The sequence below is a fragment of the Kribbella sp. VKM Ac-2569 genome (assembly GCF_004216905.1).
Lineage (GTDB): Bacteria > Actinomycetota > Actinomycetes > Propionibacteriales > Kribbellaceae > Kribbella.
The window spans coordinates 1-230,210 of sequence record NZ_SGXJ01000008.1 but is presented as its reverse complement, the minus strand read 5'-3'; the positions used below and the strand labels follow the sequence as shown (position 1 = coordinate 230,210).

Below are 230,210 nucleotides of genomic sequence, written 5' to 3'. Positions count from 1 at the left end.
AACGCCGCCTCGCCCGCATCGTCTTCAACCACCTCACTACCGACCAACCCACCGCGAGAACCACCCTCGCAGCCGCGGCTTGACATAGGAGAAACACATGGGGTCTACGACAGCGGATCACACGGTGATCGGCCACTCCGCCACGGACAAGACGGTGCTGTTCGGCGGGCTGCCGCTGGCCGGGCTGGTGCTCGGGTTCTTCCTGCCGCGGATCGCCGACTGGGCGGCCGGGCGGGAGTGGGTGCCGTTCCAGGGTCCGCTGAGGCTGATCGCGGAGTGGGACAGCTGGTGGGTCGTAGTGATCTGCGTGGCCGTTGGGGTCCTGGCCGGCGTACTGCTGGCCGGGATGGCGCTCGACGACACCTTGAAGGTGACGATCGAGCCAGTCGGTCGAGTTCCTGAAGAACCAGAAAACCGTGACGGTGCCGCGGGTGAAGGTCGCGGTGGCGTTCCTGGACGGGAAGGAGATCGTCCTCCAGGACGCGACGTCCCGCGAGCTGGCTCGGGAGAGGCACGACCAACTGAAGTCCGAGGCGAAGCGGATCCCGGCCGCGTTCCGTGCTCACGGCTACCCGTGGTCGGACTCCGGCGACCCGCACGAGTCCGAGTTCCGCCGCTGGGTCGAGGGTGACCCGGACCTCTCGCCCGCGGCCAACGCGCTCCTCCGGGCCCGCTCCAAGGCCTTCGACCAGGGCGACAAGGGCAAGGCCGACCTACGAGAGCTCCGCACCGACCTGTCCAACCTCGGCTACAGCGTCAAGGACAAGGACAAAAAGCAGTACTGGCGCGCGACAACCTAAGCGCCGAGCAGGTGGATGACTGCTGCGGCGTACGCCTGTTCGGCGTCGTTGGAGGTGTGGGTGCTGTTGGTGAGGGTGACTTTGTAGCCGTCGGGGGTGGCTTCGAGGAACTGGAAGTGCGAGCCGAGGAGGGCGCGGAGCTGCTCCTCGCGCGGGAGCCAGATGACCTCGCGTTGCTCGATGCTGTCCAGGGCCCACTCGGTGGTGCCGTTGAAGCCGATCACCTTGCTGCCCTGGTAGTCGTGCACCTCGACGGTCATGTCGCTCACCACGAACACGTCATCGTCCATGTCCCGGTCCGGTACGACGAAACGATCCCCGGCCGCCGGTGTCCACAGCACCCCGGCCTTGCGCAGTCGTCCGGCCTGCTCCATCGTGATCACCCCTCCATCCTCCCCACGGCACGCAAACTCCGCAGGTCCGCGCGAGCCGCGACCACCGAGTGCGGCTCGAGCGGAGGATGCGGGGTCAGCGGCCGAGGGCGGTGCGGAGCTCGTCGGCGCGGTGCGCGATGCGGTCGCGGCACTCGGTGGTGAGCGGCAGGTCGATCAGCGCGGTCGCCTGCAGATGGCTGAGGCCGAACTCGTCGCGCAGACGCCGTACGGCGGTCGCACGGTCGGCGGAGGCCCGCAGTACCGATGCCACCTCGTCTCGACGCTCGAACGCGGCCAGTACGCCGTCGTAGATCTCCAGCTGCGTATGCGCGGAGCGATCAGGCTCAGTGGTCGTACGCTCGGCCCTGTCATTGGTCCGGATCACCTGGCGCCACAAGGCGGGTACGGCGAGCCGGGCGCGGGTGTAGCGCCGGGTGAGGGGCTGTGCGTAGGTCATGGTCATGTCGGTTCCCCCTTGTATCAATCTGCCTTGGCCACCGCGTGCGGTTCCCGCGGCGGGCACTTCGTGCCGGGCGTTGTGAGCGCCTCGAAGTGCCAGGGTTCGTTGTCGTACCGGCGGCACACGCCGTACCGCCAGCCGTTCTTGTTCAGCCACGTCATGGCGGCCGCCGGACCGATGTCCACGGCCTTGCCCTGCACGTGGGCGGAGTACTTCGGCGGCAGCACCCATCGGGTCGCCAGCTTGTACGACCCGTACTTCTTGATCGCATCGTTCAGCAGCCGCTGCTGCTTCGCGGCGCTGCGCCGGCCGGAAGTGATGCTGATCCTGACGCCGTCGGCCTTCGCGGCCGCGATCGCCTTCGTCAGCCGTGACTTCAGCTTCGGCGAGAGCCCGTCGATGCTCTCCTCACGCGACACCGGCGTCGGCTTCTTCGTCGGTTTCTTGGAGGGCGTCGTCGCGGTCTTCGGCGGCACAGTCGGCGTCGTACGGCGGGACGGTGTGGGGGTTACCAGCTTCGTGGTGGTGGGCGGTGCACCGATCGCGGGCGCGCCGACAGTCGACACCACCGGCTCCTTGTCCGCACCCAGGCCGAGCACGTCGCCGACCTGCGCGTGCCACAGCAGCAGCGCTCCGACGACACCACCGACCCCGACCACACCGATCACGGACAGCAACCGCGTCCGCGCCATCGTGTTCCGGCGCGGCGGCACGTCGTGACTCATGGGGTACAGCCTCTCGGATCCGGGTGTGGCGGCACATCGGTCCCAGGGACCGTTCTCACGTCCCATCTGTAGCCCCTGAGTATCAGTTCGGACGCTGAGCCTCCTCCAAAAGTTGGAGAGCCCGCCCCTCCGGGCAGATGAAGCTTTGGCAAACGAAGGCTGACTACGCTGGGCGACATGATGAGTGTCTGGCGCCGATTGTCGCAGGGGCAGCAGGACTTGCTGCTCGCCGCGGTCATCGGGCTGGTCTGGTTCGCCGTACTGAACCTCATCAACGGCACCGGCCTGCGTCCGCACAACCCGGCCGTCTCGGTCGTCACAGGCGTGTTCCTGGTCGCCACGGTCGCCCTCGTACGGCGGATCCCGCGCACGATGCTCCTGGCCGTCTCGGTGCTGTACCCGTTCCTGTACGCCGCGGCCGGCACCGGCCTCGCGGCACAGCTCGGCCTCACGATGTTCGGTCAGCCCGAGATCAGCGACGCGGCGCTGCAGTCGGAGATCCACCTGGTCCCGCTGCTCGTGGTCGGGTACCTGGCGGCGTCCGCCGGCGTACGGCGGTTCACCTGTCTGTTCTTCACGATGGGCAGCCTGGCCGGGTTGATGATCGGGCTGCCGGCCGTGGTCGCGATCGTCCTCAGCCATGTCAACCGCGACATCCTGCGCGGCGATCGGTACCAGAGCCTCCCGCGGGACGTGCCGAGCCTGTACTCGTACATCGACGTGTCACTGTTCGTGTTCGCGGAGGCACTGATCTGCGGGATGGTGCTGCTCGGCGCGGACGCGCGCCGGCGCCGGAAGTCGGTGGCCCTGCTCGAGCAGCGGAACGCCGAACTGGTCCGGCTGCGCGCGGTCGAGGCGGAGCGGGCCGCGGTCGCGGAGCGGACCCGGATCGCCCGCGACCTGCACGACGTGATCTCGCACCATGTGAGCGCGGTCGTGATCCGGGCGCAGGCGGCGGACCGGGTGGCCGACGAGCGACCCGAAGTACTGCGGGAGGCGATCCGCTGGATCATTGCCAGCGGCAAGGAAGCGCTGACCGCGATGCGGGAGACCGTCCGTGTGCTGAACACCGCCTCGCCGCAGATCGCCGGCGACACCGGATCCGGCGGCGGCACCGCGCCGGTGCCGGACCTGACCGACGTGGCGCGAATGGGTGAGCGGCTGAAGGCGGTCGGGATCGACGTGACGATGGAGCTGCCGCCACGGCAGCGACAGCTCACGTCGGCGACCGACCTGACCGCTGTGCGGATCATCCAGGAGGCGCTGACGAACGTGATGGTGCACGCCAAGGCGAGCGCGGCGCGGGTGACCTGGCAGAGTGGACCGCAGGGCGAGCTGCTGACCATCGACGACAACGGCAACGGCGGGCCGCCGCCTGTGAACGTGCTGGAAACCGCGCGCCGCAAGGAGAGCGGCCGCGGCAACGGACTGATCGGGATGCGGGAACGGGCCACAGCGGTCGGCGGCACGCTCGCCGTCGCGGCCGGCCCCCTGGGTGGATGGAGAGTGCAGGCATGGCTGCCGCCGCAGAAGTGAGCGAGCCGATCAAGATCCTGGTCGCCGACGACCAGGGCGTGATCCGGATGGGCCTGGCGATGATCCTGGACCACGAGCCGGACCTGACCACGGTCGCGCAGGCCGAGAACGGCGAGGAGGCGCTCCGGCTGATCGAGCAGCACGACCCGGACGTCGTCCTGATGGACATCCGGATGCCCGTGATGGACGGTCTGGTGGCCACCGAGCGGATCACGACCGCCAACCGGGAGGCCGGCCGGGCGCGTCCCGCCGTACTGGTGCTGACGACGTTCGACGACGAGGCATATGTACTGGCCGCCGTCCGCGCGGGCGCGTCCGGGTTCCTGTTGAAGGACACCGATCCGGATCTCCTGGTCTCCGCCGTACGGGCGGTTCACCGCGGCGACTCGCTCGTCGATCCGGCCTCGACCCGCGTCCTGCTCGAGCGCTGCATGGAGCTGGAGCGTCAGGTCGACGGCGGTACGGCGATCAGCACGCCGGCGCAACCGGATGCCCGGTGGGCCGGGCTGCTGTCCCACCTCAGCGAACGGGAGCGGGAGATCCTGGTCTGGATGGCCCGTGGGCTGTCCAACCGGGACCTGGCGACCAAGCTGTTCGTCAGCGAGACCACGGTCAAGACCCACGTGAGCTCAGTGCTGTCGAAGCTCGGCCTGTCCAGCCGAGTCCAGGCCGTCGTGGTCGCCTACGAGGCCGGAGTCGTCCGGCCGGGCGAAGCGGATGTGCGCTGGGATTCCTAGGTAAACAGCCAGACCCCGATCGCCACCACGGCAAGCAGAATCACAACGGTCACAGCTTGGCTCAGCACCGACGCCTTCTGGCGCCGGGGTAGGAAGTCCCCAGTCATGCTTCAAGAGTCGCTCGCGAAACCGCGCTACCCATCGGCCGTCAGGATGGTTCTGGTTTACTACCTGAGGATGACTGGTCGTTGCCAGGGGCATCCGAACGGCCAGCCGGCCCGGCCGCGCGGTGCAGCCGATCGGCCAGTGCGGTGAGGGCGGCCGACAGCTCTGGCGCGTCGATGACCTCGAAGTCCACGTCCAGCAGACCGAGGTAGAGCGTGAGCATGTGCGGGGTGTCGGAGCCGACCCTGATCTGGCAGCGGTCCGGGCCGAGCTCCTCGATCTCGACGGGCAGCGGGAGCTTGGCGCGAACGTCGGCGGCGGGTGCGTGCAGCAGCACCCGTGCGTAGTACCGCCAGGTCGCGGTACCGACGCCGCGCTGCAGCCTGGCAGCGACCTCGGCCTCCGGCAGCTCCCGGGGAGTGAACCGCGGGCCACCGGGGATCTGCGGCGTGATCCGATCGGCCCGGAACGTCCGCCAGTCGTCGCGCTCCGGATCCCAGGCGATCAGGTACCACCGGCGTCCCATGACGACCAGCCGGTGCGGCTCGACCTCCCGGCTGCTCGCCCGCCCGTCGTGGCTCGTGTAGTCGAACCGCAACCGGTGCTCGGAGCGGATCGCGGCCGCGATCGCGATCATCACGTCGGCGTCGACCTTCGGCCCGGTGGCCGGTACGGCGAGAGTCGCCGACTGCAGCGCACTCACCCGATGGCGCAGGCGCGGCGGCAGGACCTGCTCCAGTTTGGCGAGCGCACGGATCGAGGTCTCGCCGATGCCCTCCACCCCTCCGTTGGCGGCCGTACGCAAGCCGATCGCGACCGCCACCGCCTCGTCGTCGTCCAGCAGCAACGGCGGCAACGCGGCACCTGCCCCGAGCCGGTAGCCACCGGCGAGTCCGGGCGCGGCTTCCACCGGATAACCGAGCTGCCGCAGCCGGTCGACGTCGGTGCGGATCGTGCGGGTGGTCACCCCGAGCCGCGCGGCCAGCTCGGGCCCGGCCCACAGCGCCCGGGCCTGGAGCAGCGACAGCAACCGGAGCAGGCGAGCCGAGGTGTTCAGCATTTCTCCAGCATGGCCGACATTGCGGAAGAAAGTCTTCCGCAATGGCTTCTACGGTCGAAGCATGACGAACACACAGGAGATCCGCCCGTTTCTGATCGACATCGACGAGGCCGACCTGGCCGACCTCGCGTTCCGGCTCGAACACGCTCGCCGGCCGCATCCGGTCCCGGGAGACGCCGACGACTGGAGCCGCGGCATCCCCGGCGGCTATCTGCACGACCTGGCCGAGTACTGGCGTACGTCGTACGACTGGCGGAGGGCGGAGCAGGAGCTCAATCGCTATCCGCAGTACACGACCGAGATCGACGGGCAGGTCATCCACTTCTTCCACGTCCGTTCACCCGAGCCGGACGCGATGCCGTTGCTGATCACCCACGGCTATCCCGGATCGGCGGTCGAGTTCCTCCGCCTGCTCGGGCCGCTCTCGGATCCGGTCGCCCACGGCGGCCAGGCCGCGGACGCCTTCCACGTCGTCGTACCGTCCTTGCCGGGGTTCGGGTTCTCGACGCCGTTGTCCGGCGGCGGCTGGGAGCTGGGACGGACCACCGCCGCGTTCGCCGAGCTGATGACGCGGCTCGGCTACGAGCGGTTCGCCGCCCAGGGCGGCGACATCGGCGCCGGCATCACCGGGCACCTGGGCGCGACCGTGCCCGACCGGGTGATCGGCACGCATGTGAACAGTGACCGGGGAACGCTCGGCCTGGCGGGTGAGTTCGTGCCGCTGCCCGACGACCTCGACGAGGAGGACCTGGCGGTCGTCGCACAGGCCAAGGCGGCCTGGCAGGCGGGACGTGGCTATCTGGATCTGCAGAACCACACGCCGGACACGATCGCCGCCGCGCTGACCGACTCGCCGGTGGCGCAGCTGGCGTGGATCGCGGAGAAGTTCCAGGCGTGGACGGATCCGGCGAAGTCGCCCGAGGAGTCCGTGGACCGCGACCAGTTGCTGACTCTGATCAGCATTTACTGGTTCCGCCGCGCCGGCGCGAGCGCGGCCCGCTTCCTGTGGGAGGCGGCACACTCGGATCTCGGCTGGGGCGCCAAGTCGTCGGTGCCGGCCGGCTGGGCAGTCTTCAACAGCAGTCCGGTCGTTCGCCGGATCGTCGATCCGGGGCACGAGATCGCGCACTGGTCGGATTTCGCCGAGGGCGGTCACTTCCCCGCGATGGAGTGCGGCGAGTTGCTGGTCGAGGACGTGCGCGCCTTCTTCCGTACGCTTGGCCGATGAACGCCTCGACCCCGGTCCGCGTGCTCAGCCGTCGTGACCTGAACCGTGCTCTCCTCCAGCGGCAGCAGCTGCTGCGCAGGGAGAGCGGCACGGTCGCCGAGTTGGTCGAGCGGCTGGTGGGTCTGCAGGCGCAGGCCCCGCTGGCGCCGTACGTCGCGCTGTGGTCGAGGCTCGAGGGCTTCGACCCGGCCGACCTGTCCGCGCTGATGACGGACCGGGACGTCGTCCGCGGCACGCTGCTGCGGTCCACGATCCATCTCGTCACCGCCGAGGACTGCCTGAAGATGTGGCCGCTCATGCGACCGGTCGCGGAACGTGGACTGCGGGGCGCGTTCGGCAAACGACTGGCCGGGGCCGACCTCGACGCTGTCGTTGCGTTCGGCAGCGACCTGCTGAGCCGGGAGCCGTACAGCCGCAGCAGGCTCGGTGAAGTGCTCGGCGAGCGCTGGCCGGACTGGGACGCGACAGCGATGGCGTACGCCGTCAGCTCGCTGATCGGCACCGTTCAGGTCACGCCACGTGGAGTGTGGGGCCAGACGGGGCCGGCCGCGCTGCAGACGATCGAGAGCTGGCTCGGCCGGTCGCCGGTGCCGGATCCTTCGCTCGACGCGCTCGTCCTGCGGTATCTGGCGGTGTTCGGTCCGGCGAGTGCGGCCGACGTACAGATGTGGTCGGGGCTGACGAAACTGCGTGAGGTCCTGGAGCGGCTCAGGCCCGGGTTGCGCGTGTACGCCGACGAGGACGGGCGCGAACTGTTCGACGTACCGGACGGTCCGTTGCCCGACGCGGAGACGCCCGCGCCGGTGCGGTTCCTTCCGGAGTTCGACAATCTGCTGCTGTCGCACGCGGATCGGCGGCGGGTCAACCCGTACGGACGGCCGGTACCGCTGCCGCCCGGCAACGGCGCCGCGATGGGCACCGTGCTGATCGACGGCGACTACGCGGCCGACTGGCGTCATCATCGCGGCGCCGACCCGAGCCTGCGGGTCACCACCCACGGCCCGGTCACCGCAGCCGAAACCGAAGCCGTCGAGGCCGAGGCCGTGAAACTGCTCGGCCTGATCGGCAGCAAGGACACGCCCGTCGTCGTGACCTCCGCCTAGTCGCCGAAGTACTCCCTCCGGACCTTCTTCGGGACGCACAGCGCCCAGGCGTCGAGGATCAGCTCGCGGAGCTCGTCGTACTCGACGGCGGCCAGGTTGAGCTCGATCCACTGGAAGCGTTCGTCGGACGGGCGGGGCGGGAGAAACTTGTCCGGCTCGGCGGCGAGGGCGGCGGCGCGTTCCTCACGCGGGAAGCCGAGGCCGATGGTCTGCTCGTCGGCCGCGACCGCGAGATAGACGATCTGGCCGACGCGGAACTTGATCCGGTCCCGGACCAGTACCTCGTAGCTGCGCGGGAGGTCCGCGGTGATTTCGCGGATATCGGTGAGATCGACCACCTTCCCACGATAGAACGCCATCACTGACAAAGGATGTCAGTGTTTTCGCCGGTACCGTGGTCGGATGCCTGATGTCGTGAGCGCGGTCGAGGGAGCCGAGGTGGTGTTCCGCCTCGGTGACCCGACGCACGCGTTCACCGGCGTCCGGTTGTGGCAGGAGCTGGGCCTTCCGGCGGAGCTGCTCGAGTTCAAGCCGGTCGACTACGGCTGGGAGCTGCGGCTGCCGCGGCCGTCGGTGCACCGGATGGAGTACCTGTTCGACATCGCCAACCTCGGCACGCGGACCGATCCGACCAACCCGCGTTCGGTCGCCGGGGCGTTCGGGCATCATTCCTGGCTGCCGTTGCCGGGGTACGTCGAGCCCGCCTGGCTCACCGTGCAGCCGATCCCGTCGACGCTGACCCCGGTGACCGTCGAATCTCCGGTCGGGCAGGTCCACGTACAGGTCTGGGCGCCGGAAGGTATCGCGCCGACGTTCGAGCTGCCATTGCTGCTCGCTCACGACGGTCCGGAGTTCGCCACGTACGCCGGTCTGGCGCAGTACGCCGGCGCGATGGTCGCCGGGTCCGCGCTGCCGCCGTTCCGGCTGGCGTTGATCGAGCCGACCGCCCGCAACCTCTGGTACGCCGCCAACCCGCAGTACGCCACGTCTTTGACGCAGTACGTCGTACCGGCCGTGCAGGCGCAGTACCAGAGCCGGCGGCCGGTGATGATGGGGGCGAGCCTGGGGGCGCTCGCGGCGCTGCACGCGGAGTGGAGCTTCCCGGGGACGTTCGCCGGGCTGTTCCTGCAGTCCGGGTCGTTCTTCACGCCGGAGACCGATCCGCAGGAGTCGAAGTTCGAGTTCTACGCCGAGGTGACCGGGTTCGTCGCGCAGGTGCTGGCGGCAACCACGGCGCCGAGTACGCCGCCGGTCGCGATCACCGCGGGGACGACCGAGGAGAACGTGCACAACAACCGGGTGATGGCGGCGCGGCTCGCCGAACTCGGGCTGGACGTCGTACTCGACGAAACTCCGGACATGCACAACTTCACAGCGTGGCGGGATGTACTGGATCCTGAGCTGACGGAGCTACTGCGACGGACCTGGGGTGGGGCTGATGGAACGGGAGCAGGTCGAGTTGGAGGCGCCGGGGCTTGACCGCCGCGGAACGCTGATCCGGTACGGCCATTTCGGCCGCCCGGTGCTGGTCTTCCCGAGCGAGCAGGGACGCGCCTGGGACTACGAGAACAACGGCATGGTCGACGCGGTCGCCTCGCTGATCGAGGCCGGGCGGGTCAAGTTGTACTGCGTCGACTCCTACGACCACGTGAGCTGGTCCGACCGCAGCATTCAGCTCGAGGACCGGGCCCGCCGGCACGAGCTGTACGAGTCCTGGATCGTGAATCAGGTGGTGCCGACGATCGGGTCGGACTCGCCGGGGGTCGGCGACATCATCACGACCGGCTGCAGCCTCGGTGCGTTCCACGCGCTGAACTTCGCGTTCAAGCGGGCCGACCTGTTCCCGGTCGCGATCTGCCAGTCGGGCAACTACGACGCGGCCAGTTGGCACGCGTGGGGCGAGCGCGGCAACGCGACGTACTTCAACAACCCGGCCGACTACCTGCCTGGTTTGTCCGGTGATCACCTGGAATGGTTGCGCAAGCGTCTGTTCATCCTGCTCACCGTGGGTCAGGGTGACTGGGAGACCAACCCGACCGGCTCGCTGCCGTCGGCCCGCGCGACTGACGCTGTGTTGACCGAGAAAGGCATACCGCATGAGCTGGACATGTGGGGGTACGACGTAGCACACGACTGGCCCTGGTGGCAGCAGCAGCTGGCCCATCATCTACCCCGATTCTGCTGAGGAGAGTCCACGTGAGTGATCGTTCACGTCATCTGATCGGGTTGTTGCTGGGGGCCGAGGAGGACTGGCCGCAGGCGTTCGAGGCGTTGCTGCAGCGGGTCGGGCCGGTGACGATCGACGGCCACGAGCACGAGTTCGGGTCCCGGCGGCTGACCATCGAGCCGTTCGACCTGAACGATCCGGTGCGCGTCGGGCTGGTGATCGACCGCCTCGCGTACTGGTACTACCACCCGCGCGAGTGGCTGAAGAAGGCCGCGCTGATGAACGGCACGTACCTGCTGAACTCCCCGTTCACGTTCCAGTCCATGGAGAAGCACTCGGCGTACTGCGCGATGCTCCGCCTCGGCCTGAAGATCCCGCGGACCGTGCTGGTGCCGTACAAGAACCCCCTCGACAACGTGCGCTGGGCGTACACGTCGGCGACGTACAACCGGCCGTTCGACCTGGACGCGATCGCCGACGACCTCGGGTACCCGCTGTACATGAAGCCGTTCGACGGCGGCGGCTGGCGCGGGGTCTCGCGGATCGGGGATCGTGACGATCTGCACCGCGCGTACGACGAGTCCGGCGAGATGCTGATGCACCTCCAGGCGACCATCGAGTACGACAAGTTCGCGCGGGCGCTGTCGATCGGCGCCGAGACGATGGTGATGGACTTCCGCCCGGACCAGCCGATGCACAACCGGTACGCCGTCTCGCACGACTTCCTCAGCCCCGCCGCCGGCCACGAGACGGTCGCGATCAGCCGGATCGTGAACGCGTTCTTCGGCTGGGAGTTCAACTCCTGCGAGATGCTGGTCAAGGGCGACTCGGTGCACCCGATCGACTACGCCAACGCCTGCCCTGACGTCGCGGTCACGTCACTGCACTACTACTTCCCGTGGGCGCTGAGTGCGCTGGTGAAGTGGTCGGTCTTCTGCCTGGCGACCGGCCGGCGTTCGTCGGTGGACCTGCACACGGAGCGGTACTTCGAGATCGCGGACGACACTTCCTTGGACTACGGCGCCAAGCTGAACGCATACCTGGCCCTCGCGGACGAGCACTTCGAAACCACGAAGTACCACGAATGGTGCGCCGCCCACCTGGGCGACTTCGATCTGCGGGTCCGGGACTGGGTAGCCGGCCCCGACTTCGCCCGCATACTCCAGGAGACCGTCGCCGCGACGTACCCGCCGCACGAGCAGGAGAAGTTCATGGCCCACTTCAAGGGCCTCACCGACCTCTGGCTGGCCGATCAGGCAGGCTAGAGGCGTGCGTGACTCTGAAGTACCGGCATGGTGGCGGCGGCTTGGGCTCGACGGGCTCGTGGATGTGCATGTGCACTTCCTGCCGGACCGGATGATGAACGCGGTCTGGGCGTACTTCGACCAGGCGTCCGAGCATTACGGGGCCGACTGGCCGATCACCTACCGGACCTCGGTCGACGAGCGGCTGAAAACGCTGGATTCGTTGGGGGTGCTGGCGTTTCCGGCGCTGATCTATCCACACAAGCCCGGTATGGCCGCGTCGTTGAACGCGTGGGCGCGGGACTTCGCCGCTGTGACGCCTGGGTGTGTGGCGAGCGGGACGTTCTTCCCCGAGGCTTCAGCGGCTGGGTATGTCCGCGAGGCGTTGGAGTTGGGGACCCGGATCTTCAAGGTGCATGTTCAGGTCGGCGACTACGATCCGCGGTCCGGTGAGCTCGACGACGTGTGGGGCCAGTTGGCGGAGGCCGGCGTACCAGTTGTCGTCCATTGCGGTTCCGGCCCGATCCCCGGGCGGCACACCGGTCCCGGGCCGATGGGTGAGGTACTGCGACGGCATCCTCAGTTGACCGCGGTGATCGCTCACCTCGGAATGCCGGAGTACGCCGAGCATCTCGCGCTCACGTCGTACCCGAACGTACATCTCGACACGACGATGGCCCTGACCCCCTTCACCGAATCCTTGATGCCCTTCCCCCGCGACCTGGTGCCCCGCCTGGCCGACCTCCAGGACCGCATCGTCCTGGGCACCGACTTCCCCAACATCCCTTACGAGTACGCCGTCCAACTCACGTCCCTGGAATCGCTTGAGCTAGGCGACGACTGGCTACGCGCGGTCTGCCGGACGAACGGAGCCCGACTACTCGGTTGCCCATAGCAAGATCCACAAGATGTTTCGGCTGTGGATAACAGAATCCCTTGAAAATAAGGAGGTTCTGGCTTTGAAAACTGTCGGTGGGGGTGGCTAGGCTTTGATGCATGGAGAAGCAGCCTGAGTTGATGAGCGATGCGGAGCTGGAGCGCGCTCTCGACCAGGCCGACGCCGACCTGGCCCGGATCGAGACCCGTCGGTTGCGGATCATCGCGGCGATGGACAAGTCCGGGTACGCCGAGCGGGTCGGTGCCCGGGACATGGTCCAGTACGTGGAGTTCCGCTACCGCCTCGACCACGCCCGCGCCTACCGCGACGTCCGCCTGGCCCGTGTCCTGCCCAAGTATGCGGCGGTCGTCGCCGCGCTGCCCGACCCCGATGGGCCCGACGACGGTTCGGTGCCTGCGGTGCTGTTGCGGCCGGCCCAGGCCGAAGCGATCGTGACCGCCCTGGAAAAGGTTCCGACGACGGTGCCGGTGGCCGATCTGGAGTTCGCCGAAGAGGAACTGGTGCGCCTCGCCCGGCACCTGTCGCCGGCCGATCTGCGTGCGGCTGCCGAGCAGTCCCGCGACATCCTCGACACCGACGGCCCCGAACCCGAAGAGGACAAGGCCGCTGCCCGCGAGACCTTGACGTTGAAGACGGCCGACCGCGGCGTCAAGTTCAAGGGCTACCTCGCCAACGAGAACGCCGAGCTCCTCCGCACGCTCATCGTCACCGGCGCCCGCCCCCACAAGACCGTCGACGGGGAGCGCGACCCCCGCTCCCGCGAAAAGCGCCAGGCCGATGCCCTCAGCACCACCTTGACGCTGGCCGCCACCGCCCTCGACGCAGGCACCCCCTCACCCACCATGCCCCGCCCCACCATGCCCCGCACCACGCCGGGCGCCGGAGACTCGGATACCTCAGCGACGGAGACACGGAGCGAGCCGGACAACGGCGCGGTTGGGGTCGTGGACACGGTGCCGGGGTTCGGGGCGAAGGCGAACCTCACCGTCACCATCGACTTCCAGGACCTGAAGGCGGCCACCGCGGACGCGATCGGGCAGACCGTCTACGGCAACGGGCTGTCCGCGGCCACCATCCGCCGCCTCGCCTGCGACGCCAAGGTCATCCCGATCGTGCTCGGCTCCAACTCCGAACCCCTGGACGTCGGCCGCTGCGAACGCCTCGTCACCAAGGCGATGCGCCGTGCCCTGAACACCCGCGACCGCGGCTGCGTGGTCTGCAATGCGCCGCCAGTCATGTGCGACGCACACCACCTGATCTCCTGGATCGACGGCGGTGAGACCAAGGTCGAGAACCTCGCCCTGGTCTGTCGCCGCCACCACACCGACCTGCACCACGGCCACTGGACCATCACCATCACCAACGGCCAAGTCCACGTCACCAGACCCACCTGGGCCGACCCACCCCGGCCACACGAGCCGCCGGGTGAGTCCCCCACGCCCTCGGGTCCATCGGACGGCCAACTCACGTCCACCGGCCACCCAACGCCCCAAATCTCAACCCCACAAGACGATCCGTGGGGTGACACCGCCACGCCCGCAGCCGCCGCACCCGGCGTGAGACCCAGCCGCTGGCACGCCGACGAACTGACCCGCGCGGAAGCCGCCCGGTTCGCCGTCTGGGGCGAGCGCACCCCGAACGACGCCGACACGGGCCCACCCTCCTTCGCCACAATCTGACCCCAGCGGCGCGCGTCCGCACCACGCAGCGCCCAGGACGTGCTCTGCGCCGGCGTGTGGTGTGAGTGCAGCCCCGCACTCCTGCTGCACGCCGCGGGGTCAGCTTCGACAAGGACCGCCGATGGGTGAGCAGCAGCCGTCGCCGCGCCAAGCCTCAATACCTTCGCGGACTGCGACGGCGGCGATGATCAGGCCGGCGATCGGGTCCGCCCAGGACCAGCCGAGGGTTGCGTTCAGGACGAGCCCTACGAGGAGCACCGCGGACAGGTATGTGCACAGGAGCGTCTGCGTCGAGTCTGCGACGACGGCGTTCGATCCCAGCGCCTTTCCGGTACGGCGTTGCGCCCAGGAGAGGAACGGCATCACGATCAGCGACGCGACGGCCAGACCGATTCCGACCGGAGACGTCTCAGGATCGGCTCCGGTGATCAGCGTGCGGATCGACTCGAAGCCGACGTACGCCGCGAGTGCGAAGAATGAGAACGCCAGCAGTCGAAGGGCCTGACGTTCTCGGGACTCGGGGAGCGGGTGGCGGAACTGCCACAGGATGATCAGTCCGCTGGAGACCTCGACGACCGAGTCCAGACCGAACCCGACCAACGCGACCGAGCCGGCCACCAGGCCGGAGGTGATCGCAACAACCGCCTCAACCACGTTGTACGCAACGGATGCACCGGCCAGCAACTGCGCGCGCTTCCCCAACCGCCGGCGCTCAGCAGGATCCACCACCCAAGCGGTCCCCAGCTGCAGCGGTTCAGCCATGGCTGGGCTCCGGTGTGGTGGTCGCGTCGTGCGTCAGGCCGTAGTTCGGGCAGAGGGCGACGGCGTCGCCGGTCAGGCCGAGGAGGCGCTCGGCCGCCGACAGCAGGTCCATCGTCGCCTCGGGGTGCGACAGGCTGAACATCGACGCCCGCCCCTGAGGTCGCGACTCGACCAGCCCGCAGTCACGCAGGCATGCGAGGTGCTTGGAGACCGTCGACTGCGCGAGACCGAGATGTTCGGTCAGGTCGACGACCCGGTGCTCCCCCAGCGCCAGGTGCCGCACGATCGCCAACCGCGACGCATCGCTGAACCCGTGAAACAAACAGCCCGCCACCGCCAGCGCAGCCGTCTCGTCAACCGCAACCTGATCAATCGCCATTCGGCGATGTTATCGTGCGACCGTGGTCCTGGCTAGTCGGGTCCGGGTGAGGATGTAGGCGGTCGGGGTGGCGCCGTTGTATTTGAGGAGGCGTTGGCGAACGAGCTTCAGGCCGTTCTGCCGCTCGATTGTGCTGTGGAGGAGGCGTTTGTCCTCGGTGAGAAATACGGCGCGACCGTCGGCGGTGAGGACTCGGGCGATCTCGTTGAGGGCGGCGGGATAGAGGGTGCGGTTGGCGCGATGACTACCGACCTGCTTGCCGAACGGGAGATTCGCAACCACCCGATCCACACTGCCGGGCGCAAGCGGAAGAGCGTCCGCCGTGCCCCGAGCGAGGGGGAGCGCATTGTCGGCCGCGATCCGGAGTGCGCGGGGGTCGTGGTCGAGGCCTAGGAGATGAGCGGTTGGGTGTTGGCGGCGTACTGCGTGAAGGATGGTGCCGGTGCCGCAGAACGGATCCACGACGCGCTGCCCGGCCCGGATCTTCGCCAATCGGACCAGTACCTCGGCGACGACCAGGTTGGTTGACCAGGGCAACCGTTCCACACCACCGAACCGCCGCGTCCACGACAACGGACCGAACTCCGCGATCCACCCGTCGCCGGACGGGACGAGGTTGACGTCCCAGTCGCCCGGCCGGTTCACCCAGCCGAATCGTTGCTCGGTCGCGCCGATCACGGTACGTCGACGCTGCGGATCGTCCACGCCGACCCGGAACCGAACCGGCTGCGGAAGGGTGCCGAGTACGCCGAATTGCAGCGACTTCTCGGGATCGCGTACGGCGATCGTGGAGTAGAGCGCACAGGCGGCGAGTTCATCGAGCGAGCCGTCGAGCGTGCACTCGACGGTGTCGACGGACGCCTGACGGATCGAATGGATCGAGGCCATCGCGCGGAGCTCCTCGATGAGGAGATCGGTTGCGCCGTCGATGGTGCGCAGGACGAGGTGATCGGTGATGCAGGGCATGACAATGCCGGACAAGAAGGCTCCTGAAGGCTCGCGATCGACAGAACAGTCGAAGCGCGGCGCAGGCACGCCACATCAAGCCGACCCCGTCCAGGGCCCGCCACGACGTACCTACACCTTCAGAAACGCTGCATCGAGCAACAGCCTAGGGCGCGCCGCCGTACCAGCTCACCTGCTTTTACGATGCGGGGGTGAAGCACAGCGTGGAGGAACGGTCGGCGGAGGATCTCGAACTGGGTGAGCTGTTGGCGGCGGCGTACGGCGAGTTGGTCGCGAAGTACGGGGCCGAGGGGCGGTCGCAGGTCAAAGGCGGAGCGCGGTACTTCGTGGTGCTCGACGACGCGCGGCGTGCCGTCGGGTGTGGCGCCGTACAGGCGTTCGGGCCGGACAGCGAGCATCCTGGCGACGGCGAGGTGAAGCGGATGTACGTCGTCCCGGCCGCACGTGGGCGGGGATACGCACGTGCCTTGCTGGCCGCTCTGGAAGCGGCCGGCTACCCCACACTTCGCTTGTCCACAGGCGAGCTCCAGCCCGAGGCGATCGCCCTCTATGAGTCGAGCGGATACACGCTGACAGCACCCTGGGGAAAGTACGTCGATCAGCCTGGAACACGCTGCTACGCAAAGGGAATTCCGGTAGAATTCAGTGGTGACGGGACCTCGCATTTTCACGGTTGACCAGTTGCTCGATGTGCTCGACCAGGTGGTGAGTGCGAGTGGGCGAGGAGACCGCTCCAGCGCCTCCGCCGCGGAGTACTGGACCGGCTTGCTCACCACGCCCGGACATCCGCTCACGACCCAACTCCCGGACGAGCCGCTGGTCGATTGGCACGAGCGAGGCCTGCTCGGAGAGCTCGAGAATGCGCGCGTTCTGGACGTCGGCTGCGGTGCGGGTCGCAACACCAGGTGGTTCGCCGAGCAGGGCGCGACCGTCGACGGGATCGACCTCGCCGCGGACCTCCTCGACACGCTACGGCCGACGATGCCCGCCGCGGTCACGTTGACAGCGGTCGACGTACTGCGTGATCCGCTGCCGACCGGTGAGTACGACGTGGTGTACGACTCCGGGTGCTTTCACCACATCGCCCCGCACCGCCGGATCACGTACCTGCAGCGCGTCCTCCCGCTCGTGCGCCCCGGTGGGCGGTTCGGGATCGTCGCGTTCGCCGCCGAGCGGATGGAGACGCCCAGCGACCTCGAGGTGGTCACGACCGGAGACACGTACGGCGGTGCGACGTTCTCCCTCGAGGACCTCGGCACGATCTTCGGCGCCCTCACCCCGATCGAGCTCCGCGCCGTACAACCGGACCGCGAAGGCACCTTCGGCCCCGACTTCCTCAACGCCGCCCTCCTCACGACAAGCCAGCCCTGAGCAGACCGTTTCCAGTGGGTGGAACTGGCCATTGCTGGGGCTATTCCAACGTTGTAAAGTGCTCGTGTCCCGCCACCGATCAAGCACCACGGGAGACAACTATGTCGCAGCCTCGTGCGGAGTACCCGCGTCCGCAGTTCGTTCGGCCCGAGTGGGTGAATCTGAACGGCGAGTGGCAGTTCGAGATCGACCGGTCGGACTCCGGGCTGGAGCGCGGCCTGCGGGAACGCGAGCTGACCCAGCGGATCGTCGTACCGTTCGCGCCGGAGACCGAGTTGTCCGGGATCGAGGACGTCGACTTCATGGAGGCGGTCTGGTACCGCACCACCGTCACGATCCCCGCGGAGTGGGACGGCAAGGACGCCGTACTGCACTTCCAGGCCGTCGACCACGACACCACCGTCTGGGTGAACGGCGAGGAAGTGGTCCGGCACCGCGGCGGGTTCACCCCGTTCAGCGCCAACCTGCATCACGTCGCCAAGCCCGGCGAGGAGGCGACCATCGTCGTCCGCGCCCGCGACACGCACCGCGGTCCGCAGGCGCGCGGCAAGCAGAGCCAGCTGTACTTCAACCACAGCTGCCTCTACACGCGTACCACCGGCATCTGGCAGACCGTCTGGCTCGAGGCGGTTCCTACGGTGCACCTGAAGCGGCCCCGGATCACCCCGGACGTCGCGGGCTCTAGCTTCCACCTCGAGGTCCCGGTCTCGGCCAACAAGGCCGGCTACACGATCAAGGCCACCCTCAAGGATGCCGACGGGGAGATCGTCAGGCACGAGGTCCGCGCCGACCTCGACCTGGCGCCGCGCCTGACCCTGCAGGTCCCGGCCGACCGCGTCCGCCTCTGGGACACCACGGATCCGCACCTGTACGACGTACGCCTCGAGCTGATCGATGCCGACGGCAACGTGGTCGACGGAGCCGACTCGTACGCCGGGCTGCGGTCGGTGAGCATCAACGGCAAGGCGATCCTGATCAACGGCAAGCACGTGTTCCAGCGGCTCGTGCTGGACCAGGGGTACTGGCCGGAGAGCCTGATGACCGCCCCGTCCGAGGAGGCGCTGGTCCGCGACATCGAGCTCAGCCTGGCGGCCGGGTTCAACGGCGCGCGTCTGCACCAGAAGGTGTTCGAGGAGCGGTTCCTGTACCACGCGGACCGGCTCGGGTACCTGGTCTGGGGCGAGTTCGGCGACTGGGGCTCCGGCGTCGGTAACACCGACAAGGAAAACCAGCAGCCGACCGCGTCGTACGTCGGCCAGTGGCTCGAGGCGGTCGAACGCGACTACAGCCACCCGAGCATCGTCGGCTGGTGCCCGCTGAACGAGACGCACCAGTTGCTGCACGACCGGATCACCCAGCTCGACGACGTGACGCGGGCGATGTTCCTGGCCACCAAGGCCGCCGACACCAGCCGTCCGGTGCTCGACGCGTCCGGGTACTCGCACCGCGTGCCGGAGACGGACGTCTGGGACTCGCACAACTACGAGCAGGACCCGGCCGAGTTCGCGAAGCAGATGGCGGATCTCGTGAACAACAAGCCGTACGGCAACACCGGCGGCCCCGAGGGCAAGCCGATCTCCTTGGCGTACGACGGCCAGCCGTACTTCTGCAGCGAGTTCGGCGGCATCTGGTGGAACGAGGAGAAGGCAGCCGCTGGGAAGAGCGGGAACTCCGCGGACTCCTGGGGCTACGGCCAGCGGGTCGCGAACGAAGAGGACTTCTACACCCGCTTCGCCGGCCTCGTCGACGCGCTGCTCGACAACGAGTTGATGTTCGGCTACTGCTACACGCAGCTGACCGACGTCTTCCAGGAAGAGAACGGCATCTACAACTTCGACCGCAGCAACAAGCTCGACGTACCGCGGATCAAGGCGGTCCAGGACCGCCAGGCCGCCTACGAGAAGGACTGAAGCCCGAGGCTGCCGACCGCGACCAGGACCCAGAGAATCGCTCCGAGGAGGAGCGGCCTGGGTCCTGCGTCGCGCAGCTCGCTCGGGCGTAGTGAAAGGCCGATCGCGGCGAGCGCGGCGGTGATGAGGGTGCTGCTCGTGAGGCTCAAACCAGGCAACCAGGACTCCGGTACGGCGCCGGCCGAGCGGAGGCCCGCGGCGGCGATGAAGCCGATCAGGAACAGCGGAACGAGCTTGCGCCACGGCAACGGTTTACGAATCGATGCCGTGGCGCCTGCATAGGAACCCTCCGCGGCGGCGTCGAGTGCGCGGGCGACGCGGTTCTCGCGGCGGATCTTCAGCGCGACCAGCGTCAGCACGATCGGGATCAAGGTGAGCGACCGCGTCAGCTTCACGACGATCGCCTGGTCGCCGGCCGACTGGCTGTACGCGTACCCGGCCGCGACGACGGACGACGTGTCGTTGACCGCCGTACCGGCCCACAACCCGAAGGCCTCCGAGCTCATCCCGAGCAGGTGGCCGAGGGGCGGGAACGTCAGGACAGCGACGATGTTGAAGGTGAAGATCGTCGCGAGCGCATACGCGACGGACGAGCGCTTGGCGCCGATCGCGGCGGTCGCGGCCGCGATCGCGGAGCCGCCGCAGATCGCCGTACCGACGCCGATCAGGATCTGGGTGTCGCCCCGTACGCCGAGGATCCGGCCGAACAACCACGCGCCGCCGAGGGCGAGCGCCAGCGTGCCGAGCATGACGGGCAACGACGAGACGCCCACGCGCGCGACCTGTTGCAGCGACAGTCCAGTGCCGAGTACGACGATCGACAGCTGGAGCAACGTCTTCGAGGCGAAGTCGTACCCGGGCCGCCAAACCTCAGAACGCAGCGCCGGGATCACACTGCCCGCGATCACGCCGAGCAGGATCCCGAAGACCGGTCCGCCCACGAGCGGCACGAGTCGCCCGAGCGGGACCGCCACGGCAGTTACCAGGAGCACGATCCACAACCCGCGCATCCGCCGTACGGCAGACCCGAGGCGACGGACGGTGGGAGCGGCGGGGTGGGGGTGAGGTGGCCTAACCTCAAGCTGCACCACTAGCCGGTTCCCTTCCGCAAGAAATGTACGTACATTCACGGTAAGAGATGACCGGACATTTGGCAACTGGAGGAACTGGGTGAACGTGCGCAGGCTCGACCGGGCCGGTGGGGATCCGTTGTGGAAGCAGTTGCAGGAGGATCTCGTACGGCGGCTGCGCTCCGGGGAGTTCGATGACGCGTTCCCGGGTGAGCTCGCGCTGGTCGAGGAGTACGCGGTCAGCCGGCATACCGTCCGCCAGGCGCTCGGGCAGCTCCGCACCGACGGGCTGATCGTCGCAGAGCGCGGCCGGCAGCCGCGGGTCGCGACCGCACCGGAGATCCGGCAGCCGATGGGCGCGCTCTACAGCCTATTCTCCTCCGTCGAGGAATCCGGCCTGCCGCAGCACAGCGTCGTACGGGCACTCGATCTCCGCGCGGACGGCGTCGTCGCCGCCCGCCTCGACCTCGAAGGGTCGATCCCCCTGCTCTACCTCGAGCGCCTCCGGTACGCCGGTGACGAGCCGCTCGCCCTCGACCGCGTCTGGCTACCCGCCGCCCTCGCGGAGCCGCTGCTCAATGCGGACTTCACGCACACCAGCCTCTACAACGAGCTGGCCGAACGCACCGGCATCAACCTCGACCACGGGCGCGAGGACATCCGCGCGATGAACCCGAGCCCGGCCGAGCGCGCACTCCTGCACTGCCCCGACGACGCCGCGGTCTTCTCGATCATCCGCCAAGGAACCGCACAGAACCGTCCGGTCGAATGGCGGCACACGATCGTCCGCGGCGACCGCTTCGCCCTCTCCGCCGAGTTCTCCGCCAACGCCGGCTACCGCCTCACCCCAGCCACCACCGCACTGGCCCAGGCCTGGTGATCAGAGCCGCTCGCGGAACGGATCATCCGCGGGCAGCCAGCAGTTCTCCGGGTCGAACTCGACCGCGACATCCTTGGTCAACGCCTCGACCGTGGCGAGTACGGCGGGCCTCTCCTCGTCGCGGCGTACCACCAAAGCCCAGGTCCACAACGGGATCGGGTCGACGACCGGGCGGCGGGCGAAGTCGCGCGGGAGCGGGGTCGCATCCCGTTTCGGCGAGCTGACGACCGGGCGGCCCAAGCGACGTACATGGTCGTAAAAAGCAGGACCGGTGATGCCGTGGTCGTCGATGCGGACCACTGACGCGCCGGTGGCGCGGGCGAACTCGACCGCGTAGATGTTCCACGAGGCCCAGGCCTCGGTGTCCGCGTCGACCAGCACGACCGTGTCCCGCGCCCGCACGGGCGATTCGTCACCGATCGAGAATGCGAACAACCGGTCCGCACCCAGCAACGAGCCGGTCAGCTCCTGCTCGGCCAGGTCGGTCGCGCGCACCCAGCAGATCGCCAGGTCGATGCTGCCGTCCGCGACCCGTCCGGCCTGCGTGTGCGACGGCATCACCCAGGCATCCACGAGCAGTTGCGCGACCCCGGACACTCGCTCCGCCAGATCAGCCGGCCGCCAACTGACGTAGCCCAACCGCACCGGCTCACTCGCCGCGAACCCCCGAGCGGTACGTCGCAACGCGTCGGCCTGCTCGAGCAACGCCCGCGTCTGCGGCAGCAACGTCTCGCCGAATGCCGTCAACCGCACGGTCCGGCGATCGCGCTCGAACAGCCGTACGCCGAGATCGCGCTCGAGCGACTTGATCTGTTGCGACAACGACGGACCGGCGATGTGCAACCGGGCCGCGGCCCGCCCGAAGTTCAGTTCCTCGGCGACCGCCACGAAGTACCGCAACTGGCGCAGTTCCACGCCTGCAGCGTAGTAGGCCGCGCCTCTCAGCTGGGAGCAAACCGGTCGTGGAAAACCGCACATGGTTCGACAACGATCGAAGTACATCCACTAGAGAAAGCGATCATCATGAACAACAGCAAAGTCGCCGTGATCACCGGAGCGTCCCAGGGCATCGGCGCCGGGCTCGTCACGGCGTACCGCAAGCTCGGCTACGCCGTCGTCGCGAACTCGCGCACGATCACGCACTCGGACGACCCTGAAGTGCTGGCCGTACCCGGCGACCTCGCCGAGCCGGGCGTGGGCGCCCGGGTGATCGAGCAGGGCCTCGACACCTTCGGCCGGATCGACACGCTGGTCAACAACGCGGGCGTCTTCGTCGCGAAGCCGTTCACCGAGTACACCGACGAGGACTACGACCAGATCGCCGGCCTCAACCTGCGCGGCTTCTTCGACACCACCCGCCGGGCGATCGCCGCGATGCTGGAGAACGGCGACGGCGGGCACGTCGTCAACATCACGACCACGTTCGCCGACCACGCCTTCAGCACCGTGCCGTCGGCGCTGGCGTCGCTCACCAAGGGCGGCCTGAACTCGGTCACCAAGTCACTCGCCACCGAGTACGCCGCCCGCAACATCCGTGTCAACGCGGTCGCACCAGGTGTCATCCGTACGCCGATGCACCCCGAGGAAACGCACGAGTTCCTCGCCGCACTGCACCCGGTCGGCCGGCTCGGCGAGATCGAGGAGATCGTCGACGCGGTCACGTACCTGGAGAACGCGAAGTTCGTGACCGGCGAGGTGCTCCACGTAGACGGCGGCCAACAGGCCGGCCACTGACATGAAGGAATGGCGCCTGGCGGGTCAGGGTGCGGCGGCATTGGCCGGCGGGATGGGCATCGGCCGGTTCGCGTACACGCCGATTCTGCCGATGATGCACACGCAGGCCGGTCTGTCGCCGCGGTTCGGTGCAGCCCTCGCGACGGCCAACTACACCGGCTACCTCGCCGGTGCGTTGGCTGCGGTGGTCGCGTCGCGGCTCCTCCACTCCCGCTGGGCGCTTCGGCTGTCGCTGCTCATCCTCGCCGCGACGCTCGCCCTGATGCCCCTGAGCCGGAGCGGTCCGCTCTGGCTGGGGTTGCGCCTGATCGCGGGGATCGCGAGCGCCCTGGTGTTCGTGATCGCGGTCAGCGCCGTACTCCCCCGGCTGCACAGCCACCACGTCGGCTGGACGTTCGGCGGTGTCGGCGCCGGCATCGCGCTCTCGGGCGCGGTACTGGTCGGCGGCAACTGGCGTACGGCGTGGTGGATCGCGGCCCTGCTGACGATCGCCTGCACGCTCCCGGCGTGGCACCTGACCGGATCACCGGCACCGCCGGCAGCTGAGCGCGGGACCCGGTCACGGGACTTCGCCGCGCTTCTCACTAGCTACACCTTGGAGGGGATCGGCTACATCATCGCCGGTACGTTCCTGGTTGCGGCGATCAACGAAACAGCCTCCGGGCCGGTCGGCAACGGCGCCTGGATCGTCGTCGGTGTGGCCGCCGTACCGTCGACCGCGCTCTGGGCCCGTCTCGGCCGCCGCTGGTCAAGGTCGACCCTCCTCCTGGCTGCGTTGGTACTCCAGGCAATCGGTATCGCGTTGCCGACGGTTGCGCACGGCGTCGCTGCGGCGCTGATCTCCGCCGCCCTCTTCGGAGCCACGTTCCTCGGCGTCGCCAACCTCGCGATCGCGATCGGCACCGAACTCCGCGTGCCGCACGCGGTCGCCATCCTCACCACCGGCTACAGCCTCGGCCAGATCGTCGGGCCACTGGCGGTCGGCCCCCTACTACACAACGGATATCACCGGGCGCTCCTCGTCAGCGTCGGCGTCGTGGCTCTCGCCGCGGCCGCCGCTCTCCTGGTCCGCCATCCCCTTAGGAGCCTCACATGAACGACATCCTCGCGAACGTCCTGGACCAGTGGAAGTCGGGCATCGACGACCACGATCCCGAACGCGTCGCCGCCCTCTTCACGAAGGACGCCATCTTCCAGGGCCTGCATCCGTACGGCGTCGGTCGCGACACCGTCACGGAGTACTACGAGTCACAGCCTCCCGGCCTGTCACCGCAGTACCGGATCTTGGAGACGCGCGAACTGGGCGACGACCTGCTCCTTGCGTACCTGACGGTCGACTTCACGTTCACCGACCGGCCCACGCTGACCGTCAATCTCAGCGTGCTGCTCCGGCGGACCGACGATGGTTGGATGATTGCCCACTACCAGGTATCGCGGTTGTAGATACTGACTGGATGAGTGTCAAAGAGCTGCGGTTGGTGGTGACGGTGGACGACTACGACGCCGCGGTGGCGTTCTATCGGGACGCGCTCGGGCTGCCCGAGCGCGAGTCCTACACGACAGGGGACGCCCAGGTGATGATCCTCGAGGCCGGTCGGGCGACGCTCGAGATCGCGAATACCGCGCAGGCCGAGTACATCGACGAGGTCGAGGTCGGGCGGCGGGTCGCCGGCAAATTCCGGGTCGCGCTCGAGGTCGCCGACTCGGCTGAGACAACGACGCAGCTGGCCGACGCCGGCGCTGACGTGATCGCCGAGCCGACCCGTACGCCGTGGAACTCGCTGAACGCCCGCCTCGAAACCCCGGGCGGCATCCAGCTCACGTTGTTCACCGAGCTTGACCTCAAGTGAACTGGAAGTGTTGAGGTAGCGGGCATGTGGAACATCGACGACCTGGACCTGGACGCCTACCTCGCCCGGATCGGGCACGACTGGGTGCACCCGTCCGCCGACGCGTTGCGGAGCCTGCATCGGGCGCACGTGCTCGCGATCCCGTTCGAGAACATCGACGTGATCCTAGGCACGCATCCCGGCATCGGCCTCGACGCGATCCAGGCCAAGCTGGTCGGCCGCCAACGTGGCGGGTACTGCTACGAGCACGCACTGCTGTTCGCCGCCGCGCTCGAGCAGCTCGGGTTCGACGTCGTACGGCGGGTCGCCCGGGTGCAACCGCACAAGGCCGGACCGCGGACGCATGCGCTGCTGAAGGTGGGCGTCGACGAGCAGGAGTTCCTGGCGGACGTGGGTTTCGGGGCCGGTCAGCTGTATCCGACCCCGTTGAAGGACGGCGCTGTCGTCGACCAGGCCGGCTGGGACCATCGCCTCACCCTCGACGGCGACCTGTGGACGCTCTCGAAGCAGACCTCGGACGGGTGGATCCCCCAGCACGCCTCGAACGACGAGCCGGTCCGCCCGATCGACTACGAGGTCTACCACCACTACGTCTCAACCCACCCGAACTCCCCCTTCACCGGCCGCCCCGTAGTAATGCGAGTAGCCGAAGGCGTCGTACGCCGCCTGGTAGGCAACACCCTCACCATCGAACACGCCAACGGCCAAACCACCGAACGCTCCGTACCCCCAGCGGACCTCCCCGACGTACTGGCATCCCTAGACGTAATCCTCAGCGAAGAAGAAGTCGACCGCCTCCGCCACGTCTGACACGTCAACCGCACGCGGACGACTACCAGGTCGGCGCCCTCCACGGGAGCGGAGCGGAACTAGTCGTCAGGTGGGTCGTTCCGGGTGGCCTGTCAGGCCGAGCCGGACCGCTTCGGCGGCGGCTTGGACGCGGCTCTGTACGCCGAGCTTCTCGAGGATGTGCGTGACGTGCACGCTGGCAGTCTTGGGACTCATGTAGAGCGTTGCGCCGATCTCACGATTTGTCCGCCCAGCCGCAACCAAGGCAAGCACCTGCCGCTCACGCTCGGTCAACGGTAACAGTGGATCTGCGGTGGCACCGCTGCGCTCGTGGTGCTCGGTCGCGGAGTCGTCGAGATGGATCCGAGCGATCTTCGCCAGCGCCTGAATCCGGCTGAGCAGCGGTGCCGCACCGAGCTGGTCGGCGATCTGCCGCGCCGCTTCCAGCTCTTCGGTCGCACGACCTCGGGCACCAGTTTGCCTGCGCTGGGCCAGCAGCGCCTCGGCTGCCCTCAGTCGGGCTTGCGCCTCCCAGTACGGCCGACCGAGTGACGCCCATTCCTGTGCTGCGGTCAGCCACGCCACCGGGTCGGGCGTGCCGCGGATCCGGGATCGTTCACCGTCGACAATCGCAGCCAGCGCAGCGGCCTGGACCCCAGAAACGGCACGCCGAAGGAGCGCCACAAGTCGATCGAAGCCGTCAGCTGACTGCGCTGCGACCGCTGCCTCGAGACCGATGCACAGCACCGAGCCGGCAATCAGCTCGTCTTCGGTGTCGTGACTGAGTTCGGCGGAGTCGAGGACAAGAGCCAGGGCCTCGCGCGGGCGATGCTGGACGAGACGCACCAGGGCCATGGTCTCGGCGTAGTCGCTCTTGTCCTGGGGCTGGTCGTCGACCGCGAACACCTCTTGCCCGTGCATCAGTTCGACGGCCTTCTGGAGGTTCCCTCGTGCAAGATGGATCAGCGCGAGCTGGGAATCCTTGAACGCCGGTCCGGACGGGAGACGGCCGATGTTGTCATCCCTGTCCAGCGCTTCGTCCCACCGACCAGCGAGATAGAGGTTGTAGACGGCATTGCTCTCGAGGATGCCCTCTATCCAGTGCTCGTTGACCATCAAGTGCCGTAACTCGGTCTGGATGGTGTCCGCGACCGCCACCACCTGGTCGGTGTCGTTGCGCAATCCGTGCACAAAGGTCAGGTGCATCGCCGCCATGGCCAGGTCCTCGGGTTCGGCGAGGTCGCGAGCGATCTTGAGCGCTGCCGCCGCCTCTTCGACCGCCTCGTCGAGCCGGCCCTCGTTGGCGGCGACCCCTCCCAGCATCGACCGAGCCTGCCCGATCGTCCGGGTGTCACCGGCTTTGGTCGCATGCTCCAGCGCCGCCTGGGCCGCCTCAGCGGTCTCAGCCGTGTGCGCGTAGCCGCGCAGCATCATCGCGTGCGAGATGTAAACCTGGCCAAGAGTTCGGTCGTCACCGGCTGACACCAGACGCCGCGCTCGCTGCAGGTCCGCCATCGCGCCCGCGAGGTCGTCGGTCAGTCCGCGCAGTGTGCCACGCATCAGCAGGGCCGCGAGCGTGCCGACCTCGGTGTCGCGATCAGTTACCGCCGCGTCGAGCAAGGCGAGAGCCTCGACATGCCGGCCGGCGCCGCTCAGCAGCGAGGCCGCCCGCTCGGCGAGCACCAGGCGCTGCGGCACCCGGTCATCGGCCAGGTCCGACAGCCTCCACAAGGACGACGCAACGGAGAACCAGTGCCCGGCCTCCGCGAACGCGTACTCCTTCTCGGCGGCACGGGCCGCCATCAGAGCCCAACTGAACGCTGCGTCTCGCTCGCCAGCGCGATGAAACTGCTCAGCGACCTCGGCGAGCTTCGCTGCAGTGGCCTCGCCGCTCATGCGGCCCGCCAGATGCTTCGCGAGTCGCGTATGCAGGTCGCGACGTTCCGATGACAGCAACTGGTCGTACGCGACCTCGGCGATCACTGGGTGCCGTGCGGCGCAGCCAACCTCCGAGTCGCGGATCACCAGACCGGAGTCACAGGCCTCTCGGACGGCGTCGGCGGCAGCGTCGGCCGCCGCCAGAAGGTCATCGTCATCGAGAGCGCGGGCCAGTGAGCCAGTGGCCGCGACGACTGCGCGGGCCGTCGGCGAGAGTGCCTGCAGACGCGCGAGCAGTAGCTGGCGCAACGAAGCCGGGACAGTCAGGTCTCCGCGGATTAGTTCGACGTTCAGGTACGGGTTGCCTACGCTGCGCCCGTAAACGGCAGCGACCGTCTCCGCCGTGCAGTCGGGTTGAAGACGGCGCAACTGCTGCAACGTCTCCTGCTCGGTCAGTCGGCGAAGCGGCAGATCGACGAACCCCGGGGTTCGAAGCATTTCCCCCAGCCAGGTCAGGCGGTCGTGATCGACAGCCTCGTCGCGCCATGTCAGCAGGACCAGCACCCGGCGCTCGGGCAGATTACGTGTCAGATGGGCAAGGAAGTCGAGCGTGGACCAATCGGCCCAGTGAACGTCCTCGACCAGGAGAACTGTGCCCTGTGCCGCGTCGTCGAGCGTCCGGCAAGGGTCTGCATCGACCATGCTCGGGCGGCAGCAGCCGACGGGAACTGGCTGGATGCTGCAGATTGGCTCGGCGCAGCCGTCACCATGGCGCCTAGGCCGCTGTAGGCGGTCGCACCGGACATCGGCGCGCAGGCGCCACGAAAGACCCGCACACCGCTACCAGACTTCTCGTCCAGAACTGTCCGGACGAGCAGTGTCTTCCCTATGCCCGCCTCGCCTCGAACCATCACGGCCGCTGAGCGCTCCGGCAGATCCGCGATCAATCCTCGCAGTACCGCAGCCTCGCCCCCACGTCCGACCAACAAGTCGGCCATACCCCATGATGCGCCCCCGTTCGTACTGTGGCCAGCGAGCCCTCACCCTCCGATCTCACCTCCGGCGCCGCAGCCCGACTTGGCGCACGCGACTGCAACTAAGGCGCTGCCGCTCCAAATGACAGCGGCATAAGGCGAACGACGGCAGATTTGCGCGCGGATGCCCGATGTCGGCGGCCCTCCTCATCTCGGACAGTCATTGGCAAGTCCAACTAACTGAGGAGCAAATTCCCATGGCCGTCAAGACCATCACCAGAATCGCCGCCATTGCCGCCACGATCGGCATCGCCGGCCTCCCGCTGGCCATCACCGCGCCGGCCAGCGCAATCACGAAACCTGAATCCGGTGCGAACGCACCATCGACCCGCCCCGCAGACAGTGGCCTCAACCTGGATCTGGCGCAGATCGGCGCCGGAACAGTCGGCGGGATCGCCGTCACCGGAGCCGGATTCGCCGCAGTCACTTGGCTGCGCCGGAAAACCGCTCAGTAATCCGACCAGGAAGAAGGCTCCAACCGCTCGCCGAGAGTGGCGTACGCACCCAGCCGCCTACCTTGGGGTTTCGGTGCGGAAGGACTCTCCTAGTTCGGGGCCTAGGCCGTAGTAGTGGCGGAAGTTGTAGATGAGGGGTGACCAGGCGGCTGGGTCGACGTGCGATGTTCCTGGTACGACGATCTCTTGGGCGGCGTGTACTCGGACGACCCGGGCTTGGGCGATCAGGAAGTTGCCTTTGGCATCTAGCTCTGAGTGTACGACTGTGGCCTCGAACTGGAGTTGGCATTCGGCTACTCGGGGTGGGGTGACGAGTTCGGAGGGGACTGGAGTCAGGCCGGATGCGGTGAACTTGGCGCGTTCGTGGCGAAAGCGGTCCTGTTTGTGGGACGGGACTGGGTGGGCGGCAGTCAACGGGGCCAGGCGTTCGACGGCTTTCCACTGCTCGGGTGACGGATAGTTGATCACTACCTCCGGCCTCGCACCCAGGTTAATCGCAGTCTGTCCCGAGATACCGACCCCAAGCACCACAACGTCGCCGAGCGCCCAGGCCGACGACATCGGGGCGAGGTTGACGGTGCCGTCCTCGTTCACGGTCGCGAGCAGTGCGACCGGGGTGCCGACGTACAGGATGGAAGGTTCGATCGTCAGATGAGTCACGTGAACCGACGCTAGACACGAGACCGTTCGGCACTCGCCTAACTGTGGGGGCGGGATGATGGGGGTATGACGGCCGAAGGTGAGGAGTTGGCGGGGTGGGCTCGGATGTTGGCCGATGGGACTCGGGCGACTGTTTGTCTGGCGTTGCTCGACGGGCGGGCGTGGACTGCCAGTGAGTTGGCCAGGTTGGCGAAAGTTTCGCGGCCGACAATCAGCGAACACCTGAATCAACTGGTCAGCGGCGGGTTGCTGACCGAGGTGCGGCAGGGGCGGCACCGGTACGTGAAGCTCGCCGGACCGGATACGGCCGAGTTACTTGAAGGTCTTGCCGCGTTGACACCGCGTCGTGAAGAAGTCGCGAACAGTTTGGCCGCCGTGAGCAAGCGGGACGCGTTCGCGCGGGCGCGCACCTGCTACGACCACCTCGCCGGCAAGCTCGGCGTCGCGCTCGCCGACGCGATGACGGAGCGTGGCCTGATCGACTGGTCGGACGGGATCGCGTTGACGCCGGAAGGCCAAGCCTGGTTGGAAGATCTCGGCATCGAGGTCGACGTACGACGCGGTCGGCCGGCCATCAGATCGTGTCTGGACGTGACCGAACGCCGGCCGCATCTCGCCGGCGCGGTCGGGGCCGCGTTGTGCAGGCACGCGCTGCGGAACGACTGGGTGACGCACATCCCGGGCGGTCGCGCGTTGAAGGTGTCGGGTTCGGTTCAAGCGTTCGGTTTGCCGGTGAGAGTTGTCAGAGAATTGCAGCCCGGCCCGCGTGAAACATAGAAGTAACACGCGTCCGGGAGGCGCTCGGCTCCGAAACCACCTAGCCTTCGGCCATGACTGAGTTCGAGCCCGGCACCGATCTGGTGTCCCGACTCCCTCTGCCCAGCCATGTTGTCGTCCTCGCGGATGGCAAGTGGCGTCGCGGCTGGCTGATCGGCCGCGACCATGAGGAATCGGGATGGACCGCTCTGGTGCAGTACGAGGGCGACGACGGCAACGAGCGGACGGAACGCCTACCGGCGGACCGGATCGCTCTCCCGGAGTCGAACGGCCCGACTGAACAAGCGTCCTAGGGAGGGAACGCGCAGTACGAAGGCCCCCGGGGTGATGAGTCACCGGGGGCCTTCGTTCGTAACGCTGCTTGGGCGCCTCAGAAGCATCGAGAACCCCGTCCCAGACCCTTCGGGCGGTCGGCCTGGGACGGGATCCTCAGTGGCGTTACACACGGTGTATCGCCGGTGACGGCCCGAGTGTTACAGAATCGCCAGAATTTTCTTGCAACCTGGTCACGACGTACGGCGACCCCGGTGCACGTCCCTGAACACCGGGGCCTGGATCGGCGGCCTCTCGAGCGACCGCCGCTCGTGCTTCCCAGGTGCCCCGACGGGCTACGGTCATGCACGCTCAGAAACGAACAGCCAGCAGCACGCGTCCGGTTTCCGAGCTGCGGATGTCCAGGGCCTTGATCTCGCTGCGCTGCAGCTTGGTAGTTGCCGCCGGCTTCACCGTCGTCCCGGGCGAGGACGTCCAGCTGGCGATCAGCTCGACCTTTCCGGACGTGTCCGTTACGTACAACTCGTACCCGCGGGCGCGCTCGCTCGGCGTCGCGAGTTCGTCGTACCGGCAGCTGATCTCGATCGTCGTACCCCACGGCTCCGGCACCAACCGGGCGTCCGCGGACAGCTTGCTGGACACCGTCTGGGCGAGTACGACGTAGTCGCCCTTCGGCTCGTCGCGGGTCAGCGGGACGATGATCAGCGCACCGATGACAGCGGCCGCGACGGCGATCCCGGTCGTCAGCGCGCCGAACCGGATCCGCTGCCTGCGCCGGTCGCGCTGGACGTTCCGGACCAGACCGGGCAGCAGATTCGGCGGATCCGCCGTGATGGTGGCCAGCGCCCGGTCGGCCGGCAAGGCCGCCAGCACCCCGGGGATGCCGGCCAGCGACGCAACGCCGGCCGAGCACTCCTCACAGGTGTGCAGATGCTCCTCGTACACGCGCCGGTCCTTCGCCGACAGCGCGCCGAGCAGGTAGGCCGCGTCCCATTCCCGGTACGGGTCGCTCACTGGCTCGTCACCCCCTTCTCCTGCAGCGCGAGCTTCAACGCCCGCAGCCCGTAGTGCAGCCGCGATTTCACGGTGCCCGACGGGATGTCCAGCTCCTCGGCGATGTCGGTGACCGTACGGCGTCCGTAGTACGCACGAACGATCACCTGCCGATGTTCCTCCGACAGCTGAGCCAGCGACTCAGCTACCAGCCACGCATCCAGTACGGCGTTCGCGTGGTCGGCGCTCGGGTTCTCCGGGAGGTCGTCGCTGGCGACCTCCCGGCTGACCCGGGCGCTGCGCCGGTCGTCGATGACGAGGTTGCGCGCCACCGTGAACAACCACGCCCGCGCCCCCGCCTCGTCCTCGGCCAAGATGTTCGGCCGCCGCCAGGCCCGCAGCAGGGTCTCCTGGACCACGTCCTCCGCCAGCCGGTCGTCGCCGGTCAGCCGGACGACGAACCGCCACAGCGCAGGAGCGTGCACATCGTGCAGCTCACGCAGTAGCGTCGCCCGGTCGTCGGCCATCGGCGCTCCTGCTCTGTGGGACTGCGGGTCTGACATCGGGTTACTTGGTCGCTGCCTGCACCGGTGTTCTCGCGGCCCGCTGCACCGACCAGGCGCCGTTGCCCAGGAAAGCGATCAGCAGGAAGGCGAAGCAGAACAAGGCCGCCTTCTCGCCACCATTCTGCACGGGCAGCAAAGCACCCGCCTGGTGCACGCTGAAATACGCGTAGGCCATCGATCCGGAGCACAGCAGCGCGGCGTACCGGGTGCCGAGCCCGATCATCACCAGCGCACCGCCGACCGTCTGGATCAACGACGCCCACCAGGACGGCCAGACGAACGCGCTGACCTGTTCGGTCCCGAGGACGCCGAACAGCGCGGCCGCGCCGTGGGTGGCGAACAGGAACCCGACGACGATCCGGAAGACGGCGATCACTTCTTTTTGAAAACGCTCGAGCACCTGCACAGGGCCTCACTCCTCGCGGTGTGGATGGGTCTTGTGCCTGGTTCGAACGATTGAACGCTCTACTTGGTTCAACGCTGAGTGATTTGAAGATCACATTCCGAATCGGTTGCCTTTCGGGTGGCGAATTGGTACCCCCGGGCCGCGACGGTCAGACCGGCGCCCCAGACGACGTACGCCGGGACCGCGACCCAGAAGAAGCTTTCCGGGAGGCCGACATCGTCGTACGCGGGCTCGCCCTGGACCACGTTCACGATCATCTGGAGCAGCCCGACGGTGAAGTACGCCGTGATGCCGGCGCCGATCGTGTAGCCGGGGAGCAGCAGGAGCCAGCGCGGGAAGTACCGGCCGATGCGGTGCACGAGGAGGAACGGGAGGACCGTTCCCGCGAGGACGAAGCCGCCTTCGAACAGGACGATCGACAGGTTGCCGCCGTACGGCACCTTCTCGAAACCGACGGCTGCCTGCGCCGCCAGCCTGGTCAAGCACCCGACGGCCGCGAGGCACGCGCCCGCGGTTGAGACCCACGGCGGCCAGGGCTTGGCTTCGGGCTGATGGGAATTGGCGAGGCGGCCGAGCAGTACGGTGCCGGCGACCGCGCCGAGTCGGCTGAGCATCCCGGGTACGTCGATCGGGATGCCGAGGCCTGGCAGGACGGTGGCGACCAGGTCGAGCAGGATGAACCCGGCCGCGGCGAGCCAGCCCGCGGCGAGCGCCCAGAGCAACCGCGGCCGGATCCGGATCACGGCGAGGGCGGTGACCAGACAGCCGATCACCGAGACCCAGTTCGGGATCAGCAGATCGTCTCCGGGCAGCTTCCACTCGGGTGCGTGACCGGTCGCGAACCAGATCCGCAGACCGCCGTACGCAACCGCCCACACCACAACCGCTCGCCTCATAAGGCCAGTCTGTGGAGCCTCGGTCGCGCTCGGATCACCCGCGCGAGGGATCGGCCTCCACCGTCAGCGTGAACCGTGCAGTTCTTGCAGGATGCGGAGGAAGGTCTTGCGGTCCGCCGGTGCGAGCGTGGTGAGGACTTGTTCCTCCTGCGCCTGGATTTCCTTGCGGACGGTACGGCGTACCTTGCGGCCCTGGGGTGTGATCGAGAGCAGGCGGACGCGGCGGTCGGCGGGGTCCGGGGTGCGCTCGATCAGCCCGGCCCGCTGGAGTTCGTCGAGGGTGCCGATGATGCGGGACTTGTCCGCACCGATCGCCTCGGCGAGCGCGGCCTGGGTCCGGACCGGGGTGTCGTCGAGCGCGGTGAGCACCGAGTAGCCCCACATCGAGACCTCGTGCGCGGCGAGCACGGGCAGTTCGAGCGCGATCAGTTCCCGCACCAGCGGATACAGCATCGCGGCGAGGTCGGGGCGCTCCGTTGCCATGCCCGGAAAGGTAGCACTGGCGCAATCATATGCTGGCGCTTACGATAAGCCCATGCCTACTATTGATTACGTTCAGCTCGACGCCGAAGCCGTCCGGGCCAGCATCGAGCTCGTCTCGTCCGCGACCACTGACGACCTGTCCAAGCCGACCCCGTGTCGCGCCTGGACCCTGTACGGGCTGCTCGCCCACATGGCCACCCAGCACTACGGCTTCGCGGCTGCCTCTCGCGGCGAGTCCGACCCGGCGATCTGGAAGGTCCGCGATCTCGGCGACGACCCGGTGAAGGCGTACGTCGAATCCGCCGAGCATGTCCTGGACGCGTTCGCGCAGCCGGGTGTCGCGGAGCGGACGTTCACGCTCGCCGAGTTCGGGCCGGACGCCGCGTTCCCTGGCGCCCAGGCGATCAGCTTCCATTTCATCGACTACGTGGTCCACAGCTGGGACGTCGCCAAGTCGCTCGGTACGGCGGTGACCTTCGCCCCTGCCACGCTCGAGGCGGCGCAGGACGTGGCCCAGGTCGTGCCCACGGGCGAGGTCCGCCTCACCCCGGGTGCGCCGTTCGCGCCCGACGTACCGTGGTCCGGCGAGAACACCCTCGACCACATCGTCGCCCACCTCGGCCGCAACCCCACCTGGCCCAACTGAGCGGGAAGCTCGTTCCCCAACCGCCCCAACACCCGGAACAACACTGCCCCTGCGCTGGACTTGAGCGTATCTTCAGAGGATGGCGTCGAGACCGTTGCCGCAGCGCGTTGCTCGCGCGGTCGGTGAAAGCTCGCTCTCTGAGCGCGTGGCCCGTGCTCAGGAGCTGGCTTATGCGCCGTTGATCGACTGGGTACGCCGCAGTCCGTTGCACACCGACGTACTCGGTCATTCGATCCATCCCTCGCTCACCGACGTGACCACCGGGTGCTGGCTCGGCACCACCCTCCTCGACCTGGCCGGTGGATCCCAGTCGCGTCGCGGTGCGGGGCTCCTCGCCGGGTTCGGCGTACTGGCGTCCGTGCCGACGGCGATCGCAGGCGCCGCCGACTGGGCCGACCTGTCGGGCGCCGAACGCCGGATCGGCGCGATCCACGCGCTCGGCGCCGACACTGCGATAGTCCTCTTCGCCAGCTCGGTCGTCGCACGTCTGCGCGGCAAGCACCGGACCGGCACGAAGCTTGCCCTGGCAGGGAACCTGGTCATAGCCGGTGCCGGCTTCCTCGGCGGGCATCTGGCTCTGAACCGCGGAACCGCTCGCCGCGATTCCTTTGCTGAGAGCAACTAACCCCGGCGCTGCGGTCCGACGCAGAAGCTCACCGCCAGCTGGAAACCTGTACGTCGCTGACGTGGCCGAACCCTTCGCCGGTCGCCCGGAGCACCTGCTCGCGGGGCAGCACATCGCAGCGATCGGCCCACTCCTGCCACTGTGCCGACATCGCCTGTACCCGATCCGGATGGTCCGCACTCAGATCCGTCAGCTCGGTGCGGTCCGAGGCCAGGTCGTACAACTCCCAGTCTCCCGGGTACCTGCGGACGAGCTTCCACGCGCCGATCCGGACGGCGGCGTTCCCCTCGTGCTCGAAGTACAGCGGGTGCTCCGGCGTCGGCGTACCCCGCCACGAGTCCAGCATGCTCCGCCCTTCGAGTGGCAGCACATCGCGGGGATAACTGGCCCCGGTGATCTCGAGTACGGTCGCCAGTACGTCTGGCAGCTGATGCGGATCATGATCGGTACCGCAGTGCAGCTCGCCACCGGGCCAGTGCACGATCATCGGAGTCGCGATACCGCCCTCGTGCACCCAGTGCTTGTACTCCCGGAACGGGGTGTTGGACAGGTTCGCCCAAGGCTTGCCGTACGACGCGAACGTCTCAGGGCCACCAGGCGTGACAGTGGTGTCGTTGCCACGCCGTACCCGACGCCCGTCGCGCGTCCGGGCTGGGGTGTGGATGGGGCGACGTGACAGCTCATCCACCCAGCCAGTCGGGATCTCCTCCGCACAGCCGCCGTTGTCGGACAGGAACATGATCACTGTGTCGTCCAGCTGACCGGTCCGGGTCAGTGCCTCGACCAGGGTGCCCACTGCGGCATCCATCAGCTCGACCTGTGCGGCGTACACCTCCATCCGCCGCTCCTGCCAGTCGGTGTCAGCGGTCTCCGCCCACGGCACCACCTCGGCGTCCCGCTCGCTGAGCGGCCAACTGCCGTCGATCAGCCCGGACTCGATCTGTCGCCGGTATCGCCGCTGCCGCAGGACGTCCCAGCCCTCGCGGTACCGGCCGCGGGTGCGAGCGACCGCCTCCGGCGGCGCGTGCAACGGCCAGTGCGGCGCATTGAACGGCAGGTAGAGGAAGAAGGGATCGGTGCTGGCCTGGGAGTGTTCGGTGACGAACGCGGCAGCGCGTCGGCCGAGCTCGTCGGTGAGGTAGAAGTCCTCGGGCAACTCCCCGACCGGCTCGGTGCCGCACGTCAGCGTCGCCGGATCGTAGTAGCTGGCTGCGCCGGCGATGATCCCCCAGAACGAGTCGAAGCCGCGCTGGGTCGGCCAATGCCCGTCCGGCGAGTGCAGGCTCCCGGTGAGGTGCCACTTGCCGCGGATGGCCGTCGTGTACCCGGCCGCGCCCAGCACCTCTGCCATCGTGGCACACCGGTCGTTGATCGTGCCCGGATAGCCCAGCGGTCGGTCGTCTTCGACCAGTACGCCGATGCCGGTCTGATGCGGATGGAGCCCGGTGAGCAGTGATGCGCGTGCGGGAGAGCAGCGCGCGGTGTTGTAGAACTGCGACATCCGAACACCACCGGCCGCCAGCGCATCCAGGTTAGGTGTGTCGATCTCACCGCCGTAGCAGCCGAGGTCTGAGTAGCCCATGTCGTCGACCATGATCAACACGATGTTGGGGCGGGTGCTCGGCACGTTCCTCCGCGTCGGTTCGAGTAGTGAGGCGTCAGGCGTCGACCGTGGGCTGCAACTCGGCCAGCTCGACCCAGCGGTGCTGCTGCCGGGCGCGTTCGGCGGCGAAGACCAAGAGGTGGCCGTTGACCGAGTCAGCGAGCTGCGTGCTCGACACGCTGGCCGGCTCCCCGCGTACGACTCGGACGAAGTCCGCCACCAGACGATGATCGCCACCGCCGTGCATGTCGTTGGTCACCGACGTGGTGATGATCTCCTCGTCGAACGAAGCAGCTCCGTCCGTGCGAATGCGACGTACCCGAAGCGTCCCGTCCTCCAACGCCCCGGAGATCTCACCGGTGGTCCCGACGACGTGCAGCGTGCGGCTCGACGCCGGTGTGTTGGTCGCCAGCGCGAAGGACCCGATGACACCGTCGGCGAACTCGACGCTCACAGTCTGGCGATCGAGTACGTCGTTGTCGGCGTGCCAGACGCACCGGCCGTAGCGGTTGTCGGTGCGCAACGACTCGAGCTTCTGGTCCAGGTCGAGATCAGGGCTCAGGTGCTCGGCCTGCTCCCAGATGTATTCCGGCCACTTGTTCAGGTCGACGTACAGCCGCTGTGCCGAGTACGAGCACGTCGCCTCGATCGAGCAGTCGGACAGGCACCGGGTGCCTGCTCCCTGCGGTGCACGTTCCGGTACGAACATCCCACGGGATCCCGAGCTGGCGACGCGGGCCGGGGCCGCGGCGTTGCACAGCCAGGTCATGAGATCCAGGTCGTGGCAGCACTTGGCGAGGAGCATCGACGAACCCGACTGCTCGGAGTTGCCCCAGCGACCACGCACGAACGCCATCGACATGTGGTCGTAGCTGACGTGCTCGGCCATCTCGATGCTCAAGGGCTCACCGATCTCGCCGGCGACGATGCGGCGCTTGGCCTCGCTGTAGAACGGTGCGTAGCGCAGCACGTGACAGATCATCAAGGTCCGTCCGGACGTCCGCTGCGCCTGTGCCAAGGCCATGAGCTCCGGCGCGCTCTGTGCGATCGGCTTCTCCAACAGCACGTCGTACCCGGCGGCGAGCAGGTGGATGGCGGTCGGCACGTGATCCTGGTCCATCGTGGCGTCGATCGCCACCTCCGCGACCGCGCCCGCGTCCGGAAGGTCGGTCAGCGACGAGTACCGGGCCGCCTGGGGGATGCTGAACTCGGTACCCCACCGCTCGCGACGCGTCGGATCAGGCTCGACGATCGCGGTGATCGCCAGCGCGTCGGGCGCGACCTGCGCGTAGCGCGAGTAGAGCACCCCGCGATGCCCGGCGCCGACGAGCACAGCGCGCACCGGCGCGGACGGACGGGGATCGGTGGACAGAACTGTCTGCATCTATCGCTGTCTTTCTCTCGGCCGGCTGGTCAAGCGGTCGTGATCCGGTGGACCTCGACGTACCCCTTTCGGCCGACGACCAGCCACTTGTCGGAGACGTCGGCGAGGGCTACTCCTTGCAGGCTCGGCGAGCACGGCGCACCGGTGCGGTCCACCGCGATCGTCCCCACGAGGTAGTAGTCGTTCTTGTCGGTTTGCTGCGTGTCGCCGAGGAGGCCCCAGATGTACGGCCCAACGCCGTACGCCGCCCTGAACTCCAGGCCCTTGGGCCGATGCTTCCCCTTTGTGGGCGAGCCTTGGGGCAAGGCCTGGGTGACGAAGCCGTTCGGACCCTTGGCCCACCAGGCGACCCCGCCGTCCCAGACGAGCAACGGCGGATCGCTCGCCACCACGTTCGGCACAGTGTCGGTATCGAGAACGAGTACCGCGCCATCGGACAACCGGATCACGTCGATATCGGTGCGGTCCGCGTGTTGCAGCACGGTGTGGTCCCCGGCCGTTCCCTTGTGTTCGTACGGTCCGCGCGACTGATGCGTACCTGACCAGCGCGTCTTTCCGGTCCGCGCGTCCCGGACCTCCAGGTGCCAGGACGCCGCCGTCCGCCTCGCGACGACGACCGAGTTCCCGTCACCCGAGACTCCGACGACATCTGCGGCACGCCACAGCTCGGCGCCGGTCTTGGTGTCGAGCGCGATCGTGGTCGGTGACTGGGCCCTGTTCGGCCAGCCGGGGCCGAACGGCGTGCTGACGGTCGCGAGCACGACGGACTCGGCCACCGCCGTGACCATCGTGCGCTCAGTGGACGGGGTCGCAACGGCCCGAAAACCCCAGACCGGATCGCCCGTCCGTACGTCGACACCGACGACCCCGCTGGTCGTCGTACCCCTAGGCGCAGACGCAACCGATACCGGCAGGACGTCCCCGGCAACCCGCACCGCCGGCCGCTGAACCATCGTCGCCGTGATACCCAGAACTCCTGGGCCGACGACACAAACCCAGACGGTCCCCCACTCCGGCACCGCCAGCGGTTTGTTGCCGTCGATCACCCACTTCCGCGCACCGTCTGCTGCGTTGAAGCAGCAGACCCGGGCGTTCTCCGTTCCCGTGCCGTCGGCCACCACGATGGCATCCCCCACCACCCGCACCCGCCCAGGCATAGCCGCCCCCGGTGTCACCACCTGCTCTTGCCAAACCTTCTCAAGCCTCAACTTCGGCGCGGCCTTGTCCGCGGTCTCCCCACACGCAACAAGCAGGGGCACAGAGGCGGCACCAAGAAGGACAGCCCGACGGCGTACAAGCACCACCCGACCGTAACAAGCCAACGGCGCAGCCCAGGTGGCCCATCGAAACCGCGTCCGAATGGCCCAGCGATCGCGGGCCGCAGCTGCCTACGGTCGAGGAGTACCGTCACAACGACCACTGCGAAGGATCTTCAATGCGTGCCATCACTGTCCGGGACCGCGAGGCCGATGGCTACGGGCTGTCCCTGACCGAGCTGCCCCACCCCCGAGCCGCCGAGAACGACGTCATCGTGGAGGTCCACGCCGCCGGCTTCCTCCGAGGCGAGCCGGACTGGCCCGGGACCTGGACTGACCGCGCCGGCCGTGACCGCACGCCAAGTGTCCTCGGCCACGAGGTGTCCGGAGTGGTCATCGAGCTCGGCTACGGTACGACGGGTCTCACGGTCGGCCAGCGGGTCTTCGGGCTGACCGACTGGGCCCGCAACGGTTCGCTCGCCGAGTACACCGCTGTGGAAGCTCGCAATCTGGCTCCGCTCCCCGCCGACGTCGACCACGTCACCGCGGCCGCTCTGGTGATGCCGGGTCTGACGGCCTGGCAGGCGCTGTTCGACCACGCTCACCTGCAAGCAGGCCAAACCGTCCTTATCCACGGCGCCGGCGGTTCCGTTGGGTCGGTCGCCGTACAACTGGCCCGCGAGACCGGTGCCCACATCATCGGCACCGGCCGGGCCGCCGACCGGGACCTGGCCGGCACCCTGGGCGCCCACGAGTTCCTCGACCTGGACAGCGACCGCCTCGAGGACGCCGGCGAGGTCGACGTGGTGTTCGACGTGATCGGCGGCGAGATTCGCGACCGCTCCACCGCGCTGTTGCGCCCCGGCGGCACCCTCGTCACTGTCGCCGACCCGCCGACCGTCGACCCTCGCAACGGCAGAGCAATCTTCTTCGTCGTCGAGCCCCACCGCGAACAGACGGCTCAGTTGGCTGCTCGCGTCCGCGATGGCCGACTCAAACCGCTCGTAACGGATGTCCAAGACTTGGCTGCCGTCCCCGCCGCGTTCGCAGAGCACACGCGCGGCAGGATCATCATCACGGTGAAGCCGCCCCTGCACTGAGGCGCCGAAGGCTGCTCTCGAGGACCAGAGACAGCCAACCGGCGAGCTGGGGATGTGTGGGGTGTTGCCAGAGTCCGTAAGGCCCGCGCAGCGTCTCCAGGTAGTCGACCAGGCCACGGATCTGACGGTCCTGCGGCGAGACGCCGCAACGGGAGGCGAGGTCGAGCAGGAAGGCTAGGTCGTGCGTGGCATAGAACGTGACCTGTCCCATCGCTCGTTCGAGCCCGACCAGACGCGAAACCTCCCAACCGAGGGTCGACGCATCCCGGGTCTCCCGTGCGAGAAGGTGATCGACGCCGATCCGGGCGGCGTCGGATCGCCGTCGCTCGGAGTGCATCGCCAGGCAGGCGACAGCACCGGTCGTCGCCGATCGGCAACCAAGCCCGCGGGTCAGCCGGCGGTACTCCTTCTCGGGCGGCGTCGGCCGGCCCGCCTGCCCGAGGTCGGCCTTCGGGCCGGACGGCCAGGATCCGTCCTGGAGACGTACACCGAGCAGCCACTCGTAGGCGCGCTCGGAACGGGGATCGGTGGCGAAGCCGGCGGCGGCGATGCCGCGCAGCGGTACGACGGTGTGCATGGTGATGAAGCGAGGACCTTCGGCGGAGCCAGGGGTGGTTGGCGGAATCGACCACGAGCCATCGGGCTGTTGGGCGCCGAAGATCTTCTCGACCGCAGCCGCCGTGGCAGGCCCGCGGTACCCGAGGAAGGCCAGTTGGCAGAGCAGATAGCCCGCGACGTACGGCTGGGTTTCGGCTGTTGCCAGTCGCGCTACGAGTGCATCGATCTCCGCGCTCCGATCGATCTCAGTGCGCCACGCGGTGACCTCAGCATCGTCATCGGCGGCCCCCTCCAGTTCCCGGGCGGCTCGCCACCGCAGCGATGGGGACGGGTCTCCGAGCAGTAGAGTGCCGAGGTTCATGGCAGCACCCCGAGAACGTGCGGCGCGGTGGCGGTGTCGGCCTCGACGAGCGCGTCGGGTGGACCCTCGAAGACGATTCGGCCGCCGTCCGGGCCCGCGCCAGGGCCGAGTTCGATGAGCCAGTCGCAGGCGGCGAGGAACGCCGGATCGTGCTCGACGACCAGCACACTGTTGCCAGCAGCAACGAGCGTGTCAAGTGTGCGAACGAGCACTGCGACGTCGGTGGCATGAAGCCCGACGGTCGGTTCATCCAGCACGTACAGGGCGGGTGTCTTCGTCGTACGGGCGAATTCTTTGGCGAGCTTGAGCCGCTGTGCCTCGCCACCGGACAGACTCCAGCCCGGCTGGCGTACGACGAGATAGCCGAGCCCGAGCGCGACGGCGGCTTCACCGACTCGCCGTACCGCGTCGAGGTCGCCCCACTCGTCGACCAGTTCGTCGATGGTGAGGTCTTCGATGTCGGCGAGGCTGCGGCCACGGTGGAGCAGCGTGGCGACCTCGCGGCGGTACCCGGATCCGGCACAGGCCTCGCAGGTCTGAGGAATCGACGGCAGGAAAGACATGTCCTGCTGCCAGGCCCCTTTGCCCTTGCAAGCGTCGCAGCGATAGGCCAGATCCTTGATCGTGATGCCTTGCTCCGTTGCTGCCTCGGTGCCGGCGAACTCCTTCCGGACGGCGCCGATGAGCCCGAGAAACATCCCCGGTGACGTGATCTCGGCGCGGGACTGGTCAGCCACAACCGTTCGCCTGGGTGCACCGGAGATGGCGTCATGATCGCCCGGGCGGACGCGGATCACGCCACTGCCAGAGATGTTGGTCTTGGGCCGGGTCAGGCCCAGTGCAATGGTGTCGACGACGAGCGAGGACTTACCCGACCCGGACATCCCGCAGACTCCGGCCAGCACGCCGAGCGGAACGCGGACGTCGAGCCCGTCGAGATTGTTCTCCCGCGCTCCGGTGACCTGCATCCAGCCTGTCGGCTCCCGACGGCCGTCGCGGCGCGTGGCTGGGACATTTCCGTCCAGAACCGCTCGCGTCACGGACTGCGGGCTGTCCAGTCCGACCAAGCGACCGCCCGACCGTCCGGGACCAGGGCCGATCTCGATGACGTCGTCCGCCGCGCGGATGAGAATCGGGTCGTGCTCGACGGCGATGACGGTGTTGCCCGCGGCCCGCAACTCGGTCAGCGTCCTTGCCAGGGTGGTCACCTCCGAGGGATGCAGGCCCCTCGAGGGTTCGTCGAGCGTTACCGTCATCCCGACAAGTCCGGCCCCGAGCACCGACGCCAACTTGATGCGTTGCGCTTCACCGGCCGATAGCGTCCAGGTCGCCCGGTTCAGGTCGAGGTAGCCCAGCCCGACGGCATGGAGGAAGCCGAGCCGGCGCAGCGCGATGCTCCGGGCGTCTGCCGCTTGTCGATCCTCAGGTTCGTCCATCGAGGTCAGGACGGACTCGAGGTCGGCGAGCGAGGTCGAGAAGAGTTCATCCCGTCCGCGTCCCTCGATGCGGATTGCCAGGTACGGCGAACGGAGCCGCCGACCACCACACTCCCGGCACGGGAACACGGTCGAGTCCTTGCCCCCGACATCGTTCGCGGCCCACGAATTCAACCCGCGCCAGAACGCGTCGCCGTACAGCACGGCGTGTTGGGCCTCGTCACTCAACGCCTTCCAGGGGGTGCGGTCCAGGTCGAACCGGTAGCGCTCGGCCAGCGACCGCATCGGCGGCTCCTCGCCGCGGGTTGTGCCGAACCAGGCCAGACTGCCGCCGAAGACGCCGCCGAGGATGGGCACATCCGGATCCACGATCAGGTTGGGGAAGTCGAACTCGTGCTCGACTCCGAGGCCCAGGCACTGCGGACAGGTCGACACCGGTGACCCCACCAGATGTCGCGGCTCGATCGGTACGGCGCTGGTCCCGCAGTCGTCGCACATCCACGGCGCTTCCGGCTTCGGGGACGTCCGGCGTACCGAACCTGCGCCGCAGGCCAGGCAAGTGCGGACACCGGCCCGCGCGATGATCACAGCGAGCAGACGATCGAGGTCGCCGGACCGGCCAATGGTCACCCGGTCCCAGACGTCGACGCCCGGCCCACGCGCGTCGAGGACCCGGCCGGACGGGTCGATATTCATCGTCGGGCCCAGACCGGTCAGCGAGTCGACCGGAGCCTCCGGTCCCTCGCGGACCGACTGGCGCTCGTAGACCGACAGGCACTCGAGCAGCCGCCGGTTCGCCTCCGACTCGACGACGTCGTGGACCAACGACGACTTGCCCGAACCCGATACGCCCGTGACGACAGTGAATCGGCCCTTGGCGAAGTCGACGTCGACGCCTTGCAGGTTGTGGGCGCGAGCGCCGCGTACGCGGATAGCATTGCTGGAGCGTCGATCGGTGCGCGGCTCGGTGCGCGGATGCACCCTCGGCCGCTTCTCGGCAACAGGTGGCCCGCAGTGCTGCAGCCGTCCGCCATCGGGACCGCCTCCCGGGCCCAGATCGATGCACCAGTCAGCGGCGGCGATCACGTCGGGCTGGTGCTCGACGACGACCACAGTGCAGCCGTTGTCCGTCAGCCGGTCGAGCACCGCGAGCAACCGATCGAGGTCGCCAGGGTGCAGACCTGTCGTGGGCTCGTCGAGCAGCACCAGGTCGCCGGTCCGAGCTTTGGCCACCTCGCGGGCCAGCCGCACGCGTTGGGCCTCTCCACCGGAAAGGCTCGGCGACGGTTGTCCGAGCGTCAGATAACCGAGCCCGACCTCCTGCAAAGACTGCAGGATGCTCGTGACCGACGGGTGCTCGGCGAACGCCGCGTTGGCCTCGTCGACGCTGAGTGCCAACACATCGGCGATCGACCGACCCGCCGACGTCGCTTCGAGAACCTCGGATCGATAGCGCTGACCGTCGCAGGCCTCGCACGGAACCCAGATCGGCGCCAGAAAGCTCATGCCGATCGCGACCGAGCCCATCCCCTCGCAGTCCGGGCACGCGCCCTCTGCCCGGTTGAAGGTGAAGTCCGTGGCGGGGCGTCCGGTCTCGTTCGCGAAAACCTCGCGGATCCGATCGAACACCTTGGTGTACGTCGCCGGATTCGAGCGGGGGTTCTTGCCCAGCGGCGCCTGATCCACCGCACGAGCCCGTATCACCGGTGCGTCGAACGTCGCGCACCCGACAGGACCACGCTCGCGCAGGGACGCCAGCAGTACGTCGTGGCTCAGGGTGGTCTTGCCTGCTCCTGACGGCCCGGTGATCACCGTCAGCGATCCGAGCGGGATCTCGCAGCCGACGTTCCGGAGGTTACGCAGGCTCGCCCCTGCAACGCTGATCCGGTCGTCGGATACCGGGCGCCGCGAACGTTGCCGACGAGCCCCAGCGGAGAAGCTGATGCCCGACGCCGTGCCGGCCCGCCACAGCTCTGCAGGCGGGCCCTGAAACACCAGTCGTCCTCCAGCGTCGCCGCCGCCAGGTCCGATTTCCACGACATCGTCCGCCATCGCGACGGCAACCGGGTCGTGTTCGACCATCAGCACCGGGCCGGGAAGGCCGGCGATGGCGTCGAGCAGTCGTCTGAGATCGCTGTGATGCAACCCGATGGTCGGTTCGTCGAGGACGTGCAGCAGGTCTTCGAGACGCCCCGAAAGCACGACGGCGAGCCGGGTACGTTGCGCCTCACCACGCGACAGCGTCGGCATCGACCGGTCGAGGGCGAGGTAACCAAGGCCCAACTGATGCAACGGACGCAGGCGTCGCAGCAACTCGTCCTGGAGGCGTCGCGACCCCTCTGGGAGTCGCTGCACGAATTCGAGGACCTCGGTCACCGATCGACCGAGCAGCTCCTGGAACGTGAGGCCGGCGATGCGATGCGACGAGGTGTCGTTGTCACCACGGAAGGCCGATGGTGCGAGTGGCCGGACCCACGCGCCGCATTGCGGGCAGATCGGCGCCCGCAATACCGGCGTACCACCGAGCAGCACCTCGGGTCTGCCCAACGCGTCAGCCCGTTCCAACGCGGCCCGGACCTCGGCCGGCGACAGGCCCTGCTGAAGGGTCGCCACTCGAACGACGACGTCGTGAGGCCGCGCCGGGTCGAGGTGGGGAACACGACTCCGCGAGGTCGCTGCCCACGGGCGGCCGTCCACCCTCACCTGGGCGAACTCTCCTCGCACGCCGGCCAGCAGGCGCTCGTGACTTCCGACCAGACCTCGCACGATCGCCACATCAACGTCGAGCTCGTCGTTGCGAGCGAGCAGGTCCAGCGCAACGGCGAGGCGCTCCTCGGCAGACAGGGCCCGGACCGACACGTGACAATCGGGGCATTCGACCTCGGCAAACCGCGAGTACAGGATCCGCAAGAACGGATGCAACCCGACCGACGTCGCCAGGGTCGACAACGGATTCCGATTGAGCACGTTCTGAGCAACCGCTACCGCCGGACCCAGTCCCGCAATGTGCCGGACCTGCGCAGCAGGAACCCGCGCCCGGTTCCCGCCAAGCGCCAACGACTCGACGAACCGCCGACGAGCCTCGGTATAAACCACATCGAACGCCAACGACGACTTACCCGACCCCGACACCCCAACAACCGCAGTCAGCCCCGGCCCGAACGACACATCAACATCCCGCAAATTGTGCGCACCCGCACCCCGCACCTCGAGAACCCGCCCGCGAGCACGCCCGAGCGCACCGTCTCCCGCACCTCGGCGATCCACCCCACCATCCTCGCAGGGCCCCGCCGCCGGACCCGCGCCCCGGCGCCTCACGTCCCCCGCGTCGACCGGCGCGAACACCAGGCAGCCGATCTGATCATGGCGCTGCAGAGGTTCCACAGCACACCATGGAGCCATGGACAGGACGTCGGTGCACGAGGAACTCGAGCGGGTTCGTGCCGATTTCCGCCGCCTGGTCGAGTCGGCGGATGACGAGGTACTGCGGAGGCCGTCGAACGGCACGCGGTGGAACAACCGCCAACTGCTGTTTCACATGCTGCTGGGCTACTTGATCATCCGCGCGCTGCTTCGGCTGGTTCGTGTCTTCGGTCGGCTGCCCCGCGGAGCAAGTCGCACATACGCGCGATTGCTGAATGCAGGAACCCGACCGTTCGATGAGATCAACTTCCTCGGTTCGTACGCCGCCGGCCGCACAGTCAGCCCGGCTCGCATGGTCGTGATGTTCGACCACGTCGTCGACAAGCTTCACCGACGGCTCGACGCCGAAACCGATGCAGACCTGGCACGGGGCATGCACTACCCGACCCGATGGGATCCGTTCTTCAAGGACTACATGACGCTGGCTGACGTCTATCACTTCCCGACCCAGCACTACGACTTCCACCGCGAGCAGCTCGCGCTGGGCTGAGGTCAGCAGCAGGTTTTTCAGGTAGGCCTGGAGGTCGGACGGTGCCGTGGCCGCGCCGTCGCGATCGGCTCGGTAGAGGACGGTCTTGCCTTCGCGGCCGGAGGTGACGATGCCGCCGCGACGGACCGGAGTACGGTGATGACCTGGCCTCGCTGCTGCTCATGCCGCCCCCAGGCGCGCTCCTCGCCGGCCTGGCCCTCGCCTGGGCCGCCCGTCCGGCACAGGCACCACAGGCCTGACCGCCAGCACGGACAACTCGATCGGACTCCACGGAAGGATGCCCGCCATGCTTGCGCTCAGGGCGGCCCGGCTCTTCGACGGGCACAACGCGGCTTTGATCAGCGATGCCACCGTGCTCGTCGCGGAGGGCCGTATTCTCGCCGTACGCAGCGGAGGAGGCACGCCCGATCGGGCCGAGGTCGTCGAACTCGGCGACGTGACACTGTTGCCCGGTCTCATCGACGCCCACCTGCACCTGGGCTTCGACGCCAGCGCCGATCCGGTCGATCGCCTCACCACAGCCAGCGACGACGAGCTACTGGCCGGGATGCGCAAGGCTGCTCGCACCGCTCTCGCCGCCGGTGTCACCACCGTGCGGGACCTTGGTGACCGCGACTATCTGGCCCTGCGGCTCCGCACGGAGTACGCCGCTGACCCCGCCTCGGGCCCGCAGGTCCTGGCCGCCGGGCCGCCCATCACCATCACCGGGGGACATTGCTGGTTCCTTGGCGGGCAGGCCGACGGCGTCGCGGGCGTTCGCGCCGCGGTGCGTACCCACGCCGAGCGCGGCGTCGACGTCATCAAGATCATGGCCAGCGGCGGAGAACTGACGCCAGGCACCCACTCCCATCAGGCCCAATACAGCACCGCCGAACTGCGCGCGGCAGTCGAAGAAGCACACCGGCTCGGGCTGCCCGTCACCGCCCACGCCCACGCCGCAGACGCCATCACGAACGCCGTGGCCGCCGGAGTCGACTCCCTCGAACACTGCACCTTCATGACCCCCGACGGAATCGAGGACCGACCCGACCTCGTCGAAGCGATCGCCACCGCCGGCATCACAGTGTCTCTGACGCTCGGCATCCGGCCCGGCACCGTACCCCCACCACGCATCGCCGCGCGCCTCGCCGGACTCAGCGACCACTTCCAACGACTCAGAGTCGCTGGCATACCCCTCGTCTGCACCACCGACGCCGGAATCGGACCACCCAAACCACACGACATCCTCCCCCACGCCGTCACAATGATGGTCGAGCGCGTCGGCAACTCCACCCTCGACGCCCTCCGCGCCGTCACCTCACTACCCGCCCGGCTCTGCCGCATCGACGACCACAAGGGTCGCCTCGCCCCCGGCTACGACGCCGACATCCTCGCCGTCGCAGGCAACCCCCTCACAGACCCCGCAGCACTCCTCGATGTCCGAGCCGTCTACCGCCACGGCCAACGCGCCCACTGAGCCCGGTGTCTCGGACCCGTCGCGCCACCGGTCCGCGACGACCACCCAGATCTCCTTGCAGCAGCCGCTCCGCATTGCCTGGGACGTGCATACCAGTAGGCAACCGCCGTACGGCGAACAGCAGAACGCCCGCCAGAGCGCACGCAGCCGCGACCAGGAGGACGAGTGCCCGGTAACCCACCGCGGCGGCTAGCAGTGCGCCGCCGAGGGCTGCGGTGGCCTTCGCGATGAGGATCGGCGCGGCCTGGTACTTCTGCTCCTGCAACATGAGTCGAGTGTCAAGAAACAACCGAAGCCACCGTCAAGCATCTACCGGAGCCGCGTAAAGCAAGAGCCCGAGCCAACCCGTCAAGGATGACCCGGACTCATACAGGGGATTTGTAGGCCCCGTGGGACTCGAACCCACAACCCGCGGAAACTGGCAAGAATGCGCTCATCGTTTGTCATCAATTACCAAATCTACCCGCGACCTGCGGATTCACAATGCCAGCCTTCGCATCCCTGTATGTACATTGCCATCGTCTTCTATTGATTGTGCTGAGTAAAGGCGGGGCGGCCCTCCGGATGGACTCGCCGGCCGGTTGCGAACCGGCCACGCGAGGTCGCAGGACGCTGCCTCCTCACAGGGCTCATCCTGGCTGACCTCCAGCGTTGTCCCACGAGTGCCTGCCGACGGCTGACTATCTGCTGCGAAGCCTCGCAAGGATGTCAGACGTGGCCTTCCCGTCGTAGTACACGTGTGGGTGTCGCTCCAGAAAGCCTTCCATTGCGGGCGACCACGGTTGTTCGACCACGAATCCGGGATGTCTAGCCCGCCAGCCCTCCCAAGAGCCACTCAGCAGCCCTTGACCGCGCTCGTACGGGTGTAGCCAAACAAACTCCAGGACCCAGGCCATCTGCCAGTCGCGTTCACTCCCCGCAGGAGCTTTGAAGCGGTCCTGATGGAACAGTGCGGCCCCGACCGCCCGCAGGTTGGTGTACTCATCGGCGACCCACAACCAAGCCTCCCGCGGATCGAACCCATCACGCGCCACCGGGTACTGGTTGTAGTCGTACCTGAACTCCCGCTTGAAGTACCCCGCCAAAGTGTGCACTGCTCGTTGCAGCGAGACCTGACTGTCGTCGTTGACGAGGTAGGCATCACCGATGCGAAGGTCTCGATGGCGGTCGGCCAGTTCGACACCGTCCTGCCGACGTCCGGCGACAATCCTGCGCTTGTTGGTTTCGAGCACCCGAGAGTCGAGCCGGGGAAGATTGATGTCGTACTTGCTCGGCTGACGCCGCACTCCGTGTCCTTCCGTCATGGCAATGTCCCATCGCTCAGATGTTCCCGCACAAGCAGTCCACTTGACACGACGGTGAGCCTCGGGTCGATCCGGCGCAGTCCAGATCGATTTGACCGGTCGCCAGGACTTGGCAACGGAGTGTGATCGCGCAATACTCCCCGTTGGGCCGCGCCTACCAGCAGCAAGGACGGGGCGTGCGTCCCGCCGAAGATATGGAGCTGCAGACTGCATCTGGGGTGGATGGCAGCTGCGGGTCCGGGGGGAGTTTTGTGTATCTGCATAGCTTTGTCGTCAGGAACTTCCGGCGGCTCAAACGTGCGAGAGTTGACCTCGACGAAACGACGACGGTGTTCGTCGGCGCGAACAACAGCGGCAAGACCTCGGCGATGCACGTGTTCCAGTGCTTCACCAAGAGCACGCATTTCAGCATGTACGACTTCGCTGCCGAATGCTGGCAGCCATTCCGCGCCTACAACCAGTCCGGCGACCAACAGCTGCCGACCATCACGCTCGACCTCTGGTTCCGTGTGGACGACCAGAACCTTCATCGGGCCGTCGACCTGATCCCCGGTCTCAGCTGGGATCCGGCAGGTCTGGTCGGCATGCGGCTCTCGTACGAGCCGCGGGATCCGAAGGAGTTGTATGACGCGTATCTCGCCGAACGTGAAGTCGCCGCTGAACCGCAGACCGGACACATCTCGGACCCAGCGGTAGCGGCGGAGCAGCTCGATCTCCCTCCTGCCGACGGCCGGCCCGCTGGAGTCGAGCAACCCGCCACCAAGGCTGACGCGGGTGACGAGCCCGACAGCGTCGAGCAGTGGCCGCGCGACGTATTCGACTTTCTGACGAAGTCGCTCACCAGCCATTACCACGTCGCCTACTACAAGCTTGACGAGAATTCAGTGGACGCGGACCTTGAGCCGCTGCCGGACTATCGCCCACTCCGACTGGCCAAGGGCTCAGACGTGCTGAAGTCCCTCTTGGCAGTGGATCTGCTGGGGGCGCAGCGCTACTTCTCAGACGAAGGCGGCGCCCGAGACGAGGATCTGTCGAAGACCCTGAGCCGCTACTACAAACGCAACCTCGAACCCATGGAACCTGCTCCGGGCGCGCTCAAGGCCCTAGCCGATTCGGAGGTCCAGCTGAACGAGCACCTGGAGGCGACGTTCGCCGGGACGCTCGAGCGACTCCGCAAGCTGGGTTATCCAGGCATCGCCGACCCAGAGCTCAAGATCAGGGCGGAGCTGAGCACTGAGGTTCTGCTTAACCACGCGGCGCGCGTCCACTACGCGGTACCCGGGGTCGCCGCGGACAGCAACGGCGACGCGATCATGCTTCCAGACCGATACAACGGGCTGGGCTTGAAGAACCTCATCTACATTGTCATCGAAGTGCTTGCCGCACACCATCACTGGCAGGCCATCGATGGCGATCGGCCGCCTGTACACCTCATCATGATCGAGGAGCCCGAGTCACATCTGCACGCGCAGTTGCAGCAGGTGTTCGTCCGTCAGTTGCGTGAAATCCTTAGCGAAGGAAAGGGCGCGGAGGGAACACAGTTCCTGCTGACAACACACTCATCGCACATCGTGTACGAGGACTTCAGCGCGATCCGGTACTTCGCACGAGTGCCAGATAAGAATTCGTACCACCACAGCGACATCAAGGATTTATCTGTCTTCGCCGACAAGACCAGGAGTGAGGTCCGCGAGTTCCTTCGGAAGTACATCAAGTTGACGCACTGCGATCTGTTCTTCGCCGACGCCGTGATCCTGGTCGAGGGCAACGTGGAACGCCTGCTTCTTCCGCTGATGATCAAGAAGTTCCGACCGGAGCTCGAGGCATCGCACCTCAGCATCCTTGAGGTCGGTGGAGCGTTCGCGCACAAGTTCAAGGAACTCATCGAATTCCTCGGTCTGCGCTGCCTGATCATCAGCGACCTGGACAGCATCAAGGGCCCGAAGCTGAACGGCGAACACTGCCTGGCCAACGTCGACGATGCATTGACCGGCAACCCGGTCCTGCGCGACTGGCTGCCGAAAATTCAGCGCGTCGACGAACTGCTGGCCGCGGGGCCAGACAAGAAGGAGTCAGACGGCGGACCCGCGGGCGCGGCCGTTCGAGTGGCCTACCAGACAGCCACAACGGTGGAGTGGAACGGTGAGACGACGCAGATCGCCGGCCGGACGTTTGAGGAGGCTTTCGCCTTCGAGAACCTTGCGCTAACGCAGGCCGACGACGGGCCGGACTTCGACTTGCGCGTTGACGACCATATCCGCGCCAAGGGCCTGCAGAACATCTTCAAAGACATTCACGACACAGTGCGCACCTTCGATAAGACCCGCTTCGCCCTGACTTTGATGGAAACGGATGCCGCCTGGACCTGCCCGCAGTACATCCGCGACGGCCTCGATTGGCTGGAAACCGGACTGCGCAAGCTGGACACAGAGCCAACGGTCGCCGGGGAGGTGGCACCGGATGAGCCGACTGACCAGGAGTGACACAGAAGCCGACAACACAGTACGGCGAATTCTCGATGAGCGCAGACCGGCCGTATTCACCATGATCGCGGGTGCCGGATCCGGCAAGACCACCTCGCTGGTGAAGGCCCTGGACCACGTAATCAAGACCCGCGGCCCCGAGATGCGGGCACGGGGCCAGAAGGTTGCCTGCATCACCTATACGGAGATCGCGGCGGACGAGATCGCCGACGAACTGCGGCGGGACCGCGCGATCCATGTCTCGACCATCCATAGCTTCCTGTGGAGCGTCATCAAGCCTTTCCAGCAAGACGTCCGCGCCTGGGTGCAGCAGCGGGCAGAAGAGCGATTGGCTGAACTGGAGGACGAAGCCAGCAGAGCGAGATCCCGACACGATGAACTCGCGGCCCGAGTGGAACGCCGTCGCGCCGAGCTGCCGAGCATCTCCGCCATCCAGTCGTTCGACTACCACGTGGCCCCGCGATACGGCGAAGGAATCGTCGGCCATGACGACATCATTCGCATGGTGCCGCCGCTGATCGAGGAGCGACCGCTGCTGGCCAAGCTGCTGGCCCGCAGGTTCCCGGTTGTTCTGGTGGACGAGAGTCAGGACACCCTCGCGAGTGTCGTAACAGGCCTGCTGCACGTGGCCAGCACCCAAGAGCCATTCCAGCTCGGGTTCTTCGGCGATCCGATGCAGAAGATCTATGTCCAAGGGGCTGGCAGCATCGAACTGCAGGAAGGGCTCCAGCGCGTGCCCAAGCCGGAGAACTACCGTTCGCCTAGGCGCGTCCTCGAGGTTATCAATGCGATCCGTGCCGAGGCTCCGAACGACAATCTGCAGCAGCAGACGGGCCTGAAGCCGACGGAATGGCGTGATGGGAACGTGGCGTACTTCGTCTTCCCGGCGGACGATGAGCGGCGGCTTCCACTGCTTGACCGCGCGCTCGATCACCTCGCCGAACAATCGAAGTCAGGTGGCTGGAGGCACGTCGACGGCTCGGAGGACGCCAAAGTGCTGGTCATCACGCACCGAATGGCGGCGCGACGCCTGCACTTCGAGGAACTGTTCGACATGTTCCGGAATTCGCACCGCCTCAGCGACGCATTCGACGAGGGGCGGGCCTGGCCCCTGACCCCGTTCATCGAAACTCTTGTGCCGATCGTCGAGGCGGACAACAACTCCGGTCTAGTAATGTCACTGCTGCGGGACAGTAGTCCGCTACTGCAGCCTGAGACCTTGACGGCGGAGATGACGCGGCCCACGCTGGACCGCCTGGCGAAGGCCGTGAAGGAGCTGCGGGACATCTTTGAGAAAGGTGGCCCGGGATCGATCGGCAAGGCCATCCAACTGGCGGCCGACGACGGACTGATCACTGTCGACGATCGTCTAGCCGCCTTCCTGTCCGGAGATGCATCTGATGATGACCCCGACCTGCGCGATCGATTCCTCGATGGCGATCTCCTAGAACTCTTCGGGTACCAGCGGTACCTCGCCACGGACTCGCCGTACGCAACGCAGCAGGGTGTCAAGGGCGCCGAGTTCCCGCGCGTGCTCGTCGTGCTGGACGACGACGAAGGCAAGCACCGTCAGTTCTCCTACGACCGGCTCTTCGGCATCAGGCCTCCTTCACCAGCTGAAAAGAAGAGCACGGCCGAAGGCAAGGAATCCGTGGTCGATCGAACTCGCAGGCTCCTGTACGTTTGTGCCTCGCGCGCCACTGAGGAACTGGCCATCGCGCTGTACGCCCGCGACGTTCCCAAAGCGCTTGAGGCGCTGCGCACATCCGGGCTCCCCGGGACAGACGCAACCATCACGGCCGAAGATCTCACCTTAACGACCGGTTCCTAACCGCTCAGGAGAACATGGAGTTTGGTCTGCGGACCAACCGGGCGACGCCGCGGGGGCGCCTCTACCGACGGTCGTGCGCCCGGAGGAAACCACCTCGGCAACGATGGCGCGGACCCACTCGTCGTTCTCGTTCGCCCACTCCGCAAGCAACACGCGGGGATCGACCGCGGTGGCAGACAGCTTGTCAGTGGCCTCGGGCATATCGGCCTCTCTTTGGCCCGCAGCAAGCGCGTCCGCTCATGAGCTCTACTTCCATTCCTCGTGCCCAAGCGGCGTGTCGTTGAGCTGGTCCCGGCGGTTGCGCCAGTCCGGCATGAAACCGTCCATGAGTTTGGTGAAACGATCCCCATGCTTACGTTCGAGGTAATGGGTCATCTCGTGGACGACGATGTACTCCAGGCAGTCGGGATGCTTCTTGGCGAGCTCGACATTGAACCAGATGTGCCGGCTTTCGCGGTTACACGAGCCCCACTTGGTCTTCATGCGTCGAACACTCCACCGAGGCACCGACAAATCGAGCCTCCGCTCCCATTTCGCGATCAGGTGAGGGAGGGCTTGACGGAGTTGTTCCCGATACCACCGATCAAGCAGCTCGCGGCGACACTCGCCGCTAGTTCCGGCAGGGACGTACAGCAGGAGCCGGTCACTGTCGACCTCAAAGTGTGCGCGTCCGGGCCGTTCGATGACCTTGAGGCGATGTCGGTTACCCCAGACGTAGTGGGACTCGCCGGTGAGCATCTCGCGCTCGGACTGGCGTTGAGTGGACTGCAGCTGCTCGCGCTGACGCTTGATCCACGACAGTCGTTGGATAACCGCGAGGCGGACCTGATCGTCATCGAGGCGCTCGGGTGCGGCGACGCGGACACGACCCATGGGCGGGTAGACGCCGATGTGTAGGTTCTTGATGTTCTTGTAGACGACATCGATATCGATGCCGCGGATGGTGAGGTGAGCGCTAGCGGTACTCATAGCGTGCCTTCACCAGTTCAAACAGTTCATCGATCCGGTCGAAGTCAGTCGGCAGCTTGCCCCTGATGGCGTTCCGGACCCTGCGTTCCTTGATTGGGCTGCCAACCCAGGAATCCGGCTTGGTATGCCGCACGACGCTGTCGATCTCGCCAGCAAGATGCTCGTCAGGGTAGAGGAAGTCGAACAGAGCACGCTTTGCGCCGTCATCTGCCCAGTCCGGATACTTCGTGTCTGACTCTTTCGTGCCAAGCTTCCTGGCGGTCTCCAGCAGCTTGGCAAGGTAGGCCTGATACTCGATCGCTCCTTTGCGCCGTTCCTCGATGATGGCGTCGAGCAGCTCCGACATCTTGTCGTAGTACTTCGGGTTCATTGCCCGTTCGTCGATGATCACCTTGCGCATGTTGTTGGTGATCGTCTCGGCTACGGCTTCGGGATCTTGCTTGATGCGCTCGGGGAGCTTGTCGATCGCACCAGCACCCATCTGGACGATGAGCTCGACAAGACCAGTGTCTTCAAAGTTCGACACGGTCTCGGAAGCGTTGGCCTGGATGTAGGTGTCGAGCAAGAAACGCATACCAGCTTCGTACTGCTTGAAGTCGATATCCTCGCCGGCGCCCAGCTTCACCTCGTCGCGGACGTTCGCGTAGTGGGCAATCTCCTTCCTGATCGCCTCAGCCTCCGCGTCTGTATAGCCAGCGGCCGTCATTTCGTTCGCCAGGTTGGCATACGCACGGGCAACGGCAGCAACAGCCTTGTAGAGCTCGACCCGCTTTGGTTCGTTGGCCTTCAGTTGCTCGGCGTTGCCCTGTTCAGCAGAGCAGAAATACTGCTGGTACTGCAGCGTGTTCCTTGGCTGCGCGACCGGTTCACAGATGGCTCGGATGCGCTCAAGCGCCTCGTCGAGGTCATCCCGTGCACTCTCGATCCGATCGGTCAGCAAGCCCTCGATGTCCTTCTGCTCGTAGCCATCGAGCGCGCCGGACGTGTAGTCGGTGATGGCGTCCTCGAGGGAGTTGAACAGATCCTGGTAGTCGACGATGTAGCCGTAGTCCTTGTCGTCGCCGTCAAGCCGGTTGACCCGACAGATGGCTTGGAACAAACCGTGGTCACGCATCGTTTTGTCGATGTAGAGGTAGGTGGCGCTGGGGGCGTCGAAGCCGGTCAGGAGCTTGTCGACCACGATCAGCAGCCGCATCTGGCCAGGGTGCTTGACGAATCGCTCCTTGACCTCCTGCTCGAACTGCTCGACCTTCCTCATGGCTACATCCTCAGACTCGCCGAAGTGGTCAGCCAACATCTTGCGGTAGATGTCGTACTGACGGATCTTCTCGGTCTTACCTTCGCCTGAGTCTTCCTTGGAGATGTCACTCGGACTGGGCGCATAGCTCGTGATGATGGCGCACTTGCCTTTGAAGCCGGCGCTACAGAACAGCTCGTAGAACTTGCACGCCTGGTAGATGCTCGCGCCCACCAGCATCGCGTTGCCGCGCCCGTCCATCAGACGCGGCTTCGTCTCCATGTCGAGCAGGATGTCCTGCACGATCTGCTTGGCACGCGGCTCGGACGAAACGACCTTCTGCATCGTGCCCCAGCGCTTCTTGAGCTCCGCTTTGGACAGGTCGGTCATGCCCTTGGTCTTGAGCTCAAACCACTTGTCCACCTGCGCCGGTGAGGTCAGGTGCTGATCGATGTTGCGGGCTTCATAGCGTAGATCCACTACCACGCCGTCTTCGACGGCCTCATCGAACTTGTAGGTGTGAATGAACGATCCGAAGGTCTCGATGCTGGTGGTCTTGTCAGCCTTGAGTAGCGGGGTGCCGGTGAAGCCGATGAACATGGCCCCCGGCACGAGCTCCTTCATCGCGGCGTGCATCTTGCCGGACTGGGTTCGGTGAGCTTCGTCGACGAAGACGAACAGGTTGCCCTTGGCCTTGAAGTTCTTTGGGATCTTGGCGTTTAGCTGCTTGATGAACTCGCTCTGCGCCTCGTCACGTGCCGCTTCTTCATCCGAGCCGCGGAACTTATGTACGAGCGAGCAGATCAGCCACTCGGTCGACTTGTTCAAGGTATCCAGCAGGTCGGCGCCGCTGCTCGTACGGTAGATCTGTTCCTTGACGCCGTTGAAGACTTTCTCGATCTGATCATCCAGCTCGGCACGGTCGGTGATCAGCAGGACCCTCGCATCGCCCTGGTGCTCACGAAGCCACTTGGCCAACCAGACCATCGTCAGGGATTTGCCCGAGCCCTGGGTGTGCCAGATGATCCCGCCCTCACGCTTGGCGACCCGGGCCTGCGCTGCCTTGACGCCGAAGTACTGGTTGTGGCGAGCCGTCTTCTTCACGCCCGCGTCGAAGACCATGAAGTCGTGGATCAGCTCCAACAGGCGATCCTTGCTGCACAGCTGCAGTAGCACTCGGTCGAGCGGATCCGCGACCTCTGACGGCTCCTTCCACTCCAGCCAGTATTTTTCCGGTGTGTCGATGACGGCGTAGCGCAGTCCCTCGACATCGTTGCCCGCCATCACGAACTGGACCGTGGAGAAGAAGGGGCGAATGAACTCGGGCTTCTGGTTACCGATCGTCTGCCGGATGCCCTCGGACACTGCGACGAGCGACCGCTTGAGTTCCAGCGTGGCTACGGCGATCCCGTTGATGTAGAGCACGACGTCCGGGCGCTTGGCGTGCTGGCCCAGCACCGTGACTTCCTCGACCACGACGAAGTGGTTGGCTGCCGGCGTGCTCCAGTCGATCAGCCATACCGTCTCGTAGTGCTCGCCAGCACCCGGCTTGACCTTTACCCCGTAGCGGAGCAAGTCGTAGACGTCACGGTTGGCCTCGTACAGGTCGTGTCCACCACCGAGCGCTGCGGCCTTCTTCAGCTGGTCGATCGTCTTGTTGATCAGGTTGCCGTCGTAGCCACGCGCACGCAGGTTCTGCGTCAGCAGATCGGTCTCGATGTTCGAGTTACCTTCGCGGTACTCCCGGTTGCCCAAATACTCGTAGCCCAACTGCTCATGGAACAGCTTGACTACACGGTCCTGGACCAAGCGCTCGATCTGGCCGACATCGCTCATGACAACGCCTCAGTGGCGGTGAGCCGCGTGCGTCCTGTGAGAAGTTCCTGCATCATGCCCTGCTTCATGGCCTTCGCTTTCGCAATGCGCTGGCTGAGTAGGGCGGTCTCGTTGTCAGCGGCGTCCAATGCAGCTGCGATCGCACGCCTCTCAGTTTGATCCGTGGGCCAGGGGAGGATGAACGACCGAACCTCGTTCGAGTTCACAGCCGTGAACGTGCTGCCCTGTTCGTAGACCGACCAACTCGGCTCAGCGTAGACAAGCGCGTGATACAGAAACCTGTTGTCATCCTTCGTGCTGATTGAGCAGACGCCGCGGCCTAGGCACGAGTCCTTCGACGCGACCGCAGTGAAGCCGACCGGGGCTCGGACGGTCAGCACAACATCTCCTGCCCGGCAGTGCTTGGTTGGCTGTGTGGTCCAGATTCGATCGATGGTTCTCCGGTGACGAATATCAGCGTTGCCCTGGACGAGCGGCGTGCCTTGGCCAGCTGTATTGTAGGACGATCCAGCAGGAGACTGGCCCATCTTCACAGTGGCGACAGCGCCGAGAGCGGACTTGGCCCACCCACCGGTGAACCCTGGGAGGCGGGTCCTGCCGGTGAGAAGTTCCTGCATCATGCCCTGCTTCATCGCATGCTTCTTGGCGATCGACCGTTCCAGGGTGACAATCAGAGCGTCACAGTCCGCCAGCGCATCGGCGATCTCGCGCTGCTCGGCCGTTGACATCGGGAGCGACACCACTTCGGTATGAAGGTCGTTTCGGTTCACACCAGGGACGCCGCTCTTTCCGCTGTGAGCGGCGAAGTTCACGCGCTGAAGCAGGTAATAGACAAAGTGCTCGTCATTTCCGTGAAAGTCCGACACCCAAAGGGTCGTGTTGAGCGGCCAGAAGTCGTTGTCCTGAAAGAAGACCTCGCCGAGAGTTCCATATCGCCCTGTAACGACGCCGGGCGCTTTCACCATCGGTCGGTCGTGCCATCCGCTCACCCCAGATGAACTGACAATCGGAACGACTCCGCGACGCCTGAGTCTGGAGGGCAGGTCGAAGCCACGCTGCAATGTCGCAACTTGGCCGAGCGGCGAGCTCCGCCAGCCGCTCATCTCTCGACCCCCATCGCCGTCAGGTGGTCGATGACCTTGGTTTCAATCTCCTGCAGCTCGACGTCGAGCGCGTCAACTGTGTCGACGTAACGCTCGCCGAGCTCCCTTATGCGCGCCACGAGAGCAAGCGTGAGCGAGTTGACCTCGCTCCCGATGCGGCTCGCGATGGTGCCGTGCCACTTGTCGTCGAGCACCAGTGTCTTCACGTCGGCCTCCGTGAGGTCGCCGTACTTCTTGAGCGTAGCTAGATCCAGTGTTGCCTGAGCGTCCTTGACGGACTTCTTCGCGACCGCTTCGGCGTTGTAGAGGTTGATCAGGTGCTCCAGCGCCTTTACCTCGTCAGGATCGGTACCCTGACGCTTGGCGACCCTTAGCCGCGCGCTGGCGAGCGCCTTAGTGATCTTGTCGTCGTCCATGGCCTCCGCGAGGAGTCCGTCTTCGACGGCATGCTCCTCGACATACTCCTCGACGGCTCGGCCGATCTCCTCAGCGGCAGCACTCAACTCTTCAAGCTCGGCCTGCTCCTCAGCGAAGTAGCGCGCGACGATGAGCGCCGGCGGGATGAGGTCCATCTTGTACTTGGTGGCGCCGCGCCCCGAGCCGACGACCAAGTCGGGCGTTTCGGCGAGCTTGCGGTCTTTGTCCTCGATGGTCTTGCGCGGCTTGGCAGCGTCGACCCAGCCCTCGTTCATGATCAGGAAGACATCGTCATGCATGGTGCTATGCCAGTGGGCCATGAGCTGCTCGTAGACGTCGTACTCATCCAGCAGCGGCATTGGTTTGAACTGGGCCAGCAGGGCCTCGCTAACGACGGTAATCAGGTCGTTGGGCTGTATGCCTGCGTCGATGTTTGCCAGCCGGTCGCGGTGGGCGGCGAACCACTCGGCGGTCACGTCGCGGGCCTCGGCAGCGAACTTCTGAAACTCTGGTGAGTCAAGGATGGCTTGCTGCACATGGCTGACGTCGATAGTCAGGTCGCTGTAACCCTGACGGTTCGGCTTGAACAGTTGGCTGCGCAGCTGTGGGAAGGCGTCCCAGTAGCGAGACAGGGCGTCAATGTCGCGATCCGGAATGCCTCCGTTCAAATGGGCGTGCAGATCCTGGATGTCCTCGGGTTCGGAGGAGTCGATGTAGCGCGGAATGTTGAGGTTGTAGTCGTTCTTCGGGTCGGCGATCTCAGCCAGCGGCACCATACGCGAGTAGCGCTCGATCTCAATCTGCTTGTTGAAAACGTCGACGACCTTATGGATGTCCTGGCTGCGCAGGCGGTTCTTGGGGCCGTCCTTGATGAAACCCTTAGATGCGTCGATCATGAAGATGCCGGTGCGAGCCTGGGCATTCTCCTTGTCGAGCACGACAATGCAGGCCGGGATGCCCGTGCCATAGAAGAGGTTCGCAGGTAGGCCGATGATGCCCTTGATGAAGCCATGCTTGAGCAGGCGCTGGCGGATGGTGGCCTCGGCGTTGCCGCGGAACAGCACGCCGTGCGGGAGGATGATGGCGGCCTTGCCGTTGCTCTTCAGCGACTTGAGAATGTGGAGCAGGAAGGCGTAGTCACCGTTCTTTTCCGGCGGCCGGCCATACTCGAAGCGAGCGAACTCGTTCTCCAAGCCGTTGCTCCACGACTTGATCGAGAAGGGTGGATTGGCGACGGCGAAATCGAAGGTACGCAGCTCGCTGCCTTTGGCGAACTGCGGGCTGGTGATGGTGTCGCCCTTGCGGATCTCCCGATCCTCGTTGCCATGGAGGATCATGTTCATCTCAGCCAATGCCCAGGTGGCGTTGTCCTTCTCCTGGCCGTAGATGGTGAGACCGTTGGGTGCCTCGGCAGCGACCTTGATCAACAGCGAGCCTGAGCCACAGGTCGGGTCATAGACCGTGGTGCTGTGCTTAGCGTCCTTTGGAATCTGCAGCACTTTGGCGAGCACCCTGGAGACCTCGGCCGGCGTGTAGAACTGCCCCTTGCTCTTGCCCGACTCGGTGGCGAAGTGGCGCATCAGGTACTCATACGCGTCACCCAGCAGGTCGTCCCCCTCGGCACGTGAGCCACGGAAGTCGAGGTCGTTGAAGATCGTGACGAGCTTGGAGAGGCGGTCCTGCATCTCCTTACCCTTGCCGAGCTTCTCCTCGTCGTTGAAGTCGGCCAGGTCGATGACATTGCGCAGGCCGTTGGCTTCGGCAAGCGCGCCAATGATCTTGTTGAGGCGGTCGCCGATCTCCTTGTCGCCCTTGGCGGCGAGCATATCGTCGAAGGAGCCGCCCGCCGGAACATCGATGAGGCTGTCGGGATCGGCTTTCGCCTTGTCCGACACGTATTTCACGAACAGGAGGGTCAGGATGTAGTCCTTGTACTGTGAAGCATCCATGCCGCCACGAAGTTCATCGCAGCTTTTCCACAGAGAACTGTAGAGATCCGATTTCTTGAGGGCCACAGCTGGTCTTCCTGTCGTATTTTGTTTATTCATATAACTACGGCGATTTTACCACCGCTTGCATTCAGCACATAGCGTCAAGCTGACCAGGTCAATGCGCATTGCACTCACCGTCATAGGAGCCGAAGATCGTTCGTTCCACCCCCTCGCGTCGATCATCACTGCTGGTGCGCTCGCACCCCGAGCGTAGTTCCCGTGCCTCAGATCATCGAGCATTGACATTCGACGATCTGCGCGTAGGACAGGCCCGTATGCGCTCCACGATGGTCCCACCGCCTCTACCTCGCTACATCGTGATCCTCAGGTCTCCCGTTACGGCCAGTAGTGAGACCCCGAGCCACACGCTCGTTCGCAACCCATCTAATCCGGGCGGCTTGTCCTTGTTGTCGATGCGAAGGTCCACCATCCCAGGAGCACTGTTGTCACCTTGGAGTACGACCCGCTCACCCGTCAGCCGCGCGACGACACGGGCAGCGGCCAACTCGAAATCACCCAAGTGTCCTGCATCGATTCGACTCCCCATCGCCGCCGGCCTGTCGTCGACGGGGTAGCCGAGCCGCTCATCAGTCATGAAAGAAAATATGCCAGCACGCCGCGAGAGCCTGCCGGAGCACTCGGCGATTACCCATCGGTCCATGAGCGCCGTTCGTTGGGACCTCGTGTGGGCAGCCACCGCAGCTCACCGAGATCGCCATCGCGTGCCTGGCATCGAAGCGGTGCTCACGGAGGATGTCGTGCGGTTCGCGACCATCCAGGAGCTCGTAGGCCGACACCATGACCGAGTGGAGCAGAGGAGGCATCCCTGACGCCGTTGACCTAATGGTCACGCAATCAACGCTCGCGGCTATCGAGTTCAAGTTCCCGAGAGAGCCCTGCGAGACCAATGCGGCGTGGACGCAACATCTGGGCGAGGTCCTGAAGGACTTCTGCCGGCTGGCAGCACTGTCTGCCGAGGTGGGCGACCTGTGGCGCGTACGGTTGCTCTCACGTCGCATACGGCGATACCTCGATGGCGTGAATGACCGCTACAACCTCCGCATAGGTTCAGTGGCCGGCGAGCTCACACGGATCGACCCGACCCAAGTAGCCGGACTCCCCACCACCGCGTTACGCATGCTCCGTCGCTGGATGGACATGCTGCCTGTCCTCGAGGCTCGATGTGCTGCAGTACGTCGAGTCGGGGTAGACCTCTGCCTGGTAGTCCACACGGTCCAGCAGTTCACGTCGACAACCGATGTCGCCGCCATGACTAGCGGCATCCGCAGCCTGCCAACGAACGCACTGACAGGCGCAGACTTGGACGCAGCCAGGTTGAGACACTTGCGCGACGGGCCGTTCTCGCCCGAATCTGAAGCCAGCCCACCGGGAGGGCGACACGCAAGGTGGTGATGTCGTGGCGTGGCGGCCGACGATGATGCGGAATCCACATTGTGGAAGATCCATGGCGAGCGGTGATTGATGACACACCCGACGCTTGCAGTTGAGCATCGCATTGGTCGAGCTGCCTGAAGGGGCGCGGTTCGAACAGTACGTGCTGCGGACGCCCAAGGCCGCCATGATAGTTGTGCTTGATGACAAGCAAGATACGTGTTGATGATGTGGCGGCACCGCTTCATCGTCGACCGCTGGGGGTAGGAGCTTCCAGGCGGGTACGTCGACTCCGATGAGGATCCGGCTGTGACGGCGGCTCGCGAGGTCGAGGAGGAGACAGGCTGGCGGCCGCGAAACGTGAAGCCTCTGGTGTCCTTGCGGACTTCGGTGGGTACGGCGGACGCCGAGAGTATGCTGTTCGTGTCGTACGGCGCCGACTACATCGGTGAGCCGGAAGACATCAACGAGGCGGAGGGCGTCAACTGGCTTGGTCTCGATTCGATTCGCGAGCGGATCGATACCGGAGAGATCATCGGCGCGGCGTCTCTTGTCGGCTTGCTTCACGTACTCGCGCGTTCCGGGCCGGCTGACCTGATCCAGGGACCTGACGATCCTGATGTTCTGGTGCAACAGACGGCTGCCGAAGTCCTGCAGATGGCTGGTGCTGCGCATGGACCGCGCGGGCGCCAGGTCCGTTGCTTCCATACCGAGGACAGCAGGCGGGCGCTGTCTGGCAGGATGGTTGCTAGCAACCCACATTACTGGCCGATGACCTTCAGGCAGCAGGCCATCTCGGCTCTTGTAGGTCCTCAGCTCGCGTCTTCAATCCGTTCGAAGATGTCCGCGTCCGTTTCTCGCTGCCAGGCTGGCAGGTTGTCCCAGTCGGCACATAGCTTGGCTTGGGATCAGGGATGTGTCGGTGGATCTGGGCGATCCAACACAACGCCACGAAGCGGCCCTTTTGCTCTCGACTGAGCTTGCTTGTCTTTCCTCCCGACACCTCGACGAACGCCCGCACCTGGTCGTAGACCGCTGCGGCGCTCTCCCGTTCCCAATCGGGTGTGTCTTCCCACGGGGCTACGTACCCAGGCTTTGGTTCACCGGGGTAGTGCTTCGTCACGCCTGCAATCCATGCCTCGCGGAAGATGCGTCCGTGTTCGTTCGACAACAGCTGAGCTCCTTTGGATGGAGAAGTTGAGAGCGGCGAGCACTCGGCACCAGCCAGGCCGACATCAACCTGGTCCGCTCGGTGTCGTGAGCACGTTCGCGATTGCGCCGGCGACTTCATCCGTTACTCCAGGAAGCCATGCCCACTGGCCGTTTGCGTTGATCTCCAGGAAGTACCAACGGCCGTCGGGTGCGACGACGAAGTCGAGAACGCCGAAGATCAAGTCGAGGCGAGCCATCAGGTGGGTAACACCAACGCGTATCTCGTCCGGCACCTCAGCAGGCTTGTACGTCAAGGCGTCGTAGTCGGTACGCCAGTCGAGTGCTGCTTGTGAGTTGTGCGCGTGGATCTCGACTGCGAAGATCTCCGATCCGACCACGATCAGGCGAATATCGTGGTGCTTGGGCACGAACTCCTGGAAGAGGTGTGCCGTCAGTCGTACGGAGTCGTCGATCTCGTCCGGCTTCACGAAGCGGATCGTCGGTGTGCTGATGGGACCGTTGGCGAAGTCGCGTCCGATGCCCTTGTAAATCACCTGCCGGGTCTGGTCGGAGGCGAACTTCCTCGCCGCCATCGGGTCGTTCGTGATGATGGAACGAGGCGTTACAAGGCCGGAGGCGTGGGCGAGTCTCAGCTGATATGGCTTGTACGACGCGATGCGTTCGGCCGCAGGATGGTTGATCCAACGGCAAGGCAACGCCATCAGCACCCCGGTGAAGCCCGCCTGCGCCTCCGTGGAGGCGAACTCCCGCTCGTCGTCCGTCATGTCTGCAGGCAACCGAAACGCCGTCGGCCTCCGACAGTAGATGCCGCGAAGATCAGCTAAATCGACGACGCGATCAGCATGCTTGATGGCACCGACCCAGCGATCCTCATGATGCGCCTCCAGCGTGATAGCCATCGGGAAGTCCGCGAGGTCACAGCGAAGGACCTGAGTGCCAGATCGTTGGAGCTTCTGAACAATGAGGTCGGCTGTCACGTCGTTCGGGTTAGTGAGTACCAGGACAGCCGACCCGTCGCTCATCAACGCGGCAGATCAGGCGAGCAGGCTGTTGGCGTCGTCGTTGCCGTCGCCAGGCCGGCACTGCTCGGCAGCCAGCGCGCCGGGCTGTGCGACCCAGGGCTGGCCGTCGGAGGTCGTGCTGATCTGCGTTTCAGGGTCGTACTGTGCCTCGTCCGAGACCGTCTGCTCGACGGTGGAACGCACGAGGTGGGACATACCGAACGGACGGTTACTCATGATCGATGCCTTTCTTCGAGAGGTCAGGCGGACTTGCTGTCGTGCAACGGGAGAACGTCAATATCTTCAACGGGCCAGTGCGGGTAGGTCTGCGTAGTGCCGACTTTCTTCCACCCCCAGCGTTGATACATCGCGTGAGCCTGCGCACCCGGGCGGGAGATGAGGCTCGCGAACGACTCTGGCCGGTCGGTGAGGAGAGCGTCGACGAGCTGGCGAGAGAAGCCGCGGCCACGGAACTCCGTGTGTACGCCGAGCTCGATCACCGCGAAGAGAGGGCCTGACGCGATATCGGCCGGAGGCGGGTCAGTCTTGACACCGGTCCACCATCGTCCAGGCGGGAAGGTGAATCCGTACGAGAACCCGACCAGTCGCCCGTCGATCTCTCCGGCGACCAGGACGAAGCCGTCGAGGCCGGCATGCTTCGTGATCCGGATCTCGAACTGCTCTATGTCTTCGTCCGACATCTCGTACGGAGGTTCGGAGTAGGCGTTCGCATAGAGCGGCTTGAGCCTCGGGACAAGTCCGAGGGTCTCGGTCCCCGTATGGCGGGTCAGGGTCAGGGTCATGCTCTCTCCGAGTCGAGTCCGGCGTGACATGTCTGGTCTGCAAAACTCACACCTCGTGAGGTCCGCGATGCGCGTGCTGCTCGGGCTACGGCCCGGACGTGATGACGAGCCCGTCGGGAACCAGAGGCGGCGACCGACTCGAGGTGTGGCGTAAGAATCTCGGTGGCCCCAACAACGTCGCCAGAACTAACCATCGATCTAGCGAGCAGCGTCGTGTAGAGGAGTCGGTTTCGCTGCAGGTGGGGCGGGATGCGGTTGAGCATGTCCCGATAGAGCGACTCAGAGCGAGATGCCTCACCGAGCAGCCCGTACGACAGCGCTCGAAGGCCGTCGTACTCCGCTCGGTCATAGAACTCCAGCCACTTCGGATCGTCGTCGGCCGGACCATCCGGAAGCAGATTGGCTGCTTGGCGCTGCATCCGGTCGAACTGAGATGGCTCATGACGAGCTGCCCAGGCCGCAGCCTCACGGATCAACAGCAGGGACTTCAGCCTTGGCGATGCCCATCCACTCGCAACCGTGAGCGCTCGTTGCGCAAGAAGAAGACCCTCAGGTGCGCGGCTCAGGCTGAACGTTGCCTGGTTCGACAGGCTGCTGAGCGCGAAGACCTCCGTTTCGAGGTCGTTGGCCAACTGTGCCTGGAACAGCGCGTGCTGCCAGTGGAGGCGGGCAACTGTCTGGTCACCGCCGTCCAGATGGAGCCATCCAGCCATCATCGAGAACTGCGCCGCCAGGGACTGCGCCTGCTGCGTCAGTTCGTAAGAGGCAAGTCGCGATTGGACGACTTCGTCGGCTCGCCTCGCCAGCTTGATCGCAAGCGTGCACAGTGCATCGGTCCCGCCGTACTCATCACTCAGCTGCTGCAGCCGCGGCACGGTCGCTCGAAGTGTCTCGAGTTCTCGTTCGGCATCGGCGGATCGCATTCTGTCCGGACGCTCGCCAAACGCGCTCCACACCGAGGCAGCAGCAGACGCTCCGACGCCACTGAGGAATTGTCGTCTGTCCGTGGCGTCCTCCTTGCATGGTGTCCGAGCCGGACCTGGCTTGGCTGCGAGACCGGCAAGGTCGCGTGGAATGCCTAGACCGTCGCAGAGCGATCGGATGGTCTGAATGGTCGGAGTGGGGATCTTGCCGTTCATCAATCGGGAGATCGTCGACTGGGTGAGCCCCGTGGCCTCGCTCATCTTCATCTGGGTGACGCCCGTGGCAGCGCTGATGGCGCGTAGTGCCCCGGACCAGTTCCAGTCATTCAGGGCAGCCACGACGTCTTCGTGAACCAGTACGTCGGCTGGCACCTTGAACGTGGCGCCCGAGGGCAGACCACGACGTGCGACGTCACACGCTCCGCAGACCGAGCCGGGATTGTGCCGGCTCAGTGGCGCCTCACAGTGTTCGCATCGTCGCACAGAAGTTATTGTCGCTAGCCCCGGCCGTTGGCGCTATGCGAGCGTGCATAGCGAGGATTCACGCTCATGCGGATACGCATCGTGATCGCGGTAGCTGCATCCGCACTCTCTGTAGTGTGACTGATCATCCCAGGCATTGCCATCGCCCCGTTGCTGTCGGTGCCCGGCCCTTGCCGCGCAGAAGGATCCTCGACGCAGCGACCTGCGACGAGCCGAGCGAATGTGTCCGCGCCTGGCTCGACACTCATGTGATCGCCGAATGGATCGGACCGATCTGCATGGTCGACGAGTACGCGGCGGTCCTGGCGAGCCAGTTCCCGAACCTCCGCCTGACTCGTGATGCTGCATTCGACCAGGCGGTGAACCGGTGATGCGTCGGTTCGAGTTGTTCAGCAAGCGCGATCCGTCCGGAGGGATGGGAACAGGAGTCGTTGCCATCGGCGTCGAGTTTCCGTTCGACGAGCGACGGAACACCTGGGTCGCGCTCAAGTGGCTCGGCGCGAACCCTGGCCTCACATTCTGGACGACCGTTGACGATCTTCTCGAGGCTCACGGTCATCTCGGCGCGGCCGAGGTTCATTGGCTCGACCCGGACATCGCCGACCAATCCGAAGAGTCCAGCGCCGAAACCGCCCAATGCCACTGAACGGCACATGCGCGGAAGTCGACAGGCGCCACCCCTAAACGGCGCGGCCGGCGTGCTGGCAGATCCACCGAGCCCGCGCCGGTCGCGCCCACCAGCGACCGATGATCGGCGCCCAACATCAAGGAGGAATTCGTGAGGCAGGTGTCACCGTGTGTGACTCAGTGGGCCATGATGGTGCCCACAGGAGGTGTCATTGATGGCTCGCAAAGAGAACAAGCTGCTCAGGGCGACCCGTGCATACATCGAGCGTGGGATCGCGGTCACGCCGGCATCGCCGATGGTGCCCGACCCCGCCGGAACCAGCTGGCGCACGACATGGATGTGCAGTTGTGGCGACCGGTACTGCGCGACTCCCGGCGCACACCCGCTCGCGACAGAACCATTGACCCACGTGACCCAGGCGTCGACCCTCTACGACGTACCCACTCCCCCGAACCTCCTGATCGCTTCGGGGCCCGAGGTTGCGATCTGGCGGGTCCCGCTGGCTCCTGGCTCGTACGCAATGCGTCGACTCGAGCAGCAACGCCTTACGATCTGGCCGCCGGTCATGCGGCTGCCGGACCACGGCTGGATCTTCTGCACGGCACCGACCAAACAGCGCGTCGGGCTCGCCGACGTCGAGCTGGTCAGCGACGATGCGCCGGTCCTGGCACCACCGTCACGAGGACCGAATGGCCGAAGGCTGCGATGGCTCTGGAGCCCGCGCTTTCCCGCGGTCCCACTGCCGGAGGCAGAGCAAGTGCTCGCTGCCCTCGCCATCGGCTCGATGGACGAGCTCCGGGTAGCTGGGGCGGCCGATGAGCACCCCGACGTGGCTTCCGGGCCGACTGAGCCAGCCCGCACCCGCCGCTGACGCTCGGCACGATCGATTCCCTCCGCCGACCGTTGGCGGCTGGTGCGAAGACGCGCGCGACGACCCGATCACAGGTCTGGTCGCCTGGCCCGGCTTCTTCACCCGTCTGCCCGGCCTGATCGCCGACGCCATCGGTCACGGCCACACCGTGGGCCTTGCAATCGGCGATGTCGACAATCTCAAGGACTACGTCGAAGGCGCTAACGCCGTCGATGCCCAGTCCTTCGGTCACCTGGCCGGCAACGCCTTCATGGGCCGCCTCGGCACCCTGGCCCGCAACTGGCTCTGGCGCTCAAGCGTCGAACACAGCTCCCTGGCCACCTTCGGGGGCGACGAGATCGTTCTCCTTGCGACGACGTCGGATGAGCACGCATTCCTCACCCACGTCGTAGGCCTGCGCGACCAGCTGTGCGCAGGCCTACCGCGGACCGTTTCTTTCGGCACAGGCGTGATATCGCCAACCGATCTGCCCAGGACCGTCGCCGGAGACCACTGGTGGCGCGAGTTCACGGTCCACACAATCGGGGCGATCGAGCACACCCTCTTCGACCACAAACACGCACGCAACACAGGAGCACCAATCGCCCAAGGCTTCATCGCGCAGGCACCCCTCGGACCGAGCCGCTGACATCCCATGGACCAGCCAGTACCCCGTCGCGACTGTACAGGCGGATCGGCTGCCGGGCGGAGAGCGCGCGGCCGGCGGGTCCACTTCGCCGGCAACTGCTATTCGCTGATCTGCAACTGTGAACCCGCTGACCGAAGGCAAGCAGTCAAAGGACCACGTGCCTACGCCTACGTGTGCGGGCCTCTCCTCATCTGCCAACCCCAGATCAGTCGCACCAGAGAGCGCCTCACGGCCTACGCAGCCGACGCAGGCCTCGAACTCGCCGCGGTCTTCGTCGAGGAAGACTGGCTGTGCCTGTCGGCGTTCGAACGCCTCTTCCAAGCAACCGTCCGCGATCAGGTCGAGGTCATCCTCCTACCGAGCATGCTGCACTTCACGGTCCTCGGCTCACCACGCTGGATCAAGCCGTCCTTCGAAGCAGTCACCGGCGCCCGCATCGTCACGATCCCCTGATCCCCGATGACCGGCGCGCGAGAAACGCCCACGCGAGCCGGTAGTTGTCTTGCTTTACAAGCCATTGCCGCGCTCTGCAATCAGCTGATCTGCAGGCCCTCCCGGACTCGTGGTGCTACCAGCTTCAGTCGGAGACTGACCCCGCCGGGCCACCGCGGAGAAAGTCGCGCAGGATACGCACGTGCTGTAGCAGTTCATCGAAAGTTACCACCTGGATGCCGTTCATCGAGCCGCGAAACATTTCGAAGGACCGAATGCGTTCCGGGTCTTCTGGCATCCGCCCGATGATGACGCATAGCTTTACAGCGTAGGACTCCATGATCTTGTCCGGCGACTTCAGCCGCATTACAGGGAACTCCATTTGCAGCTGATATCGCTGATCCATAACCTGGACGAGCGCACCGCTGAGCTCCTTAGCAGGCGCAAAGACGCCGCGATACTCCTTCAGAAGCTCAGTACTCGGCCGTTTAATCTCAAAGATGGCAATGTTGTTGGTGACTGAATTCTTTGCCAGGAAGTCGGTGATCTTTCCGCCGGCGCCGGTGATGCTCGTTCCGCCGACTGAGGCCTGACCTTGAATGACAACCATCGGGCTCCCGAAGACCAGGCTCAGCACGAATGGATTTTCACCGAAGAAGCGCTGCCAGGTCGACTCTGGCAGTCCGTCCGATGACAATAATTCTTCGAAACGCTCAACGATAAGATCCAGCTCTGCCAACTCGACGTTCTGCCGAAGCCTGGCCAGATCGCGCACCCGAGCGGCTGGCATCTGCTTCGCCTGCATCGCCAGCATCTCACTGAGACGCTCAACCGTGTCGCCATTGATCGGAAGATGCCCGGATGCAGCGTCAGCGATACTGCCGACCATCGGATGCCTGCCGCGCTTGTATGGACGCATTTCGCGTCCCGTCACCCGCGATATCCAATTGTGTGCGAAGGCTTCCTTCACGTTGGCTGCCGCCGCGTTGGCTCGTCCGATGATCCGATCCGTCTCCGCGCGTGCAGCCTCGAAGTCATCAAGCGACATGGTCAGGATGTCGGCGTCGACGGATGAGCTTCCATCACCGAGCCGCAGGGTGCTGCATCCGGTCTGCTCCTCCATTGCCTCGACAAGAGGGGCATAGACCTTTGGCAGACCGAGACCGAACTGAACATTCTGGGTGAGCCCGCGAGGCAGACCTTCAAGCAGATCCCGGATCAGGTCAGCATCTGCCCGGAGGATCAACTCTCGGTCGATCCTCATCGGGACGACAATCCGGCGCAGGATCTTGTACTTGGGTTGGCCGAAGAGCTTCATGGTCGGTTGGGTCTGAATCGGACGAATAGTCAGGGTCTGCGCCGCCGAATCCAACTCGAGGACAGGGACGGGCTGGAAAACCTCGTCCGGGGGAAAACGCATGGCCCGCAGGGTCTCCTGCGTTGGACTAAAGAGTCCAACCGCGCGGTCAGCTCCGGCTTGCTCGACTTTCAGGAACCCACGGACAAGATCGGCGTAGCCGAACGTCGCCATCCGGACCTCCGCCGCTCGATGTACGCCCACCGTCTGAGGGAGCATCCTATGGCACGAGCGCGAGCCCCTGTCGCGGTCCAAGCTCCGCCGGCTAGAACCATCCAGCCTGGGGCGGCTCGACGGCGTCACCGACGACACGAGAGTCCAGGGCAGCATGGATCCACACTCAAGGAGACTGATCCTGGAGCCCATGAAAGTTGTCTTGCACTCGATGGACTAGTCGGTGCCGCTCTCTAGGAACCTACCGAGCAGTTGGCTGGTGAGCGACTGGTTGGCAGCGATGAAACGACCTGCTCGAGCACCTGATAGATCAGGTGAATGCTCCGCTGAACGTCCACAGCCTCTGGCAATTGGTGTTCGCACGGCCGGAGCTGTTGTAGTACGACAGAGAGCTACGGCAACGGACCGGCGAGCGGGTCGGAGCAGCGCTGGACGACAATCCCGCTGTCGGCAGCACCGTAGAGTTGAACAACCTGCGGTGCGCTGTGCAGTTGGCCAACCGATGATCGAAACGGAGTAATCGTGACCGATGACGCTACCGACCGGGACGCAGTAGGAGTCGTCGCCTTCGCCTATGAGATGGGCGTACTCAAACGACTCCGTCGGGCTGGATGGTGGCACGTCGGCGTTCGCGACCCCGAGTCTGTCGCAGAGCACAGCCTGCGCGTTGCCCAACTCGCAGCGCTGATCGCCAGCGAGGAGGGCGGCGACCCGGCGAGAGCGGCGTACCTCGGGATGTGGCATGACTCGCAAGAGACACGCATCGGCGACATCCCGCACAGCGCCAAGCCGTACATGGATGTCGCGAGCAACGAATGCATCACCGAGGACCAGATCGCCGTCCTTCCGGAGGCGGCCGCCAAGAGCATCAGGGAAGCCGTCACCGAGTACGAGGCCGCCGAGACGATCGAGGCTCGCTGCGCGAAAGACGCCGATCGCCTCGAATGCCTCATGCAGGCCGTCGAGTACGGCGAAGCCGGCTACAAGCGCGTCACCGGCTGGATCGAGTCGTCCCGCGCCCGAATCCAGACCAACTTTGGTCGACGCCTTGCCGAAGCAGCTCTTCAAACCTCACCACTCGCCTGGCGCGACCGCTAACACTCCCCATTCATGGGCGGGTGACCGCGCAACGCCCTGCCAGCCGTCGACCGTCGCACGTCCTGCCCGAGGGCTGCGGTGATTCTTCAGGTCTCGATGAACAAGTGAAGGCGCTGACTCCAAGGGCAGTAACACCGCAGCGGGTCGACGCTCGCTGGCCATGAAACGACAGCCTCGATCCGAGCACACCTCTTGCATGCTCGGGGCGATCCCGCGGGAGCCGTCGCGATCAGACCTGTGAGCGCTCAGCCGTTGAGCTTGCATGAGCGATCTGGCGAGTGTGCGCAACTGCCACGTTCCGGGTGGGCGACCGTGCTGAGTATCCACCGGATGAATGCCGGCGAGGGCTACCTGTATCTGCTTCGGCATGTCGCCGCTGGGGATGTCGATCGGCGGATGGCGACGCCGCTGACGGCGTACTACACCGCGGCGGGATACCCACATGGCCGTTGGATGGGCCATGGCCTTAGCGGCCTCGGCGATGGCGAGTTGGTCCCGGGAAGCGAGGTGACCGAGGCGCAGATGACCGCGCTGTTCGGGCGCGCGGAAGATCCGCTCACCGGCCGGACACTCGGCGAGCCGTACCGCGTTTTCAAGGGTCCGGAGGAGCGCATCCGGGACCGGATCCGCGACCTCGCCCCAGCCCTACCCAACGCCGAACGCGAGCCTGCGGTCGCACGGATCCGCCGGGAGGAGATGCGCAAGAAGTCGCGGCAGGCGGTCGCTGGGTTCGACCTGACGTTCTCTCCGGTCAAGTCGGTCTCGGCGCTGTGGGCAACAGCCGACGTTGGAACGCAGGAACAGATCGTTGCTGCCCATCACGAAGCCGTCGCCGATGTGTTGTCACTGATCGAGCAGCACGCGGCGTTCACCAGGAGCGGCGATGGCGGCATCGCGCAGCTGGATACCCGCGGGTTGATCGCTGCGGCGTTCGATCACTGGGACAGCCGCAGCGGCGATCCCCAATTGCACACCCACGTGGTTGTCGCGAACCGCGTACAGGGCCCGGACGGTGTATGGCGAACCCTGGATGGGCGTGTGCTGTACCGGGCTGCGGTGGCGATGTCGGAGATCCACAACGTGCTCCTGGCCGACCACCTAACCAGGCGTCTGGGCGTGAATTGGGAGCTGCGCGAACGCGGTTCCCGGCGGAATCCGGCGTTCGAAATCGACGCAGTTCCCGACGAACTGATCCGCGAGTTCTCGGCCAGAACCGCACAGATCGAGGCCAACCTCGGCGCCCTTCTCGACGATCGCATCGACCAGATCCGCCCACCCGGCCGCCGCGAAATGTACGCCCTCCAGCAGCAAGCGACCCTGATGAACCGCCCATCCAAGCACCTCGCCCAACCCCTTGCAGTGCTGATGGCGCAGTGGCGCAAACGCGCCGACCAAGCGATCGGGCATGACGCCGTCGCCGCCATCCAACGGTCTCTCAACGCAGCCGGCGAGCGTCCGTTGGCGGCGGCAGACCTGAGCCCGGAAACGATCGACGCGTACGGCGCCGCGGCCGTCCTGACACTGCAAACCAAGCGCTCGACCTGGACGCGCTGGAACCTCCTCGCCGAGGCCGCACGCCAAACCCGGCTGCTCCGTTTCGTCTCCACGAACGACCGGTTCACCGCGCTGCAGGCGATCGTCGAAGGCGCCGAGCAGCATTCGATCAGCCTCACCGCACCCGACCTGGTGACCATTCCCGTCACCCGCGCCAGCGGCGAGAGTGTATTCACCATCCACAACGGCCAGATCTACACCTCGCCCGTCATCCTCGGTGCCGAAGCGATCCTGCTCGACCGGGCTCGCGACACCAACGGACCCACTGTCGCCCTAGCCACAATCCACACGGCCGGTCTCAGCCCCGACAAGGCCGCCGCACTCCGCAGGATCGCCACCAGCGGCCAGAAGCTCGAAGCCCTGATCGGCCCAGCCGGCACCGGCAAAACCAGCCTCTTGTCCGCCCTCGCCGCCAGTTGGGAAGCCGAGTACGGCGACGGATCTGTCATCGCTCTCGCACCATCGTCAGCCGCCTCGACAGTCCTGGCCGACGCCATCGGCACCCCTGCTGAGAACATCGCGAAATGGATCTATGAATCCGCCGGGCTCGGAGCCGAACAACGCCGTGACCAGATCCTGCAGACCGAACACGCCGCCAGCCTCGCCCACCGAACTCATCGCCGTCTTCGCCATCAGCGATTGATCGGGCAGCTCGCAGCCCTGAGAGCCGACCACGATCGATGGAGCTTCCACAAGAACCAGCTCATCATCATCGACGAAGCCTCCATGGCCAGCACCATGGAACTGGCCAATATCGCCCGTGCAGCGAACACCGCCGGCGCCAAACTCTTGCTCGTCGGCGACGACGCCCAACTCTCCGCAGCCGACACCGGCGGCGCCTTCCGACTCATCGCCCAAGACACCCAAGCCGCCGAACTCACCGACGTCTGGCGCTTCACCAACCCCTGGGAACGCGACGCCAGCCTCGCGCTCCGCCGCGGAGAACTCACCGCCATCGACGTGTACGACGACCGCAACCGACTCGCCGCCGGCTCCACCGACGATATGGAAGACGCCGCCTACAAGGCCTGGCTCGCCGACACCCGAACGGGCCGAACCAGCTTGCTCATCGCCGCCGACAACACCACCCTCGCCCGCCTCAACGCCCGCGCCCGCCTCGACCGCATCACCACCGGTGAAGTCGAACCCGACGGAATCGAACTCCACAACGGCAACCATGTCGGCCTCGGCGACCACATCGTCACCCGCCTCAACAATCGCCGCCTCCGCTACGGAACCAACAACCACGTCAAGAACGGCGACCACTGGACCGTCATCCACCGCTGGCCCGACGGCTCCCTCACCGTCCAAAACCAGACTGCCGACACCGTCACCCTGCCCAGCGTCTACGTCCAGGAATCCGTCGAACTGGCCTACGCGACCACCGCCCACCGAGCCCAGGGCGCCACCGTCGACACCGCCCACCTCATCGTCACCGACCAGCTGACTCGAGCCCTCATGTACGTCGGCATGACCCGCGGCCGAGACGCCAACAACGCCTACATTGCGACCCACCAGACCACGTCAGACCTCCACGAACCCCACCCCGAACAAACCATGCAAGACGTCCTCGAAGCCGTCCTCAATGACCCCGGCGTCGAACAATCCGCCCACGAAGTCATGCGCCAAGAACTCGACAACGCAACCCGCCTCGACCGGCTCATCCCCATCCACGAACACCTCTGCCAACTCGACGCTAAGAAGCGCTACCAACCGGCCATCGCCAGCTCCGGTCTCGATCCAGCCGACCAAGCAGCCCTCCAAGCCTCCCCCGCCTACGGCCCACTCATCGCCGAACTCCGCCGCGCCGAAAACGCCCGCCTCAACCCCACCGACCTCCTCCACCGTGCCGTCAACCAATCACCGCTCACAACCGCCAACGACCCTGCCGCCGTAATCCACCACAGAGTCCACCGCCTGACCACCCGATCACTACAAAAGAACGGCCACCACCCCGCACAAATCGTCGGCCTCGTCACCCCAGCCACCCACGTCACCGACCCCACACTCATCGCTCCGCTCCGCCAACTCGAATCCCAAATCATCGAACGCGCCAACTGGCTCACCGACCAACTGCTCGCCCGTCCACCCGCCTGGTACGGCGAATTGTGTCGTACCAGAAGCACAACACCGGACCAGGAACTCCGCGAACTCGCCCGCGACTTAGCTGCATACAGGGAGTGCTACCAGATCCAGGGCGGTTCGATCCTCGGAGACGCGCCACCAGCCAGCGCCAGGGAGCGGTACCGTCAGCGCTCCCGACTCATCAAGGTGTTGGCCGGCTTCTCATCGCAGACTCCCGAACAATTGACCCACGCGGCGGGCGTCGAGGATGTGCCAACGCAGCCCGTCTCGCCGCTGCCAGACTGACATCGCCATGGCCGGCTCAAAGCGTAGGTAGCGACCGCACGAGCGGACCCGCCCTTGAACGCGGCGCCTTCGACACAGCTCCGATCGCCATGTGGGGACGTGAATGTACAGCCCGAGCAACATGCCGAGCGCTCGCATTTGGTACTGGTCGCGCTCGTAGCCGCGTACGGTGTCGAGCTTGGCGACTGACCCGGGCATGGCCGCGGCGATACTGCTGACCCATCGGACGCTCGTGACAAAGCCCGCCGGGAAGCTCGCCAGGTCGCCGCACAGGCGGTGGACGAGGTTGGGTGGGTGTGCGGCCGTACGCCGGTCCAGGAGATCTGCATCAGATGAGCCGAGGTCGGCTCGGCTGGGCGCGATGGTATCCCGGGGTGGCAGACAGTGTGGATACACCGTGGGGTGATACCCCGTCTTATGGCGGCCGGGCTGGCGCGAACGTGCGCCATACCTCGGCGGCGATGAGATCCTCGCCGTCAACTACGTCGTCTGCGGCCTGATCTGGCCGCTGCGCTCTACCGGGCTACTCCCGGATGGACGGCCTGATACCAGTCCGGGCCGCTCAACAAGCTCGTATCCCGCGGGTCCACCTCCACCGGCAACGACGTACCGATTCGCCGCCAGCGCCGCCCCTGCAGGTCGGTGTAGCTGAAGATCGGCACCGGAAGCCATCGCCTAGCCTGCTCCGGATCGAGCGGAGGCTTGTACGACACGTCAACCGGCAGCCGCTCCTCTCCCCCCGAAGGAGCGAGATGATCCGGCACCCGGTAGTCCTCGAACATGCCGGCCGGGTCATCGAACGTCCAGTCGGTAGTCCCGCCCGCCGGATGGAGGAAGGTTTCCAATCGAGGCTGCACCGCTGGGTGGGAGGCGTAGTTCTTCATCACCATCCACCATTCGGGGCTGATGTTCTGCGGGTCGAACGGCGGTGCCTCGACCTCCCCGAGGACCAGACTGGCGTCGCGAATCCCCTGCTGCCTCGCGGCCTCGGCCTCGCGCTGCTCGCGCTCGAGGGCGTCGGCGCGGGCGCGCTCCTCCAGTTCGCGGGCTTCCTCGCGAGCCCGTTCCTCGCGCTCGCGCGCCTCGACGATCCCGCGCCTCTGGAGCGCCAGACGCTCGGCGAGCGCCCGCTCGTTGCGTTCTCTCGCTTCCGCGATCGCACGATTCCGGCTGGCATCGGCCTCACGGTTGGCGATGTACAGGGCGGCCACGACCGCCGCGGCCGTCCCCGTGGCGCCTAGCCACTCGCCGAGCGCACTCCATGAATCGGAATCGATCCTCTGGCCGGCGAACAGGCCGACGCCGAGACAGACCATCCCGACCAGAACTGGAATCGCCCACCGGATCCACCTACCTTGCTGCTTCCCCACGCGCCGAGGATCTCACGCCGATGGGCGCCACTTCGCGAGCAACGTGCAGGTGGCGCCCCACAGGGTCCCGATGACCGCGGCCGCGATCGCCTGCCCGATGGCCGCCAGCACGATCACCGCGCCGAACGCGACCACGGTGACGACCAGCACCAGCAGTTGCAACTGCCCGAAGGGCGGCCCACCCGACGGCTGCCTATCCACGCTCATCCCCTGACTCCGTTTCTCGAGGCACCCCGGCTGGGTGATTCGGCCCCAGAGTGACGGATTCACGCCGCCCCTTCCAGCCCGCTCACACAACCACTGAAGCGGTGTACTTCGACCACCGAAGCGGTCCATACTTGCTACTAAGCGAATCGATTTCGTGGATAAACGTATGGACCGCTTCGGTGGTCGCCGCTTCAGGGGGGATTTGGATGGCAGGTTCGCAGGATGCTGCGCGACGTCGAGCGTGGGCCGATCGCGTTGTCTCCGGACACCGAGAAGACCGAGAGCGCCGGTTGCAGGCACTGACGGCTTCAACCGGGCGGCTCGACACGGCGCTGAAGCTTTACCGGACGAAGTTCAGGCACCATCACGGCGTCGCCATCCGGACAGGGTTCCTCCGACTCGACGACGGCCGTGACTTCCCCCGCGATCCTGACCCTGCCCGCTCGCCGTTCCGCGCGAGTGAACACCAACACGTACTCCGTGACGCGGTGCGGGAGGACGTCGGCTCACGGCCTCCTCTCACCGTCCTGTCTCGGCGTGGCGAGCTCGCACTGCGCCTCCACCTCACCGCGCTGTACGTAGCCTCGAAGGACACAAAACCCGGCCGCCGATTCAACTCCCAGATCAAGAACGCGGACGGCACCGACAGTTGGGCCAACCTCGCAGCCGTCGACGGCCAGTACGACCAGCGCCGGCGCCTGATCGTCCGGGCGGTGCAACGGCTCAGCGCGGTGCAATTGGCGGAGCCACGGAGCGCCGATCCTGGACGATGGGATCGCTGGCGGCTGATCGACGAGACTCAGCGGGGCACGCCGTACCTCGTGCCCCATCCGAGCGAGCCAGTCTTGGTCGTGCCCTCGTTGTTCTTCTTGAACGGATGGCATCTCGTGCTGCGGCCGCGGGAGATCGTTACGCTGCTGATGCTCGCTGACCTCGCTCGACGCCACCCGTCCGACCACGCGGAGACCGGCGTCGGAGCACCCAACACCACTAGGCGTCGGTACTACGGGGTTACGCCGGAGGTCTACGAGGCCCACAACGAGTTGGAGGAGTTCGGGTTTCTCGAGCTTCAGGGCGGGAGCGTGCACGCTGCTCGGCGGGCGGGGCGGGTTGAGGCCGGTGTCGCGGACGATCACCGGGAAGGGCGGGCGCAGATGGAGGCGCTTCGGTTCAACGTGGTGTGGGACGCAGCGCGGGAGGATGCGTCCCGGACGGTGCGCAAGGCGCTCCTCAGCCATCCGGTCCCGCCGCGGTTCGACGAGTGGTCGACGAAGCGGGAACCGAGGGCTAAGGAGCCGGTCGGACGTCACGCAGAGACTGACGGGGAGTCGGTGTAGCCCGTGTGGTCGCCGCCGCGGAAGGTGTCTGGGTAAGGGTCGTTCAGCTTCTCGTCCTGCTGCACGCGATCGACGAGTCCGAATTGGTCAGCGCGAGTGAGCAGACGGAGAGCAAGTCGGCCAGGCCGTCCTCGACGTCCCTGGCGCGATCGGCCAGGTCGGCACGGGCGCAGTTCACGATCATTGTCTCGGGCCAGGTCTCGCCGACCTCGCACAACAGATTGTCGCCCAGGGCTGGAGACGTAGTGGAGATAGGCGATGTCCAGGTCCACCAACTGTCGAACGAGTTCGATGTAGGTTTCGCGCGAGTCGGTTCCTCCATGCCGTTGTACGAGTTGCCCCGGCGAGACCCGGAGGCCCACACGGGACGGGTCTACCTCGGCCGCGACCGCCCGCCGCCACCGCGAACCGGACGCGGTTCGCCGCCGAGCCGCCATAGATCCGCGCGCACGTGCTGCGGTCGACGGTCGGCGAGAGGTTGACCCAATCTCCGGCGACCATGCACGGTGCTGTTCTCACCAGAGTTCGAGGTCTGCGAACTCCTGGTCCAGGGCGGTTGCGGCGGAGGGGTTGTGGATTCGGCGGCCCATGTAGACGTCTTGGGTTATGGAGACTTGGGCTTGGCCTAGGTGGTCGGCTATTTGGCGGGCGGATTGGCCTCGTCGGTCTAGGGCTGTGGCTGTGGTTTTGCGGAAGGTGTGGGAGCGGATCCAGGTGAGGGCGTCTGAGGGTGAGGGCTGGGCTGCTTGGTCGACTTGGGCGCTGAGGGTGGGGGATGCGTCGAGGTTTATGCGGTAGGTCTTGACGAGGATGGCTACGAGTTCGCGGTCGAGCTTGATGCGGCCGTTCTCGATGAGTTCGAGTCTGGTCTTTGGCCAGCCGAGCTTCGTGACGACCTGTTTGCGGGTGAGGCCGGCTTGGAGGCGGGCGGATCGGAGGGTATTGCCTAGGTCGCGGCGGGCGGTGCTGGCTACGGGGGACAAAGCGCGGCGGAGGGCTCGGCGGACGTTGGACGGGTCTCGGAAACCTCCGAGGGAGTCGGCGAAGATGGGTTCGTCGGGGAGGACGCCGGCTGCGTGGCGTCGGCGGAGCATGGTGACGGCCCAGTCTGGGAGGGGTAGGGCGCGTACGCCGGCCTTGGACTTCGGGGCCTTGCGGATCAAGCCTTGGCCTGGGACGCGAACCATGGTGTGAGTGATCTCGACTGCGCCGGACTCGAGGTTGACCTGTGACCAGAGGACGGCGAGCGACTCGCCGATTCGGACGCCTGTGCCGAGCATGAAGAGGACCAGGTCCGGCAGGTCGGCTCGTACGGCGGTTTTGTCGGTGGTCAGGAGTTGCCGTAGGCCGGCGATCTCTTCGTTGGTGAGTGCTCGGGGCGGGTCCTTGGGGCGGGCCTCGATCGCTTCGACTTCGCGGACCGGATTGACGGTCAGGGCGCCGTACCGGACGGCTAGTTGCATCATGCCGGAGACGACTGCGCGGCAGGTCTTCGCTGTGGATCGACCGGCGGTGCGCTTGATGGTTCCGATCACTCTGTCGATGCGTGGTGTGGTTGCCTCACCGATCAGGAGTTCGCCGAGGGCGGGCCGTACGTGGTTCTTGATGGCTGTGCGGTACGTCGTCAGCGTCGTCGGTGATCGACGGCCGTCTTCGATGCGTTCCTCGAGCTTCTCGATCCACAGATCGATGAGGTCGTTGATCTTGTCCGTCGGGCTCAGCTGTACTGCGTGATCTTTGCCCGGTCTCGCAGCTTCGTGAGTAGGCGGTGCTCGGCTGCGCCCTTGGTCTTGGCGGACGCGGTGACCTCACGGGTATGTCCGTCGTGGTCACGGAAGTACGCGGACGCGCGCCAGGAGACCACCTTGCCCTCGGCGTCCTTCCTCTCAGCACGGGATCGGACGTTGCCCCATGTTCCGATCGGAAGGTGCGGTCTGCTCATCTCGGCCCTCCACAGTCCAGCTGCACGTGACAGCTCAACGGCTGGGCGGGCCGGGGATCGGACGAAACGAGAGCAGCGCGACAGGATGCGAAACGTCGCTCAACAATGAGTGGACTGTCTGCGCCGAGGCTGCAAAGTGGAGATGGTGGCTCGCAGTGCATCAGAGGAATCGCGCTGGCTCACCAGGTTCGCTACAGGTGTGACTGGTCACTGAGATTCAACCGTCGCGGCCCCATAGCAGTTGATCGAGGACGAGCAGGCTGACGCCAAGCTCGGCCGCCGCTGCCCGCGCCACAACCAGGATGGAATGTTCATCGCCCGGCACGTCGAACCCCAGCTTGCGGAGTGCACCGGCGACCCGTAGATCCGGCTTCAAGGCGTCGGATCCACATCGCATGCGCATGTATGCGAACAGTGCCGGGCCGATCCCCGACACCCCACCAACGATCGGGTCCAACTTCGGAGCGTGCTCGAGACCCTGAACCCCGTCGGCCCATGCTCGACAGCCTTCGTCCTCCGAAACCGCTTGGTCACGGCAAAAGGCGAGGAGGTTAGCCGCCACCGTCTGAAGCGTTACCGGCTCGCTCCGCTGCAGCCCGAACTGCTCGGCCGGCACCTCGCTCTGCGCCAGCCTCGCCAAGGAGGGGTCACCTGCCGCGGCCCACTTCTCGACGCGAGGCAAGACGACACTGTGATACTTCCGCTGCCGGGAGACCACCACATCGAAAACCATCGCCCCGCGGCGTCCGCGATACACCTCGCCGTACTCTTCATCGGCCCTATGGGGCCCGTCCCCGCGCGAACCGGCAAGGTCGCGAAGGCGCTCGACGGCTTGGGACCAGTGTTGCCGCTTCCGCATGACCGCCAAGACGCCTGCAGTGGTAGGCGCGGTGCGACCTGTCGACTCTTGGTTCAAGATGAGGCCCCTTTGCCACTAACTGGCACGCGCCGAATGTCTACAGGACGCGACTGACTGTAGCCCGGATCTTCAGCCACTCCGGGTTTAATACACACCGCCTTCGTTGGGAAGGTGGCATTCGTGATCGTCACGCGGTTCTCGACGACCCAGCCCAGAGTGGCTGAGGTTCCAGCCCGTCGGTGTGATGGTCGTGAACTGGAGCGATTCAGCAAGTCATGCGACAGTGAAGTCGTGAGCCGTCTCGTCGAAGACATCCGCCTTGCGCGCAGGCGTGGCGACTTACCCGAGCGCTTTCGGCCGGCTGATGTGCGTCGCGCTTGCCCAGGGTGGGCCGATCGCACATATGGTGTCTTTCTGCCCAAGCACCGCCGGGGCAATCCAGTGGGCTACACGGAGTACTTCGTTCGTCATCCCGATGGCTCCTACAGCCTCATCGAGTAACCGCCAAGTTGGGGGCGGGTAACTCCAATCCTCGCCACCGCTTTACAAGTTGCCTGTTCAGTACCGCCAAGTCAGTCACTTAGCCGGTGCGGATGTCGGAAGTCCCCACCAAACTTCCTGTGCACGAAGAGGAGAGATGAATGGCGAAGTACTCGGTAACGCAGTCAGCGGTCACGCAGTTGCTGACTGACGTGAAGGGCGACCGCATCGCCATCCCCGAGCTCCAGCGCCCGTTCGTCTGGGACAGCATCAAAGTCCGCGACCTCATGGACTCGCTCTACAAGGGCTACCCCGTCGGCTACCTCATCACGTGGCAGTCGGTCGGAGCCAAGCTCAAGGGCGGCCAGGTCGCAGCCCACCAGCAGATCCTCATCGATGGGCAACAGCGGATCACCTCCCTCCGCGCCGCCGTCGCCGGACTCAAGGTGATCAACAAGAAGTACAAGGCCGTTCGGATCACCATCGCGTTCAACCCAATCACCGAGGAGTTCGCGACCCTGACCCCGGTCATCGGCAAGAACCCGCAGTGGATCTCCGATATCAGCGAGTACTTTAACGCCGACTCGCCGTTGTCCTTCGCGCGTGAGTACCTCGAGCGCAACCCCGACGTCGACGCCAAGACGTTCGAGACGAACCTGGCCCGGCTCGAGGGCATCAAGAACGCCCAGATCGGCATTATCGGCCTCGCCGACGACCTGGACGTCGAGACCGTCTCCGAGATCTTTATCCGGATCAACTCCAAGGGCGTCCCCCTCAGCAGCGCCGACTTCGCCATGAGCAAGATCGCGACCTACGGCGATCGCGGCCGAAACCTGCGCAAGCTCATCGACTACTTCTGCCACCTCGCTGTCGCACCCCACGCCTACGCCGACATCAACGAAAACGACCACGAATTCGCGGGCACTTCATACCTCAAGGCCATCAGTTGGCTGAAGGACGAGGCCGAGGACCTCTACGACCCCGAGTACAGCGACATCATTCGAGTCACCGGCCTCGTCGGCTTCAGCCGCGGCAAGGCGTCAAGCATCGTCAGCGAGCTGTCAGGGCGCGATCCGGAAACCCGGAGGGTCGACGAGGAGCGGATCCCGGTCGCGTACGACAAGCTCGAGCGTGCGCTGCTACAGATCGTAAACAACTACCACTTCGACAACTTCTTGATGCTCATCAAGTCCGCGGGCTTCATCACGCCGGGGATGGTGAACTCGAAGAACGCCCTCAACTTCGCCTACGCCCTCTACCTCCGCCTGCGCGGGGACAAGGCCATGAGTGAAGGCGAACGGAAGCGGATCGTGAAGCGCTGGTTCGTGATGTCGATGCTCACCGGCCGCCACTCCGGCAGCTTCGAGTCAACCTGGGAGCAAGACATCCGCCGGATCGGCGAACAAGGACCCGCGAACTACCTCAAGCAGGTTGAGGAATCCGAACTGTCGGATGCCTTCTGGGCAGTCGCTCTCCCTGCTGCCCTCGAGACGACGAGCACGGTCAGCCCGTTCTTCCAGACGTTCCTGGCCGCACAGGTGGCGAACAACTCTCGCGGATTTCTGTCAAAGGGCATCACCGTCGCGGCCATGCAACAACAGTCGGGCGACATTCACCACATCGTGCCCAAGGACTACCTGCAGAAGAACGGCTACCCGGACCGCGGCGACTACAACCAGGTCGCGAACTTCGCGCTCACTGAGACGGCGATCAACATCAGCATCAGCAACAAGCCGCCGATGCAGTACATGGCCGAGATCGCCACCCAGACCGAGTCCGCGCAGCTAGTCCTCGGAGAGATCACAGACCCTGATGACTTGGCTGCGAACCTCGCCGAGAACGCCGTCCCGGCCAGGTTGGCCCAGGTCACAGCCGGGAGTTACAAAGAGTTCTTGGTCGAGCGCCGGAAGCTGATGGCGGCGACCATCCACAACTACTACCAGGCCCTGTGACGACGGCGGGCGACCCTCTGTTCTCGCGATGGGGCGGCCGGTCCGGCTCTGCGTTGACGGTGGCTTCTAGGCGCATTTGATCGACCAGACCTCGGGGATGCTGCGAGGAAGCACGGGGCACCACGGGCATCGAGGAAAGTCGATCCTCACCTGGAGGTTTGGCGGATCGTCCTCTCGGAATCGGACTGACGACCTTCTCCTCTCACCACGGGATCGTGGTTGCCCCACGTTCCGATCGGAAGGTGCGGTCTGCTCATCTCGGCCCTCCACAGTCCAGCTGCACGTGACAGCTCAACGGCTGGGCGGGCCGGGGATCGGACGAAACGAGAGCAGCGCGACAGGATGCGAAACGTCGCTCAACAACGCGCAGTCGGCTGCCCGTCGTGACTCTGCGTATTGGCAGAGTAAAATGCAGACCCGACGGTCCCGGCCGAGGCGCCGATAGGCGCCTGACCTGCGGAAACTTGTAGGCCCCGTGGGACTCGAACCCACAACCCGCGGATTAAAAGTCCGCTGCTCTGCCAATTGAGCTAGAGGCCCTCATCTGGTGAGGGGAACAGTGTGTCAGGTTTGGTGGGGGTTTGCTTGGTGGGGGGTTGGGGTGAGGGCTTGCGTGGCTACCCGGAGTGGTGGTACAGATCGGAATTCGCTCGGGTGGTCCGGGTGCTGACAAATCCTGCCGCGGGGGGAACCGACGGCGGGTTTGGGGGGATGGATCGTGTTGTTGCTTCGTGCTGCGTTGGGGTCGGTCGCGGTGGTGGCGCTCGTTGGCGGGTGTGGGGCGGATTCGGGTACGTCGGGGGCGGGTGAGCCGGCTGCTATCGCGAGTGTGCAGGTCAGCGTGACGCCTACGCCGGTGCCAGGTACCACATCTGCTCCGGTCGTGCCGCCGAGGACGTCCGCGGCGCCCAAGGTCAAGCCGTCGGTCACCACGACGAAGGAGGTCGTGGAGTTGAAGGTGATTCCGTTCAAGAAGAAGACGGTGACGGACGACTCGTTGGCGAAGGGTGAGCGGACGATCCTTACGGCGGGGGTCAACGGTACGCGGCGGCTGGTTTACCGGATCACGTACTTGAACGGCGCACAGACGGATAAGCGGTTGGTTCGGCAGGAGGTCGCGAAGGAGCCGCGGTCGCAGGTGACGGCGGTGGGTACGAAGGTCGAGGAGCCGGAGGAGTCCGGCGGGTGCGACCCGAACTACTCCGGTTGTGTTCCGATCGCCAGTGACGTCGACTGCTCGGGCGGGAGCGGTAACGGCCCTGAGTACGTCGATGGTCCGATCGATGTCATCGGCTCCGATAAATATCGCCTCGACGCCGACCGCGACGGGATCGCCTGCGAGTAGATCGGGGAGGATTACCTACCCGAATCGGGCAGTAGCCCTCCCCAACGGTCGGCAACCGGTCACGTCGAAGCGCTGGGGGCCGGTCGGTACGTCGGCGGTCGCGATGAAGGTCATTGCCGGGTGCGTCGACGTCCGCTCCCATCAAGTGCGTAATAGTCGCTCATACGCGTACGACGACGCAGCACGGTGAAGTGTCAGTCGATGACCGCTGTGGTGATGCGCCGTGGCGTGATGTCGAACATCGAGTCCTCGGGTGGATTGGCCAGGTACGCCGCCCGGTGCTCCTCAGGCAGGTACTTCTCCACCATCGCGTTCAGCAGGTCCGGTTCAAGCGGAAGGAATCGCGCCACGCCCTGCATGTTGACGTACTTCGCCGTCGCCCCGTCGACCGTCTGGATCGAGAGTGACAGCTCGCCTGTGCCGGTCCGGTGCAGTCTGGTCTTCTTCGACTTGGCCGGCGTCATCACCTGGAATCTGTTGTCGTCGGGCAGGTGGCGGAACCACACCGGCGTCACATGCGGCGACCAGCCCGGGTCGTCGACTGCCAGCACGGCCACCAGCGGCTGCGCCAGGAACTCTGCTATTTCGTCGTCGTCCATCGCTCGGAACCCCATGCAAACCACGCTCCCACCAGGCACCGACAATTCGGCCATACTTCATGTCGTGACTGAAAGCGAGGTGCGGTGCTCACCTACGTCCTGAACTCGCAGGATCTGGCCGACGTCCGGTTCGCGGTGTCGCCGGTGGCGGAGATGGTGCTGTCGTTGCGCGCACTAAGGGACCCCGGCCGTTTCCCGCTGCAGCTCGGCTGGGTTCGCGCCGTACAGCCGCAGGTCGCCGCCCTGGATTGGTCCGTACTGCGGTGGCTCGTCAACGACACCATGGGCAGCCCGGACTTCCTGACGCCACGACCGACCTCGCCGCTCACCCAGCTCTCCGACGAGCTCGACGTGATCGCAAACGTCCAACCGGACACCTTCGAGCGACAACTAGTAGCGGTCAACGGCGAGCTACCGGAAGACCTGACCATCGACAAGGTGGTCGAGGCGCTAAGCCAGTACTGGGACGCCGTGATGGCGCCGTACTGGAGCCGCATGCGCACCCTCCTCTCCGCCGACATCAGCTACCGCGGCCACGTCGTCACCCAGCAAGGGACCGGCGCCATGCTCAACGGCCTGGGCCCAGCGATCACCTACGCCGAAGGACTACTCAAGGTCGACCGCGTCGCCGAGCAGAGCCGCACCGAACACGTCGACGGCCGCGGGCTCGTACTGCAGCCGACCCTGTTCGGACCGCACGCCGTCATCCCGTTCGACCCCGGCGCCGAACCGCTGCTCGGCTACCCGCCGCGCGGTCAGGCCAACCTGTGGTCCGTCGTCGAGCCACCGTCCCGCCACGACCTCGCCCAGTTGATCGGTACGCCGAGAGCGCACATCCTCGAGCTCCTCACCCATCCCCGTACGACGACCGACCTGGCCGGCGAACTGAAGGTGACGCCGTCCGCGGTGAGCCAGCACCTGCAGCTACTGCGCCGTACCGGGCTCGTCGAACCGCAACGCACCGGCAAACAGGTCCTGTACCGGCCGACGGAGCTCGCGGCCCTCCTGACCGGGACAGCCGTCGATTGAGCTGTCAGCTATAGTCGGAACGTCCGCGGGAGCTCGCAGGAAGTGGGCTGAGAGGGTGACTCCCCCGTCACCGACCGCTGAACCTGAATCGGGTAATTCCGGCGTAGGGAGGAAGCGATGGAATCCGTCTGGGTGAACGGTACGGCGGTCGACGTACCGCCCGGCAAGTCGGTGGCCGAGCTGATCGCGGAGTACTCCGATCGCGCCACCGGGATCGCGGTCGCGGTGAACCAGAACGTGCTGACCAAGGCCGAATGGGCGCAGACAACCCTGCGGCCGGGCGACCGGGTCGAGATCGTCAGCGCGACGCAGGGAGGCTGACATGGATGATCCACTGGAGCTCGGCGGGCGCACGTACACGTCGCGGCTGATCATGGGGACCGGCGGTTCGGCCAACCTGGAAGTGATGGAGGAGGCATTGATTGCCTCTGGCACCCAACTCACCACGGTCGCGATGCGCCGGCTCGGCACGGGTCATGAGGGCTCGGTGCTCGACGTACTGAAGAAGCACAACATCGACGTACTGCCGAACACGGCCGGCTGCCACACCGCGGCCGAGGCCGTGCTGACCGCGAAGCTGGCCCGCGAGGCGCTCGGGACCGACCTGATCAAGGTCGAGGTCGTTGCCGACGACCACCTGTTGCTACCGGACCCGTTCGAGCTGCTCGATGCCGTGGAGGCCTTGGTGGCCGACGGTTTCACCGTGCTGCCGTACACGAACGACGACCCGATCCTCGCCCGTCGCCTCGAGCAGTCCGGTTGCGCGGCCGTCATGCCGTTGGCCGCACCCATCGGTTCGGCGCTCGGTATCCGCAACCCGCACAACATCGCGCTGATCGCCGAGGCGGCGAACGTCCCGGTGATCGTGGATGCCGGCATCGGTACGGCGAGCGACGCCGCGCTGGCGATGGAACTCGGCTGCGACGCGGTCATGCTCGCGACTCCGGTGACCCGTGCGGAGAAGCCCGCTTTGATGGCCGCCGCGATGCGCGACGCCGTCTCCGCCGGCCGGAGCGCACGCCTCGCCGGCCGCGTGCCGAAGAGATGGCAGTCGGCGCTGGCGTCGTCGCCTACAACTGGCCTGCCAACCTTTTAGCCTCCGCCGCGTCCACCGCCCGGTCCAGCAGGAGCGCGGTGAGGGACAACGTCAGGTCCTGGTTGGGTTGCAGCACCAACGGCTGCTCCCACGCGAGCGCCGGGCAAGCGCCGACGTACTCACCGGATCGCACGAACCACGGCCACACCTGATCCGGCTGCAGCAACAGCAGGCTGACATCGCCTTGGACGAACGCGAGCCACGGACTACACGAGCCGAACGCGGCATCCAGCCCGTCTCCGTCGGCACTCAGGACAGTCGTCTCCGCAGCAGGCAGTCGCCAGAAGAGACCGCCGTACCCTGCCCCGGCCCGGCCCGATGTGGCCGGGCTATCGATCCGGATTGATCCGTAGCGGGCAGTGAGGACGCTGCGCCAGTCGAGTCGCCAGCCACCGAAGGCGAGGTCGCCGGTGAGGCGGCGGCGTTCGACGAGTTGCGGGCGGCCTTGCTCGTCGTACCAGGTGATGTCGTCGACCAGCTCGCGGTCGTTGACGGTGACGCCGCGGCTGCGTTGCTGGCCGTGGTTCGTGAGGAGGGTCGGGCCTTGGCCGCGGACGTAGGTCCGGCCGCCCCAGTGCGACGTGCCGTTGACCTGCGCGACGGCGAGCGAGACGCCGTAGTGATGCCGATGGTCGACCGGACTGACCTCGGTCAGCGGGTGCCCGCCGAGCGTCCGGACCGGGTGCAGGTAGGGCCGCGGTGCGTGGACCTGCGGCATCCGCCGTCCGAACTCGTACCGCGCCAGCAGCCCCGCCGAACTCCCGAGCGCGAAGATGTCCCCCTGCTGCTGCCACCCGACCTGATCAGCTGACGCGTTGGAGCGCGGCTCCTGCGGCACCGGACCCGTGCTCGCCCGCACCGCCAGCCGCAGCTCCGGTACGCCGCCCACCTCGTCTGAAGGCCCCGTGATCGACGCGTGCAACCGCTGCCACGCAAGCTCACCGAGGTCCTTCTGCGGCACCCGAACGGTCGTCAGTGACGGTACGGCGAACCGCGCGAGCCCGATGTCGTCCATCCCGGTCACCGACAGATCAGCCGGTACGGCGACCCCGACCTCGTTGAGCCGCGCCAGCAACCCGAACGCCACCAGATCGTTGAACGCGACGACCGCGGTGACCTGCGCTTCGAGCACCCGCTCCACCGCGGCGTACCCGTCCTCGATCGACCAGCCGCACTCGAGCCGGACGAGCTCCAGCCCCGGGATCTCCCGCTCGGCAACCGCGAGCGCCTGCAGCCGCATCACGTTGGACGCGCTCGCCGCCGGGCCGGACAGGAACGCGAGCCGCCGGTGTCCGAGGCCGACCAGGTGATCGACGACGATCCGTACGGCGCGGCCGTAGTCGACCACCACCGACGCTACTTCCGCCGGCCCCTGACGGTTGACGAGGATCACCGGCTGCACCTGCGGCAGAAGTTCGAGCAGGCGCTCCTCGTCGATCCGCGGCGAGACCATGATCAGCGCGTCGCAGCGGCGCCGGGCCTCGATCGCGATCGCCGCCTCGGCCTTCGGGTCCTCGTCGGTCTCGGCGACCAGCACCTTGTACCCGGCCGCCGCGGACGCGTTCGTGATGCCGCGCAGGATCTGCTGGAACAGCGGGTTGCCGAGGTCCGGGACGACCAGCGCGACCATGTTCGTCCGGCCCAGCGACAGGCTGCGGGCCAGGTCGCTCGGCCGGTAGTTGAGCCGCTCCGCCGCGGCGCGCACCCGGGCGACGATCTCCGGTGCGACACTGAGACGCCCGTTCATCACCCGGGACACGGTCGCCCGCGACACCTCCGCCGCGCGCGCGACGTCGGCAATCGTGATCGAGTCCTTCGGTGTCCGGCCCACCCCCGTATCCTCTCTCGATGGAAACCGGTTTCTCAACCCTCGGTGTGGTCGGATGAGACAACACGTCGACAGAGGAGCTGGTGAGCGAGTTGGAGTATCCACGCGTGATTGGCGTTGCGCCGGGCAACGGGTACAGCCACGTGGTGACCGGATCTGGCCAATGGGTGGCCATCTCCGGGCAGGTGGCGCTGGACGTGAACGGGGAGTTCGTCGGCCGAGATGATCCGACGGTGCAGACAGAGCAGGTGTTCGCGAACCTGGAGCGCTGCCTGGCATCGGTCGGCGCGACGTTCTCGAACATCGTGAAACTGACGTACTTCGTCACCGACATCACCCACCTGCCGGAGATCCGCGTAGTCCGCGACAAGTACATCACCGGCCTCAAGCCCGCGAGTTCGGCGGTGCAGGTGGCGTCACTGTTCAGCCCGCTGGCCCTGATCGAGATCGAGGCCTTCGCGATCATCTAACGCAGTACGTCGACCGCCACCCGAGCGGCCTCGCCGATGGCGGCGTCGACGCGGGGCTGGCGGAGGTCGCCGCGGGCGGCGAGCGTGAGGACCGCGATCGCGAACGCCGCCCCGCCGGGCAGGGTGACCACGCCGGCCTCGTGCCGCAACGCGCCGAACGTTCCGGTCTTCCCCGCGACGCGTACGCCGTCGTGCGGGAAGCCGGACGCCAGTCGGTGCAGGAAGATCTGCCGGTGCATCGTCGTCTTGACGAACTCGGTCTGCTCGGCCGAGAGCAACTCCCCCGCCCACAACCGCCGCAGCAACAGGGTCAGGTCGCGAGCACTGGCCGCTGACCCGTTCGCCGCCTCGTACACGCCGACCGGATCGGTCCGGTCGTTGTCCGCGAGTACGGCGAGGGCCGCGTCCGCATCGTCGGCACCCGTACGGCGCTGCAGGTCACGCAGGTTGGCCGCCGTACCGCGACGAACCCAGGTGCGGCGCAGTCCGAATGACTCCAGGATTTGCGCGAGCCGGCGCAGCCCGACGATGTCCAGCAGCGCATCGGCTGACGCGTTGTCCGACACCGTCGCCATCGACAGGGCCAGATCACGCAGCGACACCGTCACCGGATCCGCGAACGCGGACAGCCCGGTCGGTCCGGCGGTCCGCGCCGACGGCTCGAGCGTCACCCGCTCGCGCGGATCGAGCTCGCCCAAATCCACCAGCCGGCAGAACCCGGCGAGCAGCGGCAACTTGTAGACCGACGCCAGCGGGACCACGGCGTCCGCGTCCAGCTCGACGGACGCCTCGGGCTCGTCGAGCGAGACCGCGTGCAACCAGCCGCGGACACCGGCGTCCTCGAAGATCCCACGGATCCGGGCGTTCACGATGCCAGCGCTTCCGTGAGCTGAGCCATCACGTCGTTCGGGCGGAGGAACGGCGTACGCGTCCTCGACCAGACGAGCCGGAGGCGCAACGGCAGCGGATCGTCGGCCAGTCGATGCCGACCGACGCCCGGTGCGATCAGTGCCGGGTCGGCGGTCACCACGATCGCCTGGCCGGCGGCCGCCATCGCGAGTCCGGCGCGCTCGTCCGTCACCACGACCGTCCCACCGTCAGGCCGGTGCAGCGCCAGCGTGTCCAGGAACAGATCTCGCGCCGCCGGTGCCTCGGCCCGCGGCCGCACCGCGATCGGCAGCCCCTTCAGCTGCCGCAACGCCACGACCTCGGTGTCGACAGTCGCTGCCGGCACGAGTGCCCAGGTCGGCAGGAGCGATACCGGCCCAGCCTCCAGACCATCCAGTACGGCGGGATGCAGTACGGCGGCCAACGTCAAACGGCCCGTGCCGACCTGATTGACCAGCGAACTCGTCGGCGCGGTCACCACCGTGACTCGACTGCCCGGAATCATCGAGCCGCAGGCCGCGGCCACCGCCGCGCCTGCCGACGGCGGGACCTCGGGCGCCAGACCGAGCCGGATCTCGGGACCCTCCGGATCGCGCGCGACGGCCGCCTGGTGCAGCTCCTCGATCGAGGTCAGCGCGCGCCGTGCGTACGGCAGCAGCGCGACGCCGGCGGGCGTGAGTTCGACGCGACCTGCGCCGCGTTCGAAGAGCTTCGAGCCGACCAGCGCCTCCAGGCGCCGCAGGCCCTGGGACAGCGGCGGCTGGGTGATGCCGACAGCCCGCGCCGCATCACCGAAGTGCTGCTCCTCGGCGAGCGCGATGAAGATCTGCAAGTGCCTTTCAGTGATCATGACGTGACTGACCTGCGGTGATAGCTCCAGCCAATCGCTCCATGCGCAAGAGCATATTCGACATGCTCGCCCCAGCCCGCCTTGACTGAGGTCTCAGCGACGACGAGAAGGAGACAGCGTGAAGGTGAGTCGGAGAGGGATGCTGGCGGGCGCGGCGGCGGCCGGTGCCGCGGGTGTGGTCGGGGCGGTCGGGCTCGAGAACCAGAGCGAGGCGGCAACCACGTCCACGAGCCAGTCGACGCGAGAGCCGGTGGAGCTGACCTGGTTCGGGACGCACGCGTGGCAGATCCGGTGCGGCAAGAGCGTCGTACTGACCGATCCTTGGCTGACCCGCTTCCACACCGGGACGTTCACCCCGGAGGGCGCCGACCCGAAGACGAAGCTGGTGATCAAGCCCGACGTGATCGACCGGCACCTGAGCACCGCCGACGCGATCCTGGTCCACCACGGCCACTACGACCACATGGCCGACGTACCGTACGTCGCGAAGAAGACGCAGGCCACAGTGCTCTGCACCGAGACGCACGCGAACATGCTGCGCGCGATGAAGACGCCGAACGACCTGCTGTCACCGGTCCGCGGCGGCGAGTACCTGCCGTTCGAGGGCTTCGCGATCGAGGTGTTCCCGTCGCTGCACTCCTGCGGCGGCAAGCGGCACACCTACGCGTACCCGGGCTACCGGTACGACGTCCCGCCGCGCCCGCGAGTGATCGAGGACCTGGTCGAGGGCGGCACGCTCGCGTTCGTGGTCACGATCGGCGGTCTGCGCATCCTCAGCCTCAGTACGGCGAACTTCGACCCGAATGCGCTGCGCGGCCTCCAGGTCGACGTCGTACTGGCCGCTCCGGGCGGCGAGCCCGGCATCACCGACCGCCTGCTGCAGACGATCAAGCCGGTCCGGAAGGTGATCGCCACGCACTGGGACGACTTCGACAAGCCCCTCGACGACCCGGGCATCCCGTGGACCGACCTGACGCCGCTCCGCACGTCCGTCGAGAAGACCGGCGCCGAGTTCGTCGTACTCGATCACCTGCAGCAGGTCACGCTGTAGGCAGGAACTCGTCAAGAACAGCGGCCACTTCCTCGGGATGTTCCAGAGTCTGCATATGCGGTACGCCAGGCAGCTCGCGGAAGCTCGCACCGGCGATCCCGTCCGCGAGCTGTCGCAGTACGGCGGTAGGCCCGGACACGTCCGCTCCGCCGGCAACCACCAGCACCGGCGCTGGGAAGTGGGCAAGCTTGCCCTGGGCATCCAGTTCCTTCATCGACCGCCACGCCGCCGCCCAGTCGGCCGGATCCAGCGCGAGCACGGACTCCCGCGCGTACTGCACGCCAAGCGTGTTGTCCGCGAGGGCCGCAGGTGTGAACCACCGAGTCAACGTCTCGTCCACCTGGGTACGCATACCGTCCGCCTCCGCCGACACGGCCCGCCGCTCGAAGACGTCGGGGAACGCCCGGTCGGTCGTCGCCAGAAGTGACATCGAGGCGAACCGGCCGGGTGACTCGATCGCTGCTGTCTGGGCGATCGCACCGCCGTACGAAAGCCCGACGACATGCGCCGTGACCAGCTCGAGCTCGTCGAGTACGGCGATCAGGTCCCGCGCAGTGTCGTGCAGCGTGAACGGGCGCGGCGACCCGGCAGCCTCGCCGTGACCGCGGAGGTCGTACGCGAACACCCGGCGGCCGACGGCGAGCTGGTCGAGGATTGGATCCCACATGAGTTTGTCGAGGCCGAGCGAGTGCAGCAGCACCACCGCCGGCCCGCTCGTACCGCGTTGCAGCAGGCCGGTCCGGTGATCCGGGAGAGTCAGCACGAGTGCGATCCTAGATCTCCATCTGTCAGGGCAGGACGCGGTAGTGGTAGCGCGAGGCGGTCTGGAAGCCGAGGCGGTCGTACAGAGCGCGGGCCGGGGTGTTGGACTCGACCACCTGGAGCCAGACACGGGTGACACCGAGGGTTGTTGCCCGCTGCAACAAGCCGTGGATGACGGCCTGGGCGAGGCCTCGGCGGCGATGGCCGGGATCGACCGCGAGGCAGTAGAGACCGGCCCAGCCGTCGACCAGGGCGAGCCGGCCGATGGCCTGGATCGGCGAGCCGGACGGGATCACGGCGTACAGCGCACGACTGCGGTTGAGGATCTGCCGGGCAGCGGCCTGTGCGGCGGACCCGCCGCGGCCGTCGACGGCCCACCAGAAGTCCATCCAGTCATCATCGGGCGCGGTGGAAATATTCACCGCGGTGGGCGGCTCGGACAGCTTCGCGAGAACGTCGGCAACCTCCGCACACATCACCAACGTCGGATTGCGGAGTTCGTAGCCGCGGGCTGCCAGGTACTCGTCGAGGTCGCCGGGCTGCGCCGCCGGACCCACCTGGAACGACGGCCTGATGTCGTGGGCGACGTACAGGTTCTCCACGTAATCCAAGGCCCTGTCGAGGTCGAACGGCGCACTCGCGGGCAGCACCGAGTTGGCTCGCAGGGTGACTCCGGCGTTGTGTCGGACCAGCCAGCCGTCCAGCTGGGTGCTGTGTGCGGCGGGCCAGCCTTGGTTCATCAGGGCGTCCATGCGAGCTTCGGCGATCACTCCACCAAGCCTAGAACCGTCCGGATCGAATTGCAATGAACTGGATAGTTATTCATCGTCCGCGGACGGTCGCGACTACGTCCGCGAGCAACTCGATGCCCTCGACAACTTCCTTCTGGGACAGCGACCCGTACCCGAACACCAGCCCGGCAGGCCCTTCTCCAGACACCCAGTACGGCGCCAGCCCGTACACGCCGAGCCCCCGCTGCAACGCCGCGTCGCGCAACGCATCCTCGCGGAGGTCAGGCGGCAGCCACGTCATCACGTGCAGTCCGGCCGAGATGCCGACCGGCTCGAGCTCTGGCAGCCGCGCCGCCAACCGTTCGACCAGCGTGTCCCGTAGCGTCCGGTACCGCGGCCGCATCCGCCGCAGGTGCCGGTCGAACTCGCCCCGCGCCACGAAGTCCGCGAACGCCAGCTGGTCGAACACCGGCGACCCTCGATCGTCCATCAGCTTCGCCTGTGCCATCGGTTCGACCAGCCACGACGGCAGGATCAGCCAGCCCAGCCGCAACCCGGGGGCCAGTGTCTTGCTCGCGGTCCCGGCGTACGCGACACGATCGGGCGCAAGCCCCTGCATCGCGCCGATCGGCTCCCGGTCGTAGCGGTACTCCGCGTCGTAGTCATCCTCGATCACCAGCCCGCCCCACGCGACCAGCGCCGCCCGCGTTTCCGCCGACGCCACCGCTCCAGTGGGGAACTGATGTGCAGCCGTCACGAGTACGACGTCCGCGCCCGACCGCTCCAACGCGTTGACGTCGATGCCCGTCTCCAGCATCGGTACGCCGACCACCTCGAGCCCGGCCGCTCGAGCGACGTCCCGCAGGTCGTTGTCGGACGGGTCCTCGACCGCGAGCCGCCGGCGTCCGTGTGCGGCCAGCACCTGCAGCAGTAGCCGCGAGCCCTGCGCGAACCCGTTGCAGATGAGCATGTTCTCCGGGCGCGCCGCCGTACCGCGGACCCTGTTCAGATAGTCGGACAGGGCCGTGCGGAGCTCGATCGTGCCGCGTCCGTCGATGTAGGCGAGGCTGCGGTACGGCGTCTCGTTGAGCACCCGCCGTACCGATCGGAGCCACGCGGCGCGGGGGAACTCGGAGACGTCCGGACGGCTGTAGCGGAAGTCGATCCGTGGCGGACCTGCATCGGGCCTCAGAGCGGTCGTCGCCTCGATCACGGCAATGTCGGCGACCTGCGTGTATCCGCCGGCGCGGCTGATCAGGTACCCCTCCGCGACGAGCTGCTGGTACGCCTCGACGACCACGCCGCGGGACAGGCCGAGGTCGTGCGCGAGGGCGCGCGTCGACGGCATGACGGTCTCGGCGCGCAGCAGTCCGGCGCGGATCCTGGTCCGGATCCCGCTCTCGAGCTGCTGGTGCAGCGGGACGCCGCTGTCGCGCTGCAGCTCGACCAGGAGCTCGCCGGCTCCGGAACTGGTCCTCATTCGGCTCACAGAACTGGACCTTATCGACGGACCGCTCCGCTGTCAGGGTTGTGGACACGACCAAAACATCAGGGAGCTGAGAGCGATGACTTTGTTTCTGCGCACCGGAGACGCCGGGTACGACGACGCGCGCACCGTCTGGAACGCGATGATCGACCGCCGGCCCGCCGTGATCGCCCGCTGCGCTTCGACCGAGGACGTCGCCGAGGCGGTTCGGTACGGGCGCGCGGCCGGGCTGGAGATCGCTGTCCGCTGCGGCGGCCACAACATCGCCGGTCTCGCCGTCCCCGAAGGCGGGCTGATGATCGACCTCACGCCGATGAGCGAGGTCCGCGTGGATCCTGCGGCCAAGCTGGCCTGGGTGCAGGGCGGCGCGCTGCTGGGCGAGCTGGACAAGGCGGCGCAGGAGTACGGGCTGGCGACGACGGCCGGGAACGTCTCGCACACCGGGGTCGGTGGGCTGACGCTCGGCGGCGGGATGGGTTGGCTGGCGCGGCGGTTCGGGCTGGCCTGCGACAACGTCATCTCGTACGAGGTCGTGACGGCGGACGGTGACGTCGTACGGGCGAGCGCGGACGAGAATCCCGAGCTGTTCTGGGGGCTGCGTGGGGGCGGCGGAAACTTCGGAATCGTCACGTCGTTCGAGTTCCGGCTGCACCAGGTGGGGACGCGGGCGCTGATCGTCGAGTTCACCTATCCGGTGTCGGCGGGGTTCGACGTACTGCGCGGGTGGCGGGAGCTGAACGCCGACGCGCCGCGGGAGGCGACGTTCACCGCCAGCATCACGGCGGACTCGGTGACGGTCGGGTACGTGTGGGTCGGCGAGGGTGGGCACGACCTGCTGCCGGCGTTCCGCGCACTCGGGCCGGTGAGCGACGAGATGGTCGAGGAAACGACGTACCTGAAGCTGCAGACGCGGGACGACAACGTCCAAGGACACCGTTTTCGGCGGTATTGGAAGGGCCACTACTTCAAGTCGCTGCCCGATGAGGTGATCCGCGCGTTGGTGGACAACCCGGGGGTCTCCGCGAGTCTGCAGGCGTACGGCGGGGCGATTGCCGACGTACCCACGGAAAACGCTGCATTCAGTCACCGGGACACGTTGTTCGAGTTCGTCACCGCGACACGGTGGGAGGACCCGGCCGAGGACGAGGAGCGGATCGGTCGGCTGCGCGGGTACGCCGCGACGCTGGCGCAGTACGCGAGCGGGACGTACGTGAACACGCTGAACGACGACCCGATCAACCGCGCGTTCCCGCCCGCGACGCTGGAGCGGCTGGTCGCGCTGAAGACGGCGTACGACCCGGCCAACGTGTTCCACCTGAACCAGAACATCCGACCCGGCGAGCCGACGAGCGAGTCCGCTGCCTGACTGGTACCTGTGAGGAATGGACTTCGAGCAGGTCTTCGCGGACGTCGCCCGGACGATCGAGGGCTCCGGCGTGGTCATCATGGCGATCGGGCTCGCCGTTGTCCTGATTCGGTACTGCTACGACGTCGTCCGCAAAGGCACCGGGAGCTACCAGCAGCTGCGGGTGAATCTCGGGCGGGTGATCCTGCTCGGGCTGGAGATCCTGATCGTCGGGGACATCATCCGGACGATCATCGTCGAGACGTCTGTGCAGAGCGTGCTGGTGCTGGGCCTGATCGTGGTGATCCGGACTGTGCTCAGTTTCGCGCTCGAAGTGGAGATCTCCGGATCGTGGCCGTGGCAGACCCGCCGGACCGACGCGGCATGATGGAACTGTGACGACTGAGCTGACGCCGGAACTGGCGGCGACGATCGATGCGGCATTCGCGCGGCGCGACCGGGCGAACATGGGGCCGACGATCGCCTTCTTCGAGAAGCTGCTGACCGAGCACCCGGACAATCCATATGTGCTGTACGAGGTCGGCGGGTCGTACGACACCGCCGGCGATGAGGAGACGGCCGTCGGGTACTACGAGCGCGCGCTACCCGGGCTGACCGGGGAGACCCGCCGGAAGTGCCTGCTGCAGTACGGCAGCACGCTGCGCAACCTCGACCGCTTCGACGAGTCGCTGGCCGTGTTCAAGGGCGCGTGTGCGGAGTTCCCCGAGTCGGACTCGCTGCGGGTCTTCAAGGCGCTGACACTGCACGCCGCCGGGGCGAAGGACAAGGCGCTCGCGACGCTCCTGCTGGTGATCGCCGACAAGGTCGACTCCGCCGAGATCAAGCGCTACGAAGCCGCCATCCGCGGCAACGCCGACTATCTGGCGGGCTTGAGCTAAGGCTTGTGCGCGACGCCGCCGTAGATGGCGTCGCGGATACCGACCTGCGGGTCCTCGTCGACGCGGCCGCCAGGGACATGCCAATCGGCCAGCCGGACGACCCCCGGCTCGAGGATCTCCAGCCCGTGGAACAGGGACGAGATCTGCTCGACCGAACGGAACGCCAAGGTCGGGAAAGCGTCCTTGACCTTCTCGAGAAGCTCGGTCACGAGTACGTCGACCTCACCGCCGTCGCCCGGGTTGCACGCGTGCGTGATCGCCAGATAGGAGCCCGGCGGCAGTGCGTCGACGTACTTGCCGGCGATCTCCAGCGTCTCGTCGTAGTCGGCGATGTGGTGCAGCATCAGCGCCATCACCAGCGCAACCGGCTCACCGTCGGCCAGCATCCCCGCGACCGGCGGTTCCGCCAGCACTTCTTCAGGCTTGGTGAGGTCCGCCGCGGTGAACTGTGTCCGGTCGTTGTCCAGCAGGAGCGCCCGCCCATGGGCGACCACGGCCGGGTCGTTGTCGATGTACACCACCGAGGCGTCCGTGCTCACCTTCTGGGCGATCTGGTGCGTGTTCTCGACGGTCGGCAGGCCGGAGCCCGCGTCGATGAACCGCCGTACGCCGGCCTCCTCGGCCAGCCAGGTGACCACCTGGTGGAGCCAGCGCCGGTTCGCCCGCGCCCACACGGGGGTCTCCGGCGCAATCTTCATGATCTGCCGGTACAGCTCACGGTCGGACTCGTAGTTGTCCTTGCCGCCGAGTGCGTAGTCGTAGACGCGAGCGACGCTCGGCCGGGTGGTGTCGATCCCGTGCGCGATCAGCCCACCGTCGTACATCGGCTGATCGGTCACACTGTCTCCTCGCGACGCGGGGGCACACGTTCACCACGAGGGTAACGCACAGAGAGTCAGCGCATCGCCACGGCGAGTTCAATCTCTGTAAAACTCAACCCGCACAGGGGTTTCAGCACGCGCAGGCGACACCGCGCGGGGCTGTCAGCGGGTCGGACTCCCGGCGCTCGATCCCGTCCGCGGTCTCGATCGGCCCGCCTTCGCGCACCCAGTACTCGAACCCGCCGATCATCTCCTTCACCGGATACCCGAGCTGGGCGAACGCGAGCGCCGCCTGCGTCGCACCGTTGCAACCGGGGCCCCAGCAGTACGTCACGACCGTCACTCCAGCCGGTACGACATCCGCGGCGCGCGCCGCGATCTCTCGGTGCGGCAGGTGGACCGAACCCGGCACATGCCCCTGGTCCCAGCTCTCCTGGCTCCGGCTGTCGATCAGCACCCAACCCGTGACGCCGGCGCCGATGTCCGCAGCGACATCAGCCGCATCCACCTCGAACGAGAGCCGGCCGGCGAAATGCGCGACGGCGGCGTCCCGCCCGGCAGCCGGGGTCCGCAGTACGGCCGAGGTCGTCATGTGATGCCTCCTTGATCGGGGAGCCACCAGCGTCGACTTTTTGGCAGTACGGCGGAAGTGGCGGAAATGACGTAGTACATCAAGATTCCGCCACGCCCGGTTCAGCGCTGTCGCGTGGTGATCTTCGCGCGTGCCCGCGCCACCTTGATCGCCTGCTTCAGCGTCTCCACGTCGTACGCCCCGTAGTGCCGCTGCCCGTTCACGAAGAACGTCGGCGTACCCGAAACCCCACTCGTGTCCGCCGACTCCACATCCAGCGCGACCCGCGCCGCCGCCACGTGCCGCTTCACGTCGTCGTGCAACCGGTCGGTGTCCAGACCGAGCTGTTCCGCGTACCCGATCAGGTCCTTCGGCTGGAGGTTCTCCTGGTTCGCGAGCAGCAGGTCGTGCATCTCCCAGAACGCCCCCTGCGCGGACGCCGCCTCCGCCACCTCGGCCGCGATCTGGGCGCGAGGATGTACGTCGGACAACGGCAGGTGCCGCCACACGTACCGCAGGTCGTCGTCGTGCAGCAGATCCCGTACCACGGGCTCGGCGATCCCGCAGTACGGGCACTCGAAGTCGCCGTACTCGACCAGCGTCACCGACGCCGTCTCCGGTCCGCGGATGTGGTCCCGCTCCGGATCCACTGGATCGGTCAGGTCGACCAACTGCTCCGCGTTGCCTAGCAGTGCTAGCGCCTTCTTCGGAGGGGACAGCAGCTTGGCCGCGCGGAACACCGCCCAGGTCAGCGCCGACGCGACGACCACCGCGGACAGCAGCCCGACCTTCGCCTCGGCCAGCTGCGGCCCGTCGAACGCGATCGTTGCGATCAGCAACGACACCGTGAACCCGATGCCGGCGATCGTCCCGCTGCCGACGACCGCGGCCCAGCCGACCCCCGGCCGGATCCGCCCGCCGCTCAAACGTTCGAGCAGCCAGGACACCGTCGTCACCGCGAGCGGCTTGCCGACGACGTACCCGAGCAGGATGCCGAGCGTGATCGGCGAGGTGAACGCCTGCCCGAGGAACGCCGCGTCGATCGTGACACCGGCGTTCGCGAGCCCGAACAGTGGGACGATCAGATAGCTGGTCCATGGGTGGTACAGGTACTGCAGGCGCTCGTTCGGCGAGATCGTCGTGGTCAGGCCGACCGTCGCGGACCGCGCCAGCTCCGGCGTCGGTTGCTCGCGGAACAGCCGGAACCGACCGGTCGCCTCCTCGAGCTCCTCACGACCGGGCGAGTACGCCGGCGCCGTCAGCCCGATCGCGAGCCCGGCGACCACGGGGTCCACGCCGCTCTTCAGGAGGGCGGCCCACATCAGTACGCCGAGGATCACGTACACCCAGGCCTTGCGGACGTGGAACAGCGACAACACCAGCACGATCGCGAACGAGGCGATCGCCAGCACGAGCGGCATCACCCGGATGTCCTCGCTGTAGACGACCGCGATCACCACCAGCGCGAGCAGGTCGTCGACCACGAACACGGTCAGCAGGAACACCCGCACGCGATCCGGCACACCACGGCCGACCAACGCGAGCAGACCGAGCGCGAGCGCGGTGTCGGTGGACATCGCGACGCCCCAGCCGTGCGACCCCGGACCGCCGGCGTTGAACGCGAGGTAGATCAGCACCGGCGCGACCATTCCCGCGATCCCGGCCAGCATCGGCAGCACGAACCGGCTGCGCTCGCGCAGATCACCGAGATCGAACTCGCGACGCGCCTCCAGCCCCACAACCAGGAAGAACAGCGTCATCAGCCCGCTGTTGATCCACTCCTGCAGATCCAGACTCAGTACGTCGTGCCCGAGCCCGATCGACAGATCGGTCCGCCACACCTCGTCGTACCTCCCCGGCGACACGTTCGCCCACACCAACGCCAGCCCAATCGCAGCCGCGAGCACCCCCGAACTACCCGCCTCGGTCCGCAAAAACGCCCGCATCGGCGCCGCAAACCCCCGCCGCCAGTCAGTCCGCCCACTCAAAAGACCGACCAACTCCGCCATGGCGCACACTGTAATCCGGCCCGCTCCAACGCGCGGTCAACTACGGGCCCATGAGACAGCTTCTGGTGGGCCACCGAAGCTGAAGCTCGACCCCGAAGCTCGGACTCAGCCCCCGCTCAGGCTCGGAACGACCCCACGAAAGTAGTTCACCGGTAACTCTAAGTGTTAGAGGTTCACCTGCGGAGTGGCCGAAAGGGGGCCGTGCGGTGGGCGCGTCGGCGAGGGCAACGAGGTGGGCCGGCGGGGCGGGGCGATGGGTTTTGGTGGCGGCTAACGCTGCGGGTCGGTTGGGCTGCATTATTACCTTGCCCTACTGCGTGACCATGCCCTGGAGTTTCCAGTGACTGAGCCTGAGCTTGCCCATTCGGCGGATACGTTTGCCCGGCTGGCGATCGAGTTACACGATGCGCCTGGTGTCGAGGAGACGATCGATGCCGTAGTGCAGTTCGCCTTGCATGCCGTGAATTGCACGTACGCCGGCGTTGCCCTCTACACGCGCGGTTCGCAGGCCGAGATCGCCGCAGTCACGGACCAGATCGTCTCCGACATCCACGATCTGCAGATCACTGCGGAGAGTGGCCCACTCATCACAGCACTCCGCGAACGCACCACGATCCTGATCCGCGACACGACGTCCGACGACCGTTGGCCCGAGTGGAGTACCAAGGTCGCCGCGCTCGGGATCCGCAGCATTCTCGACGTACCGCTGGCGACCGGTGACGCGCCCCGACGTACCGTCGGCGTACTCGGCCTGTACAGCTCGGAGCCCGAGGCCTTCACTGAGGACGACGAGGCGATCGCGCATATCCTCGCGCGGCACGCGTCCGTGGCGGTGGCGTCCGCGCGGCACGAGGAGACGATGGCGGCGGCCGTCGACGCGCGGAAGCTGGTGGGTCAGGCGATGGGCATCCTGATGGAACGCTTCGATGTGGACGGTGACCGGGCGTTCGCGATCCTCAAGCGGTACTCGCAGGACACCAACACCAAACTGCGCGACGTTGCTCAGCAACTCATCGATACGCGCAAGCTTCCACACTGAAGAGAATCTGACACCGTTGTCCCGGCGCCACCCACCACGATCCGTTGCATACTTCGGAATGAGCCTGACGCCGGGATTTGTGCGGCCAGTACCGCGGACCGGGTCACGTCCCGGCGTCTCAAGCCCAGGCTAGTCTGACCGAATGGGTGAGTGGCGGCCGTTGGCGGGGCCCTCGCGGCAGGTGGCGTTGGAGATCCTGCTGGACGGGCCGTTGTCGCGCGCCGAATTGTCGCGCCGGGTCGGCCTGTCGCCCGGCAGCCTGACCCGGTTGACGAAACCGATGGTCGAGTCCGGCCTGCTGGTCGAGGTCGAGGGCGGCCCCACGGACGCCCGCGTCGGCCGGCCCTCGCAGCCGCTCGACCTGGACGCGAACGCCCACCACTTCGTCGGCATCAAACTCACCGGCGACTCCGCGATCGGCGTACTCACGACGCTGCGCGCGGACGTGCTCGCGATCGTCGAGCGCCCGATCACCGATCCCACGCCGTCCGCGGTCGCCGACCTCGTCGTCCAGCTCATCGACGAACTGACCGTCCAGGTTCCGGGAGGTACGGCGATCACCGGCGTCGGCGTCTCGCTCGGCGGGCGCGTCGCGGACCGTACCGAGGTCCGCTGGGCGCCGTACCTGAACTGGGTCGACGTACCGTTCGGAGAACTGCTCGCCGCACACACGAGCGTGCCGATCGTGATCGCGAACGACCTGACCTCCCTGGTCGAAGCCACCCACTGGTTCGGCGCCGGGCGGAACGCGCACCGCTTCGTGCTGCTCACGATCGGCGCCGGTGTCGGGTACGGGCTCGTCGTCCACAACCGGGTGGTCGACAGCCCGGACGTCACGCTCGGCCTGGTCGCGCACCACCCGTTGCTCCATGACGGCCCGCGCTGCGACCGGGGCCACCGTGGCTGCGCGATCAGCCTGCTGACAGTCAGCGCCATCACGAACCACGTCGGTACGGCGCTCGGCCGGCCGGTGGAGTACGACGAGGCGCTCGACCTCGCGGCGAAAGGCGATCCGGCGGCGCGAGAGATGATCGGCCGCGCCGGTCGCGCCCTCGGCAAACTGATCGCGGCGGCCGCCAACTTTGCCATGCCCGAGCTCGTCGTCCTCGGTGGCGAAGGCGTCCGGCTGGCGGAGGTCGCGCACGACGAACTGCTGGCAGGTCTGCACGCCGACCGGCATCCGTCGACCGCCGAAGTGCCGATGGTCCTGCAGCCGGCCGACTTCAGCGAGTGGGCCCGCGGCGCCGCGGTGGTCGCGATCCAGACCTTCGTTCTCGGCACCGAGTAACTGACTATTTCAATCTAGACAGTTACACTACCGCCATGATGAGGCGATGGCTGGAAGGCTGGCGGCTGTGCCGCGGCCTGGCGCCGGTGATCGAGTACGACGACGCGTACGCCGCCGCACTGGGACTCCCCGGGCGCGACCGCGAACTGTTCACCCGCACCGACGACCCGACGACCGTGGATCGGCTGGCCCGGGACCTGCCCGCGGACGCCTGGCTGACCGTCACCACGCAGCACGGCTTGGAGATCGCCCGCCGACTGGCCGCTGCCGGGACCCAGCCGTTCGAAGAACAGAAGACGCTGATGTCGATCGACCTGCTCACGCATCCGCGTGCGACGGCCGCGATCGAGACGGACGGCCCGCTGGAGTACGTGAAAGTCCTTGTGGACGGCACCGTCGCGGCGCATGGAATGGTGGCGATCGTCGGCGACGACGCCGTCATGCACGACATCCAGACCGATCCGGCGTACCGGAGACGGGGACTCGGCAGCGTGGTGATGGGCGCGCTCACCGGACGAGCCCTCGAGCGTGGGGCCCGGACCGGGCTGTTGATGGCCACGACCGACGGCTTCCACCTCTACCGCAAGCTCGGTTGGTCGCCGGAGGCGACCATGGTCACGGCGTCAGGAGCTGCGGACCCGCGCCCGATGAGCGGCGACCTTGGCGCGGTTCTGACAGGCGGTTGAGCAGAACCGCTGGTTCCCGTTCCGCGTCGAGTCCAGGAACAGGTCGTCGCATCGGTCGGCCTCGCACCGGCGGAGCCGCTCCGCCTCGTCGCTGCCGAGCAGCATCGCCACGGCGGTGGCGAGTTCGGCCAGCCAGCCGTTCGCGTCGTCGGGACTGCCGAAGTGCAGATGCCACGGCGCTCCGACGTCGCGGGTCAACTGCGGCGCGGCCTTGGTTTCCCTGAGCAATGCGTTCACCAGTTCGACGGCCCGATCGACGGCAGGGAGGCTGCCGAGGGCGTCGTACAACGTTTTCCCGCCGGCGGCGTAGTCGGCGGGATCGACGGCGGGCGGTTGGTTGGTGGTCAGCCGCAGTACGGCGTCGACCGCCGCGGCGTCCGGGGGAACCGCCGGGCGACCCTGCCGCTCGGCGGATCCGAAGGTGTTGGCCAGCGCGATCGCGGCCTGCAAGGACGCCTGCAGATGATCGGTGGCTTGCACCCCTCCAGTATCGCTCATTCTTGTGGAGGAGGTGCGTCATACCAGGGTCGTAGGCAGACATCCGCCCGCACTCCGATGATCCGGATCGTTGCCAGAAACAACAATGACGGGTAGGAACCTGGGTTCAGTCCCGGCGCTACGAGGAGGGGAACTGGTGAAGGTCGCGGTCGTGATGGGTGGGGCGAGTCCGGAGCACGACGTGTCGTTGGCCAGTGGCAAGGGGATCATGAAGGCGGTCGAACTGCTCGGCCACATGGCGATCCCGCTGATGATCGATGCTGAGGGCAACTGGTTGGACGGGCAGCACGAAGCGATCGAGATCCTGCAGGCGTGCGATATCACGATCCCGGCGTTGCACGGCGAGGGCGGCGAGGACGGCCGCCTGCAGGGTTTCCTCGAACAGCTGCACATCCCGTACGTCGGCAGCGGGATCGCGGCCAGCGCGGTCGGACTGGACAAGCACCTGACCAAGGCGGTCCTGAAGGCACACGGGATCCCGGTGACGCCAGGTGTCACGCTGCGCGGCGCCGAACTGACCGACGCCGAAGCGACGCTGCAGAAGCTGAAGGTGGCCGGCCTGGACTTCCCGCTCTTCGTGAAACCGGCGAACGGCGGCTCGAGCTTCGGCGTGACCCGCGCGACGAACCTGCCGACGCTGCTGGCCGCGATCGCGGAAGCCACCGCGTTCGGTCCGCAGGTCCTGGTGGAGCGGGAGATGGTAGGTCGCGAGATCGACCTCGCGGTGCTGCAGTTCCCGGACGGGCGGGTGGAGACGGCGCCGGCGCTGGAGATCCATGCGGATCCGGAGCAGCCGTTCTTCAACGCGACCGCGAAGTACGACAGCAGCGGCACGCGGTTCGTCGTACCGGCTCGCATCGATCCCGAACTGGCGGTGCGACTACGGCGTACGGCGATCGATGTGTTCGAGGTGCTCGGCTGCGAGGGGCTGGCGCGGGTGGACTTCTTCGTACTGCGCGACGGCGAGCCGGTCGTCAACGAGATCAACACGTTCCCCGGGTTCACGCCGGCGTCGCAGTTCCCGCGGATGTGGGCAGCGGCCGGGATGTCGTACGCCGAGGTCGTCGACACCCTGATCCGTACGGCGGTGGCGCGCGGATGACCGTATTACTGAGCGACGACCGAATCCCGGCCGCCCTCTATGGTCCGGCATACAGCCTGACTTGATAGCTGCTGGCTATCAGCTGATAGGCAGCATTGCTTTGACCGCGGTGCATTGGCGACGGAATGTTGTATACATGACGAGTGAGGTCGTGGCCGCCGCCCCCGTCCCGGTCCCCGGGCGTGCCAGGAGAGTGCGCGAGATCGCGGAGGAACTGCGCGGTCTTCGTGGTGCGCTGATACCGATCCTGCACGCGGTGCAGGAGGAGTTCGGGTACGTCGACCAGCCGGATGTCGCGGTGATCGCCGACGTACTGAACCTCGCGGTCGCCGAGGTGCACGGCGTCGTCACGTTCTACAAGGACTTCCGGCGTACGGCGGCCGGGCGCACCACCGTCGCGATCTGCCAGGCGGAGGCGTGCCGCTCGGTCGGCGCGGTCGAACTCGCCGAGCACGCCAAACGCACGATCGGCTGTGGGTTCGGCGAGACGACGTACGACGGTCGCGTCACCCTCGAAGAGATCTACTGCTTCGGCAACTGCGCCCTAGGCCCAGCAGTCCAGGTCGCCGGCAAACTCCACGGCCGAGTAACTCCCACCCGCCTCAACGCGCTGTTGGGGGAGACCCGATGACGGTGCGGGTGTTCGTACCGCGTGACTCTGCTGCCCGTTCCGTCGGAGCGGACGAGGTTGCCGAGCGGATCGCCGCAGATGGTGGCGCTGAGGTTGTCCGCACCGGGTCTCGAGGGATGTTGTGGTTGGAGCCGTTGGTGGAGGTGGAGACGGCTGCGGGGCGGGTGGGGTACGGACCTGTTGCCCCGGAGGACGTGGATGGGCTGATTGCTGCCGGGATGCTGTCCGGTGCCGGCGCCTCGCTCGGGTTGGTGGAGGAGTTGCCGTGGATGAAGCGGCAGCAGCGGTTGACGTTCCAGCGGGTGGGTGTGGTTGATCCGTTGTCGACCGCGGACTACGTGGCGCACGGCGGAACGCGCGGATTGCTAGCAGCGCTAGCGATGCCGCCGGCCGACGTGGTCGAGACCGCCGTGGACTCGGGCTTGCGGGGACGAGGTGGAGCCGGGTTCCCGACCGGGATCAAATGGCGGACGGTGCTTGGCGCCGACGCAGATCTCAAGTTCGTCTGCTGCAACGCGGACGAGGGCGACTCCGGCACGTACGCAGACCGGATGCTGATCGAGGGTGACCCGTTCACCTTGATCGAGGGAATGACGATCGCGGCGTACGCCGTCGGCGCCGCGGAGGGCTACGTCTACCTGCGCTCGGAATACCCGGACGCGGTCGCGACTCTCAAGGACGCGATCGAGCGAGCGCGTGACGAAGGCTGGTTGGGGCCGGACATTCTCGGCTCAGGGTTCGGCTTCGACCTGCACGTCCGGGTCGGCGCGGGTGCGTACATCTGCGGCGAAGAGACCTCGATGCTCGAGAGCCTGGAGGGCAAACGCGGCATGGTCCGCGCGAAGCCCCCGATCCCTGCCCTGGAAGGGCTTTTCGGTTGTCCGACCGTCGTCAACAACGTGTTGTCGTTGGCAACGGTCCCGACGATTCTCGCGCACGGGGCCGCGGAGTATGCGGCGTACGGCACCGGCCGTTCGCTCGGCACCAGCGTCTTCCAGCTCGGCGGGAACATCGCCCACGGCGGGATCGTCGAGACCGCGTTCGGGATCACGCTCGGCGAACTGGTGAACGACTTCGGCGGCGGAACGTCGTCAGGTCGGCCGGTGCGGGCTGTCCAGGTCGGCGGTCCGCTCGGCGCCTATCTTCCGGTCGAGCAGTTCGACCTGCCGATGGACTACGAGGCGTTCGCGGCGGCCGGCGCGATGGTCGGGCACGGCGGGATCGTGGTGTTCGACGAGACCGTGGACATGGCGGCGATGGCGCGGTTCGCGTTCGAGTTCTGCGCGGCCGAGTCGTGCGGCAAGTGCACGCCCTGCCGGGTCGGCGCGGTCCGCGGCGTCGAGACCATCGACCGGATCGTGTCCGGCACCGACCGCGCAAAGAATCTGGTCGTTCTCGAGGACCTGTGCGAACTCATGACCGACGGCTCGCTCTGCGCGATGGGCGGCCTCACCCCGATGCCAGTACGCAGTGCCGTCCGCCATTTCGGAGAGGACTTCCAGGTATGAGTCTGCTCAAGGAACCTGACTTCGGTACGCCGGCCCGCGCCGGTGCGGCAACGATCGAGCTGACCGTCGACGGCGTTCCGGTCAAGGTGCCACCCGGTACGTCGGTGATGCGGGCGGCGAAGGAGGCGGGCGTCGACGTACCGAAGCTGTGCGCGACCGACAACCTGGAGGCGTTCGGGTCGTGCCGCCTGTGCGTGGTCGAGATCGATGGCGTGAAAGGTACGCCGGCCTCGTGTACGACGCCGTGCCGGGACGGCATGGTCGTCCGGACGCAGAACGAGCGGCTCGGGAAGCTGCGCCGCGGCGTGATGGAGCTGTACATCTCCGACCACCCGCTCGACTGTCTGACCTGCTCGGCGAACGGCGACTGCGAACTGCAGGACATGGCCGGCGTCACCGGGCTGCGCGAGGTCCGCTACGGCTCCGGTGTGGAGGCCGGCGCCAACCACATGGACCTGCCGACCGATTCCTCCAACCCGTACTTCGACTTCGAGGCATCCAAGTGCATCGCGTGCTCGCGGTGCGTGCGCGCGTGTGACGAAGTACAGGGCACGCTGGCGCTGACGATCGAGGGGCGTGGATTCGATTCCAAGGTCGCGGCCGGTGCCGGGGTGTCGTTCTTCGAGTCGGACTGTGTGTCCTGCGGCGCGTGCGTGCAGGCCTGTCCGACCGCGACATTGCAGGAGAAGTCGGTGGTCGAGCTCGGGATGCCGACCCGGACCGTGCTGACGACCTGCGCGTACTGCGGTGTCGGATGTTCGTTCAAGGCCGAGCTCCGTGGTGACGAACTGGTCCGGATGGTGCCGTACAAGAACGGCGGCGCGAACGAGGGCCACTCGTGCGTGAAGGGCCGGTTCGCGTTCGGGTACGCGTCTCATCCCGACCGGGTGCTGGAGCCAATGGTGCGGAACACGATTTCGGAACCGTGGCGGAAAGTTTCCTGGGAAGAGGCGATCTCGTTCACCGCGGGCCGGCTCCGGGAGATCCAGGCGGCGCACGGTCAGGGTTCGATCGGCGCGATCACCTCGTCGCGGACCACCAACGAGGAGGTGTACGCGGTCCAGAAAATGGTCCGCGCAGTTTTCGGAAACAACAACGTCGACACCTGCGCGCGGGTCTGTCACTCGCCGACCGGGTACGGGCTGAAGCAGACCTTCGGGGAATCCGCCGGAACGCAGGATTTCCGTTCCGTCGACGAGTCCGACGTGATCCTGGTGATCGGGTCGAACCCGACCGACGCGCACCCGGTGTTCGCCTCCCGGATGAAGCAGCGGATCCGGCAGGGCGCGCAGCTGATCGTGATCGACCCGCGGCGGATCGACCTGGTCCGGTCGCCGCACATCGAGGCGGCGTACCACCTCGAGCTCAGCCCGGGCACGAACGTCGCGATCATCAACGCGCTCGCGCACGTGGTGGTGACCGAGGGCCTGGTCGACCGCGAGTTCGTCGCGAGCCGGTGCGAGGACTTCGAGGCCTGGGAGACGTTCATCGCGCAGCCCGAGCACAGCCCCGAGGCGGTCGCCGAGATCGCCGGCGTACCGGCCGAGAAGATCCGCGAAGCGGCCCGGCTGTACGCGACCGGCGGAAACGCGGCGATCTACTACGGTCTCGGCGTCACCGAGCACAGCCAGGGCTCGACCATGGTGATGGGGATGGCGAACCTCGCGATGGCGACCGGCAACATCGGCCGGCCGGGCGTCGGGGTGAACCCGATGCGCGGGCAGAACAACGTGCAGGGCTCGTGCGACATGGGTTCGTTCCCGCACGAGCTGCCCGGGTACCGGCACGTGTCGAACGAGGACGTCCGCGACATCTACGAGAAGTTGTGGGGTACGCCGATCCTCGACGAGCCCGGGCTGCGGATCCCGAACATGTTCGACGCGGCCATCGAGGGCTCGTTCAAGGCGCTGTTCGTCCAGGGCGAGGACATCGCGCAGTCCGACCCGAACACGCAGCACGTGTTCGCCGCACTCGGTGCGCTCGAGTTGCTCGTCGTACAGGACCTGTTCGTCAACGAGACGGCGAAGTTCGCGCACGTTTTGTTGCCAGGGACATCGTTCCTGGAGAAGGACGGCACGTTCACGAACGCGGAACGCCGGATCAACCGGGTGCGGCCGATCATGGCGCCGCGGACCGGGAAGCAGGAGTGGGAGATCATCTGCGAGATCGCGCAGGCGATGGGGTACCCGATGCACTACGACTCGGCCGCGCAGATCATGGACGAGATCGCGATGACGACGCCGACGTTCATGGGGGTGTCGTTCGGCAAGCTCGACGAGCTCGGATCGATCCAGTGGCCGTGCAACCTCGAGCACCCATCGGGTACGCCGATCATGCACGAGGACGAGTTCACCCGCGGCAAGGGGCGGTTCATGGAGACCGTGTACGTGCCGACGTCGGAGCGGTCGACGCGGAAGTTCCCGTTGATCCTGACGACCGGGCGGATCCTGTCGCAGTACAACGTGGGGGCGCAGACCCGGCGTACGGCGAACGTCGCGTGGCATGCCGAGGACGTGCTGGAGATCCATCCGCACGACGCCGAGGTGCGCGGTATCACGCACGGGGACATGGTGGCGTTGTCGAGCCGGGTCGGGCGGACCGAATTGCGCGCGACGATCTCGGACCGGATGCCGGTGGGCGTCTGCTACACCACGTTCCACCATCCGGTGAGCGGGGCGAACGTCGTCACCACGGAGAACTCCGACTGGGCGACCAACTGCCCCGAGTACAAGGTCACCGCGGTCCAGGTCGACCTGATCCCGGAGCCGGTCGCCGACGAGTCCACGCGTGAGCCTGTCGTTGCTGGCGGCAATCGATGAGCGGCGGCGTACCTCCGCACGTGCGGTTGGCGAACGAGATCGCGGCGCAGTTCGCGCACCGTCCGCCCGCGGACGCCGCCACTGCCATCGCGAACCACATGAAGGCTGTCTGGGACCCTCGGATGAAGCAGGCGCTGATCGCGCACGTCGCGTCCGGCGCCACCGACCTCGACCCCGCCGCAGCGCTGGCCGCCCAGCAACTCCAGGCTCCCGCATGACCCAGCCCGACAGGCGGGATCGGTTCGAGGAGCGGGATCGGTTCGACAAGTCGGGGCGGGTCGGAGAGGGTGGGCCTGTGGAGGACGGGCCTAGGCGTACAACTGCTGACCGTCGGCCACGGCGGGATGTGGTCCCGTGGGACGTGGCTCGGGGCTTGGCACATGCTGTGGCGCGACCGGGAGCGGTCGTACGGCGCGGGCTCGACGAGGCGGACGGGTGCGTGCTGGCCACGCCGTTAGTGTCGCCGGTTGCGGTGCCGCCGGTGGATCGTGCGGCGATGGACGGGTACGCCGTACGTGGAGTTGGACCGTGGCGCGTGGTCGGGCACGTGAAGGCCGGGACGGCGGATCCTGGTGAGTTGGCGGACGGGCAGGCGACCGGGATCGTCACCGGTGCGGCGGTGCCGGCCGGGGCGACGTCCGTAGTGCGGTCAGAAGACGCTGTCGTGACGGGCGACCGACTGGTCGGACCGTCCGAGGACGGCCGGCACATCCGGCGCGCAGGCGAGGAATGCCGCCCCGGCGACCAACTGCTGCCGGCCGGAGTAGTCATCGACCCAGCCGTTCTCGGCCTCGCGGCAACCGTCGGCCTGAACCGCCTAACCGTCATCTCCCCACCAACGGCCGCCGCCCTGATCACCGGCGACGAACTGGTCCGCCAAGGCCCGTCAACCCCTGGCCGAGTCCGCGACGCCATCGGCCCGATGCTTCCCGGCCTCATCACCCGCTCCGGCGCCACATCCGCCGCCTCGGTGCGGCATCTGCCGGACTCGCTGGACGAGTTGGTCAGCGCGCTGCGGGAGACCCAGGCCGATCTAGTGCTCGTCTCCGGCTCCTCCGCCTCGGGTCCGGCCGATCACCTCCGTCCCGCCCTCAAGACGCTGGGTGCCGAGCTGATCGTCGACGGAGTCGCCTGCCGCCCCGGGCATCCACAAGCGCTCGCACAACTACCGGACGGACGCCTCGTAATCGGCCTCCCCGGCAACCCGTTCGCCGCGCTCGTCGCGTTCCTGACACTCGGGGTCGCAGCCATCACCCGCATGCGCGGCCTCCCGCTTCCCGAACTCACCAACATCGCGGTCCCCGGCGGCATCCCCTGCCACCCCACCAGCACCCGACTCGTCCCGGTCCGCCTCACCGCACAAGGCGCCGTACCAGTCGGTCACGGCGGCGCCGCCATGCTCCGCGGCCCCGCCACCGCCGACGCCCTCGCCGTAGTAGCCTCCGGCCCCGCCGAAGCCATCGCCGCCCGCCTCCTCCCCCTCGACCCCGGGTCCCGGCCATGGGGCGGTTGATTGCGCGGCGGCCGGTTGTGCGCGTCACCCCGGCCGGCAGCCGCTCCCGGCCCGACTCGATCGCGGTCGAGGAGCCGCTCGAGTTGCGGGTCGACGGCAAGCCGCTGGCCGTGACGATGCGGACGCCGGGCCACGACGTCGAGCTGGCGCACGGATTCCTGCACACCGAGGGCGTGATCGGCAGCGTCGACGACATCCGCGACGCGCGGTACTGCGACTCCCGCGACGACGACGGCCGCAACACCTACAACGTCCTCGACGTCGGCCTCGCGCCCGGCGTACCCGCGCCCGTCACCGGCGTCGAGCGCAACTTCTACACCACCTCGTCCTGCGGCGTCTGCGGCAAGGCATCCCTCGACGCGGTCCGCACCAAGACCCGCCACTCCCCGGCCACCGACGACGTCACCATCAGGTACGACGTACTCGCGACCCTCCCCGACGCACTCCGCGCCCGGCAGCAGGTCTTCGACCGCACCGGCGGCCTGCACGCGGCCGGCCTGTTCACGCCGACCGGCGAACTGCTCGTCGTCCGCGAGGACGTCGGCCGCCACAACGCCGTCGACAAGGTCGTCGGCTGGGCCCTGCTCAACGGCCGGATCCCCGCCCGCGGCCTGATCCTCATCGTCTCCGGCCGGACCTCGTTCGAGCTCGCCCAGAAGGCGGTGATGGCCGGCATCCCGATCCTCGGCGCGGTCTCCGCCCCCAGTTCGCTCGCCATCGACCTCGCCGCCGAGTCCGGCCTGACCCTCGCCGGCTTCATCCGCAACGGCAACCTGAACCTGTACAGCCGGCCCGAACGGGTAAATGTCGAGGCCGCTGAGGTGCGTACGACGTACCGGGCATGAACGACTACGGAGTGACCGGCGCGACCACCGGCGTCGAGGTACTGATCAAGCTGCCGATCCACGAGGTCTGGTCCGGCATCACCGCGATCGAGCGGTACGGCGAGTGGAGCCCGGAATGCATCCACGGCGCCTGGCTCGAGGAGGGCGCCCGCTTCGAGGCGCGGAACCGCTTCCCGGACGGCCTGGAGACGTACGTGACCTGCACGGTTACCGCCCTCGAGGAGGCGAAGCGCTTCGGCTGGGACGTGTACGGCGACGAGGAGGTCCCTCTCGCGCACTGGGAGTACGAGCTGGAGGATCGCGGCACCGAGACGCTCGTCCGTCAGTCGTTCACCCATGGCCCGGGCGAGAGCGGAATGCGGATTGGCGTCGTACGGGATCCGGACCGGGCAGCGGAGTCGATCCAGAGCCGGCTCGATCAACTGGCGGCGAACATGCGATCCACGCTCAGCGCCATGGAGTCGGCGCTCAAGTGATCAGGATGCCTCGCTGGCGGTCTGTGTGGACGGGGTCGCCCACAGGCAGTCGGCGGTGCCGGCGTCCACGTGCTCCTGGTAGAAGTCGACCTTCCAGGTGATCACGTTGAGGCACTCGTTGAGTTCCTCGATCTGCGCGCGCACGTAGTCCTGGTGGCTCTTGAGCAGGGCCAGCCGGTCTGCCTCGTTGCCGGCCCCCTGCCGGACCAGCTCCGTGTACTTACGGATGGTGTCCAGCGGCATCCCGGACGAGCGGAACTTGATGCACATGTTCAGCCAGTCGACGTCGTCCTCGGTGTAGACGCGCCGCCCGTTCGACTCCCGCCGTACGGCGTCCGCGAGCAGTCCCTCACGCTCGTAAAACCGCAGCGCGTGCACGCTCAACCCGGTCCGCTCCGCGACCTGCCCGATGCTCAGTCCACCCATGCCCGCACCCTAACCCCGGATCAAAGGCTTCAGCGCAGACAGAGCCTGCTGTACGTCGTCGCGCGTCGAGTAGATGTGGAACGACGCGCGCAGCTTCCCGTCCCGTACGGCGGCGCGGATCCCGGCCGACGCGAACGCCTCCTGCGCCCCGGGCAGGCTCGTACTGACGATCGCACTGTTCGACGGCGCGAGCCCGAGCCCGGCGCGGAACTCGTTCGCGAGCGCGAGGTTGTGCCGGTTGATCGTCTCGACGCCGATCTCCTCGATCAGCTCGAGCGCCGGCGCCGCGCCGACGAAGCTGAACCACGCCGGCGACTGGTCGAACCTCCGCGCGGCCGGATCGAGCTCCATCACCGGCCCGTAGTACGACCCGTGGACGTCGCGTGCGGCGTACCAGCCCGCGGCCGACGGCCGGCAGCGCTCCTGCAACCGCGGCGACAGGTACCCGAGCGTCGCGCCGCGCGGTGACATCAACCACTTGTAGCTGTGGGCGATCAGCGCGTCGACACCGTCGACCGTGATCGGATGCCAGCCGACCGCCTGGGTCGCGTCGATCACCACGAGCGCATCGATCTGCTTGCTGGCGGCAACTACCGCAGGCAGGTCCAGGACGACACCGGTCGACGACTGCACCGCACTCACCGCGACAAGGTCGATCCCCGGCGTGATCGCGGCGACCACCTCGTCACCCGGTACGGCGATCACCTCGACGCCACGGTCCGCGTGCACCTGCCACGGGAACACGTTCGACGTGAACTCGACGTCGTCGGTCAGGACCTTCGCACCGTCCGGCAACGCGGCCGCGATCGGCGCCAGCGCCGCAGACACCGTGCTGCCGACGAACACGTCCGCCGCCTCCGCCCCGACCAGCCGCGCGAACGACTCCCGGGTCCGCGTCGTCGACGCGTCCCACGGCTCCCAACTGGTCGCGCCGACCCGCCAATCAGCAAGCGCACCCTGCAACGCCTCCCACGCCGGCCGCGGCGGCAGCCCGTACGACGCAGTGTTCAACCACCCCGGCTCCGCATCCCAAAGCTCCGCAATCTCCACTCCCCCACCCTACGGACCCAACTTTGAGAAGCCACCAACCAGATTCCCGCCCCGGAAACGGTCGGTGGCTTCTCAAAGTTGACCTAGAGAGCGCTCTAGGACCTAGCGTGCGGGGGTTGGCGATCGATGGCGGGAGTTGAGTGGGATGCGGTATCGGATGTTGGGTGGGACCGGGATCGAGGTCAGTACGCACTGTCTCGGGGCGATGATGTTCGGGGCGGTCGGGAATCCGGATCACGACGAGTGCGTCCGGATCATCCACGCCGCCCTGGACCAGGGGATCAACTTCGTCGACACCGCGGACATGTACTCCGCGGGCGAGTCGGAGACGATCGTCGGCAAAGCGCTGAAGGATCGCCGCGACGACGTCGTACTGGCGACCAAGGTGCATTTCCCGTTCACCGAGGGCCGGAACCGGAGCGGGAACTCGCGGCGCTGGATCACCCGCGCGGTCGAGGACAGCCTGCGCCGGCTCGGCACGGACTGGATCGACCTCTATCAGATCCATCGGCCGGACCACACCACCGACATCGAGGAGACGCTGTGGGTGCTGAGTGACCTGGTCAGTGCGGGCAAGATCCGCGCGTTCGGATGCTCGGCGTTCCCGGCGGAGGACATCGTCGAGGCGTACCACGTCGCGGACCGGCGCGGGTACGGGCGCTTCCGGACGAACCAGCCGCCGTACTCGATGATGGCCCGCGGCATCGAACGCTCCGTGCTCCCGACCTGCCGGCGGCTGGGGATGGGCGTGCTGACGTACAGCCCGCTCGCCTTCGGGTTCCTGTCCGGCAAGGTCCGCAAGAACCAGCCGCTCGACCTGTCCGCCAGGGCCGCGCTCGCGCCTGACCGCTTCGACCCGGCGTTGCCTGCGAACGCGGCGAAGTACGACGCCGTCGAGCAACTGGTCGAAGTTGCCGACGGCATCGGTACGACGCTGCCCGAGCTGGCGATGGCCTTCGTCACCACGCATCCCGCGGTCACGTCCGTGATCTCCGGGCCGCGCACGATGGAGCAACTCGAGGGCCTGATCACCGCAGCGGACCTGACGCTCGACGACAAGACCCTCGACCGGATCGACGAGATCGTCCCACCCGGCACCGACGTGTACCGCGCCGACGCCGCCTGGCAACCCCAGTCCCTCGTCGACGTCACCCAGCGCCGCCGCGCCCTCTCCGACCGCTAGCTACTTGCCTCCTTGGAGGGACGTCCAGGTGACGGGCGAACCATCGCAACCTCCGAGGGGCGGAACGGAAGGTGAAGGTTTTCGCCCAGCGCGTTACAGTTGACGGTTATTATTTGACAGCCCTTACGCTGAGGCCATGGCTGTGACGATGCGCGACGTCGCGCGCAGGGCCGGCGTGTCCCCGAAGACGGTCTCGAACGTGATGAACGGGTATCCGTACATCCGCGAGGAGACCCGGACCAAGGTGCTCGCCGCGATCGATGCCCTCGGCTACCGGATGAACCTCTCCGCCCGGCACCTCAAGTCGGGCCGGACCGGCGTCATCGGGCTGGCCGTCCCGGAGCTCAGCCTGCCGTACTTCGGTGAGCTCGCCGACCAGGTCATCATGGCCGCCGACGAGCACGGTCTGACCGTGATGATCGAGCAGACCGGCGCAGACCGCGACCGCGAACTGACCGTCCTCGCCCGGCCCCGCGGTCACCTCGTGGACGGCCTGCTCTACAGCCCGCTCGGCCTCGGCCAGGAGGACATCGACCACCTGAAGGTGAACACGCCGATGGTCCTGCTCGGCGAGCGCATCTTCCACAGCCCGGTCGACCACGTGATGATCGACAACGTGCCCGGCACCAAGGCCGCGGTCGAGCACTTGCTGGCCCTCGGGCGGCGGCGGATCGCGGTCCTCGGCGTCCACCCCGGCGAAAAGGTCGGCACCGCAGCCATTCGGTACGGCGCGTACGCCGACACTCTCACCGCGCACGGCCTACCGGTACCGGAGGAGCTGGCGTTTCCGGCCGGCCGCTGGCACCGCTCGACCGGAGCCGAGGCGACCGAGCGACTGCTCGCGTCAGGCCTCGAGTTCGACGCACTCCTGGGGCTGAACGACACCCTCGCGCTGGGCGCGCTGCGGGTCCTCGCCCAGCACGGCATCCGGGTGCCGGACGATGTCGCGGTGGCGGGTTTCGACAACATCGACGAGGCCAGCTACAGCACGCCGAGCCTGACCACTGTCGACCCGGGCCGCGCGGAGATCGCGAAGCGGGCCGTCGATCTACTGGTCCGCCGGATGGCCGGCGACGACTCCGACCACGAGGAGATCGCCGCCCGCTACGAACTGCACGCGCGCGAGTCGACACTTGGCGTGAACTGACGCAGCCCTGAGGTCTTGACGTCCCCGGACAGCCCGTGCGATCTTCTACACCGATGTAGTACACCGATGTAAATCCGTACTCCACTCCGCCTGGAGGACAGATGCCCCCTGACCACGCCCCCTTTCGCCCGGGGCGTCGAGCAGTACTTGGTGGCCTGCTCGGCTCCCTCGCCCTCACCGGCTGCAGCACCCTCCGATCCAAGCCCAAGGTCCGCGAGTGGAACCTGTTCGGCGGCGGCGACGGCGCCCGCCTCCTGCAGATCCACCAGCAGTACGTCGCCGAGCACCCGGACGTCGCGTTCGAGGCGCACACCCTGGCCTGGGGCCCGCCGTTCTACACCAAGCTCGCGATGTCCGCGGCCGGTGGCCGGGCGCCCGAGGTGGCGACCCTGCACCTGTCCCGGCTGAAGGGTTTCAGCCCGACGACGATGCTCGACCCGATCCCGGTGGAGCTGCTGAACGCGGCCGGGGTGCAGCAGTCCGACTTCCTGCCGGCCATCTGGGACCGCTGCGTCATCGACGGCAAGCTGTACGCCGTTCCGCTCGACCAGCACCCGTTCGTTCTCTACTACAACACCGAGATCTGCAAGAAGGCCGGACTGCTCGACCCGGACGGAAAGATCAAGCCGGTCAAAGGCGTGAACGCGTTCCTCGACATGCTCCGAGCGGTCAAGGACGTCACCGGCAAGTACGCCGTCTCGGTCGACACCACCAGCCCGTGGCGGCTGTGGTACACGCTCTACGGCCAGCTCGAGGGTGAGTTCTTCAACGAGGACAGCACCCAGCTGGTGCTCGACGACGCCAAGGCGCTCGAAGCCCTGGACCTGATCGCGAAGCTCGCCAGTGAAGGACTCACGCCCCGGTCGGCGAACTACCCGGCCCTGGTCGCCATGTTCAGCAACGGTGACGCGGGGATGAGCTTCAACGGCGAGTGGGAGGTCACGACGTACCAGACCGCGAAGATGCCGTTCAGCATGGCGCCGTTCCCGGTCGTGTACGACGTGCCGAAGTTCCAGGGGGACTCGCACACCTTCGTGCTGCCGCACCAGGCCCATCGGAACGCCGACGACACGAAGGCGACGGTCGAGTACATCGCCTGGATGCTGAAACACAGCGTCGAGTGGGCGGCCGGCGGCCACATCCCGGCGTACCAGCCGGTCGCGCAGAGCCCGGAGTACCTGAAACTCAAGCCGCAGGCGGAGTACCGCAGCACCGCTCCGAACGTGCTGTACGACCCGGATGCCTGGTTCAGCGGTTCGGGAGCGCAACTGGAGAACGAGTCCGCGGCGGCCTTCAGCGGGATCGCGGCCGGACAGATCACTCCGAAGGCTGCGCTCGAGCAGTTCAAGACAGCCACCCAGAAGCTCCTCGACACCCCGTCCCCGGTCTAAGGAGGTCGGTCATGGCCGTAGAGACACCACCGCGCGTCACCCCCGGTACGCCGTCGACCGCGGCGAAGGCGGGGACCGGACAGCCCTGGAAGGAACGCTGGGGCGGGCTGTTCTTCGTGGCGCCGTTCCTGCTGCTGTTCGTCCTGTTCATGCTCTGGCCGATCGTCTCCGGCCTGTGGAACAGCTTCTTCAACACCAGCCTCGCCGGCGTCAAGCAGGAGTTCCTCGGCCTGCAGAACTGGCGGGACCTGTTCGGCGACCCGGCCGTGCGGTCGTCGCTCAAGAACACCCTCGTCTTCACCGCGATGAGTACGCCGCCGCTGGTGATCATCGCCCTCGTGATGGCGCTGCTCGCCAACCGCAAAGGCTTGCTCGGCTGGCTCCTGCGGTTCTCGTACTTCGCTCCGTTCGTCCTGCCGGCCACCGTCGTGACGCTGATCTGGGTGTGGATCTACCAGCCCGGATTCGGCCTGGTGAACGGCCTGCTGACGGCCGGCGGGTACGCCGAGATCGACTGGCTGAACACCGAGAACCGGGCGATGCTCGCCGTGGTGATCACGACCGTCTGGTGGACGGTCGGGTTCAACTTCCTGCTCTATCTGGCCGCCCTGCAAGGGATTCCGGCCCAGGTGTACGAGGCCGCCGCGATCGACGGGGCCAACGGGCGCCAGCAACTGTTCCGGATCACGCTGCCGTTGCTGAGCCGCACGACCGGTCTGATCGTCGTACTGCAGCTGGTGGCGTCGCTGAAGATCTTCGACCAGATCTACCTGATGACCGACGGCGGCCCGAACTACGCGACCCGGCCGATCATCCAGTACATCTACGAGTCCGGCTTCACCAGCTACCGGATCGGCTACGCGTCCGCGATCTCGTACCTGTTCTTCGCGATCATCGTGATCGTCGCGCTCGCCCAGTTCAAACTCTTCTCCGGCCGAGGGGAGGCCGAATGACAACCGCCACCTTGCCTGCAGCCCACAAGTCCAGCCGTCCGGTGAGATGGACCTTCCCGAAGGCGGCGAGCGCCGTCGGCGCCGTCATCCTCGCCGTCATCTGGCTCGTTCCGTTGTTGTGGGCCCTCGACACCTCGCTGAAGCCGGAACCGGAGACCACCCGCGCTCCGATCACCTGGTTGCCGGAGGCTCCGACCGCCGACGCCTACCGGAGCGTGATCGACCAAGGCGACCTGATCCGCTGGTTCTTCAACAGCACGATCGTGTCGGTCCTCGTGACATCGTTGACGCTGGTCGTGTCGGTGCTGGCGGCGTACGGCTTCTCCCGGACCAAGTTCCCGGGCCGGCGAGTGCTGTTCGGCATGATCATCGCCGGCATCCTGGTGCCGCCGCAGGTGCTGATCGTGCCGTTGTTCCAGGAGATGACCGGGCTCGGCCTGGTCGACACGTACTGGGGCATGGTGCTGCCGCAGGTGGTCGCGCCGGTGATGGTGTTCGTCCTGAAGAAGTTCTTCGACGGCATCTCCCGCGACTACGAGGACGCCGCCCGGGTCGACGGCGCGTCCCGCTGGCGGATCGTCTGGAGCGTGATGGTGCCGATGTCGCGTCCGATCCTGGTGGCCGTCGGCATCTTCACCTTCATCGGGGCCTGGAACAACTTCCTCTGGCCCTTCATCGTGACCACCGACCCGTCAATGATGACGATCCCGGTCGGCCTCGCCAACGTGCAGGGCTCGTACGGCCTGCGCTACGCCCAGATCATGGCCTCGGCCGTGCTGGGCGGCCTTCCCTTGCTGATCGTCTACGCCTTGTTCCAGCGCCATGTCGTCCGCGGTGTGGGCGACGCCGGAATCAAGGGCTAGACACACGACAGGAGCAACCTGGTGCCCTCTGCCAACCTGACCATCGACCCCGCGTTCACGATCGCGCCCGTGAACCGCCGAACCTTCGGAACCTTCGTCGAGCACATGGGCCGGTGTGTCTACACCGGTATCTACGAACCCGGCCATGCGACCGCCGACGAGGACGGTTTCCGCAAGGACGTCCTCGAACTGACCCGTGAGCTGGGCGTTTCCGTGGTCCGCTATCCCGGCGGAAACTTCGTTTCCGGCTACCGCTGGGAGGACGGCGTCGGCCCGGAACGGCCCCGGCGCCTCGACCTCGCCTGGCACAGCATCGAGACGAACGAGTTCGGCCTGGACGAGTTCAGCCGCTGGTGCGTCAAGGCCGGCGTCGAGCCGATGATGGCGATCAACCTCGGGACCCGCGGAGTCCAGGAGGCGCTCGACCTGCTCGAGTACACGAACCATCCGGGCGGTACGACGTTGTCCGATCTGCGCGAGCAGCACGGCGCGTCGCCGTACGGGATCAAGCTGTGGTGCCTCGGCAATGAGATGGACGGTCCGTGGCAGGTCGGGCACAAGACGCCGACGGAGTACGGACGGCTCGCGGCGGAGACCGCGCGGGCGATGCGGATGATCGATCGGGAGCTGCAACTGGTCGCGTGCGGCTCGTCGTCGTCGAAGATGCCGCTGTTCGGGACCTGGGAGCGGGACGTACTGCGGGAGACGTACGAGTTCGTCGAGTACATCTCCTGCCACGCGTACTACGGCAACGATGACGGCGACACTGCCTCGTTCCTGGCGTCCGCGGTGGACATGGACCACTTCATCGAGTCCGTGGTGGCCACCGCCGACCACGTCGGCGCGGAACTCAAGAGCAGCAAGAAGATCGGCATCTCCTTCGACGAGTGGAACGTCTGGTACGGCGAGCGCTCCCGCCGCACCGACGGACCGGGTGACCAGTGGGAGGTGGCGCCACGACGGATCGAGGACGAGTACAACGTCACCGATGCGGTTGTGGTCGGCAACCTTCTGATCTCGTTGCTGCGGCACAGCGACCGGGTCGGCGTCGCCTGCCTCGCGCAGCTCGCGAACGTGATCGCGCCGATCATGACGGAGCCCGGCGGCGCGGCCTGGCGGCAGCCGACGTTCCACCCGTTCGCGATCACCTCCCGGCTCGCGGCCGGCCAGGTCCTGCGGGTCGAGACCGACTCGCCCGTCGTGACCACGGCCAAGTACGGCGAGGTGTCCGCCGTGGACGCGGTGGCGACGTACGACGACGGCAAGCTCGCGGTGTTCGCGGTCAACCGATCGAGCGAGGGGCCGATCGAGGTCACGATCGACGTCAGCCGGAGCGGAGTGACGACGATCGACGAGGCGGTCATCGTGCACGACGAGGACGGGCTGACGACGAACACCGCCGCCCACCCGGACCGCGTTACCCCACAGCCGGCCGACGCACGGCTCGTTGACGGCCAGTTGACGATTACGCTACCGGCGATCAGCTGGACAGCCCTCGCCCTATCAGCACAGCCTCTGTCGACGAGCTGATCATTCTGGCTCAGACTGTGCCCCGTGAGCACACAGTCTGATCTTGCCGAGACGAATCGTCTCGAAGCTTTCAGTGACGGCGTCTTCGCGATCGCGATCACCCTCCTCGTCCTCGAACTCCGCAGCCCCGAGCTCGAGGAGGGTGAGCGGTTGTGGCCGGCGTTGCTGCACGAATGGCCGCAGTTCGCGGCGTATCTGACCAGCTTCGCGATCCTCGGCATCATGTGGGTCAACCACCACTCGATGTTCCGCCAGATCCAGCGCGCCGACCGCGGGCTGATGTTCCTCAACCTGTTGCTGCTGCTCTGGGTCACGTTGTTGCCGTTCCCGACGAGCATGTTCGCGGAGCACCTGGAAGACGACTCGATCAACGCCAACGTCGCCGCGGCCGTCTACAGCGCCAACCTGACCCTGGCCGCGATCGCGTTCAGCGCGATCTGGTGGCATGTCCTGCGAAAGCACCTGGTCGACCACAACATGGATCGCGCCCAGATGCGGACGTCACTGATCAGGTACTCGTTCGGCACCGTGATCTACGGAGCCTGCATCGGGGTGTCGTTCATCTCCGCTCAGGTGACTCTGCTGCTCGTCTTCCTGCTCGCGGTCTACTACGCTTTCGAGCAGGTCAGGACGCGCGGCGGAACTGCGTAATGTAGATGCCAGGAGCAACTTCTACCTCGCCGACCGTGGCGTAGCCGCGGGACTTGTAGAGGTTGACGGCCGGGAGGTTGGCCGAGCCCGTGGAGACCAGGCTGACCGGTCGCGGTTCGATCCGGTCGAGGTGGTCGAGAAGGGCTCGGCCGTGCCCGCGGCGGGCGTGCGCGGGGTCGACGATCAGGCGAGAGATCTCGACAGTGCGCGCGTCGGGGAGCTCATAGGCGACCGCGCCGACGAGGTGAGTTCCGTCGTACCGGCCGAGCCAGAGTTCGGTCGAGGACATGAGTCCGTCGAGGTCTTCCTGGAGCGGCGGGATGCCGTCGAAGCCGATCAGCTCGGCCTCCACGGCGTACGCGGCGTGCTGGATCGTCAGCAGTCGCTCGGCGAGAGCGCGGTCGGTCAGGTCGAGCGGCGTGATCACGCGTGTCAGGCTACGCGGCCTTCCAGTAGCCGAGGGATTTCACCCGGTCCTTGGGGACGGCGAGGTCCTTGAGGACGTACGACGTGAGCTCGCGCGTGGTTGTGGTGTCGCACGCGATCCACACGAAGGTGTCCGCGGTGACGAGCTCTTGGAGATCCGCCTTCACCTGCTCGACCATTTTCGGCCGCGGAACCGTCCGGAGGTCGTGGTGGTCCTCGATCCGGAACGGGAGCTCGTCGTCGGAGTCGTGCGTGGTCTCGAACCAGATCGTCGCCGGTAGCTTCGGGGCGACCGCGAGCAGCGAGTTGATCGCGGGCAGCGACGCCGGGTCGCCGACCACCAGCATCCGCGGCGGCAGCGGATCCGGTACGTCGAACCCGGTCCCCTGCACCGTCGCTTCGATGGTGTCGCCGGGCTCGGCCTTGCGGGACCAGTCGCTCGCACAGCCGTCGTGCAGCGCGAACTCCAGGCTGAACGTGCCGGCCTCGACGTCCGGATCGACCAGTGTGTACGCGCGCTGGTGCGGCTTGCCGGCGTTGTCGAACCAGAGCCGCACCCACATCGTCGGGTGGACGCCCAGCGTCTGCAGCAGACCGCCGTCGGTGAAGTGCACACGGCGGTAGCGCTCGGTGACCTGTTCGGCGCCAGTCACGGTGAAGGTGAAGTCCTTCCCCCGGAAGAGCTTGAGCACAGCGCCTTCCCAGCCATGCCTCACGATGGACCTCCAGCGAGAATTGCAGTTGTCTCGGCAGATCATTGCCGAGTAAGTTAGCGCAGCCTAACCTAACTGAAGTGGGGACTGTTTGTGAACGCGAGGGTGTTCCGGGACACGTACGGCGTACCGCACCTGCAGGCCGGGGATCCGCTCGCGTTGGTGTACCTGCAAGGCGTGAACGCCGCGCGGGACCGCGCCTGGCAGCTCGAGCTGGAGCGCCGGCGGTTCCTCGGGACGAGCGCGGCGTTCCTCGGGGCGGAGGCGGTCGGGTGGGACGTGTTCGCGCGGCAGGCGCGGTTGGCGGACACGGCGCAGCGGTGTTTCGAGGCGCTCGACGACGAGACGCGCGAGTGGGTCACGGCGTACGTCGAGGGGGTGAACCATGCGCTGCCGGGTGGTGCGTTGCGCGCGCCGGAGTTCGCCGAGACCGGGCTGACGTTGCAGAAGTGGGAGCCGTGGGCGCCGCTGGGGATCTGGTTGGCGGTGCACATTCTGTTCGCGGGGTTCCCTTCGAAGCTGTGGCGGACTCATGTCGCGCAGCAGCTCGGGGATGCTTCGCTGGAGTTGTTCTCGTCGGAGGGTCCGCATGGGGCGGGGAGCAACGGGTGGTTGATCCCGGGGTCACACACCGCCAGTGGTCAGGCGATCGTTGCGGGCGATCCGCATCGGTACATCGAGAGCCCTGGCGTGTATCAGCAGATCCGGTTGACGTGTCCTGAGTACGACGTACTGGGGCTTGCGGTTCCTGGAATTCCCGGGCTCGCGCACTTCGGGCATACCGGCAGCGTCGCCTGGTCCATCACCAACGCGATGGCCGACTACCAGGATCTGTACGCCGAACAACTCCGCCGAACTGAGTCGGGCGTGGAAGCGCTCGGCCCGACCGGTTGGGAGCCGGCATCGCTCCACACCGAGGTGGTAGAGGTCGCCGACGGCGCCCCAGTCGAGATCGAGGTGATCGAGACCGAGCGCGGCCCGATCATTCAGGACGGAATCAGTCTTCGGTATCCGCCGCGGGTCACCGGTCGGCTTGGGTTCGAGGTGATGGGGCGGTTGCTGCGGGCAACCAGCGTGGCTGACGTCGACGCGGCTTTCGACGAGTGGGTTGAGCCGGTCAACGTCGTACTGGCGGCTGATACCGCGGGTGGGTTGCTCCATCGGACAGCGGGTGTCGTACCTCGGCGGGCGCGGGAGAACAGGTTGCGCGTCGTACCGGCCTGGGAGGCTGGGTACGCGTGGGACGGCTGGCACGAGCTGCCCCGGGCGGACGTGGACGGCCCGGCAGTGATGGCTAATGCTCGGGGACTGGCGACGCCGTTGGGCATCGAGTTCGCCGCACCGCACCGCGCGGACCGCATCCGCGAACTGGTGGAAGCACGCGACGACTGGACGCTCGACGACATGCCGACCATCCACCGCGACACGTTCCTCGGCTCGGCAGGATCCGTCCTCGACCTGCTGACCGACCTCGAAGACCTCTCCACGCAAGCAGTTGCCCTCCGCACCGAACTGTTCGGCTGGGACCGCCACATGGACGCCGCGAGTACGACGGCCTCGTCGTACGCCGCGATCCGCAAGGCGCTCGTCTCCCGCCTTACCGACCACTTCACGATGCTCGAGAACGCCGACGTCGCCGAGATCTTCGTCCCGTGGATGGACCCGCTGACGCACGTCTCGTACGCGCTCGAGAACCTCCTCGCCACCGACCTGCTCCCCAACGTCAACGTCCAATGGCTTGCCCGCGAGGCCTTGGAAGAGGTCGCCGCCAACAGCCCGCGCCCGCCCTGGGGCGAGACCCACCAGCTGACACCGCTGCACGCGTTGCGCGGTCCGGTGTTCGCGCCGGGTGAGGAGCCGTACGACCTCAGCCTCTCCGGCGACCACCACTGCGTGATGTCGACGTCGAGCCTGCCCGGGCTCACCGACGTCTGCATCCGCGCGTCCGCGGCCCGGTACGCCTGGGATCTCGCCGACCGCTCGGCCAGCCGGTGGGTGGTGCCGCTCGGCGCGTCCGGCGTACACGGGGAACCGCACCACCATGACCAGTTGCCGTCGTGGTTGCGCGGCTCGCTCGTGCCTGCGGACGGCGCGGTGGTCCGGGAGGATCGCACGTACTCAGGCGCCGTCGACGGGTTCGGGACCGTGCGGATCGAGGAGGCGGATCCGTCGCGCGACCTCGACCTGATCTACGAGTGGGTGACGGCGGAGCGGGCGGCGTTCTGGGGCATGGGCGCGTTGTCGCGGGACGAGATCGCGGCGACGTACCAGTTCCTGGATTCGGTTCCGACGCATCACGTGTACGTCGTACGGCTGGACGACGTACCGGTCGCGCTACTGCAGACCTACGATCCGCAGGCGGATCCGGCGGGTGCGGCGTACGACGTCGCGGCCGGGGATCTCGGGGTGCATCTCCTGATCGCGCCCGGCGAGGCACGCGACGGGTTTACGGGTCATCTCGTCGGCGCACTCGCCCGCTTCGTCTTCGGCCACCTTGGGCATCCGCGGATCGTGGTGGAGCCCGACGTACGCAACACCCGCGCAATCGACCGTTTCCGCCGCAGTGGATTCGTCCTCGGTCCTGAAGCAAAGATCACCCAGCCGGACGGCAGTACCAAGACGGCTCAGTTCGCGTTCCTCACCCGTCGGCACTGACCCGCCGGCCACGATCCACGACTCGGCGGGTGGATCAGGTCATACGGTAGGTCTGTTGGGTGATCTTGAGGCGGGTGCGGTGGAAGCGGGCTGGGCCGGCGTTGTAGGTGGCTTGGCCTTCGGGGGTCCAGAAGGCGTCGGCTGGTACGGCGGTTGCGCCTGGGGGGATGAACTTCATGACCTCGGCGACTGCGGCGGCGGCGAACTGTAGGGCTTGGGCGACTGTCTCGGAGTCGTCGGCGGGTAGGTTGCCGGCCAGGTGATCGGCCAGGTCCATCCAGCGGCCTGGGTCGATGAGCTGCGACGGCTCGGCGCCGCCGAAGTTGGGGTAGTCGGCTGCGATTTCGTGCTCGGGGAGACCGAAGGTGTACTCGCGCTCGGCGTCGCAGTTCGGGCAGGTTGCGTCGTACACGCTCACGAGCTCGCCGTCGAGCAGGCCAGTCGCGTGCTGCCAGTCCGCGTCCACCTCCCCGCAGGTGCACGGGGTCAGGTCGAGGTAGAGCCGAGCCTCGTCACGAGTCCTTGCTACGGGCAACATCATTCTGCTCTCCGTTGTTCCTCGGCCGAAACCCCAGTATGAATAGGCCTCCACCGCGACGACACCGCCCCGATGGGCCGCGGGGTCGGCGGCATCGGCACAGTGGGCGGCATCGGCACAGTGGGCGGCATCGGGGCGGTGGGCGGGGTCGGCGCGGTCGGTGGAGTGGGTGGGCTTGGCGGCGTGGGTGGGGTGGGTGGGATGAGGTTTTGGTGGTCGGATTCGTGGAGGGTTAGGTAGGCGCGGCCGGTGGTGGCGGCGGGGACGTGGTTGATGGAGCGTTGGCGGGTGGCGCCGGTTGGGGTGTGGTGGGTGCGGGTGATGGTGAGGTCGTAGGCGACGCGGACGCGGACTGTGACGAGGTTGCCCTTCTCGAAGTGGCTGCGTTCGGCGCGGGCGCCGCGGAGGTCCGTCGTGGCGTCCGACACCTGGTCGCCGATGCTGGCCGATCCGATCGCGTATGTCCCGGACGCCGTGACCGGGAGCAACCGACCCGTGGTCGTGGTGGTGGAAGCCGTCTCCTGATGACGATTGACCTCCCCCAACTCCCCGGCAAACGGCTCGGAGACAGCCTCGACAGTCGACACCCGCGCGCGAATCGTCACCTCAACCGTGTCCTGCTTCGCCCCCGGAACCTCCAACGGAGCAAGCGTGAACCCCTCCTCCGACGCCATCCGACTGAACTGCCCGTTCCGCGCCGAAGCCGACAGCTTGTTCTCGAGCTCCGCAAGATGAGCCCGTACGCCGTCAACCCCGAGCAGTTCCTTGTCCGCCAACTCGTCGACCACCACGTCGAACAAATCGGCCCGCCCATCAACAGCCCCGACACCCTCGACGTGGTACATCGACGGCAACTCCACCTCCCCCGGCACAACGGGCACCGACGGCACCTTCCGCCCCACCGCGGCGGTCGGAATCAGCTGCACAACCTTCCCGGTCAGCACCCGCACCTTCGGCGCCACCGGTATCCGCGGCAACAACCGCTGCCCAAGCGGAGTACGCGTCGGCGCGGACGCATCGTGCTCCACCTCGATCCGCAACCGCATCCGCCGCCCGACCCGCGTCATCCCGTCGAACCCGGCGATACGTTCCAACCGCGTCACCTGATCGCCGGCGCTCGCCGACGTACCCTCGCTCCGATCCGTGCTCGCCGACCCGGACCGGGTGGGATCGACCGACCCGTCCGCTCCGAGCCCGGAAGACCGTCCGCTGCTCCGCGACCGGCTCCGATCGCCGTACAGGTACCGCTGCACGATCCCGACAACATCCTTCGCCTCGCCCAACTTCTCAGCCTCGTCCGCGAACTCGGCCCGGATCCGCACCGTCACCTGCTGCGCCGACAGCTCCCCCGGACGACCCACCGGATAGGCCCGCGCGAACCCGCTGCGACCGAGCATGTCCTCCAGCCGCCCCCACCAACGCTTCCCGGCGAGGTCCACGAACAGCGCCTGCTCCAACGCCGGATCCTCCGCCGGATCGACACCGAATTCGTTGCGCAGTACGTCGTACACCTCGGCCAGCAGTTCGTGGTTCGCGTCGAGTTCCGTGCTCTCGATCAGGCTGAACCCGAGGTGTTCCCGGTAGTGCTCCGGCAGATCGATCCGGGGCGGAGGCTGATCGCGCAGGATCTCGTCCAACCGCTGCTCGGGGGTCCCCGGTAGCGGTCGCGGGCTCGGACGGAGCTTCGCGGCGAGGGCCTGCGCGGTGTGCTCCGCAGACAGGGCTGGTACGGGCGTTCCACTCCGACGAGCCGCAGCCAGCTCCGCGCGATAACGACGTACCAACCCGGTCGCCGCCCGGCGATCGAGCTCCAGGTGCCCGTGCAGGTAGCGTTCGACGGCGTCGGCGACCTGCTGCAGCGGCAGGGCGAGTTCGTTCTGCGAGTAGAACCGGAGCGCGTCCCGCTCGGCGAGCTGGAACACGGTGCCGACGGTCGACTCCGTCGGCCGATGCTTGCCTACCGCAAGGGACACCTCGGCGTCGGCCGTGAAGACGTAGTGCCGCCCGGTCTCGATCGTCAGCCGTTCGACGCCCCAGATGTCCTGATCGGTCCGGGAGGTGGAGCCACTGGTGCCGAGTGATGCGGTGACCCCGCCGCCGACCGAGTTCTCGGAGGCCCCGAACGACGCCTGGGTGCTTCCGCCGTACGAACGTCCGGTCACCGATCCGTGGCTGCCGAGCGCGAGGTTGATGTCGCCGCTGACGGCTTCGGTCACGGCGACCAGCTGCGGGTTCTGCAGGCGGGCGGTGAGTGAGACCGCGATCCGTCTCGAGATCCCGCCGATGCCGGGCACCAGGAGCATGGTGCGGTAGCCGGAGGAGCTGATCCACTCCGGATGGGCGAGCAGGTTCCGCGGATTGAGGAACACACCGAGCTGCTGGAGCGCGGTCGCCTCGTCCCTGATCGCCTTGGGCAACTTCGCGGTGAACTCGGTGGCACCGAGCGCGAGCAAGGTCATCCGCTGGAGAACGGACGGTCGCACCGGTCCCGTCCGCGGGGTCGGCGGCAGAGCGTCGTCGTACGGCAGGAGGTCGCTGTCGATCAGGATGCGCGCGGTCTCGCCCGCCCTGGTGTAGAACGTCTCCGTACCCTCGGCGACGAAGGACGTGTGCTGCACTTCGATGACCACGACCGGTGACGTGCTCTCGACCAGCGTGACCTGGTTGATGGTGCCGCCGGCGAGCCAGCCGAGGACGCGGCCCAGCACCTGCCGTCCGTAGGAAAGCGCTGCCTTTCCGTCGAGGCCGGTCGTCGAACTCGTCGACAGCGGATCGGCCCGCCACGGCCAGGCCTTCGACCGCGACGACGACCGGCCGGCGGTTTCGGAGCCGACGTTGAGCACTCCGACGTCATCGCTGTAGCTGACGCCAAGCGGTTTCGACGCCAGCGGATCGATCCAATACCGCAGTACGGCGTTTTCCGTCGCCTGGCCCGTCCGTGCATGGGTGAGGGTGATCAGGATCCCGTCCCGGGCGGCGATGTCGTACCCGGCCTCCAGGCGCTCCGTCGACAGTTGTTCGCGCAGCTCTTCGAGGTTGAGCAGCTGGGCGTGCCGCTCGATCGGATCGGTCGAGAGCTTGGTGAGGTCGGGGTTTCCGTTGCTGTCCAGCGGCGGCACGAATCCGCGAGGCGCCATCCGCGCCATGATCGCCTCGAACGCCTCCTTCGCGCCGGTGACGGCCTGCACGTTCCACGGCCCGGCCGTGATGAGCCGGCCGGCGGCGTCCGTCGCCCACGCAGGAAACTCCAGTTTCCGGCCCGGTACGACGCCCTTCGGGTCGACCTCACCGTCGACGATCTGCCCGCCGTTGTGCACCGCGCTGCGATCCACCGGCAGCCCGTACCGGTACGCATCCTTGACCCGCACCCGCGCCACAACTGCGCTGTCCTCGCGCGTGGTCACCACCTCGCCGTCCAGCACCACCTTGACGACGTGTTCCAGCTCCATGCTGTAGGCCTGGGTCGGTCCCGTGAAACGGTGTACGCCGACGTGGATCGACGTACCGCCGCCGGACAGGGCTGCCGACCGCGTCGCCGTACGACCGCCGCTCACCGTCGGTCCGACATCGGTGCCGTCCGTGGCGACGTCATGCACCGCCTCACCGTCGTACCCGGCCTTCAGGGTCACCGAGGCCGAAGCGCCGAAGGACTGCTGGGTGCTGGTCGTGCTGAAACCGATCCGGACCGACTCCTGCCAGTGGGTGGTGCTTTGCGCGCCGACCAGCCCGACCTTCTCGTACCGGATCCGGGTGGTGACCTCGACGTGCCCGACCGGCTTTCCGTCGACGGTCAGCGGCCGCAGTACGGCGTGGTCGGTGGACTCGGCCAACCGGCTCGGGAGGTCGTTGTTCAGGATGGCGTGCAGCTGTTCCTCGAGCTGCGTGCGGTCGGAGCCGAGTTTGGCGAAGCGGCCCTCGTTGTCCGCGATCACCTTGTCGGTCAGCTTTTCCAGGCCGGTGACCGACGTCAGGAGATGGGCGGGCAGACGGCCGTTCGCGAGATCGAAACGCCGCTCGGTGCCCTTGGCGGCGTCGACGGTGTACGCATGCGACACCCAGGCGCGGAGCTCGGTCGCGTCCTTCGCGTTGCCCTCAGCAACTGTTTCGGCCGCGGACCACGTTCGGTCGGTGCGGACGTCCAGTTGCCAGGACGCCTTGCCTGTATAGAGAACGGACTCGCCACGATTGTCCTCGACCGCGCCGGTCTGCGCGTACTCGGCGGCGTTCCCGGTGACAGCGCGGGCGTGCCCGGTGCCGACCTCGAGCTTGAGCGTGAGGTCGCCGAGCCACGGTTGGCGGATGGCCGTGCCGAGGAGCTTCAGGAGCGCCTTCAGCGGCACCGTGAAGGTCTTGTCGAACCGCGAAGTCGCAGACGTGGCGATGCGCCGGCCGCTCTGCGGGAACACGCCGTTGATGATCTCCGAGGCCTTGACCTTCGGATCGCGGACCTCGACCAGTTCGGCGACGCTGAGTTTGATGCGGAGGTCGGCGGGGTGCTTGGTGCCGACGCGCAGTACGACGCCGTCGTCGGTCAGGATGCGACCGAACTCGGCGCTGAGCAGTTGCTGCAGCGCATCGGCGGTGAACGTGTGGTCGATGCCCTTTGCGATCAAGGTGGCGTTGATACGTTCGGTGAGCGCGGTGAGGTGCGGGAGGCGGCCGGTCGGCTGCATGCTCGGCAGCGCGGCGGCCGGCGGAGCGAGACCCTCCAGAGCCGTCTGGTACGCCGCGACTTCGGCCGCGAACTTGTGCGCTTCGGCGACGAGGCGACGTGGTGTGGCGGTTGCGATGCTCTGCAGGAGTTGGGCGTAGCCGGCTCGCGCTGCGATCAGGTTGGCGCGTGCCCGCTGGTAGTTGGAGGCGATCTGGTGGTGCCAGTTGGCGAGGTCGGTCTGCTTCTGTACCTCGGCCGCGGCCGCGCGGCGGCGCGCGGCCGCACCGTTGTCCTTGGCAACTTGATCGCGCTTTCCGGCCTCTTTGCGGGCCTCCTCGATCGCCTTCTTGGCAGCCGTGTGTTTGCTGTCGATCAGGGCGTCGAGAGACGCGATCGTCTCGTCGAGACCGGTGAGCTGGCGGGTGATCGCGGCCTTGAGCTCCGCCCGCAGGTCGAGTGGGATCGGGGTGTTCCACGGGAGGGTCGGCGGGATGTGGCCGCCTTGGCGGATCGCATTGACGAGCTCTTCGATGTCCTGACGAAGCTCCGGCCGATCGCCGAGTGCCCACTGCCGTTGGAGGTAGCGGAACTCGTTGAACTGGGCATCGACACGGGCATTCCGGCCGGTGCCGGTAAGGCGGCTCAACAGCCGACGCAGCGGTCCACCTTCGGGCGCGCGCAGTTCCTGCAGGGTGTGGCTGAGCTCGCGCACCCAGACCCGCGCCAACTGGCTGTCCGAAACCCACGGCGCAAACGTCACCACATGCGGGTCCTGCGCGGTCCCCGCCCGCATCTCGGTCGACGCAACCTTCCCCCGCCGAACGCGCCCCACCTGCACCCGGAAGTGCTGCGTCGCAACCACAACCAGTTGCCCGGCCACGACCGGATCCCCAACGCTCAACCCGCCAAGATCAGCCCCAAGCACACCACCCACAGCCGCCAGAACCCGAGGCGCAGACCCCACCCGCCCCCGCCCATCCCGCGCAGCGTCCGGCCGCTCGCCTGCTAGTTCCCGGGCGCGGCGGGTGATTTCGGCGGCGGCTACGCGGTGGGCTGCGGCGCGGAGGATGTTTGCGGGAGATTGCACGGCGGGCCGAGTCGCTGGCACGCCGAGGTGCTCCGCCAGGCGGCGTACTGCTTCCGCGTCGAGGGCTTCCTGCCTGGCTCCCGGCTGACCGAGCTCGGCGGTGATGCGAGAGAGCGTCTTCGCGGGAATCACCACCTGCCGCCCGTCGGACGTGGTCACCCGCACGCCACCGTCCTCCAGGTGGATCGCGCCCAGATCCACCACCGCGGCGCGTACGGCGACGTCAGCCACCCCAACCGACGCCACCAGCACCTGGTTGTCCAGGGCAACGATCAGCTCCGGGAGCGATAGATCCTCGTGCAGGGCGCTGCGCCCGGTCGCCGCCTCCCGCACGTATGCGTCGTCGACCAACCGATCGTTCAGAACCCGCAGCCGAACGCTCACAACGTGCCCATCCGCGATCAGCTGCTGAACGCGTTGCTCCAACGCCGCGAATTCCTGCTGCGAAATCGCCACCCCCGGCGGAATCAGACCGCGGGCCCGATCGCGCGCGAACGCCCAGTCGAGCGGGATCCGGGACAGGGCCTCGGACCTCCCATCGGGGTTCAGGAGGCGCTCCGGCGGGAGCACTTCGTGCAGGTCCAGTACGACCTCGTCGGCGCGACCCGGCGTACCGAAACTCCACCTCGCCCGGTTCGCCGAGTCGTTGGGCCGGACCTCACCCGCCACCGGACCGCCGGCCGGATCGAACGCGGCAGGCGTGAGATACCGCTGCGGTGCGGCGTCGGCTTGGCGGTGACGGCCTGCTGGCGACTGCTGGTCGGTGATCATCTGCTCGACAAGCGCACGTACGTCGGCCGGCCCGTACACATCCCGCGCCTCCGCCGCCACAGTGCTGTGCGGATCCGTCACCTCCACCGTGAACTCCAACGCATCAACCACGGCATGCCGACCGGCAACCTTCGTCACGGTGACGTCGACCTGATACCCGGCCCGCACAAGCTCGACCCACCGCGCCTCCAGCCGGGCCAACGCCTGCACATCACCCACAAGCTCAGCCGGCAACACTCCCGCCAGCCCATGCTCAGTAACACCAAGACGAACGCTGTCCCCCACAACCCCGAGAGAGACAGGTTGCGTGTGTTGAGTTGGGTCGGCGGCGCGCGCGACGGTTGAGTGCAGGCGGTTGGCGATCTCAGCGACGGGTGCTCGGCGGTAGGTGACGCTCTCGTTGGTGACCGGGTCGGTGACGTGGGCGGTTGCCTCCAGCCACTTCGTCTCTGGGTTCATCGCGAGGGTCAGGTCGACCTCGAGCCCGCGCCGTACGGCGGACTCGACCGCCTCCTGCAGTTGCACGAGGTCCTGCCACGGCACCCGCGCATCCGCCGGTAACACACCCTCCGCCGCGCCCCGGAAGCCACCCCACCCCGCCAGCATCGCGTCGACAACCAGCCGACGCACACCACCCACAGACGGCTGGGCACCGTCCGCGGACGGCCTGGGTGGGTGGAGGTGGCGGATTCGGAGGGTCAGCTCGCCGTTTTCGCCGACGAGGACCTCGTTGCGCTTCGGTGCACCGGGGTGGTCGGGCTGACGAGAACCGTTCCCGGGTGGAGGAGTGGGGCGTCCTTGCGATCCATCATCAGCCGGATCCGGGTCACCTCCGATCCGGCGGTGCAGCGGAGTTCCACGCCCAGTACCGTCACGTCCTGGTTCGTGCCCTGGACCCGGAGGATCGTGCCGGCCCGGACCGCCCCGCTCTGGAGCTCGCCGGGCGTCATCAGGCCGGGTCGGCTCGGCAGGTCGACCGTCGACTCGATCGTGAACCTGATTGCCGTCATGTGCTCGTACCCTTTCGACTGCGGCCGCTTCGCTCGCGTAGGCCTCGCGTTCGAGTTCGGCTCTGCTGATTTCGTCGACCGGCCGGCCCGCCCGGAACTGGTCGGCGTGGGTCTTCTCGTGGGCGAGGGTCGCAGCCAGGGTCTCGCGGTCGGCGAAGCTGGCCGGCCCCAGACGGATCTGGACCGTACCGTCCGCCAACTGCATCGCGCTCGCACCCACGTTGTCGCGATCGAGGTCCGCGAACTCGGCGGGATCGGTCACGATCACCACGTCGATCCCGGACACGTCCACACCCGCTACGGCGGCAACCTCCTCGACCGTCTCCGCCGTACGCTCCAGCTCACTACCGTTCTCGGCCACGTCCTGATTGGTCCGCGCCGGATGCGCATGATCGTGCGCCGCGCCCGGCGGAGTCAGGTCGAACTCGGTGATGGTGATTCCGACCGCGGTCCGCCCGTTCTCGAGCAGCGGCTTCACCATGAGGAACTCGACTTCACCGGCGTCGAGCGCGGCCAGCATCGCCTCGGCCAACTGGATCTCGTTGTCCAGCGGTACGTCGGTGTGCGGCCTGGCCGGCGCGGCGATCGGGCCCTGCCCCAGCTCCCGAGGCTTCGCCGGAGTGACGCGGCGTTCGTTGTCGAGCACCGCGGTCGGGCCGCCGCGGCGGATCATCTCCATGAGAATGCTGCGGATGTACTCGCGGTGCCCCTGCTCGTACGACAGGTCGTTCGCACCCCGCCGGGACCCGAGCGCGCCGTTGACGCTCTTCGCCTCACCGATCGCGAAGCCGAGGATCCGGCCGGTGCCGCGTTCGAGCCGGACGAAGATCTTGTCGAACCGGCCCGAACCGGCGTACTCGTCCGCGAACACCCGGTGCACCTCTTCCACGCCGGGGTTCCGCGCACCGAGCCAGCTGAGCAGCAGATCGGCGAAGCTCTCGCCCATCCTCCAGCCGGCGTCCTGCGGTGTCGGGAGCTCGTCCTGCAGCGACTCGTCGATGATGACGGGCGCGTTCTTTGGCCGCTTCGGCCGCTTGCGCCGCGGAGGTGCCTCCTTGCTCGCGTTCCACATGTCGGCTTCGTCCTGGTACGCGCGGCGGTGTTCGGGCGTGCGGCCCAGCTTCGGATCGTCCAGGGGTACGTCGATCGGCGGACCGGACTTCTTGACCGCGGGAACCACCTCGACCGCTCCGAAGTCACCGGTCTCGACCAGGTACTTGAGACCGGGAACCTGTATCTCCACAACGGTCCCGTCAGGTGTCATGGCCGTGAACGTGTCGCGCTCGGACCGGCGATTGACCTTGCCAGTGGGTTCGCCGGTCGCCTGCGATGTGTCCGGTGTCTGGTAGTAGCGCTTCCGCGTCGCGATCGCTGCCGGCGTGAGTTCACCGTCGGGGCCGCGCTCGTTCAGCCTCTGCACGAACGCGACCATGGCCGCGTCCTCCACCGACTGCCCCTCCGCCGGCGTCACAGGAATCGCCTCTTCCGGCCCCCGAGGTCCAGGCGGCGGGCTGACCGATCGGTTCAGCACGGGTCGCGGATGTTCCGCGGGGACGACCGGCGCAAGTTTGTTGCTCTCAGCCTCTTCGGCGTTGGCGATTTCGTCGTTCGGAGTCGGGCTGACCGTCTGCACCAGGTCCTCGAGCGTGCTGGGGCCGAAGGTGTGTTTTCCCTTGGGATGGGTCACTTCGACGGTCAGGCGTACGCCGTCCGCATCGGCGGTCGGTCGCGGTACCCGGGTCACCTCGACCCGAACGTCGAGACCGGCCTTCTCCAGCAGGGTCAGTCGTTCGTGCAGCGTGTCCAGGGTTTCCGGGTTCGCTACCAGGTGGTCCGGTATCGCCGTGCGGACGTCGATCACCCGCGGGCGGAAGGTCGCCGACTGCCCGACGTTCAGGTCACCCGGCGCGGTCCGCGGGGCCGGCGGATGTCCGGAGTCGAAGGCGCCACGCTGTACGGCCGTGGCTGCCTCGGCCAGGTTCGTCTGGGCAACGTGGACGACCTCGCCACCGGCACGGAAGAGCGTGATTTCGGCGTGGAGCTCCACGATCCCGGTCTCCGCGTTCTGTACGGCGCGGAACGCCAGATCGAAGCTGTGGCCGGCGCGGGCCAGCGCGGCGAGCTGTTGCTGCATGAGGTGAAAGGCCCACATCTGGAATTGCGTGCCCGAAGGGACGATGTCCCGGTGCCGCACCTTGCCGGCGACCCAGGAGTACGGATTGGTCCGCTTCGCGCTCGGCGTACCGTGCTGGTTGGCCCCGCGGAACTCGATGCGTACCTCAGCAGGCTTGCCCTCGCGACCGACCGTTCGCCGCACGACGTTGTCGCCGTCCTGAGCGAGCACCTCACCGGGATCCTCAACAGTCTCGCTGCCGTTCCCAGGGCCGTTGGAAGGCCCGGACCGCTCTGACGTGGTGTGCGCCGGAAGCGGCTTCGGGGCGTCGTTCGACTCTTCGGTCGCGGGCGACGGCAGTGCCGCCGTCTGGGCCTGCGCCTCACCGACCAGTGCGGCGCCGCCAGGCGTCACCACGTTCGCATCCACATCCACGTCCGCCGCAGGCGCCGTCGCCTCGGGCGTAGCAGTTGCCTCGGTCTCGGTGCTGGTACCGGACTTCCGGGGTACGTCGTTCTGCGGCGCCGCCTGCACGGCGGCAGTGGTGTTGCCCTGAGCAACTGGTGCGGTGGTCTCGGCTGGATCCGCCTTCTGGACCGCCGGGATGGTGCTGGGCGGGTTACTGGTCTGCTGACCGACGCCGGTAGGTGCCGACCCCTGGCCGGCGAGATGCGATCCCGTACCAGTCACCTGAGTCGCCGTGGGCGCGGCCGTTCCAGCCGCCACCGGGGCGGCCGACCCACTCACGTCCTGACCGCTGCTCACATCGGCAGGTGCTCCAGCCTGCTGCTGCACATGCTCGCCCTGCCCGGGCTGCTGGACCGAGTCCGCCCCACCGGGCGGGACGTCGTTCGCAACGTTGTGCGATTCGCCGGTGGCAGGAGGCGCCGGCGGAGACGTGTCAACGGCAGGCTGTGCGGTCGCCTCGGCCAGCTCCGGAGATCCTGAGTCGTCCGAGTCTTGCTGATCGGCAACCTGATTGTCCTGGTGCTGTTCGTCGTGCTGTTGGTCCGACGGTGGTGTCCTGTTGGGCTGCGCATGCCGATCGACGTGCGCATCCTGCGACGATCCGCCGGAGTGGCCGGTCGGCGCCCCACCCTGTCCGCCACCACTCGCCGAACCACCCGATGCAGACCCGTTTCCACCGCCGACCGACGAGCCCGCGCCAGAACTCGCAGCACCACCCGGAGAGGTATTCGACGCGGATCCCGGCGACTGCGCGGTGTGACCCGGACCCTGCCCTGCCTCGGCTGTCGGAGTATTGGGCGGCCCGCCGTGCGGGTCGACGTACGGCGCCATACCGCGGGCTTCGCGTACTCCGTTGAAGAAGTTCTGGCCCATGGCGTCGCCGGCATGGACCGAGTGCACGCGACTCGCCCCGAGTACGCCGGCCTGGAACCAACCCTCCGACAACGCTCTGCCGAATTCCGGCACCTTCCCGGTGACGAGGTAGTTCGCCAACTCGCTGGAAATCGGCGACGTGATCGCGTTGGTAGCAAAGGCATTGCCACTGCCTTGCAAGATGTACGGAACCCGGCTCCCGACACGATTCGCGTCGGGAAGACCGGCGATCCTTCGCCCGACCTTGCCGGCCGCGTTCAGGCCGCTGCTCATCGGCGAACCCAGGACGCCGGCCAGCGCGGAGATCCCGACCTGCTGCCAGTCGATGTTCTTCCGCGCGCCGTCCCAGATGTCGAGCTGCTGTGCGACGAGTTCGGTCAGGGCCTCCTCGACGCCTTCCCAGGCGGTATGGCCGACCAGCGACAGCGCCCGCGCGCCGAGCCCGCCGGCCGCCGCGTGGGTGAGTTCCGCCGCTGCCCGGATCAGCCCGGAGAAACGCTCGACCAGCACCGCAGCGAGCCGCCAGCGGAACAGGTCGCCGATCCCCGGCGGCAGCAGGAACGTCAGGGCGAAGAAGAACGCGTTCATGATCAGCTCGGACCAGATCTGATTCTTGGTCTGTCGCACGTCCGTGGCGAACTTCGTGCACATCGCCGACATCTGTTCGAAGGCGCGGACCGCCTCCTGGTAGCCCTCGTTGCCGAGCGCCTGCTTGAGGTTCTCGTGATAGAGCTGCCCGTTCTGGTCTCCCCAGACGGCCGGGATCCGGTCGTTGCCCGCCTGCGCCGCCTCGATGGTGTCGGCCATGGCCTTCTCGACCGTTTTCCAGTTGGCGCCCATCCGGTCCGCGGCGTCCTCGTCGACGTTGGGAAAGATCTGGGTCGAGTCGACGAGTTTCTGCAGCCAGTCCCACAGCGGACCGGAGGGCTCGGGAATCACTACACCCTGCGCAACCGGTCGGCCTGCTGGTTGGCGAGCTCGACGTACTTGGCCACGATCTCGTTCGCGTTCGTGCCCATCTTGGTGAAGTTCTCCTCGGCACCCGCCGCGAGCTTCTCCAACTGTGGTTTGCTGGCGTTGTAGTTCTGCCGGAACGCGGCGCTGAGATCGTCCAGTCCGGTTCCGACCGCGGCCTCGTCGGCCGCGAGGGCCGGGCCGATCGCCTTCCAGGTGTCGCCGAGGATGCGGCCGGCGTCGCCGATGGCGTGCGCCGCCGCATTCGTCTCGGACGGGAACATGTCGAGGTCTCCACCGCTCCCGTGCAGGCTGATCTGCTCGCCGGCCATCAGCGGGCTCCGCCCTCGGTCGATCGGCCGGCCATCCGCAGGAACGGCTCGAACGCGAATTCCTCCGGGCCGTCGAGGTCCATCGGGAAGAGGTCCGTCAGCTTCGTGCGGACGGCGTCCTGGGCCTTGGAGTGCGCGTCGTTGATCACCGTCCGGATCTGCTCGGCCAGCACCTCCGCGTCCGGCATCCGGTAGATCCGGGCGTCGAGGACGAGGTCGACCAACTCGCCGTACACACCGACGGTGGCCTCGACCAGGCCGTCGGAAGACTCGGCCGTGCCGGTCGCGCCTTCCATCGTGGTACGAATCCGGCGGGTCTCGCGGTTCAGGTCCTCGAGCCGGCTGGCCTGCGCGCTGCCGGTCTCAGCGCCGAAGGAACTCATGTTGCCTCCTCGATCTGGGGACGAACGAGAGTCTGCAGCCGGGACGTGCCGCGCTCAGGCGGTTGACCTCTTCCGGCCACCCGGGACTACGCCCGACGGGGATCTCCGACGCTCAGGAGGTGAGATCCCACGCGAAGAATCGATTCGGGGCCGCCGCGGTGGCCGGTGCACTGGCCATCGGGCCCGCCGTGGCCGCCGTACCGGCGGACGCCGCGCCTCCGAAGGGCGCATGCCGCAACGCCGAACCGGCCCATCCGGTGCAGAAGGCACTGCCGTGGGCGCAACAGCTCCTGATGCCGCAGCGCGCTTGGCCGTTCAGCACCGGCAGCGGGGTCACGGTCGCCGTGATCGACTCGGGTGTCGACGCGGACCATCCGCAACTGCACCGCCCCGGCAAGATCCTTCCCGGCCGCGACTTCTATCTGAAGGGCAAGCTGCCGGGCAACTACGACTGCATCTCGCACGGGACCGGGGTTGCCGGCATCATCGCCGCCGACGGCCGGCCGGGGGTCGGCTTCGCGGGCGTTGCCCCTGGGGCCAGGATCCTGCCGGTGCGGGTCAGCGAGCGGGAGACGGACAACTCCGGCAACACCGAAGAGATCAATCCGAATATCCTTGCCAAGGGCATCAAGTACGCCGTCGACGCCCGGGCCCGGGTGATCAACCTCTCGCTGGCCGGTTTCCGCGACGAACGACCGGTCCGCCAGGCGATCGCCTACGCGGTCGCCCACGACGTCGTCGTAGTCGCGGCGGTCGGCAACGGGCAAGGCTCCGACAGCGGGAAACTCCCGTCCTACCCCGCGTCCTATCCGGGGGTGATCGGCGTCGGCGCGATCGACAACGCCGGGGCACGGGTGAGCGCGTCCCAGGTCGGTCCGTACGTCGACCTAGTCGCACCGGGCGGTTCGGTACTGGCGCCGACCCGCGTCGCCGGGCAAGCCTACGAGGACGGCACGAGCTTCGCCGCGCCGTTCGTCGCCGGTACGGCGGCTCTGGTGAGGGCCGCGTGGCCCAAGCTGACCGCCGCACAGGTCGCCCAACGATTGATGGCCACTGCTGACCCGGCCCGCGGCGGGAGTGGCAGCCAGGAGTACGGCGCCGGCATCGTCGATCCGTATCGAGCCGTCACGGAAGGGCTCGCCGTCGGCGCGGCGAAGAAGTTGCCTGCGGCCCACGTTCCGCCACCCGACGAGCATGCGCTCGCGCTCGCGGCCTGGTGGCAGTCGCGCGGATCACGGGCGCGGATCACCGCCGTACTGGCCGCCGGTGGAATGGCGGTCGTCGTGCTGCTGTCGTGGTTGATGACAGCGGGGCACCGCCGCCGTTGGGCCGTGGGTCGATCGGCGATTGCCCACAACGCCAGCGGCGAACAGGCGGATCTGCCACCGGAGTTCCTCTTCACCCGTTCGGACCGCGACGCCTGAGCCCGCAACAGATGAGTCCCGGCCGATTCTCCGGCCGGGACCCATCTGCTGGCTACGCGGTCAGACCCGCAGGCTGCCCGCGATACCGCGGCAGGTCGCCAGAGTGGACTGGCCGTCGGCCACGACCTGGTCCATCACCGTGCCTCGCTGCACGGCGTCCGTGCCGTGTGCGTGGGTCTCGTTGGTCTGCAGCTGGACGTTGGCGAAATAGTCGGTGTAGTCCTCGCTGCACCACGCGCCGGACGCGAGTGCGTTGGCAGCGCTCGCCTGGTCCTGAGCGGCGGTCATCCGCTCCTGACCGAGGTTCCGGTATCCCTGGGCAGCGTCCATCATGCCGCCGAACTGCTGGAAGATCTCAGCCATCGGTGTCTCCTCTCTGTCCGATCAGGCCGTGGGCATGTTGACCGTGCCGAACGAGTGCACGTTGCCCGCGCTCATCTGGTCGTAGATGTTCGTGATCTGCATCATTCCGTCGGACTGCACGCCGGCCTGGTTCTGGCCCTTCAGGCTTGCGGACTGGCTCCAGTTCTCGTGCCCCGCCACGTTGGTCTGGTACGCCTCGCCGCGCATCGACCCGCCCAGATCCATGGTGTTCGCCTGCGACCGGCGGACGTTGTCCCCCAGTGTTTCGGCGTACGCCGCAGTCTGGTTGGCGTGGTGGGCCATCTCGGGCGTGAGTCCCTGAATGAAGGCTCCGGCCATGACTGTCTCCTTTCTTGTCAGGTGCTTCCGCTCAAAAGCTAAGGAGCGCACGACACCGGGAGGTCTTGGCGGCACGTTCCTGCCATCCACGTCCACGCACCGGTCCGTACGCGTGAGGATCCTCGTGGACAGACCTCACGGAAGGGGTTCGACGATGGCGACCATGTTGGTCCGGCGTCCGATGCGGCGGCTCGCCCCGGAGCTCCCGAGCGGTGAACTGTTGCTCGAGGCACCGCCCGAGGTGCCGGAACCGGGCGGCCGGCAATGGATGCAGATGTTGATGGTGCTGCCAATGGTCGCGATGATGGGCGCGATGATGCTGATGTTCTCCGGGAGCATCGGCAGCAGCCTGCGCTACGTGATCTTCGGGCTCTTCGGCCTGGCGATGCTGGGCATGATCGTGATGGCGTTCTTCTCCCGCACCGGTGGCGGCAAGGCCGAGATGAGCCAGGCCCGGCGGACGTACCTGCGGCACCTGGCCCAGCAGCGGATGCGCCTCAGCAGGTCGATCGAACAGCAGCGGGAAGCCCTCGGCTACCTGCATCCGGAACCGGAGTCGCTCTGGGCGCTGGCCGGCAGTTACCGGCTGTGGGAACGCCGTCAGGACGACGTGGACTTCGGCGCCACCCGGATCGGCGTCGGTTCGCAGAATCCCGCCACCACAGTGATCCCGCCGGACACCCAGCCGCTCGAGCGCCTCGAACCCCTGTCCGCGCTGGCCCTGAGACGGTTCGTGGCGACGTACTCGACGGTGCCGGGGCTGCCGCTCGCCATCGCGATCACGGGTTTCAGCCGGATCTATCTGCCAGGTGATCGGGAACGGTCCCGGGCGATGGTCCGCGCGATGATCGCGCAACTGGTGACGCTGCAGGCGCCGGACAACCTGCGGATCGCGATCTGTGCCGCTGCGGAGGATCTCGAGGACTGGGAGTGGGCCAAGTGGCTGCCGCACACCCTGCATCCGGAACGCAGCGATGCGCTCGGATCGCTCCGGCTGATCGCAGGATCGATCACCGCGCTCGAGGCGATGCTGGACGACGTCGTGAGCAATCGTCCGCGGTTCGATCCGGACGTCGCCGGACGGGTCACCGGCCCACACCTGGTGGTGGTCGTGGCCGGTGGCGACATCGACGGATCCGACCACCTGCTCGTCGGCCCTGGGCTGGAAGGCGTGACGGTGCTCGACCTGACGGTGCCGCCACCGCGAGCGATCGACTCGACAGCGATCAGCCTCGACATCGCCACCGACGGCGCCATTGCGGCCGAGACCATGGAGGGCGAGGAGCATCTCGGCCAGGCCGACAGCCTCGACATCGCCGCTGTGGAAGGGCTTGCCCGGCAGTTGGCCCCACTGCGGCTGACCGCGGGCTCGCAGGGCGACCAGCCACTGAGCGCCGACCTCGGCCTGGCCGAACTGCTCGATCTGGGTGATCCGTTCGACTTCGATCCCGACGACACTTGGCTGCCACGGCCGATGCGGGAGCGGCTCCGGGTCCGATTCGGTCTGCGTGCCGACGGGCAGCCGATCGAACTCGACCTGAAGGAGTCGGCCCAGGAGGGCATGGGGCCACACGGGTTGTTGATCGGTGCGACCGGTTCGGGCAAGAGCGAGCTCCTTCGGACCCTGGTACTGGCGCTCGCCATCACGCACCCGCCGCGATCCCTGAACTTCGCACTCGTCGACTTCAAGGGCGGTGCGACCTTCACCAGGCTCGACGCACTGCCGCACACCAGCGCGGTGATCACCAACCTGGCCGAGGAACTTCATCTGGTCGACCGGATGAGCGATGCGATCAACGGTGAGCTGCTCCGCCGTCAGGAGCTGCTCCGGGCCGCAGGCAACTTCGCGTCGTTGCGCGACTACGAGAAGGCGCGCACGGCCGGAGCACCGCTCGAGGAGGTTCCGACCCTGCTGGTGATCTGCGACGAGTTCTCCGAGTTGCTGACCGCCCGTCCCGACTTCATCGACATGTTCGTCCAGATCGGACGCGTCGGCAGATCGCTCGGCGTACATCTGCTGCTGGCGAGCCAGCGGCTGGAGGAAGGCAGACTGCGCGGGCTGGAGACACACCTGTCGTTCCGGATCGGTCTGCGGACCTTCTCCGAGATCGACAGCCGGACCGTGCTGAACGTCAGCGACGCATTCAAGCTGCCGCGTGCCCCGGGCCACGGCTTCCTGAAGGTCGGCACCGAACAGATGGACCGGTTCCGCTCGGCGTACGTGTCCGGAATCCACCGGCGGCCTACCGCGGACAGCGTGCCGCTGCAGGACAACACGGTCGAACTGCTCGACTACTCCAGCCGGTACGTCGCCCCGGCGATCACCGAAGAAGTCGAGGAGGACGACGATCCGGACGGTGTCTTCGACGAGTCCGGTGGCGACACGCTGCTGGAGATCCTCGTCGATCGTCTGGAAGGCCGGGGTACGCCGGCCCGCCAGATCTGGCTGCCTCCGCTGGACAGGCCGCCGGCGCTGGGCGAGGTGATCTCGCAGCTCGCCCAGGATCCCGGAAACTCGTTCGTCACGGGCCGGCTGCAGACGGTCGCCGGCGTCGTCGACCGGCCGCTCGACCAGCGCCGCGACCCGTTGCTGCTGGACCTGTCGGGCGGAGCCGGTCACGTCGCGGTCGCGGGTGCCCCGCACACCGGCAAGAGCACCGCGCTGGCCGGCATCATCACGGGCCTCGCCCTGACCCACACGCCCGAGGAAGTGCAGTTCTACTGCCTCGACTTCGGCGGTGGCGTGCTGTCCAGCCTGCGCGACCTGCCGCACATCGGAACGACCGCGGGTCGGCAGGACACCAACGCCGTACGCCGAACCGTCATCGAGTTGCTCGGGATCATCGCCGAGCGGGAGAAACGCTTCGCGCAGGACGGTATCGACAGCATGGCGACGTACCGCGAACGGCGTCGGCGGGGCGAGGCGGGCGATTCGCCGTACGGCGACGTCTTCCTGGTGATCGACGGATGGCAGACGATCCGCAACGACTTCGAGGACCTCGAGCAGGCGCTCGGCGACCTGGCCACCCGCGGTCTCGCGTACGGCGTGCACCTGATCATCAGCGTCGCGCGCTGGTTCGATCTGCGGACCAACATCCGCGACCTGTGCGGTACGAAACTCGAACTGCGGCTGGGCGACCCGATCGACTCTCTGATCGACCGCCGAACGGCGGCGCTCGTCCCGGAACATGCACCCGGGCGCGGTGTCACGACGAACAAGCACCACTTCCTGATCGCAGCACCGCGACTCACCGACAGCGAGGACCGGGTCTCCGTCGGCCTGAATGAACTCGTTGCCGCCGTCAAGGAAGCCTGGCCGGGCAAGCCGGCGCCGGAGGTCAAGCTGCTGCCCGGTGACGTGCCGTACGTGACCAACGACGGCGCCAGCTCCCGCGAGCACGGGTTGGCTGTCGGCGTCGCGGAGCGCAGCCTGGAGGCGGTGCTGCTCAACCCGAACGCCGACCCGACGTTCATTCTCCTGGGCGATACCGGTGCCGGGAAGTCGGGCTTCCTGCGGACGATGGCGCATCGGATCCGGGAGACCTACACGCCGGAGCAGGCACGACTGCTGGTCGTCGATCACCGGCGCAGCCTGTTGGGTGATGTCGAGAGTGAGCACCTGCTGGGCTACGGCGCCAACCACGCGGTCACGGCCGAGCTCATCAACGGCCTGGCCAACGTCCTGCAGGAACGGCTGCCTGGTCCCGAGATCACTGCCGAACAGCTGCGTGAACGGAGCTGGTGGGAAGGGCCCGAGCTGTTCGTCCTGATCGACGACTACGACCTTGTGGCCTCCGCGGAGAACCATCCGCTGATGCCGCTGTTGCCGTTCATCCCGCAAGCCGCCGACCTCGGTCTGCGGATCTACGTGGCCCGCCGGACCGGCGGCGCCATGCGCGGGCTGTTCGAGCCCGTTCTGGCCCGGATGCGAGACGTGGGCTCGCCAGGCCTGCTGATGTCCGGCAGCCGCGAGGAGGGTCCCCTCCTCGGCGGTCTCCGAGCCCAGCCGATGCCACCCGGCCGCGGCTGGCTGATCACCCGTCAAGGCACCAACCAACTGATCCAACTGACCAACTCACCGACCAAGGAGGACTGATGGCGGACCTAGACGCCAGAACAGAAGCATTCCAGATAGCCGGCAGCGGCCTGGCCAGCGTGACGGACGACTTCTCGGCGAAGATGCGGGAGGCCGGAAACAACTCGGCATCGCCGGCCGCCGGAGGCGGAACGGCCGAGAGCGTCGCCTTCATGAAGACCGAACGAGATGCCCGCAACACGCTCGTTCAGTACATGTCGAACACCGCTGACGGCCTGCAGGGCTACCAGTCCGCGATCACCGAGATCGGCGGCGCGCTGGACCGGAACGTCGAGGTGACCAAGGCCCGTCTGACCAAGCTCCTGAAACCGCTGGAAGGCAACGTCCGGCCGAACCAGGTGTTCGACCCCGGTCACGCGGTCATCTACCAACTCGACCACCCACGTCCCAATCCCGCCCCGGAAGGAGGCCACTGATGGCTGACGCAGAAGGCGGAGGCGCTTCGTCCATCAGCACCGTGACCAGCCAGATCGGTGGTGCGCAGACGGTCCAGGCGTGCGTCGATCTGATGACGACGCTCTCCACGATGATGCAGACGGACGCGCAACTCAGCACTCCGCTGGAGACAGCGGGAATCATGTGGAACTCGTCCGCGGATGCCGTCAACTCCGCACATCTGCAGCTCCACTCGGTCACCGAGACCCTGCTGCAGGACTGGCGCAGCGAGGACTCCAAGGACTTCGTGGCTGCACGGACAATCACCGAAGCATCACTCTCGACGTCGTACGACGCCATGGCTCCGGTGCAGGGTGTGCTCAACGCCCTCGCGGGGCAGATCAGGACGACGGCCACAACCGTCGAGACGAAAAGAGAAGAACTCAACAAGGTGGTGGAGCAGTACAACGCGGCGAAGGCCGCGGGGGCGAACCCTTCGTTGCAAGGGACAGCATCGGTGTACGGTGCCGCTCCCCATTCCGTTGACGAAGCCTACTGGGCGGGCAAGGCCCGGGAACCGTTGCAGGCGGCAGGTGACGCGATGATCGGGCTCGCGGGGAAGTACAGCCTCGCGGGGTCGTTCGTGACTTCCGACGCGCAGAAGCTGAAGTGGGACGGTCCCGGCAGCAGGAACGGAGCGCCCACGACGAAGGCCCCGACCAGCACACCCTCTGTGCCCAGCTCGCCAGGCGGGCCTACGGGTGCCGACCCGGCGGCCGCTGACCCCGGTGGCCAACAGGCGGGGCCGGCCGACCAAGGTGGCGGGGCGCAGGATGCCGGTGCCGGTGGAGGCGCGGGCGGGATGGAAGGGGCCGGTGGGTCGGGGGGTTCCGGTGCGGGATCGATTCCGGGGGTGCCCGGTGGCGGCGCCGGGTTGGCCGGGATGCCTGCGGCCTCGACGGCGGTCCCCCGGTTCGAGGGGTCGCTGCCGAACGTGGCGACCGTGCCGCCTACCCACACGCCGGTTGTGCCGCCGATGAGCACGCTGCCGGTGGGTGCGGTACCGGGCGGATCCACCGGCGGACGCGGTGTCGGCAAGGTTCCTGGCGGTGGGGTCGGCGGCGGTCTGCCGGGTGTTCCCGGTGGCGGAGGCAGTCAGAAGGGTGTCGACTCCCAACTGCCGCGCGCAGTCGCCGAGCCCGCGTCGTCGCAGGGTCCGCTGTCGGGCGGGCGTGCGCCGGCTGCCCCGAGCGGGCTCGCCGGTGGCACTGGCGCCGGGGCTGCGTCTGGCGCGGGCGGGATGCCGCCGATGATGCCGCCGATGGGTGGTGCGGCAGGTGCCGGTAGCAACAAAGCCGGGCGGCCCGGCAACGGCGTGATCGCGCCGGGGAACCGTCGGCGTGATCGGCAGCAGGGCGACACACCGGGTGTCCCGGTTGGGCTGCGTGGCAGGGCGGGCAAGGACCTGCCCGGCGCGTTCCCCGCCGTACCGGTGAACACCCGAAGGCGCAAGGAGAAGACCGAGGCTGCCAACACTCTCCAGCTCCTCGACGAGGATCTCTGGAAGGTGGAGGCCACCGACGCGAAGTCGGCCCCGCCCGCCACACGCCAGGAACGCCGCCCCGCCAACTGATCACGGTCATCCTTGAGCACCCATCAACCATCTCGGCGACTCGAAAATGGTTGATGGGAGCTCAAAGACGACAGAGCTGGACTGCGGCTGCAGTACTAGGGCACGGGCTGCACGGCGGCGGTGGGGTTGAGGCCGGGGCCTTGGGGGATCCGGGCTATCAGAGCGGCCGGGATCGGGACCGGCTGAACTCCGCCGTAGCCCAGGGTCTGGATCAGCTTGGGGTCGGACAGCGGGTAGGAGCGTCCCATGTCGGTGACCACCGAGATCGTGCCGGCCGGGGCATGATCCGACGGGCGCGCCTCGACGACCGCCGCCGTACCAGGGGCGATCAGGATCCGGTCGGCGAGGACGGTGTCGCGCGGGGTGCGCTTCGTGGTCGCGGTCATCGCATCCGGCAGCGGCATCGCCGGGTCGATCAAGATCGCAGGGAGCGACTGGCCCGGGGTGAACGCGGCGCAGACGGTGCCGATGCCGTCCCGCGGGCCGACGAAGCGCGGCCAGACGCGCGGCACCGCACCTTCCACGGTGCTGACCGCCGGCAGTTGGGCCTCACTGACCGACATCAGGTTGAGCTCGATCGCCGTCGGCGACTTGCCGCCGTACGCCGCCTTGAGCGGAGCGTACGCACGCTGGATGTCGTACTGCACGTCACTGATCGGCAGCAACGCCTTCTGCGTCGCCAGGTAGTACTGCCTGCCCGCAGACGTCTGTACGACGAAGAGCTGGCCCACCAGCGTCTTCGGCCGGCCGGGTACGACGGTTGTCGGCGTACCGATTCCTGCCGGTCGCAGCGGGGCGATCGGCTGACCGTCGGGGAGCGCCGCCACGAACGCAGCGCCCACCTGGGTGACCGGCTGCGAATGCAACGCGACCGCGACTGTGGCGATGTCACTCTTGGCGATCCGATGCCGGTAGCCGTCGCTGAGGAGGTACTCGGCACCGGTCTCAATCACCCGGACGAGCATCGCGTCCTCGGTCATCGCCGTACCGGCGCCCGGCCGCTGTCCGATCATGAGCACCGACTCACTGGTCCGGGTTCCGGCCTGGTCGCGGGACGGTTGGGAGCACAGCGTCCACCCGCCACCGAGTAGCTTGGACGCCGGCGGCAGGGCGTCCGGCGCGTCCTGGATCCCGATCCGTGGACCGCGCGGGACACCGGCGAGCGACCGCTGCGAAACCCGCAGCGTCTGCCCACGTTTGCCGATGGCAAGCAACGCGGACACGTAGTTAGCGACCGGGTGCAGGTGGCCGTTGAGATAGACGAAGCGGGTGCCGGTCTCCTTCTCGACGATCACGCTGTCGCCTTTGATCCAGGCCTTGTTGCCGCCCGGCACCACCATCCCGTACACCCACACGACGGCCAGCGCGAGGATCATGATCGCGACCCCGCCGAACGCCGCGGAGGTGGCCCGCTTGAACGGCGGCTGCTCGGGGTCGGTCTCCCGGGTGACGAGCGCGGACACCATCCGCTGCACCGAGAACTGGTGCGACTGCAGCTGGTCCTTCCTGGTCGCCATGTCAGCCTCCCCAGCCCCGGACCACGGCGTACAGGCCGAGCACCGAGCAGGCGAGTGGGATCAGCGCCAGCGTGACCAGTACTTCGAGGATCTCGGCGTACCTGCTCAGGTACGGGCTCGGGAGCTTGGTGCTGTACCGGAGGCCGCAGAAGATCGTGATCGCGGCCAGCATGACCATCAGCGGCACGATCAGCGAGACCGGGTCGGCGGCCGATGCGCTCAGCGGACCGAGTACCAGACAGGCGATTCCGGTCAATGCGGTGATGAGCAACATCAGGCGGTGCTTCACCACCGGGTAGATCCTTGCCCGCAGCAAGCAGCCGAGGGTGAGCAGTCCGGTGAGCACGGTGGCCGGCGTACTGCGGTCCGTGGTCAGCAGCACCAGGCACACCGAGACCGCGATCGCGACGCCGGTGAGCATGCCGGTGAGCAACCCGTCGGCGCGGACCACCGCGCCGTACACGTGCCGCCGCGGTGGCTGTGGATCGTCGCGGACCAGATCGGCGGTCGTGCGCGGCAGGATCGGCATCGGGAGTCGACCGAGCCGGAGCGCGAGCGGACCGAGGAGCGGCGAGAACGCGAACGTCGCAGCGCCGAGGATCGCGGCGACGTCGGGGCCGTCGAGCGACTCCGCCGTACCGATCCAGCCGGCGATGAGGCCGAGCAGGCCGGTGCTCGTGGCCGCCGCGAACAACGAGCCGCTGTCCACGATCCCCAGATAGCAGGCGACTCCGGCGAGCATCAACGCCGTACCGGCGGACAGAATCTGGGGTGCACCGATCGCCGGCCAGGTCGACGTACCGGCGAACAGCAGGCCGCCTCCGATCGCCGCGAACGGCAGCCCGAGACCGCCGAGCAGTGCGCCCGCGCCGGAGTCTCCGACCACGCGGGCCAGCGCGACCCCTGCGGCGACCAGTAACGCCGAGGTGAGCAGCAGCCAGCTCGCGGCGTCGGCCCAAGGCGCACCGCGGCGGAGGACGACGGCCATCACCACCAGCAGGGCGAGCGCGGCACCGGTCAGGCCGGCGATCCGGGTGTGACGGGCAGTCCACGGTACGCCGAGTTTGCCCGCGCCGGAGGCGACCGCGTCGACCAAGTCGTCGTACTCCAGTTCCGGCCAGTCGAGACCGCGCGACACCAGGTGCAGGATCTCGCCGTCGCGGATCCGGTGCGAGCCGAGAGTCCGGCCGAGGTTCAGCTCCATGCCGTCACTGCGCCGCAGGACCCAACCGCCGCCCGGTGCGCCCTGGTCGGCGAGGTGCTCACCGGACTTGGTCAGGAGACCGGGAAGGACTTCGGCTATTGCTGCTTGTTCGGGTAAGGCCAGGTCGAGGCGCCGTTGCGGAGCCACGACTGTCACCCGGACCAAACCTGTGATGTTCATGTCCCAACTGTCTTGGCGATCGGGCGATCGGGAGCGGGCGCGACAGCTTCCTGCCGTCCAGGACCGGCATACGTCGGGTCGCCTTAGCGTGCTGTTCGTGACGACTGATCGAGAGCTGCTGATCCCGGTAGGGCACGACCTGGGAGTGGTGTATTCGGGGGCGGACGAGCGACGGCAGCAGGTCCGGGTGGGCGTCGAGGTCGCCGAGTTGCAGGACCACGAGTTCGCGGTCTGGCTGCTGGCGCACGGGATCGACGACCAGGACCGGCCGACGCGGTCGTCGCTGACGGAGCGCGCCGTCAACGTCGGGCTGGAGGCAGGCCAGGTGGCCGAGGTCGCCGAACGGTTCCTCCGCGACGGCTTGCTGGCGGCGGTCGATCCGGCTGCGGACGGCGCGGTCGAGTTCGCCTGTCAGCATCAGCTCTTCCCGCTGCTGCAGGGACTCGGGCCGGATCCGGTCCAGCCGTGGATGCAGACCGTCGGGCTCCTGAATCAGCCGGTCGCGCAGGTCTCGGTCGCCGTGTACGACGTACTGATGTGGGCGCAGCTCGCGCCGGAGCTGTGGAGCGGTTGCCATGATGCGACCAAGGTTGCTGAGCAGGCAGGGGCGCCGGAGACGGATCCGCGGACGGTGCTGTCCGGTGTGCTCGGGCAGATCCACGGTCTGCTGTGCGTGCGCGCGGCGTACTTCGATCGCCGGAGGCTCCGATGACTGCGCTGGTTTTCCCGATCGGGCATTACAACGGCGTTCGCGAGCAGGAGCAGGTCGTCCGGGTCGGGTGGAGTCAGCATCGGCTCGATGCGGACGCGTTCGCGGTCTGGGTGCTTGCCCACGCGGTGCCGGAGATTGGCAAGGGCGCTTGGACTGTCGACGATGTCGTCGTACACGCTCAGCGGGCCGGAGTCGCCGAGCCGGCGGCGTACGTCGAGCGGCTCGCCGACGCGGGACTGATTGCCGTTGTCGAGGAAGGACGGCAGTTCGCGCAGCGGCACCGGCTGGACATCATGTTCGTTGGCCTCGGCAACGCTCCGGACCGGCTGGAAGGGCATGCGGTGGGGATTCCCGGGCTCGGGACCGCCGCGATCCTCGACCCGGACTGCTACGAGTTGTGGCAATGGGGTTCGGTGGCCCCGACGTTGTGGCACAGCTGCGAGGTCCGCGCGACGGTGACCTCGGAGCCGTCCGGCCGGCCCGATCCGGACGCTGCCCTGGCCGAAATCCTCGGCGACCTGCGGTTCCTGGTGGCACGCGGATGCGCGTACCTGGACGTTGCGGGATGACAAGATGACCCTGATGGCTGAGATCTCCCCCGATGCGCTGGTGCCGCGGGCCACCGGGCCGGTGGCCACGGTGTACCTGCTGGCGCCTCCCGGCGGGCGGACGGTCGCGTTGAAGGTCTATCCGCAGCCGCTCGATCGGCGGACCTACAACGGCATCGAGGTCGAGCAGGCGAAGCTGGCTGGGTTGCGGTCGGCACCGTCGATCGTCCGGGTGGAGTCGCTGGACGACCTGCCCGACGGGCGGACCGCGCTGCGGATGGAGTTCTGCCCGCAGTCGTTGCCGGATCTGGTCGCGAGCGGACCGCTGCCGATCGGGGATGTCATCGTCCTCGGGCAGATCCTCAGCTCGGTCCTGGCCGAGGCGCACGACGCCGGGCTCGTGCACGGCGGGGTAACGCCGGCCAACGTGCTCGAGCGGTCCAGCGGGCAGCCCGCATTGTCGGACTTCGGGCTCGCGCTGCGGCTGCGGTTCCCGCGCGACCTGATGGGCGACGCGGCGTACACGGCTCCCGAGGTACTGCGGGAAGGCGAGCTGTCCGAGGCGGCCGACGTCTACGGGCTGGGCGCCGTACTGTATCTGGCCCTGACCGGGCGGCCGCCGTTCCCGGCGCGGACGGGTGAGCCGCCGGACGGCGTCGTACTGCGGGTCTTGCGGGAACCGCCCGCGGAGGTGACCGGCCGGGATGTGCCGCCGGCGTTGTCGGCGCTGCTGCAGCGAATGATGGCGAAGGAGCCGGACGCCCGCCCGGAGGCTGCGGCCGTGGTCGCCGAGTTCGAGGCGTTGCTGGCCGGTGCGGGGGCGGTTCCGGAGGACGAGCTGGACTTCGACGACTTCCGCGACGAACTGGCCGCGGGCCGGAGCGTTCCGCTGGCCGTCGTCGAGGCGCCGAAGAAGAAGAAGGCACCCGCGAAGCAGAAGCCGGCCAAACCTGTACCCGGAAAATCTCGGAAACCGCTGTTGCTAGGTGCGGGCGCGGCAGTCGCGCTGGTGGCCGTCGTACCGGTGGTGTTCCGGCCGGGCGGCGACGACCCGGCGGGTCAGGTGGCCGCGCCACCGCCGGCTGTCAGTACGCCGACTCCGACTACGACTCCTCCGAAACAGGCCACGATCAAGCTGAATCCGCCTGTGGACAAGGGCACCTCGGTTGTCCTGACCTGGTCGTACCCGCGGAAGCTGACGTACGCCGTGATCGTCGCGGAGCAGGGCGCCAAGCAGCCCCAGACGACGCTCCGGGGCACGATGACCTCGCTGACCGTGCAGGTCAGCAGCGGTCTGAAGTACTGCTTCCTGGTGCAGGGCACCGACGGCGTGGACAAGTTCGAGAGCGCGCCGAGGTCCATCCGCGGTGCTACCTGCAGTGGCTGACGCTGGACGGACTGTGGACCGGTTCTGGACCTTGATCGCCTAGTCTGACCGAGTGAGGCCGATCCCGTTCCGCCCCAGGCGGTTGACCGAACTGCTCCGCACACGTGGCCGCTCCGAGGCCACGCTCGCCGCGGTGGTGGCCGGCTGCGTCGCGCTGATGAGCGTGGTCGTGCTGACCGGCGCCGGCTCCCCGGACAGCGGCGTGAAGTTCACGCAGTCCGGTCACTGGGTCTACAACAGCGTGGTCGGACGGATCTTCCACCTGGACGGCGCGACCGGCAAGGTGGACGCGGACACCGAGGTGAAGACCGCTTCGCCTGGTGCACAGGTCGTGCAGACCGACAAGCAGGGGTACGTGCTGTCCCGGTCGCGGATCGACCAGTTCGGCAAGTCCGACCTGACGGTTCTGGACCCGGTGCAGCCGCCGGCGACGAACGAGCAGCCGGTCGGGCTTGAAGCGGCCGGTGCGGCGTTCGCCGTGTACCAGCAGTCCGGGCGGGTCGTGCGGTTCGGCGACAAGGAGACGATCGCCTTCCCGGGCGGGCCGCTCAGCGATCCGGTCGTGACGTCGGACGGGACGCTGTGGGTGCACCAGGTCGGCGAGGGCGACCTGTGCCGGTTGCCGATGACGGCGGACCGGATGTCCTGTCCCGCAACGGCTCCCAAGGGACACAAGGGCGCGCTGACCGCGGTCGGCTCGAACGCCGTGTTCGTCGACCTGACCGCGCGGCAGGTGTACACGCTGAACGCCGGCGGGATGGACGCCGGACCCGATCTGGGCGACATCGACGTACCCGACGACGCGCTGGTCGCGGGCAACGACGTCGACGGCCGACTGGCGATCGTCGACCGGACCCACAACCGGCTGCACCTGGTCGACATCTCGCACCCGGACAAGCCCGAGGCGCCGATCAGCACGTCGATCCCGAAGGGGAACTACGACAAGGTCGCGTCCTCCGGCGACGGGCTCGCGCTGCTGGACCGGAAGAACTCCAACCTGATCACGCTCGGCCGCGACGGCCGGAAGGTCGCGGAGGCGAAGATCCCGAGCCGGCCGGTCGGCGGGCGTGAGAAGCCCGTGGCGAGCCTGTACCGCGGCGACGACTCCCGGGTGTACGTCGAGAACGGGATCGGCGACCGCGTCGTCGTGGTCGACCGCGACGGCGAGACCGAGTCCGTGGATATCGGCACCGGGAAAGACGGCGGCGGCAAGCCGACGACCACGCCCAACCCCAAGAACACCGCGAAGCCGACGATCACGCCGCCGGCCAAGCCCAAGACCACGGTGCCGCCTCCTCGCACCACACCCCCGAGGACCACGCCTACTCGCAAGCCGGAGGCGCCGCGGAAGACCACTCCGCCGAATCGGCCGGGCAACGAACGCACGCCGGACAAGCCGGATCCCGGCAAGACGAAGACGCCACCGCCGACCCGCAAGACCACTCCGCCGACACCGCCGAAACCACCGGCCGCGAAGCCGGGGCGGCCCGGTGCCCCACTGAACGTGGCGGCCCGGATCATCGACGGCGGCGCGGTCGTCACCTGGGGCGCGGCTTCGGCGCATGGCGCCACAATCACGGCGTACAAGCTGAGCTGGACCGGCGGATCGACGACGGTCAGCGGGTCGACGCGGTCGGCACTGATCCCGAGCTTGAAGACGAAAACGGCGTACTACTTCACGATCTACGCGGTGAACAGCGCCGGCAACGGGCCCGCGGTGAAGTCGAACCGGGTCGAGCTGAAGTGGAACCCGGCCGAGTCACCGCGCGAACTCCTGGTCGGTGACGACGGCATCAGCGGGAGGCTGACACTCAGCTGGATGCAGCCGACGATGGGCGACGGGACATTCCTGCGGTACGAGGTGTCGATCGGGTCGAGCACGGCGCCGGTCCGGGTGAAGTCGACCACCACGTCCGCGACGATCAGCGGCCTGACCGACGGGAAGTACTCCAACTTCTTCGTACGCGCGATCACCAAGGCATCGGACGGGCAGGAGGTGGTGGGCAAGTACAGCAGCCTGCGCGCGACAACCGTCGCCAAGGAGCAACCCACCAAGCGGGTGGTGGCGTCGCGGGGCGACGGTACGACGTACGGCGACAACTGCCAGCACCCGGAGTGCGCGTACGTCCAGGTCCGGATCGAGAACCTGACGCCGAACACGACGTACAGCATCAAGCCGTACACGTCCGAGTGGGGCAACTTCAACCCCGGCTACAGCACCAAGACCGACGCCCAGGGCCAACTCCTCGTCCCCGACCAGTTCCCCTGCAGCGCCGTAGGCCAACTCACCTGGGTAACCGTCCAAGGCCCCGAAGGCACCTACACCTCCAACAAGTTCTTCTGGAAATCCGACACCTGACCCACCGCTCGCCCACCACCACTCCGCCACGGCCGGCGAAGGGCTATCCCGCTCTCCTGTCCGATGGGTGGGTGGTGATCACCCGATCCGGGGTCGTGCAACAGGCAGTGGTGGGTCGGCACCTGGTGCCACCACCGCCTATCCCCACACCCCCGACAGTGGCGCACGTCTCCACCACCGCGTCCTGGGGGCAGGGCTCCCCAGTCCGGGTTTGTGATCCTCCCCAAACCAGTTTGAGGAGGATCACCTGCCGTTTCCGGGGTGCACGGCTCCCCACTCCCGGACGAAACGGCCCCCAAACCGGTTTGGGGACCGACGGCAGCGAGGGGTTTGCGGGTGGTGGTCAGCTTGACGGGTAGAGCACCGGCGAGACGCCATGCGCGCGACCACAGTCACGCTCAGGTGCACTACCCAGCCACCCGAACCTCCTGTCCGAAAGCACGTGCGCCTCACCGCACCACCGCAACCACCCACACATCAGTCACAACAGCCGGGGTTATCCCCGCGCGTTGTGGGTTCTCTACTGATACATGAGGGGAGAACCCTGCACGCGAGGGGATAACCCCGGCTCTCCTGACCCACTCTGCTGCGGAAGGTGTGCCTCGGTCGGGCGGAGGGTCAGTTCTTGACGGCGAGGACTGCAGCGATGAGGCGTTGGTAGTCGGTGAGGTCGTCGGGGGCCTCTTCGTTGCGCCATTCGGAGGCGGGGACGATGCCGGGCTCGAGGACGGTGAAGCCTTCGCCGAAGAGGGCGAGGATCTGCTCGTCGGTGCGCCAGCGGCCGCGGCCCAGGGAGCCCTGCAGGACCTGCTCGAGTTCCTGGCTGCGGGGGTCGTTCTCGCTGCGGAAGTGGCTGATGAAGACGTGGCTTCCGGCGGCGATCCGGTCCTTCCAGAAGGCGACGATGCCGGCTGGGTCCTCGTCGTCGTTCACGTGGTGCAGGGTGGCGCTGAAGATCACACCGACCGGCTGGCCGAAGTCGATCAGCCGCACGGTGTCCGGGTGCTCGATGATCGCCTTCGGCTCCCGCAGGTCGGCCTGGATGACCGCGGTGTTGTCGTTCTCGGCGAGCAGCGCGCGGCCGTGCGCGAGCACGATCGGGTCGTTGTCGACGTACACGACCTTCGCGTCCGGCGCGTACCGCTGGGCGACCTGGTGCACGTTGTCCGCGGTCGGCAGGCCGCTGCCGAGGTCGATGAACTGCCGGACCGGCGTGTTCGTGACGATCTCGCGGACCGCGCGGATCAGCGCGCCGCGGTTGTCGTACGCGATCACGCGGGAACCGGGCAGTTCGTTGATGAACCGGTCCCCGAACGCACGGTCGACCGCGAAGTTGTCCTTGCCCCCGAGCAAGTAGTCGTACGTCCGCGCGATACTCGGCTTGGTCGTGTCGAAGCCCGGGAACGGCGTGTTCTCCGTCGCCGGCTCGTCTGCATCGGCCATCGCGCGGAATCCTTCCTTGTCGAGACGGAAGTCACTCTATGCGACACCGAAACTACCCCGCTCCCGACCCCGGCCAGTCCCTGTCTACCGACCGGTTCCCGGACGGCGGAGCCTAGCGGGTGAACAGTGTTCGCAGTTCGAGCGACGCCTGGAACCGGTCGACCCACGGCCGTCCGCGCAACGCCTTCTGCAGCTCGCGGACTCCGGTCCACGCGTCGTTCTGCACGTCCGGCGTCGTCGCTCCCCCGGACCACAGCGCGTGGTCGACCGCCTGCGCGACCCGCGTCAGCCCACCCGCGGTCTCCGGCAACTCCTTCGCCGCATCGGCGAGGTCCCGCACAGTCATACCCGCAGTCACGGGTACGCCGTGCGCACGCAACCGATCCCGCGCCTCGGCCCACGCCCCGACCACCGCCGCGCTCCCGCCCCGCCGCCGGCGTCGCGCCGACCGGACGAGCTTCAACAGCGGTACGCCGACCAGCCACAGCAGCAACAACCCCGCCGACACCGCGAACACGGCGGTCAGCGAAATCGGCGGCAGAACGGGCCTGCCCGTGTCGTCGCCCCGGTCGGTCTGCGGCGGGACCTCCGGGTCCTTGATCTTCTCCACCGACGGTACGGCGGCCCGCGCCTGGCTGGTGATCTCGTCGATCGACCCAGCGACCGTAGTCTTCCCGGTGGCCGCGTCCTCGGCCGGATCCAGCGGCCACCAACCGAGGCCGTCGACCGCCACCTCCGGCCAGGCGAACGCGTCCGAGTTCCGCACGGTGTAGTACCCGTCCGCCTCCGGCTTCGCGGGCGCACGGAACCCGACCACCAACCGCGCCGGAATCCCGTTCAACCGCGCGAGTACGACGTACGCCGCAGCGAACTGCGCGCTCGTCCCCGGCTGCTTGGTCTCGGCCTGCGCCCCACCCGGCTTCTCGTCGAGGAGGAAACTCTTCAGCTGCGGCCACCCGTACCCGGTCGGCAGGTTGTCGCCGACCGCGACCGTGTAGTGCTGCCGCATGTACTTCTCCAGCGCGATCGCCGTCGCGAACGTCGCCCGCTTCCCCTGCAACGGATCGATCGACGCGATCTCCGGCGGCACCGGCCCGAGGTCGTTGAGCCCACCCTGAGCGTCCCCGTCGATCCCGGCGTTCAGCAGGTACTGCGCATCGATATCCGGCTTCCGCCACGTCAGCGTGTAGTCGTCCGGCCGGCCCGACGACATCAACGTCCCGCCGATCGGCTCCACCTGCGGATCCGTCACACCGCTGACCGTTGCCGGCAGCAACTGGCTCGGCAGCCACGGCCCGTCCAGGTCCTCGAGCTGCACACTCGCCGACTCGAGCGACGTCGGCACGCGTACGTCGGAACCCACCTCGGACCCCATCCGCAGGAACGGGTGGTCGGTCGTCCAGTTCGACCCGTCGAAGTCGTCGAGCGCGACCTGCCGCCAGCGATCGACCGGCTTCGAGGCCGTGTACTTGAACACCACCTCGTCGCGCTGCCGCGCACTCAACCGGCTCGCCAGCTCGTCCAGCGGACTCGTCTGCCGTACGCCGGGAGCCGTCGCGGACTGCACTTTCTGCAGCGAGTACGGCGTACGCCCGACCGGATCGATCGTGCTCACGACGAGCCCGCACACGATCGCGGCGACGGTCACCACCGCGGTCGCGACCCATGGCGCGACCCGCCGGTACTCGAGGTTGTCGGGGATCAGCAGCGCCACCACGATCAGCCCGAGCGCCGCCGCGATCAGTACGGCGCCCCACCCGTCAGCCGCGATATACAGCTGACTCGCACCGATGACCCCGAGCCCGGGGGTCAACGCGACCAGCGGTGGCACACGGTCGAGCAGCTCGACCGCGAGCAGACAGGCGATCAACGTCAGCAGCGGCACGAACACCACGAGCTCGGGATCCGGTCGCGCCGGCCAGGTCGACTCCAGGGTCAACCGCCAGCCCGTCAGCCCGTCCCCGAGTGCCCGGATCGACGCCGCTGTTGGCAATCCGGCGACAGTAGTTGCCCGCAGCACCGTTTCGACTACGGCGAGCAGACCGCCGAGCACGATCAGGATCGGCCGCCACGCCGCGAGCCAGTGCCGGCAGATCTCCGTGACGACGAAGGTGATCAGACACACCGATCCCACCGGCAGCCACAGGTTGCGCAGCCCGAACACCGGCCCGAAGCACAACCCGCCAACAAGCACAGCGGCGAGAACCGCAATCGTCTGCCGGCGGCTCATTGCAATACTCCCGTCCACTGCTGCAACGCTTCCTGGGCCGAGCCGCCGAGGACGACCTGGGCGCTGAGGATCGGCGCGACACCTTGCGCCTCGCCGAGGCCGATCACAGTCACCGACGAGTACCGGCTGAGCAGCGGTGCGAAGTCCGCAGCCGATCCGCGCGCGCCAGTGACCACGACGATCGCGCCGCCCGCGGACGATCCGGTGGTCAGCACGAGGGGCACCAGACCGGACTTGTCGTCCCGCTGCTCCACCACGCACAGCTCGTCGAGGAACATCCGGGACGCGACGGCGCCGCCGGGAGCAGCGAGGTCGGCACCGGTGGTCGTCACCAATCGGCAGCGGTGGCCGGCCGTGGACGCTGCGAACAGGATCGACGCCGCGACCTCGGTCGCCTCTTCAAAAGTTGCCTCGGACAACGGTTCGCGCCGGGTGTCAAGCAGTACGGTGAGCCGCGGCTGATCCGGATCGGCGTAGTCGCGGACCATCAACTGCCCGGTGCGCGCGGTCGCCTTCCAATGCAGGTGGCGAACCTCGTCGCCGACGACGTACGGGCGGACGTCGCGCAGGTCGGCCGATCCGCGCAGCGAGTCGTCCGCGGTCCGTCCGACGTGGTGGTGCCGCGGCCGGCCGGCGACCACGGTCTTGGTCGGATGCCGCTTCGGATGCACCCACAACGTCGCGACTTCGCCGGTTGCCTTGCGGTTGCGGGCCAGGCCGAGCGGGTCCCGCCGTTCGAGCGTCAGCGGCCCGACCGCGATCTTCCCGCGCCGCAAGGTCGGCAGCTCATACCGGTACGTCGCCTCGCTGCCCGGACCGAGCCGCCGGATCTTGACCTCCTGCCGATCGTCACCCGCCGAGTCGTGCGCGGCGAACGCGGCCTGCCAGCGGGTGCCCTCGTTCCGCACCCGCAACGTCGCCAGCGCCGGACGGCCGCGCTCGACCCGGTCCGGTGACAGCACGCGCTGCACGGTCACCTGTGGCTGCCGCACCGTCAGTACGGTCGCGGCGATCAACGCACCGAGCCCGATCCCGGCCAGTGCGCGAAAGACGGAGTACCCAGCCAATTCGCCCAGCACATAGGCGGCGATCGACCCGAGCAGCACCGCCACCCCGCGTCCCGTGAGCCTCATCCGACCGGCCGCATGTCAGGTCGCGGTCGCGCCGGCCGTCGGCGCCGGTACGGCGGACAGCACCTCGTCGACCACGGACGACGGGGGCCGTTGGCTCAGCTCCGCGTCCGGCGTCAGCACCAACCGATGTGCGAGCACCGGATGCGCGACCTGCTTGACGTCGTCAGGCGTCGTGAACGCCCGGCCGTCGGTGGCGGCGAACGCCCGGGCCGCGCGGACCAGGGCGATGCTGCCGCGCGGGCTCGCGCCGTACCGGACCGCGGTGTGCTCGCGGGTCGCGGCGGCCAGTTTCACGGCGTACGAACTGATCGCGGGGTCCACGTGGACGGACCGCACGGCGGCGATCGCGTTCCGCAATGCCGGTACGTCGATGACCGGGCTGAGCGAGTCGGGTCCGACCCGGCCGGTGTCGCCGAGCACGATCCGGACCTCCGCGTCATGGTCCGGGTAACCGATCTCGATCCGCATCAGGAACCGGTCGAGCTGGGCCTCGGGCAACCGGTAGGTGCCCTCCATCTCGATCGGGTTCTGGGTGCCGATGACCAGGAACGGGTCCGGTACGGCGCGGGTGTTCGAGTCGACCGTGACGCGGCGCTCGGCCATCACCTCGAGTAGCGCGGACTGCGTCTTCGGCGTACCGCGGTTGATCTCGTCGGCGACCACCACGTTGGCGAAGATGCCGCCCGGGTGGAACTCGAACGTCTCGTTGCCCTGGTGGTAGACCATCACGCCGGTGATGTCGCCGGGCAGCAGGTCCGGCGTGAACTGGATCCGGTTCCAGCTGGCGTCGATGCTGCGGGCGATGCACCGGGCCAGCGTGGTCTTGCCGAGCCCCGGCACGTCCTCGATCAGCAGGTGCCCCTCGGCGAACAGCGCGGTCAACGCCAGCCGGATCACCTCGGGCTTCCCGTGGATCACCTTCGCCAGGTTGTCCGCCACCAACCGATACGCCTCGCCGGGCGGAATCGTCGCGCTCATAAGGATCTCCCGTGGTGTACGCCGAACTGCACTGAGTGACCCTACTCAGCCGTGGTCCATCCGCCGTACAGAACCGGTCTACTACTGGACGGTAGGCAGCTGGATCTCGAAGATCGCGCCGCCTTCGTCCGCGTTGTAGACCTTCAGATCGCCGCCGTGGGCGAGCACCACCCAGCGCACGATCGACAGGCCGAGCCCGGTCGAGGCACCGCCGGTCGTGTACGGCTCGAACAGGTCCTCGCCGACCGTTGGATCGATCCCCGGGCCCTGGTCGGCGACCGTGACCCGGCCGTCGGCGACCGTCACCGTGATGATCGCCTGGTCCGCTCCCGGCGCCCGGCCGTGCCGCATCGCGTTGCCCAGCACGTTGCCGATCGCCCGCTGCAGCAGCGTCGGGTCGGCACGCACCATGGTCGGCGCGGTCACCAGCGAGAACCGGGCATCTCCGGTCGGCATGTCCTCGACCACGCCGGCGACCAGCTGATCGAGCCAGACCGGCTGCATCGCGAGGTGCTCCACACCCGCCGCGAGCCGGGCGCGGACGAGCAGTCCGTCGATGATGTCGCCCATCCGCCCGGCCAGCCGGACGGTCCGCGGCAGCAGTTCCGCGCGCTGTTCGGGATCCCGCTCCGCTGTCTCGGCGAGCGCGCGTAGTGCGGCAACCGGCGTACGCAAGTCGTGGGCGGTCTCGGCGAGCAGCGTCTCCTGCTGCTCGAGAGCGGCCATCGCGGGGCGGATCGCGCGACCGGACAACCAGTAGCCGACGAGCGCGGCGGCGCCGATCAGGATCGCGCATACGACCAGCACCGCGATCGTCAGCTGCTGGTGTTGATCGCTCTGGTCATGCGTGTCCTTCCAGGCGAGTACGGCGCCGAAATACTGCCCGTTGGAGTCCTTGAACGGCTCGACCGCGATGTGCACCTCGTGCCCGTTCACCGCCTTCTTGTCGGCGGTCAGGGGACCACCGCTGTCCACCGCCTGGGTGGCGAGGTCCGCGAGCACCTGCTGGTCGATCTTCACGCACTCCTTCGTGCTGAAGTACGAGTCGAAATCTCTCGCCTTCCCCGGCATGACGGCGAACTGGGGGCAGTCCGACGACAGCGGGTCCGGCGGGATCCGGGCGGTGACCAGCGAACCGTGGTTCTCGTCGATCAACCGCAGCACGGGCTGCGTCACCACACTCAGGTCGTGGTCGAGCTGATCGGCACCGCGTTGTGCGTCCAGGACGATGATGACCGGCGCCAGCACGATCAGAGCGACCGTGTTCGTGGCGGTGAACAGCACGGTCAGCCACCAGCGCAACCGGCGTAGCCGGTCGGCCGACGGACCGCGCATCCCGCGCTGACTCATCCCGCACCACCGGGGCTGTGCAGCCGGTACCCCTGGCCGCGAACGGCTTGGACCAGGTCCGGACCGCCGCGCAGCCGGTTCCGCAGCCGGGTGATCGTGACGTCGACGACGTTCGACATCGGGCCGTCGCCGTCCCAGCAGTGGTCGATCAGCTCGGCCCGGGTGACCAGCTGCTCGGGCCGCGACATCAGGTATTCCAGCACGCAGAACTCCTTGCCTCGCAGGGTCACCAGCACGCCGGCCCGGTGCACGGTACGCCGGGCGGTATCGAGCTCCACGTCGGCGTACCTGATGATCGGCGGACGGATGGTCGGGCCCCTCCGGACCAGGCTGAGCACCCGGACGATGAGCTCCTCGACCGCGAACGGCTTGACCAGGTAGTCGTCGCCACCGTGCTCGAACCCGTCCACCCGGTCGGCCAGCGTGTCCCGTCCGGTCAGGAAGAGTACCGGGAGGGTCCAGCCCTCCTTCCGGCGACGGCTGACGTAGGCGAGCGAGTCGACCTTCCGGCCGTCGATCTCGAACATCCGGTCGAACACGGCGCAGTCGTACGAGTTCACGAACAGTTTCTCGTCCGCGTCGTCCAGGTCGACCGCCAGATCGACGGCGAGATTGGCGGAGCGGAGCGCCGCCGGGACGGCCACCTGCAGCTCCTTGTCGTCCTCTACCACCAGTACGCGCACGGCCCTCCTCGCGTGTCATCGAAATGTCATCGTCTCCCCGGATCGTATGTGTCATGAACGGTCACGCAGCGCACACACCAGACCGGTTGAGCTTCCGGGTGCTGGGCCCGCTCGAGGTCGACGGGCCGGACGGACACCCGCTGGACCTCTGCGGCGGCAAGCCGGCGACCGTGCTGACCCTGCTCCTGCTGCACCGCAACGCCTGGGTCAGCACCGAGCAGCTCGTGGACGCGGTCTGGGCCGGCCGGGACGTGCCGGCCTCGGCGCAGAACAACCTGAAGACGTACGTCTGGCAGCTCCGCCGCTCGCTTCCGGAGGAGCGGATCGAGAGCCGCCCGGGTGCGTACCGGGTGCACGTACTGCCCGGCGAGCTCGACGCCGACGTCGCAGCCGCACTGTGCGACGAGGCCCGCGAGCTGCTCAGCCGGAAGGACGCGGCGCAGGCGGTCACCGTCGTCCAGCGCGCACTGAGCCTGTGGCGTGGTGTGCCGTACGACGGGTTGACGGCCGATGCCACGTCGGCGGTGGACCGGCTGACCGAGCTGCACCGGGCGCTTCGCGAGGACCTGGCGGACGCACAGCTGCTGCTGGAGCGGCCTGCCGAGGCGATCGCCGTACTGCGGGCGCTAACCGAGGAGGAGCCGCTCCGGGAGCTGGCATGGGCCCGGTTGATGGCGGCGTACCGGCAGGTCGGGCGACGGCACGACGCGTTGGCGGCGTACCAGCGAGCCCGGACCGCGCTGGTCCGCGACCTGGGGATCGAGCCGTGCGCCGAGCTGACCGCGCTGCACCAGCAGATCCTCAGCGAGGAGTCGCCCGCGGTCCTACCGACGCCGGTGCCGCCGGTGAGCTCGAACCTGCCGCCGCGGGTCCGTACCTTCGTTGGCCGCGGTCCTGAGCTGCGCGCGCTGCGCGGCGCGACCGGCGTCGTCACGATCGACGGGATGCCCGGCATCGGCAAGACCGCGTTCGCGCTCGAGGTCGCCGCCGCCTCCGGTTTCGAGACCCAGCAGTACGTCGACCTGAACCGCCCGATGTCGTTGCCGTCGGCAACCGGCCTGTTGATCCTGGACAACGTCGAGCACGCCGACCAGGTCCGGCACCTGCTGCCGAACGACCCGGGCGCGCTGGTGCTGGTGATCAGCCGCCGCCGGCTCTCCGATCTCGACCGTACGGCGGCCATGACGCTCGACGTACTGGCACCGGACGAGGCCGCGAAACTCACCGACCTCGAGCAGATCCTGAGCTGCTGCGGCGGTCACCCGGGCGCGATCCGGCACCTGCTCGAGCGACTGCGCAACCGGCAGCCGTGGACGGTCGCGCGGATGGCGGCCCGCCTCGAGGATCAGAGGGCGCGGTGCCAGGCGCTGGGCGAGGTACTCGCCCGCTTCGACGCCGCGTACGAGGCACTCCCCGGTCCGGTCCAGCGGCTGTACCGGCTGATCGGGATGACGCCGCGCTTCGACCTGCGCCAGGCGGCCCGGCTCACCGGCACCAGCCAGTCCGACGCCGAGCTGATGGTCGATCAGCTGATGGACCTCAACCTGGTCACCGAGCCGGCACCGGGACGCTTCGAGCTGCACCCGCTCGTCCGCGATCACGCCGGCCAGTTGCTGGTCGTCGCCGGACCCAAAGCGGAGCTGGTGGCATGAGATCCGCTGCCTACGGTGCGGCGCCTCAGCACGAGGGCGAGTCGGAGTACGCCGCGACCACCACGACCCTCCCGCAGGCGACCGCAGTCGGGATGCCGCTGGCGCAGCCTCGGGTGCAGCAGCCGCCGACGCGCACCCTGATCGCGTCGGTTGGCTCGGTCAAGCCGTCTGAACAAAAGCTGCATCTGGCTGCCGAGCCGCCTGCACCGGCACCGGTCGCCGACACCGTCGAGCTACCGGACCGGGTCGTCCATGTCGGGCAGATCATCTGCTGGCAACTGGCCGTGGTGGCCGTCGGCGCGGCGACCACCGCGTCCCGGACCGTACTGATCCTCACCTCGGTCGCCGCTGTGTCGCTGGTCCTGCTCACCGCCGTTCGCATCCGCGGCCTGTGGCTCTACCGGTGGGCGGGCGTCCTGCTCGTGTTCCTGGTACGGCGACGCAAGCACGACCTCGGCGAGGACATCGCGGTCCGGTTGGTCAGTACGTTCCACGGCCGGACCTCGACCGACCAGGTGGTCGTCCGCGAGCAGCCGTACGGCGTTCTCAGCCGACCGTTCGGCGCAAGCGTCGCGCTTCGGCTCGGTCCAGACACACAGCACCGGCTGCTGCCGCAGTTGGGTCAGCTCGCGGAGGCGTCGGACGAGCAGCCGGTCGGTATCGGCGTACAGCTGATCCTGCACACCGGGGTCAAGCACAACCAGCCACCGCGGGCGTGGATCGCGGTCGCGGCCGAGCGGACGCCGGACATCGCCACCGACGAGCAGTTGCGGCAGGTACTCGCGAACACGGTCCGTCGATTGGTTCGGCGGCTCGACCGCGAGCAGGTCGAGAACATGCCGCTCGACGAGTCCGACGTACTCGCGTCCCTCGGCGCGCTGGCCCACGCGAACGCCGGCCGCGGACAACTCCACGAGCGCTGGACCTCTTGGTCCTGCGGTCCGGTCCGGCAGCTGTCCGTACGACTGGCCGGATCCGCATCCTTGCCTGCAGCAACTACTCACGCGTTGATCGGCGCGCTGCTCGGTACCGGGACCGGCGCCGCACAGACGATCGCCGTCACTGCAACCTCCGCCCATTCGTCTTCCGCCCGCCACGACGTCGTACTCCGCCTGGCCGCATCCCATCCGGCCACGCTCGACACGGCGTTCTCCGTCCTGACCACGCTGGCCCGCTCCTTCGGGGTCGAGCCCGAACGCCTCGACGGGCGGCACGCCGCCGGCGTCGCCGCCACGCTACCTCTGGGGGTACCTCTCTCATGACCGTAACAATGCTCAACCCGCCCACTGGATATCAGCAGATCCCTGCCCACGGAGGGCTTGCCGAGTTGCTCGCGTCCGCGGAGGACGAGGTGATCACCATGAGCACCCTCGCCGGTCCGACGTTCGGGCCGCGTGAGGTCAAGCACGGTGTGCGCTACCGGGCGATCTTCCCCGACCACGCGCGGACCACGCCGACCGTCGGCCGGCACCTCGGTGCGCTGTCGCTCGCCGGTGTCGCCGTACGGACGATCCCGCATGTGCCGATGAACGCGATCGTGATCGACGGTTCGGTCGCCGTACTCCCGGCCGACACCACCAACGGCAGCATCGCAGTACTGCGGCTGACCAGCGTCGTGGTGACCGCTCTGGAGTTGTTCGACCGGATCTGGCCGGACGCCGTACCGCTGGCCGACCGCGACCTGCCGGCCGAGGCCGACCTGTCGCTGCGCGAGCAGGAGATGCTGCGGCTGCTGGCACTCGGCGCGACCGACGAGGTGGCCGCAGCGCACCTCGACATCTCGGTCCGGACGGTACGCCGGATGGTCGCGCAGATCATGAACCGCCTCGGCGCCCGCAGCCGCTTCCAGGCCGGCGTCAAGGCCGCCGACCGCGGCTGGCTCCTCGAGCGCGCCTCATGAGAATCCTGTCCGTCGCGGCGGATCGTCCCGGTGCCTATCAGACCGTCGGCTCCGCGCTTCTCGAGGCGCCGGACGGGGCGACGGTCGCGATCGCCGCCGGGACGTACGCCGAGACGCTCGAGCTCACCGGGCGCTCGGTGACGCTGCAGGCCGAGGACGGTGCGGACGTCGTACTGGACGGGTCAGGTGCCGACTGGCCGACGATCCGTGCCGTCGACGGCACGCTGACCCTGCGCGGGCTGGAGATCCGCGCAACGGACGGGATCGCGGTCTCGGTCGACCGGACGGCGCTGACGGTCGAGAACTGCACCATCTCCGGACGCACCCGGCCCGCGCTCAGTGTCCACGCAAGTACGTCGTTCACTGTCGAACGCTGCACGGTGAGCGGCGCCGAGACCGGGATCGTGGTCGAGGGCGCCGGCGGGCAGATCCTGGACACGACCGTCCGGGAGATCTCCGGCGACGGGATCGTCGTGGCCCTGGGTGCCGACCCGTTGATCCGCGGCTGCACGATCACCGGCTGCGGCGGACGCGGCGTGTACATCTACCAGTACAGCCGTCCGGAACTCGTCGACGTCGAGATCGGCCAGACCGGCACCGAAGGCATCGGCGTCGCGCACGGCAGTACGCCGACGGTCCGCCGGCCGACCGTGCACGACACCCGCGGATCGGCGATCACGTTCGCGCCCGGCTGCGGCGGAGCGGTCGAGGGCCTGCGGGCGACGAACACCGCGGAGCCCGCGCTGTCGATCGCGGCGGGCAGCACGGTCGAGGTGATCGAGCAGAGTACGGCGTCGGCCGAGAACGGTCCGGTGGACGACCTGCTCGGCGACCTGGACACGATGGTCGGGCTGCCCGGCGTGAAGGCCGAGGTACGGGCGCTGGTCGACGAGATCCAGGTCAACGAGTGGCGAACCTCCGCCGGGTTGTCGATCGGCGCGGTCAGCCACCACCTGATCTTCGCCGGTGCGCCGGGGACCGGGAAGACCACCGTGGCCCGCCTGTACGGGAAGCTGCTGAAGGCGCTCGGCGTACTGCCGGACGGCGGGTTCATCGAGGTGTCGCGGCGGGATCTCGTCGGACAGTACATCGGGCACACCGCGGAGAAGACCGCGCTGGTCTTCGAGAAGGCGCTCGGCGGCGTGCTGTTCATCGACGAGGCGTACACGCTGTCCCGCGCGGCCGGGAACGGCGACTTCGGGCAGGAGGCGATCGACGCGCTGGTGAAGCTGATGGAGGACCACCGCGACGAGATCGCGATCATCGTCGCCGGGTACACCGCCGAGATGAACGACTTCCTGGCCGCCAACCCCGGTCTGGCGTCCCGGTTCTCGAAGACGATCGAGTTCGAGAACTACAGCGCCGAGGAGCTGCTGCTGATCACCGACCGAATGGTTGCCGGGGGCGACTATCTGCTCGACCCGGCAGCCGGCGCGCCGCTGACGTCGTACTTCGACCGGATCGCGGACGGCCCCAACTTCGGCAACGCCCGGGAGGCCCGCCGCCTGGTCGAAGGCATGCGCAAAGCCCAGTCCCAACGCCTCCGCGCCCTCGGCCGCCGCCCCTCCATGGACGAACTCCGCTCCCTCCTCGCCGCCGACGTCATCACCGCCGCAGGCTGAACAGGGCATGCCACAGCGACCGTCGTACGGCGGCCGCTGTGGTGCGATCGGTGACCTGGTCTGGCGGGCCCTGCCACCGGGGTTTCGTCAGTTCAGCGTGTGTTTCGGCACGTCGTGGTCGCGACGGCGCTCGGGAAGTTTTTCGTGCACCGCGTGGTCTGGGGTGCGTGGGGCCGGGCACACGGGGCCACGGCGGATCGGGCCGCCCCCCAGCTTCCGGCTCTTCCACTGCTTCTCTTCGTAATCGTAGTAGGTGTCGACGCCTCCGACTGTCATCGTGTCCTCCCTCAAACCCCCCGTCCCCTGCTGGCTCATCTACAGTCCGTCACGAGAGCCCCCGCAGCAAGTGATTCCGGAAATCACCACGGATCAACACGCTTGAACGCCGTCTTGTGTTGGAATGACCCACAAACGTGCACTTTGTTGGCAAGTCTCAGACGGCGAGGATCGCTACGCCGTGAGCGGGTAACAGGACCCCGTCGCCGATCAGCTCGGCCCCGGCGAACGACATCACCAGGTACTCCGGCACCGCGTCGACCGGCACCACCGCGTCGGACGCGGTCAGGTTCGCCACCACCCGCAGGCTGCCGCGGGTCACCACCAGCCAGGCGCCGGCCGGGTCGACCGCGATCCCGACGGACTCGAGCCGGTCGTCGCGCAGCTCCGGCATCCGGGCCCGGAATGTCAGCAGGTGCCGGTACCAGGTGAGTACGTCGTGATGCGGCGCCTCGTCCGGCTCGGACCAGTCGAGCACCGAGCTCCGCCAGGTCTGCGGATCCTGCGGGTCCGGGATCTCGTCCGCGTCCCAGCCGAACTCCGCGAACTCGCGCCGCCGCCCGGTCCGCACCGCGTCGGCGAGCGCGGGCTCGGTGAAATCGGTGAAGAACCGCCAGGGCGTCGAGGCGCCCCATTCCTCACCCATGAACAGCATCGGCGTGTACGGCGAGGTCAGCACCAGCGCGGCGCCGATCGCGAGCTGCCCCGGCGTCAGCGCCGGACGGTCGCCGAGCGCCCGGTTGCCGACCTGGTCGTGGTTCGACGTGTAGACCAGGAACTCGCCACCGCGGTGTTTGCGCGGATCGATCGGCCGACCCCAGTCCTTGCCGCGGAACGTCGAGTACTCCCCGTCGTGCAGGAACACCCGCGTCAGCGTCTTCGCGAACACTGCCGGATCTCCGAAGTCCACGTAGTACCCGAACCGCTCGCCGGTCAGCAGGGCGTGCAGCGCGTGGTGGAAGTCGTCGCTCCACTGCGCGGTCATCCCCATCCCGCCTTGCGACACAGGCTCGACCGTGCTCGGGTCGTTGAGGTCGGACTCGGCCACCAGCCCAAGCGGCCGTCCCAGGTCCTTGGACAACACTGCGGTCTCTGTCGACAGCTGCTGGAGGACGTGGGTCGGGCTGTCATCGACCAGCGCGTGTACGGCGTCCAGACGCAGTACGTCGATGTGGAAGTCGCGGAACCAGCGCAGTGCGTTGTCGCAGATCCACCGTCGTACCTCGGCACTGCCCGTGTCGTCGAGGTTGACTGCAGGGCCCCACGGGGTGGTGTGGCGAGTGGTGAAGTACGGACCGAAGCTGGCCAGGTAGTTCCCGCTCGGGCCGAGGTGGTTGTAGACGACGTCGAGACACACGGCCAATCCAGCGTCGTGACACCGGTCGACGAACCGCTGCAGTGCTTCCGGGCCGCCGTACGGCTCGTGGACTGCGTAGAGGTCCACACCGTCGTACCCCCAGCCGTGTACGCCGGGGAACGCGGCTATCGGCAGCAGCGAGACCACCTCTACGCCGAGCACAGCCAGGTAGTCCAGGTGCTCGGCGGCCGCGTCCAACGTGCCTTCCAACGTGAACGTGCCCAAGTGGAGCTCGTAGAAGACAGCACCGCGTACGTCGCGACCTGTCCAGCTGTCGTCGTTCCACTCGAAGCGGTCCGCGTCGAAGACCCGGCTGAACCCGTGGACACCGTCCGGCTGCCAGGGACTGCGTGGATCGGGTAGCGGGTCACTGCCGTCGACGGAGTACGCGTAGTCGGTGCCGTGGTGCGCCTCGACCACCTGGCGTTCCCACCAGCCGTCGTCGACGGAGCGCATCGGCAGCACACCATCCCGCAGTACGAGGTCGACGTTGGTCGCCTCGGGTACCCAAACGCGGAAGGTGTGCATGGCTGTCAGCTCCTGACCAGCAGGGCAACCGGCAGGTCGGTCAGCAGGTCGACGATCCGGGTAGCGCCACTGCCGACGTCGCGGCCGGTCAGCACGTTCTTCCACTGGCCACTCGGCAGCACGACCGTGCTCTCACCCCAGCCGCCCAGGCGCTGCAACGCGGCCGGCAGCCTGGTCGCAACGGTGATGACCGCGTCTCCACGGGCGAACGCAACCGCATGTCCGTTTGACGTCGGGAGCGGCGTGTAGCTGCCAGCAAAGGCTTCCGGGTACTGCCGACGGAGGCGGAGCGCCCGCGACGTCACAAGCAGCTTCTCGTCGGATAGGTCCTCCGGCTTACCGCCGTCGTCCAGACGCTGCAGCCGCTCGATGCGCTGCTCGTAGTCCACGGGACGTCGGTTGTCGGGGTCCACGAGGGAGAGATCGACCAGCTCGGTGCCTTGATACACGTCCGGTACGCCGGGCATCGTCAGCTGCACCAGCTTCTGTCCGAGCGTGGCTGCGCGCACGTAGTCGGTCTGCTCGTCAGCAAAGCGGCGTACCGAGTCGAGCACGGTGTCGTCGTGCAGGACTGCTGTTGCGAAGGCTGCGACGGTTTGCTCGTACTCGTCGTCCGGAGAGATCCAGCTCGTGTGCCTCTTGGCTTCGCGGATCGCCTTCAGGAGGTAGGCCCGTAGACGATCCTCAGCGAGCGGACCGTCGTACCAGGTGCCGAAGAGCGTCTGCCAGAACAGGTACTCCGTGCTGCCGTCCAGCAGCGGGCTCCGGTGGTCTTCCGAGAGCCTGCGCCACTCACGCACCGCCTCCGACCAGGCGGCCGGCTGCTCGGACAGTACGCCGAGACGCGCGCGGACATCCTCAGAGCGTTTGGTGTCGTGAGTGGACAGCGTGGTCATCGTCTTGGGCCAGTGCCGGTTCAGCTGGGAGGCGTACGCGTGGAACTCCTCCGGCGTGACACCGAAGTGCTCCGGGTCCCCACCGACCTCGTTGAGGGACGTGAGCCGCAGCCATCGGTAGAACGCGGTGTCCTCGACGCCCTTGGCCATCACCGGACCACAGGTCTGCTGGAAGCGCACGATCAGCTCGGCCCGCGCCTGCTCGTCGATCGCGTTCGTCTCGCGTCCCAGCAGGAGGTGCAGTACTACGTCCAGCGTCGCCTGCCGGTCCTCGTCGAGATTGGCCCGTGCCTTCTCGGCCGCACGCTCCATCGCAGCAACCGCCGCAGCAGGCGCCTCTTCACCTGGTACGACGTACGCGCGATAGACGTCGAACTGGACCAGCAGCTCGGCCACGACCTCGTGGAACGCCCGCCTGGTGTGGTCACGCAGTCGTACGTCGTCCTGGCAGATGCGGGCCAGCAACTCGACCAGTCGATGCACCTCGGCGTACTGCCCGTGCTGGACGATCTCGCGCTTCGCCTCCTCCACAACGGGCCCGAAGTCGGCTGGTGCGCCGGTGAGCTCCGAGTGGAGTGCTGCAAGCGGTGCCGCACCAGCAGGGTCCACGAACAGGCCGCCGACGCGCAGTAGGGCGTCGTACCCGGTGGTGCCGGCGCAGGGCCAGTCGCGCGGGAGCTGCTCGTCGCCTTCCAGGATCTTCTCCACCACGACCCAAGCGCCGCCGGTGCGCTCCGCCAGCCGGCGCAGGTAGCCGCGTGGGTCCGCCAGACCATCGGGGTGGTCGATCCGGAAGCCGTTGAGCTTGCCCTCGTGCAGCAGCGCGAGGAGGAGCTGATGCGTCGCGTCGAAGACCTCCTGCGTCTCCTGACGTACTGCGGCGAGCGTGTCGACGTCGAAGAACCGCCTGTAGTTCAGCTCCTCGTCAGCGACCCGCCAGTGCGCGAGGCGGTACCACTGCTCGGTGACGAGCTCCTGGATCGGCAGCTCCTCGGTCCCCGGCCGCAGCGGGTACTCGTGCTCGTAGTACCGCAGTACGTCGCCGTCGACCGACAACTCGCCGTCCGCCAGCACCTTGCCGATCCGCTGCCCCAGCACCGCCATCAGCAGCGGCTGGTTCCCGGCACCCCAGTCGACGTCGAACCAGTCCGCGTACTGCGAACCAGGCCCGAGCCGCAGCACCGACCACAACGCCTTGTTCAGGCTCTCCGGCGTCGGTACGGCGACATGGTTCGGTACGACGTCCGCGACGGCGCCCATGCGGTGCTCGGTGAGCTGCGCGGACAACCGGTCGAACGCGGGACGGCCGCCCATCGGCTCGGACAACCGGCTGTGGTCCACCACGTCGTACCCGTGGGTGGAACCGGGTGCGGCCTGGAGGATCGGGGAGAGGTACGCGTGGGAGATCCCGAGACCCGCCAGGTACGGCACTACCGCGGCGGCGGCGTCGAAGCCGAACTCGCCGCGGAGCTGAAACCGGTAGGTGGCCTGCGGGACAGCATTCATCCGGCCGCCTGCCTCGGGCGGGTCAGGACCAGCGTGCTGCGGGCCTCCAGCTGGACCGTGGTCCCGGCGGCGTGTGGCTCTTCGGACCCGGCACCGGTGGCACTCGTCGTGTCGACGACGACCGTCCAGTTCTCGCCGTACTCCTCGGGTGGGAGGAGGAAGTCGACCGGCTCGTAGTTGCTGTTCAGCAGGATCAGGAACGAGTCGTCGACGACGGGCTCGCCGCGGAGGTCCGGCTCGGAGATCGCGTCGCCGTTGAGGAAGACCGCGATCGCCCGGGCGTCGTTCTGCTGCCAGTCGCCGTTCTGCATCTCGGCGCCCTTCGGCGCGAACCAGACCAGATCGCCGAGTCCGTCGATCCCCGTGTCGCCGTGGAAGAAGCGGCGGCGGCGCAGCACCGGGTGGTTGTTGCGCAGGCGGACCACGGACCGGGTGAACTCGAGCAGGTGCTTCTGTGGCTCACCGAGCCCCCAGTCCACCCAGGCGATCTCGTTGTCCTGGCAGTAGACGTTGTTGTTGCCGCTCTGCGTCCGGCCCAGCTCGTCGCCGTGCGCGATCATCGGCACGCCCTGCGAGATCAGCAGCGTGGTGAGGATGTTGCGCTGCTGCTTCGCGCGCAGTCGCAGTACCTCTGGGTCGTCCGTCGCACCCTCCACACCGCAGTTCCACGAGCGGTTGTGGCTCTCGCCGTCCTTACCGCCCTCACCGTTCGCCGCGTTGTGCTTGTCGTTGTAGGAGACGAGGTCGCGCAGCGTGAAGCCGTCGTGGGCGGTGACGAAGTTGATGCTCGCCAGCGGCCGGCGGCTGTCGTCCTGGTACAGGTCCGACGAACCGGTCAGACGGGAGGCGAACTCGGCCAAGGTGTACTGCTCGCCCCGCCAGAAGTCCCGCACGGTGTCGCGGTACTTGCCGTTCCACTCCGTCCACAGCGGCGGGAAGTTGCCCACCTGGTAACCACCGTCGCCCACGTCCCACGGCTCGGCGATGAGCTTGACCTGGCTCACCACCGGGTCCTGCTGGACCAGGTCGAAGAACGCCGACAGCCGGTCGACCTCGTGGAACTGGCGGGCCAGCGTGGCCGCGAGGTCGAAGCGGAAGCCGTCGACATGCATCTCGGTGACCCAGTAGCGCAGCGAGTCCATGATCAGCTGCAGCACGTGCGGGTGCCGCATCAGCAGGCTGTTGCCGGTGCCGGTGGTGTCGTAGTAGTGCGTCTTGTCCTGGTCGACCAGGCGGTAGTACGCCGCGTTGTCGATGCCCTTGAACGACAGCGTCGGGCCGAACTCGTTCCCCTCGGCGGTGTGGTTGTAGACGACGTCGAGGATCACCTCGATGTCCGCCTCGTGCAGCGCCTTCACCATCGCCTTGAACTCGGTCACCTGCTGACCGCGGGTGCCGGTCGACGAGTAGGCGTTGTGCGGCGCGAAGAAGCCGATCGTGTTGTAGCCCCAGTAGTTCGACAGGCCGAGCTCCTGCAGGTGGCCGTCCTGGGCGAACTGGTGCACCGGCATCAGCTCGATCGCGGACACCCCGAGCTCCTTGAGGTGCTCGATGACGGCCGGGTGGCCGATACCGGCGTACGTGCCGCGGATGTTCTCCGGGAGTCCCGGATGCGTCTTGGTGAGGCCCTTGACGTGCGCCTCGTAGATCACGGTCTCGTGGTACGCGTGGCCCGGCGGGCGGTCGTTGCCCCAGTCGAAGAACGGGTTGGTCACCACCGAGAGCATCGTGTGCTCGCGGTTGTCCATGGTGTTCAGCTCGTCCGGTTTCGCGAACCGGTAGCTGAACAGCGACTCGTCACCGTCGATCTGCCCGTCGACAGCCTTCGCGTACGGGTCCAGCAGCAGCTTGGACGGGTTGCACCGGTCGCCTCCGGCCGGGTTGTACGGCCCGTGCACCCGGAAGCCGTAGCGCTGTCCCGGCTGCACTCCGGGGAGGTAGGCGTGGTGCACGAACCCGTCCACCTCGGTCAGCTGCACCAGCTGCTCGGTTCCGTCGTCGCCGATCAGCGACAGGTCCACTCGATCGGCAACCTCCGAGAACACCGCGAAGTTCGTCCCGGCGCCGTCGTACGTGGCGCCGAGAGGGTAAGGACGACCAGGCCATTTCTGCACCTGACGACAGTAGCCACCCCGGCCCCCGGCCACCGCACCGCCGGGTGTTTCGGTTGCGAGAATTCACCGGGGAAGGGCTTGCAGGTTGCTGCAAGACTCGCAACATCCCAATCTCAGCTCGATTCGACTAAGCTCTCGCCCTTGTGAAGCCGCATTCCGCTCGGCGGCCGGTCTTCCTGGACTCGACCGGGCGTCGCCGTCGCACCATCCGCAGGACTGGCGCCATCCTCGCCGTACCTACCGTCGGTTACCTCGTGCTCATGGCCAGTAGCCTTCTCGGCGGGCCGCGGATGGACACGCCGCTCATCCCGCTCCCCGAGGCGGCCAAGCCCAAGCACCGGCCGACCGTTCCGCCGGCCGAGATCGCGATCGAAACACCCCGGCCGACGAACAGTTCCGGTACGTCGGGTGACGGGCCGACCTCCACTCCGGAGACTCCGTCGACGACTCCCACCGGCGTACCGACCTCAGATCCGACGACCGTCCCGACCGCCATCCCGCCGGTGACTCCGGTGCCGCCGCCGACCGTCGTACCGACGACGACCACACCGCCGGGCCGGACGAACTCGCCGACGACCGCCACACCCACGCCGACGGCGACCACGCCACACGGCAACAGGCCGACCACTCCGCCCGGTAAGACCAAGGCGCCGACCACCCCGTGAGCAGACCGGTCGCGCGGCGGGCCAAGCAGGTCCCGCTCCGCACGCATTGGGTCGTCCTGACCATGCTGCTGGTCTGCCTGGCCAGCATGCTGTTGCTGAACGGCTACACGCACCACATGTTCGGTACGGAGCCCGACGGCGCGGTCAAGCCGACCGGCGGATCCGGAACGGTACCGCGACAGATCGTCACCGGCGGACCGGTCATCGACGCCGGCGACGGCACTCCCCGGTCCGTGTCACCGAAGGCCCGCACCATCGCGCTCACCTTCGACGACGGCCCGGACCCGGTCTGGACACCCAAGATCCTGGACCTGCTGCGGCAACAGAAGGTGCACGCGACGTTCTTCGTCGTCGGCACCGAGGTCGCCGCGCACCCGGAGCTGGCCCGCCGGATCCTTGCCGAAGGGCACCAGATCGCCCTGCACACCTTCACGCACGCGAACCTGTCGACCGCCTCTTCGTGGCGCCGTTCGCTCGAGTTCCGGCAGAGCCAACTCATCCTCGCCGGAGCAACAGGTGCCAGTACGACGCTCTTCCGGCCTCCCTACTCCTCCGAGCCGGACGCATTGACCGACCGCGACTGGGCAAGCCTCCAGCAGATCCGGAAGGCGGGCTACCTCAGCGTGCTGAGCACGCAGGACAGTGAGGACTGGCGTAAGCCCGGGACCGAGCAGGTCATTGCCAACTCGATGCCTCGCAGCACGGCCGGACAGGTGCTGCTGATGCACGACGCCGGCGGCGACCGTAGCGAGACTGTCGAGGCACTGAGCAAGCTGCTCCCCCGGCTGAAGGCCCGTGGCTTCCGGTTCGCCACGGTCAGCGACTCGGTCGGCATGCCGGACCCGACCCACAAGGCGAGCGTGCTGGACCGCGGTCGCGGTCTCGCGGTCATCTGGGCGATGCGGATCAGCGACGCCGTGCTGGCCCTGATCGGCTGGCTGCTGTACGCCGCCGGCGCCCTGAGCGTGCTGCGCGCGATCGCCACGGTCATCGCGGCCCGACGGCACGTGAAGATGCGTGGCTGGAGCTACGGACCCCCGGTGACGGAACCGGTCAGCGTCATCGTTCCGGCGTACAACGAGAGTGCTGGTATCGAGGCCGCGATCCGCTCGCTCGTCGCGTCGGACCACCCGCTGGAGGTGATCGTCGTCGACGACGGGTCGACGGACGGTACGGCGGACCTTGTCGAAGCAATGCACATCCCCGGGGTCCGCGTGATCCGGCAGGCCAACTCGGGCAAGCCGATCGCGCTGAACACCGGGCTGCGCGCGGCACGGTTCGAGCTGATCGTGATGGTCGACGGCGACACCGTGTTCGAGCCGGACGCCGTCCGCAAGCTCATCCAGCCGTTCGGGCACCCGTCCGTCGGGGCGGTGTCGGGCAACGCCAAGGTGGGCAACCGGCGCGGTCTGCTCGGGCGCTGGCAGCACATCGAGTACGTGATCGGGTTCAACCTGGACCGCCGGTTGTTCGACCTCGCCGAGTGCATGCCCACCGTTCCGGGTGCCGTCGGCGCGTTCCGTCGTACGGCGCTGGAGCGGATCGGCGGACTGAGTGACGTGACGCTGGCCGAGGACACCGACCTGACGATGGCGCTGTGCCGGGACGGGTGGCGGGTGGTCTACGAAGAGAGTGCGGTCGCGTGGACCGAGGCGCCGGCGTCGCTGGGCGCACTGTGGCGGCAGCGGTACCGCTGGTGCTACGGGACGCTCCAGGCGATGTGGAAGCACCGCGGGGCGATGGTGCAGGGCGGTCGGGCCGGGAAGTTCGGCCGTCGCGGTCTGACGTACCTCATGCTCTTCCAGGTGCTGCTCCCACTGCTGGCACCTGTCGTGGACGTGTTCGCGATCTATGGCCTGGTGTTCCTCGACCCGGTCCGCGTGCTGGCGGTCTGGGGCGCCTTCCTCGTACTGCAGTTGATCATGGGCTTCTACGCGTTCCGGCTGGACGGGGAGCGAGCTGGACCGCTCTGGACGCTGCCGTTGCAGCAATTCGTCTACCGGCAGCTGATGTACCTGGTGGTCATCCAGTCGGTCTTCACTGCACTGGCCGGCACCAGGCTCCGCTGGCAGCGCATGGAGCGCTACGGGAGCCTCCAAGCACCGGTAGGTCCAGAGGTTCGCTAACCTACTGTGACTGTCGCCGCACGTAGGGTTAAAGAATGTTGAAGCGGGCTGCACTTCTTGTCGGGGTTCTGCTGGTTGCCACGGCCGGCGCGAAGCCGGTGGTCGTCGGGGGGACGGTGGCGAGCACGGCCGAGGCGCCGTGGGCGATCGCGTTGAACAACACGCAGTCCATGTCATCGAGCGGCCGGTACTGCGGAGCCGCCCTGGTGGCACCGAACAAGATCGTGACGGCCGCACACTGCATGGACGAGCCGGTGTCGACGTACTACGCGGTGCAGGGGCGGGCGGACCTCGCAGACCCGTCGGTCGGACGGGTGTCGGCGATCAGCAAGGCGTGGGTCCACCCCGGCTACAACACGAAGGACCACCGGTACGACGTTGCGGTGCTGACGTTGGCGAAGCCGTTCGTCGGCGTACCGGTACTGCCGCTGGAGACCCGTGCCCGAGCGGACCGGACAGGCGCCGTGCCGACTGTCTACGGCTGGGGTGACACACAGGACACCGGGCCGGACGAGACCCTGCAGAAGGCCGCCGTACCGGACCTCGGCGACAAGGCCTGCCTGGCAGTCAAGAGCTACGTCTCCAACGGGTACGCCGCCGCAACCAACGTCTGTGCGGGCTACCTCGCAGGCGGCAAAGACGCCTGTCAGGGCGACTCCGGTGGCCCGCTCGTCCTGAACGGTCGACTGCTCGGCGTCGTCTCGTGGGGCCAGGGCTGCGCCCAACCCGGCAAGCCCGGCGTTTACACGGAGATCGCGGGGGCGGCGAAGGCCGTGCTCCAACAGGTTCGTTAACCCGAAACATACCTGTCAGTACGAGCGTCTATACGTTACGGTCCTGTCACGCTCCGAAAACACCATGTCCTTACCTTTCTGGTCAGCTACCCAGTTGCTCAGTGAGGAGAAGGCATGGCGCAGACCAGACGTCAATTCCTGCAGCAGGTCGGAATCACCGGTGGAGCGGGGGTGCTCTACTCCACCATGTCGGCGCTCGGCCTCACGGGCGTCGCCGAGACTCCCGCGTACGCCGCCCCGTCGCGGGCCGATCTCAACGGCCGCGGCGGCAAGCACGTCGTCATCCTCGGCGCCGGGATCGCCGGACTCACGTCGGCGTACGAACTCCTGAAGGCCGGCTACAAGGTCACTCTGCTCGAGGCCCGTCAGCGCCCGGGCGGCCGCAACTGGACCGTTCGCGGCGGCACCGTCGAGACCGACCTGGCCGGAAACACCCAGCGCGCGACGTTCTCACCCGGTCAGTACATGAACGCCGGGCCCGCGCGGTTGCCGCAGCACCACGTGACCCTCGACTACTGCCGCGAGCTCGGCGTCGCGATCGAGCCGTTCGTCAACCAGAACGCGGACGCGTACCTCTACCGCGAAGGCACCACCAGCCTGTCGAACAAGCCGATCCGGCACCGCACCGCCAAGGCCGACGTGTACGGCTACGTCGCCGAACTGCTGGCCACGGCCGCCGATCAGGGCGCGCTCGACACCATGCTGACCGCGGCCGACAAGGAGGCGTTGATCGGGTTCCTCAGCAGCTTCGGCTCGATCGGGAACAAGGCTTCCGGATTCGCGTACACCGGGACCGACGGCCGACGCGGTTACACGGTCGAGCCGGGCGCCGGGATGGAGGCCGGTACGACGGCCGCGCCGTACGCACTGAGCGACGTCTTCGCCAGCGGTGTCGGCAACTACTTCTCGTTCGAGTTCGGCTGGGACCAGGCAGTGATGATGTTCCAGCCGGTCGGCGGGATGGACCGGATCCCGTACGCGTTCGAGCGGGCCGTCGGCAAGGACAAGATCCTGTACGGCGCCGAGGTGACAGGGATGAGCAACACCGGCAACGGTGTCCAGGTCACCTACAAAACCGGGTCGCGGACCAAGATGATCACCGCGGACTACGCCATCTGCACGCTGCCACCGCACCTGGCCGCGAAGGTCCCGTCCAACCTGCCGGCGCCGATCGTCGAGGCACTCAAGTACGCCCGGCCGACGAACGCGGGCAAGATCGGCATCGAGTACGGCCGGCGCTGGTGGGAGGAAGACCACCGGATCTACGGCGGCATCACCAACAGCAGCCTCGACACCGTGAACACCTGGTACCCGTCGTACGGGTTCCACGGCGACCGCGGCACCGTCATCGGCTACTACAACACCGGTGCCAACGCCAACGCGTACGGCGCTCTGACGCCGGCGGCCCGACTGGAACGCGCACTGATGCAAGGCGCCAAGGTGCACGGTGACGCCTACGCGAAGGACGTGAAGGCGTCGTTCTCGGTGAACTGGTTGGGCACCAAGTACTCCGAGGCATCCTGGGTCAGCTGGCCGTCGCAGACCGACGGGATCTACGCCCGGCTGCTCGAGGCCACCGGCAACATCTACTTCGCCGGCGACCACCTGTCGCACGCCATCGCCTGGCAGCACGGTGCGATGGTGTCCGCCCGCGCGGCCGTGACCGCCCTGCACAGTCGGGTGGCGAGCCGATGAAGCGCACCTCTCTGATCGCGGGCTCCGTCGCGTTGGTCGTGTCGTTCACAGCCGGTGCCGGTACGGCGGTCGGCTGGTGGGACCGGCCGAAGCCGCCCAAACCCGGCACCGTCGTACCCGCCCTGCCCGCCGGACAGTCCAACCCGATGATCGCGACCGGTGTCGGGATCGGCGCCAACACCCCGGTCTACAAGACGAGCGGGATCGGGCCGTCGGCACTCAACACCGGTGCACCGGCCGGGTCCGAGGCGTCGTACATCGACACCGCGATCTTCCCGGGCGGGACGTTGCCCGCTGGCGTGACCATCACCGAGGCCCAAGGGATCAACGTACTCCGGCGGATCGGCGAGAACCTCGCAGCTGCCGGGCTGTCCTACGCCGACGTCTACACGATGCGGGTCTTCCTGCAGAACCCGGCCGGCGCGACGGTCGCCGACTTCGCCGGGTGGAACCGCGCGTACCGCCAGTACTTCGCGAACACCGACCTCACCACCGGCGCCTACGTCCCGGTCCCCCTCGGTACGGCGCCACCCGCGAAACCGTTCGTGGTCAACAAGTCCCGCCCGTCCCGTTTCGCCCTGGAGATCGAGAACCTCCCGGTCGGCGGCTGGCTCGTCGAAGTAGAAGTCGACGCGGCCTACCCGGCACGCTGAACCGACACCGGATGCCCTGGCCGACCCCGGCCAGGGCATCCGGCCGTGCTTACAGCACCGCGCCTCGTGGCGCGATCTCGACGGCGGCGACTCCGCGGGAGAACAGCACCATGTCCCGATCGCCATGTCTGCACCGAAGCAGTCCGGAATCACTCGCGAGTGCTGTGACGGCATGCTGGACAGTCACGTCGTCCGCCGCCCCGGGCTCCTCGTAGGTGAGATCCAGGTGGTCACCGCTGATCATCCGGATCCGCAACACAATCCTCGCCATAGCCGAACCCTACGCGCCGCCCCGCTGGCCGGGGCAGCTCACGCAGAGGCAGACTGTTGCCATGAGTGAGCCGGTCCGTGTGATCAAAGCTGGTGATCTGGTCGCCGCCGACCCGACGGCCGGCATGCTCCGGATGCGAGCCTTCGAGCTCCCGATCCTGTGGGCCGGCCAGGTCATCACGCAGCCTGGTGCGATCTCCGGCTGGCACCACCACGACCGGAACGAGAGCAGTCTCTACATCGTGTCAGGGGTACTGCGGCTCGAGTTCGAGGGCACCGACGAGTACCTCGACGCGGTCGCCGGTGACTTCGTGCACGTGCCGGCCTTCACCGTCCATCGCGAGAGCAACCCCACGGACGACCCGTCCCTGGCGATCATCGCCCGGGCGGGCGGCGGGATCCCCACCGTCAACGTCGACCCACCCCGTTAACCTGACGGAGTGGCGACCCACGAACAAGTGACGGTCGGCGTTGTCGGCGCCGAGCAGATCGTGCACCGGATCATCAACCTGGCCCGCGAGCTGGACAACCCCGGCCTGCGGCTGGTCACCGCTCAGTACGCCGACGAGCACGACGCGCACGAGCAGGCAGCCCGGATCGCCTCCCGCGTCGACTCCTTCCTGTTCGCGGGACCGCTGCCGTACGACGTGGCGGTCGCGGGCGGGCTGCCCGTGCCGGCGACGTACGTGCCAAGCGGCGGACCGGCGTTGTTCTCGACTCTGCTTCGTGGCGTGCTCGAGAAGGTCTTCGATCCGGCCCGGATCAGCGTCGACACGATGTCGCGGCGCGATCTCACGCACGTCTACGAAGAGATCGGCCTGAGCGCTTCCGGCGTACGGCTGAAGGAATACACCAGCCCGGAGTCGGCCGAGACGTTCCTCGACTTCCACCGCACCCTGCACGAGCGCGGGCGGACCACCGGGGCGGTGACGACGGTGCCGACCGTCGACGTGGCGCTGCGCAAGGCCGGCGTACCGACCCTGCGGATGACGCCGTCGTCGATGACGATCCGGCAGGCGCTGACCACGGCGATCCTGATGGGCAGTGGCGCCAAGCTCGAGGAGTCGCGGATCGTCACGATGATCGTCCGGGTGCCCGCCGCCTCGTTGCCCGCGCACGCGAGCGCCAGCGCGTACTGGTACCAGGAGCTGCGGCTGTCACTGCACCGCGAGTTGCTGCGCGACGCCCGGCCGATGGACGCGGCGGTGGTCCCGCGGGACGAGCACAGCTTCCTGATCGTCACGACGATGGGCTCGTTGCGGCTGGCAACCGACAACCTGTCGATGGCGCCCTTCCTGGACCGGATCTCCGAGGAGCTGGGGATCCGGCTCGAGGTCGGCATCGGCCTCGGTACGTCGACCCGCGAGGCGGAGGTGAACGCGCAGTCTGCCGTCGACAAGGCGGAGGGTGGCGGCACCGCGTTCGTGGTCGGGCCGCACGGCTTCGTGCTGCAGGTTCCTGGTGAGCGCACGCGTGCCGTCGAGCGCTCGGTGCCGGGCGACTCGCGCGCGCTCCAGATTCTGGCCACGCTGGCCGAGCAACTGGAGAACGCGAACGACACCGAGCGGATCGTCGACGCGGAGAAGGTCGCCGAACTCCTCGGCGTCACACTACGAACCGCCCGCCGAACACTGAGCATGCTGGTCGATGAGGGTCTGGCCTGGCCGATGCCGCCACCCCGCTCGAGCAAGCTCGGCCGACCACCACGCCCGTACCAACTCCTGGTGGAGAAGATTCCCCGCTAGTTATTACGGTCGTCCATAACAGCTATTTAGGCCTTGCCGAAGGAGGACGCCTGGGGCAGGGTTGGTCGCGTGCCAGAACCCCTTCATGCAGTCGCAGTGGTGGACGACCGGGCGGCAATCGAGCGGGCCCACCAGGCGGGCCAGGACGCCTGGTGGGTCTACCTGGCCGAGGTGCTCGGACACCTGCGGCTGCCGTACCGGTCGATCTCCCCTCGCTCGGCGGCCGCGCCGCCGGACGATGTGTCAGTGCTGGTCTTCGCGACCACTCCTGATGCGGGCGCGACCAACGGTCTCGAGCAGTGGGTGCGCAGCGGCGGTGTGCTGATCCTCGTCGGCGATCCCGGTCCGCTGTCCGCGCTCGCGGGTGTATCGGCCGGCGACAGCGTCCCGGACGGCCACGTCGTACTGTCCGAAACCCCGGTTTGGTCGTCCCGTCCACCGGTCGCGCTGCACGCTGTCGGCGGTCGTCGACTCACTGGCGACGACGTCGAGGTGCTCGCCCGCTGGCAGGACGACGACGCGGCCGCCGTCACCCTCCGGCGGCTCGACGCGGGCATCGTGCTGACGTACGGCGTCGACCTATGGCAGACCATCGTCCGGATCCAGCAGGGGTACGCCATCACCGCCGACGGTGAACCGGCCGCCGACGGCACCGCGCCGATCGACGACGGCATCCTCAAGTGCGAGGACGGGATGGTGCTCAGCTTCGAGCGGGACCGGGCGATGCCACCGGGCGAGCCGGGGTTGCTCCCGACGTACGAGCACACCTATCCGCCGCCGAGCGCCGTACCGATGTTCGACCAGCCGCACGCCGACTGGTGGTGCTCGTTGTTCGCGCAGAGTCTGTGGTGGGGCACCGCACAGGCCGGGGTCGCAGTGCCGTGGCTCTGGTACTGGCCGGCCGGTGTCGACGCCGTCGCGCACATGTCGCACGATTCCGACCAGAACGTCGAGGAACACGGTCAGGCGGCAATCGATGCGTTCGCCGAGGCCGAGGTTCAGGTCACGTGGTGCCATGTGTTCCCGGGCGGGTACTCCCCCGAGTTGTACGAGGCGATCACCGCGGCAGGGCACGAGAATGCCCTGCATTACAACGCGATGGGCGACGCGGACCTCGCGGTCTGGGGCTGGCCTCAGATGCGCGCGCAGTACGCCTGGGCGCAAGCCGTGACCGGGACCGAGCAGATCGTCTCGAACAAGAACCACTACACGCGCTGGGAGGGCTGGACCGAGTTCTATACCTGGTGCGAACGGCTCGGTATCCAGATCGACGAGTCGCGCGGGCCCAGTAAACAAGGTGATGTGGGCTTCACGTTCGGCGCCTCGCACGTGTCGTTCCCGATGGCACCGATTGCTGAGGGCAACCGGACGTACGACGTACTCAACCTGCCGCTGCACACCCAGGATCTCGCCTGGGCCGGGCACGTCTCCGTACGGGACGTGATCCTGGATGGCGCTCAGTCGGTGCATGGTGTTGCGCACTTCCTGTTCCATGGGCCGCACCTGCACTTACGCCCGCCGACGCGGGCGGCGTGTATCGAGCTCGCTGCGGAGGCCCGACGGCGCGGGATGCCGTGGTGGACGGCCACCCGGATCAACAGCTGGGAGCGCAGCCGGCGTGGAGTCGTGCTGTCGGTCGAGCCGCATCCGGACGGTCTCGCCGTACGAGCCGAGGCTTCGGAGTCGGTGCCGGGCGCTGCGGTGCTGCTCGCCGTACAGAGCACTGGCCCCATTGTGAAGGAGGGCAAGGGTTCGGCCCAGACGGTGGAACGGCTCGGCCGGACCTTCGTCGAACTGACCGCGGATATCGTTGCTGGAGACAACAGATGGGTGATCACACCATGATGTCCGAGTGGCCGCAGTACGACGACGAAGAAGCGAAGGCCCTGCTGGAGGTGCTGAACTCGGGGAAGTGGGGTAGCACCAGCGGGGATGTTGTCGCTACCTTCCAGCAGGAGTTCGCGGAGTACCAGCAGGCGGGGCACGCGATCTGCCTCGCCAACGGGACGCTCGCCATCGCGGTGGCTTTGCGGGCGGCTGGTGTGGGCATCGGTGACGAGGTGATCGTGCCGCCGTACACCTTCATCGCGACCGCTTCGGCGGCGCTGTTCGTTGGTGCGGTGCCGGTTTTTGCGGACGTGAATGCGGACACTCATCTCCTCGATCCGGTCGCGGCCGAGGCTGCGATCACCGAGCGGACGAAGGCGATCGTTGTCGTCCATCTCGCGGGTCGGCCGGCGGACATGGACGCCTTCAATGCGCTCGGTGCCAGGCACGGGCTGACGATCATCGAGGATGCGGCCCAGGCACACGGGGCGGCGTACAAGGGCCGGCCGGTCGGCGCGATCGGTGACCTCGGCACGTTCAGCTTTCAGAGCAGCAAGAACATCACCGCCGGCGAAGGGGGCGCCGTACTCACCGACTCCGCGGAGTTGGCGAGCGCGGTGTACTCGCTGGTGAACGTCGGCCGGGTGCCGGGCGGTGGCTGGTACCAGCACGAGGCGGTCGGGTACAACCTGCGTCTGACCGAGTTCCAGGCGGCGATTCTGCGGGTCCAGCTGCGGCGTCACCCGCGCCTGCAGGAGCTGCGCGAACGCAACGCGCGACTCCTCACGGACCTGCTGTCCGACGTTGACGGCATCCAGCTCGCCCCGGACGACCCGGCGATCACCGCACACGGCCGGCACCTGTTCATGCTCCGAGTCCCCGGCCGCCGCGATGCCGTCCTACAATCTCTCGCCGCCGCGGGCATCACCCGAGCATCCAGCGGCTACGTCCCCCTGCACCGCAACACCGCCGTACTCCGAGAATCCAAAGCAATCACCACCCGCCTGGGCCAGCCCTACCCAGAGGCGGATTGCCCGAACGCCGACAAAGTCTCCACCGACACCATCTGGCTCCCCCAGCCCTACCTACTAGGCACCGAACAACAAACCCAATCCCTAGCAACCACCCTCACCAACGCGCTACAGGGCTGAGTCCTGGCGGATGGGGAGTACGGCGGAGAGTAGTTGCTTGGTGTAGTCGTCTTGGGGGGCGCGGAACAGGTCCTCGGTGGAGCTCTCCTCGACCAGTTGGCCTTTGTTCATGACTGCTACGCGGTCGGCCAGTCGTTCTACTACTGCGAGGTTGTGGGAGATGAACAGGAAGGACAGGCCGAGGCGGTCGCGGAGGTCGGTGAAGAGTTCGAGGATCTGGGCCTGGATCGAGACGTCCAGGGACGACGTCGGCTCGTCGCATACGAGCAGGTCGGGTTCGAGGCCGAGCGCACGGGCAATCGCGATGCGCTGCTGCTGACCGCCGGAGAACTGCCGTGGGTACAGCTCCGCGTGGCCGGTGTTGATACCGACCAGGTCGAGCAGTTCAAGGGCCTTGGTACGCCGGGACTCCTTGTCGCCCCGTTCGTGCAGGCGCAGCGGCTCCATCACGTTGCCGATGGCGCTGAAATGCGGCAGCAGCGAACCGTACGGGTTCTGGAAGACCATCTGCATCCGCGGCCGCAACATCCGCAACTCACGAGCCGGCAACTTGTTCAGGTCCTGCCCGTCGAACTCGACCCGCCCCGATGTCGGGGTCTGCAGACCCATCATCAACCGCGCCATCGTCGACTTGCCACTGCCGCTTTCCCCAACCAGGCCGAGCGTCTCGCCGCGGTGCACAGTCAGCGAGACGTCGTCGACAGCGCGAACCTCTCCGGCACGGGTCCGGAAGACCTTGGTCACAGACTCGGCGCGAACCATTTCGTCAGGCATCGACGGCCACCTTCCAGCACGCGGCGTCCCGGCCGGGACCGATCGTCAGGATCTCTTGCTCCGTCGCACACCTGGGCAGTTCGGCCTGCGCACACCGCGGATGGAACGGACAGCCCTCGGGACGGTGGGACAGGTCAGGCGGGCTGCCCGGGATCGGCCGCAACGGAAGGTCCCGGCCGCCGACCTCGACCCCGGAACCGAGCAGACCAACGCTGTACGGATGGCGTGGATCGTCGAGCAGTCGGTCCATCGGCGCCCGCTCGACCACGCGACCGGCGTACATCACGACCGCGTCGTCGCAGAAGTAACGGGCGACACCGAGGTCGTGGGTGATCATGATGACGCCGGTACCGCGGTTCTTCAGCTCCGCCAGGAGGTCGAGGATCTGCCGTTGCACGGTGACGTCGACGGCGGTGGTCGGCTCGTCGGCGATCAGCAGCGCCGGCTCGGTCACCATCGCCATCGCGATCATCGCGCGCTGCCGCATCCCGCCGGACAGCTGGAACGGGTACGTGCGGATCCGCTTCTCCGGGTCGGGGATCCCGACGTCGCCGAGCGCCCGTACGGCGCGCTTGCGAGCTTCGGCCTTGTTGCAGATCCCGTGCCAGAGCAGGTGTTCGGTGAGCTGGCGCTCCAACGTCAGCGTCGGGTTCATCGCCTCCATCGCGCTCTGGAAAACCATCGCGATCTCGCGACCGCGGACCTTGCGCAGTTCCCTGTCGCCGATCGCCAGCAGGTCCCGGCCGCCGAATAGCGCCTGGCCACCGGTGATCCGCGCGGTCCGCGGGAGGATGCCCATCACGCTGCGCATGGTGACGCTCTTGCCGCTACCGCTCTCGCCGACGATCGCCAGCGCCTGCCCACGCCGTACGTCGAACGACACCCCGTCGACAGCGGTCAGCGGTTCGGCGCCCTCGCGCCGGAACGTCGTCCGCAGCTCGCGGACGGACAGCAACGCGTCTTCGCTCATCGCTGCTCTCCACTCGGATCGAATGCATCCCGTACGCCGTCGCCGATCCACGTGAACGCCAGCAGGGTAAGGGCGAACAGCACCGCCGGCGCGACCAGCATGTGCGGCGCCGCCAGCAGGTACCGGCTGCCCTCACTGATCATCGCGCCCCAGGACGGGGTCGGCGGCTGTACGCCGAGCCCTAGCAGCGCTAGCCCTGCCTCGGCGGCAATCGCGGCCGGGATCGCGAAGCTGGTGGTGACCAGGATCGGCCCGATCGCGTTCGGCAGGATGTACCGGATCGCGATCGTGCTGCCCTTGGCGCCCATCGACCGGGCCGCCTCGACGTACTCGCGTTCCTTCAGCGTCATCACCTGGGCCCGGACCAGCCGCGCCTGAGTGACCCACGACGCGATCCCGATCGCGACGACCAGCGCGAAGATGCTGCGACCGAGCACGGTGACCATCACCACCGCGAACAGGTAGCTGGGGAACGCGTACATCACGTCGGTGAATGCCATCAGCAACGACTCGACCCGGCCACCGAGGTAGCCCGCCAGCAGTCCGATCGCCAATGCCAGCACGAGCGCCGTCAACTCAGCACCGAACGCCACGGTCAACGCCGTCTGCAAACCGTAGATCAGCCGGCTGAGGATATCCCGGCCGAGCAGGTCCGTGCCGAGCAAATGCCCGGGAGCACCCGGGCCCGCCAGCTTGTGCTGGATGTCGGTTTCTTCATAGCCGTACGGCGCGATCAGCGGCGCCGCGAGCGCGGTGAGGATCAGCAACGCGCAGAAGATCAGGCTGCCGAAAGCCAGCCGGTGCTTGCGAAACCGGGACCACGCCCGCGACCAGGGACCGCGCGCGGTGGTCCCGCGCTCGATCGGCTCCGGTTCGCCGGTACTCATGGTGCCGACCACGGCCTCGACGCCCTCAGTGGCCGTCATGGGACCCACCTCCCACGGTACGGATTCGGGGGTCGAGGAGTCCGTAGATCAGGTCCACGACCAGGTTGGTCACCATCAGGATCAGCGCGAAGAACATCGCCGTACCCATCAGCAACGGCATGTCCCGGCTGGCCGCCGCGTTCGCGAAGTACAACCCGAGACCGGGGATCCGCAGCAGTGCCTCGACGAACACCGTGCCGGTCATCAGTGCCGCCAGCAGCGGGCCGGCCACGGTGACGAGCGGGATCAACGAGTTGCGCAGCGCGTGCCGGATGATGACGGTCCGCCGCGGGCCGCCCTTGGCCAGCGCCGCGGTGACGTACTCCTCGCGCAGGGTCTCAAGCATGCTCGACCGCACGTACCGCGCGAGCACCGCGGCCGGGCCGAGGCTGAGCGCGAGCACCGGCAGGATCAGGTCCTCCGGGCCGTTCCAGCCGCCGGACGGCAGCAGCTTCAGGGTCGCTGAGAACAGCAGGATCATGAACGCCGCGGTCAGGTAACTGGGCAAGGCGTGCCCGAGGGTGACCGCGAACATCGTCGCGTGGTCGGTCTTGGTGTTCTGCCGCAACGCCGCGAACACCCCGATCGGTACGGCGATCAGCAGCGCGAGCAGGACGGCTAGCAGCGCTAGCGTCGCCGACACCGGGAACGCCTCCGAGATGATGTCCTGGACGTTGCGGCTGGCGTACTTGTACGACGGCCCGAAGTCCCAGACGACCGCGCCCTTCATGAAGATCAGGTACTGCTTCCAGACGGGTACGTCGGCGCCGTACCGGGACTCGAGCTCGCCGACCATCGACTCGGTGCCGACGCCGCCGAAGTTCGTGGCGCCGCTGTTCACCCGCTGCAGATCGGCGAAGTTGCCGGGCGCGAGCTGCAGCAGGGTGAACGTCAGGATCGAGACCGCGATCAACGACAGGACCAGGCGCACCGCGCGCTTGCCGAGGTAGACGGCGAGCCCCACGTCAGCTCCCTACGCTCAGCGACTTGAGGTAGAAGTAGTCCGGGTAGGCCCGCAGTTGCAGCCCTTGCACCTTCGGCTTGACCGCGTGGAAGAGACTCAGCCAGAGCACAGGCAGGTACAGGTACTGCTCCTCGCGCAGCTTCGCCGCCTGCTTGTACAACTCCATCCGCTTCGCGTCGTCCGCCTCGGTGTTGGCCTTGTCGACCAGCGCACTGATCTCCCGCGCGGGCTTCGACGCGTGCCCGGCGAGGATGGCGTCGAGCTGTGCGGTCTTGTCGGCCGGCTTGAGGTTCTTGTCCTCCTGCACAGATTGGTACTTCTGCCACTGGTCGCTCGGCAGGCTGATCTCCTGCACGTTCTTCGGCGACCAGAGCGAACCGACCATCGTCGGCCAGGTCGGCAGTCCGGCGAACGTGCCGTAGTAGAAGCCGATGTAGTTGCCCTTCTGAACCTGCCAGCGCCGCTCGGTGTACACGCCGGACTCGACGTGGTCGACACTCGCCTTGATGCCGAGCTGCTTGGTCCAGCTGTCCACCATCGCGTCCGCAAGGGTGGTGTCCGGTACGCCGACGAGGATCCGCACCGGCGGCAGGCCCTGGCCGTTCGGATAGCCGGCCTCGGCGAGCAGGCGCTTGGCTTCGGCGACGTCCTCCTTGATCCCGAGGCTCGCGTCCCAGCCTCCGGTCCGGCTGGTCACCAGCGAGACCCCCGGCTCCTGACCGGGCTGAACGCCGGCCAGGGTCTTGCGGTCGAGCGCCAGCGACAGCGCCTTGCGGACCCGGACGTCCTCCATCGCTGGGTGCTGGCTGCGCAGCTTCGCGAGGTAGAGGATGCTGTAGTTCTCGGTCTGCTTGAGCTCCTTCGACAGGTTCGCGTCCTTCTGGAACCGCAGTACGTCGGGCCCGGCCAGCTGCACCAGATCGGTCTCGCCGTTCTCGTACGCCACCGTCGCGGTCGCGGCCGCACTAGGCTCGACCAGGTTGACCTGGATCCGGCCGAGCTTGACGTTGCCGCGGTCCCAGTACTTCTCGTTCGGCACCAGGATCAGCTTCGAGTTCGGGACCCACTCGGTCACCGTGTACGGCCCGTTGGACACGTAGTTCGGCGGGTTCTGCCAGTCCTTCGGCTTGCTCTCGACCAGGTCCATCGGCAGCGGCAGCATCGCCGGGTGGGTCAGCGCCAGCAGGAAGTCCGGGTTGGGGTTCGACAGGGTGAGCACGAGCTCGTGGTCCCCGTTCGCCTTCACGCCGACCTTCGACCAGTCGGTCAGTACGCCGGCCAGGAAGTCCTTGCCACCCTTGATCCCGGTCGAGACCTGGTAGCTGTTCGCGCCGAGCGTCGTACCGCCGGCCGACGTCGCCGCCGGCGTGAACAGCCGCTTGTAGGTCCGCTCGAAGTCCTGTGCGACAACGGGCTTGCCGTCGGACCACTGCGCGTTGTCGCGCAACGTGAACGTGTAGGTCAGGTGGTCGTCGGACACCTTCCATTCGGAAGCGACGGCCGGCAGCACGCCGTCGCCCTTCTCGTTCTGGGCGACCAGGCCCTCGGAGATCCCACGGCTGAGGATCCACATGCCGTTGGTGATCACTTGCGGGTCCAGCACCTCGACCGGTACGTAGTCGATCTTCAGCGTCGACTGGCCGTCGGCCGCCTTGCTGTCGTCACCGAACAGACCGCAACCGGTCAGCGACCAACTGCCGCCGATCGCAGCCATGGTCAGACCGGACAATCGCAGGAAGTCGCGCCGGGTCTGGCCGACAGGGGGAACCGAGCTCGCGCGTTTGGCCATGGAGTGTCGCCTTTCTGGCGTCCTGAACTCGACTTATGGCGCGACCGTAGGGCCGTACGAGCGTCGATGTCAACGCTTTACGGCCATTACCGAAATTGATCTAGATCGGTGTCAGCTGAAGCGCTCGTACGCCGGGAGCGTCAGGAAGTCGACGTACTCGTCGGCGAGCGCGACCTCCAGGAACAGGGCGCGAGCGGCGTCGTACCGCTCCGGCGTACCGAGTTTGGCGATCTCCTCGTCGGCGATCCGCTCGACCAATTCGGTGGTGACCGTATCCCCAGAGTCGAGGGTGACCTCGTTCCGGCGCCACTGCCAGATCTGCGACCGGGAGATCTCGGCGGTCGCCGCGTCCTCCATCAGGTTGAAGATGCCGACGGCGCCGGTGCCGTCGAGCCAGGCGGCCAGGTACTGGACGGCGACACTGACGTTGCTGCGGAGGCCGGCTTCGGTGACCTCACCCGGCGTGGCAGCGACGTCGAGCAGCTGATCCGCGGTGACGGCGACGTCCTCGCGCAGTTTGTCGAGCTGGTTGGGCTTCGAGCCGAGAACCTTGTCGAAGACGGCCTTGCAGGTCTCGACCATCCCCGGGTGCGCGACCCACGAACCGTCGAAGCCGTCGCCGGCCTCGCGGGTCTTGTCGGCCTCGACCTTCGCGAACGCCTGCTCGTTCACCGCTGGGTCCTTGCTCGGGATGAACGCCGCCATCCCGCCGATCGCGTGCGCGCCGCGCTTGTGGCAGGTCCGCACCAGCAGCTCGGTGTACGCGCGCATGAACGGCACCGTCATCGTCACGCTGTTCCGGTCCGGCAGCTGGAAGTCCTTGCCGCGGGTCCGGTGCGTCTTGATCACGCTGAACATGTAGTCCCAGCGCCCCGCGTTCAGCCCGGCCGAGTGCTCGCGCAGCTCGTACAGGATCTCCTCCATCTCGAACGCGGCCGGGTAGGTCTCGATCAGCACGGTCGCGCGGATCGTCCCGCGCGGGATGCCGAGCGCTTCTTGCGCGGTGACGAACGCGTCGTTCCACAGCCGCGCTTCGAGGTGCGACTCCATCTTCGGCAGGTAGAAGTACGGTCCCTGGCCGCGGTCGAGCTGCAGCTGCGCAGACGCGGCGAAGTACAGCGCGAAGTCCACCAGCGAGCCGGACGTCTCGTCGCCGTCGACGAGGATGTGCTTCTCCGGCAGGTGCCAGCCGCGCGGCCGTACGACGATCGTCGCCAGCTCCTCGTCCGGGTTCAGCGCGTAGCTCTTCGTGTCGGTGCTGAAGTCGATGCGCCGGGTGATCGCGTCCAGCAGGTTCAGCTGGCCGCCGACCACGTTCTCCCAGGTCGGAGTGTTCGCGTCCTCCTGGTCGGCCAGCCACACCTTGGCGCCCGAGTTCAGCGCGTTGATCGTCATCTTCCGGTCGGTCGGTCCGGTGATCTCCACTCGCCGGTCGACGAGCCCCGGAGCGGCGGGCGCGACCCGCCACTCCGGGTCGTCACGAACGTCCTTCGTGTCCGCCAGGAACCCCAGCGAGGCCCCGGCCGCGATCTCCGCGACGCGCTGCCGGCGTCGCTCGAGCAGCTCCCGCCGCCGTCCGTCGTACGCACGGTGCAGCGTCTCGATCAGTCCGAGCGCCCGCTCGGTGAGGATCTCGTCGTACCGCTCGCCCATCGGGCCGGTGACCTCGACTGCCACAGGGAACTCCTTAACTCAGAACTACGACTTCGTGATCGGTGATCCGGTCTACCCCGACCGTAATCCAGCCGTCCTGCTCCTGCACGTCCACCTCACCGCCCGAGACGAGGAGCCGCGCCCGCGATCCGCTCGCCCTGACCTTGACCTTGAACGGACCGGCGGGGGTGAGCTCCTGCAGGCGGCCGCGCCAGGCGCCGCCTTGATCGAGGTTGACCAGGTGCAGCACGTGCCGGTCGCCCTGCCGGTACAGCTGGCAGTCCAGTACGCCGGCGCCCTCGATGTGCAGCGGAATGCCGTCGTGACGGACCAGGTTCGCCAGGAGCTGCCCGTGGTCCGGGTGGTGGTACTTGGTGTACAACCGGTCCAGGTCGGCCGCGAGGTACGCCGTACGTTCACCGAGGACCAGGGCCGGTACGTCGCTGGTCGGCTCCTCCATCCACGACTTCTCCGGCGGGTAGATCGGGAACGGCGGAATCCACGACAACGCTTTCCGTGCCTGGGACTCGACCACTTCCAACTGCCCGCCGAACGGCAGCACGTCCGTGTCGCCGTCGAAAACCGATCGGTCGTCGATCCGCAGGTAGCTGTGGCTGTCGTAGTTCTCCCAGTCCGTCACTGTCCCGTCCCCGAGCCGCTTGCCCTGGTGCCGGACGCCCAGCAGATCGCCCAGCACCCAGTCGTCCCGGCGATCGCCCCACTCGTCGTAGAGCCCCGATTCCCCGGTCACGACGAGCTTCCCGCTGAAGGCGCGCAGTTGGTCGCATTGCTCATCCGTCAGCACGCCCACGTTCGGCACGACGAGGACCTCGAATCGTTCATCCACCTCGGTCGTGGGCAGGTACGGGATGCGCGCGCGAATCAGCGCATCCACCCAGCCCCGGTACGGCAGCTGGCTGACCTCCTCAGGCTCGTCCTTGCCGTGGAAGTCCACGCTCCGCTGGCTCCAGAACAGGCCGACCGTGGCGACCGGCTCCCGATCGACCAGGAACTCCTCATGCGCCTCGTGCCAGGCGAACAAGGGCTCCGCGGTCGCGTACTGCCGCCGGTCGTCGTGCACCGAGCCGATGTGGTGCCACCACGGCTGGATCCCGCCGGCCCAGCCCTCGATCGCCCACATCCGTGCCTCCGGTTCGGGTTTGCTCCCGAGCCGGAACGTCGGAACGCCGGCGTCGTACATCGCAGTACTTTCCGGAATCAGTGTTTCGGGGCCGAGCAACCCGTGCAGGCGTTTTCCGGCGTCGGCGTTCGCCTGGAACCCGGATTCCTCGTGCCGCCACTGCGAGTCCAGCAGGAAGATCGACGCCCGCTTGCAGATCTCGACGTCGTCGCGCAACCTCTTGCTCTGCGCAACGACCTCGCCCCCGTTCATCCCGATCCACAAACAGTCCGGACCGCCCGCCCGGCGCGTCACCTCGTTGTTCAGGTCCCAGACCGCCAGCCGCCGGTCGTAACTCCAGCGGATCCATTGCTTGTAGACCGGATCCGTCCAGTCCGGGGCGGTGGGCAGCTCCTGGCCGAAGCTGTCGCGGCAGTTCGGGCAGTAGCAGATCGAGTCCCGTCCGAGACCGCTCCAGCTGTTGTCGGTCAGGCCGTCCGGCGCGCTGCGCTCGATGATCTCTTCGAGGATCCCGGTCAGGAAATCCCTGTAGTACGGGCCGGTGACGCAGGCGACGTACAGGCGACCGGCCCGATAAGGATTGCCGTTGGCATCGACCGCGAACCAATCTGGGTGTGCGTCGTACAAGGGCTGGTGGGCCCGGTTGGAGTCCATCCGGGCGAGTACGGTCAGGCCGTCCTGCCGGGCCAGGTCGACGATCTCGCCGTACAGGTCCCGGTCGCCGAGGTACTCCGCCCGGTGGTGCAGCTCGAACTTGCTCGGGTAGTACGCGACGATGCCGCCGGCGTTGACGATCACCCCTTGGACCTTCGTACGCCGCCAGTGCTCCCGCCACCAGTCGGCGTCGTACCGCGCTGGATCCTTCTCGGTGAGGTTGGTCTGCGCCCACCGCATTGTCCTTTGGTACCAGGGCTTCACGGGAGACTCCGGACCGCGTCTCCGGCACCGGAAAGATTGTCCAGCAGCATTTCCGAGTATTTCCGGCTCAGTACGACGCCCTCCGCGCCGCCCTCAAACGCGGCCAGCGTCGCATCCCGCACGGACTCCCGGGTACACCGGGTCAGCTCGCCCTCGTTGTCGTCCCAGTTGATCTTGGTGCCGAGGTCCCGCGGCGACTCGAGCCCACGTTGTTTCGCGACCCCGACCGGGATGTCGATGTCGATCCCCGGGTAGATCTTGCTCTGCCCGCCGACGCCCGCGACCGCGCGCTCGGTCTCCCGCCGTACGTAGTCCGCGGTGAATCCGGTCTGCGGCAGCTTCTCGTAGTCACCTTCGTCGAGCTGCAGCAGCTTCATCATCAGCGGGTAGACGTCCTCCGGCTCGGCGTCGGCGAACAGCGCACCGCAGATGCTCTTGACCCAGGTGAAGAACCGCGGGCCCGCGCAGTTGTTGTAGATGACGACCTTGACGAAGTCCGAGAACTTCGCCATCTCGGCGTAGTCCTGGTCCGCCCGGTAGAACGGGCTGAACGAGATGTTGTGGTACACGTGCCAGCCCACCTGCACCTCGGGCGAGATCGCCTTCGCCACCCCGTAGATGTCGCGGTACAACTGCCGCTGGCTCTCAGTCCACAACGTCTGCCAGGCCAGGACCTCGGGGAAGTTCAGCAGAATCCGCCAGAACGTCACGAATGCGCCGTCCACCGGGCGCTCACCGGCGCCGACCCGCTGGTTCCAGTCGACCAGCTCGCGGTAGCCGCGCAGCGCGCGATCGACATCGATGCCACGTTCGCGGGCAATCCGCCGGCAGTGCGTGCAGAAGCAACCGACCTCGGGTACGTCGACCGTGCCCTGCATCAGCATGTTCAGCGGCCCGGGCCGCTCCGAGCACCAGGCCAGCCCGTCGAGCTGGTAGCTCTGCACGTAGTCCTCGACGAACCCGAGGTGCCAGTTGCGGTAGTCCGGATTGTTGAAGCACGGCCGCCGGCCCGGCCGGCCCCACACGTCGACCTCGAGCACCTTGGCGAAGTTCGGGTACGTCCGCAGCTCGCGCGCGCCCCCGCTCTCCTCCATCCAGGCGAACGACTTCATCCCGCGCTCCCGGGCCTTCGGAATCACCTCACCGAGCAGGTCGAATTCCGGATTTTCCGGCGCCTTTCCGACCGCGCCGAGCACGGTATTTCCGTAGTACTGCGGGTGCGGGGTCGCGTAGTTGCCGCCGACCCAGCCGAGGTCGTACTCACCCACGCCGTGGTCCGGGAGCGGGTGCCCCGGGATCTGCCGCCCGCCGGTTCCGCGGGTCCAGGTCGGCGTGGCCAGGAACAGCGCGTTCACCGCGCCGCGGTCGGCCAGGATGTCGAGTGTCTGGTCGACGCCTTCGTCGACGAACGAAACCGCTCCGATCTGCATGGCAACGAGCCGGTCCGGCACGGTGCTCACCCCTTCATTCCTGTCATCGTGATGCCTTGGATGAAATAGCGCTGGGCAAAGAGGAAGACGGCGATCACCGGTACGACGGAAACCGTCGCACCGCACATCAGCAGACTGATCTGGGTGAAGTACTCGCCCTGGAACTGGGCCAGCGCCACCGGCAGCGTCTGCAGGTTCTCGGAATTGATGTAGATCAGCGGGCCGAACAGGTCGTTCCACGACTCCAGGAACGTGAACACCCCGATCGCGGCCAGCGCCGGTTTGGTCTGCGGCAGCATGATCCGCCAGTAGATGCCGAACGTGGACGCCCCGTCGATCTTGCCCGCGTCCTCGAGTTCCTGCGGAACGGTCAGGAACGACTGCCGCATCAGGAACGTCGCGAACACCGGCGTGAGCACCTTCGGCACCCACAGCGGGTACTGCGTGTCCACCCACCCGATCTGCCGGAAAACGATGTACTGCGGGATCAGGTAGGCGATCCCCGGGATGATGGAGGTGGCGAGCAGCACCATGAACGCCGCGTCCCGGCCGGCGAACTTCAGCCGCGCGAACGCGTAGCCGGCCATCGACGCGACGATCAGGATCCCTACTACGTTCAACCCGGCGAGTTTCACGCTGTTCCAGAGGAACACCGGGATCAGCTCGAACACCTGCCGGTAGTTGTCCCAGTGCGCGTCCGTCGGCAGGAACTTCGGCGGCACGCTCAGCACCTTCGCCTCCGGCCGCAGCGAGGCGCTGATCATCCACACCAGCGGTGCCAGGAAAACGATGGCGAACAAGGACATCACGACGTACTGCGAGGTCTTGGAGACGAGTCTCATGTGTAGAACACCCACCTCTTCTGCAGCTTCCACTGCAGGTAGGTGACGGCCGCGATCACCGCGAAGAGGATCCACGCCATCGCGGAGGCGTAGCCGACCTTCCCGTAGCTGAACGCGTTCTGGTAGATGTTGAAGATGTAGACGCTGGTGGCGTGGCCCGGCCCGCCCTTGGTCATCACGTAGATCAGGCCGAACACCTGGAACGACGTGATGAACTGCGTGATCAGCAGGAACAGGAAATGCGGTGTCAGCAACGGCAGCGTGATGAACCGCAGCCGCTGCCACGCGCCGGCCCCGTCGATCCGCGCGGACTCGAAGTACTCGGCCGGCAGCCCCTGCAGGCCCGCGAGCAGGATGATCATCGGGTACCCGATGCCCTGCCAGACGCTGACCATGATCACCGCCGGCATCGCCCAGCTCGAGCTCGACAGCCATTGCGGGCCGTGGATCCCGAGCTGGTCGAGCAGCCCGTTGATCACCCCGTTGTCCGGCTGGAAGAACCAGAACCAGACGAACCCGATCGCCACCACGTTCGTCACGTACGGCGCGAAGTACGCCGTCCGGAAGAACGCGACGCCCCGGATCGGGCGGGCACACAGCAATGCCAGCACCAGGCCGATGCCGATCGTCAGCGGGATGCTCGCCAGTGTGAAGTAGACGGTGTTCTTGAACGTCTGCAGGAACAACGGATCGTCACTGAACATCTCGGTGAAGTTCTTCAGCCCGACGAACTTCGGCGCCGCGATCCCGTTCCAGTCGGTCAGCGAGGCGGCCATCGAGACCAGGATCGGGAAGAACTGAAACGCCACCACCCCGACCACGATCGGGCTGATGAACAACCAGCCGGTGAGATTCTGCCGGCGCCGCGCCCGGCGTACGTCGGCCACCTGAACAGCGCCGCGGTCGCGCGCCATCGTGATGGTTGCCATCGACATCAACCCTTCAAGGCGTTCTCCACCTGGGACTTGACGCCCTGGAGCACGTCGCCGACGGGTTTCTCGCAGTTGTAGGCGGTGTCCAGCGCCGGCCGGTACAGCTCACGGGCGCCGATCGTGTTCTTCGTCTGGTTGGTCGCGGTGAGGTGCTTCGCCGCCTCGGCGAACAGCCCGATGTGCGCGGGCGCCTTGCCGTTCGGCGCGAGCCCGGCCGCGGCCTTCAGGTTGATCGGCGTGAAGGCGCCGCCCTGGAGCAGGGTCTTGCCGCCCTCCTCGCTCGCCAGGTACTTGAGCAGTTCCCACGCCTGGTCGGGGTTCTTCGCCTTCTTCGGGACGCAGAACACGATCACGCTCGACTCGGTCTTCTGCTCCACGTCAGCAGGCGGCGGAGCGACGTCCCAGGTGAAGTCCTTGATCGTGGACCGCAGGTACGGCACCGTCCCGAAGGTCGCGAACATCATCGCGAGCTTGCCCTGGGCGAACATCTGGGTTTCCGCATTGTCCTGCTGCAGCACGGACCACGGCGGCTGCACCTTGTCCTTGCAGGTCAGGTCGGTCGCCCATTGCAGGGCCTCGACCTCCTTCGAACCCGGCAGCGTGAACTGCGTGCCGTCCTTGGAGAAGATGCCGGTCTCGCTGCCGTGGTTGACGGTGAACGTCTGCTCGTAGCCGGTGTCCAGGTACACGAGAGCGCCGTACTGCTTCTTCGCCGGGTCGGTGAGCTTCTTCGCGGCCGCCTCGAAGTCGGACCAGGTCCAGCCCTGCGACGTCCAGGTCGTCGGCGGCAGCGGTACGCCGGCCTGCTTGAACAGATCGGCGTTGTAGAAGATCAGCCGCGGCTCGTACCCGAGCACCCAGGCGGTGTGCGAGCCGTCGGGCTGCTTCGGGAACTCGAACGTCTCCTTGGCGAACTGCGACGTGTCGAGCTTGTCCTTCTCGATGTAGGGCCGCAGATCCAGCAGCGCCCCCTGCTGGGAGAAGCCGCGAACGAAGTCGTCGTTGATCCGCATCACGTCCGGCGGGCTGCCGCCGGCGATCAGGGTGCGCATCTTGGTGTCGTACTCCTGGGTGACCGCGGGCTGGATGGTGACCTGCGTCCCGGACTGCTTCTCGAACGCCTGGATCGCCTGCTCCAGCGGGTTGCCTTTCACCTGCTCCCAATTCAAGAACATGAGGCCCTTACCGCTGCTTGCGTTGCCCTTGCCACCGCAGCCGGCCAGCAGGCCGGCGGCCGTCAGTCCCGTCAGACCGGCGAGAAACCTGCGGCGGTTCAGGTTGGAGAGGTTGGTCTGCACCGGAATCTCCCATCCGCGAGGGATGAATACGTATACACTTCAGCTACTGAATACGTATACACAGCTCCGTTGGCGTGGTCAACGCCTGGTGCGGACACTCTTGAGTAGGGTTCGGGGACCACGAGGGGAGGCGGACGATGGCACGACCACCAACGAGTCGCGACCTGGCGCGTCTGGCCGGGGTGTCGCAGGCGACGGTGTCGCGGGTGCTGACCAACAATCCGAAGGTCAACCCGGAGACACGGGCCCGCGTCCTGCAGGTGCTGAAGGACGCGAACTACACGCCGAACGCGCTGGCCCGGGCGATGAAGACCGGCCGGACCGACACCATCGGCGTGTTCATGACGCGGGTGACCAGCCCGTTCCACGCCGAGCTGCTCGACGAGATCGGCCGGGTGCTGAACTCGATGGGCCTGCACATGATCCTGTGGAACATCGAGCACGATCCCGAGGAGGCGGTCGCGGAGGTGCTCCAGCAGCGACTCGTCGACGGGTTCCTGCTGACGTCGGCGACGTTCGACTCGAGGCTGCACACGATGGCGCTGGCATCCGGTACGCCGACGGTCCTGCTGCACCGCGGGATCGACGGGCTGGACTGCGATCAGGTCGTCGGCGACAACCGGCAGGGCGCGTACGACGCCGGCCGGTACCTCGTCGACGCGGGGCACACCGACATCGGCCTGGTGACGCTGGCCCCCACCAGCAACACGTCCCGCGACCGCGACCAGGGGTTCCGCGCCGCACTCGCCGACGCCGGGGTCGAGATCAAGCCCAGCAACGTGATCACCGTCGGCGTCCCGCACGCCGACGGCCACGCGGCCGCGCAGAAGCTGCTGTCCCGCAAGAAACCGCCGACCGCGATCTACACGGTCACCGACCTGCTGGCCTTCGGCATCCTCGACGGCGCCCGCGCCGTCGGCGCCCGGGTTCCCGACGACGTCTGGGTGATCGGCTTCGACAACACCGAAATGGCCGCCTGGGAGGCCTTCGACCTTACGAGCGTCGAGCAGCCGATCCATGCGATCGTCGAAACCGGCATCGACCTGCTCCGGCAGCGCATCGCCGACCCGGACCGCCCGGCCGAGACGATCACGCTGCCTTGCCCACTTGTGATCCGCGGATCGACCGCCAACCGGGGCCTCTAGACCGGTATCGAGTCGTAGCGGGCCGAGACCTTCTTGCGGGCCACGGGGTCGGTGACCGCGTTCGCAGGGAGTTCGCCGAGTTCGACGAACATCTTCTCCAGGCCGCCCGGCACCATCAGCGTGAGGAAGCGACCACCTCCGCGGGCGGCGCTGATCGTGTGCGCGGTGTCCTTCGGGACCAGGACGTAGGTGCCGGCGCCGGCCACCACCGCCTCACCACCGACGGTGAAGGTGAACTCACCCTCCAGTACGAAGAACGACTCCTCGAACCCGTGGTGCAGGTGCGGAACTGTCCACGGACCTTCGGCCTCCCCGGCGAACTCCGTCAACGAGAACGTCCGCGTGACGGCATCATCGGCCAGCACCCGCATCCGGGCCACCCCGAGATCCACGGTCCGTCCGGCACCCTTCGTCACCACGTGCGCCTGACCTGTCATCGTCCCCACCGCCTCCTGCTCGACTGCTCCCACAGTCGTCCGGCCGGGGATGCGAGGCAATATCAAATTCTGAAGTTGCCATCCGGCCGCGAGCGAACGACAGTGAAGTTGTGCGCGGATACGGCCAGTTCTGTCCGATCGCCAGGAGCTCCGAGCTGCTGGCGGAACGGTGGACGCCGATCATCGTCCGCAACCTGCTGAACGGTTGCCGCACGTTCAACGAGATCCGCCAAGGAGCGCCTGGTATCTCCACGGCGCTCCTCGCCCAGCGTCTCGACGTACTCGAGCGTCACGGCGTACTCCGTCGTACCGTCGACGGCCGCGCGGTCACGTACCGGCTGACCGAGATGGGCCAGGCGCTGCGGCCAGTGCTCGACGCGATGGGGCAATGGGGTGCGCGCTGGCTGGAGATCGAGCCGGGGCATCTGGAGCCGGCGTACGTGCTCTGGGCAACGATGAAGCTGGTGGACCTGGACAGGATCCCGGACGGGACGACGGTGATCAGGTTCGAGCTGCGCGACCGTCCGGCGGAGCAGCACTGGATGCTGCTGCGGCGACCGCAGCCGGAGCTGTGCAGCAGGTCCAGCGGGTACGCCGAGGATCTGGTCTGCCGGACCGATGCTTTGACGCTCGTCGACCTGCACCTGAAGCAGCTGACCTACTCGCGCGCGATCCGCACCGGACGCGTCGAGCTGGTCGGACCGCCGCAGCTGTGCAAGGCGTTCCCGGCGTGGTTCCGTAGCAGCCCGTTCGCCCCGTTCGTGCCGTCAGTCGCGCAGGCGCGGTAGTACGTCGCGGAGGAGCTCGGCGTGCTCTTCCGGCTGGGACAGACCCATATTCATGGTGTTGACGCAGAGGTGGGTCGCGCCGAGGTCTCGCCACCCGTCGGCGAAGGAGCGCCAGTCCTGTTCGGGTACGGCGCCGAGCGTCAGTCTCGCTTCGATTCCGATGGACTGCGGGTCGCGGCCGGCCGCCTCCGCTGCTTCGCGGATCGTCGCGATTTGCCTGCGGGCCTTCTCGTCCGGCGCTGATTGCGGCATCCAGCCGTCACCGATCCGCCCGGTACGTCGCAGTACGGCATCCGCGCTGCCGCCGAACCAGATCGGGATTTCCCTGCCAGGCAAGGGATTCAGCCCGGCTTCCTCGATCTCGTGGTACTTGCCCTTGACCGAGATGACGGGCTCTGCCCAGAGCTTCCGCAGTACGTCGACCTGCTCCTCCAGCAGAGCGCCGCGCTGCTTGAACGGTACGCCGAGTGCCTGGTACTCGACGTGGTTCCAGCCGATGCCGACGCCGAGGCGGAGCCGGCCGCCGCTCAGTACGTCGACCTCGGCCGCCTGCTTCGCCGCCAACGCGGTCTGGCGCTGCGGCACGACGAGTACGCCGGTGACGAGCTCGAGCTCCGTGGTGATCGCGGCCAGGTAGCCGAACAGCACGAAAACCTCGTGAAACAAGGACTTGTCGGTGTACCCGGTCCAGCCCGGGCGGTTCGACGGATCCGCGCCGAGCACGTGGTCATAGGCGAGCACGTGACTGTACCCGGCCTCCTCCACGGTGGTCGCCCAGTTGCGCACGACCTTCGGGTCCGCGCCGATCTCGAGCTGCGGAAACACCGCACCGATCTTCATTTCGCTCCCAACAAATCGACGAGGCCCTGGACCGCGAGCTCGAACGGTTCGGTCGACCCGGCCGCCCGGGCGAGCACATACCCACCCTGCAGTACGGCGGCGATCGTCGCGGCGGTCCGCGCCGGGTCCAGCGACGCCGGGAACTCGCCCGTACGCTTGCCCTCAGCAACCACCTCGGCCAGCCTGGCCCGCAACCACTCGAACGTCTCCGCGACCGGTGCCCGCAACTCCGGATCCGCAACCACGTCCGGATCCGCCGCCAGCCGCCCCACCTGACACCCGCGGAGCACATCCCGCTCCCGCCCGAGATATCCGCTGATCCGCTCGGCCGCCGTACCCTCACCGGTCAGCTGCACGTCGGCAGCCGCCCGCAACTCGGCGCCCGACCGCTCGATCGCCGCCTTCGCGAGCTCCGCCTTGCCTGTGAAGTGGTGATACATACTCCCCTGCCCGGCGTCCGCAGCCCGCTGAATCGCCTTGGGCGAGGTCCCCACATACCCCCGCTCCCACAACAACTCCTGCGTACTCCGAATCAACCGCTCCACCGTCTCCACCCACCCAACTGTACCCACAGGTACAGCCGGGTGGATGAAGGTGGCCGTCAGCTGACGGTGACGATCTTGTTGACGGTGTACGCCGGGGCGTGGTCGGCGTCGCCGGGGAAGTAGACGCGGTAGGCGATCTGGCCGCGTACTGCGGGCCGGATGCCGAAGGCGTACTTGCCTGAGCTGCTCAGCTTCACCGAGGCGATCGACTTCCACACCTTGTTGCCGTACTGCTGCAGGTAGACCGACTGCCCGTAGTGCGCCGGAAGGACGTACCCACTGAAGGCGGTCGTCCCACCGAGCCGGATCGACGCCGGGGACAGGGTGGCCGAGATCGTCGGCTTGACCTGGACGGTGACGTCAACGGTGCGGGTGCCCATCAGAGACGCGTTGCCCGGGAACGTCAGCATGTAGACCGACGACACGAGCGGCTTGTGCGTCACGGAGAGTGTCCCGGTCGACGACGTCTTGAGCGCCGCGAGCAGCGTGAACTTCGAGGACGTCTTCGGCCGTACGTAGACGTTCACCGGCAACCCGGCGTACGCGACATTGTCGATCCGCAGCGTGCTGCCCTTGATCGTGATCGAGCCGCCGTAGTTGAGCAGCGTCGAGGTCACCGCGATCCCCGACTTCATCCCGAGCAGTTGCTCGACCGCGATCGGACTGTAGTGGCCCGTGCGATCAACCACCCAGGCGGCGTAGGTGTACGTCGTACTCTGCGCCAGGCCGGTGTTCTTCACACCGGTCCCGGTCCCCGCGTACACGAGCGTCCCGGTCGTCGGCGTCGGCGCCTTGCTCCCGACATTGCGCCGTACGATCACCTGATCGAGGTCGTTCGTCGGCGGAATCGTCCAGGCCAGGTTCGCGGCCAGATAGGCACCGCTGCCGGTGAACGTGGTCAGCGCCTTCGGGGCCAGATCGGCGGTGGTGAAGACCGTCGAGAACGGCTGCACCTGCTGGTGGTCCGCGCCGACAAGGTACAACGTGGCCTCGATGTTGTACGGCCGGTTGTCGAGGAGCGGCTGCTGCGGCGTGAGCGTGGCCGTCCGCGTCGCGGGGTCGTAGGTGGTGGACTCGCTGACGTACTCGCCGGTCTTCCCGTCGCGCAACTGCAAAGAGCCGGGCACGGACGCCGCGTCCATGTCCCGCGCGAACGTCACCTTGGGAGTCACCGACGCCGGCGCGCCGGATGCCAGGTTCGCCGGGTACACGTCCCGGATCCCGTATGCCCACCCCGTGGCCGCCACGCCCGACGTGCTGCTCGCCAGCGTCAGCGTGTACGGCCGGGTGACCTTCGAACCGTTGTAGTTGCGGACGGCCAGGTACGTCGTGCCTGCGCCCGCCTTGACGTCGACCGCCGCGGTCAGCGGACCCCACAGCGGACCCTTGACCGGGTCCACGACCGGGAACTCGTTGTCCGCATGGCCGAGGAAGTTCAGGTCCGTGTCGTAGACATCGACAACGGGACCGACGTTCGAGTAGGTGGTGCGCTCGTCGTAGCTGGGACCGGTGACCGCGACGTGCACATCCTGGGCGGCCGCGAGATCGATCGAGTACCAGTCGACGTCACCCTCGGAGTCGATCGCACCCGTGGTCGAGCCGAAGCCGGTCAGCTTCTTCGCGCGGATCGGCTGGTCGTTGCCGTCCGCGACCGCCGTCGGGAAGTCCGGGGCGAAGCGGCCGCCGAGGGCGGCGTACGCGTCCAGGTTGCCGTGACCGTAGTACTGGTCGATGCCGCGCGGGCCCGCGTCACGGGAGTACATCTCGAGGCGCTGCGCGACCTGGGCCGGCGTCAGCGACGGCCACTTGTTCCGTACCAGCGCCGCGACGCCTGCGACGATCGGAGTCGAGCAGGAGGTGCCGGTGCAGTACCAGTACGGCTCATAATCCGGCGGAGTCAGGTTCCGCGGACCGGTGCTGAGGATGTCCACGCCAGGCGCCGCGATGTCCATCCAGTAGCCGAACGAGCTGAAGTCGGTCAGTGAGCCGGTCGCATCGGTCGCCGCGACGGAGATCGCTTCGGGGTACACAGCCGGGTATTGGCGATCGCCGCTGCCGTCATTGCCAGCAGCAACCACGACCACGACACCGTTGGCGTACGCACGCTTGATCGCGTCGTACAGGACCGGGTCGTTGTCGGGCCCGCCGAGGGACATGTTGATCACCTTGGCGCCGTGGGCGACCGCCCAGTCGATGCCCTCCGCGATGTCGGAGTCGTAGCCGCTGCCGTTGGCGTCGAGGACCTTGACCGGCATCGCCTTCACGTTCCAGCCGACGCCGGCGACGCCGATGCCGTTGTTCGCGGCGCCGGCGATGATACCCAGTGTCATCGTCCCGTGACCGTTGTCGTCGACCGGGTTCGGGCGGGTGCTGGACACCGCGTTGTACCCGGGCACGAGGTGACCGACGAGATCCGGGTGGCCGGCGTCGACACCGGTGTCGAGGACCGCGACGATCTGGCTGCCGGTCGATTTCGACAGGTCCCAGGCCTGCGGCATCCGCACCGTGTTCAGGTACGCCGCCTGGTCGGTGCCGTAGTACTCGTCGTTCGGCACGGCGGTGGCGTGGCGCTTGTAGTTCAGCGAGGCGAGCTCGACGCTCGGGTCGGCCTTCAGCTTCTTCAGCAGGTCAGGCGCCGCTGCCTCGCCCTTGACCTTTACGACGTTCGAGGACACCTGGTCGTCCGGCGTCGCACCGGCCCGGGCGACCGCGGCCTTCCGGGCCGAGGCGGTTGCCTTCGGCTTGAACTTCACCAGGACGGCGTTCGGCTCGAACTCGGTCTTGGCGGCAGCGTGCTGGCCGGCGAACGGCGGACGGTACGGACGGCGCGGCTCGGCGGCGGATCCGGACGATCCGGAGAGGGCGACCAAGCCGGCTGCGACGAGGGCCGCGGGCAGGGCCAGGCGCAGCAATTGGGTGGGACGGGACAACGGGGGACCCCCAAGATGAGTGGACCGACCATATTCGGTCCAGGCCTTAAATCGTTGGATCGACCCTCGGCGTTACAAGTCCCGGGATCTATGATCCGTAGGTGCCGACCACCGTGCTCGCCACGAAGCTGTTCCCGCCGGCTCGGCGGTCCGGGCTGGTGGCGCGGCCATGGCTGGTGGAGCGGCTGGACAGCACTCTGGAGCCCGGTCATCGGCTCGCTCTGGTCTCCGCACCGGCCGGTTTCGGGAAGACGACCCTCGTCGCCGAGTGGGCCGCCGGTCACGATCGGGTGGGCTGGCTGTCGCTCGACGACGGCGACAACGCGCTCCCCCGGTTCCTGGCGCACCTCTGGGCGGCCCTGCCTGGTATCCGGGTGCCGCCGCCTGCGGCCGACGTACCGACGACGGCCGCGCTGACTGCTCTCGTCAACGACTACGCCTCTCAGCCGGACACTGTGCTCGTGCTCGATGACTATCACGTGATCGAAGCGCTCGACGTCCACGAGGCTATGGCGTTTCTGCTCGATCATCTGCCGGATCAGCTGCACCTGGTCGTGGCGACGCGGGCGGACCCGCCGTTCCCGCTGGCTCGGCTGCGTGGTCGCGGGCAGTTGACCGAGGTACGTGTCGACGACCTGCGGTTCGCTGCTGCGGAGGCGGGTGCGTTTCTCAACGACGTCATGGGGCTGCGGTTGGCTGCGGACGACGTACTGGCGCTGGAGGGGCGGACTGAGGGGTGGGTCGCCGGGCTCCAGCTGGCTGCGCTCTCGTTGCGTGGCGTGTCCGACGTTGCTGGGTTCATCGATGCTTTTACCGGCAGTCATCGGTTCGTCATCGACTATTTGGCGGACGAGGTGCTTGCGCGGCAGCCTGCCGCGGTGCGGGACTTTCTGCTCCGTACGGCGGTTCTCGATCGGCTCACCGGCTCCTTGTGCGATGCGGTCACCGGTCAGCTCGGGGGCGATCGGGTGCTGGACGAGCTGGATCGCGGCAACGTGTTCGTGGTCGCGCTGGACGCCGGTCGGACCTGGTACCGGTACCACCACCTGTTCCGCGACGTACTGCGTGCGCGTCTGCTCGCTGAGCGCCCGGAGGAGCTGCCACGGCTGCATCGGGCGGCGAGCGAGTGGTACGCCGCGCAGCAGTTGGCTCCCGACGCCGTACGGCATGCGTTGGCCGCAGGTGATGATGAACGGTCCGCGTTCTTGATCGAGGAGGCGCTGCCTGAGGTACGGCGTGCGCGCCAGGACTCGTTGCTGCTGAGCTGGGTCCGGGCGCTGCCCGAGTCCGTCGTACGGCGGCGTCCGGTGCTCTGTATCGCGGCGGCGTGGTCGTCGATGATCGCCGGCGAACTGGACCGCATGGGGCGCTGGCTCGATGACGCGGAGGCCGCGCTGGCCGCGGGCGATCCGGGGGCGGTCTGGGCGGATACCGAGGATCTGCGCACCGCGCCGGCCTTGATCCTGGTCTATCGGGCGGCACTGGCTCAGGCGCGTGGTGATGTCGCCGCCACGGTTCTGTGTGCCGAGCGGGCGCTGGAACTGGCTGGGCCTGCCGATCATTTCATCCGGGGCGCTGCGGGTGGGTTCGTCGCGCTGGCCGCGTGGGCGGCTGGCGATGTCGAGGAGGCGTTGACGACGTTCGCGACGGCGGTTCGCAGTCTGCGGGCGGCAGGCAACCTGACCGACGCGCAGGACAGCACGGTGGTGACGGGCGATCTGTGGATGGCGGCCGGGCGGCCGTCGCAGGCGAGGAAAACGTTTGAGCAGGCGCTGGCGGCAGCAACCCGCAACGGCGAGCCGTATCCGCGGGTCACCGCAGACCTGCACGTCGGCTTGGCCGAGCTCGACCGGGAGCTGGACGACCTCGCCGGCGCGGAGGAACATCTGGAGACCTCACGGATCCTCGCCGAGCACGGCTCGATCACCGAGAACCGGCACCGCTGGCACGTCGCGATGGCGCAGGTGCAGGTCGCACGCGGCGACTTCGCTGCCGCCGTACGGCTGCTCGACGAAGCGGAGGAGCTGTACTGGCGCGGGTCGTATCCCGAGCTGCGGCCGATCGCGGCGATGCGCGCGCGGGTACACCTCGCGGCCGGGGATCTCGTCGCGGCCGGAGCGTGGGCAAGTGGGATCTCCGACACGGTGTCGTATTTGCACGAGTACGAGCAGCTCACCCTTGCGCGACTGCTGATTCGCCGCGGTGACGACGTACTCGGACTGCTGGATCGGCTGCGCGTGGACGCCGACGGCCGGCGGGCGGGCAGTCTGCTGGAGATCGACGTACTGCGGGCGCTTGCACTTCACCTGCGCGGCGAACGGCCGGCTGCCCTCGCCGCCCTGCGCCAAGCCCTCGCCGCTGCGCCGGAGCCCGAGCGATACGTACGTTTGTTTCTGGATGAGGGCGCTCCGATGCTCGCCCTTCTGCAGGACGCGGCCCCCGACGAACCCCTCGTACGCCGGCTTCTGAAGGCACCGACGGCATCGCCGGATCCGCTGACCGAGCGCGAACTCGACGTACTGCGTCTCCTCGACACCGAGCTCACCGGCCCGGAGATCGCGCGCCGGCTCTACGTCTCGTTGAACACCCTGCGCACGCACACGAAACGCATCTTCACCAAGCTCGGTGCCACCAACCGCTCCGGCGCCGTACGTCGTGCCCGCGAACGCGGCCTGCTCTAGCTGTCACCACCTCAATCACCACATGTGGTGACGCCCACTCCCCACGTCGCGACCTACGTTCCGATTACCACGAACGAGGGAGCTGGACATGACCATCAACGCAACCACACTGACCCGAGCTGCCGGCGCCGCCGCAGTCGCGGCCGGAGCGATCTTCATCGGCGTACAGATCGGGCACCCGCACGTCGACGTCAACTCGATCGTCACGACCGAGCTCGCCGTACGGAGCACTCTGAAGCTGCTGATGGCGGCGCTGGCGCTGGTCGGGATCACCGGCCTCTACCTGAGTCAGATCCGTCGCAACGGCGTCCTCGGGCTCATCGGGTACGTCGTCCTCGCGTTCGGCTATCTGTTGATCATCGGCACGACGTACGTCTCGGGGTACGTCCTGCCGTCGATCGCGGACACGAGCCCCGGGTATGTGCGGGACGTGCTCGAGGCGGCGACCGGCGGCCACGCGATCGGCGACATCGGAACGCTCGGGACGGTCCTCAAGGTGCAGGGATTCGCCTACCTGGCCGGTGGCCTGCTGCTCGGAATCGCGCTCTTCCGCGCCCGGGTGCTGACTCGCTGGGCGACGATCCTGCTGGCCGTCGGCGGTCTCGTCTCCGCAGCGCTGACCGTGGCACCGGACTCGCTCTACCGCCTGCTGGCCTACCCGAACGGCATCGCGATGATTGCCCTCGGCTACTCGCTCTGGCGCACGACCACATCGGTCCGGCAGCCGGTTGCGGTCGCGAGTTGACCGTCTACGAGGTCAGGGTCGCCGGACGACTCGACCCGAGCTGGTCCGGCTGGTTCGCCGACTTCACGCTCATCCCCGAACCCGACGACACCACCACCCTCCGCGGCACGATCGCAGACCAGTCAGAGCTCCACGGCGTACTCGCCCGAATCCGCGACCTCGGCCTCCCCCTCATCTCCGTCGTACCTGTAGCGGGGTCCGGCGTGGCGGGGTGAGGTGGGCGGTCGGGGCTTGGAGAATGCGGTAGATGGTTGGTCGATCATCGGGTGTGGTGGTGTCGCGGTGGTGGCACGGGTTGATCGCGGCGGTGATTCTGGCGTCGCTGGTGATTCAGCTCGTGCTGATCTTCACCGGCGGCGCAGACGCGAATTCGGGTGAGAGCGGTACGGCGGTCGGCGTAGGGGCCCGGCTGTGGCGGTTGTTCAGCTTCTTCACCATCCAGAGCAACCTGATCGTGCTCGCGGTCGCTGTCGGGCTCGTACTTCGGCCCGCGCGGGACGGCTCAGTATGGCGCGTCGTACGCCTCGACTCGCTGCTCGGGATCGTCATCACCGGCCTGGTCTTCGCGATCGTGCTCGCCCCGCAGGTCCACCTCACCGGCGCGGCCCTCGCGGCAACGATCGGTTTCCACTACATCTCCCCGTGGACCACCCTCGCCGCCTGGCTCGTCCTCGGCCCGCGCCCACGCCTCACCTGGCAGGCAGTCGGGTACGCGTTCGTGTGGCCGGTGGCGTGGCTCGTCTACATCTTCACCCAGGGCGCCTTCACCAACTGGTACCCGTACCCCTTCCTGGACGCCACCGACCTAGGCCTCCCCACCGCTCTCCGCAACGCCACCTTCGTCCTGATCCTCGGCCTCGCACTAGCAGCCGCCTTCAAAGCGCTCGACAGCAAACTCCCCACCCGCGACCAGCAGAACTCAGGCTGAGCTATGAGTCCGCGCGTGATCCGCATCGAGGCGTACGACGCGGCCTGGGCCGACCGCTTCACCCAGCTCGGCCGGAACCTCCGCGCTGCCCTGGGCGACATCGCGCTCCGGATCGATCACATAGGCTCCACCGCCGTACCCGGACTCGCCGCCAAGCCGGTCATCGACATCCAGATCTCCGTCACCGCGCTGGACCCCGTCCACCCGTTCCGCATCCCGCTGGAGGGCCTCGGGTACGTCTACCGCGCCGACAACCCCGAACGCACCAAGCGCTACTTCCGCGAACGCCCCGGCGACCCCCGCACCCACATCCACGTCCGCAAGCTCGGCAGCTTCTCCCAGCAGTTCCCGCTGCTCCTCCGCGACTACCTGCGCGCCCACCCCGCCGAACTCGCGCCGTACGAACACCTCAAGCGCCAGCTCGCCGCCCAACACACCCACGACGGCGCCGCCTACACCGAAGGCAAACTCCCCTGGTTCTGGCAAACCATCCGCCGCGCCGACACGTGGTCGCAGGCGATCGGCTGGGAGCCCGCGGCGTCCGATGGCTGACCTGATTGGACTGGGAATACCTCGCGGGGACTGGGAACACGCAATTGCCTGTTCCCAGTCCCCGGCGCTTGTTCCGACGCCGCCGGCCGCCCGGAGCGGCGGGCGGTCTGGGAATGTCACACGCGTTGGATGGGCGGTTGTGGGTGGGGACCGATAGTCTCGGGCGGCATGAGCATGAGTGTCGCCATCGCGGTGATTACCTTCAGGCGACCTGCTCTGTTGCGGGGGTTGTTGACGAGTTTGCAGGCTCAGGAGCTGCCCTCGGACGGCGAGTACGCGATCCGGATCGTCGTGGTGGACAACGACGCGGAAGGGTCGGCGGCGCGGGTGCTGGAGGAGTTCGGGGACGGTACGCCGTACCCGATCGAGTCGGTCGTGGAACCGGAGCCAGGGATCCCCTTCGCGCGGGAACGCTCCGTCGAGCTCTGCTGGAACGACGACGCGCTGATCTTCGTCGACGACGACGAGGTCGCCCCGCCCGGCTGGCTGACGACACTGCTCAAGGCGTGGGAGTCCACCGGAGCCGACGTCGTGACGGGCCCGGTGAAGGGCAATCTCCCGCCCGGCGCGCCGCCGTGGAACGCGTACAGCGACGTACACGACTCCACCGGCCGGCACACCACCGGCGAGGAGCTCCGCAAGGCGTACACGAACAACACGCTGGTCAGCCGTCGCGTCTACCACGCGGTCACGCCGGGCTTCCATCCCGCGTTCCGGTACACCGGCTCCAGCGATCTGCACTTCTTCCTCCGCGTGCACCGCGCAGGCTTCCGGATCGTCTGGTGCGAAGAGGCCTGGATCGCCGAGGAGGTCCCGGTTGGCCGCACCACGCTGCGCTGGCTGGTACGGCGGGCGTTCCGGTCCGGCAGCGGCGACACGATCAGCCGTCTGCTGATCCGCCCGGGCGCGGTCAGCTACGTCCTGGTGCTGGCCTATGCTTCGGCCCGGGTGATCTCGGCGATCGGGTTCGCCCTCGCCGGGCTGCTGCTCGGCCGGAAGACGCACCTGCTGAAGGCAGTCCGCCGGTTCTTCTCGGGCGTCGGTAGTCTCGCCGGGATAGTAGGGATCAACCATGACGAGTACCGGGAACGGCACGGTTCGGCCGACGGTGGCGGAGCTGTGCCGGGCGATCTGGACGGTGGAACGGGACCTGGAGCTGCTCGAGTGGCAGATCCGGGGAGCGCACCCCTGGCCGATCATCCGGATGCGCGTCTTTCATGAGCTGACCCGCCGCACCGGCATCCACGGCGCGCCGCATCCGGTACGACGTACGCCGTACGACAAGGCCGCCCTGGTCGGGAAACACGTCGCCGGGATCGTCACGCGCACCCCGTTCCCCGGCCGGTACGACGCGCTCGTCGTACCGCATCCGCGGAAACCGAACGGTGTCGAGATCTACACCGACGAGCTCCGCGCCGCGCTCGGCGACCGCGCCCTGATCCTGGACTCCGGGATCAACGGCACTCCGCTTCCGGGCAGCAAGAACCTGGACTTCTTCACGTCGGCCGCCGGCGCGATCCACCGCCGTACGGCCGACGACCGCGGTATCGCGACCGCGCTGGAGAAACTCGCCGGTGTCCGGATCCCGATCGGCGCGCTGCTGGCCCGTGAGGTCCCGAAGCACCTCCGGCTCCGCGCCCTCTACCGCGCGCTCCTCAAGAAGCACCGGATCAAGACGGTCTATTTGGTCGTCGCGTACTTCCACCAGCACATCGTTGGCGCCGCCCGCGATCTGGGGATCCGCGTCGTCGAGCTGCAGCACGGCGCGATCAGCCCGTTCCACCTCGGATACAGCTACCCGGGGCGGCCCGCGGTCGCGGATCAGCCGGACGAGCTGTGGTGCTTCGGGTCGTACTGGACCGATGTCGCTGACCTGCCTGCCGGGATGCGGACCGAGGTGATGGGCGCACCGTTCCTGCCGCCGTCCGGCCCGAAGGAGCCGCGCCGGGTCGTCTTCTTGTCGCAAGGCACGGTTGGAGCGGAGCTCGTCGAGGTCGGGGACGCAGTTGCCAAGGAGCACCCGGACCTGGAGGTTCTCTACCGTCTGCACCCGAGCGAGCGCGCGGAGGACTACACGATTCCGGCCGGCGTCCAGCTATCGACCGGCGGCAGTACGCTCGATCTGCTCGCGACCGCGACGTACCAGGTCGGCGTCTCGACCACCGCGCTGTTCGAGGGCATGGCGCTCGGCTGCCGTACGGCGGTCGCCGACCTCCCGGGCCACGAGTACCTGGATCCGGCGATCGGCAAGGGTCATGCGCTCCTGATGTCTCGTCCCGGACAACTCACCGATGCGCCGCTCTGCGACGACCCCAGCAGCTACTACGCGCCGAGCAGCCTGTCACGGCTCGCGGCCGAGCAACCCGAGTAGGCGGTCCTGCAGCGGCGCATCCGGCTCGACCAGTACTTCGGCGCCGTACACCTCGATGCCCTCGCCGAAGGCGCCGGGCGTCCGGTACTTCGTCATCAACTCCGGCGGGATCGCGACCGCGATTGCCCAGAGCCGCTCGACGTCGGCCGGGTCCATCGTCTCGTCCTGATCGGTGGCGCGCGCCAGGTCCCAGCCGTGCAGGACGAGGTCGTCGGACACCACCTGGTCGATGTGCTGCTCGGTCGTCAGCCGCCCGGCCGGGGTGTCGGTCTCGGTCAGCGCGGAGACCGGGTCGTCGAGTACGTCCTCGATCGCAGCTCGTGCCTCCTGGAACGCGGTCAGCGGGTCGTCCGCCGGCTCCAACTTCCGCGCGACCGGGGTCAGCATCACCGCGTGCATCGTGACGACGTGCTCGACCACGTCCCGGGCGGTCCACTTCGCGCACGGTGACTGGTTCCCCCACTGCTCGGGGTGCACCGCCGCGACCTTCCGCTCGAACGCCTCGGCCCGCCGCCGGTACCGCTCCGCGATCTCACCCATCCCCGAATAGTCCCGCGTCGCCGTACCTCGCGAAACCCCTGGCGTCTTTGTGCACGGCTCAACCAAAAATCGGCGCTGGAAATGGTCGACCGGTGCACAAAGTCGGGTATTGGCGGAGGCGGGGAGTGTCGGTGTGGGCTTTTAGCGTGGGCGTATGCGGATGGTGGAGCTGGGGCGGACGGGGTTGCGGGTCAGTGAGTTGGGGCTGGGGCTTGCTTCGGTCGGGGGGATGTTCGCGGCGGTGCCGGAGCGGCAGGCGGTGGCGACGATCGATCGGGCCTGGGAGTTGGGCGTGCGGTTGTTCGACACGGCGCCGGTGTACGGGTACGGGTTGTCGGAGCAGCGGGCCGGGATGGCGTTGCGGGGCCGGCCGCGGGACGAGTTCGTGCTGTGCACGAAGGTGGGGCGGTTGATCGAGCCGGGCGGGCCGGACCTGCAACCGATCTGGGCGGAGCCGCCGGCCGGGGTGGGGCCGCGGCTGGACTATTCGTACGACGCCACGATCCGGTCGTTCGAGGCGAGTCTGGAGCGGATGGGAATCGACCGGATCGACGTCCTGCACATTCACGACCCGGAACTGGACTTCCCGATCGCGTCGACCGAGACGTTCCGCGCCCTCGTCGAGCTGCGCGGCCGGGGCACGATCCGAGCCATCTCGCTCGGCGTCAACCACGCCGACGTAGCCGCCCGCTTCCTCCGCGAAACCACAGCCCACGGGCCGGACGTCATCTTGTTGGCGGGGCGGTACAGCTTGCTGGATCAGTCGGGGGCGGATGAGTTGTTGCCGTTGTGCGAGAAGCTCGGGGTGGCTGTGCTCGCCGCCGGCGTGTTCCACGGTGGGGTGCTCGCCGACACCGCGGACGGCGCGCCGCACGGGTACGAGCGGGTCCCGCAGGACGTGTTGCGGCGGATCGACGTACTGAGGGAGGTCTGCAGCGCGTACGACGTACCTCTGCTGGCTGCAGCGGTGCAGTTCCCTCTGACGCATCCCGCCGTACCAGCCGTGATCGTGGGGGCGCGGAGCCCGCGGGAGATCGCCGAGGTGGCGGCGTGGCGCGAATATGAGGTGCCGGAAGCGTTCTGGACCGCATTAAGGTCAGCGCTATGAGGTACATGCTGCTGCACAAGACCAACGACAGCCTGGAGGCCGGGAACCCGCCGGATCCGGAGATCCTCGAGCGGGCGGACGCCGTACTCGAGGAGATGCGTCAGGCCGGGGTGCTGGTGCTCGGCGAGGGCCTGATGCCGAGCTCGCGCGGCGCGCGGGTGACGTTCCCGGCGCCGGGCCAGCCGCGCGTGATCGACGGGCCGTTCGCCGAGACCAAGGAACTCGTCGCGGGCGTGTCGATCATCCGCGTCGAGACCAAGGAGGAAGCCGTCCAGTGGGCCCTCCGCTTCGCCGAGGCCGACCCGTACACCGAGATCGACATCCTGGAGGTCGCCGGCTAAAGCTTCAGGTGCAGGATCGGGTAGGGCTTGCCGGTGGTGTCGTGCGGGGTGCGGGAGACGCGCCGGAACCCGTGGTGCTCGTAGAAGCCCACGGCCTGCGGGTTCTGCTCGTTGACGTCGACCGAGGTGGCGGCGAAGTGCGCGAACGCGTGCTTCAGCAGCAGGCTGCCGCCGCCGCGCCCGCGGTACGCCGGATCGAGGAACAGCATCTCGACGTTCCCGTCCGCCACCCCGATGAACCCGATCAGCAGCCCGTCGTCACCACGCAACCCGGCCAACTGCGCGATCTCCGGGAACGACGCCCGTACCAGCGGCCGGAACACGTCGAGATCCGCCTCGGTGACGAACGAATGCGTCGCCCGGACCGACGCCTCCCACAACTCTGCCGCCCGCTCATACTCGTCCGGCCGGATGTCGCTGATCTCCATCCCGCCACCGTCGCACCGGAGCCCGCGGCTGTCAGGCGAATTACGCCGCGCTGACGCCTTCCTCCGCGACGACGAGGGAGTCGATCGCCGCGAAGAAGCGCGCGATTCCGGGCAGGTTGGCGCCCTTCTCACGAGACGCGGCGAAATCCGCCGGGGTCGCCCAGTCGACGATGTCCAGCCACTCGTTGTCCGGGAGCTGCACCAGCCGTGCGCCGAGGAAGCCGGCCCGGTCCGCCTCGAAGTCCTTCAGCATGTCGACGCGCGCCGCGAGCAGCTCCTCCGAGCGCGACGGCAGCACACGGAAACGGGTCAGTTCGACAGTCGACATCGAGGTACCTCTCAGGTGATGTTGGTTGCTGCCCAGCCGCCGATGTCCTCGTGGCGGATGGCAGCGGCCATCAGGTCAGGAAACTTGTCCGGTGTGCAGGCGAACGTCGGTACGCCGAGTTCCGCCAGCGCGGCCGCGTTCTCGGCGTCGTACGACGGCGTACCCGAGTCCGCGAGCGCCAGCAGAGCAATCACTTGTACGCCGGACTCCACCAAAGAACGCGCCCGACGCAACATCTCTTCCCGGACCCCGCCTTCGTAGAGATCCGAGATCAGCACGAGCACGGTCTCGGCCGGTTTCGTGACCAGTTCCTCGCAGTACGCGAGCGCTCTGTTGATGTCCGTCCCACCGCCGAGCTGCGTCCCGAACAACACATCGACCGGATCCTCGAGTTGATCGGTCAGGTCCACCACTGCGGTGTCGAACACGACCAGCGAGGTCCGCAACGTCCGGATCGACCCGAGCACCGCACCGAACAGCGACGCGTAGACGACGGACTCCGCCATCGACCCGGACTGGTCGATCGCCAGCACGATGTCCCGCTGCACGCTGTGGTTCCGCCGCGCGTACCCGACCAGCCGGTCCGGCACGATCGTCCCGAGCGTCGGCGAGAAGTGCTTGAGGTTCGCGCGGATCGTCCGGTCCCAGTCGATGTCCGAATGCCGCGGCCGCGCCGTCCGCCCGGCCCGGTCGAGCGCACCGGTGACCGCCGCCCGCGTCCGCTCGGCGAGCCGCGCCTCGAGCTCGGCCACGACCCGGCCGACCACGTCCCGCGCGGTCTGTTTGGTCTCCTCCGGCATCACCTCGTTGAGCGCGAGCAACGTGGACACCAGATGTACGTCGGGCTCGACCGCGCCCAGCAACTCCGGCTCCATCAGCATCCGCGTGATCCCGAGCCGCTCGACCGCGTCCCGCTGCATCACCTGTACGACGGTGCTCGGGAAGTACTGCCGGATGTCGCCCAACCACCGAGCCACCCGAGGCGCCGACGCACCCAACCCGGCCGACCGTTGCGTACCCGACTCCCCCTCCGCGGCGTCGTACAACGCGGCCAACGCCGCATCGACGGACCGATCCTCGGCCGACAACGTCGTACCCGTCTCCTCCTCGGCCTCACGGCCCAGCACCAGCCGCCAGCGGCGAAGTCGCTCGTCACTCATGAGACCCCCAGCAACTGTGCGACCACCGGCAACGCGGTCGCCGCCAACTCTGCGTCCAGCTCGTTGTCATCAGCAACGACCAACGATGCCGGGTCGCTCAGCACACGCGCCCGTGCGCCGATCGAGCGACGCTCAGGCGCCGCGAACGTGCCGAACGTACGCCGCAGCAACGGAAGCACCTCCACGAACGCGTCATCCGGGATCGCCGCCAGCCACCCGTCGACCATCGCGAGCAGCCGCTCGTCGTGCACCAGCAACAACCCGCCACCAGCGAGGAACCCCTCGACGTACCCGGCCGCGTCCGCCGTCGCCGTACCAGGTGACAGCGAACGCCCCAGCCGCAACGCGACCTCGTGATCCGGCAACCGCGACGTGTCCAGCATCAACCGCGTCAATCGACCCTGGATCAACGGCGGCACCGAGGCCCGATCGCTCAACCCCTGCAGCGTGTTCAGCCACTCCGACCGCACGTCCTCGGCCAGCAGTACCGTCGCGTCCTGCACCCCATCGATCAGATCCTGTACGGCGGCGGCCGCATCCGGATCCAACCCGTGAACCGTCCGCGCGAGACCGGCGCACACGCGCGACACCATCCGCCCCGCGACCGCGGCCAGCCCGGCCGTGTCAGTCCCGCGTACGTCGCCGTACCGCGAGGCTCGTGCCAACGCGGGCAGTGCCGCCATCAGATGCCCCACGTCGGCATCGGCTGCCGCCCGGGTGTCGATACCTTGAATCAGGGGCGGCAGCGCCTCCGCGAGGTCGGCGAGGAGCGATTTCTCCAACGCAGCCGTGACATCGGCCAGGGTCGGCGAGTCCGCGGCCTTCAGCATCACGGACGTCGCAGCACCGAGCACCGTCGTACCGTGGGCGCCCGCGGCGACCAGTTCGACCTCCAGCCCGGGATCCCAGGCCAGCCGCCACATCTCCCGGAACGTGCCTTGCGCCCGCCGCTCGTCGGCGGCCGGCACGCCCCAGTGAATCCCGAGAATCCGCAACCGGTGCAGAAGTCTGGACTTCTCCAGGTCGTTCGCCTTCCGCAGGTCGAGCTCGATCACCCGCTCGGCCGCGTCCCGCTTCATTCGCAACCGCCGCGCCTGCGCGGCCAGATCCGCCGCCACCGGCGCCTGCGGCGTCTCCCCCGGCACCGACCCAAGCAGCTCACCGACAACCGCTTCGCGCGTCACGAGGTCCAGCAGTACGTCGTTCCCGCCGCAGAGCACCGCCCGCGTCGCCTCGGTCACCTCGCCCAACCCCGCGAGCGGACGTTCACGCAGCGCCGCCAGCGTGTCCGCGAGCCGCACCGCCTCGATCACGTGCGCGCTGGACACCGGCAGGTCCTCGTTGCGCAGTACTTGCGCCACCTTGGAGAGCCAACGGGTCGTGATCTGATTGGGCGCGGTGAACAGGTGGTGGTACCAACCTGGTGACGTGATGCCGGCGCCGTACCCGCTCGCCGCCGCCAGCCGGCCGTGCGTCCACGGCACCCAGGTGCAGGCGACCTTCCGCTTCGGCAGACCCTTCAGAATCCGTGCATCATGTGTTGCTGGCGGCAACGGTAGTTCCAAGGCAGGCACGTGCCAGGCGCCGCAGACCACCGCGATCCGCTCGAATCCTTCACGAATCGCCTTCCGCAGAACGGTTCTCATGTAGGCCTCGCGTTGCGCCTCGCGGCCGATCGCCTCCTCACCGCGCCGCAGCTCCCGCATCGCGTCGGCGATCACGGTGAACGGCTCGGCACCATCGCGCCGCGACTCGATCACGTCGTCCCACCAGCGCTCGGGATCGTCGTACCCACCCGCCTCGGCCAGCGTCTTGAGCGGATCCATCGACACCGACCGCCCGCCCGAGGAGCCGAACTGCTGTGCCGCCGGAAGATCGCAGAACCGCACCGGCACCTCGGCCGCCAGCCCGTATCTGATCGCCTGCCACTCCGGACTGAACACCGCGAACGGCCAGAACGCCGCCCGCGTCGAGTCGTCCACCGCATACGCCAACAACGCGACCGGCGGATCCATCTCCTCGGACGCAGCCAACTCGACGATCTTGTCGGCCTCCGGCGGCCCCTCGATCAGGACGACATCAGGACGGAGCTCGGCCAGCGCGGTCGCCACCGCACGCGCCGACCCCGGCCCGTGATGCCGGATCCCGAGCAGGTGAACGGTCATCCGGAAATCTCTCGGCAGGCCCGGTAGAACGGCGCCCAGTCGTCGCGTTCGCGGACGACGGTTTCGAGGTACTCCGACCACACGACGCGATCCGCGGACGGGTCCTTGACTACTGCGCCGAGGATGCCGCCGGCCACGTCCGTCGGACGCAGTACGCCGTCACCGAAATGCGCCGCAAGCGCGAGACCGCCAGTGACGACGCTGATCGCCTCCGCGGTGGAGAGCGTGCCGGACGGCGACTTGACCGCCGTACGGCCGTCCTCGGTCCGGCCGGAGCGGAGCTCGCGGAAGATCGTCACCACGCGGCGGATCTCGTCCAGCGCATCGTCCGGCTGCGGCAGCTCGAGCGCCGAGCCGAGCTGGGAGACGCGACGGGACACGATCTGCACCTCGTCCTCGGCGGAGTCGGGCAGCGGCAGCACGACGGTGTTGAAGCGCCGGCGGAGCGCGCTGGACAGTTCGTTGACGCCCTTGTCGCGATCGTTGGCGGTGGCAATGACGTTGAATCCCTTACGGGCCTGGATTTCCATGGCCAGCTCGGCGATCGGCAGCGCCTTCTCGGACAGGATCGTGATCAGCGCGTCCTGGACGTCGGACGGCATCCGGGTCAGCTCCTCGATCCGAGCGATCTTCGCCTCGGCCATCGCGCGCTGCACCGGACTCGGCACGAGTGCTGCCTCGCTGGGGCCCTGGGCAATCAACTGGGCGTAGTTCCAGCCGTACCGGATCGCTTCCTCCGCGGTGCCCGCCGTACCTTGCACGAGCAGCGTCGAGTCGCCGCTGATCGCGGCCGCGAGGTGCTCGCTGACCCACGTCTTCGCCGTGCCCGGTACGCCGAGCAGCAACAGCGCCCGATCCGTCGCGAGGGTGGCAACGGCGACCTCCACCAGCCGGCGCGGACCGACGTACTTCGGTGAGATCTCGGTGTCGCCCGCCTGCCCACCAAGCAGGTACGTGACCACAGCGCTCGGCGACATCAGCCAGGCCGGCGGTCGCGGTTTGTCATCGGTTGCTCGCAGCGCTCGGAGTTCGTCGGCGTACTCGACCTCCGCGTGCGGGCGCAGTACTTCGGTGGTCATGGGGCCTCCTGGCCTGGACTGAGGAGCGTAGGGAGCGAAGCGACCGGAGCGACGAGGGAAGGCCAGGAGTCACAGCCCCATGACCCGCCGCGCCGGAGGCGTGGCATCAGCACTGTCATGTGAGCTCCTCGTACATTTCGCGGCGGAAGGTCAGGGTTTCGACGAGGCGGCGGCGCCAGGTGTCTTCCTCGCCGGTGGGTTCGCGGGTGATCGGGTGGTCGAGTACGTCGGGCGGCGCGGCGCGGGCCGCGATACTGGCGAGGCGGGCCCAGGCGCGGGCCGTGCCGACCTTGGCGAGTTGGTCGAGGATCATGCTGGCGAGCGGAGCGGGCCACGGCACCGGCAACCCACCGACCAACTCGGCAACGTCCACGTTCTTCCGCAGTACGTCGACCGCGCTCGCCCACTCCTCCGCGGGCAACAACCGCAGCAACTCGGCCGGACCACGACTGCCGGTGTTCGATCCGGCCTGCAGGATCGCGCGGGACCACTCGACCGAGCTCTCACGAATGGCGGCCTCGGTCCAGGCGGACTGCAGCACCTCGACGGCGCAGCCCTCGACGGGCGTCTGGAGCCAGGTCAGGTCCATCGCCTGCAAGGGCGTGTTGGCAACGATCTGGTGGAACCACCACGCGCGTTTGCCGACACCTTCCGGGTTCTGCGAGTCGAGCCCGTCACGCTCCATCGACTGGGTGAGACTGCGCGGAAGGTCGACGGCGAGCACGCCCTGGCTGGGCAGGAGGTGCGCGTGCAGGCGTTCCGTCATCCGTACGCCGTACTGCGATCCCGGCAACCGGGCGAGCAGTCGCGCGGCCACCCGCCGTACCTCACGGGAACGGTCGTCGAGCGCGGACTCCAGGAACTCCTCGTCCGGTCGCGTGAGGTTGTCCGCGAGCAGTCCGAGGAAATCGGCTCGAGTGGCGGCGGATTCGGTTGGCCAGACCTCTTTGAGCGCCTCCCGTGCGGCGGCGGGATCTTGGGTGCGGGTGGCGCGCAACCAGGTACGGCGCTGGATCGCGTTGCCGTGCGTCCACAACTCCGGGTCGTTGCTCTCAGCAACTCCTGCATGCAGGAATCGCCACTCGGGGTTGAGATCCGCGAGCCAGCGCGCACGGCGACCAGAGGCGGCGATGACGAGCGGACGGTACTCCGCACGATTGCGCGCGTAGTCCGCCAACGCCGGCAAGTGCTCGGGCGGAACGCCCCAGCCGTGCGCGTCCGCCGTACGCAACCACTCGCCCAGCGCGGACGTCTGGAACCCGCCCAGCATCGCGGCCAACCGCCGAACCGCGTTCGCCCGCGGCAACGGCCGATCCTCGCCGGGCGCAGCTGGAAGTGGCTCGAGATCGTGCAGCGGCTTGCGTCCGGCCCGCTTGTAGACGGTTGCCAGCGCAGCAGCGTCGAGCAGGTTGCCGTCGCCGAGGCGCTCCTGGATGTGCTCGGGCAGTTCGTCGAAGTGCGGCGGCCGCCGATCGGTCCCGAGCAGCGCCGAACTAACCAGCCCGTCCCAGCCCTTCACAAGATCACCGGCCGATCGCCGTGCCAGCAGGTCATCGGGCGGAGGCCGGCGCGGTTCCACTCACCGGCGACGGTGAGCGGGTCGCCCGCCGAGACCGCGAGCAGCTTCAACGCATCCCAGCCCGGCAGGATCTCCAGCCCGTCTCCGGCCTCGTCCACCAGTGCCCAGCCGTCGCCGTGGCGCGCGGGTCGTACGTCCTGCAGCACCAGCGGCCAGCGTTCGTTCCACGGGTCGGCCGCGAGCGATTCGACGTACGACGCCAACGCCTGGCGGACCGTGAGTCCGGCGGGACGTGGTGCGGGCAGGCGTGGATCGGTCTGAGTCAGGAGGGCGCGCATCGGCAGAGCACCCGGATAGAACGAGAGCGCGCCGGGGACGTACTCACCGGGGCGAGCCGGGAGCGGGTCCAACGGGCGCCCAGCGGCCGCGAACGTGAGGATCAGCCCGATCCGGCCAGTCGTTGCCCCGCGCAACCACACGCGGCGGACCGTGAGGCGGTCGTCCGGTTCGATCACGCGGCCGAGTACGAGCCAGTCGTCCTCGACCTTCTCGCCTTCGTCTCGTACGCGGGCCGTCTCGGTCGTCCAGCCGATCCGGCTCTGCACCGTGTCGGCAAGCGACGGCGGGAGCTCCGCGAGACGCCCGTGCGCCGCGACGACCAGGTGGACGAGGGACAACTCTTCGAGCAGTTCACCTGGCCAGCCGTGACCACGTCCGACCACACCCGCTGCCCGACGTACCGCTCCTGCGACTCCCGGTGCCTGGGCGTCGACCATCCGCGCTGCGAGGCGGCTCAGCTCGGTATATGCCCGCTGATCGAATCCGCCGAGGCCCTGCCGCACCTGATCGTCCAGCCAACCGGCCAATTCGGCGAGCCCCGCCGACACCCGATCTGCGCGCCGGGCAGCCCGCTCCTGCGCCGCGATCGGATCGGCAACCTCCCCGGGCTTCCGCTCCGGCCGCTCAGCCCGCTCGGCGCGCTGGTCGACCCAGCTCTTCACCCAGTCCGGCTCATCCGCCGGCGAGACCTCGCGCTTCGCCAACAACAACAGCAGGCCGAGCGCGTGCTTGCACGGGAACTTCCGCGACGGGCAAGAGCATTTGTACGCCGGGCCGCCGAGATCCACGACCGTCTGGTAGGGCTGCTTCCCGCTGCCCTGGCACAAGCCCCAGACCGCACGATCCGTCGCCCCGGCGCCCGACCACTTCTCTCCTCGGGCCAACCCCTGCCCAGCCTTCGCGGACGCAGGATCAGGCGCCAGCCCCACCACCTGCTCCACGTCCCACAACCCCACACCACTCCTTCACCACGCCCTACCCCGAAGCATGCCACCCCACACCGACACCCCAAGCCCCACCGCCCCACGCCGCCCCCACCCGCGCCGCCGCCCGGGCCGGGTGCCCGCTCGTCAACTCGTGGATTCGGGCTGCGGCCGGTCCCGTCCCAACCACCGCATTTGGCTGGTCAACCCACAAGATGAGGGGTTCTGGACCCTCAATGCGGGTGTGGAACCCCGCATTTGGTGGGTCAGCCAGGCAAATTGGTGGGTCAGCCAGCCAAATGGGGGTCAGCCGAAGGGTTGGCGGTTGGGGTGTTCGTCGGGGTAGCCGTTGCCGGAGGCGGCCGCCTCGTGGGTGGCTGGTGCGTGGGTCGGTGGGTGGATCTGATGCCCCGAGGCGCGGGTGGGTGGGGGTGGGGTGTTGGAGAGGTTGTTGCGGACTGTGGTCAGGAGGCGGTGTTCGACGGCTTCCAGTTCGGCTATTCGGGTGCGGATTTCCTGTTCTTCGGCGCGGGCCTCGGACAGCAGCTCGTCCGCCTCGGCCTGGGCGGTTTCGCGGAGGTGGTCGGCGGTGCGTTGGCTGGCGCTGAGGACGCTCAGCTCGTACCGGCGGAGTTCGTCGACCAGCTCGCCCGCGGGGCGCTGGGCATCGAGGATTGCCGCGGCCGGCTGCGGGATCTCGGCGTCGGGGAGAGTGCTCTCCAGGTCGGCGATCTGCTGGTCCACGCGGGTGAACAGGTCCGCGACGTCGGTCCGCATCTGGCGGATCGTGTTCGCGGCGGCCTGGACCCGTTCGCCGGCCTCCCGCTCGCGTTCACGCGCCGTACGCTCCGCCGACGTGATCACGTCGAGCGCAACCACCGCAGCCCGCTCAGCGGGATCGTCAGGAACGGTTTCACGCTCAGTTGGTTCAGTCTCCGACGGGCGTATTGCGACGGTTTGGCGGAGGGGGACTTCGCGGATGAACAGGACCGCCAGGAAGCTCACCACAGCGGCGCCGGCGGCGATCACGAAGATGCGGCCGGTTGCGTCGCCGTACGCGTGCCGCACGATCTCCTGGATCGGCCCCGGCAGCGCGTTCACGTCCAGCAAACTCCCCGAACCACCCTGCGCCGCAGCCGCCGCCCCCGGACCGAGCTCGCGCAGGTGCTCCGTAATCAGAGTGGTCACCCGCGTCGCCAGGATCGCCCCCAGCACCGACACGCCAACCGCACCACCAAGGCTGCGGAAGAACGTGACCGACGCACCAGCGGCCCCGACCTCGCTGACGTCCACGGTGTTCTGCACCGCGAGCACCAGGTTCTGCATCGTCATGCCCATGCCGATGCCCATGGCAAGCATCCCGAGCCCGACATACCAGTACGGCGACGTGTAGTCGATCGTGCCGAGCAACCCGAGCCCCGCGGTCAGGAACAACGCGCCGATCACCAGGTACCGCTTCCACTTCCCGAACCGGGTGATCAACTGCCCCGACCCCACCGATCCGAGGAACGACCCGAACATCATCGGGATGGTCAGCAACCCGGCCTCGGTCGCGCTGTACCCGCGGGCCACCTGGAAGTACTGCCCCAGGAACACCGCGCTCCCGAACATCCCCATCCCGACCGCCACGCTCGCGAGGATCGCCAGCGCCGTCGTCCGTTCCCGTACGACGCGCATCGGTACGAGCGGCTCGGCCGCGTGCGTCTCGACCACCACGGCCAGGATCGCGAGTACCGCCGTACCGCCCAGATAGGCGCCGGTCTGCCACGACCACCACGGGAAGTGCTCGCCCGCGAACGAGACCCAGATCAGCGGCAGGCTGGCCGCGCCCGCAATCAGGATCGCGCCGAGGTAGTCCATCTTGACCTTGCGCTTCACGACCGGCAGGTGCAGGAACCGCTGCAGGACGATCAGCGACAGTACGGCGAGCGGCACGCACACGTAGAAACACCACCGCCAGCCGAGCCACGAGGTGTCGACGATGACGCCGCCGACCAGCGGACCGCTGACGGTCGCGAGCGCCATCACGGCGCCCATGTACCCGGAGTACCTCCCCCGCGACCGTGGCGGGATCGCGGCGCCGATGATCGCCTGCGCGAGCGCCATCAGCCCGCCCATCGCGATCCCCTGCAGGACCCGCGAGCCGATCAGGAACGGCACGTTGTGCGAGGCGCCGGCCAGCACGGAGCCGGTGACGAACATGATGATCGCGAGCTGCACGAGCAGCTTCTTGCTCATCAGGTCGGACAGCTTGCCCCAGACCGGCGTGGACACGGTCATCGCGAGCAGGCTGGCGGTGACCACCCAGGTGTACTGCGTCTGGGTGCCTTCGAGGTCCGCGATGATCGTCGGCAGCGCGTTGCTGACGATCGTCGAACTGAGGACCGCGGTGAAGAGCGCGGCGAGCAGCCCGGCGAGGATCTCCAGGATCTCGCGGTGGGTGAGTTCGACGTCTCCGGCCGGTGGGGTGGCCGGCGGTGGTACGGACGGCGCGGGGTCGGGGTCGCCGGCGGCGTACCGCGAGCGGTACCGGGACGGCGTGGAGCCGGCAGGTGTGGCCGGCGAGGCCTGGGTGGCAGACATCAGCTTCCGTTTCGTACGGCGGGAACGCGACGACCGGAGCAGCAGGGTGTGCTGCTCCGAGGCGGAAACGGCCGGCGATGCCCTCACCCGACCTGACTATTTGGTTGCAACTACCAACTTTAATCCCGCACCGTCAGCACCCGTTCACCGGGAGCCATCAAACGCCGGTTCGGCGCATTATGAGACGGAGCCTCCTCGGAACGCGATTTCCAACGTACGATCCCGTGCTTGTTGAGTAATCAACACCCGGCCTCCGGCGGAGCTGTCAGGGCCCGCCGGAGGTCCTCACGAGAATGCAGCCACCAGTACGTCGACGCACTCGGCGGTTGGCCCCGGTCCGACGACCAGTTGCCCCGGGGCGCTCAGCGGCGGCGCGAACGGCCCCATCCAGAGCGCACCCTCGGCGGCCTCGCACGCCGTGCCGTAGACGACCGTCCAGGCAGGCGAACCGGTCGACATCTCGACGATCGCGGCCTCGAGATCGTCCGCCGGCCGGCCCATCCTCGGCTTGAAACCGGCTGCCCGGCAGGCGGCGGTCAACTCATCCCGCAACCACTGGTCGGACGGGAGCCGCAGCGGCAGGTCCGCCAGGTCGACCAGCTTGACGCCGTCGTCGGCTCGGTAGGACGAAGGGAGCAGGACGGACAGCGGATCGCGCCAGAGCTCGATCACCCGCAGATCGGCGGCGGCCACGTCACCGCGGACAAACGCGAAGTCCAACTCGCCGGCCCGCAACGCCGTGAGGTACTCAGCGGTGGAGCCCGAGGTGAGTCGGAGGTCGAGATCGGGCGTCTGGGCTCGCAGTGCCGCGAGCCCACGCTCCAGCCGGTCCCGGAGCCCCGGCGCTGTACCGATCCGCAGTACGCCGGAACGTCCGGAGGCAAGCTCCGCGGCCACCTCACCGGCCCGATCCGCAGCGGACAGGACGGCGCGTGCCTCGCGCAGCATCCGCTCCCCGTCGCCTGTCAGTCGGACGTGCCGTGAGGACCGGTCGAGGAGCTGCAGACCGAGTTCGCGTTCGAGCCGGGCGATCTGCTGGCTGACGGCCGGCTGCACGATGTTGAGCCGCTCGGCCGCGCGGCCGAAGTGCAGTTCCTCGGCGACGGTCACGAAGTACCGCAGCTGCCGCAGCTCCATCGGACACCTCCGGCGATCACGATTCCTTATCGCTGCACAGCGTAACTGCGTCTGGGTCGGCGGCCTCCGGAACCGTTGACTGGTGGACATGAGGATCGGATTGTGGATCGACGAAGAGGGCCAGACCATCGACGAGATCGGTGCCGCCGCGAAGGCCGCCGAGGACGCCGGCATCGACCGGATCTGGTTCAGCCAGCGGCTCGGGTGGGACGCGCTGACGCTGATCGCGGGCGTCGCGCCGTACACCTCGACCATCGGGTACGCCGTCGGCGTCGTGCCGGTGTACCCGCGGCATCCGCTGGCGCTCGCGGCGCAGGCGCTCAGCGTCCAGGTGCTGACCGGCAACCGGTTGACGCTCGGGGTCGGTTCGAGCCACCCGCACATGGTCGAAGGCATGCTCGGCCTGCCGATGGACCGCCCGGCGGCCTACGTCCGCGAGTACGTCGAGGCGCTCGGCCCGCTGCTGGCCGGTGAGCCGACCGACTACGTGGGCGAGCGGCTGACCGCCCGCGGACAGGTCGACATCGCCGGCGCGGATACGCCCGAGCTCATCCTGGCCGCTCTCGGTCCGCGGATGCTGAAGACCGCCGGCGAACTGGCCGCCGGTACGACGACCAGCTGGGCGGGTCCTGAGGTGATCGAGAACTACATCCGCCCCACGATCGATCAAGCCGCGACCGCAGCGGGACGGCCCGAGCCACAGGTGATCGCGGGCGTCTGCGTCGCGGTCACGGACGACCCGGACGCGACCCGGCAGTGGATCCACGACCAGTTCGGGGCAGCCGGCGACATGCCGTCGTACCGGGCCGTGCTGGATCGCGGCGGCAAGGCAGGCCCGGAGGACACTGCAGTCCTTGGTGACGAGAAGACGGTGGCCAAGGAACTGCAGCGGTTCGCGGACGCCGGTACGACGGAGTTCCTGGTCTGCCCGGTCGGGACGGACGCGGAACGAGCGCGCACGATCCAGTTCGCGCACGACTACGTTTGAGTCAGTGTCAGGGTGATGCTGCCGCTCACGCGGTGGTTGGATCCTGAGCACCCGCTGTCTGGCTCTTACGTTCGGTGTCGCCTTCGGGCTGACGG

199 protein-coding genes, 1 tRNA gene and 1 riboswitch are annotated in these 230,210 nt (G+C 67.6%); of the genes, 100 read left to right on the top strand and 100 right to left on the bottom strand.

The window, feature by feature from the left end; genetic code table 11:
• Positions 1 to 117 precede the first annotated feature (117 nt).
• Positions 118 to 363 (bottom strand): hypothetical protein, encoded by a 246-nt coding sequence (locus EV649_RS41905; RefSeq protein ID WP_241999236.1) that lies wholly within the window; start codon positions 361 to 363, stop codon positions 118 to 120.
• A gap of 53 nt (positions 364 to 416) precedes the next feature.
• Between EV649_RS41905 and EV649_RS41900 the strand changes: the two genes are divergently transcribed.
• Complete coding sequence (locus EV649_RS41900) at positions 417 to 800, top strand: hypothetical protein (protein WP_241999234.1); 384 nt, start codon at positions 417 to 419, stop codon at positions 798 to 800.
• On the opposite strand, the gene EV649_RS39160 is transcribed toward EV649_RS41900, so the two are convergent.
• From EV649_RS39160 to EV649_RS39150, 3 genes are all read right to left on the bottom strand, one after another.
• Positions 797 to 1,174, bottom strand: coding sequence for a pilus assembly protein CpaE (locus EV649_RS39160; RefSeq protein WP_241999237.1), 378 nt, complete (start codon positions 1,172 to 1,174; stop codon positions 797 to 799). The two genes, EV649_RS41900 and EV649_RS39160, sit on opposite strands and share 4 nt — an antisense overlap.
• Before the next feature lie 94 nt (positions 1,175 to 1,268).
• On the bottom strand, positions 1,269 to 1,637 hold the full coding sequence (locus EV649_RS39155; protein WP_130388789.1) for a hypothetical protein: 369 nt from the start codon (positions 1,635 to 1,637) through the stop codon (positions 1,269 to 1,271).
• Between the two features lie 17 nt (positions 1,638 to 1,654).
• Positions 1,655 to 2,359, bottom strand: coding sequence for a M15 family metallopeptidase (locus EV649_RS39150; RefSeq protein ID WP_130388788.1), 705 nt, complete (start codon positions 2,357 to 2,359; stop codon positions 1,655 to 1,657).
• 177 nt (positions 2,360 to 2,536) lie between these two features.
• Between EV649_RS39150 and EV649_RS39145 the strand changes: the two genes are divergently transcribed.
• Positions 2,537 to 3,895 (top strand): histidine kinase, encoded by a 1,359-nt coding sequence (locus EV649_RS39145; protein WP_241999233.1) that lies wholly within the window; start codon positions 2,537 to 2,539, stop codon positions 3,893 to 3,895.
• Complete coding sequence (locus EV649_RS39140) at positions 3,892 to 4,632, top strand: response regulator transcription factor (protein WP_198682943.1); 741 nt, start codon at positions 3,892 to 3,894, stop codon at positions 4,630 to 4,632. Before EV649_RS39145 ends, EV649_RS39140 begins: the two co-directional genes overlap by 4 nt.
• 148 nt (positions 4,633 to 4,780) lie before the next feature.
• Here EV649_RS39140 and EV649_RS39135 read toward each other — a convergent pair whose 3' ends face one another.
• A complete protein-coding gene (locus EV649_RS39135; protein ID WP_130388786.1) occupies positions 4,781 to 5,797 on the bottom strand; it encodes a transcriptional regulator in 1,017 nt (338 codons plus the stop codon).
• 61 nt (positions 5,798 to 5,858) lie between these two features.
• Between EV649_RS39135 and EV649_RS39130 the strand changes: the two genes are divergently transcribed.
• A complete protein-coding gene (locus tag EV649_RS39130) occupies positions 5,859 to 7,025 on the top strand; it encodes an epoxide hydrolase family protein (RefSeq protein WP_130388785.1) in 1,167 nt (388 codons plus the stop codon).
• Positions 7,022 to 8,128 carry a winged helix DNA-binding domain-containing protein gene (locus tag EV649_RS39125; RefSeq protein WP_130388784.1) on the top strand — a complete coding sequence of 369 codons (1,107 nt, stop codon included), beginning with the start codon at positions 7,022 to 7,024 and terminating at the stop codon, positions 8,126 to 8,128. Before EV649_RS39130 ends, EV649_RS39125 begins: the two co-directional genes overlap by 4 nt.
• Here EV649_RS39125 and EV649_RS39120 read toward each other — a convergent pair.
• The gene (locus tag EV649_RS39120; protein ID WP_130388783.1) at positions 8,125 to 8,487 is read right to left on the bottom strand and encodes an MmcQ/YjbR family DNA-binding protein; all 363 of its coding nucleotides are present in this window, start codon (positions 8,485 to 8,487) and stop codon (positions 8,125 to 8,127) included. The two genes, EV649_RS39125 and EV649_RS39120, sit on opposite strands and share 4 nt — an antisense overlap.
• Before the next feature lie 43 nt (positions 8,488 to 8,530).
• On the opposite strand from EV649_RS39120, the gene EV649_RS39115 reads away from it, so the two are divergent.
• The 5 genes from EV649_RS39115 to EV649_RS39095 all read left to right on the top strand — a co-directional run bounded on the left by EV649_RS39115 (position 8,531) and on the right by EV649_RS39095 (position 14,116).
• Positions 8,531 to 9,607, top strand: coding sequence for an alpha/beta hydrolase-fold protein (locus EV649_RS39115; RefSeq protein ID WP_130388782.1), 1,077 nt, complete (start codon positions 8,531 to 8,533; stop codon positions 9,605 to 9,607).
• Positions 9,567 to 10,313: an alpha/beta hydrolase-fold protein gene (locus EV649_RS39110; protein WP_130388781.1), complete on the top strand. Its 747-nt coding sequence runs from the start codon at positions 9,567 to 9,569 to the stop codon at positions 10,311 to 10,313. The genes EV649_RS39115 and EV649_RS39110 overlap by 41 nt, the downstream gene beginning before the upstream one ends.
• Positions 10,314 to 10,324: 11 nt before the next feature.
• On the top strand, positions 10,325 to 11,560 hold the full coding sequence (locus EV649_RS39105) for a hypothetical protein (protein WP_130388780.1): 1,236 nt from the start codon (positions 10,325 to 10,327) through the stop codon (positions 11,558 to 11,560).
• A gap of 4 nt (positions 11,561 to 11,564) precedes the next feature.
• On the top strand, positions 11,565 to 12,434 hold the full coding sequence (locus EV649_RS39100) for an amidohydrolase family protein (RefSeq protein WP_130388779.1): 870 nt from the start codon (positions 11,565 to 11,567) through the stop codon (positions 12,432 to 12,434).
• Positions 12,435 to 12,535: 101 nt separating this feature from the next.
• Positions 12,536 to 14,116: an HNH endonuclease signature motif containing protein gene (locus tag EV649_RS39095; protein ID WP_130388778.1), complete on the top strand. Its 1,581-nt coding sequence runs from the start codon at positions 12,536 to 12,538 to the stop codon at positions 14,114 to 14,116.
• A 99-nt stretch (positions 14,117 to 14,215) separates the two neighbouring features.
• Here EV649_RS39095 and EV649_RS39090 read toward each other — a convergent pair whose 3' ends face one another.
• The 3 genes from EV649_RS39090 to EV649_RS39080 are packed head-to-tail and all read right to left on the bottom strand — an operon-like array spanning position 14,216 to position 16,238.
• Positions 14,216 to 14,878, bottom strand: a complete 663-nt coding sequence (locus tag EV649_RS39090; RefSeq protein ID WP_130388777.1) for a cation transporter — start codon at positions 14,876 to 14,878, stop codon at positions 14,216 to 14,218.
• Positions 14,871 to 15,257, bottom strand: a complete 387-nt coding sequence (locus EV649_RS39085) for a metalloregulator ArsR/SmtB family transcription factor (RefSeq protein WP_130388776.1) — start codon at positions 15,255 to 15,257, stop codon at positions 14,871 to 14,873. The genes EV649_RS39090 and EV649_RS39085 overlap by 8 nt, the downstream gene beginning before the upstream one ends.
• A 9-nt stretch (positions 15,258 to 15,266) precedes the next feature.
• Entirely contained in the window at positions 15,267 to 16,238 is a 972-nt protein-coding gene (locus EV649_RS39080) for a methyltransferase domain-containing protein (protein ID WP_130388775.1), read from the bottom strand.
• 176 nt (positions 16,239 to 16,414) lie between these two features.
• Between EV649_RS39080 and EV649_RS39075 the strand changes: the two genes are divergently transcribed.
• The 3 genes from EV649_RS39075 (at position 16,415) to EV649_RS39065 (ending at position 19,504) form a co-directional block, all read left to right on the top strand.
• Positions 16,415 to 16,900 carry a GNAT family N-acetyltransferase gene (locus tag EV649_RS39075; RefSeq protein ID WP_241999231.1) on the top strand — a complete coding sequence of 162 codons (486 nt, stop codon included), beginning with the start codon at positions 16,415 to 16,417 and terminating at the stop codon, positions 16,898 to 16,900.
• A complete protein-coding gene (locus tag EV649_RS39070) occupies positions 16,872 to 17,594 on the top strand; it encodes a class I SAM-dependent methyltransferase (RefSeq protein ID WP_157996404.1) in 723 nt (240 codons plus the stop codon). Before EV649_RS39075 ends, EV649_RS39070 begins: the two co-directional genes overlap by 29 nt.
• A 101-nt stretch (positions 17,595 to 17,695) precedes the next feature.
• Positions 17,696 to 19,504, top strand: coding sequence for a sugar-binding domain-containing protein (locus EV649_RS39065; protein WP_130388773.1), 1,809 nt, complete (start codon positions 17,696 to 17,698; stop codon positions 19,502 to 19,504).
• Here EV649_RS39065 and EV649_RS39060 read toward each other — a convergent pair.
• Positions 19,489 to 20,514, bottom strand: a complete 1,026-nt coding sequence (locus EV649_RS39060; protein ID WP_130388772.1) for a putative sulfate exporter family transporter — start codon at positions 20,512 to 20,514, stop codon at positions 19,489 to 19,491. The two genes, EV649_RS39065 and EV649_RS39060, sit on opposite strands and share 16 nt — an antisense overlap.
• Positions 20,515 to 20,674: 160 nt before the next feature.
• Here EV649_RS39060 and EV649_RS39055 point away from each other — a divergent pair, with 160 nt between their 5' ends.
• Complete coding sequence (locus tag EV649_RS39055; RefSeq protein WP_130388771.1) at positions 20,675 to 21,454, top strand: GntR family transcriptional regulator; 780 nt, start codon at positions 20,675 to 20,677, stop codon at positions 21,452 to 21,454.
• Here EV649_RS39055 and EV649_RS42105 read toward each other — a convergent pair whose 3' ends face one another.
• The gene (locus EV649_RS42105; RefSeq protein ID WP_130388770.1) at positions 21,455 to 22,369 is read right to left on the bottom strand and encodes a LysR family transcriptional regulator; all 915 of its coding nucleotides are present in this window, start codon (positions 22,367 to 22,369) and stop codon (positions 21,455 to 21,457) included.
• Between the two features lie 108 nt (positions 22,370 to 22,477).
• Here EV649_RS42105 and EV649_RS39045 point away from each other — a divergent pair, with 108 nt between their 5' ends.
• The 5 genes from EV649_RS39045 to EV649_RS39025 are packed head-to-tail and all read left to right on the top strand — an operon-like array spanning position 22,478 to position 25,848.
• Positions 22,478 to 23,188, top strand: a complete 711-nt coding sequence (locus EV649_RS39045) for an SDR family oxidoreductase (RefSeq protein ID WP_130388769.1) — start codon at positions 22,478 to 22,480, stop codon at positions 23,186 to 23,188.
• Between the two features lies 1 nt (position 23,189).
• Positions 23,190 to 24,284: a YbfB/YjiJ family MFS transporter gene (locus EV649_RS39040; RefSeq protein ID WP_130388768.1), complete on the top strand. Its 1,095-nt coding sequence runs from the start codon at positions 23,190 to 23,192 to the stop codon at positions 24,282 to 24,284.
• Positions 24,281 to 24,631, top strand: coding sequence for an SgcJ/EcaC family oxidoreductase (locus EV649_RS39035; RefSeq protein WP_130388767.1), 351 nt, complete (start codon positions 24,281 to 24,283; stop codon positions 24,629 to 24,631). Before EV649_RS39040 ends, EV649_RS39035 begins: the two co-directional genes overlap by 4 nt.
• Positions 24,632 to 24,642: 11 nt before the next feature.
• Positions 24,643 to 25,038, top strand: coding sequence for a VOC family protein (locus EV649_RS39030; RefSeq protein WP_130388766.1), 396 nt, complete (start codon positions 24,643 to 24,645; stop codon positions 25,036 to 25,038).
• Between the two features lie 24 nt (positions 25,039 to 25,062).
• Positions 25,063 to 25,848, top strand: coding sequence for an arylamine N-acetyltransferase (locus tag EV649_RS39025; protein WP_130388765.1), 786 nt, complete (start codon positions 25,063 to 25,065; stop codon positions 25,846 to 25,848).
• A gap of 66 nt (positions 25,849 to 25,914) precedes the next feature.
• Here EV649_RS39025 and EV649_RS39020 read toward each other — a convergent pair whose 3' ends face one another.
• Positions 25,915 to 28,407, bottom strand: coding sequence for a helix-turn-helix transcriptional regulator (locus EV649_RS39020; RefSeq protein WP_130388764.1), 2,493 nt, complete (start codon positions 28,405 to 28,407; stop codon positions 25,915 to 25,917).
• 529 nt (positions 28,408 to 28,936) lie between these two features.
• Here EV649_RS39020 and EV649_RS39010 point away from each other — a divergent pair.
• A complete protein-coding gene (locus EV649_RS39010; protein WP_130388762.1) occupies positions 28,937 to 29,194 on the top strand; it encodes a hypothetical protein in 258 nt (85 codons plus the stop codon).
• Positions 29,195 to 29,251: 57 nt separating this feature from the next.
• Here EV649_RS39010 and EV649_RS39005 read toward each other — a convergent pair whose 3' ends face one another.
• Positions 29,252 to 29,854, bottom strand: coding sequence for a flavin reductase family protein (locus EV649_RS39005; protein ID WP_130388761.1), 603 nt, complete (start codon positions 29,852 to 29,854; stop codon positions 29,252 to 29,254).
• A gap of 66 nt (positions 29,855 to 29,920) precedes the next feature.
• Between EV649_RS39005 and EV649_RS39000 the strand changes: the two genes are divergently transcribed.
• Positions 29,921 to 30,631, top strand: coding sequence for a helix-turn-helix domain-containing protein (locus EV649_RS39000; protein ID WP_130388760.1), 711 nt, complete (start codon positions 29,921 to 29,923; stop codon positions 30,629 to 30,631).
• 53 nt (positions 30,632 to 30,684) lie between these two features.
• Positions 30,685 to 30,924, top strand: a complete 240-nt coding sequence (locus EV649_RS38995) for a hypothetical protein (protein WP_130388759.1) — start codon at positions 30,685 to 30,687, stop codon at positions 30,922 to 30,924.
• Positions 30,925 to 31,255: 331 nt separating this feature from the next.
• Here EV649_RS38995 and EV649_RS38990 read toward each other — a convergent pair whose 3' ends face one another.
• From EV649_RS38990 to EV649_RS38970, 5 genes are all read right to left on the bottom strand, one after another.
• Positions 31,256 to 31,918, bottom strand: a complete 663-nt coding sequence (locus EV649_RS38990) for a zf-HC2 domain-containing protein (protein ID WP_130388758.1) — start codon at positions 31,916 to 31,918, stop codon at positions 31,256 to 31,258.
• On the bottom strand, positions 31,915 to 32,424 hold the full coding sequence (locus EV649_RS38985) for a sigma-70 family RNA polymerase sigma factor (protein ID WP_130388757.1): 510 nt from the start codon (positions 32,422 to 32,424) through the stop codon (positions 31,915 to 31,917). Before EV649_RS38985 ends, EV649_RS38990 begins: the two co-directional genes overlap by 4 nt.
• 40 nt (positions 32,425 to 32,464) lie before the next feature.
• Positions 32,465 to 32,869, bottom strand: coding sequence for a DoxX family protein (locus EV649_RS38980; RefSeq protein WP_130388756.1), 405 nt, complete (start codon positions 32,867 to 32,869; stop codon positions 32,465 to 32,467).
• A gap of 68 nt (positions 32,870 to 32,937) precedes the next feature.
• A complete protein-coding gene (locus EV649_RS38975; protein ID WP_130388755.1) occupies positions 32,938 to 33,765 on the bottom strand; it encodes a hypothetical protein in 828 nt (275 codons plus the stop codon).
• Between the two features lie 63 nt (positions 33,766 to 33,828).
• Positions 33,829 to 34,248 (bottom strand): MarR family transcriptional regulator, encoded by a 420-nt coding sequence (locus EV649_RS38970; protein ID WP_130388754.1) that lies wholly within the window; start codon positions 34,246 to 34,248, stop codon positions 33,829 to 33,831.
• Positions 34,249 to 34,300: 52 nt separating this feature from the next.
• On the opposite strand from EV649_RS38970, the gene EV649_RS38965 reads away from it, so the two are divergent.
• Positions 34,301 to 34,894: a TIGR03086 family metal-binding protein gene (locus EV649_RS38965; RefSeq protein WP_130388753.1), complete on the top strand. Its 594-nt coding sequence runs from the start codon at positions 34,301 to 34,303 to the stop codon at positions 34,892 to 34,894.
• Between the two features lie 79 nt (positions 34,895 to 34,973).
• On the top strand, positions 34,974 to 35,519 hold the full coding sequence (locus tag EV649_RS38960; RefSeq protein WP_130388752.1) for a DUF2231 domain-containing protein: 546 nt from the start codon (positions 34,974 to 34,976) through the stop codon (positions 35,517 to 35,519).
• Positions 35,520 to 35,547: 28 nt separating this feature from the next.
• On the opposite strand, the gene EV649_RS38955 is transcribed toward EV649_RS38960, so the two are convergent.
• The 3 genes from EV649_RS38955 to EV649_RS38945 are packed head-to-tail and all read right to left on the bottom strand — an operon-like array spanning position 35,548 to position 39,663.
• Positions 35,548 to 37,146 (bottom strand): arylsulfatase, encoded by a 1,599-nt coding sequence (locus tag EV649_RS38955; RefSeq protein ID WP_130388751.1) that lies wholly within the window; start codon positions 37,144 to 37,146, stop codon positions 35,548 to 35,550.
• Between the two features lie 31 nt (positions 37,147 to 37,177).
• A complete protein-coding gene (locus EV649_RS38950; protein ID WP_130388750.1) occupies positions 37,178 to 38,506 on the bottom strand; it encodes a Gfo/Idh/MocA family oxidoreductase in 1,329 nt (442 codons plus the stop codon).
• A 29-nt stretch (positions 38,507 to 38,535) separates the two neighbouring features.
• On the bottom strand, positions 38,536 to 39,663 hold the full coding sequence (locus EV649_RS38945; protein ID WP_130388749.1) for a PQQ-binding-like beta-propeller repeat protein: 1,128 nt from the start codon (positions 39,661 to 39,663) through the stop codon (positions 38,536 to 38,538).
• 278 nt (positions 39,664 to 39,941) lie between these two features.
• Here EV649_RS38945 and EV649_RS38940 point away from each other — a divergent pair, with 278 nt between their 5' ends.
• On the top strand, positions 39,942 to 40,862 hold the full coding sequence (locus EV649_RS38940; RefSeq protein WP_130388748.1) for an NADP-dependent oxidoreductase: 921 nt from the start codon (positions 39,942 to 39,944) through the stop codon (positions 40,860 to 40,862).
• On the opposite strand, the gene EV649_RS38935 is transcribed toward EV649_RS38940, so the two are convergent.
• Positions 40,837 to 41,781 carry a hypothetical protein gene (locus tag EV649_RS38935; protein ID WP_130388747.1) on the bottom strand — a complete coding sequence of 315 codons (945 nt, stop codon included), beginning with the start codon at positions 41,779 to 41,781 and terminating at the stop codon, positions 40,837 to 40,839. The two genes, EV649_RS38940 and EV649_RS38935, sit on opposite strands and share 26 nt — an antisense overlap.
• Entirely contained in the window at positions 41,778 to 46,484 is a 4,707-nt protein-coding gene (locus tag EV649_RS38930; protein ID WP_130388746.1) for an ATP-binding cassette domain-containing protein, read from the bottom strand. The genes EV649_RS38935 and EV649_RS38930 overlap by 4 nt, the downstream gene beginning before the upstream one ends.
• A gap of 133 nt (positions 46,485 to 46,617) precedes the next feature.
• Between EV649_RS38930 and EV649_RS38925 the strand changes: the two genes are divergently transcribed.
• The gene (locus EV649_RS38925) at positions 46,618 to 47,130 is read left to right on the top strand and encodes a DinB family protein (protein WP_130388745.1); all 513 of its coding nucleotides are present in this window, start codon (positions 46,618 to 46,620) and stop codon (positions 47,128 to 47,130) included.
• A gap of 286 nt (positions 47,131 to 47,416) precedes the next feature.
• Positions 47,417 to 48,586, top strand: a complete 1,170-nt coding sequence (locus EV649_RS38915; RefSeq protein ID WP_130388744.1) for an amidohydrolase family protein — start codon at positions 47,417 to 47,419, stop codon at positions 48,584 to 48,586.
• Here EV649_RS38915 and EV649_RS38910 read toward each other — a convergent pair.
• Positions 48,522 to 48,854 carry a hypothetical protein gene (locus EV649_RS38910; protein ID WP_130388743.1) on the bottom strand — a complete coding sequence of 111 codons (333 nt, stop codon included), beginning with the start codon at positions 48,852 to 48,854 and terminating at the stop codon, positions 48,522 to 48,524. The genes EV649_RS38915 and EV649_RS38910 overlap by 65 nt on opposite strands.
• A gap of 412 nt (positions 48,855 to 49,266) precedes the next feature.
• On the bottom strand, positions 49,267 to 49,890 hold the full coding sequence (locus EV649_RS38905) for a hypothetical protein (protein WP_130388742.1): 624 nt from the start codon (positions 49,888 to 49,890) through the stop codon (positions 49,267 to 49,269).
• Positions 49,891 to 50,066: 176 nt separating this feature from the next.
• On the opposite strand from EV649_RS38905, the gene EV649_RS38900 reads away from it, so the two are divergent.
• Together EV649_RS38900 and EV649_RS38895 are read left to right on the top strand one after the other, a co-directional pair.
• Positions 50,067 to 52,373, top strand: a complete 2,307-nt coding sequence (locus EV649_RS38900) for an ATP-dependent endonuclease (protein WP_130388741.1) — start codon at positions 50,067 to 50,069, stop codon at positions 52,371 to 52,373.
• A complete protein-coding gene (locus EV649_RS38895) occupies positions 52,351 to 54,204 on the top strand; it encodes a UvrD-helicase domain-containing protein (protein WP_157996402.1) in 1,854 nt (617 codons plus the stop codon). Before EV649_RS38900 ends, EV649_RS38895 begins: the two co-directional genes overlap by 23 nt.
• A 246-nt stretch (positions 54,205 to 54,450) precedes the next feature.
• Here the strand turns inward: EV649_RS38895 and EV649_RS38890 are convergent, their stop codons facing one another.
• From EV649_RS38890 to EV649_RS38870, 5 genes are all read right to left on the bottom strand, one after another.
• Positions 54,451 to 55,173, bottom strand: a complete 723-nt coding sequence (locus tag EV649_RS38890) for a SprT family zinc-dependent metalloprotease (protein ID WP_130388739.1) — start codon at positions 55,171 to 55,173, stop codon at positions 54,451 to 54,453.
• The gene (locus EV649_RS38885) at positions 55,160 to 58,246 is read right to left on the bottom strand and encodes an HsdR family type I site-specific deoxyribonuclease (RefSeq protein ID WP_130388738.1); all 3,087 of its coding nucleotides are present in this window, start codon (positions 58,244 to 58,246) and stop codon (positions 55,160 to 55,162) included. Before EV649_RS38885 ends, EV649_RS38890 begins: the two co-directional genes overlap by 14 nt.
• Complete coding sequence (locus tag EV649_RS38880) at positions 58,243 to 59,349, bottom strand: restriction endonuclease subunit S (RefSeq protein WP_130388737.1); 1,107 nt, start codon at positions 59,347 to 59,349, stop codon at positions 58,243 to 58,245. The genes EV649_RS38885 and EV649_RS38880 overlap by 4 nt, the downstream gene beginning before the upstream one ends.
• Positions 59,346 to 61,781 (bottom strand): type I restriction-modification system subunit M, encoded by a 2,436-nt coding sequence (locus EV649_RS38875; RefSeq protein ID WP_198682936.1) that lies wholly within the window; start codon positions 61,779 to 61,781, stop codon positions 59,346 to 59,348. The genes EV649_RS38880 and EV649_RS38875 overlap by 4 nt, the downstream gene beginning before the upstream one ends.
• 286 nt (positions 61,782 to 62,067) lie before the next feature.
• Positions 62,068 to 62,352: a hypothetical protein gene (locus EV649_RS38870; RefSeq protein ID WP_130388735.1), complete on the bottom strand. Its 285-nt coding sequence runs from the start codon at positions 62,350 to 62,352 to the stop codon at positions 62,068 to 62,070.
• A 1,106-nt stretch (positions 62,353 to 63,458) separates the two neighbouring features.
• On the opposite strand from EV649_RS38870, the gene EV649_RS41890 reads away from it, so the two are divergent.
• The gene (locus EV649_RS41890; RefSeq protein WP_241999229.1) at positions 63,459 to 64,127 is read left to right on the top strand and encodes an NUDIX domain-containing protein; all 669 of its coding nucleotides are present in this window, start codon (positions 63,459 to 63,461) and stop codon (positions 64,125 to 64,127) included.
• 257 nt (positions 64,128 to 64,384) lie between these two features.
• Here the strand turns inward: EV649_RS41890 and tgmB are convergent, their stop codons facing one another.
• From tgmB to EV649_RS38840, 4 genes are read right to left on the bottom strand one after another with little or no spacing between them, the layout of a single operon-like run.
• Positions 64,385 to 65,344: an ATP-grasp ribosomal peptide maturase gene (tgmB, locus tag EV649_RS38855; RefSeq protein ID WP_130388734.1), complete on the bottom strand. Its 960-nt coding sequence runs from the start codon at positions 65,342 to 65,344 to the stop codon at positions 64,385 to 64,387.
• A 12-nt stretch (positions 65,345 to 65,356) separates the two neighbouring features.
• Positions 65,357 to 65,560, bottom strand: coding sequence for a putative ATP-grasp-modified RiPP (tgmA, locus tag EV649_RS38850; protein WP_130388733.1), 204 nt, complete (start codon positions 65,558 to 65,560; stop codon positions 65,357 to 65,359).
• A 23-nt stretch (positions 65,561 to 65,583) separates the two neighbouring features.
• Positions 65,584 to 66,126: a GNAT family N-acetyltransferase gene (locus tag EV649_RS38845; protein WP_157996400.1), complete on the bottom strand. Its 543-nt coding sequence runs from the start codon at positions 66,124 to 66,126 to the stop codon at positions 65,584 to 65,586.
• The gene (locus EV649_RS38840; RefSeq protein WP_130388731.1) at positions 66,123 to 67,388 is read right to left on the bottom strand and encodes a helix-turn-helix transcriptional regulator; all 1,266 of its coding nucleotides are present in this window, start codon (positions 67,386 to 67,388) and stop codon (positions 66,123 to 66,125) included. Before EV649_RS38840 ends, EV649_RS38845 begins: the two co-directional genes overlap by 4 nt.
• A gap of 314 nt (positions 67,389 to 67,702) precedes the next feature.
• On the opposite strand from EV649_RS38840, the gene EV649_RS38835 reads away from it, so the two are divergent.
• The 5 genes from EV649_RS38835 (at position 67,703) to EV649_RS38815 (ending at position 70,112) form a co-directional block, all read left to right on the top strand.
• Positions 67,703 to 67,903, top strand: coding sequence for a hypothetical protein (locus EV649_RS38835; RefSeq protein WP_130388730.1), 201 nt, complete (start codon positions 67,703 to 67,705; stop codon positions 67,901 to 67,903).
• Complete coding sequence (locus EV649_RS38830; RefSeq protein ID WP_130388729.1) at positions 67,903 to 68,178, top strand: hypothetical protein; 276 nt, start codon at positions 67,903 to 67,905, stop codon at positions 68,176 to 68,178. The genes EV649_RS38835 and EV649_RS38830 overlap by 1 nt, the downstream gene beginning before the upstream one ends.
• Before the next feature lie 196 nt (positions 68,179 to 68,374).
• The gene (locus tag EV649_RS38825) at positions 68,375 to 69,031 is read left to right on the top strand and encodes a hypothetical protein (RefSeq protein ID WP_130388728.1); all 657 of its coding nucleotides are present in this window, start codon (positions 68,375 to 68,377) and stop codon (positions 69,029 to 69,031) included.
• Entirely contained in the window at positions 68,976 to 69,659 is a 684-nt protein-coding gene (locus EV649_RS38820; protein WP_130388727.1) for a GGDEF domain-containing protein, read from the top strand. The genes EV649_RS38825 and EV649_RS38820 overlap by 56 nt, the downstream gene beginning before the upstream one ends.
• Positions 69,660 to 69,830: 171 nt before the next feature.
• Positions 69,831 to 70,112, top strand: a complete 282-nt coding sequence (locus EV649_RS38815; RefSeq protein WP_130388726.1) for a hypothetical protein — start codon at positions 69,831 to 69,833, stop codon at positions 70,110 to 70,112.
• Between the two features lie 124 nt (positions 70,113 to 70,236).
• On the opposite strand, the gene EV649_RS38810 is transcribed toward EV649_RS38815, so the two are convergent.
• The gene (locus EV649_RS38810; RefSeq protein ID WP_157996399.1) at positions 70,237 to 71,622 is read right to left on the bottom strand and encodes a Shedu immune nuclease family protein; all 1,386 of its coding nucleotides are present in this window, start codon (positions 71,620 to 71,622) and stop codon (positions 70,237 to 70,239) included.
• Positions 71,623 to 72,144: 522 nt separating this feature from the next.
• Here EV649_RS38810 and EV649_RS38805 point away from each other — a divergent pair.
• On the top strand, positions 72,145 to 72,720 hold the full coding sequence (locus EV649_RS38805; RefSeq protein WP_241999227.1) for an HD domain-containing protein: 576 nt from the start codon (positions 72,145 to 72,147) through the stop codon (positions 72,718 to 72,720).
• A 237-nt stretch (positions 72,721 to 72,957) separates the two neighbouring features.
• Positions 72,958 to 76,644 (top strand): MobF family relaxase, encoded by a 3,687-nt coding sequence (gene mobF, locus EV649_RS38800; protein ID WP_347233173.1) that lies wholly within the window; start codon positions 72,958 to 72,960, stop codon positions 76,642 to 76,644.
• Between the two features lie 515 nt (positions 76,645 to 77,159).
• Here the strand turns inward: mobF and EV649_RS38795 are convergent.
• Positions 77,160 to 78,014 (bottom strand): hypothetical protein, encoded by an 855-nt coding sequence (locus EV649_RS38795; protein ID WP_130388723.1) that lies wholly within the window; start codon positions 78,012 to 78,014, stop codon positions 77,160 to 77,162.
• Positions 78,015 to 78,026: 12 nt separating this feature from the next.
• Positions 78,027 to 78,221 (bottom strand): hypothetical protein, encoded by a 195-nt coding sequence (locus EV649_RS38790; protein ID WP_130388722.1) that lies wholly within the window; start codon positions 78,219 to 78,221, stop codon positions 78,027 to 78,029.
• A 101-nt stretch (positions 78,222 to 78,322) separates the two neighbouring features.
• Here EV649_RS38790 and EV649_RS38785 point away from each other — a divergent pair, with 101 nt between their 5' ends.
• Complete coding sequence (locus EV649_RS38785; RefSeq protein WP_157996398.1) at positions 78,323 to 79,558, top strand: hypothetical protein; 1,236 nt, start codon at positions 78,323 to 78,325, stop codon at positions 79,556 to 79,558.
• Between the two features lie 515 nt (positions 79,559 to 80,073).
• On the opposite strand, the gene EV649_RS38780 is transcribed toward EV649_RS38785, so the two are convergent.
• From EV649_RS38780 to EV649_RS38770, 3 genes are all read right to left on the bottom strand, one after another.
• Positions 80,074 to 81,093 (bottom strand): helix-turn-helix domain-containing protein, encoded by a 1,020-nt coding sequence (locus EV649_RS38780; RefSeq protein ID WP_130388720.1) that lies wholly within the window; start codon positions 81,091 to 81,093, stop codon positions 80,074 to 80,076.
• A gap of 182 nt (positions 81,094 to 81,275) precedes the next feature.
• On the bottom strand, positions 81,276 to 81,500 hold the full coding sequence (locus EV649_RS38775) for a hypothetical protein (protein ID WP_130388719.1): 225 nt from the start codon (positions 81,498 to 81,500) through the stop codon (positions 81,276 to 81,278).
• Between the two features lie 217 nt (positions 81,501 to 81,717).
• Positions 81,718 to 82,233 (bottom strand): hypothetical protein, encoded by a 516-nt coding sequence (locus EV649_RS38770; protein ID WP_130388718.1) that lies wholly within the window; start codon positions 82,231 to 82,233, stop codon positions 81,718 to 81,720.
• Positions 82,234 to 83,000: 767 nt separating this feature from the next.
• On the opposite strand from EV649_RS38770, the gene EV649_RS38765 reads away from it, so the two are divergent.
• A complete protein-coding gene (locus EV649_RS38765) occupies positions 83,001 to 84,791 on the top strand; it encodes a DUF262 domain-containing protein (protein WP_130388717.1) in 1,791 nt (596 codons plus the stop codon).
• 467 nt (positions 84,792 to 85,258) lie between these two features.
• Here EV649_RS38765 and EV649_RS38760 read toward each other — a convergent pair.
• Positions 85,259 to 85,331: transfer RNA gene (locus tag EV649_RS38760), tRNA-Lys, on the bottom strand.
• 178 nt (positions 85,332 to 85,509) lie between these two features.
• Between EV649_RS38760 and EV649_RS38755 the strand changes: the two genes are divergently transcribed.
• Positions 85,510 to 86,136: a G5 domain-containing protein gene (locus tag EV649_RS38755; protein WP_198682935.1), complete on the top strand. Its 627-nt coding sequence runs from the start codon at positions 85,510 to 85,512 to the stop codon at positions 86,134 to 86,136.
• Positions 86,137 to 86,330: 194 nt separating this feature from the next.
• Here the strand turns inward: EV649_RS38755 and EV649_RS38750 are convergent, their stop codons facing one another.
• On the bottom strand, positions 86,331 to 86,750 hold the full coding sequence (locus EV649_RS38750) for a pyridoxamine 5'-phosphate oxidase family protein (protein WP_157996397.1): 420 nt from the start codon (positions 86,748 to 86,750) through the stop codon (positions 86,331 to 86,333).
• A gap of 69 nt (positions 86,751 to 86,819) precedes the next feature.
• Between EV649_RS38750 and EV649_RS38745 the strand changes: the two genes are divergently transcribed.
• From EV649_RS38745 to EV649_RS38735, 3 genes are all read left to right on the top strand, one after another.
• Entirely contained in the window at positions 86,820 to 87,764 is a 945-nt protein-coding gene (locus EV649_RS38745) for a DUF5937 family protein (RefSeq protein ID WP_130388714.1), read from the top strand.
• 15 nt (positions 87,765 to 87,779) lie between these two features.
• Positions 87,780 to 87,891: riboswitch (TPP riboswitch) on the top strand.
• Entirely contained in the window at positions 87,882 to 88,085 is a 204-nt protein-coding gene (thiS, locus tag EV649_RS38740) for a sulfur carrier protein ThiS (protein WP_130388713.1), read from the top strand. (Overlaps the previous riboswitch by 10 nt.)
• A gap of 1 nt (position 88,086) precedes the next feature.
• Positions 88,087 to 88,860: a thiazole synthase gene (locus EV649_RS38735; RefSeq protein WP_130388712.1), complete on the top strand. Its 774-nt coding sequence runs from the start codon at positions 88,087 to 88,089 to the stop codon at positions 88,858 to 88,860.
• Here EV649_RS38735 and EV649_RS38730 read toward each other — a convergent pair.
• Positions 88,835 to 90,691: a DUF6807 family protein gene (locus tag EV649_RS38730; protein WP_157996396.1), complete on the bottom strand. Its 1,857-nt coding sequence runs from the start codon at positions 90,689 to 90,691 to the stop codon at positions 88,835 to 88,837. The two genes, EV649_RS38735 and EV649_RS38730, sit on opposite strands and share 26 nt — an antisense overlap.
• An 80-nt stretch (positions 90,692 to 90,771) precedes the next feature.
• Here EV649_RS38730 and EV649_RS38725 point away from each other — a divergent pair, with 80 nt between their 5' ends.
• On the top strand, positions 90,772 to 91,158 hold the full coding sequence (locus EV649_RS38725; protein ID WP_130388711.1) for a RidA family protein: 387 nt from the start codon (positions 90,772 to 90,774) through the stop codon (positions 91,156 to 91,158).
• Here the strand turns inward: EV649_RS38725 and EV649_RS38720 are convergent.
• Together EV649_RS38720 and EV649_RS38715 are read right to left on the bottom strand one after the other, a co-directional pair.
• Positions 91,155 to 92,027: a serine hydrolase gene (locus tag EV649_RS38720; protein WP_130388710.1), complete on the bottom strand. Its 873-nt coding sequence runs from the start codon at positions 92,025 to 92,027 to the stop codon at positions 91,155 to 91,157. The two genes, EV649_RS38725 and EV649_RS38720, sit on opposite strands and share 4 nt — an antisense overlap.
• Positions 92,024 to 92,896, bottom strand: a complete 873-nt coding sequence (locus EV649_RS38715) for a LysR family transcriptional regulator (RefSeq protein WP_130388709.1) — start codon at positions 92,894 to 92,896, stop codon at positions 92,024 to 92,026. Before EV649_RS38715 ends, EV649_RS38720 begins: the two co-directional genes overlap by 4 nt.
• A gap of 118 nt (positions 92,897 to 93,014) precedes the next feature.
• Here EV649_RS38715 and EV649_RS38710 point away from each other — a divergent pair, with 118 nt between their 5' ends.
• Positions 93,015 to 93,947, top strand: a complete 933-nt coding sequence (locus EV649_RS38710; protein WP_241999225.1) for an MBL fold metallo-hydrolase — start codon at positions 93,015 to 93,017, stop codon at positions 93,945 to 93,947.
• Here EV649_RS38710 and EV649_RS38705 read toward each other — a convergent pair.
• From EV649_RS38705 to EV649_RS38695, 3 genes are read right to left on the bottom strand one after another with little or no spacing between them, the layout of a single operon-like run.
• On the bottom strand, positions 93,937 to 94,710 hold the full coding sequence (locus EV649_RS38705) for an alpha/beta fold hydrolase (RefSeq protein ID WP_130388708.1): 774 nt from the start codon (positions 94,708 to 94,710) through the stop codon (positions 93,937 to 93,939). The two genes, EV649_RS38710 and EV649_RS38705, sit on opposite strands and share 11 nt — an antisense overlap.
• Before the next feature lie 25 nt (positions 94,711 to 94,735).
• On the bottom strand, positions 94,736 to 95,479 hold the full coding sequence (locus EV649_RS38700; RefSeq protein WP_198682934.1) for a GNAT family N-acetyltransferase: 744 nt from the start codon (positions 95,477 to 95,479) through the stop codon (positions 94,736 to 94,738).
• Positions 95,480 to 95,531: 52 nt separating this feature from the next.
• On the bottom strand, positions 95,532 to 96,920 hold the full coding sequence (locus tag EV649_RS38695) for a PLP-dependent aminotransferase family protein (RefSeq protein WP_241999223.1): 1,389 nt from the start codon (positions 96,918 to 96,920) through the stop codon (positions 95,532 to 95,534).
• An 85-nt stretch (positions 96,921 to 97,005) separates the two neighbouring features.
• Here EV649_RS38695 and EV649_RS38690 point away from each other — a divergent pair, with 85 nt between their 5' ends.
• The 3 genes from EV649_RS38690 to EV649_RS38680 are packed head-to-tail and all read left to right on the top strand — an operon-like array spanning position 97,006 to position 99,170.
• Positions 97,006 to 98,292 carry an FAD-binding oxidoreductase gene (locus tag EV649_RS38690; protein ID WP_130388706.1) on the top strand — a complete coding sequence of 429 codons (1,287 nt, stop codon included), beginning with the start codon at positions 97,006 to 97,008 and terminating at the stop codon, positions 98,290 to 98,292.
• Positions 98,293 to 98,308: 16 nt separating this feature from the next.
• Positions 98,309 to 98,659, top strand: coding sequence for a DUF1622 domain-containing protein (locus EV649_RS38685; RefSeq protein WP_130388705.1), 351 nt, complete (start codon positions 98,309 to 98,311; stop codon positions 98,657 to 98,659).
• A gap of 7 nt (positions 98,660 to 98,666) precedes the next feature.
• On the top strand, positions 98,667 to 99,170 hold the full coding sequence (locus tag EV649_RS38680) for a tetratricopeptide repeat protein (protein WP_241999222.1): 504 nt from the start codon (positions 98,667 to 98,669) through the stop codon (positions 99,168 to 99,170).
• Here EV649_RS38680 and EV649_RS38675 read toward each other — a convergent pair.
• The 3 genes from EV649_RS38675 to nhaA form a co-directional block, all read right to left on the bottom strand.
• Positions 99,167 to 100,009 carry an SAM-dependent methyltransferase gene (locus EV649_RS38675; RefSeq protein ID WP_130388704.1) on the bottom strand — a complete coding sequence of 281 codons (843 nt, stop codon included), beginning with the start codon at positions 100,007 to 100,009 and terminating at the stop codon, positions 99,167 to 99,169. The two genes, EV649_RS38680 and EV649_RS38675, sit on opposite strands and share 4 nt — an antisense overlap.
• Before the next feature lie 112 nt (positions 100,010 to 100,121).
• Complete coding sequence (locus EV649_RS38670) at positions 100,122 to 100,583, bottom strand: rhodanese-like domain-containing protein (protein WP_130388703.1); 462 nt, start codon at positions 100,581 to 100,583, stop codon at positions 100,122 to 100,124.
• Between the two features lie 101 nt (positions 100,584 to 100,684).
• Complete coding sequence (nhaA, locus tag EV649_RS38665; RefSeq protein ID WP_130388702.1) at positions 100,685 to 102,571, bottom strand: Na+/H+ antiporter NhaA; 1,887 nt, start codon at positions 102,569 to 102,571, stop codon at positions 100,685 to 100,687.
• A gap of 340 nt (positions 102,572 to 102,911) precedes the next feature.
• On the opposite strand from nhaA, the gene EV649_RS38660 reads away from it, so the two are divergent.
• The 3 genes from EV649_RS38660 to EV649_RS38650 all read left to right on the top strand — a co-directional run bounded on the left by EV649_RS38660 (position 102,912) and on the right by EV649_RS38650 (position 105,584).
• A complete protein-coding gene (locus EV649_RS38660) occupies positions 102,912 to 103,610 on the top strand; it encodes a GAF and ANTAR domain-containing protein (RefSeq protein WP_130388701.1) in 699 nt (232 codons plus the stop codon).
• Between the two features lie 142 nt (positions 103,611 to 103,752).
• Complete coding sequence (locus EV649_RS38655) at positions 103,753 to 104,898, top strand: ROK family transcriptional regulator (RefSeq protein ID WP_130388700.1); 1,146 nt, start codon at positions 103,753 to 103,755, stop codon at positions 104,896 to 104,898.
• Positions 104,899 to 104,933: 35 nt separating this feature from the next.
• Entirely contained in the window at positions 104,934 to 105,584 is a 651-nt protein-coding gene (locus tag EV649_RS38650; RefSeq protein WP_130388699.1) for a GNAT family N-acetyltransferase, read from the top strand.
• On the opposite strand, the gene EV649_RS38645 is transcribed toward EV649_RS38650, so the two are convergent.
• Positions 105,522 to 106,064: a CGNR zinc finger domain-containing protein gene (locus EV649_RS38645; protein ID WP_157996395.1), complete on the bottom strand. Its 543-nt coding sequence runs from the start codon at positions 106,062 to 106,064 to the stop codon at positions 105,522 to 105,524. The two genes, EV649_RS38650 and EV649_RS38645, sit on opposite strands and share 63 nt — an antisense overlap.
• A gap of 154 nt (positions 106,065 to 106,218) precedes the next feature.
• Here EV649_RS38645 and EV649_RS38640 point away from each other — a divergent pair, with 154 nt between their 5' ends.
• The 8 genes from EV649_RS38640 to EV649_RS38605 all read left to right on the top strand — a co-directional run bounded on the left by EV649_RS38640 (position 106,219) and on the right by EV649_RS38605 (position 114,976).
• Entirely contained in the window at positions 106,219 to 107,184 is a 966-nt protein-coding gene (locus tag EV649_RS38640) for a D-alanine--D-alanine ligase family protein (RefSeq protein WP_157996394.1), read from the top strand.
• Between the two features lie 136 nt (positions 107,185 to 107,320).
• Positions 107,321 to 107,815: an NAD(P)H-dependent oxidoreductase subunit E gene (locus EV649_RS38635; RefSeq protein ID WP_241999220.1), complete on the top strand. Its 495-nt coding sequence runs from the start codon at positions 107,321 to 107,323 to the stop codon at positions 107,813 to 107,815.
• The gene (locus EV649_RS38630; protein ID WP_130388696.1) at positions 107,812 to 109,323 is read left to right on the top strand and encodes a formate dehydrogenase beta subunit; all 1,512 of its coding nucleotides are present in this window, start codon (positions 107,812 to 107,814) and stop codon (positions 109,321 to 109,323) included. Before EV649_RS38635 ends, EV649_RS38630 begins: the two co-directional genes overlap by 4 nt.
• On the top strand, positions 109,320 to 112,142 hold the full coding sequence (fdhF, locus tag EV649_RS38625) for a formate dehydrogenase subunit alpha (protein WP_130388695.1): 2,823 nt from the start codon (positions 109,320 to 109,322) through the stop codon (positions 112,140 to 112,142). Before EV649_RS38630 ends, fdhF begins: the two co-directional genes overlap by 4 nt.
• The gene (locus tag EV649_RS38620; RefSeq protein WP_130388694.1) at positions 112,139 to 112,360 is read left to right on the top strand and encodes a formate dehydrogenase subunit delta; all 222 of its coding nucleotides are present in this window, start codon (positions 112,139 to 112,141) and stop codon (positions 112,358 to 112,360) included. The genes fdhF and EV649_RS38620 overlap by 4 nt, the downstream gene beginning before the upstream one ends.
• A gap of 167 nt (positions 112,361 to 112,527) precedes the next feature.
• Positions 112,528 to 113,655 (top strand): molybdopterin molybdotransferase MoeA, encoded by a 1,128-nt coding sequence (locus EV649_RS38615; RefSeq protein WP_198682933.1) that lies wholly within the window; start codon positions 112,528 to 112,530, stop codon positions 113,653 to 113,655.
• A complete protein-coding gene (gene fdhD / locus EV649_RS38610; protein WP_130388692.1) occupies positions 113,643 to 114,500 on the top strand; it encodes a formate dehydrogenase accessory sulfurtransferase FdhD in 858 nt (285 codons plus the stop codon). The genes EV649_RS38615 and fdhD overlap by 13 nt, the downstream gene beginning before the upstream one ends.
• Complete coding sequence (locus EV649_RS38605; protein WP_130388691.1) at positions 114,497 to 114,976, top strand: SRPBCC family protein; 480 nt, start codon at positions 114,497 to 114,499, stop codon at positions 114,974 to 114,976. The genes fdhD and EV649_RS38605 overlap by 4 nt, the downstream gene beginning before the upstream one ends.
• Here the strand turns inward: EV649_RS38605 and EV649_RS38600 are convergent, their stop codons facing one another.
• Entirely contained in the window at positions 114,977 to 115,402 is a 426-nt protein-coding gene (locus EV649_RS38600; RefSeq protein ID WP_130388690.1) for a MerR family transcriptional regulator, read from the bottom strand. It lies immediately after the preceding gene.
• Positions 115,403 to 115,411: 9 nt separating this feature from the next.
• Complete coding sequence (locus EV649_RS38595; protein WP_130388689.1) at positions 115,412 to 116,452, bottom strand: aminotransferase class V-fold PLP-dependent enzyme; 1,041 nt, start codon at positions 116,450 to 116,452, stop codon at positions 115,412 to 115,414.
• Between the two features lie 145 nt (positions 116,453 to 116,597).
• Between EV649_RS38595 and EV649_RS38590 the strand changes: the two genes are divergently transcribed.
• The 7 genes from EV649_RS38590 to EV649_RS38560 all read left to right on the top strand — a co-directional run bounded on the left by EV649_RS38590 (position 116,598) and on the right by EV649_RS38560 (position 124,170).
• On the top strand, positions 116,598 to 117,635 hold the full coding sequence (locus EV649_RS38590) for an aldo/keto reductase (protein WP_130388688.1): 1,038 nt from the start codon (positions 116,598 to 116,600) through the stop codon (positions 117,633 to 117,635).
• A 136-nt stretch (positions 117,636 to 117,771) separates the two neighbouring features.
• Entirely contained in the window at positions 117,772 to 118,782 is a 1,011-nt protein-coding gene (locus tag EV649_RS38585) for a LacI family DNA-binding transcriptional regulator (RefSeq protein WP_130388687.1), read from the top strand.
• Positions 118,783 to 118,883: 101 nt separating this feature from the next.
• Positions 118,884 to 120,173, top strand: a complete 1,290-nt coding sequence (locus EV649_RS38580) for an extracellular solute-binding protein (protein WP_130388686.1) — start codon at positions 118,884 to 118,886, stop codon at positions 120,171 to 120,173.
• Positions 120,174 to 120,184: 11 nt separating this feature from the next.
• Positions 120,185 to 121,126: a sugar ABC transporter permease gene (locus tag EV649_RS38575; protein ID WP_130388685.1), complete on the top strand. Its 942-nt coding sequence runs from the start codon at positions 120,185 to 120,187 to the stop codon at positions 121,124 to 121,126.
• The gene (locus EV649_RS38570) at positions 121,123 to 121,989 is read left to right on the top strand and encodes a carbohydrate ABC transporter permease (protein ID WP_130388684.1); all 867 of its coding nucleotides are present in this window, start codon (positions 121,123 to 121,125) and stop codon (positions 121,987 to 121,989) included. The genes EV649_RS38575 and EV649_RS38570 overlap by 4 nt, the downstream gene beginning before the upstream one ends.
• Positions 121,990 to 122,010: 21 nt before the next feature.
• A complete protein-coding gene (locus EV649_RS38565; protein ID WP_130388683.1) occupies positions 122,011 to 123,519 on the top strand; it encodes an alpha-N-arabinofuranosidase in 1,509 nt (502 codons plus the stop codon).
• Between the two features lie 24 nt (positions 123,520 to 123,543).
• On the top strand, positions 123,544 to 124,170 hold the full coding sequence (locus EV649_RS38560; RefSeq protein WP_130388682.1) for a TMEM175 family protein: 627 nt from the start codon (positions 123,544 to 123,546) through the stop codon (positions 124,168 to 124,170).
• Here the strand turns inward: EV649_RS38560 and EV649_RS38555 are convergent.
• Positions 124,145 to 124,597: a GNAT family N-acetyltransferase gene (locus tag EV649_RS38555; RefSeq protein WP_130388681.1), complete on the bottom strand. Its 453-nt coding sequence runs from the start codon at positions 124,595 to 124,597 to the stop codon at positions 124,145 to 124,147. The two genes, EV649_RS38560 and EV649_RS38555, sit on opposite strands and share 26 nt — an antisense overlap.
• Before the next feature lie 10 nt (positions 124,598 to 124,607).
• On the bottom strand, positions 124,608 to 125,312 hold the full coding sequence (locus EV649_RS38550) for a siderophore-interacting protein (RefSeq protein WP_130388680.1): 705 nt from the start codon (positions 125,310 to 125,312) through the stop codon (positions 124,608 to 124,610).
• 90 nt (positions 125,313 to 125,402) lie between these two features.
• Between EV649_RS38550 and EV649_RS38545 the strand changes: the two genes are divergently transcribed.
• On the top strand, positions 125,403 to 127,964 hold the full coding sequence (locus EV649_RS38545) for a GNAT family N-acetyltransferase (protein ID WP_130388679.1): 2,562 nt from the start codon (positions 125,403 to 125,405) through the stop codon (positions 127,962 to 127,964).
• 34 nt (positions 127,965 to 127,998) lie between these two features.
• Here EV649_RS38545 and EV649_RS38540 read toward each other — a convergent pair whose 3' ends face one another.
• Genes EV649_RS38540 through EV649_RS38525 form a run of 4 tightly spaced genes read right to left on the bottom strand, consistent with a single transcriptional unit; the run spans position 127,999 to position 141,147 of the window.
• Positions 127,999 to 128,505 carry a hypothetical protein gene (locus tag EV649_RS38540; protein ID WP_130388678.1) on the bottom strand — a complete coding sequence of 169 codons (507 nt, stop codon included), beginning with the start codon at positions 128,503 to 128,505 and terminating at the stop codon, positions 127,999 to 128,001.
• Complete coding sequence (locus EV649_RS38535; protein ID WP_130388677.1) at positions 128,502 to 140,417, bottom strand: hypothetical protein; 11,916 nt, start codon at positions 140,415 to 140,417, stop codon at positions 128,502 to 128,504. Before EV649_RS38535 ends, EV649_RS38540 begins: the two co-directional genes overlap by 4 nt.
• A complete protein-coding gene (locus tag EV649_RS38530) occupies positions 140,417 to 140,764 on the bottom strand; it encodes a hypothetical protein (RefSeq protein ID WP_130388676.1) in 348 nt (115 codons plus the stop codon). The genes EV649_RS38535 and EV649_RS38530 overlap by 1 nt, the downstream gene beginning before the upstream one ends.
• The gene (locus tag EV649_RS38525) at positions 140,764 to 141,147 is read right to left on the bottom strand and encodes a YbaB/EbfC family nucleoid-associated protein (RefSeq protein ID WP_130388675.1); all 384 of its coding nucleotides are present in this window, start codon (positions 141,145 to 141,147) and stop codon (positions 140,764 to 140,766) included. Before EV649_RS38525 ends, EV649_RS38530 begins: the two co-directional genes overlap by 1 nt.
• 119 nt (positions 141,148 to 141,266) lie before the next feature.
• Between EV649_RS38525 and mycP the strand changes: the two genes are divergently transcribed.
• Positions 141,267 to 142,571, top strand: a complete 1,305-nt coding sequence (mycP, locus tag EV649_RS38520) for a type VII secretion-associated serine protease mycosin (protein WP_241999219.1) — start codon at positions 141,267 to 141,269, stop codon at positions 142,569 to 142,571.
• Between the two features lie 60 nt (positions 142,572 to 142,631).
• On the opposite strand, the gene EV649_RS38515 is transcribed toward mycP, so the two are convergent.
• On the bottom strand, positions 142,632 to 142,934 hold the full coding sequence (locus EV649_RS38515; RefSeq protein ID WP_130388674.1) for a hypothetical protein: 303 nt from the start codon (positions 142,932 to 142,934) through the stop codon (positions 142,632 to 142,634).
• Positions 142,935 to 142,955: 21 nt separating this feature from the next.
• Positions 142,956 to 143,273, bottom strand: a complete 318-nt coding sequence (locus EV649_RS38510) for a hypothetical protein (RefSeq protein WP_130388673.1) — start codon at positions 143,271 to 143,273, stop codon at positions 142,956 to 142,958.
• 154 nt (positions 143,274 to 143,427) lie between these two features.
• On the opposite strand from EV649_RS38510, the gene eccCa reads away from it, so the two are divergent.
• Genes eccCa through EV649_RS38495 form a run of 3 tightly spaced genes read left to right on the top strand, consistent with a single transcriptional unit; the run spans position 143,428 to position 149,377 of the window.
• The gene (gene eccCa, locus EV649_RS38505; RefSeq protein ID WP_130388672.1) at positions 143,428 to 147,369 is read left to right on the top strand and encodes a type VII secretion protein EccCa; all 3,942 of its coding nucleotides are present in this window, start codon (positions 143,428 to 143,430) and stop codon (positions 147,367 to 147,369) included.
• Positions 147,369 to 147,785, top strand: a complete 417-nt coding sequence (locus EV649_RS38500; protein WP_130388671.1) for a hypothetical protein — start codon at positions 147,369 to 147,371, stop codon at positions 147,783 to 147,785. The genes eccCa and EV649_RS38500 overlap by 1 nt, the downstream gene beginning before the upstream one ends.
• Positions 147,785 to 149,377: a hypothetical protein gene (locus EV649_RS38495; protein ID WP_130388670.1), complete on the top strand. Its 1,593-nt coding sequence runs from the start codon at positions 147,785 to 147,787 to the stop codon at positions 149,375 to 149,377. The genes EV649_RS38500 and EV649_RS38495 overlap by 1 nt, the downstream gene beginning before the upstream one ends.
• 95 nt (positions 149,378 to 149,472) lie before the next feature.
• Here the strand turns inward: EV649_RS38495 and eccB are convergent, their stop codons facing one another.
• Together eccB and eccD are read right to left on the bottom strand one after the other, a co-directional pair.
• Positions 149,473 to 150,894, bottom strand: a complete 1,422-nt coding sequence (gene eccB / locus EV649_RS38490) for a type VII secretion protein EccB (RefSeq protein WP_130388669.1) — start codon at positions 150,892 to 150,894, stop codon at positions 149,473 to 149,475.
• 1 nt (position 150,895) lies between these two features.
• On the bottom strand, positions 150,896 to 152,278 hold the full coding sequence (eccD, locus tag EV649_RS38485; protein ID WP_130388668.1) for a type VII secretion integral membrane protein EccD: 1,383 nt from the start codon (positions 152,276 to 152,278) through the stop codon (positions 150,896 to 150,898).
• Positions 152,279 to 152,375: 97 nt separating this feature from the next.
• On the opposite strand from eccD, the gene EV649_RS38480 reads away from it, so the two are divergent.
• Genes EV649_RS38480 through EV649_RS38465 form a run of 4 tightly spaced genes read left to right on the top strand, consistent with a single transcriptional unit; the run spans position 152,376 to position 157,284 of the window.
• Positions 152,376 to 152,990, top strand: a complete 615-nt coding sequence (locus tag EV649_RS38480) for a hypothetical protein (protein WP_130388667.1) — start codon at positions 152,376 to 152,378, stop codon at positions 152,988 to 152,990.
• Positions 152,987 to 153,559, top strand: a complete 573-nt coding sequence (locus EV649_RS38475) for a hypothetical protein (RefSeq protein ID WP_130388666.1) — start codon at positions 152,987 to 152,989, stop codon at positions 153,557 to 153,559. Before EV649_RS38480 ends, EV649_RS38475 begins: the two co-directional genes overlap by 4 nt.
• A gap of 13 nt (positions 153,560 to 153,572) precedes the next feature.
• A complete protein-coding gene (locus EV649_RS38470; protein WP_157996393.1) occupies positions 153,573 to 154,925 on the top strand; it encodes a serine/threonine-protein kinase in 1,353 nt (450 codons plus the stop codon).
• Between the two features lie 52 nt (positions 154,926 to 154,977).
• Complete coding sequence (locus tag EV649_RS38465) at positions 154,978 to 157,284, top strand: fibronectin type III domain-containing protein (RefSeq protein ID WP_130388664.1); 2,307 nt, start codon at positions 154,978 to 154,980, stop codon at positions 157,282 to 157,284.
• 618 nt (positions 157,285 to 157,902) lie between these two features.
• On the opposite strand, the gene EV649_RS38460 is transcribed toward EV649_RS38465, so the two are convergent.
• From EV649_RS38460 to EV649_RS38435, 6 genes are all read right to left on the bottom strand, one after another.
• A complete protein-coding gene (locus EV649_RS38460; protein WP_130388663.1) occupies positions 157,903 to 158,727 on the bottom strand; it encodes an SAM-dependent methyltransferase in 825 nt (274 codons plus the stop codon).
• A 112-nt stretch (positions 158,728 to 158,839) separates the two neighbouring features.
• Positions 158,840 to 160,957 (bottom strand): DUF3488 and transglutaminase-like domain-containing protein, encoded by a 2,118-nt coding sequence (locus EV649_RS38455; protein ID WP_130388662.1) that lies wholly within the window; start codon positions 160,955 to 160,957, stop codon positions 158,840 to 158,842.
• A complete protein-coding gene (locus EV649_RS38450; RefSeq protein ID WP_130388661.1) occupies positions 160,954 to 162,090 on the bottom strand; it encodes a DUF58 domain-containing protein in 1,137 nt (378 codons plus the stop codon). The genes EV649_RS38455 and EV649_RS38450 overlap by 4 nt, the downstream gene beginning before the upstream one ends.
• A 15-nt stretch (positions 162,091 to 162,105) precedes the next feature.
• A complete protein-coding gene (locus EV649_RS38445; protein WP_130388660.1) occupies positions 162,106 to 163,068 on the bottom strand; it encodes a MoxR family ATPase in 963 nt (320 codons plus the stop codon).
• Positions 163,069 to 163,149: 81 nt separating this feature from the next.
• Positions 163,150 to 164,418 (bottom strand): HAMP domain-containing sensor histidine kinase, encoded by a 1,269-nt coding sequence (locus EV649_RS38440; protein WP_241999218.1) that lies wholly within the window; start codon positions 164,416 to 164,418, stop codon positions 163,150 to 163,152.
• On the bottom strand, positions 164,415 to 165,101 hold the full coding sequence (locus EV649_RS38435) for a response regulator transcription factor (RefSeq protein ID WP_130388659.1): 687 nt from the start codon (positions 165,099 to 165,101) through the stop codon (positions 164,415 to 164,417). The genes EV649_RS38440 and EV649_RS38435 overlap by 4 nt, the downstream gene beginning before the upstream one ends.
• Before the next feature lie 53 nt (positions 165,102 to 165,154).
• On the opposite strand from EV649_RS38435, the gene EV649_RS38430 reads away from it, so the two are divergent.
• Genes EV649_RS38430 through EV649_RS38415 form a run of 4 tightly spaced genes read left to right on the top strand, consistent with a single transcriptional unit; the run spans position 165,155 to position 170,275 of the window.
• Positions 165,155 to 166,753 (top strand): AfsR/SARP family transcriptional regulator, encoded by a 1,599-nt coding sequence (locus tag EV649_RS38430; RefSeq protein WP_198682932.1) that lies wholly within the window; start codon positions 165,155 to 165,157, stop codon positions 166,751 to 166,753.
• Positions 166,750 to 168,015, top strand: a complete 1,266-nt coding sequence (locus EV649_RS38425; RefSeq protein ID WP_130388657.1) for a type VII secretion protein EccE — start codon at positions 166,750 to 166,752, stop codon at positions 168,013 to 168,015. Before EV649_RS38430 ends, EV649_RS38425 begins: the two co-directional genes overlap by 4 nt.
• Positions 168,012 to 168,653 carry a helix-turn-helix transcriptional regulator gene (locus tag EV649_RS38420; RefSeq protein WP_130388656.1) on the top strand — a complete coding sequence of 214 codons (642 nt, stop codon included), beginning with the start codon at positions 168,012 to 168,014 and terminating at the stop codon, positions 168,651 to 168,653. Before EV649_RS38425 ends, EV649_RS38420 begins: the two co-directional genes overlap by 4 nt.
• Entirely contained in the window at positions 168,650 to 170,275 is a 1,626-nt protein-coding gene (locus EV649_RS38415) for a right-handed parallel beta-helix repeat-containing protein (RefSeq protein ID WP_130388655.1), read from the top strand. Before EV649_RS38420 ends, EV649_RS38415 begins: the two co-directional genes overlap by 4 nt.
• A gap of 87 nt (positions 170,276 to 170,362) precedes the next feature.
• Here EV649_RS38415 and EV649_RS38410 read toward each other — a convergent pair whose 3' ends face one another.
• The 4 genes from EV649_RS38410 to glgX all read right to left on the bottom strand — a co-directional run bounded on the left by EV649_RS38410 (position 170,363) and on the right by glgX (position 176,952).
• Positions 170,363 to 170,551 carry a hypothetical protein gene (locus EV649_RS38410; protein WP_130388654.1) on the bottom strand — a complete coding sequence of 63 codons (189 nt, stop codon included), beginning with the start codon at positions 170,549 to 170,551 and terminating at the stop codon, positions 170,363 to 170,365.
• A gap of 157 nt (positions 170,552 to 170,708) precedes the next feature.
• Complete coding sequence (gene treZ, locus EV649_RS38405; protein WP_130388653.1) at positions 170,709 to 172,436, bottom strand: malto-oligosyltrehalose trehalohydrolase; 1,728 nt, start codon at positions 172,434 to 172,436, stop codon at positions 170,709 to 170,711.
• A 5-nt stretch (positions 172,437 to 172,441) separates the two neighbouring features.
• On the bottom strand, positions 172,442 to 174,838 hold the full coding sequence (gene treY, locus EV649_RS38400; RefSeq protein WP_130388652.1) for a malto-oligosyltrehalose synthase: 2,397 nt from the start codon (positions 174,836 to 174,838) through the stop codon (positions 172,442 to 172,444).
• Positions 174,835 to 176,952 (bottom strand): glycogen debranching protein GlgX, encoded by a 2,118-nt coding sequence (gene glgX, locus EV649_RS38395; protein WP_130388651.1) that lies wholly within the window; start codon positions 176,950 to 176,952, stop codon positions 174,835 to 174,837. The genes treY and glgX overlap by 4 nt, the downstream gene beginning before the upstream one ends.
• A 260-nt stretch (positions 176,953 to 177,212) precedes the next feature.
• Here glgX and EV649_RS38390 point away from each other — a divergent pair, with 260 nt between their 5' ends.
• The 5 genes from EV649_RS38390 (at position 177,213) to EV649_RS38370 (ending at position 182,885) form a co-directional block, all read left to right on the top strand.
• Positions 177,213 to 177,617, top strand: a complete 405-nt coding sequence (locus EV649_RS38390) for a hypothetical protein (protein WP_130388650.1) — start codon at positions 177,213 to 177,215, stop codon at positions 177,615 to 177,617.
• On the top strand, positions 177,614 to 179,743 hold the full coding sequence (locus EV649_RS38385; protein ID WP_241999216.1) for a bifunctional polysaccharide deacetylase/glycosyltransferase family 2 protein: 2,130 nt from the start codon (positions 177,614 to 177,616) through the stop codon (positions 179,741 to 179,743). The genes EV649_RS38390 and EV649_RS38385 overlap by 4 nt, the downstream gene beginning before the upstream one ends.
• Positions 179,744 to 179,778: 35 nt before the next feature.
• A complete protein-coding gene (locus tag EV649_RS38380; protein WP_130388649.1) occupies positions 179,779 to 180,537 on the top strand; it encodes a serine protease in 759 nt (252 codons plus the stop codon).
• Positions 180,538 to 180,651: 114 nt separating this feature from the next.
• Positions 180,652 to 182,232 carry an FAD-dependent oxidoreductase gene (locus tag EV649_RS38375; protein ID WP_130388648.1) on the top strand — a complete coding sequence of 527 codons (1,581 nt, stop codon included), beginning with the start codon at positions 180,652 to 180,654 and terminating at the stop codon, positions 182,230 to 182,232.
• Positions 182,229 to 182,885 (top strand): Rid family hydrolase, encoded by a 657-nt coding sequence (locus EV649_RS38370; protein WP_130388647.1) that lies wholly within the window; start codon positions 182,229 to 182,231, stop codon positions 182,883 to 182,885. Before EV649_RS38375 ends, EV649_RS38370 begins: the two co-directional genes overlap by 4 nt.
• Before the next feature lie 49 nt (positions 182,886 to 182,934).
• Here EV649_RS38370 and EV649_RS38365 read toward each other — a convergent pair whose 3' ends face one another.
• Entirely contained in the window at positions 182,935 to 183,156 is a 222-nt protein-coding gene (locus EV649_RS38365; RefSeq protein WP_130388646.1) for a hypothetical protein, read from the bottom strand.
• 61 nt (positions 183,157 to 183,217) lie between these two features.
• Here EV649_RS38365 and EV649_RS38360 point away from each other — a divergent pair, with 61 nt between their 5' ends.
• The 4 genes from EV649_RS38360 to EV649_RS38345 all read left to right on the top strand — a co-directional run bounded on the left by EV649_RS38360 (position 183,218) and on the right by EV649_RS38345 (position 187,878).
• Positions 183,218 to 183,586 carry a cupin domain-containing protein gene (locus EV649_RS38360; protein WP_130388645.1) on the top strand — a complete coding sequence of 123 codons (369 nt, stop codon included), beginning with the start codon at positions 183,218 to 183,220 and terminating at the stop codon, positions 183,584 to 183,586.
• Between the two features lie 9 nt (positions 183,587 to 183,595).
• Complete coding sequence (locus EV649_RS38355) at positions 183,596 to 184,900, top strand: transcriptional regulator (protein WP_130388644.1); 1,305 nt, start codon at positions 183,596 to 183,598, stop codon at positions 184,898 to 184,900.
• A gap of 69 nt (positions 184,901 to 184,969) precedes the next feature.
• On the top strand, positions 184,970 to 186,745 hold the full coding sequence (locus EV649_RS38350) for a hypothetical protein (protein WP_130388643.1): 1,776 nt from the start codon (positions 184,970 to 184,972) through the stop codon (positions 186,743 to 186,745).
• Positions 186,727 to 187,878 (top strand): DegT/DnrJ/EryC1/StrS family aminotransferase, encoded by a 1,152-nt coding sequence (locus tag EV649_RS38345; RefSeq protein ID WP_130388642.1) that lies wholly within the window; start codon positions 186,727 to 186,729, stop codon positions 187,876 to 187,878. Before EV649_RS38350 ends, EV649_RS38345 begins: the two co-directional genes overlap by 19 nt.
• Here EV649_RS38345 and EV649_RS38340 read toward each other — a convergent pair.
• The 11 genes from EV649_RS38340 to EV649_RS38290 all read right to left on the bottom strand — a co-directional run bounded on the left by EV649_RS38340 (position 187,867) and on the right by EV649_RS38290 (position 201,515).
• The gene (locus EV649_RS38340) at positions 187,867 to 188,652 is read right to left on the bottom strand and encodes an ABC transporter ATP-binding protein (protein WP_130388641.1); all 786 of its coding nucleotides are present in this window, start codon (positions 188,650 to 188,652) and stop codon (positions 187,867 to 187,869) included. The genes EV649_RS38345 and EV649_RS38340 overlap by 12 nt on opposite strands.
• Positions 188,645 to 189,622, bottom strand: coding sequence for an ABC transporter ATP-binding protein (locus tag EV649_RS38335; protein WP_130388640.1), 978 nt, complete (start codon positions 189,620 to 189,622; stop codon positions 188,645 to 188,647). Before EV649_RS38335 ends, EV649_RS38340 begins: the two co-directional genes overlap by 8 nt.
• The gene (locus EV649_RS38330; RefSeq protein WP_241999215.1) at positions 189,619 to 190,548 is read right to left on the bottom strand and encodes an ABC transporter permease; all 930 of its coding nucleotides are present in this window, start codon (positions 190,546 to 190,548) and stop codon (positions 189,619 to 189,621) included. Before EV649_RS38330 ends, EV649_RS38335 begins: the two co-directional genes overlap by 4 nt.
• Positions 190,535 to 191,512, bottom strand: coding sequence for an ABC transporter permease (locus EV649_RS38325; protein WP_130388639.1), 978 nt, complete (start codon positions 191,510 to 191,512; stop codon positions 190,535 to 190,537). The genes EV649_RS38330 and EV649_RS38325 overlap by 14 nt, the downstream gene beginning before the upstream one ends.
• 1 nt (position 191,513) lies before the next feature.
• Positions 191,514 to 193,301 (bottom strand): peptide ABC transporter substrate-binding protein, encoded by a 1,788-nt coding sequence (locus EV649_RS38320; RefSeq protein WP_130388638.1) that lies wholly within the window; start codon positions 193,299 to 193,301, stop codon positions 191,514 to 191,516.
• A 111-nt stretch (positions 193,302 to 193,412) separates the two neighbouring features.
• The gene (aceB, locus tag EV649_RS38315; RefSeq protein WP_130388637.1) at positions 193,413 to 194,978 is read right to left on the bottom strand and encodes a malate synthase A; all 1,566 of its coding nucleotides are present in this window, start codon (positions 194,976 to 194,978) and stop codon (positions 193,413 to 193,415) included.
• 10 nt (positions 194,979 to 194,988) lie between these two features.
• Positions 194,989 to 196,989 carry an alpha-amylase family protein gene (locus EV649_RS38310; protein ID WP_130388636.1) on the bottom strand — a complete coding sequence of 667 codons (2,001 nt, stop codon included), beginning with the start codon at positions 196,987 to 196,989 and terminating at the stop codon, positions 194,989 to 194,991.
• Between the two features lie 20 nt (positions 196,990 to 197,009).
• Positions 197,010 to 198,473, bottom strand: coding sequence for a hypothetical protein (locus EV649_RS38305; protein ID WP_130388635.1), 1,464 nt, complete (start codon positions 198,471 to 198,473; stop codon positions 197,010 to 197,012).
• Positions 198,470 to 199,285 (bottom strand): carbohydrate ABC transporter permease, encoded by an 816-nt coding sequence (locus tag EV649_RS38300; protein ID WP_130388634.1) that lies wholly within the window; start codon positions 199,283 to 199,285, stop codon positions 198,470 to 198,472. The genes EV649_RS38305 and EV649_RS38300 overlap by 4 nt, the downstream gene beginning before the upstream one ends.
• On the bottom strand, positions 199,282 to 200,214 hold the full coding sequence (locus EV649_RS38295; protein ID WP_241999206.1) for a sugar ABC transporter permease: 933 nt from the start codon (positions 200,212 to 200,214) through the stop codon (positions 199,282 to 199,284). Before EV649_RS38295 ends, EV649_RS38300 begins: the two co-directional genes overlap by 4 nt.
• Before the next feature lie 5 nt (positions 200,215 to 200,219).
• Complete coding sequence (locus tag EV649_RS38290) at positions 200,220 to 201,515, bottom strand: extracellular solute-binding protein (protein ID WP_130388633.1); 1,296 nt, start codon at positions 201,513 to 201,515, stop codon at positions 200,220 to 200,222.
• Between the two features lie 137 nt (positions 201,516 to 201,652).
• On the opposite strand from EV649_RS38290, the gene EV649_RS38285 reads away from it, so the two are divergent.
• Entirely contained in the window at positions 201,653 to 202,660 is a 1,008-nt protein-coding gene (locus tag EV649_RS38285) for a LacI family DNA-binding transcriptional regulator (protein WP_130388632.1), read from the top strand.
• On the opposite strand, the gene EV649_RS38280 is transcribed toward EV649_RS38285, so the two are convergent.
• The gene (locus EV649_RS38280; protein ID WP_206751602.1) at positions 202,657 to 203,157 is read right to left on the bottom strand and encodes a cupin domain-containing protein; all 501 of its coding nucleotides are present in this window, start codon (positions 203,155 to 203,157) and stop codon (positions 202,657 to 202,659) included. The two genes, EV649_RS38285 and EV649_RS38280, sit on opposite strands and share 4 nt — an antisense overlap.
• Before the next feature lie 50 nt (positions 203,158 to 203,207).
• Here EV649_RS38280 and EV649_RS38275 point away from each other — a divergent pair, with 50 nt between their 5' ends.
• Complete coding sequence (locus tag EV649_RS38275; RefSeq protein ID WP_157996392.1) at positions 203,208 to 203,885, top strand: helix-turn-helix domain-containing protein; 678 nt, start codon at positions 203,208 to 203,210, stop codon at positions 203,883 to 203,885.
• Here the strand turns inward: EV649_RS38275 and EV649_RS38270 are convergent.
• Genes EV649_RS38270 through EV649_RS38260 form a run of 3 tightly spaced genes read right to left on the bottom strand, consistent with a single transcriptional unit; the run spans position 203,865 to position 208,200 of the window.
• The gene (locus EV649_RS38270; protein ID WP_130388629.1) at positions 203,865 to 204,725 is read right to left on the bottom strand and encodes an LLM class F420-dependent oxidoreductase; all 861 of its coding nucleotides are present in this window, start codon (positions 204,723 to 204,725) and stop codon (positions 203,865 to 203,867) included. The genes EV649_RS38275 and EV649_RS38270 overlap by 21 nt on opposite strands.
• On the bottom strand, positions 204,722 to 205,279 hold the full coding sequence (locus tag EV649_RS38265) for a TetR/AcrR family transcriptional regulator (RefSeq protein WP_130388628.1): 558 nt from the start codon (positions 205,277 to 205,279) through the stop codon (positions 204,722 to 204,724). Before EV649_RS38265 ends, EV649_RS38270 begins: the two co-directional genes overlap by 4 nt.
• Positions 205,280 to 205,326: 47 nt before the next feature.
• Positions 205,327 to 208,200, bottom strand: coding sequence for a S8 family serine peptidase (locus EV649_RS38260; RefSeq protein WP_130388627.1), 2,874 nt, complete (start codon positions 208,198 to 208,200; stop codon positions 205,327 to 205,329).
• Between the two features lie 101 nt (positions 208,201 to 208,301).
• On the opposite strand from EV649_RS38260, the gene EV649_RS38255 reads away from it, so the two are divergent.
• The 7 genes from EV649_RS38255 to EV649_RS38225 all read left to right on the top strand — a co-directional run bounded on the left by EV649_RS38255 (position 208,302) and on the right by EV649_RS38225 (position 215,477).
• Positions 208,302 to 210,881 carry a LuxR C-terminal-related transcriptional regulator gene (locus EV649_RS38255; protein ID WP_130388626.1) on the top strand — a complete coding sequence of 860 codons (2,580 nt, stop codon included), beginning with the start codon at positions 208,302 to 208,304 and terminating at the stop codon, positions 210,879 to 210,881.
• Positions 210,882 to 210,969: 88 nt separating this feature from the next.
• Entirely contained in the window at positions 210,970 to 211,626 is a 657-nt protein-coding gene (locus EV649_RS38250; protein WP_130388625.1) for a hypothetical protein, read from the top strand.
• Entirely contained in the window at positions 211,623 to 211,841 is a 219-nt protein-coding gene (locus EV649_RS38245; protein ID WP_130388624.1) for a hypothetical protein, read from the top strand. Before EV649_RS38250 ends, EV649_RS38245 begins: the two co-directional genes overlap by 4 nt.
• Before the next feature lie 32 nt (positions 211,842 to 211,873).
• Positions 211,874 to 212,554, top strand: a complete 681-nt coding sequence (locus EV649_RS38240) for a Pr6Pr family membrane protein (RefSeq protein WP_130388623.1) — start codon at positions 211,874 to 211,876, stop codon at positions 212,552 to 212,554.
• A 3-nt stretch (positions 212,555 to 212,557) separates the two neighbouring features.
• A complete protein-coding gene (locus tag EV649_RS38235; RefSeq protein ID WP_130388622.1) occupies positions 212,558 to 213,106 on the top strand; it encodes a GrpB family protein in 549 nt (182 codons plus the stop codon).
• A 168-nt stretch (positions 213,107 to 213,274) separates the two neighbouring features.
• The gene (locus tag EV649_RS38230) at positions 213,275 to 214,327 is read left to right on the top strand and encodes a glycosyltransferase family 2 protein (protein ID WP_130388621.1); all 1,053 of its coding nucleotides are present in this window, start codon (positions 213,275 to 213,277) and stop codon (positions 214,325 to 214,327) included.
• A complete protein-coding gene (locus tag EV649_RS38225; protein WP_130388620.1) occupies positions 214,311 to 215,477 on the top strand; it encodes a hypothetical protein in 1,167 nt (388 codons plus the stop codon). The genes EV649_RS38230 and EV649_RS38225 overlap by 17 nt, the downstream gene beginning before the upstream one ends.
• Here the strand turns inward: EV649_RS38225 and EV649_RS38220 are convergent.
• Positions 215,448 to 216,017, bottom strand: a complete 570-nt coding sequence (locus tag EV649_RS38220; RefSeq protein WP_130388619.1) for a TIGR03086 family metal-binding protein — start codon at positions 216,015 to 216,017, stop codon at positions 215,448 to 215,450. The two genes, EV649_RS38225 and EV649_RS38220, sit on opposite strands and share 30 nt — an antisense overlap.
• A gap of 154 nt (positions 216,018 to 216,171) precedes the next feature.
• On the opposite strand from EV649_RS38220, the gene EV649_RS38215 reads away from it, so the two are divergent.
• Together EV649_RS38215 and EV649_RS38210 are read left to right on the top strand one after the other, a co-directional pair.
• Complete coding sequence (locus EV649_RS38215) at positions 216,172 to 217,125, top strand: aldo/keto reductase (protein WP_130388618.1); 954 nt, start codon at positions 216,172 to 216,174, stop codon at positions 217,123 to 217,125.
• Positions 217,122 to 217,466: a YciI family protein gene (locus EV649_RS38210; protein WP_130388617.1), complete on the top strand. Its 345-nt coding sequence runs from the start codon at positions 217,122 to 217,124 to the stop codon at positions 217,464 to 217,466. The genes EV649_RS38215 and EV649_RS38210 overlap by 4 nt, the downstream gene beginning before the upstream one ends.
• On the opposite strand, the gene EV649_RS38205 is transcribed toward EV649_RS38210, so the two are convergent.
• The 9 genes from EV649_RS38205 to EV649_RS38165 all read right to left on the bottom strand — a co-directional run bounded on the left by EV649_RS38205 (position 217,463) and on the right by EV649_RS38165 (position 229,127).
• Positions 217,463 to 217,894 (bottom strand): GNAT family N-acetyltransferase, encoded by a 432-nt coding sequence (locus EV649_RS38205; RefSeq protein WP_130388616.1) that lies wholly within the window; start codon positions 217,892 to 217,894, stop codon positions 217,463 to 217,465. The genes EV649_RS38210 and EV649_RS38205 overlap by 4 nt on opposite strands.
• A 40-nt stretch (positions 217,895 to 217,934) precedes the next feature.
• Positions 217,935 to 218,222 (bottom strand): hypothetical protein, encoded by a 288-nt coding sequence (locus tag EV649_RS38200; protein WP_130388615.1) that lies wholly within the window; start codon positions 218,220 to 218,222, stop codon positions 217,935 to 217,937.
• A gap of 11 nt (positions 218,223 to 218,233) precedes the next feature.
• Positions 218,234 to 219,382: a VWA domain-containing protein gene (locus EV649_RS38195; RefSeq protein ID WP_130388614.1), complete on the bottom strand. Its 1,149-nt coding sequence runs from the start codon at positions 219,380 to 219,382 to the stop codon at positions 218,234 to 218,236.
• Positions 219,379 to 221,547 carry a DUF5682 family protein gene (locus tag EV649_RS38190; protein ID WP_130388613.1) on the bottom strand — a complete coding sequence of 723 codons (2,169 nt, stop codon included), beginning with the start codon at positions 221,545 to 221,547 and terminating at the stop codon, positions 219,379 to 219,381. Before EV649_RS38190 ends, EV649_RS38195 begins: the two co-directional genes overlap by 4 nt.
• Positions 221,544 to 222,626 (bottom strand): AAA family ATPase, encoded by a 1,083-nt coding sequence (locus EV649_RS38185; protein WP_130388612.1) that lies wholly within the window; start codon positions 222,624 to 222,626, stop codon positions 221,544 to 221,546. The genes EV649_RS38190 and EV649_RS38185 overlap by 4 nt, the downstream gene beginning before the upstream one ends.
• Positions 222,627 to 222,741: 115 nt before the next feature.
• Positions 222,742 to 224,145 carry a DUF5691 domain-containing protein gene (locus tag EV649_RS38180; RefSeq protein WP_130388611.1) on the bottom strand — a complete coding sequence of 468 codons (1,404 nt, stop codon included), beginning with the start codon at positions 224,143 to 224,145 and terminating at the stop codon, positions 222,742 to 222,744.
• Positions 224,142 to 225,440, bottom strand: coding sequence for an SWIM zinc finger family protein (locus tag EV649_RS38175; RefSeq protein WP_130388610.1), 1,299 nt, complete (start codon positions 225,438 to 225,440; stop codon positions 224,142 to 224,144). The genes EV649_RS38180 and EV649_RS38175 overlap by 4 nt, the downstream gene beginning before the upstream one ends.
• Positions 225,441 to 225,713: 273 nt before the next feature.
• The gene (locus tag EV649_RS38170; RefSeq protein ID WP_130388609.1) at positions 225,714 to 227,990 is read right to left on the bottom strand and encodes an MDR family MFS transporter; all 2,277 of its coding nucleotides are present in this window, start codon (positions 227,988 to 227,990) and stop codon (positions 225,714 to 225,716) included.
• Positions 227,991 to 228,275: 285 nt separating this feature from the next.
• Positions 228,276 to 229,127, bottom strand: a complete 852-nt coding sequence (locus tag EV649_RS38165; protein ID WP_198682931.1) for a LysR substrate-binding domain-containing protein — start codon at positions 229,125 to 229,127, stop codon at positions 228,276 to 228,278.
• An 88-nt stretch (positions 229,128 to 229,215) separates the two neighbouring features.
• Here EV649_RS38165 and EV649_RS38160 point away from each other — a divergent pair, with 88 nt between their 5' ends.
• Positions 229,216 to 230,115 (top strand): TIGR03564 family F420-dependent LLM class oxidoreductase, encoded by a 900-nt coding sequence (locus tag EV649_RS38160; protein ID WP_130388607.1) that lies wholly within the window; start codon positions 229,216 to 229,218, stop codon positions 230,113 to 230,115.
• The last annotated feature ends 95 nt before the right edge of the window (positions 230,116 to 230,210 follow it).

What these genes read in the sequence shown, in the direction of transcription:
- EV649_RS39160 (WP_241999237.1), bottom strand. Translation starts at nt 1,174, where the DNA reads ATGGAGCAGGCCGGACGACTGCGCAAGGCCGGGGTGCTGTGGACACCG.
- EV649_RS39155 (WP_130388789.1), bottom strand. Translation starts at nt 1,637, where the DNA reads ATGACCATGACCTACGCACAGCCCCTCACCCGGCGCTACACCCGCGCC.
- EV649_RS39150 (WP_130388788.1), bottom strand. Translation starts at nt 2,359, where the DNA reads ATGAGTCACGACGTGCCGCCGCGCCGGAACACGATGGCGCGGACGCGG.
- EV649_RS39145 (WP_241999233.1), top strand. Translation starts at nt 2,537, where the DNA reads ATGATGAGTGTCTGGCGCCGATTGTCGCAGGGGCAGCAGGACTTGCTG.
- EV649_RS39135 (WP_130388786.1), bottom strand. Translation starts at nt 5,797, where the DNA reads ATGCTGAACACCTCGGCTCGCCTGCTCCGGTTGCTGTCGCTGCTCCAG.
- EV649_RS39130 (WP_130388785.1), top strand. Translation starts at nt 5,859, where the DNA reads ATGACGAACACACAGGAGATCCGCCCGTTTCTGATCGACATCGACGAG.
- EV649_RS39125 (WP_130388784.1), top strand. Translation starts at nt 7,022, where the DNA reads ATGAACGCCTCGACCCCGGTCCGCGTGCTCAGCCGTCGTGACCTGAAC.
- EV649_RS39120 (WP_130388783.1), bottom strand. Translation starts at nt 8,487, where the DNA reads ATGGCGTTCTATCGTGGGAAGGTGGTCGATCTCACCGATATCCGCGAA.
- EV649_RS39115 (WP_130388782.1), top strand. Translation starts at nt 8,531, where the DNA reads ATGCCTGATGTCGTGAGCGCGGTCGAGGGAGCCGAGGTGGTGTTCCGC.
- EV649_RS39110 (WP_130388781.1), top strand. Translation starts at nt 9,567, where the DNA reads ATGGAACGGGAGCAGGTCGAGTTGGAGGCGCCGGGGCTTGACCGCCGC.
- EV649_RS39095 (WP_130388778.1), top strand. Translation starts at nt 12,536, where the DNA reads ATGGAGAAGCAGCCTGAGTTGATGAGCGATGCGGAGCTGGAGCGCGCT.
- EV649_RS39090 (WP_130388777.1), bottom strand. Translation starts at nt 14,878, where the DNA reads ATGGCTGAACCGCTGCAGCTGGGGACCGCTTGGGTGGTGGATCCTGCT.
- EV649_RS39085 (WP_130388776.1), bottom strand. Translation starts at nt 15,257, where the DNA reads ATGGCGATTGATCAGGTTGCGGTTGACGAGACGGCTGCGCTGGCGGTG.
- EV649_RS39065 (WP_130388773.1), top strand. Translation starts at nt 17,696, where the DNA reads ATGTCGCAGCCTCGTGCGGAGTACCCGCGTCCGCAGTTCGTTCGGCCC.
- EV649_RS39060 (WP_130388772.1), bottom strand. Translation starts at nt 20,514, where the DNA reads ATGCGCGGGTTGTGGATCGTGCTCCTGGTAACTGCCGTGGCGGTCCCG.
- EV649_RS39045 (WP_130388769.1), top strand. Translation starts at nt 22,478, where the DNA reads ATGAACAACAGCAAAGTCGCCGTGATCACCGGAGCGTCCCAGGGCATC.
- EV649_RS39040 (WP_130388768.1), top strand. Translation starts at nt 23,190, where the DNA reads ATGAAGGAATGGCGCCTGGCGGGTCAGGGTGCGGCGGCATTGGCCGGC.
- EV649_RS39035 (WP_130388767.1), top strand. Translation starts at nt 24,281, where the DNA reads ATGAACGACATCCTCGCGAACGTCCTGGACCAGTGGAAGTCGGGCATC.
- EV649_RS39030 (WP_130388766.1), top strand. Translation starts at nt 24,643, where the DNA reads ATGAGTGTCAAAGAGCTGCGGTTGGTGGTGACGGTGGACGACTACGAC.
- EV649_RS39025 (WP_130388765.1), top strand. Translation starts at nt 25,063, where the DNA reads ATGTGGAACATCGACGACCTGGACCTGGACGCCTACCTCGCCCGGATC.
- EV649_RS39020 (WP_130388764.1), bottom strand. Translation starts at nt 28,407, where the DNA reads ATGGTCGATGCAGACCCTTGCCGGACGCTCGACGACGCGGCACAGGGC.
- EV649_RS39010 (WP_130388762.1), top strand. Translation starts at nt 28,937, where the DNA reads ATGGCCGTCAAGACCATCACCAGAATCGCCGCCATTGCCGCCACGATC.
- EV649_RS39000 (WP_130388760.1), top strand. Translation starts at nt 29,921, where the DNA reads ATGACGGCCGAAGGTGAGGAGTTGGCGGGGTGGGCTCGGATGTTGGCC.
- EV649_RS38995 (WP_130388759.1), top strand. Translation starts at nt 30,685, where the DNA reads ATGACTGAGTTCGAGCCCGGCACCGATCTGGTGTCCCGACTCCCTCTG.
- EV649_RS38985 (WP_130388757.1), bottom strand. Translation starts at nt 32,424, where the DNA reads ATGGCCGACGACCGGGCGACGCTACTGCGTGAGCTGCACGATGTGCAC.
- EV649_RS38975 (WP_130388755.1), bottom strand. Translation starts at nt 33,765, where the DNA reads ATGAGGCGAGCGGTTGTGGTGTGGGCGGTTGCGTACGGCGGTCTGCGG.
- EV649_RS38970 (WP_130388754.1), bottom strand. Translation starts at nt 34,248, where the DNA reads ATGGCAACGGAGCGCCCCGACCTCGCCGCGATGCTGTATCCGCTGGTG.
- EV649_RS38965 (WP_130388753.1), top strand. Translation starts at nt 34,301, where the DNA reads ATGCCTACTATTGATTACGTTCAGCTCGACGCCGAAGCCGTCCGGGCC.
- EV649_RS38960 (WP_130388752.1), top strand. Translation starts at nt 34,974, where the DNA reads ATGGCGTCGAGACCGTTGCCGCAGCGCGTTGCTCGCGCGGTCGGTGAA.
- EV649_RS38950 (WP_130388750.1), bottom strand. Translation starts at nt 38,506, where the DNA reads ATGCAGACAGTTCTGTCCACCGATCCCCGTCCGTCCGCGCCGGTGCGC.
- EV649_RS38945 (WP_130388749.1), bottom strand. Translation starts at nt 39,663, where the DNA reads ATGCCTGGGCGGGTGCGGGTGGTGGGGGATGCCATCGTGGTGGCCGAC.
- EV649_RS38940 (WP_130388748.1), top strand. Translation starts at nt 39,942, where the DNA reads ATGCGTGCCATCACTGTCCGGGACCGCGAGGCCGATGGCTACGGGCTG.
- EV649_RS38935 (WP_130388747.1), bottom strand. Translation starts at nt 41,781, where the DNA reads ATGAACCTCGGCACTCTACTGCTCGGAGACCCGTCCCCATCGCTGCGG.
- EV649_RS38925 (WP_130388745.1), top strand. Translation starts at nt 46,618, where the DNA reads ATGGACAGGACGTCGGTGCACGAGGAACTCGAGCGGGTTCGTGCCGAT.
- EV649_RS38915 (WP_130388744.1), top strand. Translation starts at nt 47,417, where the DNA reads ATGCTTGCGCTCAGGGCGGCCCGGCTCTTCGACGGGCACAACGCGGCT.
- EV649_RS38910 (WP_130388743.1), bottom strand. Translation starts at nt 48,854, where the DNA reads ATGTTGCAGGAGCAGAAGTACCAGGCCGCGCCGATCCTCATCGCGAAG.
- EV649_RS38905 (WP_130388742.1), bottom strand. Translation starts at nt 49,890, where the DNA reads ATGACGGAAGGACACGGAGTGCGGCGTCAGCCGAGCAAGTACGACATC.
- EV649_RS38895 (WP_157996402.1), top strand. Translation starts at nt 52,351, where the DNA reads ATGAGCCGACTGACCAGGAGTGACACAGAAGCCGACAACACAGTACGG.
- EV649_RS38890 (WP_130388739.1), bottom strand. Translation starts at nt 55,173, where the DNA reads ATGAGTACCGCTAGCGCTCACCTCACCATCCGCGGCATCGATATCGAT.
- EV649_RS38885 (WP_130388738.1), bottom strand. Translation starts at nt 58,246, where the DNA reads ATGAGCGATGTCGGCCAGATCGAGCGCTTGGTCCAGGACCGTGTAGTC.
- EV649_RS38880 (WP_130388737.1), bottom strand. Translation starts at nt 59,349, where the DNA reads ATGAGCGGCTGGCGGAGCTCGCCGCTCGGCCAAGTTGCGACATTGCAG.
- EV649_RS38870 (WP_130388735.1), bottom strand. Translation starts at nt 62,352, where the DNA reads ATGACTGATGAGCGGCTCGGCTACCCCGTCGACGACAGGCCGGCGGCG.
- tgmB (WP_130388734.1), bottom strand. Translation starts at nt 65,344, where the DNA reads ATGAGCGACGGGTCGGCTGTCCTGGTACTCACTAACCCGAACGACGTG.
- tgmA (WP_130388733.1), bottom strand. Translation starts at nt 65,560, where the DNA reads ATGAGTAACCGTCCGTTCGGTATGTCCCACCTCGTGCGTTCCACCGTC.
- EV649_RS38845 (WP_157996400.1), bottom strand. Translation starts at nt 66,126, where the DNA reads ATGACCCTGACCCTGACCCGCCATACGGGGACCGAGACCCTCGGACTT.
- EV649_RS38830 (WP_130388729.1), top strand. Translation starts at nt 67,903, where the DNA reads ATGCGTCGGTTCGAGTTGTTCAGCAAGCGCGATCCGTCCGGAGGGATG.
- EV649_RS38825 (WP_130388728.1), top strand. Translation starts at nt 68,375, where the DNA reads ATGGCTCGCAAAGAGAACAAGCTGCTCAGGGCGACCCGTGCATACATC.
- EV649_RS38820 (WP_130388727.1), top strand. Translation starts at nt 68,976, where the DNA reads ATGAGCACCCCGACGTGGCTTCCGGGCCGACTGAGCCAGCCCGCACCC.
- EV649_RS38810 (WP_157996399.1), bottom strand. Translation starts at nt 71,622, where the DNA reads ATGGCGACGTTCGGCTACGCCGATCTTGTCCGTGGGTTCCTGAAAGTC.
- EV649_RS38790 (WP_130388722.1), bottom strand. Translation starts at nt 78,221, where the DNA reads ATGAGCGTGGATAGGCAGCCGTCGGGTGGGCCGCCCTTCGGGCAGTTG.
- EV649_RS38775 (WP_130388719.1), bottom strand. Translation starts at nt 81,500, where the DNA reads ATGAGCAGACCGCACCTTCCGATCGGAACATGGGGCAACGTCCGATCC.
- EV649_RS38770 (WP_130388718.1), bottom strand. Translation starts at nt 82,233, where the DNA reads ATGGTTTTCGATGTGGTGGTCTCCCGGCAGCGGAAGTATCACAGTGTC.
- EV649_RS38765 (WP_130388717.1), top strand. Translation starts at nt 83,001, where the DNA reads ATGGCGAAGTACTCGGTAACGCAGTCAGCGGTCACGCAGTTGCTGACT.
- EV649_RS38750 (WP_157996397.1), bottom strand. Translation starts at nt 86,750, where the DNA reads ATGGGGTTCCGAGCGATGGACGACGACGAAATAGCAGAGTTCCTGGCG.
- thiS (WP_130388713.1), top strand. Translation starts at nt 87,882, where the DNA reads ATGGAATCCGTCTGGGTGAACGGTACGGCGGTCGACGTACCGCCCGGC.
- EV649_RS38735 (WP_130388712.1), top strand. Translation starts at nt 88,087, where the DNA reads ATGGATGATCCACTGGAGCTCGGCGGGCGCACGTACACGTCGCGGCTG.
- EV649_RS38715 (WP_130388709.1), bottom strand. Translation starts at nt 92,896, where the DNA reads ATGATCACTGAAAGGCACTTGCAGATCTTCATCGCGCTCGCCGAGGAG.
- EV649_RS38695 (WP_241999223.1), bottom strand. Translation starts at nt 96,920, where the DNA reads ATGAGGACCAGTTCCGGAGCCGGCGAGCTCCTGGTCGAGCTGCAGCGC.
- EV649_RS38690 (WP_130388706.1), top strand. Translation starts at nt 97,006, where the DNA reads ATGACTTTGTTTCTGCGCACCGGAGACGCCGGGTACGACGACGCGCGC.
- EV649_RS38685 (WP_130388705.1), top strand. Translation starts at nt 98,309, where the DNA reads ATGGACTTCGAGCAGGTCTTCGCGGACGTCGCCCGGACGATCGAGGGC.
- EV649_RS38670 (WP_130388703.1), bottom strand. Translation starts at nt 100,583, where the DNA reads ATGACGACCTCGGCCGTACTGCGGACCCCGGCTGCCGGGCGGGACGCC.
- nhaA (WP_130388702.1), bottom strand. Translation starts at nt 102,571, where the DNA reads ATGGCGGAGTTGGTCGGTCTTTTGAGTGGGCGGACTGACTGGCGGCGG.
- EV649_RS38655 (WP_130388700.1), top strand. Translation starts at nt 103,753, where the DNA reads ATGGGTGAGTGGCGGCCGTTGGCGGGGCCCTCGCGGCAGGTGGCGTTG.
- EV649_RS38650 (WP_130388699.1), top strand. Translation starts at nt 104,934, where the DNA reads ATGATGAGGCGATGGCTGGAAGGCTGGCGGCTGTGCCGCGGCCTGGCG.
- EV649_RS38635 (WP_241999220.1), top strand. Translation starts at nt 107,321, where the DNA reads ATGACGAGTGAGGTCGTGGCCGCCGCCCCCGTCCCGGTCCCCGGGCGT.
- EV649_RS38630 (WP_130388696.1), top strand. Translation starts at nt 107,812, where the DNA reads ATGACGGTGCGGGTGTTCGTACCGCGTGACTCTGCTGCCCGTTCCGTC.
- fdhF (WP_130388695.1), top strand. Translation starts at nt 109,320, where the DNA reads ATGAGTCTGCTCAAGGAACCTGACTTCGGTACGCCGGCCCGCGCCGGT.
- EV649_RS38620 (WP_130388694.1), top strand. Translation starts at nt 112,139, where the DNA reads ATGAGCGGCGGCGTACCTCCGCACGTGCGGTTGGCGAACGAGATCGCG.
- fdhD (WP_130388692.1), top strand. Translation starts at nt 113,643, where the DNA reads ATGGGGCGGTTGATTGCGCGGCGGCCGGTTGTGCGCGTCACCCCGGCC.
- EV649_RS38605 (WP_130388691.1), top strand. Translation starts at nt 114,497, where the DNA reads ATGAACGACTACGGAGTGACCGGCGCGACCACCGGCGTCGAGGTACTG.
- EV649_RS38600 (WP_130388690.1), bottom strand. Translation starts at nt 115,402, where the DNA reads ATGGGTGGACTGAGCATCGGGCAGGTCGCGGAGCGGACCGGGTTGAGC.
- EV649_RS38590 (WP_130388688.1), top strand. Translation starts at nt 116,598, where the DNA reads ATGCGGTATCGGATGTTGGGTGGGACCGGGATCGAGGTCAGTACGCAC.
- EV649_RS38585 (WP_130388687.1), top strand. Translation starts at nt 117,772, where the DNA reads ATGGCTGTGACGATGCGCGACGTCGCGCGCAGGGCCGGCGTGTCCCCG.
- EV649_RS38580 (WP_130388686.1), top strand. Translation starts at nt 118,884, where the DNA reads ATGCCCCCTGACCACGCCCCCTTTCGCCCGGGGCGTCGAGCAGTACTT.
- EV649_RS38575 (WP_130388685.1), top strand. Translation starts at nt 120,185, where the DNA reads ATGGCCGTAGAGACACCACCGCGCGTCACCCCCGGTACGCCGTCGACC.
- EV649_RS38570 (WP_130388684.1), top strand. Translation starts at nt 121,123, where the DNA reads ATGACAACCGCCACCTTGCCTGCAGCCCACAAGTCCAGCCGTCCGGTG.
- EV649_RS38540 (WP_130388678.1), bottom strand. Translation starts at nt 128,505, where the DNA reads ATGATGTTGCCCGTAGCAAGGACTCGTGACGAGGCTCGGCTCTACCTC.
- EV649_RS38530 (WP_130388676.1), bottom strand. Translation starts at nt 140,764, where the DNA reads ATGGCCGGCGAGCAGATCAGCCTGCACGGGAGCGGTGGAGACCTCGAC.
- EV649_RS38525 (WP_130388675.1), bottom strand. Translation starts at nt 141,147, where the DNA reads ATGAGTTCCTTCGGCGCTGAGACCGGCAGCGCGCAGGCCAGCCGGCTC.
- EV649_RS38515 (WP_130388674.1), bottom strand. Translation starts at nt 142,934, where the DNA reads ATGGCTGAGATCTTCCAGCAGTTCGGCGGCATGATGGACGCTGCCCAG.
- EV649_RS38510 (WP_130388673.1), bottom strand. Translation starts at nt 143,273, where the DNA reads ATGGCCGGAGCCTTCATTCAGGGACTCACGCCCGAGATGGCCCACCAC.
- eccCa (WP_130388672.1), top strand. Translation starts at nt 143,428, where the DNA reads ATGGCGACCATGTTGGTCCGGCGTCCGATGCGGCGGCTCGCCCCGGAG.
- EV649_RS38500 (WP_130388671.1), top strand. Translation starts at nt 147,369, where the DNA reads ATGGCGGACCTAGACGCCAGAACAGAAGCATTCCAGATAGCCGGCAGC.
- EV649_RS38495 (WP_130388670.1), top strand. Translation starts at nt 147,785, where the DNA reads ATGGCTGACGCAGAAGGCGGAGGCGCTTCGTCCATCAGCACCGTGACC.
- eccB (WP_130388669.1), bottom strand. Translation starts at nt 150,894, where the DNA reads ATGGCGACCAGGAAGGACCAGCTGCAGTCGCACCAGTTCTCGGTGCAG.
- eccD (WP_130388668.1), bottom strand. Translation starts at nt 152,278, where the DNA reads ATGAACATCACAGGTTTGGTCCGGGTGACAGTCGTGGCTCCGCAACGG.
- EV649_RS38475 (WP_130388666.1), top strand. Translation starts at nt 152,987, where the DNA reads ATGACTGCGCTGGTTTTCCCGATCGGGCATTACAACGGCGTTCGCGAG.
- EV649_RS38470 (WP_157996393.1), top strand. Translation starts at nt 153,573, where the DNA reads ATGGCTGAGATCTCCCCCGATGCGCTGGTGCCGCGGGCCACCGGGCCG.
- EV649_RS38460 (WP_130388663.1), bottom strand. Translation starts at nt 158,727, where the DNA reads ATGGCCGATGCAGACGAGCCGGCGACGGAGAACACGCCGTTCCCGGGC.
- EV649_RS38455 (WP_130388662.1), bottom strand. Translation starts at nt 160,957, where the DNA reads ATGAGCCGCCGGCAGACGATTGCGGTTCTCGCCGCTGTGCTTGTTGGC.
- EV649_RS38450 (WP_130388661.1), bottom strand. Translation starts at nt 162,090, where the DNA reads ATGAGGCTCACGGGACGCGGGGTGGCGGTGCTGCTCGGGTCGATCGCC.
- EV649_RS38445 (WP_130388660.1), bottom strand. Translation starts at nt 163,068, where the DNA reads ATGAGCGCGACGATTCCGCCCGGCGAGGCGTATCGGTTGGTGGCGGAC.
- EV649_RS38440 (WP_241999218.1), bottom strand. Translation starts at nt 164,418, where the DNA reads ATGAGTCAGCGCGGGATGCGCGGTCCGTCGGCCGACCGGCTACGCCGG.
- EV649_RS38430 (WP_198682932.1), top strand. Translation starts at nt 165,155, where the DNA reads ATGAACGGTCACGCAGCGCACACACCAGACCGGTTGAGCTTCCGGGTG.
- EV649_RS38425 (WP_130388657.1), top strand. Translation starts at nt 166,750, where the DNA reads ATGAGATCCGCTGCCTACGGTGCGGCGCCTCAGCACGAGGGCGAGTCG.
- EV649_RS38420 (WP_130388656.1), top strand. Translation starts at nt 168,012, where the DNA reads ATGACCGTAACAATGCTCAACCCGCCCACTGGATATCAGCAGATCCCT.
- EV649_RS38415 (WP_130388655.1), top strand. Translation starts at nt 168,650, where the DNA reads ATGAGAATCCTGTCCGTCGCGGCGGATCGTCCCGGTGCCTATCAGACC.
- EV649_RS38410 (WP_130388654.1), bottom strand. Translation starts at nt 170,551, where the DNA reads ATGACAGTCGGAGGCGTCGACACCTACTACGATTACGAAGAGAAGCAG.
- treZ (WP_130388653.1), bottom strand. Translation starts at nt 172,436, where the DNA reads ATGCACACCTTCCGCGTTTGGGTACCCGAGGCGACCAACGTCGACCTC.
- treY (WP_130388652.1), bottom strand. Translation starts at nt 174,838, where the DNA reads ATGAATGCTGTCCCGCAGGCCACCTACCGGTTTCAGCTCCGCGGCGAG.
- EV649_RS38390 (WP_130388650.1), top strand. Translation starts at nt 177,213, where the DNA reads ATGGCCAGTAGCCTTCTCGGCGGGCCGCGGATGGACACGCCGCTCATC.
- EV649_RS38380 (WP_130388649.1), top strand. Translation starts at nt 179,779, where the DNA reads ATGTTGAAGCGGGCTGCACTTCTTGTCGGGGTTCTGCTGGTTGCCACG.
- EV649_RS38375 (WP_130388648.1), top strand. Translation starts at nt 180,652, where the DNA reads ATGGCGCAGACCAGACGTCAATTCCTGCAGCAGGTCGGAATCACCGGT.
- EV649_RS38370 (WP_130388647.1), top strand. Translation starts at nt 182,229, where the DNA reads ATGAAGCGCACCTCTCTGATCGCGGGCTCCGTCGCGTTGGTCGTGTCG.
- EV649_RS38365 (WP_130388646.1), bottom strand. Translation starts at nt 183,156, where the DNA reads ATGGCGAGGATTGTGTTGCGGATCCGGATGATCAGCGGTGACCACCTG.
- EV649_RS38360 (WP_130388645.1), top strand. Translation starts at nt 183,218, where the DNA reads ATGAGTGAGCCGGTCCGTGTGATCAAAGCTGGTGATCTGGTCGCCGCC.
- EV649_RS38345 (WP_130388642.1), top strand. Translation starts at nt 186,727, where the DNA reads ATGGGTGATCACACCATGATGTCCGAGTGGCCGCAGTACGACGACGAA.
- EV649_RS38340 (WP_130388641.1), bottom strand. Translation starts at nt 188,652, where the DNA reads ATGCCTGACGAAATGGTTCGCGCCGAGTCTGTGACCAAGGTCTTCCGG.
- EV649_RS38335 (WP_130388640.1), bottom strand. Translation starts at nt 189,622, where the DNA reads ATGAGCGAAGACGCGTTGCTGTCCGTCCGCGAGCTGCGGACGACGTTC.
- EV649_RS38330 (WP_241999215.1), bottom strand. Translation starts at nt 190,548, where the DNA reads ATGACGGCCACTGAGGGCGTCGAGGCCGTGGTCGGCACCATGAGTACC.
- EV649_RS38320 (WP_130388638.1), bottom strand. Translation starts at nt 193,301, where the DNA reads ATGGCCAAACGCGCGAGCTCGGTTCCCCCTGTCGGCCAGACCCGGCGC.
- EV649_RS38310 (WP_130388636.1), bottom strand. Translation starts at nt 196,989, where the DNA reads ATGCGGTGGGCGCAGACCAACCTCACCGAGAAGGATCCAGCGCGGTAC.
- EV649_RS38300 (WP_130388634.1), bottom strand. Translation starts at nt 199,285, where the DNA reads ATGAGACTCGTCTCCAAGACCTCGCAGTACGTCGTGATGTCCTTGTTC.
- EV649_RS38295 (WP_241999206.1), bottom strand. Translation starts at nt 200,214, where the DNA reads ATGGCAACCATCACGATGGCGCGCGACCGCGGCGCTGTTCAGGTGGCC.
- EV649_RS38285 (WP_130388632.1), top strand. Translation starts at nt 201,653, where the DNA reads ATGGCACGACCACCAACGAGTCGCGACCTGGCGCGTCTGGCCGGGGTG.
- EV649_RS38270 (WP_130388629.1), bottom strand. Translation starts at nt 204,725, where the DNA reads ATGAAGATCGGTGCGGTGTTTCCGCAGCTCGAGATCGGCGCGGACCCG.
- EV649_RS38250 (WP_130388625.1), top strand. Translation starts at nt 210,970, where the DNA reads ATGACCATCAACGCAACCACACTGACCCGAGCTGCCGGCGCCGCCGCA.
- EV649_RS38240 (WP_130388623.1), top strand. Translation starts at nt 211,874, where the DNA reads ATGGTTGGTCGATCATCGGGTGTGGTGGTGTCGCGGTGGTGGCACGGG.
- EV649_RS38235 (WP_130388622.1), top strand. Translation starts at nt 212,558, where the DNA reads ATGAGTCCGCGCGTGATCCGCATCGAGGCGTACGACGCGGCCTGGGCC.
- EV649_RS38230 (WP_130388621.1), top strand. Translation starts at nt 213,275, where the DNA reads ATGAGCATGAGTGTCGCCATCGCGGTGATTACCTTCAGGCGACCTGCT.
- EV649_RS38225 (WP_130388620.1), top strand. Translation starts at nt 214,311, where the DNA reads ATGCGCGTCTTTCATGAGCTGACCCGCCGCACCGGCATCCACGGCGCG.
- EV649_RS38220 (WP_130388619.1), bottom strand. Translation starts at nt 216,017, where the DNA reads ATGGGTGAGATCGCGGAGCGGTACCGGCGGCGGGCCGAGGCGTTCGAG.
- EV649_RS38215 (WP_130388618.1), top strand. Translation starts at nt 216,172, where the DNA reads ATGCGGATGGTGGAGCTGGGGCGGACGGGGTTGCGGGTCAGTGAGTTG.
- EV649_RS38210 (WP_130388617.1), top strand. Translation starts at nt 217,122, where the DNA reads ATGAGGTACATGCTGCTGCACAAGACCAACGACAGCCTGGAGGCCGGG.
- EV649_RS38205 (WP_130388616.1), bottom strand. Translation starts at nt 217,894, where the DNA reads ATGGAGATCAGCGACATCCGGCCGGACGAGTATGAGCGGGCGGCAGAG.
- EV649_RS38200 (WP_130388615.1), bottom strand. Translation starts at nt 218,222, where the DNA reads ATGTCGACTGTCGAACTGACCCGTTTCCGTGTGCTGCCGTCGCGCTCG.
- EV649_RS38195 (WP_130388614.1), bottom strand. Translation starts at nt 219,382, where the DNA reads ATGAGTGACGAGCGACTTCGCCGCTGGCGGCTGGTGCTGGGCCGTGAG.
- EV649_RS38190 (WP_130388613.1), bottom strand. Translation starts at nt 221,547, where the DNA reads ATGACCGTTCACCTGCTCGGGATCCGGCATCACGGGCCGGGGTCGGCG.
- EV649_RS38185 (WP_130388612.1), bottom strand. Translation starts at nt 222,626, where the DNA reads ATGACCACCGAAGTACTGCGCCCGCACGCGGAGGTCGAGTACGCCGAC.
- EV649_RS38170 (WP_130388609.1), bottom strand. Translation starts at nt 227,990, where the DNA reads ATGTCTGCCACCCAGGCCTCGCCGGCCACACCTGCCGGCTCCACGCCG.
- EV649_RS38165 (WP_198682931.1), bottom strand. Translation starts at nt 229,127, where the DNA reads ATGGAGCTGCGGCAGCTGCGGTACTTCGTGACCGTCGCCGAGGAACTG.
- EV649_RS38160 (WP_130388607.1), top strand. Translation starts at nt 229,216, where the DNA reads ATGAGGATCGGATTGTGGATCGACGAAGAGGGCCAGACCATCGACGAG.